At 51.0% G+C, this 229082-nt stretch carries 232 protein-coding genes, 2 tRNA genes, 3 rRNA genes, 1 other RNA gene, 6 pseudogenes and 1 other annotated feature (1 of these 245 running past the window's edge); of the genes and pseudogenes, 162 read left to right on the top strand and 82 right to left on the bottom strand.

The window, feature by feature from the left end:
• Positions 1-27: 27 nt before the first annotated feature.
• The 10 genes from QUE74_RS17490 to QUE74_RS17445 all read right to left on the bottom strand — a co-directional run bounded on the left by QUE74_RS17490 (position 28) and on the right by QUE74_RS17445 (position 6364).
• On the bottom strand, positions 28-570 hold the full coding sequence (locus QUE74_RS17490; RefSeq protein WP_000835287.1) for a terminase small subunit: 543 nt from the start codon (positions 568-570) through the stop codon (positions 28-30).
• A gap of 201 nt (positions 571-771) precedes the next feature.
• Complete coding sequence (locus QUE74_RS17485) at positions 772-1155, bottom strand: helix-turn-helix transcriptional regulator (protein WP_001179421.1); 384 nt, start codon at positions 1153-1155, stop codon at positions 772-774.
• An 11-nt stretch (positions 1156-1166) separates the two neighbouring features.
• Entirely contained in the window at positions 1167-1508 is a 342-nt protein-coding gene (locus QUE74_RS17480; RefSeq protein WP_000190777.1) for a head decoration protein, read from the bottom strand.
• A gap of 9 nt (positions 1509-1517) precedes the next feature.
• Complete coding sequence (locus QUE74_RS17475; RefSeq protein WP_000228105.1) at positions 1518-2558, bottom strand: major capsid protein; 1041 nt, start codon at positions 2556-2558, stop codon at positions 1518-1520.
• Between the two features lie 217 nt (positions 2559-2775).
• Positions 2776-3198 carry a single-stranded DNA-binding protein gene (locus QUE74_RS17470; protein WP_000126656.1) on the bottom strand — a complete coding sequence of 141 codons (423 nt, stop codon included), beginning with the start codon at positions 3196-3198 and terminating at the stop codon, positions 2776-2778.
• Positions 3195-3440 (bottom strand): hypothetical protein, encoded by a 246-nt coding sequence (locus tag QUE74_RS17465; protein WP_000125509.1) that lies wholly within the window; start codon positions 3438-3440, stop codon positions 3195-3197. The genes QUE74_RS17470 and QUE74_RS17465 overlap by 4 nt, the downstream gene beginning before the upstream one ends.
• 287 nt (positions 3441-3727) lie before the next feature.
• A complete protein-coding gene (locus QUE74_RS17460) occupies positions 3728-5545 on the bottom strand; it encodes a DNA primase family protein (RefSeq protein ID WP_042017545.1) in 1818 nt (605 codons plus the stop codon).
• Positions 5542-5841 (bottom strand): DUF4222 domain-containing protein, encoded by a 300-nt coding sequence (locus QUE74_RS17455; RefSeq protein WP_001261494.1) that lies wholly within the window; start codon positions 5839-5841, stop codon positions 5542-5544. The genes QUE74_RS17460 and QUE74_RS17455 overlap by 4 nt, the downstream gene beginning before the upstream one ends.
• 6 nt (positions 5842-5847) lie before the next feature.
• The gene (locus tag QUE74_RS17450; protein WP_001113142.1) at positions 5848-6168 is read right to left on the bottom strand and encodes a hypothetical protein; all 321 of its coding nucleotides are present in this window, start codon (positions 6166-6168) and stop codon (positions 5848-5850) included.
• Positions 6161-6364 (bottom strand): host cell division inhibitor Icd-like protein, encoded by a 204-nt coding sequence (locus tag QUE74_RS17445; RefSeq protein WP_001247057.1) that lies wholly within the window; start codon positions 6362-6364, stop codon positions 6161-6163. The genes QUE74_RS17450 and QUE74_RS17445 overlap by 8 nt, the downstream gene beginning before the upstream one ends.
• 145 nt (positions 6365-6509) lie before the next feature.
• On the opposite strand from QUE74_RS17445, the gene QUE74_RS17440 reads away from it, so the two are divergent.
• A complete protein-coding gene (locus QUE74_RS17440) occupies positions 6510-6692 on the top strand; it encodes a YlcI/YnfO family protein (RefSeq protein WP_001154805.1) in 183 nt (60 codons plus the stop codon).
• Between the two features lie 141 nt (positions 6693-6833).
• On the opposite strand, the gene QUE74_RS17435 is transcribed toward QUE74_RS17440, so the two are convergent.
• The 3 genes from QUE74_RS17435 to QUE74_RS17425 form a co-directional block, all read right to left on the bottom strand.
• Entirely contained in the window at positions 6834-7028 is a 195-nt protein-coding gene (locus tag QUE74_RS17435; protein WP_464964970.1) for a helix-turn-helix domain-containing protein, read from the bottom strand.
• Positions 7029-7163: 135 nt separating this feature from the next.
• Positions 7164-7850, bottom strand: a complete 687-nt coding sequence (locus QUE74_RS17430; RefSeq protein ID WP_001293559.1) for a hypothetical protein — start codon at positions 7848-7850, stop codon at positions 7164-7166.
• Positions 7837-9264, bottom strand: coding sequence for a tyrosine-type recombinase/integrase (locus tag QUE74_RS17425; RefSeq protein WP_097495725.1), 1428 nt, complete (start codon positions 9262-9264; stop codon positions 7837-7839). Before QUE74_RS17425 ends, QUE74_RS17430 begins: the two co-directional genes overlap by 14 nt.
• Positions 9265-10241: 977 nt before the next feature.
• Here QUE74_RS17425 and ypjCB point away from each other — a divergent pair.
• The 4 genes and pseudogenes from ypjCB to QUE74_RS17405 all read left to right on the top strand — a co-directional run bounded on the left by ypjCB (position 10242) and on the right by QUE74_RS17405 (position 17306).
• The gene (ypjCB, locus tag QUE74_RS17420; RefSeq protein ID WP_000961343.1) at positions 10242-11696 is read left to right on the top strand and encodes a YpjCB family protein; all 1455 of its coding nucleotides are present in this window, start codon (positions 10242-10244) and stop codon (positions 11694-11696) included.
• 322 nt (positions 11697-12018) lie between these two features.
• A pseudogene (locus QUE74_RS17415) lies at positions 12019-12183 on the top strand (recombinase family protein); the annotation flags it as partial.
• 265 nt (positions 12184-12448) lie between these two features.
• The gene (locus QUE74_RS17410; protein ID WP_001360898.1) at positions 12449-12568 is read left to right on the top strand and encodes a hypothetical protein; all 120 of its coding nucleotides are present in this window, start codon (positions 12449-12451) and stop codon (positions 12566-12568) included.
• A gap of 64 nt (positions 12569-12632) precedes the next feature.
• Positions 12633-17306, top strand: coding sequence for an AIDA repeat-containing protein (locus QUE74_RS17405; RefSeq protein ID WP_071533261.1), 4674 nt, complete (start codon positions 12633-12635; stop codon positions 17304-17306).
• Between the two features lie 319 nt (positions 17307-17625).
• On the opposite strand, the gene QUE74_RS17400 is transcribed toward QUE74_RS17405, so the two are convergent.
• The 12 genes and pseudogenes from QUE74_RS17400 to QUE74_RS17345 all read right to left on the bottom strand — a co-directional run bounded on the left by QUE74_RS17400 (position 17626) and on the right by QUE74_RS17345 (position 23788).
• Positions 17626-18798, bottom strand: a complete 1173-nt coding sequence (locus tag QUE74_RS17400; RefSeq protein WP_024257391.1) for a tyrosine-type recombinase/integrase — start codon at positions 18796-18798, stop codon at positions 17626-17628.
• Positions 18753-18962 (bottom strand): hypothetical protein, encoded by a 210-nt coding sequence (locus tag QUE74_RS17395; protein ID WP_001406059.1) that lies wholly within the window; start codon positions 18960-18962, stop codon positions 18753-18755. Before QUE74_RS17395 ends, QUE74_RS17400 begins: the two co-directional genes overlap by 46 nt.
• 8 nt (positions 18963-18970) lie before the next feature.
• Positions 18971-19117: a hypothetical protein gene (locus QUE74_RS17390; protein ID WP_001030143.1), complete on the bottom strand. Its 147-nt coding sequence runs from the start codon at positions 19115-19117 to the stop codon at positions 18971-18973.
• Between the two features lie 3 nt (positions 19118-19120).
• Positions 19121-19363, bottom strand: a complete 243-nt coding sequence (locus QUE74_RS17385) for a DUF4222 domain-containing protein (RefSeq protein WP_000457708.1) — start codon at positions 19361-19363, stop codon at positions 19121-19123.
• 31 nt (positions 19364-19394) lie between these two features.
• Positions 19395-19766: pseudogene (locus QUE74_RS17380) on the bottom strand (DUF5406 family protein).
• Between the two features lie 40 nt (positions 19767-19806).
• A complete protein-coding gene (locus tag QUE74_RS17375) occupies positions 19807-20634 on the bottom strand; it encodes an SPFH domain-containing protein (protein WP_097411120.1) in 828 nt (275 codons plus the stop codon).
• The gene (locus QUE74_RS17370) at positions 20631-20819 is read right to left on the bottom strand and encodes a hypothetical protein (protein WP_001242070.1); all 189 of its coding nucleotides are present in this window, start codon (positions 20817-20819) and stop codon (positions 20631-20633) included. The genes QUE74_RS17375 and QUE74_RS17370 overlap by 4 nt, the downstream gene beginning before the upstream one ends.
• Before the next feature lie 176 nt (positions 20820-20995).
• Positions 20996-21577 carry a hypothetical protein gene (locus QUE74_RS17365; RefSeq protein WP_286331629.1) on the bottom strand — a complete coding sequence of 194 codons (582 nt, stop codon included), beginning with the start codon at positions 21575-21577 and terminating at the stop codon, positions 20996-20998.
• The gene (locus QUE74_RS17360; protein ID WP_000660643.1) at positions 21574-21762 is read right to left on the bottom strand and encodes a hypothetical protein; all 189 of its coding nucleotides are present in this window, start codon (positions 21760-21762) and stop codon (positions 21574-21576) included. The genes QUE74_RS17365 and QUE74_RS17360 overlap by 4 nt, the downstream gene beginning before the upstream one ends.
• Positions 21763-21960: 198 nt before the next feature.
• Complete coding sequence (locus QUE74_RS17355; RefSeq protein WP_000141089.1) at positions 21961-22167, bottom strand: hypothetical protein; 207 nt, start codon at positions 22165-22167, stop codon at positions 21961-21963.
• 287 nt (positions 22168-22454) lie between these two features.
• Positions 22455-22940, bottom strand: a complete 486-nt coding sequence (locus QUE74_RS17350; protein WP_237710334.1) for a helix-turn-helix domain-containing protein — start codon at positions 22938-22940, stop codon at positions 22455-22457.
• A gap of 155 nt (positions 22941-23095) precedes the next feature.
• Positions 23096-23788 carry a LexA family transcriptional regulator gene (locus QUE74_RS17345; protein ID WP_000144248.1) on the bottom strand — a complete coding sequence of 231 codons (693 nt, stop codon included), beginning with the start codon at positions 23786-23788 and terminating at the stop codon, positions 23096-23098.
• Positions 23789-23907: 119 nt separating this feature from the next.
• On the opposite strand from QUE74_RS17345, the gene QUE74_RS17340 reads away from it, so the two are divergent.
• Positions 23908-24153 carry a transcriptional regulator gene (locus QUE74_RS17340; protein WP_000680717.1) on the top strand — a complete coding sequence of 82 codons (246 nt, stop codon included), beginning with the start codon at positions 23908-23910 and terminating at the stop codon, positions 24151-24153.
• An 81-nt stretch (positions 24154-24234) separates the two neighbouring features.
• On the opposite strand, the gene QUE74_RS17335 is transcribed toward QUE74_RS17340, so the two are convergent.
• Positions 24235-24480, bottom strand: a complete 246-nt coding sequence (locus QUE74_RS17335) for a hypothetical protein (RefSeq protein ID WP_000072550.1) — start codon at positions 24478-24480, stop codon at positions 24235-24237.
• 171 nt (positions 24481-24651) lie between these two features.
• On the opposite strand from QUE74_RS17335, the gene QUE74_RS17330 reads away from it, so the two are divergent.
• From QUE74_RS17330 to QUE74_RS17275, 12 genes are all read left to right on the top strand, one after another.
• Positions 24652-25359, top strand: a complete 708-nt coding sequence (locus QUE74_RS17330) for a Rha family transcriptional regulator (protein WP_024257396.1) — start codon at positions 24652-24654, stop codon at positions 25357-25359.
• A gap of 102 nt (positions 25360-25461) precedes the next feature.
• Positions 25462-26124: an ash family protein gene (locus QUE74_RS17325; protein WP_001103200.1), complete on the top strand. Its 663-nt coding sequence runs from the start codon at positions 25462-25464 to the stop codon at positions 26122-26124.
• Positions 26121-26345 carry a hypothetical protein gene (locus tag QUE74_RS17320; protein WP_000621229.1) on the top strand — a complete coding sequence of 75 codons (225 nt, stop codon included), beginning with the start codon at positions 26121-26123 and terminating at the stop codon, positions 26343-26345. The genes QUE74_RS17325 and QUE74_RS17320 overlap by 4 nt, the downstream gene beginning before the upstream one ends.
• On the top strand, positions 26342-26641 hold the full coding sequence (locus QUE74_RS17315; protein WP_000995584.1) for a hypothetical protein: 300 nt from the start codon (positions 26342-26344) through the stop codon (positions 26639-26641). Before QUE74_RS17320 ends, QUE74_RS17315 begins: the two co-directional genes overlap by 4 nt.
• A complete protein-coding gene (locus tag QUE74_RS17310; protein ID WP_000092411.1) occupies positions 26638-27615 on the top strand; it encodes an LvrA C-terminal domain-related protein in 978 nt (325 codons plus the stop codon). Before QUE74_RS17315 ends, QUE74_RS17310 begins: the two co-directional genes overlap by 4 nt.
• A 19-nt stretch (positions 27616-27634) precedes the next feature.
• Positions 27635-28525 carry an ATP-binding protein gene (locus QUE74_RS17305; RefSeq protein ID WP_000462882.1) on the top strand — a complete coding sequence of 297 codons (891 nt, stop codon included), beginning with the start codon at positions 27635-27637 and terminating at the stop codon, positions 28523-28525.
• Positions 28522-29913, top strand: coding sequence for a replicative DNA helicase (locus tag QUE74_RS17300; RefSeq protein ID WP_000203759.1), 1392 nt, complete (start codon positions 28522-28524; stop codon positions 29911-29913). The genes QUE74_RS17305 and QUE74_RS17300 overlap by 4 nt, the downstream gene beginning before the upstream one ends.
• A complete protein-coding gene (locus QUE74_RS17295) occupies positions 29910-30167 on the top strand; it encodes a hypothetical protein (protein ID WP_001064805.1) in 258 nt (85 codons plus the stop codon). Before QUE74_RS17300 ends, QUE74_RS17295 begins: the two co-directional genes overlap by 4 nt.
• The gene (locus tag QUE74_RS17290) at positions 30167-30544 is read left to right on the top strand and encodes an antiterminator Q family protein (RefSeq protein ID WP_001204821.1); all 378 of its coding nucleotides are present in this window, start codon (positions 30167-30169) and stop codon (positions 30542-30544) included. Before QUE74_RS17295 ends, QUE74_RS17290 begins: the two co-directional genes overlap by 1 nt.
• Complete coding sequence (locus QUE74_RS17285; RefSeq protein ID WP_000501955.1) at positions 30526-31026, top strand: hypothetical protein; 501 nt, start codon at positions 30526-30528, stop codon at positions 31024-31026. Before QUE74_RS17290 ends, QUE74_RS17285 begins: the two co-directional genes overlap by 19 nt.
• 220 nt (positions 31027-31246) lie before the next feature.
• Entirely contained in the window at positions 31247-31444 is a 198-nt protein-coding gene (locus QUE74_RS17280) for a hypothetical protein (RefSeq protein WP_000917767.1), read from the top strand.
• A gap of 150 nt (positions 31445-31594) precedes the next feature.
• Positions 31595-32644 (top strand): DNA-methyltransferase, encoded by a 1050-nt coding sequence (locus QUE74_RS17275; protein ID WP_286331622.1) that lies wholly within the window; start codon positions 31595-31597, stop codon positions 32642-32644.
• 25 nt (positions 32645-32669) lie between these two features.
• Here QUE74_RS17275 and QUE74_RS17270 read toward each other — a convergent pair whose 3' ends face one another.
• Positions 32670-32984: a hypothetical protein gene (locus QUE74_RS17270; protein WP_001075632.1), complete on the bottom strand. Its 315-nt coding sequence runs from the start codon at positions 32982-32984 to the stop codon at positions 32670-32672.
• Between the two features lie 245 nt (positions 32985-33229).
• Here QUE74_RS17270 and QUE74_RS17265 point away from each other — a divergent pair, with 245 nt between their 5' ends.
• From QUE74_RS17265 to QUE74_RS17105, 33 genes are all read left to right on the top strand, one after another.
• A complete protein-coding gene (locus QUE74_RS17265) occupies positions 33230-33655 on the top strand; it encodes a tellurite resistance TerB family protein (protein WP_000466940.1) in 426 nt (141 codons plus the stop codon).
• Positions 33652-33804, top strand: a complete 153-nt coding sequence (locus QUE74_RS17260; protein WP_000833645.1) for a DUF3927 family protein — start codon at positions 33652-33654, stop codon at positions 33802-33804. Before QUE74_RS17265 ends, QUE74_RS17260 begins: the two co-directional genes overlap by 4 nt.
• Positions 33805-33893: 89 nt before the next feature.
• Positions 33894-34286: a putative holin gene (locus QUE74_RS17255; protein ID WP_286331619.1), complete on the top strand. Its 393-nt coding sequence runs from the start codon at positions 33894-33896 to the stop codon at positions 34284-34286.
• On the top strand, positions 34276-34551 hold the full coding sequence (locus QUE74_RS17250; RefSeq protein WP_032083374.1) for a phage holin family protein: 276 nt from the start codon (positions 34276-34278) through the stop codon (positions 34549-34551). Before QUE74_RS17255 ends, QUE74_RS17250 begins: the two co-directional genes overlap by 11 nt.
• Positions 34552-34553: 2 nt before the next feature.
• Positions 34554-34931, top strand: a complete 378-nt coding sequence (locus QUE74_RS17245; protein ID WP_000014549.1) for a M15 family metallopeptidase — start codon at positions 34554-34556, stop codon at positions 34929-34931.
• Positions 34932-35001: 70 nt separating this feature from the next.
• Complete coding sequence (locus QUE74_RS17240) at positions 35002-35283, top strand: hypothetical protein (protein ID WP_000271100.1); 282 nt, start codon at positions 35002-35004, stop codon at positions 35281-35283.
• A gap of 132 nt (positions 35284-35415) precedes the next feature.
• Positions 35416-35529 carry a hypothetical protein gene (locus tag QUE74_RS17235; RefSeq protein ID WP_001305859.1) on the top strand — a complete coding sequence of 38 codons (114 nt, stop codon included), beginning with the start codon at positions 35416-35418 and terminating at the stop codon, positions 35527-35529.
• Between the two features lie 28 nt (positions 35530-35557).
• Positions 35558-35713 (top strand): hypothetical protein, encoded by a 156-nt coding sequence (locus QUE74_RS17230; RefSeq protein ID WP_187168058.1) that lies wholly within the window; start codon positions 35558-35560, stop codon positions 35711-35713.
• Positions 35714-35888: 175 nt separating this feature from the next.
• Positions 35889-36284, top strand: coding sequence for a hypothetical protein (locus QUE74_RS17225; RefSeq protein WP_000750584.1), 396 nt, complete (start codon positions 35889-35891; stop codon positions 36282-36284).
• A gap of 252 nt (positions 36285-36536) precedes the next feature.
• A complete protein-coding gene (locus QUE74_RS17220; RefSeq protein ID WP_000356696.1) occupies positions 36537-37037 on the top strand; it encodes a DUF1441 family protein in 501 nt (166 codons plus the stop codon).
• Positions 37037-39154, top strand: coding sequence for a phage terminase large subunit family protein (locus QUE74_RS17215; RefSeq protein WP_001145097.1), 2118 nt, complete (start codon positions 37037-37039; stop codon positions 39152-39154). Before QUE74_RS17220 ends, QUE74_RS17215 begins: the two co-directional genes overlap by 1 nt.
• Positions 39145-39369 carry a hypothetical protein gene (locus tag QUE74_RS17210; RefSeq protein ID WP_000260557.1) on the top strand — a complete coding sequence of 75 codons (225 nt, stop codon included), beginning with the start codon at positions 39145-39147 and terminating at the stop codon, positions 39367-39369. Before QUE74_RS17215 ends, QUE74_RS17210 begins: the two co-directional genes overlap by 10 nt.
• Before the next feature lie 8 nt (positions 39370-39377).
• Positions 39378-40889, top strand: a complete 1512-nt coding sequence (locus QUE74_RS17205; RefSeq protein WP_000505366.1) for a phage portal protein — start codon at positions 39378-39380, stop codon at positions 40887-40889.
• On the top strand, positions 40846-42936 hold the full coding sequence (locus tag QUE74_RS17200; protein ID WP_001186830.1) for a ClpP-like prohead protease/major capsid protein fusion protein: 2091 nt from the start codon (positions 40846-40848) through the stop codon (positions 42934-42936). Before QUE74_RS17205 ends, QUE74_RS17200 begins: the two co-directional genes overlap by 44 nt.
• A gap of 73 nt (positions 42937-43009) precedes the next feature.
• Positions 43010-43339, top strand: a complete 330-nt coding sequence (locus QUE74_RS17195; RefSeq protein ID WP_021558745.1) for a DUF2190 family protein — start codon at positions 43010-43012, stop codon at positions 43337-43339.
• Positions 43339-43695 carry a head-tail joining protein gene (locus QUE74_RS17190; RefSeq protein WP_000554567.1) on the top strand — a complete coding sequence of 119 codons (357 nt, stop codon included), beginning with the start codon at positions 43339-43341 and terminating at the stop codon, positions 43693-43695. Before QUE74_RS17195 ends, QUE74_RS17190 begins: the two co-directional genes overlap by 1 nt.
• 21 nt (positions 43696-43716) lie before the next feature.
• A complete protein-coding gene (locus tag QUE74_RS17185) occupies positions 43717-44400 on the top strand; it encodes a hypothetical protein (RefSeq protein WP_000090111.1) in 684 nt (227 codons plus the stop codon).
• A 14-nt stretch (positions 44401-44414) separates the two neighbouring features.
• Positions 44415-44984 (top strand): hypothetical protein, encoded by a 570-nt coding sequence (locus tag QUE74_RS17180; RefSeq protein ID WP_024257447.1) that lies wholly within the window; start codon positions 44415-44417, stop codon positions 44982-44984.
• Positions 44977-45597: a phage baseplate assembly protein V gene (locus QUE74_RS17175; RefSeq protein WP_001006706.1), complete on the top strand. Its 621-nt coding sequence runs from the start codon at positions 44977-44979 to the stop codon at positions 45595-45597. Before QUE74_RS17180 ends, QUE74_RS17175 begins: the two co-directional genes overlap by 8 nt.
• A 38-nt stretch (positions 45598-45635) precedes the next feature.
• Positions 45636-47096 (top strand): phage tail sheath C-terminal domain-containing protein, encoded by a 1461-nt coding sequence (locus QUE74_RS17170; protein ID WP_000531112.1) that lies wholly within the window; start codon positions 45636-45638, stop codon positions 47094-47096.
• A complete protein-coding gene (locus QUE74_RS17165; RefSeq protein ID WP_000095751.1) occupies positions 47093-47599 on the top strand; it encodes a phage major tail tube protein in 507 nt (168 codons plus the stop codon). The genes QUE74_RS17170 and QUE74_RS17165 overlap by 4 nt, the downstream gene beginning before the upstream one ends.
• Positions 47600-47651: 52 nt before the next feature.
• Positions 47652-47951: a phage tail assembly protein gene (locus QUE74_RS17160; protein WP_001025008.1), complete on the top strand. Its 300-nt coding sequence runs from the start codon at positions 47652-47654 to the stop codon at positions 47949-47951.
• Positions 47952-48053: 102 nt separating this feature from the next.
• Positions 48054-49712: an AAA family ATPase gene (locus QUE74_RS17155; protein WP_000536044.1), complete on the top strand. Its 1659-nt coding sequence runs from the start codon at positions 48054-48056 to the stop codon at positions 49710-49712.
• Positions 49709-50188: a phage tail protein gene (locus tag QUE74_RS17150; RefSeq protein ID WP_000110651.1), complete on the top strand. Its 480-nt coding sequence runs from the start codon at positions 49709-49711 to the stop codon at positions 50186-50188. The genes QUE74_RS17155 and QUE74_RS17150 overlap by 4 nt, the downstream gene beginning before the upstream one ends.
• Complete coding sequence (locus QUE74_RS17145) at positions 50163-50378, top strand: tail protein X (RefSeq protein ID WP_001142386.1); 216 nt, start codon at positions 50163-50165, stop codon at positions 50376-50378. Before QUE74_RS17150 ends, QUE74_RS17145 begins: the two co-directional genes overlap by 26 nt.
• Positions 50379-50389: 11 nt before the next feature.
• Positions 50390-51562 carry a contractile injection system protein, VgrG/Pvc8 family gene (locus QUE74_RS17140; protein ID WP_000202879.1) on the top strand — a complete coding sequence of 391 codons (1173 nt, stop codon included), beginning with the start codon at positions 50390-50392 and terminating at the stop codon, positions 51560-51562.
• A gap of 2 nt (positions 51563-51564) precedes the next feature.
• A complete protein-coding gene (locus tag QUE74_RS17135; RefSeq protein ID WP_001014690.1) occupies positions 51565-51918 on the top strand; it encodes a GPW/gp25 family protein in 354 nt (117 codons plus the stop codon).
• Positions 51902-52807 (top strand): baseplate assembly protein, encoded by a 906-nt coding sequence (locus tag QUE74_RS17130; protein ID WP_000852140.1) that lies wholly within the window; start codon positions 51902-51904, stop codon positions 52805-52807. Before QUE74_RS17135 ends, QUE74_RS17130 begins: the two co-directional genes overlap by 17 nt.
• A gap of 2 nt (positions 52808-52809) precedes the next feature.
• Positions 52810-53364: a phage tail protein I gene (locus QUE74_RS17125; protein WP_000852181.1), complete on the top strand. Its 555-nt coding sequence runs from the start codon at positions 52810-52812 to the stop codon at positions 53362-53364.
• A gap of 1 nt (position 53365) precedes the next feature.
• Entirely contained in the window at positions 53366-54616 is a 1251-nt protein-coding gene (locus QUE74_RS17120; RefSeq protein WP_286331605.1) for a phage tail protein, read from the top strand.
• A gap of 2 nt (positions 54617-54618) precedes the next feature.
• Entirely contained in the window at positions 54619-55164 is a 546-nt protein-coding gene (locus tag QUE74_RS17115) for a tail fiber assembly protein (protein ID WP_064226430.1), read from the top strand.
• Between the two features lie 23 nt (positions 55165-55187).
• Positions 55188-57467: a prophage tail fiber N-terminal domain-containing protein gene (locus tag QUE74_RS17110; protein ID WP_286331603.1), complete on the top strand. Its 2280-nt coding sequence runs from the start codon at positions 55188-55190 to the stop codon at positions 57465-57467.
• Positions 57468-57481: 14 nt separating this feature from the next.
• On the top strand, positions 57482-58054 hold the full coding sequence (locus tag QUE74_RS17105; RefSeq protein ID WP_000701866.1) for a DUF4376 domain-containing protein: 573 nt from the start codon (positions 57482-57484) through the stop codon (positions 58052-58054).
• Positions 58055-58252: 198 nt separating this feature from the next.
• Here QUE74_RS17105 and ssrA read toward each other — a convergent pair.
• Both ssrA and smpB read right to left on the bottom strand, forming a co-directional pair.
• Positions 58253-58615, bottom strand: a transfer-messenger RNA (tmRNA) gene (gene ssrA, locus QUE74_RS17100).
• A 214-nt stretch (positions 58616-58829) separates the two neighbouring features.
• Positions 58830-59312: an SsrA-binding protein SmpB gene (gene smpB / locus QUE74_RS17095; RefSeq protein ID WP_000162581.1), complete on the bottom strand. Its 483-nt coding sequence runs from the start codon at positions 59310-59312 to the stop codon at positions 58830-58832.
• A 170-nt stretch (positions 59313-59482) separates the two neighbouring features.
• On the opposite strand from smpB, the gene ratA reads away from it, so the two are divergent.
• Positions 59483-59920, top strand: a complete 438-nt coding sequence (gene ratA / locus QUE74_RS17090; protein WP_001300750.1) for a type II toxin-antitoxin system toxin RatA — start codon at positions 59483-59485, stop codon at positions 59918-59920.
• Entirely contained in the window at positions 59910-60200 is a 291-nt protein-coding gene (locus QUE74_RS17085) for an RnfH family protein (protein WP_001117842.1), read from the top strand. Before ratA ends, QUE74_RS17085 begins: the two co-directional genes overlap by 11 nt.
• Positions 60201-60261: 61 nt before the next feature.
• Here the strand turns inward: QUE74_RS17085 and bamE are convergent, their stop codons facing one another.
• The 3 genes from bamE to nadK all read right to left on the bottom strand — a co-directional run bounded on the left by bamE (position 60262) and on the right by nadK (position 63377).
• A complete protein-coding gene (bamE, locus tag QUE74_RS17080; protein WP_001203437.1) occupies positions 60262-60603 on the bottom strand; it encodes an outer membrane protein assembly factor BamE in 342 nt (113 codons plus the stop codon).
• 148 nt (positions 60604-60751) lie between these two features.
• Entirely contained in the window at positions 60752-62413 is a 1662-nt protein-coding gene (gene recN, locus QUE74_RS17075) for a DNA repair protein RecN (RefSeq protein ID WP_000880951.1), read from the bottom strand.
• 85 nt (positions 62414-62498) lie between these two features.
• Positions 62499-63377, bottom strand: a complete 879-nt coding sequence (nadK, locus tag QUE74_RS17070) for an NAD(+) kinase (protein WP_001059169.1) — start codon at positions 63375-63377, stop codon at positions 62499-62501.
• 122 nt (positions 63378-63499) lie between these two features.
• Here nadK and grpE point away from each other — a divergent pair, with 122 nt between their 5' ends.
• Positions 63500-64093: a nucleotide exchange factor GrpE gene (grpE, locus tag QUE74_RS17065; protein WP_001296310.1), complete on the top strand. Its 594-nt coding sequence runs from the start codon at positions 63500-63502 to the stop codon at positions 64091-64093.
• A 54-nt stretch (positions 64094-64147) separates the two neighbouring features.
• Here the strand turns inward: grpE and QUE74_RS17060 are convergent, their stop codons facing one another.
• Entirely contained in the window at positions 64148-65434 is a 1287-nt protein-coding gene (locus QUE74_RS17060) for an HlyC/CorC family transporter (RefSeq protein ID WP_010723175.1), read from the bottom strand.
• Positions 65435-65454: 20 nt separating this feature from the next.
• A complete protein-coding gene (locus QUE74_RS17055; protein WP_001338897.1) occupies positions 65455-66246 on the bottom strand; it encodes a cytochrome C assembly family protein in 792 nt (263 codons plus the stop codon).
• A gap of 166 nt (positions 66247-66412) precedes the next feature.
• Here QUE74_RS17055 and ffh point away from each other — a divergent pair, with 166 nt between their 5' ends.
• From ffh to rplS, 5 genes are all read left to right on the top strand, one after another.
• Entirely contained in the window at positions 66413-67774 is a 1362-nt protein-coding gene (ffh, locus tag QUE74_RS17050; RefSeq protein WP_000460035.1) for a signal recognition particle protein, read from the top strand.
• 136 nt (positions 67775-67910) lie between these two features.
• The gene (rpsP, locus tag QUE74_RS17045) at positions 67911-68159 is read left to right on the top strand and encodes a 30S ribosomal protein S16 (RefSeq protein ID WP_000256450.1); all 249 of its coding nucleotides are present in this window, start codon (positions 67911-67913) and stop codon (positions 68157-68159) included.
• Between the two features lie 18 nt (positions 68160-68177).
• Positions 68178-68726, top strand: a complete 549-nt coding sequence (gene rimM / locus QUE74_RS17040) for a ribosome maturation factor RimM (RefSeq protein ID WP_000043335.1) — start codon at positions 68178-68180, stop codon at positions 68724-68726.
• Positions 68727-68756: 30 nt separating this feature from the next.
• A complete protein-coding gene (gene trmD, locus QUE74_RS17035; protein WP_000264781.1) occupies positions 68757-69524 on the top strand; it encodes a tRNA (guanosine(37)-N1)-methyltransferase TrmD in 768 nt (255 codons plus the stop codon).
• Between the two features lie 41 nt (positions 69525-69565).
• Positions 69566-69913 carry a 50S ribosomal protein L19 gene (rplS, locus tag QUE74_RS17030; protein WP_000065253.1) on the top strand — a complete coding sequence of 116 codons (348 nt, stop codon included), beginning with the start codon at positions 69566-69568 and terminating at the stop codon, positions 69911-69913.
• Positions 69914-69989: 76 nt separating this feature from the next.
• Here the strand turns inward: rplS and QUE74_RS17025 are convergent, their stop codons facing one another.
• The 4 genes from QUE74_RS17025 to QUE74_RS17010 form a co-directional block, all read right to left on the bottom strand.
• Complete coding sequence (locus tag QUE74_RS17025) at positions 69990-70472, bottom strand: OmpA family protein (RefSeq protein WP_000589843.1); 483 nt, start codon at positions 70470-70472, stop codon at positions 69990-69992.
• Between the two features lie 15 nt (positions 70473-70487).
• Complete coding sequence (gene dgcN / locus QUE74_RS17020; protein WP_000969055.1) at positions 70488-71714, bottom strand: diguanylate cyclase DgcN/YfiN; 1227 nt, start codon at positions 71712-71714, stop codon at positions 70488-70490.
• Positions 71704-72222 (bottom strand): regulatory sequestration protein YfiR, encoded by a 519-nt coding sequence (gene yfiR, locus QUE74_RS17015; RefSeq protein ID WP_001212403.1) that lies wholly within the window; start codon positions 72220-72222, stop codon positions 71704-71706. Before yfiR ends, dgcN begins: the two co-directional genes overlap by 11 nt.
• 149 nt (positions 72223-72371) lie before the next feature.
• Complete coding sequence (locus QUE74_RS17010) at positions 72372-72737, bottom strand: DUF2799 domain-containing protein (RefSeq protein WP_001355408.1); 366 nt, start codon at positions 72735-72737, stop codon at positions 72372-72374.
• Positions 72738-72946: 209 nt separating this feature from the next.
• Between QUE74_RS17010 and aroF the strand changes: the two genes are divergently transcribed.
• Complete coding sequence (gene aroF / locus QUE74_RS17005; RefSeq protein WP_001168045.1) at positions 72947-74017, top strand: 3-deoxy-7-phosphoheptulonate synthase AroF; 1071 nt, start codon at positions 72947-72949, stop codon at positions 74015-74017.
• A 10-nt stretch (positions 74018-74027) separates the two neighbouring features.
• Entirely contained in the window at positions 74028-75149 is a 1122-nt protein-coding gene (tyrA, locus tag QUE74_RS17000; RefSeq protein ID WP_000225210.1) for a bifunctional chorismate mutase/prephenate dehydrogenase, read from the top strand.
• Positions 75150-75191: 42 nt separating this feature from the next.
• Here the strand turns inward: tyrA and pheA are convergent, their stop codons facing one another.
• The 5 genes and pseudogenes from pheA to bamD all read right to left on the bottom strand — a co-directional run bounded on the left by pheA (position 75192) and on the right by bamD (position 78773).
• Positions 75192-76352 (bottom strand): bifunctional chorismate mutase/prephenate dehydratase, encoded by a 1161-nt coding sequence (gene pheA, locus QUE74_RS16995; RefSeq protein ID WP_000200113.1) that lies wholly within the window; start codon positions 76350-76352, stop codon positions 75192-75194.
• A 21-nt stretch (positions 76353-76373) separates the two neighbouring features.
• Positions 76374-76499 (bottom strand) — a sequence feature (Phe leader region).
• Positions 76451-76498: a pheA operon leader peptide PheL gene (pheL, locus tag QUE74_RS16990; RefSeq protein ID WP_001386991.1), complete on the bottom strand. Its 48-nt coding sequence runs from the start codon at positions 76496-76498 to the stop codon at positions 76451-76453. (Overlaps the previous feature by 48 nt.)
• 102 nt (positions 76500-76601) lie before the next feature.
• On the bottom strand, positions 76602-76943 hold the full coding sequence (gene raiA / locus QUE74_RS16985; RefSeq protein WP_000178456.1) for a ribosome-associated translation inhibitor RaiA: 342 nt from the start codon (positions 76941-76943) through the stop codon (positions 76602-76604).
• 259 nt (positions 76944-77202) lie between these two features.
• A pseudogene (locus QUE74_RS16980) lies at positions 77203-77914 on the bottom strand (IS4 family transposase).
• Positions 77915-78035: 121 nt separating this feature from the next.
• The gene (gene bamD / locus QUE74_RS16975) at positions 78036-78773 is read right to left on the bottom strand and encodes an outer membrane protein assembly factor BamD (protein ID WP_000197678.1); all 738 of its coding nucleotides are present in this window, start codon (positions 78771-78773) and stop codon (positions 78036-78038) included.
• 134 nt (positions 78774-78907) lie between these two features.
• Here bamD and rluD point away from each other — a divergent pair, with 134 nt between their 5' ends.
• From rluD to kgtP, 8 genes are all read left to right on the top strand, one after another.
• Positions 78908-79888 (top strand): 23S rRNA pseudouridine(1911/1915/1917) synthase RluD, encoded by a 981-nt coding sequence (rluD, locus tag QUE74_RS16970; RefSeq protein WP_000079112.1) that lies wholly within the window; start codon positions 78908-78910, stop codon positions 79886-79888.
• Positions 79885-80616 (top strand): purine nucleoside phosphorylase YfiH, encoded by a 732-nt coding sequence (yfiH, locus tag QUE74_RS16965; RefSeq protein WP_000040158.1) that lies wholly within the window; start codon positions 79885-79887, stop codon positions 80614-80616. Before rluD ends, yfiH begins: the two co-directional genes overlap by 4 nt.
• A gap of 129 nt (positions 80617-80745) precedes the next feature.
• Entirely contained in the window at positions 80746-83319 is a 2574-nt protein-coding gene (gene clpB / locus QUE74_RS16960; RefSeq protein ID WP_001235102.1) for an ATP-dependent chaperone ClpB, read from the top strand.
• A gap of 442 nt (positions 83320-83761) precedes the next feature.
• A 16S ribosomal RNA gene (locus QUE74_RS16955) occupies positions 83762-85303 on the top strand.
• 171 nt (positions 85304-85474) lie between these two features.
• Positions 85475-85550: transfer RNA gene (locus tag QUE74_RS16950), tRNA-Glu, on the top strand.
• A gap of 184 nt (positions 85551-85734) precedes the next feature.
• Positions 85735-88639: ribosomal RNA gene (locus QUE74_RS16945) — 23S ribosomal RNA — on the top strand.
• A gap of 97 nt (positions 88640-88736) precedes the next feature.
• Positions 88737-88852: ribosomal RNA gene (gene rrf, locus QUE74_RS16940) — 5S ribosomal RNA — on the top strand.
• Together the 16S, 23S and 5S rRNA genes with 1 tRNA gene alongside form the textbook arrangement of a ribosomal RNA operon.
• Before the next feature lie 326 nt (positions 88853-89178).
• On the top strand, positions 89179-90477 hold the full coding sequence (kgtP, locus tag QUE74_RS16935) for an alpha-ketoglutarate permease (protein WP_000140612.1): 1299 nt from the start codon (positions 89179-89181) through the stop codon (positions 90475-90477).
• On the opposite strand, the gene QUE74_RS16930 is transcribed toward kgtP, so the two are convergent.
• The 5 genes from QUE74_RS16930 to trxC form a co-directional block, all read right to left on the bottom strand.
• Entirely contained in the window at positions 90474-90797 is a 324-nt protein-coding gene (locus QUE74_RS16930) for a YfiM family lipoprotein (protein ID WP_001221087.1), read from the bottom strand. The genes kgtP and QUE74_RS16930 overlap by 4 nt on opposite strands.
• 44 nt (positions 90798-90841) lie before the next feature.
• Positions 90842-92197 carry a CDP-diacylglycerol--serine O-phosphatidyltransferase gene (pssA, locus tag QUE74_RS16925; protein ID WP_000949270.1) on the bottom strand — a complete coding sequence of 452 codons (1356 nt, stop codon included), beginning with the start codon at positions 92195-92197 and terminating at the stop codon, positions 90842-90844.
• Positions 92198-92310: 113 nt separating this feature from the next.
• Complete coding sequence (patZ, locus tag QUE74_RS16915; protein ID WP_000083014.1) at positions 92311-94971, bottom strand: peptidyl-lysine N-acetyltransferase PatZ; 2661 nt, start codon at positions 94969-94971, stop codon at positions 92311-92313.
• A gap of 31 nt (positions 94972-95002) precedes the next feature.
• Complete coding sequence (gene tapT / locus QUE74_RS16910) at positions 95003-95701, bottom strand: tRNA-uridine aminocarboxypropyltransferase (protein WP_001354828.1); 699 nt, start codon at positions 95699-95701, stop codon at positions 95003-95005.
• A 68-nt stretch (positions 95702-95769) separates the two neighbouring features.
• On the bottom strand, positions 95770-96189 hold the full coding sequence (gene trxC / locus QUE74_RS16905) for a thioredoxin TrxC (RefSeq protein WP_001098726.1): 420 nt from the start codon (positions 96187-96189) through the stop codon (positions 95770-95772).
• A gap of 206 nt (positions 96190-96395) precedes the next feature.
• Here trxC and QUE74_RS16900 point away from each other — a divergent pair, with 206 nt between their 5' ends.
• Positions 96396-97433 carry a tRNA/rRNA methyltransferase gene (locus QUE74_RS16900; RefSeq protein WP_000997419.1) on the top strand — a complete coding sequence of 346 codons (1038 nt, stop codon included), beginning with the start codon at positions 96396-96398 and terminating at the stop codon, positions 97431-97433.
• 47 nt (positions 97434-97480) lie between these two features.
• On the opposite strand, the gene ung is transcribed toward QUE74_RS16900, so the two are convergent.
• The gene (ung, locus tag QUE74_RS16895; protein WP_001262701.1) at positions 97481-98170 is read right to left on the bottom strand and encodes a uracil-DNA glycosylase; all 690 of its coding nucleotides are present in this window, start codon (positions 98168-98170) and stop codon (positions 97481-97483) included.
• A gap of 304 nt (positions 98171-98474) precedes the next feature.
• Between ung and grcA the strand changes: the two genes are divergently transcribed.
• On the top strand, positions 98475-98858 hold the full coding sequence (gene grcA / locus QUE74_RS16890) for an autonomous glycyl radical cofactor GrcA (RefSeq protein ID WP_000627804.1): 384 nt from the start codon (positions 98475-98477) through the stop codon (positions 98856-98858).
• 55 nt (positions 98859-98913) lie between these two features.
• Here grcA and eamB read toward each other — a convergent pair whose 3' ends face one another.
• The gene (eamB, locus tag QUE74_RS16885; protein ID WP_001354827.1) at positions 98914-99501 is read right to left on the bottom strand and encodes a cysteine/O-acetylserine transporter; all 588 of its coding nucleotides are present in this window, start codon (positions 99499-99501) and stop codon (positions 98914-98916) included.
• A 102-nt stretch (positions 99502-99603) separates the two neighbouring features.
• Between eamB and QUE74_RS16880 the strand changes: the two are divergent.
• The 3 genes and pseudogenes from QUE74_RS16880 to QUE74_RS16870 all read left to right on the top strand — a co-directional run.
• Positions 99604-99768, top strand: a pseudogene (locus tag QUE74_RS16880) (LysR family transcriptional regulator); the annotation flags it as partial.
• 91 nt (positions 99769-99859) lie between these two features.
• Positions 99860-101088 (top strand): IS3-like element IS2 family transposase gene (locus tag QUE74_RS16875; protein WP_088895425.1). Its coding sequence is split into 2 segments (ribosomal slippage): positions 99860-100175 and positions 100175-101088, totalling 1230 coding nucleotides; the frame shifts between segments, so codons are not numbered across the junction.
• 13 nt (positions 101089-101101) lie between these two features.
• Positions 101102-101821 (top strand): annotated as a pseudogene (locus tag QUE74_RS16870) (substrate-binding domain-containing protein); the annotation flags it as partial.
• A 208-nt stretch (positions 101822-102029) separates the two neighbouring features.
• Here the strand turns inward: QUE74_RS16870 and srmB are convergent.
• Positions 102030-103364, bottom strand: a complete 1335-nt coding sequence (srmB, locus tag QUE74_RS16865; RefSeq protein WP_000219193.1) for an ATP-dependent RNA helicase SrmB — start codon at positions 103362-103364, stop codon at positions 102030-102032.
• 131 nt (positions 103365-103495) lie between these two features.
• Here srmB and trmN point away from each other — a divergent pair, with 131 nt between their 5' ends.
• Complete coding sequence (gene trmN / locus QUE74_RS16860; protein WP_001354825.1) at positions 103496-104233, top strand: tRNA(1)(Val) (adenine(37)-N(6))-methyltransferase TrmN; 738 nt, start codon at positions 103496-103498, stop codon at positions 104231-104233.
• On the opposite strand, the gene nadB is transcribed toward trmN, so the two are convergent.
• Complete coding sequence (nadB, locus tag QUE74_RS16855; RefSeq protein ID WP_001094513.1) at positions 104218-105840, bottom strand: L-aspartate oxidase; 1623 nt, start codon at positions 105838-105840, stop codon at positions 104218-104220. The genes trmN and nadB overlap by 16 nt on opposite strands.
• A 255-nt stretch (positions 105841-106095) precedes the next feature.
• On the opposite strand from nadB, the gene rseD reads away from it, so the two are divergent.
• From rseD to shoB, 13 genes are all read left to right on the top strand, one after another.
• A complete protein-coding gene (gene rseD, locus QUE74_RS16850) occupies positions 106096-106251 on the top strand; it encodes a rpoE leader peptide RseD (RefSeq protein WP_001303621.1) in 156 nt (51 codons plus the stop codon).
• Entirely contained in the window at positions 106248-106823 is a 576-nt protein-coding gene (gene rpoE, locus QUE74_RS16845) for an RNA polymerase sigma factor RpoE (RefSeq protein ID WP_001295364.1), read from the top strand. The genes rseD and rpoE overlap by 4 nt, the downstream gene beginning before the upstream one ends.
• A 32-nt stretch (positions 106824-106855) precedes the next feature.
• Positions 106856-107506: an anti-sigma-E factor RseA gene (gene rseA, locus QUE74_RS16840; RefSeq protein WP_001168459.1), complete on the top strand. Its 651-nt coding sequence runs from the start codon at positions 106856-106858 to the stop codon at positions 107504-107506.
• Positions 107506-108462, top strand: coding sequence for a sigma-E factor regulatory protein RseB (gene rseB, locus QUE74_RS16835; protein ID WP_000812053.1), 957 nt, complete (start codon positions 107506-107508; stop codon positions 108460-108462). The genes rseA and rseB overlap by 1 nt, the downstream gene beginning before the upstream one ends.
• The gene (gene rseC, locus QUE74_RS16830; protein ID WP_000589075.1) at positions 108459-108938 is read left to right on the top strand and encodes a SoxR-reducing system protein RseC; all 480 of its coding nucleotides are present in this window, start codon (positions 108459-108461) and stop codon (positions 108936-108938) included. The genes rseB and rseC overlap by 4 nt, the downstream gene beginning before the upstream one ends.
• Before the next feature lie 197 nt (positions 108939-109135).
• A complete protein-coding gene (gene lepA / locus QUE74_RS16825) occupies positions 109136-110935 on the top strand; it encodes a translation elongation factor 4 (RefSeq protein ID WP_000790168.1) in 1800 nt (599 codons plus the stop codon).
• Between the two features lie 15 nt (positions 110936-110950).
• Positions 110951-111925, top strand: coding sequence for a signal peptidase I (gene lepB, locus QUE74_RS16820; protein ID WP_000002542.1), 975 nt, complete (start codon positions 110951-110953; stop codon positions 111923-111925).
• A 272-nt stretch (positions 111926-112197) separates the two neighbouring features.
• Positions 112198-112878, top strand: coding sequence for a ribonuclease III (rnc, locus tag QUE74_RS16815; RefSeq protein ID WP_001068343.1), 681 nt, complete (start codon positions 112198-112200; stop codon positions 112876-112878).
• On the top strand, positions 112875-113780 hold the full coding sequence (gene era, locus QUE74_RS16810; RefSeq protein WP_000063883.1) for a GTPase Era: 906 nt from the start codon (positions 112875-112877) through the stop codon (positions 113778-113780). Before rnc ends, era begins: the two co-directional genes overlap by 4 nt.
• An 11-nt stretch (positions 113781-113791) precedes the next feature.
• Positions 113792-114520 carry a DNA repair protein RecO gene (gene recO / locus QUE74_RS16805; protein WP_000399393.1) on the top strand — a complete coding sequence of 243 codons (729 nt, stop codon included), beginning with the start codon at positions 113792-113794 and terminating at the stop codon, positions 114518-114520.
• 11 nt (positions 114521-114531) lie between these two features.
• The gene (gene pdxJ / locus QUE74_RS16800) at positions 114532-115263 is read left to right on the top strand and encodes a pyridoxine 5'-phosphate synthase (protein ID WP_001354824.1); all 732 of its coding nucleotides are present in this window, start codon (positions 114532-114534) and stop codon (positions 115261-115263) included.
• The gene (acpS, locus tag QUE74_RS16795; RefSeq protein WP_000986048.1) at positions 115263-115643 is read left to right on the top strand and encodes a holo-ACP synthase; all 381 of its coding nucleotides are present in this window, start codon (positions 115263-115265) and stop codon (positions 115641-115643) included. Before pdxJ ends, acpS begins: the two co-directional genes overlap by 1 nt.
• 419 nt (positions 115644-116062) lie before the next feature.
• Positions 116063-116143: a type I toxin-antitoxin system toxin ShoB gene (shoB, locus tag QUE74_RS16790; protein WP_000128779.1), complete on the top strand. Its 81-nt coding sequence runs from the start codon at positions 116063-116065 to the stop codon at positions 116141-116143.
• Between the two features lie 193 nt (positions 116144-116336).
• Here shoB and yfhL read toward each other — a convergent pair whose 3' ends face one another.
• Together yfhL and QUE74_RS16780 are read right to left on the bottom strand one after the other, a co-directional pair.
• Positions 116337-116597, bottom strand: a complete 261-nt coding sequence (yfhL, locus tag QUE74_RS16785; RefSeq protein WP_001196294.1) for a 4Fe-4S dicluster ferredoxin YfhL — start codon at positions 116595-116597, stop codon at positions 116337-116339.
• A 55-nt stretch (positions 116598-116652) separates the two neighbouring features.
• Entirely contained in the window at positions 116653-117501 is an 849-nt protein-coding gene (locus QUE74_RS16780; RefSeq protein ID WP_001013779.1) for a MurR/RpiR family transcriptional regulator, read from the bottom strand.
• 208 nt (positions 117502-117709) lie between these two features.
• On the opposite strand from QUE74_RS16780, the gene yfhb reads away from it, so the two are divergent.
• Together yfhb and tadA are read left to right on the top strand one after the other, a co-directional pair.
• Complete coding sequence (gene yfhb, locus QUE74_RS16775; protein ID WP_000190660.1) at positions 117710-118345, top strand: phosphatidylglycerophosphatase C; 636 nt, start codon at positions 117710-117712, stop codon at positions 118343-118345.
• Between the two features lie 57 nt (positions 118346-118402).
• Positions 118403-118906 carry a tRNA adenosine(34) deaminase TadA gene (gene tadA, locus QUE74_RS16770; RefSeq protein ID WP_001301544.1) on the top strand — a complete coding sequence of 168 codons (504 nt, stop codon included), beginning with the start codon at positions 118403-118405 and terminating at the stop codon, positions 118904-118906.
• Here the strand turns inward: tadA and mltF are convergent.
• Positions 118903-120459 carry a membrane-bound lytic murein transglycosylase MltF gene (gene mltF, locus QUE74_RS16765; RefSeq protein WP_000734229.1) on the bottom strand — a complete coding sequence of 519 codons (1557 nt, stop codon included), beginning with the start codon at positions 120457-120459 and terminating at the stop codon, positions 118903-118905. The two genes, tadA and mltF, sit on opposite strands and share 4 nt — an antisense overlap.
• Before the next feature lie 257 nt (positions 120460-120716).
• Here mltF and purL point away from each other — a divergent pair, with 257 nt between their 5' ends.
• From purL to glnB, 5 genes are all read left to right on the top strand, one after another.
• A complete protein-coding gene (gene purL / locus QUE74_RS16760) occupies positions 120717-124604 on the top strand; it encodes a phosphoribosylformylglycinamidine synthase (RefSeq protein ID WP_000970073.1) in 3888 nt (1295 codons plus the stop codon).
• Positions 124605-125180: 576 nt separating this feature from the next.
• The gene (gene qseE / locus QUE74_RS16755; protein WP_001360889.1) at positions 125181-126608 is read left to right on the top strand and encodes a two component system sensor histidine kinase QseE/GlrK; all 1428 of its coding nucleotides are present in this window, start codon (positions 125181-125183) and stop codon (positions 126606-126608) included.
• A gap of 164 nt (positions 126609-126772) precedes the next feature.
• Entirely contained in the window at positions 126773-127486 is a 714-nt protein-coding gene (qseG, locus tag QUE74_RS16750) for a two-component system QseEF-associated lipoprotein QseG (protein ID WP_001215871.1), read from the top strand.
• On the top strand, positions 127476-128810 hold the full coding sequence (gene glrR, locus QUE74_RS16745) for a two-component system response regulator GlrR (protein ID WP_001354821.1): 1335 nt from the start codon (positions 127476-127478) through the stop codon (positions 128808-128810). The genes qseG and glrR overlap by 11 nt, the downstream gene beginning before the upstream one ends.
• Before the next feature lie 60 nt (positions 128811-128870).
• Positions 128871-129209, top strand: coding sequence for a nitrogen regulatory protein P-II (gene glnB, locus QUE74_RS16740; protein ID WP_000717691.1), 339 nt, complete (start codon positions 128871-128873; stop codon positions 129207-129209).
• Between the two features lie 43 nt (positions 129210-129252).
• Here glnB and hmpA read toward each other — a convergent pair whose 3' ends face one another.
• Entirely contained in the window at positions 129253-130443 is a 1191-nt protein-coding gene (hmpA, locus tag QUE74_RS16735) for an NO-inducible flavohemoprotein (RefSeq protein WP_000883134.1), read from the bottom strand.
• Between the two features lie 327 nt (positions 130444-130770).
• Here hmpA and glyA point away from each other — a divergent pair, with 327 nt between their 5' ends.
• Complete coding sequence (gene glyA, locus QUE74_RS16730) at positions 130771-132024, top strand: serine hydroxymethyltransferase (RefSeq protein ID WP_000919162.1); 1254 nt, start codon at positions 130771-130773, stop codon at positions 132022-132024.
• A 197-nt stretch (positions 132025-132221) separates the two neighbouring features.
• Here glyA and QUE74_RS16720 read toward each other — a convergent pair whose 3' ends face one another.
• A complete protein-coding gene (locus QUE74_RS16720) occupies positions 132222-133415 on the bottom strand; it encodes an ROK family protein (RefSeq protein WP_001354820.1) in 1194 nt (397 codons plus the stop codon).
• A gap of 117 nt (positions 133416-133532) precedes the next feature.
• On the opposite strand from QUE74_RS16720, the gene QUE74_RS16715 reads away from it, so the two are divergent.
• The 6 genes from QUE74_RS16715 (at position 133533) to QUE74_RS16690 (ending at position 142462) form a co-directional block, all read left to right on the top strand.
• A complete protein-coding gene (locus QUE74_RS16715) occupies positions 133533-136814 on the top strand; it encodes a DUF5107 domain-containing protein (RefSeq protein WP_001354819.1) in 3282 nt (1093 codons plus the stop codon).
• A gap of 96 nt (positions 136815-136910) precedes the next feature.
• The gene (locus tag QUE74_RS16710; RefSeq protein ID WP_001124915.1) at positions 136911-137894 is read left to right on the top strand and encodes a substrate-binding domain-containing protein; all 984 of its coding nucleotides are present in this window, start codon (positions 136911-136913) and stop codon (positions 137892-137894) included.
• A 22-nt stretch (positions 137895-137916) separates the two neighbouring features.
• Positions 137917-139428, top strand: a complete 1512-nt coding sequence (locus QUE74_RS16705) for a sugar ABC transporter ATP-binding protein (protein WP_000493448.1) — start codon at positions 137917-137919, stop codon at positions 139426-139428.
• Between the two features lie 24 nt (positions 139429-139452).
• On the top strand, positions 139453-140451 hold the full coding sequence (locus QUE74_RS16700; protein ID WP_001276685.1) for an ABC transporter permease: 999 nt from the start codon (positions 139453-139455) through the stop codon (positions 140449-140451).
• A 32-nt stretch (positions 140452-140483) separates the two neighbouring features.
• Entirely contained in the window at positions 140484-141578 is a 1095-nt protein-coding gene (locus QUE74_RS16695; RefSeq protein WP_000700783.1) for a zinc-dependent alcohol dehydrogenase family protein, read from the top strand.
• Between the two features lie 11 nt (positions 141579-141589).
• Positions 141590-142462 carry an aldose 1-epimerase gene (locus QUE74_RS16690; RefSeq protein WP_000158524.1) on the top strand — a complete coding sequence of 291 codons (873 nt, stop codon included), beginning with the start codon at positions 141590-141592 and terminating at the stop codon, positions 142460-142462.
• A 47-nt stretch (positions 142463-142509) separates the two neighbouring features.
• Here the strand turns inward: QUE74_RS16690 and QUE74_RS16685 are convergent, their stop codons facing one another.
• The 6 genes from QUE74_RS16685 to hcaE form a co-directional block, all read right to left on the bottom strand.
• A complete protein-coding gene (locus tag QUE74_RS16685; protein ID WP_001094726.1) occupies positions 142510-142932 on the bottom strand; it encodes a DoxX family protein in 423 nt (140 codons plus the stop codon).
• Positions 142933-143028: 96 nt separating this feature from the next.
• Complete coding sequence (gene hcaD / locus QUE74_RS16680; protein WP_000660749.1) at positions 143029-144231, bottom strand: phenylpropionate dioxygenase ferredoxin reductase subunit; 1203 nt, start codon at positions 144229-144231, stop codon at positions 143029-143031.
• Between the two features lie 9 nt (positions 144232-144240).
• On the bottom strand, positions 144241-145053 hold the full coding sequence (gene hcaB / locus QUE74_RS16675; protein WP_001281377.1) for a 3-phenylpropionate-dihydrodiol/cinnamic acid-dihydrodiol dehydrogenase: 813 nt from the start codon (positions 145051-145053) through the stop codon (positions 144241-144243).
• Positions 145050-145370 carry a bifunctional 3-phenylpropionate/cinnamic acid dioxygenase ferredoxin subunit gene (locus QUE74_RS16670; RefSeq protein WP_001080106.1) on the bottom strand — a complete coding sequence of 107 codons (321 nt, stop codon included), beginning with the start codon at positions 145368-145370 and terminating at the stop codon, positions 145050-145052. The genes hcaB and QUE74_RS16670 overlap by 4 nt, the downstream gene beginning before the upstream one ends.
• A complete protein-coding gene (gene hcaF, locus QUE74_RS16665; RefSeq protein ID WP_001276083.1) occupies positions 145370-145888 on the bottom strand; it encodes a 3-phenylpropionate/cinnamic acid dioxygenase subunit beta in 519 nt (172 codons plus the stop codon). The genes QUE74_RS16670 and hcaF overlap by 1 nt, the downstream gene beginning before the upstream one ends.
• Positions 145885-147246 (bottom strand): 3-phenylpropionate/cinnamic acid dioxygenase subunit alpha, encoded by a 1362-nt coding sequence (gene hcaE, locus QUE74_RS16660; RefSeq protein WP_000211172.1) that lies wholly within the window; start codon positions 147244-147246, stop codon positions 145885-145887. The genes hcaF and hcaE overlap by 4 nt, the downstream gene beginning before the upstream one ends.
• A gap of 135 nt (positions 147247-147381) precedes the next feature.
• Here hcaE and hcaR point away from each other — a divergent pair, with 135 nt between their 5' ends.
• Positions 147382-148272 (top strand): DNA-binding transcriptional regulator HcaR, encoded by an 891-nt coding sequence (hcaR, locus tag QUE74_RS16655; RefSeq protein ID WP_000423269.1) that lies wholly within the window; start codon positions 147382-147384, stop codon positions 148270-148272.
• Between the two features lie 160 nt (positions 148273-148432).
• On the top strand, positions 148433-149572 hold the full coding sequence (locus QUE74_RS16650; protein ID WP_000244171.1) for a 3-phenylpropionate MFS transporter: 1140 nt from the start codon (positions 148433-148435) through the stop codon (positions 149570-149572).
• Here QUE74_RS16650 and csiE read toward each other — a convergent pair.
• The 3 genes from csiE to suhB form a co-directional block, all read right to left on the bottom strand.
• On the bottom strand, positions 149564-150844 hold the full coding sequence (csiE, locus tag QUE74_RS16645) for a stationary phase inducible protein CsiE (RefSeq protein ID WP_000983036.1): 1281 nt from the start codon (positions 150842-150844) through the stop codon (positions 149564-149566). The two genes, QUE74_RS16650 and csiE, sit on opposite strands and share 9 nt — an antisense overlap.
• A gap of 190 nt (positions 150845-151034) precedes the next feature.
• Positions 151035-151889: an alpha/beta hydrolase gene (locus QUE74_RS16640; RefSeq protein ID WP_001354818.1), complete on the bottom strand. Its 855-nt coding sequence runs from the start codon at positions 151887-151889 to the stop codon at positions 151035-151037.
• A 144-nt stretch (positions 151890-152033) separates the two neighbouring features.
• Positions 152034-152837, bottom strand: coding sequence for an inositol-1-monophosphatase (gene suhB / locus QUE74_RS16635; RefSeq protein WP_000553451.1), 804 nt, complete (start codon positions 152835-152837; stop codon positions 152034-152036).
• 118 nt (positions 152838-152955) lie between these two features.
• On the opposite strand from suhB, the gene trmJ reads away from it, so the two are divergent.
• The 11 genes from trmJ (at position 152956) to sseB (ending at position 162070) form a co-directional block, all read left to right on the top strand.
• Positions 152956-153696, top strand: coding sequence for a tRNA (cytosine(32)/uridine(32)-2'-O)-methyltransferase TrmJ (gene trmJ / locus QUE74_RS16630; protein ID WP_000940023.1), 741 nt, complete (start codon positions 152956-152958; stop codon positions 153694-153696).
• A 269-nt stretch (positions 153697-153965) separates the two neighbouring features.
• Positions 153966-154454, top strand: coding sequence for a Fe-S cluster assembly transcriptional regulator IscR (gene iscR, locus QUE74_RS16625; protein WP_001241357.1), 489 nt, complete (start codon positions 153966-153968; stop codon positions 154452-154454).
• A gap of 240 nt (positions 154455-154694) precedes the next feature.
• Positions 154695-155909, top strand: a complete 1215-nt coding sequence (gene iscS, locus QUE74_RS16620; RefSeq protein ID WP_001295373.1) for a cysteine desulfurase — start codon at positions 154695-154697, stop codon at positions 155907-155909.
• A 27-nt stretch (positions 155910-155936) separates the two neighbouring features.
• Complete coding sequence (gene iscU / locus QUE74_RS16615) at positions 155937-156323, top strand: Fe-S cluster assembly scaffold IscU (protein WP_000331707.1); 387 nt, start codon at positions 155937-155939, stop codon at positions 156321-156323.
• A 16-nt stretch (positions 156324-156339) separates the two neighbouring features.
• Positions 156340-156663, top strand: coding sequence for an iron-sulfur cluster assembly protein IscA (iscA, locus tag QUE74_RS16610; protein ID WP_000028953.1), 324 nt, complete (start codon positions 156340-156342; stop codon positions 156661-156663).
• Positions 156664-156758: 95 nt separating this feature from the next.
• Entirely contained in the window at positions 156759-157274 is a 516-nt protein-coding gene (gene hscB, locus QUE74_RS16605) for a co-chaperone HscB (protein WP_000384409.1), read from the top strand.
• 16 nt (positions 157275-157290) lie between these two features.
• Positions 157291-159141 (top strand): Fe-S protein assembly chaperone HscA, encoded by a 1851-nt coding sequence (gene hscA / locus QUE74_RS16600; protein WP_001196587.1) that lies wholly within the window; start codon positions 157291-157293, stop codon positions 159139-159141.
• Position 159142: 1 nt separating this feature from the next.
• Positions 159143-159478: an ISC system 2Fe-2S type ferredoxin gene (gene fdx / locus QUE74_RS16595; protein WP_001124471.1), complete on the top strand. Its 336-nt coding sequence runs from the start codon at positions 159143-159145 to the stop codon at positions 159476-159478.
• 11 nt (positions 159479-159489) lie between these two features.
• The gene (gene iscX / locus QUE74_RS16590; RefSeq protein ID WP_000523616.1) at positions 159490-159690 is read left to right on the top strand and encodes a Fe-S cluster assembly protein IscX; all 201 of its coding nucleotides are present in this window, start codon (positions 159490-159492) and stop codon (positions 159688-159690) included.
• Between the two features lie 177 nt (positions 159691-159867).
• Positions 159868-161151 (top strand): aminopeptidase PepB, encoded by a 1284-nt coding sequence (gene pepB / locus QUE74_RS16585; protein WP_000133558.1) that lies wholly within the window; start codon positions 159868-159870, stop codon positions 161149-161151.
• Positions 161152-161293: 142 nt separating this feature from the next.
• The gene (gene sseB / locus QUE74_RS16575) at positions 161294-162070 is read left to right on the top strand and encodes an enhanced serine sensitivity protein SseB (protein WP_001354817.1); all 777 of its coding nucleotides are present in this window, start codon (positions 161294-161296) and stop codon (positions 162068-162070) included.
• A 31-nt stretch (positions 162071-162101) separates the two neighbouring features.
• Here the strand turns inward: sseB and timP are convergent, their stop codons facing one another.
• Together timP and sseA are read right to left on the bottom strand one after the other, a co-directional pair.
• Complete coding sequence (gene timP, locus QUE74_RS16570; protein ID WP_244591678.1) at positions 162102-162227, bottom strand: small toxic inner membrane protein TimP; 126 nt, start codon at positions 162225-162227, stop codon at positions 162102-162104.
• Between the two features lie 342 nt (positions 162228-162569).
• Positions 162570-163415 carry a 3-mercaptopyruvate sulfurtransferase gene (gene sseA / locus QUE74_RS16565; protein ID WP_000108599.1) on the bottom strand — a complete coding sequence of 282 codons (846 nt, stop codon included), beginning with the start codon at positions 163413-163415 and terminating at the stop codon, positions 162570-162572.
• 205 nt (positions 163416-163620) lie between these two features.
• Between sseA and yfhM the strand changes: the two genes are divergently transcribed.
• The 14 genes and pseudogenes from yfhM to QUE74_RS16495 all read left to right on the top strand — a co-directional run bounded on the left by yfhM (position 163621) and on the right by QUE74_RS16495 (position 191941).
• Positions 163621-168582 (top strand): alpha2-macroglobulin, encoded by a 4962-nt coding sequence (gene yfhM, locus QUE74_RS16560; RefSeq protein ID WP_000736366.1) that lies wholly within the window; start codon positions 163621-163623, stop codon positions 168580-168582.
• Complete coding sequence (gene pbpC / locus QUE74_RS16555; protein ID WP_001137629.1) at positions 168583-170895, top strand: peptidoglycan glycosyltransferase PbpC; 2313 nt, start codon at positions 168583-168585, stop codon at positions 170893-170895.
• Between the two features lie 148 nt (positions 170896-171043).
• Positions 171044-171475 carry a nucleoside-diphosphate kinase gene (ndk, locus tag QUE74_RS16550; protein ID WP_000963838.1) on the top strand — a complete coding sequence of 144 codons (432 nt, stop codon included), beginning with the start codon at positions 171044-171046 and terminating at the stop codon, positions 171473-171475.
• Positions 171476-171624: 149 nt separating this feature from the next.
• Entirely contained in the window at positions 171625-172779 is a 1155-nt protein-coding gene (locus QUE74_RS16545; protein WP_000003317.1) for a bifunctional tRNA (adenosine(37)-C2)-methyltransferase TrmG/ribosomal RNA large subunit methyltransferase RlmN, read from the top strand.
• 284 nt (positions 172780-173063) lie between these two features.
• Positions 173064-174077: a cytoskeleton protein RodZ gene (gene rodZ, locus QUE74_RS16540; RefSeq protein WP_001090867.1), complete on the top strand. Its 1014-nt coding sequence runs from the start codon at positions 173064-173066 to the stop codon at positions 174075-174077.
• Between the two features lie 26 nt (positions 174078-174103).
• Positions 174104-175222: a flavodoxin-dependent (E)-4-hydroxy-3-methylbut-2-enyl-diphosphate synthase gene (ispG, locus tag QUE74_RS16535; protein ID WP_000551807.1), complete on the top strand. Its 1119-nt coding sequence runs from the start codon at positions 174104-174106 to the stop codon at positions 175220-175222.
• A 110-nt stretch (positions 175223-175332) separates the two neighbouring features.
• Positions 175333-176607, top strand: coding sequence for a histidine--tRNA ligase (gene hisS / locus QUE74_RS16530; protein WP_001107167.1), 1275 nt, complete (start codon positions 175333-175335; stop codon positions 176605-176607).
• A gap of 17 nt (positions 176608-176624) precedes the next feature.
• Positions 176625-177245: an ancillary SecYEG translocon subunit YfgM gene (yfgM, locus tag QUE74_RS16525; RefSeq protein ID WP_000409211.1), complete on the top strand. Its 621-nt coding sequence runs from the start codon at positions 176625-176627 to the stop codon at positions 177243-177245.
• Positions 177246-177255: 10 nt separating this feature from the next.
• Positions 177256-178434: an outer membrane protein assembly factor BamB gene (gene bamB / locus QUE74_RS16520; protein ID WP_001177040.1), complete on the top strand. Its 1179-nt coding sequence runs from the start codon at positions 177256-177258 to the stop codon at positions 178432-178434.
• Between the two features lie 117 nt (positions 178435-178551).
• Positions 178552-180024, top strand: a complete 1473-nt coding sequence (gene der, locus QUE74_RS16515; RefSeq protein ID WP_001317982.1) for a ribosome biogenesis GTPase Der — start codon at positions 178552-178554, stop codon at positions 180022-180024.
• Between the two features lie 62 nt (positions 180025-180086).
• Entirely contained in the window at positions 180087-180302 is a 216-nt protein-coding gene (locus tag QUE74_RS16510; protein ID WP_000422357.1) for a zinc ribbon domain-containing protein, read from the top strand.
• Positions 180303-180511: 209 nt separating this feature from the next.
• Entirely contained in the window at positions 180512-182686 is a 2175-nt protein-coding gene (sinH, locus tag QUE74_RS16505; RefSeq protein ID WP_001360885.1) for an intimin-like inverse autotransporter SinH, read from the top strand.
• Between the two features lie 55 nt (positions 182687-182741).
• Positions 182742-183734 carry a SinI family autotransporter-associated protein gene (locus QUE74_RS16500; protein WP_000801438.1) on the top strand — a complete coding sequence of 331 codons (993 nt, stop codon included), beginning with the start codon at positions 182742-182744 and terminating at the stop codon, positions 183732-183734.
• 109 nt (positions 183735-183843) lie between these two features.
• A pseudogene (locus QUE74_RS16495) lies at positions 183844-191941 on the top strand (adhesion domain-containing protein).
• A 55-nt stretch (positions 191942-191996) separates the two neighbouring features.
• Here QUE74_RS16495 and xseA read toward each other — a convergent pair.
• A complete protein-coding gene (gene xseA, locus QUE74_RS16490) occupies positions 191997-193364 on the bottom strand; it encodes an exodeoxyribonuclease VII large subunit (protein ID WP_000937867.1) in 1368 nt (455 codons plus the stop codon).
• 161 nt (positions 193365-193525) lie between these two features.
• Here xseA and guaB point away from each other — a divergent pair, with 161 nt between their 5' ends.
• The 3 genes from guaB to QUE74_RS16475 all read left to right on the top strand — a co-directional run bounded on the left by guaB (position 193526) and on the right by QUE74_RS16475 (position 198081).
• Positions 193526-194992, top strand: coding sequence for an IMP dehydrogenase (gene guaB, locus QUE74_RS16485; protein ID WP_001299507.1), 1467 nt, complete (start codon positions 193526-193528; stop codon positions 194990-194992).
• 68 nt (positions 194993-195060) lie between these two features.
• A complete protein-coding gene (gene guaA, locus QUE74_RS16480; RefSeq protein ID WP_000138270.1) occupies positions 195061-196638 on the top strand; it encodes a glutamine-hydrolyzing GMP synthase in 1578 nt (525 codons plus the stop codon).
• 192 nt (positions 196639-196830) lie between these two features.
• The gene (locus tag QUE74_RS16475) at positions 196831-198081 is read left to right on the top strand and encodes a tyrosine-type recombinase/integrase (protein ID WP_000954559.1); all 1251 of its coding nucleotides are present in this window, start codon (positions 196831-196833) and stop codon (positions 198079-198081) included.
• Between the two features lie 3 nt (positions 198082-198084).
• On the opposite strand, the gene QUE74_RS16470 is transcribed toward QUE74_RS16475, so the two are convergent.
• The 10 genes from QUE74_RS16470 to QUE74_RS16425 all read right to left on the bottom strand — a co-directional run bounded on the left by QUE74_RS16470 (position 198085) and on the right by QUE74_RS16425 (position 203559).
• Positions 198085-198279, bottom strand: coding sequence for a DUF1382 family protein (locus tag QUE74_RS16470; RefSeq protein ID WP_001077943.1), 195 nt, complete (start codon positions 198277-198279; stop codon positions 198085-198087).
• Complete coding sequence (locus QUE74_RS16465) at positions 198276-198926, bottom strand: MT-A70 family methyltransferase (RefSeq protein WP_024238907.1); 651 nt, start codon at positions 198924-198926, stop codon at positions 198276-198278. The genes QUE74_RS16470 and QUE74_RS16465 overlap by 4 nt, the downstream gene beginning before the upstream one ends.
• Positions 198919-199170 (bottom strand): PerC family transcriptional regulator, encoded by a 252-nt coding sequence (locus QUE74_RS16460; RefSeq protein ID WP_001335975.1) that lies wholly within the window; start codon positions 199168-199170, stop codon positions 198919-198921. The genes QUE74_RS16465 and QUE74_RS16460 overlap by 8 nt, the downstream gene beginning before the upstream one ends.
• 157 nt (positions 199171-199327) lie before the next feature.
• Complete coding sequence (locus QUE74_RS16455; protein WP_000675390.1) at positions 199328-199576, bottom strand: helix-turn-helix transcriptional regulator; 249 nt, start codon at positions 199574-199576, stop codon at positions 199328-199330.
• Positions 199577-199625: 49 nt separating this feature from the next.
• Entirely contained in the window at positions 199626-200507 is an 882-nt protein-coding gene (locus tag QUE74_RS16450; RefSeq protein WP_000063825.1) for a RecT family recombinase, read from the bottom strand.
• A complete protein-coding gene (locus QUE74_RS16445; protein WP_000802271.1) occupies positions 200504-201325 on the bottom strand; it encodes a PD-(D/E)XK nuclease-like domain-containing protein in 822 nt (273 codons plus the stop codon). Before QUE74_RS16445 ends, QUE74_RS16450 begins: the two co-directional genes overlap by 4 nt.
• Complete coding sequence (locus tag QUE74_RS16440; RefSeq protein WP_001102247.1) at positions 201322-201621, bottom strand: hypothetical protein; 300 nt, start codon at positions 201619-201621, stop codon at positions 201322-201324. The genes QUE74_RS16445 and QUE74_RS16440 overlap by 4 nt, the downstream gene beginning before the upstream one ends.
• Positions 201622-201628: 7 nt before the next feature.
• Positions 201629-202663 (bottom strand): coiled-coil domain-containing protein, encoded by a 1035-nt coding sequence (locus QUE74_RS16435; protein ID WP_001292931.1) that lies wholly within the window; start codon positions 202661-202663, stop codon positions 201629-201631.
• Positions 202660-202821, bottom strand: a complete 162-nt coding sequence (locus tag QUE74_RS16430) for a hypothetical protein (protein ID WP_001198619.1) — start codon at positions 202819-202821, stop codon at positions 202660-202662. Before QUE74_RS16430 ends, QUE74_RS16435 begins: the two co-directional genes overlap by 4 nt.
• Positions 202822-202974: 153 nt before the next feature.
• The gene (locus tag QUE74_RS16425) at positions 202975-203559 is read right to left on the bottom strand and encodes a helix-turn-helix domain-containing protein (protein WP_000836290.1); all 585 of its coding nucleotides are present in this window, start codon (positions 203557-203559) and stop codon (positions 202975-202977) included.
• A gap of 154 nt (positions 203560-203713) precedes the next feature.
• Between QUE74_RS16425 and QUE74_RS16420 the strand changes: the two genes are divergently transcribed.
• From QUE74_RS16420 to QUE74_RS16360, 13 genes are all read left to right on the top strand, one after another.
• Entirely contained in the window at positions 203714-203944 is a 231-nt protein-coding gene (locus tag QUE74_RS16420) for a hypothetical protein (RefSeq protein WP_001282459.1), read from the top strand.
• A 150-nt stretch (positions 203945-204094) separates the two neighbouring features.
• Positions 204095-204229, top strand: coding sequence for a hypothetical protein (locus QUE74_RS16415; RefSeq protein ID WP_286332256.1), 135 nt, complete (start codon positions 204095-204097; stop codon positions 204227-204229).
• A gap of 81 nt (positions 204230-204310) precedes the next feature.
• Complete coding sequence (locus QUE74_RS16410) at positions 204311-205126, top strand: DnaT-like ssDNA-binding domain-containing protein (RefSeq protein WP_042007212.1); 816 nt, start codon at positions 204311-204313, stop codon at positions 205124-205126.
• Positions 205123-205908, top strand: a complete 786-nt coding sequence (locus tag QUE74_RS16405; RefSeq protein WP_001066741.1) for a replication protein P — start codon at positions 205123-205125, stop codon at positions 205906-205908. Before QUE74_RS16410 ends, QUE74_RS16405 begins: the two co-directional genes overlap by 4 nt.
• Before the next feature lie 117 nt (positions 205909-206025).
• Entirely contained in the window at positions 206026-206373 is a 348-nt protein-coding gene (locus QUE74_RS16400; RefSeq protein WP_001231263.1) for a DUF1064 domain-containing protein, read from the top strand.
• Positions 206374-206713: 340 nt separating this feature from the next.
• The gene (locus QUE74_RS16395; RefSeq protein WP_425341894.1) at positions 206714-207274 is read left to right on the top strand and encodes an ead/Ea22-like family protein; all 561 of its coding nucleotides are present in this window, start codon (positions 206714-206716) and stop codon (positions 207272-207274) included.
• Between the two features lies 1 nt (position 207275).
• Complete coding sequence (locus QUE74_RS16390) at positions 207276-207497, top strand: hypothetical protein (protein WP_000013838.1); 222 nt, start codon at positions 207276-207278, stop codon at positions 207495-207497.
• 1 nt (position 207498) lies between these two features.
• Entirely contained in the window at positions 207499-207696 is a 198-nt protein-coding gene (locus tag QUE74_RS16385; RefSeq protein ID WP_000360279.1) for a hypothetical protein, read from the top strand.
• A 10-nt stretch (positions 207697-207706) separates the two neighbouring features.
• Entirely contained in the window at positions 207707-208492 is a 786-nt protein-coding gene (locus tag QUE74_RS16380) for a DUF551 domain-containing protein (protein ID WP_105287364.1), read from the top strand.
• Positions 208492-208614, top strand: a complete 123-nt coding sequence (locus tag QUE74_RS16375; protein WP_001030561.1) for a hypothetical protein — start codon at positions 208492-208494, stop codon at positions 208612-208614. Before QUE74_RS16380 ends, QUE74_RS16375 begins: the two co-directional genes overlap by 1 nt.
• Complete coding sequence (locus tag QUE74_RS16370) at positions 208607-208945, top strand: hypothetical protein (protein ID WP_001130065.1); 339 nt, start codon at positions 208607-208609, stop codon at positions 208943-208945. The genes QUE74_RS16375 and QUE74_RS16370 overlap by 8 nt, the downstream gene beginning before the upstream one ends.
• Positions 208946-208985: 40 nt before the next feature.
• Entirely contained in the window at positions 208986-209660 is a 675-nt protein-coding gene (locus QUE74_RS16365) for a terminase small subunit (RefSeq protein WP_001090120.1), read from the top strand.
• The gene (locus tag QUE74_RS16360; protein ID WP_000132526.1) at positions 209657-211132 is read left to right on the top strand and encodes a hypothetical protein; all 1476 of its coding nucleotides are present in this window, start codon (positions 209657-209659) and stop codon (positions 211130-211132) included. Before QUE74_RS16365 ends, QUE74_RS16360 begins: the two co-directional genes overlap by 4 nt.
• Positions 211133-211222: 90 nt before the next feature.
• On the opposite strand, the gene QUE74_RS16355 is transcribed toward QUE74_RS16360, so the two are convergent.
• Positions 211223-211594 carry a Gp49 family protein gene (locus QUE74_RS16355; protein ID WP_001280571.1) on the bottom strand — a complete coding sequence of 124 codons (372 nt, stop codon included), beginning with the start codon at positions 211592-211594 and terminating at the stop codon, positions 211223-211225.
• Positions 211595-211797: 203 nt separating this feature from the next.
• Positions 211798-211874 (bottom strand) — tRNA-Arg (locus QUE74_RS16350).
• A 427-nt stretch (positions 211875-212301) separates the two neighbouring features.
• Here QUE74_RS16350 and QUE74_RS16345 point away from each other — a divergent pair.
• The 16 genes from QUE74_RS16345 to QUE74_RS16270 are packed head-to-tail and all read left to right on the top strand — an operon-like array spanning position 212302 to position 228430.
• Positions 212302-212508, top strand: a complete 207-nt coding sequence (locus tag QUE74_RS16345) for a hypothetical protein (protein WP_000335899.1) — start codon at positions 212302-212304, stop codon at positions 212506-212508.
• 14 nt (positions 212509-212522) lie between these two features.
• Complete coding sequence (locus QUE74_RS16340) at positions 212523-214202, top strand: portal protein (RefSeq protein ID WP_000852410.1); 1680 nt, start codon at positions 212523-212525, stop codon at positions 214200-214202.
• Positions 214199-214495: a Bbp19 family protein gene (locus QUE74_RS16335; protein ID WP_000133160.1), complete on the top strand. Its 297-nt coding sequence runs from the start codon at positions 214199-214201 to the stop codon at positions 214493-214495. The genes QUE74_RS16340 and QUE74_RS16335 overlap by 4 nt, the downstream gene beginning before the upstream one ends.
• A gap of 2 nt (positions 214496-214497) precedes the next feature.
• The gene (locus QUE74_RS16330; protein WP_001048079.1) at positions 214498-215193 is read left to right on the top strand and encodes a peptidase; all 696 of its coding nucleotides are present in this window, start codon (positions 214498-214500) and stop codon (positions 215191-215193) included.
• A 14-nt stretch (positions 215194-215207) separates the two neighbouring features.
• The gene (locus QUE74_RS16325; protein WP_000268715.1) at positions 215208-216194 is read left to right on the top strand and encodes a major capsid protein; all 987 of its coding nucleotides are present in this window, start codon (positions 215208-215210) and stop codon (positions 216192-216194) included.
• Positions 216195-216245: 51 nt separating this feature from the next.
• The gene (locus QUE74_RS16320; protein WP_000627074.1) at positions 216246-216683 is read left to right on the top strand and encodes a Bbp16 family capsid cement protein; all 438 of its coding nucleotides are present in this window, start codon (positions 216246-216248) and stop codon (positions 216681-216683) included.
• 10 nt (positions 216684-216693) lie between these two features.
• Positions 216694-217029, top strand: coding sequence for a hypothetical protein (locus QUE74_RS16315; RefSeq protein ID WP_000012379.1), 336 nt, complete (start codon positions 216694-216696; stop codon positions 217027-217029).
• A 50-nt stretch (positions 217030-217079) separates the two neighbouring features.
• Positions 217080-217403: a capsid staple protein gene (gp10, locus tag QUE74_RS16310; protein WP_000424496.1), complete on the top strand. Its 324-nt coding sequence runs from the start codon at positions 217080-217082 to the stop codon at positions 217401-217403.
• On the top strand, positions 217403-218008 hold the full coding sequence (locus tag QUE74_RS16305) for a phage connector family protein (protein WP_000179257.1): 606 nt from the start codon (positions 217403-217405) through the stop codon (positions 218006-218008). Before gp10 ends, QUE74_RS16305 begins: the two co-directional genes overlap by 1 nt.
• The gene (locus QUE74_RS16300; protein WP_001018540.1) at positions 218008-220479 is read left to right on the top strand and encodes a phage tail protein; all 2472 of its coding nucleotides are present in this window, start codon (positions 218008-218010) and stop codon (positions 220477-220479) included. The genes QUE74_RS16305 and QUE74_RS16300 overlap by 1 nt, the downstream gene beginning before the upstream one ends.
• The gene (locus tag QUE74_RS16295; protein ID WP_000580591.1) at positions 220479-220943 is read left to right on the top strand and encodes a hypothetical protein; all 465 of its coding nucleotides are present in this window, start codon (positions 220479-220481) and stop codon (positions 220941-220943) included. Before QUE74_RS16300 ends, QUE74_RS16295 begins: the two co-directional genes overlap by 1 nt.
• Positions 220943-221488: a virion core protein, T7 gp14 family gene (locus tag QUE74_RS16290; protein ID WP_000332878.1), complete on the top strand. Its 546-nt coding sequence runs from the start codon at positions 220943-220945 to the stop codon at positions 221486-221488. Before QUE74_RS16295 ends, QUE74_RS16290 begins: the two co-directional genes overlap by 1 nt.
• Positions 221488-224001: a hypothetical protein gene (locus QUE74_RS16285; protein ID WP_001145654.1), complete on the top strand. Its 2514-nt coding sequence runs from the start codon at positions 221488-221490 to the stop codon at positions 223999-224001. The genes QUE74_RS16290 and QUE74_RS16285 overlap by 1 nt, the downstream gene beginning before the upstream one ends.
• Positions 223998-225800: a hypothetical protein gene (locus tag QUE74_RS16280; RefSeq protein WP_000119852.1), complete on the top strand. Its 1803-nt coding sequence runs from the start codon at positions 223998-224000 to the stop codon at positions 225798-225800. Before QUE74_RS16285 ends, QUE74_RS16280 begins: the two co-directional genes overlap by 4 nt.
• A gap of 5 nt (positions 225801-225805) precedes the next feature.
• Positions 225806-228280 carry a hypothetical protein gene (locus tag QUE74_RS16275; protein ID WP_001248460.1) on the top strand — a complete coding sequence of 825 codons (2475 nt, stop codon included), beginning with the start codon at positions 225806-225808 and terminating at the stop codon, positions 228278-228280.
• A 9-nt stretch (positions 228281-228289) separates the two neighbouring features.
• Positions 228290-228430 (top strand): hypothetical protein, encoded by a 141-nt coding sequence (locus QUE74_RS16270; RefSeq protein WP_000559990.1) that lies wholly within the window; start codon positions 228290-228292, stop codon positions 228428-228430.
• 42 nt (positions 228431-228472) lie between these two features.
• Here QUE74_RS16270 and QUE74_RS16265 read toward each other — a convergent pair whose 3' ends face one another.
• On the bottom strand, positions 228473-228730 hold the full coding sequence (locus QUE74_RS16265) for a hypothetical protein (protein ID WP_001188262.1): 258 nt from the start codon (positions 228728-228730) through the stop codon (positions 228473-228475).
• A gap of 195 nt (positions 228731-228925) precedes the next feature.
• Between QUE74_RS16265 and QUE74_RS16260 the strand changes: the two genes are divergently transcribed.
• A protein-coding gene (locus QUE74_RS16260; RefSeq protein ID WP_105287320.1) for a phage tail protein crosses the window boundary here: on the top strand, positions 228926-229082 show its beginning. It continues 2099 nt past the right edge of the window; 157 of the gene's 2256 nt are visible here — the first part of the coding sequence; it begins with the start codon at positions 228926-228928; the stop codon falls past the right edge of the window.

Raw genomic sequence — 229082 nt, 5'->3', positions numbered from 1 at the left:
AACTGGCTTCGGTCATTGTGCACTACGTTACTTGTCTTTATCCGGCTGAAACTTATCAGGCACATTTCCGGTAGTTTCCATCAGATAATCGGACAGCATTCGCGGGATGTTTTCATCAAGTTTTGTGCATGCGTTACAGGCTCTGACAACTTCTTTTTTCAGGCCATCCAGCATGACGGGGGTCATCTGTGGGAAGCTCCTTTGCATAGTAAGCGGGAGGCTGTCCATGATTGATGAAATCTGACTCGCCAGTTTTGAAAGCGCGTACATGCAAAACTCTGTATCAATCACGTCACCGCGATCGCGCTCGTTTTTAAGTTCCTGCGCCTCCGCCTGTGCTGTCAGTAATCTGATCCTGACTCGTAAGAGTTCATCATCATCAATCTCGCCTTTGTCGTTTGTAAGCTGGCTAATTGCATTGTTAACCCTATTGTCTATCACGCTGGCAACATCATAAAACGCCTCACGGCCTTTACGTTCAACGGGAGTCACTCCCCACTTGTCGAATGCTGTAGCACTTACCCGGCAGCTTTGCGCCATGGTTTTTTTGTTCATCAGGTGCGATTTCATCAATATCCCAACTTGGTCAAGGTTTCAGGTTGGTGTGTTGGTGTTATCTTTCCCTTTTTATTCATGGAGATAGAGCAAACAACAAAACCACCACCACCACCCTGAAAAAGCTCATAAATAGCGAAAAACCGCGAGGTCGCCGCCCCGTAGCCTACCGGATCGCCGGAAAGGACCCGCCAGCCAGAACGGGCCCTAATTTCATCAACCAATCAACTTATAGCGACCATCCCGTGCATTGCGACGTACACGCTCAATCTTGAGGCATAGCGCCGCATCTGGCTTTTTTGGGACAGGTACGCGGCAATATTCAGAAGCTCGAGGAATATTGTTTATCCAGTCGATCACTTCACTTAAATACCAGGCCTTACGCCCTTCCGTAACCTGTACGCGCTCGGGGAACTCTCCGCGAGCCTCAAGGTTTAGCAATGTGCGACGGCTAAGGGTAGTAAGTTCCATCACCTGATTCATATCAACAAGGCGTTCACTTAAACGCATTTTGTCAGCAATAGCCTTTAATTCCTCTACTGCTGGATCCGGATACATCATTTCGGCAATTGGCTTAAGGTCATTGTAATGATTCTGCATTGTATCCCCCTTTACACACGAGCCAGCGGCTGAACAGAAATACCTGAGCCAACAAACGCGGCAACCTTTGCCGACAGTTCTTTTACAGACTCAGGCCAGTTCAGAGCATCAACATTTAAAACACCTGTCTTATAAACCTGTGCCTGTGTTTTTTTCGCTGTGTCGATTTGTACAGCGGAAACATAAACCGCTTTGCCTGCGCTCGTTCCATCCCATACCACTAGCGCACCAGTTGCATCTTCCTGCATCAGTGGCGTAAACGCAGGTATTACCCCTTTATTGGCTGAAAATATCCCCAGCGTAGTAACCAGTGCTTCAGTGCCAGACATGAGTTCAGTGTAATGAGTAGCCATTGCTCCCCCTTAGCCAATGCGAACGGTAACAAAACGATTGATGCGGGCCGGTATTGGCTGTGGTGCTGAATGTGTCTGCACATATTCAATAGCCGGATCACCAGGCACAATATAGTTTTTCGGTGCAAGTTCGGCTTTAGTCAGCCCCATCCGAATTAGCTCCGGATCCTGAATACCGCCATAAGCGACAATCCCCTGAAGAGCCGTATTGCCAAGCACCATCAAATCAGGATCAAGGAAATATTTTTCAGTTCCGTCCTCGTCGGTATAACGCCCGCTGTAAACAACAATCGCAACATCGCCCATATACCCTTTAAAACTCACCGAATCACCAAGGTCTTTAAGGGCCGTTTCCAGTTCGGAATTAGAACCTCGACGGGTATCCAGAGCCTCTTTTACAGCTCTGAATGAGCGGTATTTTTTCCATACATTGCCGCCCATAATAATGATATTAGTGACTCCCTCACTAAATTCTGCGTAGCTCTCAATATCATCATTTGGATCAAAAGATCCTTTATCCTTACCTGACCACTCAGCACCGCCAGACTGAGTGATGATATTTTGTGGTTTAATATTCCAGTCCAGTTCATAACGTTCAATACCATCGCCCTCAATGATATTTTTCCCCGTTGTGATTGCCTGAACAGCAAGCCATTCAATACGTGCACGTATAGCTTTAGCCTGATTTACAATCGCCTGTTTAACTTTAATATTACGCGCCCCAAAAGCATTGTATTGTTCAGGTGATACACCAGCAGGGCGCACAGCTAACTTATTTGGATCAATGCTGCTTTTCGGTTTCATATAGCCAGGGCGAATTGTTTTTGATTCGTATCCCTCATCTCGTGAAACTTTACTGCCCACCATAGGAGAGCAAAACGCCGCGATCGGGATATTTGGATCGTCGATCGTATCAAGAATAATGTCTCTCGATTCAAACATTACCGAGCGAGTGAAAAACAAACTGGTAAACAACGCATTTAATTTTTTTTGCACATCTTCAGCATTAGCCACCTGCACAAGCTGTGTAGGCGAATATAAATCAACCATACTCATCCTCTTTACATTCATTACAAATAATTGTGAATATATTCTATTACCGATGTCTGCTATGCGAATACATGCAACCAAGTGCAATGTTGTATAAAATCTGCCGTGACAACTTCAGTGCTGATAATTCGTGTTAATGTATTTACTTCCTTTGGTCGGGATTTATGTAGCATGCCGGAAAATCTATTTTCTTCCGGCATTTTTTTATTTGCAGAATTTAAAACGGTATATTATCGCCGTACGGATCATCATTCCCCGACTGTTGTTTTGCCCTGTTCAGTGCGTCAGTAGCCTGGCCCTGTTGACCTTTTTTGCCGCCCGGTCGCGCCGTTCTGGCACTGATTACACTGTCTGCGATAACCTGCCAGCCCTGCCGCGTTTCGCCGTTCTGGCCTGTCCACTGGCTTACCTGCATGTTACCCGCCACGCTCACCAGTTCGCCTTTGTGGTGTTTTGCCAGTGCGTCGGCCTGTCTGCCAAACGCCAGGACGGATAACCACATCGTCGCCGTTCCGTCATCTGCCTGGCTGCACGGAAGTGGGACCGCCATACTCGCCATCGTCATTTGTGTACCCTTGCTGGTGGTCTTTAACTGCGGGTCAGCCACCAGCCGCCCGTAAGCCGCTATCTGTGCTGTCATGCTGTCTGCTCTCCGGTTTTAACGTTGATGGTTGTCACCTGTTCCGCTTCGGCAATCTCCCGTTCTGTCAGCGTGGCAAAGTTTGCAGCTGCCGTTGTCATGAATGAGCTAATCAGTTCGGGATGTGCTTTCGCATATCCTTCCCCGGCGTTGCGGTCGATGATTTTTATCGACACCCTTAACCAGTGTTCCGTCAAATCAAGGGCGTGCGATTGTGATTTTTTTGTGTGCTTCGCTGTCATAGGCTTTATCTCACAGCAGTAAATTAAAATTTTTGCGTTTTAACCCTTCACCTGTTCACCTTTTGATATTTTATCTTTTAATTCATAATGTTAAGGGGTGAACAGTTTCACAAAAACTATTCACCAACTGTTCACCACTGTTCACCCTTGAAGCTCAATAAACAATCAAAAAGGTGAACAGTGAATAGTTTGGTGAACAGTTCATAAATAACTGTTCACCCTATAACATACTGATACAAAAGATATTTATGACAGGGTGAACAGTGGTGAACAGTTATTCCATAAGTTTAATTTTTGCTATCGTCATTAGTGACCGATACACATGATGGCATCCAGTCTTCTGATTCCTCCGTCAGTGTCACGTTTGAACGCAAACCGTGCTTCGTTTTCCGTTTCATATACTCCCTGCCATATTCCGCCATTGCCCCCGGCATATCTTTACCGAAGCGCGTCAGTGTTACAGGTTTACCAAACCCATGTGCCCTCATATAAGCCAGATAGGCATGATAGAGATACCTGCGTGGGCTGAATGGCACAATTTCAGCATTACCCACTAACAGGCCATCACACATTACCGACGCCATGAGATAGCCGCAGAAGTCCACCAGCGAATCCCCCTCTCGCTTTATCGCCAGTGCTTCTTCAGATTTCTGCTGCTCATATAACAGGCGTCTGGCTTCGTCCTGGTCAGCAAACCGTGTAAGCAGATGGCGAATCACTACCGCCAGCTCACCTTCTATTTTTTCCGCCAGCATTGGATCGCGTTCGTTCTCCGGTACAACTTCCGAAAAATTGAATATCACCCGACGACGTGAGATCCCCCCGCTGCGGTCACTGAATGACATGGCGTTATTGTTAACCGCCAGCACTACTGCCGGAATACGCGTTGAGTAGGGGGCTTTGTGTTTCGGGTCAATTGCCACCTTGTCACCGCCTGTAATGGCCTTAATTCCTGCCCCATCACCAGCGTAGCGGGTCATATCCGGCATGATAATCAGCGAAAAGCCAACCACTAACGCGCGTTCCCTTGCATCTTCCAGCGCCTTCATGCTTGCCGATACTGTGTTGGCCTTACCCGCCAGCATGGTGCAAATCTCCGCCATCACGCTTTTACCACTTCCCCCTGGACCTGTTACCTCAATGAATAACTGCCAGTCGTACCGGTTCGCCAGCACCATGAATAATGCAGCCAGTACGCGATCCGCCTTGCGGTCATTCTCAGCCACCGAACGGCGTAACCACTTCCAGAAATTCGGCGCATGTGTTGCCAGCGTTTCCCCCTCTGCTGGTGGGCTGAAAGGTAATTCACTGGCAATTAACAACCAGTCGTTTTTGTTATGCTCCCGAAAATTACCTGTTCTGGTATCAAATACCCCGTTACTGAATCCAATCAGGTTACGGGCTGTATTCCCCATTACAGGCAAACTTAACTTCATGGTATCGACCGCCGATTTAATGGCGTTCTGCGAATAGCTGATCTCTGCATCAATGAAAATCTGCGCCATAGCTCGCTGTAATTCTTTATCCTGTACTGGCTCCCATACAACGCCGTTGTAATGGTGAACAGTGTCAGAGTCAGCATGAATCGCCAGTTCACCGCCATAATGTGCCAGGAGAACTTCGCCGCGTTGACTTGCTCCCATCTGGTTAAGCGCCAGTGATGAAGCGTTATCGTCTTTTACCCGCTCTTTTTTCTTTACAGGCAGTTCAACTACCTTTTTCTTTTCCGCCAGCTCTCCCCGTTCACGTTCCAGATATTCGCGCCAGTTCTCCCGTTTCTGGCTGTGCATTCCTTCAGGGTAATAATCAGCATCCCTGACACCTGCCGCTGCCAGTTTCTGCCCGATGGTATTAACAAGCCCCGGACGCAATAACCCCGCCTGATAGAGACGCACGCGATAGCGTCCGTCCGGTACGATTTGCAGGTTGTCCAGTTCGGCAAGTTGTTGCTCTCCAAGCCAGACAGGAGGCACGTTATCGCCAGCCAGTCGCCCGTCCTGTTCCTGCCACTGCTTCGCATGTGCCCACGCATCACTACCCGCAAAAATGATGACTTCCGTCATTTTGTCACGCGGCTGGTGTTTTAAATTTGGCGCTTTTTTCATTTCTGCTCTCTCCACGCGGCAATCATGTTTTTCAGTTCCTGTAGTTTTTTATCCACATCCACACGTGACACATGGTTATTTCTGGAAGTCGGGATTTCCCGCCGGAATCTGCAAATAAAGATCTCCACGTTCAGCGAACTAAGAAATGAATAGCCATCACGAATAAAATACACACGGTCAAACATCAGTTCTTTTACCGTTACTCTGTTACCGTTCTTATCCAGATAAATAGCGCCGGGGATAATTTTGGGGTGTGCATAACCGCTGGCAGTCAAGCCAGATAAATATGTTCTCATGATTATTTATCCCCGATTTGAATCAGTATTCGCTTTCTTTATGGCATTTAATGCATCTGTGGCATTTTCAATGGTGCACCGTAACGAAATATCAAACTGCCCAAGCATTGCCAGTAACAAACCGATATTACCCATATCAATGCGCATAGCCTTTTCGTCATAGTCCTCATTTTCTGACGCATGCCACATCAGACTACCAATTGACGCAACAGCCATTGATATATTGTCAGTAGCCCCATCCGCAGCGGAATAAACCTTTTTAGCAATATCATGCTCACAGTTAAAATGCGGATTAATCAGGTACTGGTAATTTGACATATCAGGCATGGCACACCCCCTGACGAATACGGGCGGCGAATACCATCACGCAGCCAGCCGGGGATTGCTGGCGTGCTTCCTGTTCGCTGGTGGCCACGATGTGAATCACGCGCGGTTGTGCGGTGCTCAGGGCGATAAAACGCCAGATGTATTTATTCAGGTTGTACGAGTCCCGCCCTTGCGGGTGTATGGTATAATTTCTCATAGCTGCCTCGATACGCTTTCTATCGTTGGTGGTTAGAAGCCCGGTTAGTGTTCCCGCACTGCCGGGCTTCGCTGTATTTAATGGTTGCGTATTTTTAATGTGGTACGTACCATTTGATTTCAGTTTATAACGATGGTACGTACCAATGCAAGAAGAAAATGTGAAACCAAAATTTGATCGCTCCGGCAGCACAAAGAAAAACATCCGCTTCGAAGACACATTGTTGCAACAAATTAACGAAGTTGCAGGACCTGGTAATTTCAGCTCATGGGTAAAAAATGCTTGTCGTGATAAGCTACGCAAAGAAGGCATAGAACCCAAAGGCTGACAGCTAACCAGCAAGCCAGCACACTGATCACATTGCCCACCAGCCGCAAATGTGGCATTGTTGGTGATGCTTTTGTTTTCCCTTGTTCCCACTGGCGACCCTTTTGCGGTCGCCTTTGTTTTATGTGCCATCACTCCCCCCTTACACCGTCTGCGTTCTGCGAGTGGATGCAAGATAAGCATCGAGATCAGTGCGCATATACAGCACTTTGCGCCCCAGCTTATGAAAAGGGATTTTTACCTTGCCAGTACACGCCCAGTTAGCAAGAGTCTGGACACTTACCCCCAAATGCTCGGCAGCTTCTTTGCGGGTCATCTTTTCTAAATGCATGAGTATCACCGTATACTTCTGATTAAGAACAGGTATACGTTATTTAGCGACAGGGAACTCTTGAAGACAGGAAAACCAGATACAAAATCGCATATCTGGTTTACCTGACTGAAATCTGGATTACAGGGGATAAAACTGGATTTATTCTTTGTCTCCAATAACTAACTTAAAATCCCTGTTTTTTTGCGGGGATTTTGGATTCATCCCCGACTCCTTAAGCCATCTCTCTATAGTCCCAACTACAGGGACATCATTCCATTTATTGCGTAAGTGCGCGTATATCTCTGCGGATAGCCCGGGTAAACTGGCATTAGGGTATTTTTTCCAAGTGTTACAAGCTATAGATAACGCTGTTGATTTATGCCTGTTTGTTTTTCCTTTCTTTGCTTTACTACGGTCTTCACTGATAATTTTCTTTACATTAGCTATATCACGTACTGATTTTAATAAACTCTCCGACACTAAAACCGCATATCTTTCACGTAACTGGTCTGCCAGTCTGTTGAAACCAAGAACTTCAAATATAATAGCAGCTTTCAAAACATCATTGAATTCTGAATATACACTATTAAATTTTTTATCAATATCATCACCATACCCAGCACATACAGAAATATTAACCTTTAAATCCTTATTTTCTATCTCTGACGATAATGATAATCTCTCCTCCAGAGACATTTTAGATGGCGTGATATTTGCCATATCGCATATCATTTTTTTTACAAAAGCAGACGCCAGCTCATCTCTAATATAATCTGCAATAGTATTAATATCCTTCGCATCATTATGGTCAAATTCAATTGCAGCAATGATTTTATTTTCTGACATTCAAACCACCATTTGAATTAACGATACTAAATAGTAATGCGCGTTTCTCACTGTCACTCATACTCTCCAGTACAGAAAGCAATTGCGTATCGATAGATTTTTTACTCTCAACTAGCCCGGCATGTTCCAGAATTGCCCGTTCTATCCGTGATGCAGGCTCCAGCAGTTCATCAGCACCGAAATGTAAATACCCCTGCGTTACGTCGGCACTTCGCATAGTGCGGTGATTCATCAGGCGCTTGAGGATGTAATTACCCACGCCCACCAGCTCAGCAACCGTTCCGAACGTCCGGCGTGCGTCGTGCCACTTAAACGGGACAGGGAAGAGCATTTCATCGTTCGCCTCAGGAATGGTAGCCGCGCTTATCCGGTCTATGATGTGCCGTGTCTCCTGAATCACTCCCTTCACGCCAGGAAACACCAGCACATCATCAGCAGCTTTGTTTTTTAGCCTGCGAAGAAACATTTTCCGCAACGTATCAGTGATCGGTAATTCGAGCGGATCCCCGTTTTTCGTGGTGTCTATCCAGAAAAAGCGACCGCCCATATTCACGCGATCCCACGTAAGGCCAAAAACTTCTGATTTCCTCAGTCCGGTAAACAGTGCCATTTCCACGGCATCACATACCGTAACAGCTATATCATCCCTTTCCTGTTCGCCCTGGTCGCGCACAGCAGCTACAGCAGCAAACCAGCGGGGAAAATCATGCAGGCGGATACGTTCCGTTTTTCTTACCGTTCCGTGCCACTGGCGCTTGGTGCTCAGTACCAGAGTCGGCGGATCCGGTAAAAGAGTATTACCCGCATCATCACGGTAATGATCATGCGCAAACCGACACACAGCACGTAGCGCACGCGCCCATAAATCGGCCTGTGCCTTGCTTCCTGTACCAACCCCAGCCCGTAACGTGGTTTTATCAGCACCGAACCATACAGCCCCATCAGTGATGGCCTTATGCCGTTGTTCCACCCGTTCGCGGGAAATACTGGCGAGGGTATGGGCCATCCAGTCACCGGAATAATTCTGTAATATGCTGCGGTACTGTTTTTCTGTGGCGGGTTTCAGGCGGTGGCCACGATTTTTTACGTAGGCGTCAATCGCCTCACTCAGCGTTATCATGGCCTTGTTGTTAGTGCGCTTTGCTATGTTCGGATTTATCCCCGTTGTGGCGACTTCGCCAAGGAGTTCCATAGCTTTAGCCCTGGCATTATCCACGCTCAGATCAGGAAAACGCCCCAGCGTTGCACGAATAAATTTTCCGTTACGCTTACGGGAAATGCAGAAACTTTTCACACCAGACGAACCTACACGGACACGCAGCCCGTTAACCTCCGTATCACCATATTCGACCTGTCCATGTTCCGGCGTTGGCAGTTCTGCAATTTTTACTTTAGAGAATCTGAATAACTTCACTCATACACCCCACCAAGCGATCTGGTATCCTGGAAAATCGCTTGTTCTGCTCCAGGATACCTATAGGATACCGTAAAGAAGTATTTTGGGGTATATACAGGTATTTATACAGTAGTTTTAAAAAATACTAAGGTATTGAAAAGTATCGCTAAGTATCTGTAAGTAAAGGGGTATCAACCAACTCATAATCGCTTGGTCGCTGGTTCAAGTCCAGCAAGGGCCACCATATCAGCATTCACGTATCAGGAAGAGTTAAGGGTACAAGGGGTACTCGATGGCGGTCTATATTTCACGACTAACGCCATTTCAAGGAAGAAGTGTGGTGGGTGGTTTCGAATGAGGGCTGGTGTTTTGGTACGTGGCACGCCACTGCAATGTATTTATCCATCAGTACTCATTCAAAAGTACCTGGAAAAAATGCCCGCTATGCCAAGCGGGCAAATTGCTTACATGTGGAATTAAGTAATTAACGATAAAGCCAGAGTATTATCATTTATTATACCCCTTCATTTAATCAGGTTAATTACTCAAATCACTGAACTATTCTCTGTTCGCTCACTTATGCTGAGTGAGTACCACGACCAATGTATGTAGAACAATGCCGTAGAGTAAGGATGAAATGTCTCTGCCACGCCTTAAACATCTAATACTGACTAGAACCGCCGTCGCATGCAGAAGAGTCTTGTGAGCGTTACAGGAGTCTGGCTTTGCTCATTAATCAACGCTATTTAGATATAAATTTCTAATACTCGAAAAACGATTTTCACAAATAAATTATAACGGGTGGTTTTTATCATACAGCGAAATAACCTTTTGTTTATTAAATTTAACATTCCTGTGCTAAATTAATTAAAAGTACCATGTATAGCATATGAAGCTGTTAATGCCAGCAATTGTCTCAAATGAGCGATTTTTTATAGTGACAAACAATAATAACATTAAAAATAGTCATGTAGACATTAACTGAGGAAAAGACAATGTTAGTTAGTAAAAGCAACGAAATTAACACTAGCACATTTATAAATAGTGGAAATTGTAATGAAAGAAAATCTTCTAAATCCATGGAGTTACTAGCTTATAGTATTATAAAATTAATTTGTAAAGAAGCTGCCTCAGGGACGTATAACGGTGCTCTTGAAATTTTACAAAAAATGATGTCTGAATGTAAATATCATGAAGGCAATGCTTTTGTCATTATGGGAGCCGGAGAACAATTAAAACGTATTAAATATGATGCTAATGAAAATAAATTAAAAGTATACAACGTACACTTTGATAATAATCAAGAGTTAGTTGCTGATGGTGAGCCTGACGTAGTATTTTTAAAAAAAACGGTGTGGGAAGACCTTCTCGTTAAACTAAATCTGGAGAACAAAGAAAATGCGGTTTCTGAAATTAACCTGTCATCTAATAAAAATAATGTTGATCAGTTTATTGAATGCGCTAAGAGAAATGAACAGACCCTATTCGACAATATAAGAAAAAGTGATTTTCATGTTGCTTCACTTCAGCCAGGTAGAACGCGTAGTGTTATTTCAGAAACGCCGCCAAATGACTGTATGGAATCACCTAATTTATATGAAAACCACACAGATAAGGTTTCAACTGTAACTAAAAATTCTCAGCAAGTTAAAGGTCACTATGGAGATAAGTTGAAAGAAATGCAGTTGTTCCTCAACCAGATGAGCAATGCACTTCAACAGGATTCATCTTTGTTAGAGTCAAAGGAACACACCATAGATATTCAAGAAAAAACGAATAAGTTTGTGCAGCATTTTCAGCGGGTATTATTTGATAAAAATGGAAGGTCATCAGAGTTTCTACTTAATTTTTATGAGTGTTGCTATAAGTTTTTACCAAGAGCGCAGCCTCAAGATAAAATCGATAGCTATAATTCAGCACTGCAAGCTTTTTCCATCTTTTGTTCATCTACGTTCACACATAATAATGTAGGGTTTAATTTCAAATTATTTCCAGAAGTCAAGCTGTCTGGAGGAGATCTTGAAACGGTATTCAAATACAAAAATGGCAATTTTGTCTGGGAGATAGCCAGAATTAAAATTACTCTCCCAAAAGAAGAGGGTGGTTTATATAATTTAGGTGGATTGGACTTTAAGGGGTGCTTCTTTTCTGGACAGAACTTCAGTAACTATGATATTAAATATGTGAACTGGGGGACGTCATTGTTTGATGTTGATACTCCGTGTATTTTTAATACGCCTGCTAACAATGAGAGTTATGAAAAATCATTAAAGCCTGTGAGCGAAAACGGTTTAAATGGAGTCTTATCTGATCGTAATAAAAAAATAAAAATGATCACGGGCGTGGCACCATTCGATGGTATTTCATCTATGGATGATGACTTTGATGATAGTTCCTCTGAGGATGAGCCCGTTGAGAATAGTCCTGTTGTGACTAGGCCCATTGTATAAAGTTCTAAAAGCAGTTTTCAATGATAAATAAATGGCGATTTTTACAAAGAGATAATAACGTAGATTGAAATAATATGTATTATTGATTGAGTAAACGGGATTATTCTTCACACTGCATCCATTTTGCTGTCACTACCAAAGTAAAAGGGGCTATGCTTTCACGTAACCCCTTGATTTATTTGATAAGTTTGCGGTGTCTGAACTGGTGCTGTAATTGGTTGAAATATTTCATCTAATGTCTGGTTCAACTTTCCTTAGCTGCCTGAAAGTTTTTTTGATATTACCCATCAATAATAGGGTGACGGTGTACCACGCCTGACTGATGAACTGCGTGCTCAGAGTTACCACTTCAGCGCATAACCGTGGCAGCAGGCCCGGACAGAACAAACGGCTCAGGACATTATCGGTAGGGGACGTACTGGTAGTCTGTAAACTAAACCGACTGGGGCGCAGTATGCGGCATCTTGCCGTGCTGTTGGAGGAGCTGTGAGAACGTGGTATTAACTTTCGTGCTCTGACTCTACCAATATTTGCCCAACAATGGGGGGACGAAAGCTGTAAAAGTAAAACAATCTGCAATCTCAATATTATTGTGTGATTTTTATGTGAGCAGAAGATATTCATCAGAAACGATTATGTAAATCATTTTATTTTTCCGACGGCTTCAATGTCGAAAGAAAAGAATACGCCCGTATTTCCTGAATAGATTGACTTTTTTATCCAACCACACTTCAGCGCACTGCGTTTAAAAAATGCCTCTTTCTTATGCGGAATATCATCATTTCATCATGATGTCTTTGATGAGCGGTGAACACAATACACTTGCGCTGTCTCTTCAGGATGATTCCCCTGGTCTGGTGCCTATGGGCTGATGTTGCAGCAGAGCTAAGGTTGCTTAAACGCTACTCAGTATTCACTTTTCAGAGGATGAAATTTATGAACAGGACCAGTCCCCATTATTGTCGTCGCTCAGTACTTTCCTTACTAATATCTGCCTTGATATATGCTCCGCCCGCGATGGCGGCCTTTACCTCTAATGTTATTGGTGTGGTAAACGATGAGACTGTAGATGGTGTCCAAAAAGTAGATGAACGAGGTACAACAAATAACACTCATATTATCAACCACGGTTATCAGGATGTTTATGGCGGGGTATCTAATGGAAGTATTATTGAATCTGGTGGCCGTCAATATGTATCAGCCAATGGTACTCATCAGGGGCAGGCCAATAATACAGTCATTAACGGTGGCAGCCAGACAATTCTGGACGGGGGAATTTCCACAGGGACGATAATCCAGAGTGGCAGTCAGTATGTTTATGCAGGTGGTACCAGTAATGCAACAACGATAATAAGCGGTCGTTCAACAGTAATGGGGGGAACTGCGAATGGAACAATAATTAATGGTGGGAGCCAGTCAGTATCGAGTCAGGGGCGTGTTGACGGTACGACGATAAATATGTCCGGGCATCAGGAGATTACGCAAGGAAGTCTGGCAACGAACACAACAATAGATGGGGGGTGGCAGTATGTGGACTCAAGCAGTGTAGAAAATACTACCATTAAGAATGGAGGCGAGCAAAGAACAGTTAAGAGCCATGCGCTGAACACCACAATAGATGGTGGTCTACAGGTTGTCGATTCAAGTACCGCAGAAATAACCACCATTAAGAGTGGAGGAACGCAACAATTAAATAACAGCCAGGCTATGTTCACCACGATTGAAGGCGGAACTCAGTCTCTGAATAGTAAGTCAACGGCAAAAAATACTCAGATCTATTCTGGTGGCACGCAAATTGTTGATAACACCAGCACCTCGGATGTTATTGAAATTTATTCCGGTGGCGTGCTTGATGTTAGAGGTGGTATGGCAACAAATGTTACTCAGCACGATGGCGCGGCTTTAAAAGCAATGACTGACTGGTCGACGGTGAGCGGTACGAATAGTGAAGGTGCATTCTCTATTCACAATAACGTGGCAGACAATGTGTTGCTGGAAAACGGTGGCCATTTAGACGTATATGGTTCGGCAAACAAGACGATTATTAAAGATAAAGGAACAATGTCAGTTTTAGCGAATGCTAAAGCTGATGCGACCCGAATAGATAATGGCGGGGTTATGGATGTTGCCGGAAACGCGACCAATACCATAATTAATGGTGGCACACAGAATATAAATAATCATGGTATTGCCACGGGAACCAATATCAACAGCGGAACACAAAATATCAAGAGCGGCGGGAAAGCTGACACGACAAATATCTCCTCCGGGAGCCGGCAGGTTGTTGAGAAAGATGGTACGGCAACTGGCAGCAATATTAGCGCCGGAGGCTCGCTGATTGTCTATACCGGTGGTATCGCACATGGGGTTAACCAGGAGACGGGCAGTGCTTTAGTTGCCAACACGGGCGCAGGGACTGATATTGAAGGATACAACAAGCTCTCTCACTTCACTATTACCGGAGGGGAGGCTAATTATGTTGTGCTGGAAAATACCGGCGAACTGACGGTAGTGGCTAAAACCACGGCGAAAAATACTACCGTTGATGCTGGCGGTAAGCTGATTGTCCAGAAGGAGGCTAAAACAGATACCACCAGACTTAATAATGGTGGCGTTCTGGAGGTTCAGGACGGTGGTGAGGCTAAGCATGTTGAGCAACAATCCGGCGGCGCATTGATTGCTTCCACGACTTCCGGAACACTTATCGAAGGAACCAACAGTTATGGTGATGCTTTCTACATCAGGAATTCAGAAGCTAAAAATGTAGTGCTGGAAAACGCTGGCTCATTAACAGTCGTTACTGGTTCCCGGGCAGTTGATACGATTATTAATGCCAACGGCAAAATGGATGTTTATGGAAAAGATGTTGGCACTGTACTCAATAGTGCGGGCACCCAAACAATATATGCCAGTGCCACTTCTGATAAAGCAAATATCAAAGGTGGCAAGCAAACGGTATATGGTTTAGCCACTGAGGCAAATATCGAAAGTGGTGAACAAATTGTTGATGGTGGGTCAACAGATAAAACGCACATCAAAGGCGGCACGCAAACCGTTCAGAATTATGGTAAGGCGATCAATACCGATATCGTCTCTGGCCTACAACAAATTATGGCAAACGGGACAGCGGAAGGTTCCATTATTAATGGCGGTTCACAGGTAGTTAATGAGGGCGGTCTGGCTGAAAACTCGGTACTTAATGACGGCGGCACACTCGATGTGCGGGAGAAAGGCAGCGCTACGGGGATACAGCAGAGTAGCCAGGGCGCGCTGGTGGCAACCACCAGGGCGACGCGGGTCACAGGGACACGCGCTGATGGCGTCGCGTTCAGCATCGAGCAGGATGCGGCGAACAATATCCTGCTGGCAAATGGCGGCGTGTTAACCGTGGAGTCAGACACCACTTCCGCCAAAACACAGGTCAATGCGGGCGGACGGGAGATCGTCAAAACAAAAGCCACTGCGACTGGCACGATGCTTACCGGCGGTGAACAAATCGTCGAGGGTGTGGCGACTGAGACAACGATTAACGACGGCGGAATACAAACAGTTTCGGCTAACGGTGAGGCAGTAAAAACAACGATTAATGAAGGCGGTACGCTGACAGTCAACGATAATGGCAAAGCGACAGATATCATCCAGAACAGCGGTGCCGCTCTCCAGACGAGCACGGCTAACGGTATTGAAATCAGCGGTACTCACCAGTACGGCACCTTTTCCATTGCCGGAAATTTAGCGACCAATGTGCTGCTGGAAAATGGCGGTAATTTATTGGTATTAGCAGGTACCGAAGCTCGCGATTCCACGGTTGGCAACGGTGGGGCAATGCAAAACCTGGGTCAGGACTTCGCCACAAAGGTTAATTCCGGTGGGCAATATACCCTTGGTCGGTCAAAAGATGAGTTTCAGGCTCTGGCCCGGGCAGAAGATCTACAGGTCGCTGGCGGGACGGCAATCGTCTATGCAGGTACGCTGGCGGATGCATCGGTCAGTGGCGCGACAGGAAGCCTGTCGTTAATGACGCCACGGGATAATGTTACGCCAGTTAAACTTGAAGGGGTGGTCCGGATTACCGATAGCGCGACATTAACTATCGGAAATGGCGTCGATACGACGCTTGCCGACCTGACGGCTGCCAGCCGGGGCAGTGTCTGGCTTAACAGCAATAATTCCTGTGCAGGCACCAGCAACTGCGAATATAGAGTAAACAGTTTGCTCCTCAACGACGGTGATGTTTATTTATCAGCACAAACAGCAGCGCCTGCCACAACTAACGGTATCTACAATACGCTGACCACCAGTGAACTTTCCGGCAGCGGTAATTTCTACCTGCATACCAACGTTGCAGGCTCCCGGGGCGATCAACTGGTCGTCAACAACAACGCCACTGGCAATTTTAAAATCTTTGTTCAGGATACCGGCGTCAGCCCTCAGTCTGACGACGCGATGACGCTGGTGAAAACAGGGGGAGGGGGTGCTTCGTTTACGCTGGGTAATACCGGCGGTTTCGTTGATCTTGGGACCTATGAGTATGTCCTGAAAAGCGACGGCAACAGCAACTGGAACCTGACCAATGATGTCAAACCCAACCCGGACCCCAACCCAAATCCGAAACCGGATCCAAAACCAGACCCAAAACCGGATCCGAAACCAGACCCGACTCCCGATCCAACGCCGACACCCGTCCCGGAGAAACGCATCACGCCTTCTACGGCAGCCGTACTCAATATGGCAGCAACATTACCGTTGGTCTTTGATGCTGAGCTAAACAGTATTCGCGAGCGGTTGAACATAATGAAAGCGAGTCCACACAACAATAATGTCTGGGGGACGACGTATAACACCCGTAATAATGTCACCACCGATGCGGGTGCCGGGTTTGAGCAGACGCTGACCGGAATGACGGTGGGGATCGATAGCCGTAATGGTATTCCTGAGGGGATTGCGACGCTGGGCGCTTTTATGGGTTATTCCCATTCACATATCGGTTTTGATCGTGGAGGACATGGCAGTGTGGGCAGTTATTCTCTGGGGGGCTATGTCAGCTGGGAACATGAAAGTGGTTTCTATCTGGACGGTATCGTGAAGCTGAACCGCTTTGAAAGTAACGTAGCCGGTAAAATGAGCAGCGGTGGAGCCGCCAACGGCAGTTATCGCAGCAACGGGCTGGGCGGTCACATTGAAACCGGGATGCGATTTACCGATGGTAACTGGAACCTGACGCCGTATGCATCGTTAACGGGGTTCACCGCTGACAACCCCGAATATCATTTATCCAATGGTATGGAATCGAAATCAGTCGATTCCCGCAGTATATATCGTGAACTGGGCGCAACGCTGAGTTACAACATGCGTCTGGGGAACGGCATGGAAGTTGAGCCGTGGCTGAAGGCGGCTGTGCGCAAAGAATTTGTCGATGATAACCGGGTGAAAGTGAATAATGACGGTAATTTTGTCAATGATTTGTCGGGCAGACGTGGAATATACCAGGCAGGTATTAAAGCCTCATTCAGCAGTTCGTTAAGCGGGCATCTCGGGGTGGGGTATAGCCATGGTGCCAGTGTGGAATCCCCGTGGAACGCGGTGGCTGGTGTGAACTGGTCGTTCTGACCATCAACGAAAAAGCCCACATCTGTGGGCTTTCATATCACCAAGAGCCGCGGCTCCTTTGCGTATCCTTTTATGTCTCCTCACCGTCTGGTCGGTGTCTTGCTGAGACTTCTAACTTCCTGTTTTTGTTGGTGTTGTCCTTACACCGTTCAATCATGATTGGTGGAGCTGGCGGGAGTTGAACCCGTGATCGTGATTAATCCAATTTATTGAATATGAACGATTTATTTTTTCAAACAATGAATTATGTGCATTTTACGTACATATTGTTGTCCCGGTAACGTCCTGATTCTGTACAACATTTTGAAATATTTTGCCGTTACGGGGTTGCAGAAATCGCCGTTTTTCCATCGTATTCTGCAAGGTAAGAGCCGTAATGTCTGAACAGCATTTCCGGTCCTTTATGCCCCATCTGACCAGCAAGCCAGAACAGGTTAACGCCCTGGCTAATGTGCCGAGTGGCGAACGTGTGGCGTGTCTGGTACGGATTGCGATAGCGTACACCAGCTTTTTTAAGGGTTGGTACCCAGGCTTTTTTTCGGATCGCATCTGCGTTTGCCCAAGGGGCGCGAGTTTTCGGATCGCTGAATATGAAGTCGCTCTTTAGCGCCGTGTAGGGCTTTTGTGCCTGAAGAGCTGCCAGCGCTTCGCTGTTCAGTTGCACTTTGCGGGTGCCGGCTTTTGTTTTGGTGCTTTTGATTACCCCGACTACGCTTGCAGTCTGAACATGCGCGGTGTTGCCGATAAAGTCTATATCCGTCCAGCGCAACGCGCACAATTCTGAGCTACGCAGTCCAGTATTAAAGGCAAAGCGAAACAGATTTCGCCATTCCGGGTAATGACAGGCGTCATAGATTGCTGCCGTCTCCGCTGGTGTAAAGGGATCGACCTCGTAATCACCACTGCCTGGTGTGTTGTCCAATACGTGATACCGGCTGGCGCTGACTAGCGTGACAGGATTTATTGTTAACAAACCATCGGTCACCGCTTCATCTATGGCGCTGCGCAGAAACGAAAGATTATTGCGGATCGTTTTCAGTTTTGTTTTTCTGCTGGCGATCCAGTTTTTTAGTACAGCAGGTGTCAGTTCTGATACATGAAATTTATGCAATGCTGACAGCGCCGACAAGCATTTTTCATAACCTCTAATTGTCGATGGTGACAGGTTACGGTTCTGGCAGATAATCAGGTATTCATCCAGATAAGATTTTATATTTTTGTTTTTTTTCACTCCCCCGAACAACTCCAGCTTTTGGGAGTTGGGGAAGTATTTTGCATATTCGAAGGTACCATCGATAATCTGATTTTTTATTTCTCCCAGCAGACGCTCGGCGTACTTCACACCGCGCGCGTTTACTTCCATTCTGGAGAGGGGCTCCCGACACAGAACCCCTTTATATGTAAAAGTGATAACCAGAGTGCTGCCAGTTTTATGCTGCCGAATAGTTACTCCTCTAGGGAGAGATAATGATCCTTGTTCTTTCTTGCCCATTTTGTAATCTCCATTAAGTCGACCCAACGTTCTTTAACTCCGTCGACTTTTAATACATGTACCCCTTCTTTCCATATTCCTCTTTGTATCCGTTTGTTAACGGCATCAACCGTTTCTCCTGCGTTGCGGCAGTAGGTTGATATAGGTACGCAATCCAGCCCCACAGTTCACCTCACACAACATTCAGCCCACGGCAGTGGCACCACACTTCAAACATTCGCCTCACAACTTCACGACAGTAGAAGCCGTCAACGTCTCGCGTCAGGTCATAGCGATTGCCGTAACGCTGGCGTACCCATAGCTCAAATGCTTTATTCATTCTCTATTTCCTTTTCATGGCTCGTAATTTTTTCAGATGAGCTTCCAGCTCTGTTTCTGCCAGAATTTGTCGGTATTCCTGGTGATCTATCCGTTCAAACGATTCATTAAAATCGCTTATTTTTACAGATTGTGTTCGCCCATCCATTCTTCTGTACAACACAGTGTTGTTTATGCAGCGAATAATTTTTATCGGGTAACCGGCACTGTCGGTATACAGTTGCCCTTGATTAATCAAAGCGAACATTTTTTCTCCTGCTCTCTGAATAGTGAGAACTTCAGAGCCGTATGTTTGTAGCGGGTTCAATACTGATAATTTCTGCTGAGATAAGCATCCCGGCAAGTCAGAGTTCTCCGGACAGGTCTTCATCCTGACATATCAGTTCGCCAATATTAATGGTGGCCATGATATCTGTTTCCCCTGTGCGCTCATCCTCGACTTCTTCATAAGGCAGCGTTGCGTACAGGCTTTCAATAGCGCAACTGATAACATCCAGTCCGGTCAGATTGCCGCCGACAGTAACTTCGAATGTTTCGCGGTATTCCCATAGTCCGAAAGTTAATCGAACGGTTTGTTTTGCCATGCGTCCGCATGACGTCAGATTCGGGTCATAGTTCATTATTGGCGGTTGAGTATTCTGGGTGTTCATCTGCATTTCCCTTAGCCCGGCGGCCTGCCGGGCATATAAGTTATTTAACCTGGATAAATGGTGTATTTGCACCGCTGGTCATGTATTGCGGCAGTGTGCCGTTCCATTTATTGATGGCTTCCAGCTCCATAACACCGGGGTTCTGGCGCAGAGCTTCACCGCGTAAACGAATAGCATCGGCTTCGGCCTGGGCTTTTGTGCGAATCGCATCAGCCTGTCCGGCAGCTTCCGCGCGCAACATGTTGGCTTCCGCTTCGCGCTGTTTAACTTCCTGCTCGCGCTGCAGTGTTTTCTGGTTCGCCGTGACTTTGGCATTAATGCTGTCGATAACGGTTGACGGGTACTCCGGCTTACCCACATATGAGAGGCTCATTACCTGAATACCGATAGGTGTCATCTCTGCCTGAATGTCTTTAAGAGCTTCATCCAGCAGCTCAGACTTGCCGCCGTCGATAAATTTGTCGGTGGTCATTTTGCTGGCCAGTCGGTTGAGTGCGTCGGCGATCTTCTGGCGCAGGTCGGTGTCTGTAATGTCATCCACGCCTTTGCGGTAGGTCTGAAACACCGTGGTAACTTTGGATGGATCAACTTTGTAGGCCACGCCAATGTGATAGCCGATGGTTGTACCGTCACTCATCTGGAAACTGAACGGTTCATCGTAGGTCTTCATTTGCTTGAAGGTGGGGAAGATGTAAACTTCAGTATTCCAGCCAGTCCAGTAGCGACCAACACCGACCACCTCACCGACGCCTTTATCGTCGCCCAGTTTATTTACCTTGATGCCAACATTACCTGGTTCAACGCGATCGCAACCGACAAGGCCAATAGTCGGCAGAACAATGGCTAAAGCAAAAATAATTTTTTTCATCTTTTATCCTTAGTGAAAGAAAGACCCTTGTAAATGGCATAAATGCAGGGCGGGGTCAGAAACGCCAGTGCAAAGCCAGAAATAACTGCTATCGTATCCTTCATGGATATAAGGAACGGAACGAGTAATCCGTAAATGCATGCGATAATTGCCAGTAAAATTACTATTGTGAAATACAGTCTCATTGGTCTGTGGTATCCCGATATTTTTAACCGACTGACAGCGCAATAAAGAGAATAATGATTTCAGTTAGTGTCAGCACTGTGGCAAGGATTAAAATCAGTTTTACTCTGCTTAATTCACGGTTGCTTTTCATATAAACGGTTAGTAAAAAACGGAAGAATTATATTCTTCTTAATATTTAATGTGTCACTGGCGCTTCTGGCATACCATGAGTATTCAGATCGTGAATCATTTCATCCAGAAGGAGTTCAAGCCCTTCGCGCCCCATAGCAGAGATAATGAAACCATTATCAGGATCTGCGATGAGCATTTTTTGATAGAGAAACAGAACTCGCCCCATGCCTTCAGCTTCGCCATATTTTTCAATAAATCCCCATTCGACATGGTTTTGCAGGGCAATGCGAAGTGGTCCGGGGTAGATACTCAGGCAACCATGTTTCCCCTTGTAAATAACTGCGCGATCTGTATTTCCATTATCGTTAGGGATATCAACGGTACCGTTCTTGTCTTTCTCTTCATTTATAAACGTAGTCACATACAGCCATCGCCATTGAGCAACTTTCATATCGACTGAAAATCGTCCCAGCAACCCTGCATCATCGGCTTCAGCAATACATTGCATGATTCTTAAACCGTGTGAGTTTGGATAATCGTATTCACCATCATTAAGTCGCTGTACGGCCTCAACATAATCAATGGTTGTATTGCCAATTTTTATGCCATGTGGCGTAACTTCTGGTCGGAACTCTGAATAATTCATAATGTTTGTTCCTTTGCTGGTGGAATAATCGTGTAACCCGCTCTTTTTACCATCCACAGAAATGTATCCATGCAGCCAACGAATTCATCATCCGACAGATGTTTTGAGTAAATCACTTTCCCATTTTCAATGGTCAACAACACTCTTACTTTTTCATGTGTTATGTTCTGTTGTTTTTCTTTCATTTATTTATCTCCCATATGCTTTGCGCAAATACAGGTTGGCTATATGAAGATAAGAATCTCCATGTTGTGCAATGAGGCAGGCAGTTTTATACGATGCCTTATTTTTCAGGAAAGTCATAACTGAGTTACCTCTATGAATAAAGGTTGCAACAATCCCCGGCGATAAAACCGTAATAAACGTTCATGGCATATTTGTTGTTATTGCGCTAATTCTTTTTCGGCAGCAGCTTTTGCATATTCACATGCAAAATTCAGAATTTCGCTGCCAAGTGTTTTTGTTTCGTGATTACTGGACATATGTAATACCTGTGTTGCATGCAATAAATGATAAACATTTACCGCAAATGAGTCCGGCTCCAGACAAATGCCTTCATAATCATCTTGTTGTGAGGTTGTTTCTGTCATTGCTCCTGAAGTGCATGCGAGCCTGTTTTTGACAATTCTCTTTCCTCTAATCACTATATCGGCAACATCTATTGCCTTTACAACCTCCGGGAGAAGTTCCGGGTTTGTATAATCAAAGTCATCAACATGGAGAACAGTTATGTTTTCGAACTTTTTCATGGCTTCCTCAGCTGACTTATATGTTCTGCTATATAGCGAGTCTCAGAAGTGTTTTCATATTGAGACTGTTTCCGCAATGATTGATAAAAATGTTCGCATGTACCTTGAGGGGCGAAGCGGCGATTATGTCACCATTGGTATTGGTTCTTCCGTAGAAGAGCTTCGCGAGATAAGGAGCAAACTTGTTGAGATGCGTCATGGTGTTGCTGCTCCTCACTTTTTGGTTGCTCCGGAGGAGTAACTTCGCCAGTTAACAGCCACATCGGATCGCAGCCAAGAATATTTGCCAGTGGGATAAGCATACTGATAGTTGGTTCATACTCTCCGCTCTCCCACTGGATGATAATTTCTTCATCGAGATCGAGCAGCCTGGCGAGTTCGGCGGTTGTTAAGCCGCAGGCTTCGCGTTGGGTGCGAATCCGATTCTGGGAATTAATAGCTAAATTTTGTTTGCATAAACGCGACGCGGTGAGGCTGTATTTTTGAGTTACAGCCAGGATGGAGCTGGCAAGTTCAATTAACTCAGGATTATTGCTGCTATACAGTAGTGCACCAGCCCCTACTAAGAGTTGAATATTCTCAAGAGCATCGTGCTGATTTGTTGGTAACCCCATATACGATGACATTTTTCTCATCCTCTATAATTGCTTTGGTGAGTTCGATACCTATGCCATGATAATAGGTTTGCCGATTTTGTCTGTCAATCGGTTTATCGATTTTTTTCCAAAAAAAAGCCCACTTAAGAGTGGGCGGGTTAAATGATTTTTGCTTATGCAAAACGGTGTAGTGTCATGGGCCAACTGACAATTACTTTTCCGTCAATGTGAAGTTGTTCGAAGTCTTCCGGTTCGATAGCCCAATCCTTGTAAGCTGGGTTGTCAGATATCACCGTTAGAGTATCTTTGATTTTTTGAAGTCTTTTGATGTGCGATGTTCCAGAGTATGTAAAGGCGTATATACCATCACCATTAAATGTGCGAACTGATACATCTACAAATACCAAGTCTTCAGGGTCTATTGTGCCTTTCATACTGTCGCCGTGGGCGTTTATTGCTTTGATTGCTGATGCTGGCCTGCCGCCAAAAACTCTTGATGCGTATCCTGGTTCTATCGCTATAGATCTGACAATGTCAGGAAAATCAGAGTTATAACTACCAGGTCCGCAACTATATCTGATGTCTAAAACATCCACGACATACGAATCAGTAACCCAATCTTCAGAAATGTTACGTATTTGGTGTGAGTCTGCAGAGGTCACGATTTCCATTGGGCCAACACCCGATGCGAGCCATTCCGGGTTAACGCCCAAAACTTTTGCTATTTCGACTGTTTTTCTGGAACCGTTGGCTTTGTTAAGTAGTTGATTGACACTGGACTGAGCCATACCCACTTCTTTGGCCAGCCTACCTTGCGTAAATTTTGCGTTGCGCATAGCTAAATCAAGTCGTTCTGAAAATGTCATTGCGATTTTCCTCCCCTCTCTATCCTGGCTAGTCTATCGGCTTTCCGATAAATGTTCTAGGTTTAACGTTGAATATCGCTTTTCCTGTTGTTATTATGCGTTCAATAGGAGATGCGATTATGAAACATAAAGCCATAGAGAAAGCTATTGAGATTCTTGGAAGTCAGCAAGCCTTAGCCAAGCGATGCGGAAAGGCCCAGTCAACAGTCTGCGATTGGTTGAACTGCAAGAACAAGATTTCACCAGAATTTGTGCCGTTATTGGTTGCAGCTGTCGACGGAAAGATCCAAGCGTATGAATTTCGTCCAGACCTACCAGAGCTTTTTCCACACCCAAGCTTAGCGCACACAGAGGACGAGAAGTGATGGGTAGCTCTTATGCAGATAAAGAAGCCGCCAGGCTCGAAGCGGCGGCCATTCGTATCGCTGAAATTATGGTTCAAAGAATCAAATCTGATCAGGAATATGGGCGAATAAATAATCAACCATCCCCTGAATGTGCTCTACATCTTCGCGATTCGCAGGAGTGAGCAATGGATCTAGGGCTGCTAATTGGGCACCACGAGTAGCAATCAATCGCGCTTTGTTTATTTGCTCGGGTGTCATGCTCGACAGCATCGCCCGAACAACCGTTTCAAGTGCATTGAGGCGTAAAACGGGATCCGCCGCTTTTAGATGTTGGGTATTTGACATTTTTATCCTCCATTGAGAGCTGAATTGAAAATGGAGACCAACACGCGGCTACGTGTGGTCGTGCGCCGGACACGGGTAAGCATCCGGCACTGAATAATATCACCGTACAAGAAGTGCGGAAAAGACGGGGAAAGCTAGAGGTTAATCATGGTTTTTCGTAAAGAGGCAACAATGAACGCTGCAATTTTTAACGACAAAGTATCCATGACCAGCGTTGAAATCGCAGAGCTGGTGGGTAAACGTCATGACAATGTGAAACGCACTATTGAAACATTAGCCAAAGGTGGCGTTGTCCGGTCTCCTCAAATTGAGGTTTCCGAAAGAATCAATAACTTAGGTTTTAAAGTTCAATATGAGCATTACCTGTTTGAAGGAGAACAAGGTAAGCGCGACAGCATCATTGTCGTCGCACAGCTCTGTCCTGAATTCACTGCTCGCCTGGTAGATCGCTGGCGCGAACTGGAAGAACAGATCCGTAAGCCAATGAGCGAAATCGAAATGGTTGCAGCGATGGCTCTTGAAGCTGTTCGCCAGCAGAAACGGATCACTCAGGTGGAAGAAAAAGTCAGCCATGTTGCCGAAACAGTTGAGCAAATCAAAAAGGGCACCATTCGTGAGGGCTATGCCGGATATCGCCAACTGAAAGCAAAAACCGGTTTGTCAGATGATAAATGCCGCAATCTGGTGAACGCCTATCAAATTCCTACAGACACCCATGAGTTCATGACGCCGGACGGATTGTTGTCACGTCGCGCAATTGTTGCTGTGGAACCGTTTATGGCTGCTTTTTATCGGGTTATGGAGGAAGCAGAACCGCGAGGGACTCGCTGGTATCACCCGAAAATGGGGTTATTTCAGGTTATTGGTTGGCAGCGGTGAAAAAAAGCCGGGTAGTAACCCGGCTCGCTCAACGTTGATACAGGCAACTGCATAAAGCAGGCCCAAGAATCCAAGAACGTCAACAAAAATACCAGTAAGCATATGAATGTTTCAAGCCTAAATATTGATTCTGCAATTTCGGGACGTTACACTGTTCTGGCACCTTATAAAGCGGGTGCCGGGATTGGCGTCCTGGAATTGCATACGGCGATATACGACGCGCCAGCGTCTTTTTTATCGTCCGCATTTGCTCACATCCAGATTATGGTGGGCTGGGCGGGGGCATCGAAAGATGCGCCGGTTTCCGTATGCGCCGGTTACGCCAACCCCGTTCAGTTCACCACCAGTGAAATTGGCGTTTCCGGTGGTGGAAGTTATCCATTGCATACGGAGGCTGCCATCATGGCTACAGTCCCAACTTCCCCATACCTGAAAATCGAAGTCGTCAACGGCAAAGCTGTTATTTTCTCCCTGCATGTTGCCTGCCACTTTAAGCGCATGCACCAGAACATCGTCGACAAAATCGAGTATCTGAACTGCTCACGTGAATTCTTCTCCCGTAATTTCATTCCGGGTACTTACCACGTGTATGGCGATTCCCTGCGTGGTTATTACATCACCCTTGATGGTCTGATGATGCTTCAGCTTGGGTTAAGTCTGCGCACAATGCGGTACTACGAGAGCTGCATTGAAGCATTCCATGAGGCTGAAACCAGCCTGAATCACACTGCTTTCCGCCGTAATCAATGGGAAGTGCGCCCATGATTCGCCGCGTCGTTAATTCCCTGTATCACCGATACAACCGTTGCCCCCGTGTGGGGCAGTGGTTTGCCACCAGCAACGGCCATGTTCTGCGGGTTTGCCTGGTCAGTACCGAAAGCCAGAAAGTCGTGTGTGAATTACTGGGGCGTAACTACACCATCAGTTACCCACTGGTGGCGTTTCAGTCCGGAAAAATGTTTAAACGCCTGGGAGGTGCCGTGTGAACTGTTTTCAGTTTGTATGCGGAAGTGTTTTCGATAATCCGATTCAGCGCCTGATTATGTTGCGTGTTTTGATGTCGGGTTCTTCAGACGGTGAAGGTGAGAGGGTTATTGATCACCAGGTCCTTGCCGATTTTTGTTGCTGTTCAAAACAGGCAATGTTCAGAGAAACCCTGACCCTGGAAAGGGCAGGGTATCTGCGTATCCGAAAAATTGCAACGCTCACTATTGATGCAAAAGCCCGGCTCCAGCCTGCCCGGGGTTACACCATTGTTATGCCGCGTAAGGAGGCTGTATGAGTCGTTACGCCCCCACACCGGAAGTTATAGCTATTGGTCAAATTAATATTTCCGGCAATGTCACACCAGCGAACTGGTGGAAACATATTCGGCTACCCAGTGGTCGTCCGGATGCGACCGCTATCGCCCTGCTCTCAGAGATCGTTTACTGGTACCGCCCGACAGAAGTCAGGGATGAGCATACCGGGGCTTTGCTGGGATATCGCAAGCGTTTTCAGGGGGACAAGCTGCAAAGAAGTTATCAGGCGTTTGCTGAGCAGTTTGGTTTCGGGAAAAGGGAAACCGCGGATGCGTTGAAGCGCCTTCGTGATGCCGGGTTTATTTCCCTGGATTTACGCACGGTGGAAATGCTCGATGGTGTGAAATGCAGCAATATTTTGTTTGTCGGGATCAACCCACAGGCAATTGCTGCCATTACTACTCCTTCTTCTGTTTCGCCAGAAAGTAACAGCAATAACGCAATCAGCGATACAGCTATTACGTTAAAACGGAACACCCCCCAACGTCATAACGGAACAGGGGATACGCCGAATGTTGATACAAATACAGAGATTACTACAGAGATTACAACGGAGACTAAAAACACTATTGGCGCATCCGCTGACGCGTCTGCACCAGCGCGTTCTGCCCGACAGGAATATTCACCGGAATTTGAACAGGCCTGGCAGGAATATCCCAAACGTGCTGGTGGCAATTCCAAGTCAGCAGCCTTCAAAGCCTGGAAAGCCCGTATCAGGGAGGGAATAAAACCGGAGACCATGCTTGATGGTGTGAAGCGGTATGCCGCCTGGGTACGTGCTACAGGAAATACAGGCACACAGTTCGTGAAGCAGGCCGCGACGTTCTTTGGACCCGATCGCCATTTCGAGGAATCCTGGCAACAGCCAGCCGCTCCCGGAGGTGGGCGAACTACCGGCCTCCCGATCTCGGGATTCAGTGAGCAGGACTACGGTTCAACGAACTTCAACTGGTGATTTTTCGAGGTGATGAACAATGTTTGAACAGTTAAAAAAACACTACGCACAACACGATAAAGCGCAATTGCTCAACCGCAGGGCGGAACTGGAGGAGGAGATGCAGTTTGCCCGTGCCGGGAAGCGTCCGTGGCGCTGTGAACACTGGCTGACAAGCGAGGAAACTGCTGAGTGTGAGAAACACGGGAAATACACACGTCTGGTGTTGAAAGGGCCAGATGTTCGTGGGGAAACCATCAAACGGGTGTCTGGTTGCCCGACCTGCATTGCGAATGAACTGGATCAGGTACAGGAGGCGTTACGCATCCTGAAAGTTCATGAATTACTTGACAGAGCTGGTATTGCCCGCCGCTTCCAGGACTGCGAGTTTGAGAACTACCAGGCTGTGAATGCTGACGCACAGAGAAATCTTGAGGCTTGTCGGCGCTATGCCAGTTCATGGGAGAAGTGTCTTGCTGCGGGTACCAGCATGATCATGATTGGCAATTGCGGTACCGGGAAAAATCACCTGGCTGTATCAATGGCAAAAAATATTATTCGCCACCACCTGGCGACTGTCGAAATTACGGATGTCATGCGACTGACCCGCGCTGTGAAAAATACCTGGCGTCACAATTCTGAACGCACTGAAGATGAAGTTATTGACCATTTTGTATCGCTGGACCTGCTCATCATCGATGAGGTTGGTGTGCAGTTCGGTACGCCAACAGAGATAACCATCCTGCAGGAAATCATCAATGCACGTTACGAAAGCGTTTTACCGACAATTTTGATTAGTAATCTGACATTTGACCAACTTAAGGAGTCCATTGGTGAACGGATTGTGGATCGCGTTACTGATGGTGGGCGTAACTGCCTGGTGTTTGGTTGGGAAAGTTACCGTGCACATATCGGAGGTGTGGCAGCATGACTTCTCCTGTCTGGCGTAACGATGACCTGGAAGGCGCTGTCATTGGCGCGTTTTTTCTGCGAGGGGCAGATCCTGAAGTGATGGATATTCTGGCCACACTACCGGCGGACGTTTTTTCTGTACGACCGTACCGGGATATCTACACAGGCATCTGCAGACAGGCCCGTGTGTCCGGCGTGATTGACCCTGTGCTGTTGTGTAATGAGATGCCGGAACTTGCCCCGGTGATTACTGATACCGGGCGCAAAACCTGGGTGAAGTCGTCACTGGAGCACTATGTTACGGCGTTGCGGCGTAATGCCGCATTGCGTGATGCAGAAAAAACACTGAATGAGGCGCTGCAGAAATTACGTGATGCGCATACCTGTGAAGCAGCTGAAGATGCTCTGAAGGATGCGCAGAACATGATGGCCTCATTGTCGACGGAAAAGGGCGTTATTCAGCCGGTACATATTGATGATGTGCTTCCGGAAGTGGTTGAGCGTGTTGAATGCCGGAATCAGGGGCTGGAGAAATCCAGGACGTTGATGACCGGTATTGATGAACTGGACGCAAAAACGGGCGGCATGGAGCCTGGCGACCTGGTATTTATTGCTGCACGTCCTTCGATGGGCAAAACCGAACTGGCGCTGGATATCATCGACAAGGTGACTGAGCAGGGGCATGGTGTTCTTCTGTTCACAATGGAAATGGCGAACATCCAGATTGGTGAACGCATGGTATCTGCGGCTGGAGGAATGCCGGTATCACGCCTGAAATCTGTCACTCACTTTGAAGACGAAGACTGGGCACGTTTCTCACAAGGAGTGGGGCGGATGACCGGGCGCAATATCTGGATGGTGGACCAGGCGAACCTGACCATTGATGAGATATGCGCAACAACGAAACATCACCTGATTAAACATCCGGAAACGGCGCTGGTGGTGGTTGATTATCTCGGGCTGATAAAAACCCGAACCACAGGGCGTCATGACCTTGCCGTTGGTGAAATCTCAAAGGGGCTTAAAGGCCTGGCAAAATCCGGTGGTTTTCCGTTGATTGCGCTGAGTCAGCTCTCCCGCGGTGTGGAGTCCAGGCCCAATAAACGCCCCATGAACTCAGACCTGAAAAATTCCGGAGAAATAGAGGCGGATGCAGACATCATTCTGATGCTTTACAGGGATGAAGTGTACAACCCGGATACGCAGGCCAGGGGCATCGCAGAAATCAATATCACGAAACAACGTAACGGTTCTCTGGGGACGATTTATCGGCGTTTTTATAACGGACATTTTCTGCCTGTGGATCAGGAAAGCGCACAGATTCTTTCCACCCCAATGCAGCAGCCTCAGCCGCGCAGATACAGCAACAAACGAACTGACAGCAGTAAGATGGAGCGTTTCTTTTGAACAACCAGACAATGACTTTTACCCCTGAACAATTACGTAAACAGGCACAGGAAATGTTGCGACAGGCGGAACAACTGGAAAAAACAGGTGTAACAAAAGATGCCATTCGTCGGGATATGGTGCCAGCGCTCAGGGAACTGATGCAGGCAAAACATCGCGCACAAAAAGCAGTGGATGAGCTGGTGGACTGTGTGGCAGAGCTGGAAACCAAGGTTGGGAAGTTTGAAAAGCTGGTGCAGGAGGTACTGCGCTGATGCGTGATATCCAGATGGTTCTTGAGCGTTGGGGGGCATGGGTGGCAAATAACCACGAGGATGTTACATGGTCATCTATTGCTGCAGGTTTTAAAGGGTTAATACCGTCGAAGGTGAAATCACGTCCCCAATGTTCCGACGATGACGCAATGATCATTTGTGGGTGCATGGCCCGGCTGAATAAGAATAACAAAGATCAGCATGATCTACTGGTGGATTATTACGTTGGGGGAATGACGTTTATGGCGCTGGCACGTAAACACGGGTGTTCTGATACGTGTATTGGTAAACGTCTACAAAAAGCAGAAGGGGTAATTGATGGTATGTTGATGATGCTGAATGTCTCACTGGAGATGGATTGGGCTGTGTCGGTTTGATTTATGTCATTTTTTACAGCGGCGCAATGGAGAGAATAGCAAAAGTTTTTGGTAATACAGTAAACAGGATGGATATGTTCAAAAAATCATTACTCTTAACATTGGTGATGTGTTTGCTTTTTTCTTCTTTTGCGGACGCAAAACGGAGACATAAAAGATCATCTCATCGTTCGCAGCATCATCACTATTATAGGGATAACAGCGCAAGTAAGCAGGAAGTTTGCTCGGAGGGATATGTTGATTATTTTGGAGTGTGCAAGGGCAAAGAGATAAAACAGGACGAAGATTCAAAACCAGCAATTCAAAAGAAAAAAATAAATAAGGCGAGCAAAAAAGCACCAAATGTAAAAGATAGCCAACCAGACCTGCGAGAGAGGACAGCGTTTCAACAGAAAAAAAATGTACCGACTTGTGCGCCGCTGAATATGGCGCATAAACCGGGATATACGAATTTGCCTATATGTGTGGACGGAGAATACTAAGTAGCATAAAGATGTTTACGATCGTAAAAATCCGGATATCCTGTTAAGAGTGGTTACTTCGCCACACAGCTTAAACCCGTCGCCTGGCGGGTTTTTTATACCTGAAAAACGGCACAGGACGTTAAACGCGCTGGTGGTTGCGAATACGGGTCTTTCAGCTTGCTGGCTTTTTCGACAAGAGTTATTGGTATGTCACGTTAACCAGAAAAGGGAAAAAGACATGCTAAAACAGCAGGATATGACCGAAACTGCCAGAGTGGTGTTTAATGAATTAAGCGTCACTGAACCGGCGACCGTCGGGGAAATTGCGCAGAATACTTACCTTTCACGCGAACGCTGCCAGTTAATACTGACCCAGCTTGTTATGGCGGGTCTGGCAGATTATCAGTTCGGTTGTTACAGACGCCTTCCGCAGTGAAGGTTTTTTAATTTGTGGTAATGGGCGGCTGGTGGGTGTTAGCGGCACCTGCCAGCCATCTGCTCATGCGTTGGGGTCACAAGCAAACCTCAGGCCCATCTGCTTTGCGCAAAAGCGGTATGAGCCTATCAGAGAAGTGCTTATTGATCTATGGCTAATACTGTAAAAATATCCAGTTGTGAGTTAATCAACGCTGATTGCCTGGAATTTATCCAGACCTTACCGGAAAACTCTGTCGATCTGATAGTCACAGACCCGCCATACTTTAAAGTGAAGCCCGAGGGCTGGGATAACCAGTGGAAGGGTGACGATGATTACCTGAAATGGCTGGATCAGTGTCTGGCGCAATTCTGGCGGGTACTGAAACCTGCCGGAAGTCTCTACCTGTTCTGTGGTCATCGCCTGGCATCTGATGTCGAAATCATGATGCGTCAGCGCTTTAATGTGCTGAACCACATTATCTGGACGAAGCCGTCCGGACGCTGGAACGGATGCAACAAGGAAAGCCTGAGGGCGTATTTCCCGGCAACAGAACGCATTCTGTTTGCAGAACATTATCAGGGGCCATACCAGCCCAAAAATGACGGCTATGCGGCAAAGGGGCGCGAGCTTAAGCAGCACGTGATGGCTCCGCTGATTTCTTACTTTCGTGATGCGCGGGAATCACTGGGGATAACGTCAAAACAGATAGCGGAAGCCACCGGAAAGAAAAACATGGCTTCGCACTGGTTTGGTGCCAGTCAGTGGCAGTTACCGAACGAAGCTGATTACAGAAAACTGCAGGCATTGTTTGCGCGTGTTGCAGCAGAAAAGCATCAGCGCGGGGAACTGGAAAAGCCACACCACCAGCTGGTCAGCGCATACAGTGAACTGAACCGTCAATACGCCAGCCTGCTGGAAGAGTACAAATCTTTGCGGCGTTATTTTTCCGTATCAGCTGCCGTTCCGTATACGGATGTCTGGACGCACAGGCCTGTGCAGTATTATCCGGGCAAACATCCCTGCGAAAAACCGGCGGATATGTTGCGGCAGATAATAGAGGCCAGCAGTCACCCCGGTGATTTGGTTGCGGATTTCTTTATGGGATCCGGGTCAACAATAAAAGCGGCGATGGCGCTGGGGCGTCGGGTAATCGGCGTTGAGCTTGAGACTGAACGGTTTGAACAGACAGTCGGTGAAATTTCGGCAATGTGCAATTAAACCCGCCTCCATGCGGGTTGTGGTTTTATGGGGTTTCAAAACTTGATTTTGATTGTTTTGAATCTAGGCGGCATGGTAATGAGATGATGCCTCGCCACCCAGGGTATGCTTTCTTAAAATCAGAAATTGCTTGCGGTTTTATTTTCCCTTGCTGGATTTTTTGAAAGTCATCGAAATACAACCCGTATTTTCCACATTTCGGACAGTGAACCCTGACACCATCGGTCATGCCAAAAACACCATCGTTGTATTCAGTATCAAATTTTAAATTTGTCAGGTCTCTGAAACGCCCGCGCTCCACTTTGGCGTGAGCGTAACATGCTGGACATTGCTGATTCATCTGAAAACCTCTATGAAGAATCGTTACTAATCATTGAAAGCGTCCGGACTTATGACGCCATGTATAACGTAATATTTTTACCAAAAAAAACAACTCGTTAAATCTTTCATGTCCGCGCCGCGCCCGGCGCACATCAAAAAACCACAGAGCCTTTCAGGGGTGAGCTTACGGGATGGTCAGTGTGACTTTCTCTGTGGGCTGGTCACCCCGGGGCGCAGGCTCACCCACTAAAAGGAAAAGTCACGATGTTTGGTATTTTCAAAAAGAAAACCCGCAAGGCCATTACTGAAGTGAAGAAGATGGAGAACCGCGACGCAGTGGAGGCGACCGTCTGGGGCGCGTATTCCATTGCATATGCTGACGGCACCTGTGACGCGAAAGAAATCGCGGTACTGGAGAAAACCATTGCGGCACTTCCTGCCTTTGCGCCGTTCTCCGGTGAGATTGCACAAATGAGTGCAAATATCCGCGCCCGTTATGAAGCGTCGCCGCGCTCTGCCAATGCTGAAGCCCTTCGCCAGCTGGCTGATGTTGCCGGTACTGATGATGCAGTTAATGTACTGTGCCTGTGTCTGGATATCGCAGACCAGGATGGCATTGGTCCGGATGAAGAAGCGCAGCTCAAGAAAATTGCTCAGGCGCTGCAGTTACCGCTGGAGCAGTACCTGTGAAAAGTGCGCGCCTTGTGCTGGCTGCCATCCTGCTGTTTCTGGTAGTGGCGGTGGATTTCACCGGACGGCTGATGTCGGTGCTGGCAGATGGTGTGCTGGTGGCGATGGCGCTGGTCGTGCTCCGGCCTTTACTGCGTAAATCTGAATAACACCACACAAAAGGCATCTGCGGGTGCCTTTAACGGGGTGTTTTTTACGGGCCGCTGGTGGCCCTTTTTTATTTACAGGAGAAAAAAGTATGTCTGAACCCTTATCCGGTTCCGGCACGGCTGCGGCGCTCGGTGGGGCGACGGTGTACGGGCTGTTTACCGGAACGGATTTCGGGATTGTGTTTGGTGCGTTCGCCGGGGCGTTATTTGTGGCAACGATGCCGCAGACGCTTTCAGCCTGGCGTGTTGCGGCGCATTTTCTGGTGTCGTTTATCGTGGGCGTACTGGGGGCAGAGGTTCTGGCATCCTGGCTGGTAAAGCATACAGAGTTTGACGGTGCACCTGTCGACGCATTGTGTGCAGTACTGGTGTCTGTATTGTCGGTAAAAGTGCTGTCCTTTGTGCACAGGCAGGACGTTATATCACTGATGTCCTGTCTGCTCTCCCGCCTGAAGAGTGGTGGAGGCGACAATGTTAAGTAACCTTCCCGGATTACTGAATGTGGCGTTATGCACGGTTATCGTGCTGACGCTCTTTTTTTATCGTCGCCGTGATTCCAGACATAAACCGCTGATGTCATGGCTGGCCTGGCTGCTGATGTTGCTTTATGGCTTTGTTCCACTCAGCTATCTGTGTGGTCGCCCGTTAGAAACAGACTGGTTCCAGGTGTTTTTTAACCTGCTGTTCTGCGTGCTGGTGATACGCGCACGCGGGAACGTCACAAAAATCTTTCCATTGTTGAGGTGAATATGTCGGGTAAATTCAGATTTAGTCGTCGCAGCGAAAAGAATCTGGAGGGCGTCAAACCACAGCTGGTTGCTGTCGTTCGCCGTGCCCTTGAGCTGACGGAGGTTGATTTCGGTATTACGGAAGGCCTGCGCAGTAAGTATCGCCAGAAACAGCTGGTCGCAGAAGGTAAGAGCCAGACCATGAACAGCCGCCACCTGACCGGTGATGCGGTGGATGTTGTGGCCTACATTGGCAGCCAGGTGTCATGGGACTGGCCTCTGTACGAGAAAATCGCGCAGGCATTTAAGCAGGCTGCCGCAGAGCTGGGAACCGCCATTGAATGGGGCGGGGACTGGAAAACACTGAAAGACGGGCCTCATTTTCAATTGAAGCGATAGCTTGCAAAACATACAGGGCCGCCATGAGCGGCTTTTTTATTGCTCAAAAAACGAAAGAACGGGGGTACGTATGTACGCACTGAAAAAAATCACGGTAACTGAAGATGGTCGTCAGGTTGAAGAAGTGCATGTTCTGGGGAATATGTATCGCCTGGAATTTTACCCGCGCAACACTCACCTTGCTGCCCAAGTGGAGTATTGCCGGGATGGAAATGTGCCATGCATTTTGGTGGAAAAAACGGATGAAGCCTACATCACCACGCTGGCTGGTGACACGGTGCGTTGTATCTGTCGCGGTGACAGTAAAGCCAGGGATGAAATAGCCAGATGCCGCACCCAGGGCAGTAAATAAAAAAAACAAAACCCCGGCTGCTGGAACAGTCCGGGGTTTTGAGTTTTCACGTCAGAGAGGAAATTGTGAGTAGTGAGTACGGAGAAAATCCTCGTGGGAAAGTATAAAAGATTCTTTTTGAGGTTGTCCATTATGAAAGGTATTGAAGTGGAAACTCCCGCGAGCCTTGATTTGACAAGGGCTGCGGCCTTTGCAATTCGCCTTGTGGCGGTCGCTGTTCTGATTTGGGCTGTGCGTTGGTGGTGATATGACGCGAAAACACTGGACACACAGAATGCCACGAACTGCGGCGAAATGGGCACTGGTAGCGATACTGGTGCCTTTTTTATTGGTGGGATGCGTTAGCCTGGATAAAGCGCGCCAGCTTTTCGATACCGCTTCTCTGGTCTGTGAAATTGTCGACGGTGTCCGGCAGTGTCTGCAGAACTGATCGCCTGTAAGAGCAGAATATTTTGCTGAAAAATGAAGGGGGGCGCCAGCGTCCGGAAAGCATGAAATTCTGTGTTTGTGGCTACTCAATAAAATAAATTCTTTCTGTCGCCGCGAATACTCAAATGTTGATCAGTGCCCGCTGCGGCGACGGGCTTTGATATCAGGAGACGATGATGAAAAAAACAGAAAGCAAACCGATTGTAATTGGTACCGCTGCTGTTCCGTTTAAGTTTGAGTTGTCACAACTGGTGGAGGTACGTATCAGTGATGAATGGGGGGAAGTGAGGGGGCGTGCTCAGTATGCAGGTAGTGAAAACCAGTACTTGATCCACTACAAAGCAGCTGATGGTCGCGCCATGACGGAGTGGTTTGGTGAGTCAATGCTGGAAGCAACAGAAGATGGTCGTTATCCGGGCTGTCCGGTATTTGCCTGCATGGAATTGCCGGAAGGCGCAGTAGTTGAACTGCAGCCGGGTGAGATGTTCGTGATGACAGACATCATTGATGGTAAACCGCAGTATTCGCGTATTGAAATGAATGGTAAGAGTGCTCGCCTGATTCGTGAGTAACAGGCATTACAGCAGCTCTTCAGCGAGGGGCTGCGATAATGTAGGTGTTGGAGTGTATGCAAATGATAATTGCTCCCATTTTCACGGGTCCTTCCTGGAATTTAGAACACCGAGGGGATACGGATGCGCAGAAATCGCCAAATTTTTGCATTTTCATCGTTCATCACCACCACTGTAATTTATTGATAATGAAAGGTTAAAAAATAGCTGGTGTCGAAAATGTTTGTTTTTTGTTCATCACTGGAGGGGTAAGTGGATAAGGAATTGAAACACCTTGTTCTTAATGTCAGCCAGTTAGCTGCGCTGTCGGGTGTGCACCGACAGACTGTCGCATCAAGAATCAAAAATGTCCGAACAGCGGGTGGGCATGAGAGTAACCTCAAGCTGTATAAACTTACTGATATTCTGGCAGAGCTAATGAAGTTGCCACCGCCTGTCGCTGAAGGGGAAATGGATCCCCATGACCGAAAAGCCTGGTATCAGTCAGAACGGGAACGTCTGAAATTTGAACAGGAGGTCGGAGAACTGATCCCTGCGTCTGATGTCGCCCGTGAATTTGCTGAAATGGCAAAGGCTATGGTGCAGGTTCTGGAAACTCTCCCCGATATTCTTGAACGCGATTGCGCTCTCGAGCCTTCGGCTGTCATGCGGGTGCAAAGCATTATTGATGATTTGCGTGACGAAATTGCGCGGCGGGTGGCAGATGACAGCAAACAGGAAGATACAGAGGAGGAAAATCAGGAGGACGAATAATGCCTGTGCAGGCGACCGCCAGATCGTTGAAACTGGATACGGGCCAGTTAATTAAAGCGCCGCGCAGGATGCCTGTTGCCGAAGCGGTACAAAAATTTATGCGAGTCCCTACATCTGGTGGCAACTCTGTTCCGTGGGATCCGCTGGTTGCACCGTATGTGATTGAACCCATGAACTGCCTGTCGTCCCGTGAGTTTGATGCGGTTGTTTTTGTTGGCCCTGCCCGTACGGGCAAGACTAACGGCCTGATTGATGGCTGGGTGGTTTATAACATTGTTTGCGATCCGTCAGACTTTTTGCTGGTGCAGATGACGCAGGATAAGGCGCAGGAGCACTCCAAAAAGCGCCTGGCAAGAACATTTCGTTGCAGTCCGGAGGTCAGAAAACGCCTCAGTCCACGCCGCAACGATAACAACGTTCATGACAAATATTTTCTGTCAGGCAGCTTTCTGAAAATCGGCTGGCCCTCCATCAATGTCATGTCATCCTCTGATTTTAAATGTGTGGCGCTGACTGATTACGACCGATTTCCTGAAGATATCGATGGCGAAGGTGATGGTTTCTCCCTGGCTTCAAAACGTACCACCACATTTATGTCAGCTGGTATGACGCTGGTGGAGAGTTCTCCCGGGCGTGAAATCACAAACAGCAAATGGCGCAGAACGTCACCGCATGAAGCCCCGCCCACCACGGGGATCCTTTCTCTGTATAACCGTGGCGATCGTCGTCGCTGGTACTGGCCTTGTCCGGATTGCGGTGATTATTTCCAGCCATCGATGGAGGCTATGACGGGGTATCGTGACAATCCTGATCCTGTAAAAGCCAGTGAAGCGGCTCATATATTATGCCCTCATTGTGGCAACCGAATCACCGCAGACATGAAACGTGAACTGAATGGTCGCGGCGTCTGGTTGCGTGAAGGTGAGCAGATTGACAGAGAAGGGAATGTTACCGGAACGCCACGTCATTCAAGGATAGCCAGCTTCTGGATGGAAGGCCCCGCTGCAGCCTATCAGACCTGGGCGCAACTGGTTTACAAACTACTGACTGCTGAGCAGGAATATGAAGCCACAGGCAGTGAGGAAACACTGAAGGCGGTGATTAACACCGACTGGGGATTGCCTTATTTGCCTCGTTCCGCCATGGAGTTGCGCAGTGCAGATGTTCTGATGCAGCGGGCTGAGGATTACGGTAAGCGCCTGGTACCGCCGAAAGTGCGTTTTCTTATTGCGGCTGTGGACGTGCAGGGCGGGAAGAACCGACGGTTTGTGGTGCAGATTATTGGCTATGGCGAGGACGGCGAACGCTGGCTGGTGGACCGTTATAACATCCGACAGTCATTGCGTTGCGATGAAAATGGCGAAGCATTACCTGTGCATCCCGGAGCTTACCCTGAAGACTGGCAGTTGCTGGTCACCGATGTACTGGAGAAAACGTATCCGCTCCAGTCCGATCCGGCCCGCAGAATGCCTGTACTGGCAATGGCGGTGGACAGTGGTGGTGAGGACGGGGTGACGGATAACGCCTATAAATTCTGGCGAAAATGTCGTCAGGATGGACTGGGGCGACGGGTTTTTCTGGTAAAGGGAGACAGCACGAAACGCCAGAAAATTATTACCATCACACACCCGGATAATACCGGGCGAAGCGATCGCCGTGCGGATGCTCAGGGGAAGGTGCCGGTATATCTCCTGCAGACAGATCTGCTGAAAGATCAACTAAGCAATAACCTGCAACGTGAAATGCCCGGACCGGGCTACATTCATTTTCCTGACTGGCTAGGGGAGTGGTTTTATGAAGAGTTGACCTATGAGGAACGTGGTGCTGACGGGAAATGGCGCAAGCCGGGAAAAGGGAATAACGAAGCGTTTGACCTTTTTTGCTATGCCCATGCCGTCGCCATTCTGCGTGGCTATGAAAAAATCCGTGACTGGAGCAACCCTCCCCAGTGGGCAAGAGGGCAGGATGCTGACGCGGGGACTTCGGCAGACAGACGTTCTTCCGACACAGTGGACAAGAAAAACGTTGTCGGAAGAGATGAGCGGCAAAAAGCAGCGTCGCCGGAAGCGTTATCCGGAAACTGGTTATCACTACCCCGAAACGGAGGATGGTTGTGAAAAAAGATGAGATTTTCCAGATGCTGGTTATCGTGCGACAGGCATACAGGGATTCCCTGGATGGTAAAAGTGTGTCTTTTACCGGGGTGAATGGCAGGGCGATCACCAACCATGATCCTGTTGCATTACGCAGGGAGCTTGAATACTGGGAAAAACGCTGGGCGGCGGCCTGCCAGCCCACAAGGAAACCGTACAAACTCGCCCGTTTCTCCTGAGGTTTTTTATGGGTTTTTTTGATAAAGCACTTGGCGCAATTGCGCCAGGGTGGGCAGTTTCGCGCGCCAGAAACAAAATACTGCTGAGAGCTTATGAGGCGGCGCAGCCTTCACGCCTGAATAAGGCGCGGCGCGAGAGCCGTTCTGCCGATACAGCGGTTTTTTCTGCCGGTACCTCGTTAAGGGAGCAGGCCAGGGCGCTGGATGAAGATCACGATATCGTGATTGGTCTGCTGGATAAGCTGGAAGAGCGGGTTATTGGTGCGCAGGGGATCCAGGTCGAACCACAACCACTGAGAAGCGATGGCACCCTGCATGAATCGCTGGCAGAGCAGATCTCGGCATTGTGGTCTGAATGGTCTGTTCGCCCTGAGGTCACGGGGATGTTCACCCGCCCGGAGGCCGAACGGATGGCATTGCGATCTGCTTTGCGTGATGGCGAGATGTTCGTACAACTGGTGCGTGGTCCTGTCGCCGGTCTGAATCATTCCACTGTGGTGCCATTATCACTGGAACTTCTCGAAGCAGATTTTGTTCCGGTCAGTCTGAACACGAACGCGGGTCAGCAAGTCCGCCAGGGCATTATTCTTAACAACTGGGGGCGGCCTGTAGGGTATCGGGTTTATAAATACCATCCTGCAAATATGCGTGGATTCAGCGCCGATCTCAAAACTGTTCACGCAGACAACATGCTTCATCTGGCGATGCGGAAACGGCTTCATCAGGTGAGAGGTGTCAGCCTGTTACATGGTGTGATTCGCCGGATTGCTGATCTGAAAGATTATGAAGAATCAGAGCGTGTGGCTGCCCGTATTGCTGCCGCGCTGGGTTTCTACATTAAGCGTGGTGATGCCGCCAGCTTTCCGACGGATAACGACTGGACACCCACAGAACAAAAACCCCGGTACTTTGATATTTCGCCGGGCATGATTTTTGACGAACTGGCCCCCGGTGAAGATCTGGGGATGGTGGAGTCGAATCGTCCGAATGTTCATCTTTATGAATTCCGGAACGGGCAGTTGCGTGCTGTGGCTGCCGGAACCCGTGGCAGTTATTCCAGTATTGCCCGTGACTATAACGGCTCCTACAGTTCGCAGCGTCAGGAGCTGGTGGAAGGTTACGAAGGCTACGGGGTTTTACAGCAGTGGTTTGTCGGTCAGTACAGCCGCCCGGTGTACCGGGCATGGCTGGAGCAGGCGATACCTTTTCTTGAAATTCCTCCTGATGTGGATATGTCCACGCTTTTCAATGCCACTTATCTTGGCCCGGTGATGCCGTGGATTGATCCGGTGAAGGAGGCTGCAGCATGGCGGGCCATTCTTCGCGGTGGTGCCGGGACGGAGGCCGAGTGGATACGTGCCCGTGGGCAGTCACCGCAGGAGGTCAAACGTCAGCGACTGCGTGAAACTGAATTTAACCGGGAAAACGGGCTGGTGTTCGATTCTGACGCCGCTAACGATAAAGGAGTGATCCCTGATGCAGCAAATGATAAACCCGCGTCTTCGCGGGACGATGATTAATCCCCGCGCCAGCCTTGCGGGGGTGGATGCCGCTAATGGTCAGTGCTGGTATGAAATCCGTGCACAGACTGCCGGGCGGGTGGAAATTTACCTCTATGACGTGATTGGCGGATGGGGCATCACCGCGCAGCAGTTTATTGCTGACTGTAAGGATGCGGGGGTGTTTGAGGCCAGCGCTATTGATCTGCATATCCACAGCCCGGGCGGTGATGTGATGCAGGGGTTTGCCATCTTTAACACGCTGTCACGGCTGAAAGCGAAGGTGGATATCTGGGTGGATGGTGTTGCAGCCAGCATGGCCTCCATGATTGTCTGCCTGCCAGGCGCCACAGTGCATATGCCTGAAAATTCCTGGCTGATGGTGCACAAGCCGTGGGGCGGGATCGCCGGTGATTCCGATGATATGCGTGATTATGCTGACTGGCTGGATCGCAACGAGGCGCTGATGCTGTCAGCCTACATGAATAAAACCGGACTCGGGCAGGAGGAGCTGGAAGCCATGCTGAAAGCAGAAACCTGGCTGAACGGTGCTGAAGCCGTGGAAAAAGGCTTCGCTGATACGCTTGAACCTGAATTACAGGCTGCGGCCTGTGTGAACCAAAATAAACTGAAGGATTACCATAATATGCCAGAACAGATTAACGCGCTTTTTGCTCCACGTGCAGAAACGACAAACGGACAGCCGCAGGAGCCGAAAGCAACCCCGCAAAATGCGCAACAGATCGCTGCTCAGCAGGCACCATCAACCGGAAATGTGGATATCAGCGCAATTGCTTCGCAGGTTCAGCAACAACTGATGGCAGCCAATGCGGAACGTGTGCAGGCTGTAACCGCAGTTTTTGCCTCTTTCCCGTCTTATGCCGCACTGAAAGCGGAGTGTCTGAACGACATGACCTGTACGGAAGCACAGGCCCGTGAAAAACTGTTGCAGGCGCTGGCAGCCGGAACGACACCAAGTGCAGGCCCGGGCGCTGTTCATATTCATGCCGGGAACGGTAATCTGGTCGGCGATTCCATTCGTGCGGCTGTGATGGCACGCGCCGGATATGCCGAAGCAGAAAAAGATAATGCTTATAACGGTTTTACACTGCGCGAGCTGGCGCGTGCTTCGCTGGTTGATCGCGGTATCGGTATCTCCGGTCATTCCGCACCGATGGCGATGGTGGGGCTGGCATTTACTCACAGCAGCAGCGATTTCGGCAATATCCTGATGGATGTGGCTCATAAAGCTGCGTTGCAGGGCTGGGATGATGCCAGCGAAAATTTTGACAAATGGACCCGCAAGGGAACGCTGACTGATTTTAAAACCGCGCATCGTGTCGGGCTGGAAACTTTCCCGACGCTACGAAAAGTATTGCCGGGGGCTGAATATAAATATGTGACCCTGAAAGATCGTGGCGAACCGATTGCACTGGCGACTTATGGCGAATTGTTCAGCATTGATCGCCAGACCATCATCAATGATGACCTGGATATGCTGACCCGTATTCCGATGGCAATGGGGGCGGCAGCGCGGACTACCGTGGGTGATCTGGTCTGGGCCGTGCTGACCAGCAATCCGAAAATGTCGGATGGCAAACCGCTGTTCCATGCAGATCATGGCAACCTGGTGACTGCAGATTTGTCTATTGAGGGGCTGGATTCCGGGCGTAAAGCCATGCTGCTCCAGAAATCGGGTGACCGCCGCCTGAACATTCGTCCTGCTTTTATGTTGACGCCTGTTGCCATTGAGTCGCGTGCCAATCAGTTGATTAAGTCTGCCAGCGTGCCCGGTGCAGATGCGAACAGCGGCATTATTAACCCGATTCAGAATTTTGCCACGGTTCTGTCAGAGGCCCGCCTTGATGACAGCAGCCCGACGGATTATTACCTGGTGGCAGCGCAGGGGCGTGACACGATTGAAGTGGCTTACCTCGACGGTATTGATACGCCGTATCTGGAGCAGCAACAGGGCTTTACGGTTGATGGTGCAGCATTCAAGGTGCGCATTGATGCCGGAGTGGCACCGCTTGACTGGCGTGGCATGGTCAAAGTGAAAAAACAATAAATAACCGCCGGACAGGGCGGTTTTTTTTATGGCTGAAGCGGCGCACTTTGCGCCGCATTTACCGGAGAAAAAAATGTCAAAAAATTTTGTTCAGGACGGAAAAAACGTCGACTGGGTGAACGGGACCGGGAAGGCGGTGTCATCTGGCGATCTGGTTGTTCAGGATAATCTTGTTGGTGTTGCTCACGCTGATATTCCGGACGGGGATGTGGGCATTCTGCATACGGTGGGGGTTTTCTCTTTACCTAAAGAGGCAGAGGCGCTAACGCAAGGCAAGCTGGTGTATTTCAAAGCGGATACGGCAACACTGACCGCAACGAAATCAGGTAATACGCTGGTGGGAACAGTATGGGCATCGGCTGAAGCCGGAGATGCCTGTGTTTGTGTGCGTCTGGGGTACTGATGCATCGATTTCATAAACGGCTGATGCGGGCAGATGCCCGCATTTCCCGGCTTTTTTCCGAGGAGTGTCCGGCGATACTGTCTATTGGCAGCGAGCGTCGCCCTGTTATGGTGATTTTTGAATCTCCGGATGCGCCGGTTCGTGTTCCGGGTGGTGGAGAAATTAACGATCAGGCTCCGGCATTCAGCGCACTGACAGAGGATATTAAGGGGCTCAGCACAAACTGCACAGTGGAGCTGAACCACGAATTTTACCGCGTCACGCATATTGGTGCGGATGAAATGGGGCGTACACGCGTAACGCTCGGGCGTGGACGGGGGACGTCATTACCGACCATCGAATGGAGTAAAAAATAAACTTCATAAGGAGATATCGCAATGGCGCGGGCATCACGCATCCGGCGAAATCTGTTGTTTGATATCGACGTCGAAGAATTGCGGGATATTGCGGCGCAGGCTGGTGCAACGCAGCACCAGTTCCGTCTGGCCTATTCCCGCGCACTGAAGCGAACGGCATCAAAAATGCGCATGAAGGCGCTTGCGGAACTGAAAACCGGCCTGGCTCCCCGCAAAATGGACACACTGGACAGGCGGCTTTTTTCCACCCGCATTACCCGGGGTAATGCTATGGATGAAGCCCGTCTCTGGTTTGGCCTTAATGCGATCAAGATAAAAGATTTGCGCGGACGCATTCGTGGGCAACGTGTCCGGCGTCATGATCTCCGTGATCCGGTAACCGGGCGGTTTATCAAAGAGAACCGTGTCCGGCGACGTCGCCGCAAAGCCAGCGATCCCGTTTTTGAACCCAACGGTTCGTTTTTATCTCCTGCCGCGTATGAAAACGGGCTGGTGATACGTAGTCGCAAAGAGAACCGACGAACAATCATCATCAAAAATCCTGAAACCGGGCGTGTCCGGGAGGCTGAAGCTGGTATTTATGCCAGCACGATGGATTATGTTGAAGATGTGGCTTTTGCGGAGTGCCTGGAAATTTTTATGAAAGAGTTCGAATCGGACATCCGGCGACGCGCGAAGTACGGCATTACCGTGGCCCCCCGATAAAATGTGAGGACGCAATGGCTGAACCCTTATGCATGGCATCCTGGCACGCTGCTGTGCTGGATGCCCTGAAAAAACTTAAATGGATCAATGATGCGGACACCTATCCGGAACGGGTCACGCAACTGGTCACTCCGGCGGTGTTTCTGGCGGTGGATGGCTGGGATGCGAAAAGCAATGCAGACGGGCAGATGACGGTGGTGTTGTCTGCCGCGCTGTGGGTACTGGTTGACCGTGCCGGTGAGTCGGATAAAGAAAAAAAAGAAGAACGCAGGGCGATAAAGCCGGATATTTTTATCCGTTCGGCGGCCGCCGCGTTGTCGCACTGGCTCGACGGGCAGACGTTCGGACTGGCAAATGTGGAGCCTGCCATTTTTATATCAGCGGACGCAGATGAAACCGATCCGCGTCTGGATGATTATCTGGTCTGGCAGATTTCATTTAACCAGACGGTGACGTTTGGTATGGATCCCTTTGCCACGGATAACCTGCCGTTACAGCGGGCCTGGCTGGGCGTGGCACCGGAGATCGGGCGACAGCATGTGGATGATTATCGGCTGATTTTTGAGGGAAAGCCACGTGAATGAGGTTCTGGGGGATTTACAGCGTCGCCTGGCAAATATGGTCCGGCGTGGGGTGATCCACTCGGTGCGGCTGGACGGTGGTTTTCCGGAATGCCGCGTGGATCTGGGGGATATTGTGACCACCTGGCTGCCATTGTGTCAGGGTTTTGCCGGGAAAAACCGGGCAGATTTTGAGCCGTTTGCTGTGGGCGATGCGGTCACGGTACTGTCAGAGGCCGGGGAGCTGAATAACGGTCGTGTTTTTCCCGGCTGGAATACCGGTGAGGCACCGGCTCCGCAGGGCAGCGACAGTGAGCACATCACCCGTTACGGAGATGGCACGGAAATTTGCTATAACCGGGAGACGCACTCACTGACCATTATTCTGGCGGAAGGGGGCACCTATGCCATTACCGGGAATGGTGTGCTGGACGGAAACGTCATGATCTCAGAAGACCTGATCGTGAACGGACGCACGATGGTTGAAGGTGAAGTGGTGGTGAAAAGTGATTTTTATGCAAAAGGCGAGGTGACGGATAAATCCGGCAGCATGAGCCGGATCCGGGAAACGTTTAATGGACACGACCATCCCGGAGACAGTGGGGGAACCACGAAAGTACCGAATCAGAAAATGTGACCTGCTGCGGCAGGTTTTTTTATGTCCGGAGAATGCAAATGGGGCAATTACATGGTGTGGAAACCATCGAGCTGACAGCAGGCACGGTGGCAGTAACCACAATAGAGACAGCCATTATTGGTGTGGTGGGAACCGCGCCGCAGGCTGCCGGAGCTGTGGCAGCGACACTGACAGCGGGAACGCCGCTGCTGGATAACGAGCTGACCTTTACGGCAAAAGCGGGGGGACGGAGCGGAAATACCATTACCGTTATTGCTGAACAGGCTGTCAAAGAAAAAAGTGCGGGTGCGGTTCCCACGTCAGCAAAATGGGAAAACGGAAGCCTGTTGATTTGGCTTGGATGCAGTGAAGAGGGGGCAGGCAATGCCACCGTCAGTGATGTTGTGACGGCGGTGAATGGTGTGGCGGGGGCCGGGGTGAGTGCCACCGGCAGCGGTGACGGTATTGTGTCGCCGTTTTCCGGCACACTGAGTGGCGGTGAAGATGAACCGTTTCCGCTGAACACGCCAGTGGCGATGGCGGGAACAACGGCGCTTTCACGTCTGGGGATCACCGGAACACTGAAGCAGGCGCTGACGGAGATTAACGACCAGCGTAACGCGCTGTCGGTGATCGTCCGGGTGGAAGAAAAAACGAAGCCGGAAGAGCAGCGTGCTGCCATTCTTGCGGGGATCAGCATGCTGTCATCGGCAAAATCCGTCACCACGTATCAGCCACGTATTGTGATTGCACCAGGATTCAGTGAAGACGATGCGGTGGGTAAGGCACTGGAAACGGTGGCCGGAAAACTGCGTGCAGTGGCGTACGTGGATTGTGCTGCGGGCGCGACACTGCAGGATGTGGTGCAGCGTCGCCAGTCTTACGGTGCCAGGACTGAATTACTGCGCCCGCGTGTGCAGGTCAGTAATGCAGAGGGGCAACTGGTGTATCGCCCGTATTCGGCCTTTGCTGCCGGACTGCGTGCCCGTATTGACTATGAAAAAGGGTGGTGGTGGAGCAAATCAAACCAGGAGGTTTACAACATCCTCGGTGTTGAGCAGGTGGATGAATTTATCCTCGGTGAGCGTAACTGCGATGCCAACCTGCTTAATATGCAGAATGTCTCCACCCTGATCCGCCGCGCCGGATTTAAACACTGGGGAAACCGGCTGTGCTCGTCCCATCCTCAGTGGCATTTCGAGTCCGTCCGCCGTACTGCGGATGTGATTGAAGACAGTATCCAGGAGGCGATGCTGGCGTATGTTGACCGCCCGCTCGATCGCCAGAATGCGGACGACATTATTGGCACCATTAATGCGTATATGCGCCGTCTGGTGGCAGAAGGTGCCATCTTCGGGGGGCGGGCATGGCTGGATCCGGAACTGAATACCGCCGAAACGCTGGCAGCCGGTGAACTGTACATCAACTATGACTTCGGTCCCAAATCGCCGACTGAACTTATCAGCATGCGGGTGAGCGTCAACAACGAATACGGCATTAAGGAGATGACGGCAACATGAGCAGTAAAAACACATTACGGGCCTGGACTTTTTTCCGCCAGGGGATCCGTATTCAGGGAGCGCATGAGTTCACGCCCCCCACGCTGTCCATAACCACCACTGATTTACGCACCGGGGCACAGGATGCCCCCACGCCGGTTGACGACGGCATGGAGGCGCTGACCTGCCAGATTAAATTCTATGGTCTGGATACAGACATGCTGTCCAGTCTCGGATTTGTCAGTGGCAACCGCTCCCGCTTCACGGCCTATCAGGGCTATCTGGCAAACGGCACCGCGCTGGGGACCACCGAAGAAATCGAAGGTTTTGTGAAAACGGTGACGCCGGATGCACGTGGAAACAGCAGCCTGTCAGAAAATGCGGTGACAGTGGAAATCGCGGTGAATTATTACCGTCAGACGCTGGAGGGGATCGAACTCATTATGATTGATACCGAGCGTTTTGAGCGTCGGATCAACGGCGTGAATGTTCTCGCCGGCCTGTCGGCAAAAGTGCGTCTCTGAGCACTGATTAACGCATAACGGCCTGCGGGCCGTTTTTTTTAAGGAGCAGATTATGAATATTCCGGGTGAAACCCGCACCATCACACTGTACACGCCGGTCACTCTGGGGGGCGGTGCTGTGCTGGAACGTATCACCATGCGCGAACCGCTGGTGCGCGATCGCATTGCCTTCACCAAAGACCGGGGAACAGAGGAGGAAAAAGAGGCGCGTATGATTGCGCAGCTTTGTAATCTGAGTGAGCAGGATATCTGGCTGCTGACCGCAGCGGATTATGCCCAGCTGACGGATGCCTTTAATGTTTTTATGCTGCCACCCGGGAAGCGACCGAAACCGAAATCTTCAGAGGGTTAAGGTTTCTCGGGCGGCGGCTGCATTTTCCTCTTTCCGATTATCTGTCCATGCCGTTCAGTGTGTTTACGGCATTTTTACTGGATGAAGTGGAGGCAGTAAAACGTGGGAAGCGTAAGCCAGAATCTTAAGGCCACCGTGTCGTTCGGGGGCAAACTGGACAGTTCGTGGCGTCGTTCGGCGACGGATCTGCGAAAAAATCTGCAGGATGTGGAGCAGCAGGCTGCGCGTTTGCGTAAAGAGCAGGCAGAGCTGGCGGCAGAAATGAAACGGGCGGCGCTGGCAGGGAAACGTTTTAAGTCGATGGAGGATGAATACGCCCGGCTCACGGCTGAAATTAAGAAAGCGGATGCGGCCCAGAAAAAACTGAACCGGAGCCTTGAGCGTCGCGATCGGCTCGGACGTTTTATGGGGAAGGGAAAAAGCCTGCTTGCCGGAACCGGTAAATTTGCCTGGAATGCCGGTCTGGCGATGGGGGGCGGTGCCGTGACCACGGCACTTGGTGCGCTGATTGCTCCGGCTGCCATGAATGCGCAGACGGCTGAAACAGCGGGTAAAGCGACTGCGTATGGCGTGGATACCCGCACGTACATGAACTGGGACGCCCTGGCAAAACAGTACGATATGACCGGCGATAATATCGGGGATCTGTTTGAGGAATACCTGCATAAGGCCGGGGAATATAAACAAAATGGCAAGCAGAGTTCGCTTTCTGACGCCTTTGAAACGCTGGGATTTGAGGAAGGCGATCTTGCCGGACTGAGTGATAAGGAACAGTTCGAAAAAATTATCGACAGGGCGCTGTCACTGAAGGATGAATCAAAGGCATCGTTTGCGCTGGATGCATTGTTTGGTGGTGAAGCCAGTAAACTGCTGATGCTGATCAAACGTTCTGGAAAAAGTTTTCAGGAACTGCTGGCTGAGCAGGATAAATATAACCTGGTGACAAAAGAGGGTGTGGCTGGCGCACTCGCCGGAAACAAGGCTGTTTCTGATTTGCAGCAGGTTTTTTCTTCTGCGGTTGCAGAAATTTCCGGACAACTGGGCGCAGAGCTGGCCCCCGCCATACAAGAGACAGCGGGTGACCTGGCAGAGTGGTTTAAAGGCGGAGGCATTAAAAAGGTTGTGTCTTTTCTGAGGGACACGCTGTATCCGGCGGCCCTGAAGTTCGGCGAAGGCGTCATTTTTGTCGGAAAAATTATTTTTGCAGTAGCCAAAAAACTCGCCTGGTTATTACCGGATGAACAGGGCGATCAGAAGCAGATTCTGGAGTATGTCGGGCGTGGTGACATGACCGCTGCCCGGACAGTGGCCCGGAACAGCGGGCAGGATGCCTGGCTTGATGAGCAACTGAAAAATAATCCGGATTTTGAAAAGAATGTCCGTGAAAAATATAACGCCGCGAAGGGCTTTATGGGCATTGTGGATACGGATGCGTTTCATGAATCGGTGAACAGTTACCTCACGCCGGAAAAAACGTTCGATTTTTCGTTGCCGGCAGCGCAGGCAGGATCTGCCGGAAAACAGGATGATCCTTTTGCCAGTGCGGGAGCATGGCAGGCTGCCGTGCAGGCCATTCCTGTTGAGGGCGGACAGTCCGGCGCACAGCTGAATGACAACAGCGTGAAGAATTATAACTTCAACATTGTTGCGCAGCCCGGACAGAGCGAACAGGGTATTGCGGACGCCATTGCCGGTATGACGAAAAACAACCCGGCCTTCAGTGGTAATAATGCGTTGTGGGATGGAGGAAGTGTCTGGTGAGTGTGGGTTCGGTTATTGCTCTCGCTGAAGACAGCCTTCAGCGTGACAACAGTTATCTCCGTGGTGCTGCAGATGCCAGAGTCATGCTGATGCTGGGGGATTTCGCCTTTTCCGTGGATACCACGGCATATAACCAGCTGACCCGTGAGGCGGGGTGGACCTGGAGCGAGCAGGCGCGCATCGGTCAGCAGAGTCTGCTGCAGTACACCGGGAAGAACGGGCGAACCGTTCGCCTTGAAGGGGAATCGCACGCCTTTTTGGGGAAGTCGGGGACGGAGGCGGTGAACACGCTGTATGACCTAGCGAATAAGGCTGAGCCGCAACTGCTGGTCAGCGGAGAAGGTGATGTGCTGGGATGGTGGGTGGTGGAGCGTTTTTCTGATTCCACCGACCGTTTTTTGCCTGGCGGTGGGCACCGTAACAAAAAGTGGAGTCTGGAGCTGAAACATTATGCCGACGATCTGGATAACCCGTGACGGGGATGTGCTTGATGCGATTTGCGCCACGCATTACGGCACGGAAAATCTGTCTGCCGTGCTCACTCTTGTGCTGGAGGCCAATCAGGGGCTGGCAGAGAAAGGCGCGGTTTATCCGGCGGGGATCCGCATTGCGTTGCCTGAAATCACACAACAGGTGTCTGAGTCGCCATACAGCCTGTGGGATTAAGGGAGGAGATGATGACGTCATTATCAGAACAGCTGCAGGCAATAAATGCCGCGTATCAGGCGTCCCTGAAAAATGAGAAAAAACAGGAAACCATCGCCACGACTGTCCGGGAATTCTGCCCGGCGTATCGGGTGACAGCTGAAGGGCGGGATATCACGCGGGTGCTGGCCCGTTATCTTGTGGATATCACCCTGACGGATTACGGCGGAGCCACCGCCAGGTCTGATGAACTGAAGATCACGCTGCTTTCTGAAAGACTGCCCCTGCCGACAAAGGGGGCGCGTCTGCGGGTGGCGCTGGGGTTTAACGGTAATCTGGTGGACAAGGGCTGGTTTGTGGTGTGCGGCGTGAGCAGCAGCGGCCCGCCGCGTCGGATCGAAATTTATGCTACTGCTGCCCCCATGAATGCGGAAAAGCAGTCCGGCGACGTGCTGAATCAGAAAACACGAAGCTGGGATAATCTCACGCTGGGTGATCTGGTGAAAACTGTTGCCACGGAAAACGGACTGAAGGCCCGGGTGGCGGAGAAGCTGGCGGGGATCCGCATTACCCATGTGGATCAGGTGGCAGAATCGGATGCCAGCCTGTTGTCCCGCCTTGCCCGGACGTATAACGCCGTCAGTAAACCTGCCGGAGGTTACTGGTTGTTTCTGGAGCAGGGTGCCGGAACCACCGTATCGGGCGCGCCCCTGAAGACCGTGACGCTGACACCTTCCGTGGTGTCATCCTGGAATTATCAGGAAGGTGAACGGGGGAGCTCTACCGGAGAAAAGAAGAAAGAAAAAATCACGGTTCGTTATTTTGACAAGGCTGACGGGCGAACCAAAACAGCAACCGTGGAGCATGACGGCTCGTCTGTAACCAGTCCGTACACGCAGCCGGAAAAGGAAACGGCTGAACAACAGGCAAAGTCAAAAAAAACACAGGCGCAACGCAACAGCCGGAAAATGACGCTGACAGGGCCGTGCCGTCCTTCATATGTTGCCATGACCGCCGAATCCGGCGTGGTGACATCCGGATTTGGTAAGCGGGAAGATCGCCGCTGGCTCGTGGAGTCACTGGCGTTTTCCCTCTCTTCTTCAGGCTTTACCTTCACGTTTAATCTGGTGGCTGAAATCAAAAGCAAAAAATCCGGTGATAAAACGCCGCCGGATTATTTTGGTACCGGATCAGGAAAAAAATAATCATGAATGGTGTGAACTGCCGGACGGGGAAGCGCCTGTCCGGTGCGGCGCATCTGCGCCAGTCAGTCAGCGATATTCTGAACACGCCAGTGGGAAGCCGTGTTCTGGTCAGGGATTACGGCAGCGATCTTTTTGAATTGCTGGACTCTCCCCGGGATGACCTGCTGAGGCTGCGCATAATTGCTGCCACGGCGACGGCGCTGGCGCGCTGGGAGCCCCGGCTGAAAGTGTCAAAAGTGATCGTGACGTTTCCGGAAGATGAGGCCGGATGTGTGGTGGATATCACGGGGACGAATACGGAAACCGGTACACAGGTAACAACAGGAGGAATAACCGTTTATGGCAGAAAGTTATGATGTGATCAATCTTTCGGATTTGCCCGTACCGGATGCCATTGTGGTGCCTGACGCATCGGTGATTTTCGGGGCCTGGCTGGCACGTCTGCGCGAACTGGATCCGGAATTTGATGCTCTGGTGGAATCCGACCCGACTTACAAGCAGGGCGAAGTGACCGCCTTTCAGCTCACCCTGGCTTTTCAGCGGGTGAATGATGCCGTGCGGGCTGTTTTTCTGGCAAGTGCGCAGAAGGCCGATCTCGATCAGATTGGCGCGGCGTTCAATGTCGGACGTATGGTGATTGTTCCGGCAAATCCGGATGCCGTGCCTCCGACGGATGCGGTTATGGAAGAGGACGAGGCTTTTCGCGAACGTATTCAGTTGTCCTGGTCGCAACTGAATACTGCAGGCGCCCGCAATGCCTATCGTTTTCATGCCCGCTCTGCTGATGAAAATGTGCTGGATGCTGATGCCTATGGTCCGGAAGAGCACGGGCGTGCGGGGGAGGTGGATGTCTACGTATTGTCCCGTGAAGGAAATGGCACTGCCAGCGAGGCGTTGCTGGATGCGGTCAGTGCGCGGCTGAATGCTGATGAAATTCGTCCGCTGACGGATTTTGTGACGGTGAAAAGCGCCATTATTAATGACTATACCGTGACGGCTGAACTGGAAATACCGGACGGCCCGGATGCCGGTGAAGTGCTGGAAAATGCGAAAAGCACGCTGATGTCTTATACCCGGCTGGCAAACCGGATTAATGGCATGGTGCCGCTGTCCGCCATTTACGCAGCACTTCAACAGACTGGTGTGGCGCGGGTTATTCTGTCCAGTCCCCGGGCTGATATCGAACCGGCAACCGGCACGGCTCCCCGCTGTGCTGCCGTTAATGTGACGCGCAGAGAGGTATAGTGATGGCGGAGACGTTTCGCTCACTTCTGCCGCCTTCCGCTGTCAGGCCGGAGCGGGCACAGGAGCAGGCCACAACAGAAAGCATCCTGACACTTGATACGGATATGGTCAGAAAGGTGAAAAATCCGGATACCTGTCCGTTGCATCTGTTGCCGTGGCTGGCCTGGGAGTTTGCTGTGGATTTCTGGCAGGATGACTGGAGTGAAGAGCAGAAGCGGCAAATTTTACGTGATGCGGCATATGTGCATCAGCACCGGGGAACGGCGGGGGCAGTGCTGCGGGCGCTCAGTGCGGTTGGTGTTCCGGCTGCAATCAAAGAGTGGTGGCAGGATTCACCGCGCAAAAAACCGTACACCTTTCGTGTGGAGCTGTTTTTGCGGGAAGGTGCTGACAGTGTGCTTTACAGTCAGGTCAGGGCGCTGGTCATTAAGGCCAAGAATTTACGCAGCGGTCTGAGCACCATTGACGTAAATACGGATATCGGAAAGGACAGCCAGTTTTATGTTGGTGGCGCGGTGACCGCGCATATTGATGTGGTGATTGAGGCGGGAGAATAACGTGACCACGAAACATTGCAGTATTCTGACAAACAGAGGGAAAGCGCTCGAGGCTGCGTCTGCGGCGGGTGGTGCGCCGGTGGTGCTGGACGGGTTTGTGGTGGGGGACGGAAACGGAAATGCTGTCACACCAGAGGCCGGGCAGACGGCGCTGGTCAGGGAAGTTTATCGCGGCACCATCTCACGTCTGACGGTATCGCCTGATCAGGAAAACCAGTTTATTGCGTATCTTGTACTGCCGGAGGGCGTGGGGGGGTTTACGGTCAGGGAAGCGGGGTTGCTGACCACCGATGGTGAGCTTTATGCCGTCGGAAGTTGTGCAGCCATTGAGAAACCGGTAAATGGCGTTACCGCCACACTGCAGTTCCGGCTGGCAGTGGAAGAAAGTGCGCAGGTCACGCTGAATGTGGCGACCGGGGATGGTCTGTTTCTGCGTCAGGACAGGAATCTTTCGGATGTGGAAGACAGGGATGAGGCCGTTGAAAACCTCGGATTAAAACCCACGGTGGACAAGGCAAAAAATGCCGTTCAGCGTGATGGTGACACCATGACCGGGGAACTGAAAATCCGTGGTGTTAATGCGCTGAGGATTTTCAACGAAGCCTTTGGTCTGATTTTTCGTCGTTCGGAAGAGTGCCTGCACCTTATCCCTACCAGTGAAGGTCAGGGCGAGAATGGCGATATTGGTCCACTTCGACCGTTCACTATTAATCTGCGGACGGGTGAAATATCCATGTCGCATAAAGTGTCTGTTGGCGGCGGTTCTCAGGTCAATGGTGCGCTGGGTATCGGCGTTCAGAACGCGCTGGGCGGAAACTCAATTGCTTTCGGGGATAACGATACAGGTATTAAGCATAACAGTGACGGCGTCCTGGATGTTTATGCCAATAACCAGGCTGTATTTCGTTTTATTAATAATGAAAATTACAGCCTGACGTCGTTAAAAGTCATCGGGAACAGTGCTGCAACAGGGAAATTACGGGCAGGCAACGCAGAGCTAGCTACAGACGGTAACGTGTATGGCAGCGCCTGGGGCGGCTGGCTGTCAGCGTATCTTCAAAATAAAGTGGGTGTGCAGGATATCAGGCTGGGTAGTCAGAGGGTTGACGGGCACTATGACGATGATTTTACCGTTCCTTCGGGGTATGTCGTGGTTGGTGGTGATGTTGCCCCGTCATCAGCACTAAAACTGTATTCAAGACCTATTCAGAAATTAATTAACGGCACCTGGTATAATGCGTCGAGTGTATAACAATGTTGCATTTAAAAAATATTACTGCGGGTAATCCGAAAACGGCAGAGCAATATCAGATGACAAAGCGGCATAGTATTGTCTGGCTTTTTTCGGAGGACGGCAAAAACTGGTATGAAGAACAGAAGAACTTTGCCAGTGACACTATAAAAGTGGCCTACAACGAAAGAGGGCGTGTGGTGTGGATCGGTAAGGATGTGACAGGTATCGAACCCACCAACGTCAGCATCATTGAGCTACCGGATATTACTACTAACCGCCGCATCACTGCGCCGGGTTACTGGTTTTACCGCAATGATGAATTTGTTTTCGATTACAAACTTAAAGCGGAAGATGAGCGCGATGCTCTGTTAAAACAGGTCAGCATCATGACCAGCGAATGGGAAAAAGACCTGCTGCTGGGATTAATCAGTGACGAAGACAGGGAGAAGCTGAAAGCGTACCGCATTTACGCGAAATCGCTGCAGGCGATGGATTTCAGCCCCATCACTGATAAAGCCTCATATAACGCCATTGAATGGCCCGTCTCTCCGGAAGCCTCTTCCTGATTTAATTTATCGCGAGAAAAACTATGTCTGTAGTGATATCAGGTGCGCTGATAGATGGCGCAGGCACCCCTATGTCCGGATGCCACATTATTCTGAAATCCCGGGTAAACACCTCAGAGGTGGTGATGCGCACAGTTGCCGACGTGGTGACAGGAAACTGTGGCGAGTACTGTTTTAAGGCGCAGACCGGAAAATATTGCGTATATCTGAAACAGGACTGGCGCGACGAGTACTGTGTTGGCGATATTGCTGTATACGATGACTCAAAGCCTGGTACGTTGAACGATTTTCTGACCGCTCTCGATGAAGGCGACCTCAAGCCGGATGTTGTTAAACGTTTTGAGGAACTGGTGGCGCAGGCGCAGCAGAGCGCGGAAGCAGCAGCGGAAAGCGAACGACAGGCCGGGCAACATGTCGCTGATGCACAACAAATTAAGAGCGACTGCGAGACGCTGGCGGATAACGTACAGCAGAATGCAGAAGCCGTTGCCGAAGATAAAAAGCAGGTGGCGTTACTGGCATCATCTGCCACACAGGATGCGGCCCGCGCAGAGCAGGCTGTCAAGGATGCTGACGCGATAGTCCAGAAAGCGGTCGATAAACTTGCTGATGCCGCAACGCTGACCGGCGAGGCAAAAGCCAGCGCCGAAGCGGCTGCAAAAAGCGAGCAGAACGCAAAAAGTCACGCTGATAATGCCGCCGTAAACGCACAACAGACTGCGCAGGATGTGACAGCAACCGCAACGGCCCGTGATGACGCAGAGCGTTTTGCGAATGAGGCAGAAAACAGTGCTCAGGCATCAGGGGCAGCGCGGAATGAATCGGTTGATGCAGCCGGACGCGCCAGTCAGTATAAGGAAGCAGCATCTTCGGCTGCGACCAGTGCAGAAAATGCGGCAAATGTTGCGCTGGGCCATGAAAATAACGCTGCCGAATACGCCCGGCAGGCGAAGGCCAGCCAGGATGCGAGCGCAGGCAATGCGCAGGAAGCGAAGCAGCACAGGGACGAGGCGCAACGGATAGTCGATGACCTGAAAGGAACCAGCGCCAGCACGACGCAAAAAGGCCCGGTGCAACTCTGTAGTGATACAGACAACGACAGCGAAGAACTGGCAGCCACACCAAAGGCTGTTAAAACCGTCATGGACGAGACGAAAACAAAAGCGCCGCTGGACAGCCCGGCGTTCACGGGTACGCCCACCACACCAACCCCACCGGACGATGCAGTCGGTCTGGAAACAGCGAACGCGGCATTTGTTCGCAAACTGCTTGCCGCACTGGTTGACTCGTCACCGGAAGCCCTGGACACGCTGAACGAACTGGCAGCGGCGCTGGGCAATGACCCGAACTTTGCGACAACGGTCACTAAAGCACTGGCAGGTAAACAGCCGCTTAATGACGTGTTAACGGCTGTCAGCCAGATAACACCGGAAGAAAACACGCTGCCTTATTTCAGTGCAGAGGGCCGGATTTTACTGGCGCAGCTGTCAGAAAAAGCCCGCGCATTACTGGCACTGGACACGCCTGAGGCCATGCGCACGGAGCTTGAACTGAAAGCGGCTGCGACGATGGAACCCCAGAGCGATATCCGCGACCGCACACCGGGCAGGCTGGCACTGTCCGGCATGCATGGATTTGGTCAGGCATTTACCAGCACTGAAGCCCTGGCGTTTGAGGGGCTGTCTGATTTCGTTGAGTGGTTGAAGAAAGTCACGCCGGGGCGGTATGCGGTCAGTATTACAGACTCCTCGCAACTGCTTACCGGTACCACGCAATTTAACGGCATTATTGATGTGATGTGGTCACCGTACGCCAACAGTGAATCCGACACAGTCCGCAAATTTAAAACCCTGATGTGCTACAACCAGTATTATCAGGGTGAACACTGTATTCACTATATGCAGTACCGGTACAACGACAGCGATAACAGCTGGAACATGTCATCGCGGGTAGTTGTATACGACGGAGATTCACTGGCGTACCTGCTGTCCAGGATGGCGGGCTCAGGCTCATATTATAAATACCCGGCCGTTGGTGTGCCGATTATGGCGGCATATCAGGGGGAGAGTTTTGGTGCAGATGCGTCTCTGGGGCTCGGTGATATTGTGCCGGGTTCCCGTCTTGGCCCTCTGGCTATGAGTGCACGGGTTAGCGATACAGGGACATACGCATCCTCACCGCAGGTTGTGATTGGCGGTGCTGGTGAATACAACTTCCCCGGTCGTTACACGGCGCTTTCGGGGACCCGCATTAGTCACGATACAACGCGTGGCTATATCGGTCTTTTTGTACGCATTGAGTAATAAGGAAATAAGACATGAAAATCAGAGCGGTGAAAGGCATCAGAAACGCGCATTATCTTGAAAATGGTGCGGTTGACTGCGAGGTGTTATTTGAAGGTGAAACGGAGTTCGTCCTGTATACCGCCATACAGGATGATATGGCCCCGACAGGCCAGCATGTCTGGCAGGAGCTGCAAAGCGGGAAATGGGGCGAAATCGCCCCGTTCACCGTCACGCCGGAACTTATTGCAGCGGCAAAGGATGCCAAAAGGCGGGAAATTGAGGCATGGCGCGACAGTCAGGAAAACGTTGAGTTTATTTTCACGTTTGATGGCCGTCGTTTTGATGGCGGAAAAACCTCGCAGTCACGCCTTGCGCCCGTGGTTGCAACAGCGCAGGCCGGGCTGCTTCCGGATGGTTTTTTCTGGACTGATGCGGATAATAACAACGTCATACTGACCAGGGAGAAACTTATTGCGCTGAACGATGCCATGATGGTGGCCATGGTGGCGGAGGGCTTTAAAATCCACGAACGCCAGCGCGAGATGAAGGAACAACTGAATAATCTGGATGATTTGCGTTCAATCAGAGCGTTTGACGTGACGTAATTGGTAGGTTGCGTTATGTTGAATTGTTACTCTTAGTTACAAATAGAAAAGCCTCTGACTTCACAATCAGAGGCTTTTTTGAAATGCACGTGCATTTTGCGTGTATATTTTTGTCTTTTTTAAGTCCGCTTACTGTCTGGTCAGTGTCCGTAAGTGGCTGTTTTTATTGCCGCTGTCCGGTTGCAGTCCTATCAAAAGTGGTGGAGCTGGCGGGAGTTGAACCCGCGTCCGAAATTCCTACATCCTCGGTACTACATGCTTAGTCAGTCTTTACATTCGCTTGCCAGCTGCGGACGGACACGCCACTAACAAACTAGCCTGATTAAGTTTTAACGCTTCAACCCCAGGCAGGGCTTCCACGCGATCTCTTTTGGGTTTGACCTCTCTTGATCCCCGTCCTAAGAGCGGAGGCTAGGGAGAGAGGGCTCTAAGCAGGTTATTAAGCTGCTAAAGCGTAGTTTTCGTCGTTTGCGACTATTTTTTGCGGCTTTTTACGAGGCCAACCGCCCCTCGGCATGCACCTTGGGTTTCGCAAATCCCGTCGAATCCAGAATCAGCCCCAATGTGTAACGGTAAGTATACCAGATTCATGAGTGCCATGACCAGCCTCAATGGCGTTATCGTTAAAGATTTAGCACCCATGTAGCCTGATTTTTATTCGATTAAGCAATGGGATGGCAACATTTGGGTCGGATGTGATAGCCAATAAGATGTTCATTCGCGCCGCCGGAGAGGGTGGCGCGGTGAGGAACTGGTCAATAATTGGAGTGCAGATTTAACGGTGGGCGTTTTTCATGATACGCGCTTTATCCACCTGCCATTCGCGTTCTTTGATGTCTGAACGTTTATCGTGCTGTTTCTTACCTTTAGCGACGCCGATTTTCACTTTGCACCAGGCATTTTTCCAGTACAGGGAGAGCGCCACTACGGTATAGCCTTCTCGATTGACGCGACCGTACAATGAGTCCAGTTCGCGCTGGTTGAGAAGTAACTTGCGGGTACGGGTAGGATCGCACACCACATGCGTGGATGCCACAGCCATTGGCGTGATGTTAGCGCCAAACAGAAATGCTTCTCCATCACGTAGAAGGACGTAGCTGTCGCTGATATTGGCTTTTCCTGCGCGCAGGGATTTAACCTCCCAGCCTTGCAGGGCAAGTCCCGCTTCGAACTCTTCTTCGATAAAGTATTCGTGACGGGCGCGCTTGTTAAGCTCGATGGTCGCTGAACCAGGTTTATGTGCTTTTTTCTTCGTCATAAGCGTTGTGAATCATCGGTAATCTGAAATCGAAAACACCCCATATCAATCCTGCGGGGGACAAGGCTCTATCTTAGCATGAACCCGATGTTACCCAGCGCCGGGATAGCGTTTTTTTTACAGCAGGATAAATGATATTATTTGTTGGATTTTTGTTGATGGAAATTGTTATGCCTCAGATTAGCCGGACCGCACTGGTACCCTACAGCGCGGAGCAAATGTATCAGTTAGTGAATGACGTTCAGTCTTATCCTCAGTTTTTGCCGGGTTGTACCGGAAGTCGGATTCTGGAGTCCACTCCTGGGCAGATGACCGCGGCGGTAGATGTCTCTAAGGCTGGGATCAGCAAAACGTTTACTACCCGCAACCAGTTGACCAGTAACCAAAGTATTCTTATGAATCTGGTGGATGGGCCGTTCAAGAAATTGATCGGTGGATGGAAGTTTACGCCGCTGAGCCAGGAGGCGTGTCGTATCGAGTTTCATCTCGACTTTGAGTTTACCAATAAGTTGATTGAACTCGCCTTTGGCCGCGTGTTTAAAGAGCTGGCGGCTAATATGGTGCAGGCTTTTACGGTTCGTGCGAAAGAGGTTTACAGTGCCAGGTAAAATTGCCGTTGAGGTGGCTTATGCTCTACCTGAGAAGCAGTACCTGCAGCGCGTGACGCTGCAGGAGGGCGCGACGGTTGAGGAAGCTATTCGCACCAGTGGCTTGCTGGAATTGCGTACCGATATCGATTTAACTAAAAACAAAGTCGGCATTTACAGCCGTCCGGCAAAACTGAGCGATACCGTGCATGATGGCGATCGGGTGGAGATTTATCGTCCTCTCATTGCCGATCCGAAAGAGCTTCGCAGGCAACGAGCAGAAAAATCAGCGAATAAATAACAGACAGAAAAAAGGTGCTCATTGAGCACCTTTTTTAACGTCTTTGAGAGCAACTTTATTATTAGTTACCACTCAGCGCAGGTTTGTTATCAATGTTGGTCAACACCCCGCTACTGTTAAAGGTCAGCGTCAGCGTTTGCTGCGTTACACCTTCATGACCTGGTTGCTGGCGGAAGACATAGAACCAGGTATTCGTACCAAATGGATCGGACATCAGCGGTGTACCCAATGCGTACGCAACTTGTTGTTGCGTCATGCCAACACGTATTTTGGATACGTCGTTAGCGGTCAGATAGTTCCCCTGGTTGATGTCAGGACGGTAAACCACTCGCTCCAGAGTGGAACAGCCTGCGGTCAACATCAATAGTACTGCTGCTGCAGCAGTCAGCGTTTTACAGCGCATAGTGATTTGATTCCTTTTCGGGCCCGAGCAGTACGTGGCTCATCTGTAATATGCCGATGATAATAGACCTTTCATCACTTTAAAACCTTTTGCTTTCCGGTCTTACGGCGTTTTGCTGTTTACTCTGACCGTGAAGCAGGAAAAAAGTTTACGCCGCAAGCAGTTCTTTCGCATTCGCCAGTGTGTTACGTGTGACTTCACTGCCACCAAGCAGGCGCGCCAGCTCTTGTAACCGCGCTTTTTTGTCCAGCGACTCCATATGCGTTTCTGTCATCGCACCATCGGTTTCTTTGCTGACAAAATAGTGTTGATGACCACATCCCGCGACTTGTGGCAGGTGGGTAACACACATCACCTGAGTTGATTCGCCGAGTTGACGCAGCAGTTTGCCGACAACTGCCGCTGTTGGACCGCTAATCCCTACATCCACTTCATCAAAAATCAGTGCCGGGGTTTCCATTTTACGCGCTGTGATGACCTGAATTGCCAATGCGATGCGGGACAATTCACCACCAGATGCGACTTTGGCAATAGGCTGCATTGGCTGACCTGGGTTGGTGGTTACCCGAAACTCAATACGATCAGCGCCGTCAGCGCCCAGGTGATGCTCGTCAAATTTAACATCAATCGTAAACTGCCCATGCGGCATAGAGAGTGCATGCATACTGTCGGTGATCAGCTGTGCCAACTCATTTGCATAATGCTGGCGTTGCTGGTGTAACGCGCGCGCCGTTTCCAGTGCCTGCTGATGATGTTTCGTTACCGCCAGCGCGAGCGTTTCTTGTGAGTCGGCCTGATCGTCCAGTTGCTGCTGCTCTTCCAGTAGCGACTGGTAATACTGTGGCAATACCTCAGGGCTGACGTGATGTTTACGTGCCAGCGAAATCTGTTTTGAGATGCGCTGTTCAAGTTCAAACAGTCGGTTGGGATCGAGATCCAGACGATCGCAGTAGTGGCGTAGTTCGTCGCTGGCTTCAACAATCTGGATGGTAGCTTCTTCCAGCATATCAAGTACGCCGGACAGTTTGCTGTCCATGCCAATCAATTCGCTCACCAGTTGTTTAGCCGTGTAAAGCTGACTTTGCAGGTTTGCGTCTTCGCCGTCGGCCATTAATGCCAATGCATTCTGGCTGGTGGTCAGCAATTGACCGCTGTTCGCCAGACGTTTGTACTCTTCGTCGATTTGCTCAAACTCTCCGGGCTGCGGATTAAATTCGTTCAGTTCTTTTAATTGGTATTGCAGCAGCTCCGCACGAGCGGCGCGTTCCTGACTTAACTGTTGATGATGCGCGAGGTCGCGGCAGCTTTGATGCCACAACTGATAACGTGCGGTCATTTCCTGAAGCAGAGAGGTTTCATTGGCATAGCCATCAAGCAGGAATTTTTGGTGCTCGGGTTTGGTGAGTAATTGATGGGCGTGCTGACCATGGATCTGAATGAGCAACTGGCCCAGTTCGCGCAGTTGTGACAGTGGAACAGCTGTACCGTTGATAAAACCACGAGAGCGACCATCGCTACTGATTACGCGACGAAGCAGGCATTCACGGCCATCTTCCAGTTGGTTTTCTTCCAGCCAGCGCAGTGCTGCGGGTGTATCTTTCAGAGAAAAACGGGCGCACAGATCTGCGCGAGCAGCGCCGGTACGCACCATGTCGGCTTCAGCGCGACCGCCGAGACAAAGGCCCAGGGCATCTATTGCAATAGATTTACCCGCGCCAGTCTCGCCGGTGATTACGGTCATGCCGCTGTGAAAATCAATCTCAAGCTCACGAACGATAGCAAAGTTGCTGATGGTCAGTTGTGCCAACATAGTTGTTTTCCTGTATGAAAAACCATTACTGTTATTGTGTACAGTATAAACTGGTTTTATATACAGTAAAGAGGCTGGCGTAAAATTAGAATAATTTTTTTGACCAGCCGAGCTTGGTGCTTAATGTATTGAAATAACTGTAATCTTTCGGATGAATCAGATTCAGATGGTAATCACAGCGACGAATCAGGACATCTTCTCCTTCCTGAATCGGCAGTGCTATCTGACTGTCGCAACTGATTTCCAGGTCGTTACGGCGATGTGAAAAACGCAGACGGATCGTGCTGCTGCTGTTTATGACCAGTGGTCGTGCTGACAACGTATGCGGGAACATGGGCACCAGGGTAATCGCATCCAGAGAAGGCGTCAGGATTGGACCGCCTGCCGAGAGAGAATAGGCAGTAGAGCCTGTAGGTGTCGAAATAATCAGGCCATCGGAACGCTGCGAAAACGCAAAGATCTCGTCGATATATACTTCGAATTCAATCATATGCGCCACTTTTCCTGGGTGAAGCACCACTTCATTTATCGCGGTGCTGATGCGCTTTTGGCAATCTTGCTGACAGACTTGCGCTTCCAGCAAAAAACGTTTCTCGCTGATGTAGTGACCTTCCAGCACATCGGCTAATTGTTGCTGAGCGTTATCGGGGTCAAGGTCGGTCAGGAAACCCAGGTTGCCACGGTTGATTCCAATAACTTTAATATCGTAACGGGCGAGTGTGCGCGCCGCGCCCAGCATATTACCGTCGCCACCAACGACTACCGCGAGATCAGCCAGTTGCCCAATCTCCGCGAGCGTGCCAGTTTTCACATTCTTCAGTTGCAGTTCGTGAGCGATTTGTTGCTCAACGATGACCTCGTAACCTTTTGTGCACAGCCAGCGGTAGAGCATTTCATGTGTTGTCAGTGCAGTAGGGTGCCGTGGGTGTCCCACAATGCCAATACACTTGAAATGATTATTCATTTTTCCGAGGTCCTTGTTGCGAAGATTGATGACAATGTGAGTGCTTCCCTTGAAACCCTGAAACTGATCCCCATAATAAGCGAAGTTAGCGAGATGAATGCGAAAAAAACGCGGAGAAATTCATGAGTAGTAAAGAACAGAAAACGCCTGAGGGGCAAGCCCCGGAAGAAATTATCATGGATCAGCACGAAGAGATTGAGGCAGTTGAGCCAGAAGCTTCTGCTGAGCAGGTGGATCCGCGCGATGAAAAAATTGCGAATCTCGAAGCTCAGCTGGCTGAAGCCCAGACCCGTGAACGTGACGGCATTTTGCGCGTAAAAGCCGAAATGGAAAACCTGCGTCGTCGTACTGAACTGGATATCGAAAAAGCACATAAATTCGCGCTGGAGAAATTCATCAACGAATTGCTGCCGGTGATTGATAGCCTGGATCGTGCGCTGGAAGTGGCTGATAAAGCTAACCCGGATATGTCCGCGATGGTTGAAGGTATTGAGCTGACGCTGAAGTCGATGCTGGATGTTGTGCGTAAGTTTGGCGTTGAAGTGATCGCCGAAACTAACGTGCCGCTGGACCCGAATGTGCATCAGGCCATCGCAATGGTGGAATCTGATGACGTTGCGCCAGGTAACGTACTGGGTATTATGCAGAAGGGTTATACGCTGAATGGTCGTACGATTCGTGCGGCGATGGTTACTGTAGCGAAAGCAAAAGCTTAATTTCTGCTTTCGTAATAAATCACGGCCCAGCATGCGAATGCCGGGCCGTTTTCGTTACTCCGCCACACTCTCACGCAGCGGTTTCACAGGAAAAACTTTTACCTGCTTAATCATATTGTCCTGTACATCGAGAATATCGATATCGTACTCGCCAATACGCACGCGAGTTCCTGCGACAGGAATCTCTTCCAGTGCCTCAAGAATGACGCCATTAACCGTTCGTGCATCATCTTCCGGTAGATGCCAGTTAAAGGCTTTGTTGATTTCCCGCACGTTGGCAGTGCCATCGATAATCACCGAACCGTCGTTTTGCGGCGTGACCTCTTCGGCGAGCGTTGGCGACATCGACGTGGTGAAATCACCAACAATCTCTTCGAGAATATCTTCGACCGTCACCAGACCCTGAATATCTCCATACTCGTTGACGACCAGGCCGACTTTCTTTTTGTTGCGCTGAAACTTCACCAGCTGCGTGCTGAGCGGCGTACCTTCCGGGACAAAATAGATTTCGTCCGCGGCGCGTAGCATGGTTTCTTTGGTGAACTCTTTTTTCTCCGACATCAACCGCCAGGCTTCACGCACACGCAGCATACTGATGGCGTCGTCCAGCGAGTCACGGTAGAGCACGATGCGTCCGTGAGGTGAGTGGGAGAGTTGGCGGAGAATCGATTTCCAGTCATCGTTGATATCAATACCGATAATTTCACTACGCGGCACCATGATGTCATCGACGGTCATCTTTTCCAGATCGAGTACCGACAGCAGCATATCCTGATTGCGACGGGAAATTTGTGAGCGCGATTCGTGCACGATAGTACGCAACTCTTCTTTGCTCAAAGAGCCGCTAACCACGATATCGGTTTTGATGCCCATCATGCGCATTAACATTCGGGTAATAGCATTCAGCAACCAGACCAGCGGCATCATCAAAATTTGTAGCGGTGCCAGCAGAAAACTACTTGGATAGGCGACTTTTTCCGGGTACAGCGCGGCAATGGTTTTCGGCAATACTTCAGCAAAAACCAGTACGACAAAAGTTAGTACACCAGTCGCAATTGCCACGCCCGCATCCCCGTACAAACGCATCCCCACAATAGTACCGAGCGCGGAGGCAAGAATATTGACCAGGTTATTGCCGATTAACACCAGGCTTATCAGGCGGTCTGGCTTACGCAGCAATTTTTCGACGCGTTTGGCCGAGCGATTACCCTGTTTCGCCATATGCCGCAGACGATAGCGGTTGAGTGTCATCATTCCGGTTTCGGACCCGGAAAAATAGGCTGAAATGACCACCATGATGATCAGAATAATGATCAACGTAGTAGTAGAAATGTGTTCCAGGGGAAACTCCTTTTCTGGGTTTAGCTGATTAACTGCTGGACAATTCGGCTGCCGAAGTAGGCCAGTGTCAGAATGACTGCACCCGCAACGTTAAACCAGACGACGCGGCGTCCACGCCATCCTTCATGATAATGTCCCCACAGCAGCACAATATAGACAAACCACGCCACGATAGAGAGCACGGCCTTGTCGATATTTTCCATGCTAAATAAGTTGTGCATGTAGAACAGGCCAGTGCAAAGAGTGAGCGTTAACAGCACCACGCCAATCTGCGTGATGTGGAACATTTTACGCTCGATACTCATCAACGGCGGCATTTCCTGGTTAAACGCCAGCTTCTTGTTCTTCAGTTGGTAATCAATCCACGCCAGTTGTAATGCATACAGAGCGGCGATAATCAGCGTGGCATAGGAAAAGAGCGATAAGCCAATGTGCACCAGCATCCCAGGCGTTGCTTCCAGATGGGTGATGTATTCATTGGGCATAAAGGTTGCCAGCGCCAGGTTGATAAGCGCAAAGGCATAGACAATGGGTAGCAGTAACCAGCCACGATTGCGGGAAGCCACGATGGTCATTACCGTACAGATCATCAAACTGACCAGCGAACCAACGTTCAGTAAGCTGAGGTTTTGTCCGCTATCACCGTCGGGCAAGATGCGGGCTTCCAGAGCGATTGCGTGGCAGACCAGCGCGATGACCGCAGAAATAATAGCCATGCGCCGCCAGCCGCCGTTTTTTTGCAGCAGACCGGGAACAATCAGCGCAAGACTGACGGAGTAGGCGACAAGCGCGAGCAGAGCAAAAACGGGCATAGTAATGTCGACAGTTTGAGCAATAAGAAAGAGAAGCAGTATAGCGTCAGGTGAACGCTGCTCCAACCGTTGCATAACAACAAAGACGCCTTCATGTTATACTGCGGCAAAATACTGATGATGTGTCGCGATTGCGGCCAACCGTTTCCACCCCAGGCGAGAGACAATGTTTGATAATTTAACCGATCGTTTGTCGCGCACGCTGCGCAATATCAGTGGCCGTGGACGCCTCACTGAAGACAACGTAAAAGATACGCTGCGCGAAGTGCGCATGGCGCTGCTGGAGGCGGACGTCGCCCTGCCGGTAGTGCGTGAGTTTATCAATCGCGTAAAAGAGAAAGCGGTTGGTCATGAAGTTAATAAGAGCCTGACGCCGGGGCAGGAGTTCGTCAAAATCGTCCGTAACGAACTGGTTGCGGCGATGGGCGAAGAGAACCAGACCCTGAATCTGGCTGCGCAACCGCCAGCGGTGGTACTGATGGCGGGCCTGCAAGGTGCCGGTAAAACAACCAGCGTGGGCAAGCTCGGTAAGTTCCTGCGTGAGAAGCACAAGAAAAAAGTGCTGGTGGTTTCTGCCGACGTTTATCGTCCGGCGGCAATCAAACAGCTGGAGACGCTGGCAGAGCAGGTGGGTGTTGATTTCTTCCCTTCTGATGTTGGTCAGAAGCCGGTTGATATCGTTAACGCGGCGCTGAAAGAAGCCAAACTGAAATTCTACGACGTGTTGCTGGTGGATACCGCCGGTCGTTTGCACGTTGACGAAGCGATGATGGACGAGATCAAGCAGGTCCATGCATCGATTAATCCGGTTGAAACTTTGTTCGTGGTTGACGCCATGACCGGTCAGGATGCGGCCAATACGGCAAAAGCATTCAATGAAGCGTTACCGCTGACCGGTGTGGTACTGACTAAAGTCGACGGCGATGCCCGTGGCGGTGCGGCGCTCTCTATTCGTCACATTACGGGCAAACCGATCAAGTTCCTCGGTGTTGGCGAGAAAACTGAGGCGCTGGAGCCGTTCCATCCGGACCGTATCGCTTCCCGTATTCTCGGCATGGGCGACGTACTGTCGCTGATCGAAGATATCGAAAGCAAAGTTGACCGCGCGCAGGCAGAGAAATTAGCCAGCAAGCTGAAAAAAGGTGACGGCTTCGATCTCAACGACTTCCTTGAGCAACTGCGCCAGATGAAAAATATGGGCGGCATGGCTAGCCTGATGGGCAAACTGCCGGGCATGGGGCAGATCCCGGATAACGTCAAGTCGCAGATGGACGATAAAGTGCTGGTGCGTATGGAAGCCATCATCAACTCGATGACGATGAAAGAGCGCGCTAAGCCAGAAATCATCAAAGGTTCGCGTAAACGCCGTATCGCTGCCGGTTGCGGTATGCAGGTGCAGGACGTTAACCGTCTTCTGAAACAGTTCGACGACATGCAGCGCATGATGAAGAAAATGAAGAAGGGCGGAATGGCGAAGATGATGAGAAGCATGAAAGGGATGATGCCGCCGGGATTTCCTGGTCGCTAAATGACCTTATGCGACAGAGTTATTAACTGCTGATTGCATTTTCTCCAGAAATCAGTAAAATTTTCGGGCTTTTAATATGACACCGGACTCCGTTCCTCGATGGGGTCCGGTTGTTTTATTCACACAAGAGGATGTTATGGTAACTATTCGTTTAGCACGTCACGGCGCTAAAAAGCGTCCGTTCTACCAGGTTGTTGTCGCTGACAGCCGTAATGCACGCAACGGTCGCTTCATCGAGCGCGTTGGTTTCTTCAACCCAATCGCTAGCGAAAAAGAAGAAGGCACTCGCCTGGATCTGGATCGCATCGCTCACTGGGTTGGCCAGGGCGCAACTATTTCTGATCGCGTTGCTGCGCTGATCAAAGAAGTAAACAAAGCAGCTTAATCTGTCACGGTGGTCATGATGAGCAAACAACTCACCGCGCAAGCACCTGTTGATCCCATCGTTTTGGGAAAAATGGGTTCGTCTTACGGTATTCGTGGGTGGCTCAGAGTGTTTTCTTCCACCGAAGACGCCGAAAGCATTTTTGACTATCAGCCCTGGTTTATCCAGAAGGCGGGTCAGTGGCAGCAAGTCCAGCTGGAAAGCTGGAAGCACCACAATCAGGACATGATCATCAAGCTGAAAGGCGTTGACGATCGTGATGCGGCGAACCTGCTGACGAATTGTGAAATTGTCGTGGATTCATCGCAGCTGCCTCAGCTTGAAGAGGGTGACTACTACTGGAAAGACCTGATGGGCTGCCAGGTAGTAACCACTGAAGGCTACGATCTCGGTAAAGTCGTCGATATGATGGAAACCGGATCTAATGACGTTCTCGTCATTAAGGCAAACCTGAAAGATGCGTTTGGTATCAAGGAACGACTTGTACCGTTCCTCGATGGGCAGGTTATCAAGAAAGTCGATCTCACTACTCGTTCAATCGAAGTAGATTGGGATCCTGGTTTTTAAACCACCGGATAAACGGTAAAAGACGGCGCTATGTGGATTGGCATAATTAGCCTGTTTCCTGAAATGTTCCGCGCAATTACCGATTACGGGGTAACTGGCCGGGCAGTTAAAAATGGCCTGCTGAGCATCCAGAGCTGGAGTCCTCGTGACTTCACGCATGACCGGCACCGTACCGTGGACGATCGTCCTTACGGCGGCGGACCGGGGATGTTAATGATGGTGCAACCTTTACGGGACGCCATTCATGCAGCAAAAGCCGCGGCGGGTGAAGGCGCAAAGGTGATTTATCTGTCACCGCAGGGGCGCAAGCTTGATCAAGCAGGCGTCAGCGAACTGGCAACGAATCAAAAATTGATTCTGGTGTGCGGTCGCTACGAAGGTATAGATGAGCGCGTGATCCAAACCGAAATTGACGAAGAATGGTCAATCGGCGATTACGTTCTCAGTGGTGGTGAGTTACCCGCAATGACGCTGATTGACTCCGTTTCCCGGTTTATTCCGGGAGTACTGGGACATGAAGCTTCGGCAACGGAAGACTCCTTTGCTGAAGGATTGCTGGATTGCCCGCACTATACGCGGCCTGAGGTGTTAGAAGGGATGGAAGTTCCGTCAGTGTTACTGTCGGGCAACCATGCCGAGATACGTCGCTGGCGTTTGAAACAGTCGCTGGGCCGTACCTGGCTTAGAAGACCTGAACTTCTGGAAAACCTGGCTCTGACTGAAGAGCAAGCAAGGTTGCTGGCGGAGTTCAAAACGGAACACGCACAACAGCAACATAAACATGATGGGATGGCGTAAGCCCCCGAGATATCAGTTTACCCAGGATAAGAGATTAAATTATGAGCAACATTATTAAGCAACTTGAACAAGAGCAGATGAAGCAGGACGTACCTTCCTTCCGTCCGGGTGATACCGTGGAAGTGAAAGTATGGGTTGTTGAAGGTTCCAAAAAACGTCTGCAGGCATTCGAGGGCGTGGTTATCGCTATTCGTAACCGCGGTCTGCACTCTGCATTCACTGTTCGTAAAATTTCCAACGGCGAAGGCGTTGAGCGTGTCTTCCAGACTCACTCTCCGGTAGTTGACAGCATTTCTGTCAAACGTCGTGGTGCTGTTCGTAAAGCTAAACTGTACTACCTGCGTGAGCGTACTGGTAAGGCTGCTCGTATCAAAGAGCGTCTTAACTAAGATTTCGCTTAAGCGACATCCTGTTAAGAAGGGCTGGCCAATTGGCTGGCCCTTTTTTTGTCTGTTTGCTCGTGTTTTAAGGGGTTGTAATCACCACTGCGACGCGGCGGTTCTCGGCGCGACCCTGGGCGGTCTTGTTACTGGCTATGGGATATTTTTTTCCTAAACCCTGTGTGGTGAGATTTCTGCGCGGAATTTGTCCACCCATAGCCCATGCATCGGCCACAACATTCGCCCGTTTCAATGATAAGGCTTCGTTGTAACTGTCTTCACCATAGTTGTCGGTGTGTCCATCCATACGGGCATGCGTTAGCCCTGTCGAGGCCAATTTGGCTGCCATGGTTTGGATCTGTTGCTGGCTTTCCGGGAGCAATTTGTAGTCATTTTTTGCGAACAGAATGGCATCTGATAATCCCAGCGACCAGTCGCCGGCGGATTCAGTAAATCCATAAGATTGCATAGCGGCAACTTGCTCAGGAGTAAACTTTCCCTGAGGGGACTGGCAGCCAGTCAGTACTAGCGAGGTGAAAATCAGGGGTGCTACCAGGTGCTTTATCATATCGATATATCCTTGTTATCTCACCAGCTTTTCGGCACGCTGGTGTTTGGCCTGATACATATTGTGATCGGCCAGCTCTTGTAATTTTTCCGCAGAGGCATGCTCAATGGTCATCGCGTAACCAATGCTTAATGTCATGGTGGTCTGATGACCATTATGAAGATCAAACGGGCGATTAAAGATTTGTGTCAGTGCTGAGCAAATCCGCTGTACTTCGGATTCCGACTGTACACCAAAGAGGACCATCGCAAATTCATCGCCGCCTATGCGGTATGCTTTATGTTGCAGCCCGCCAAATTCAGCTAACCGTTTTGCTACCTCAATCAAGACACGATCGCCCGTCGCATGACCCCAGGTATCATTGATATATTTGAAATTATCGCCATCAAGAAATAGTAACGCCGACGTTTTTCGGGCGTCGGAACTGCTCATCAACGTGTTGATGCCGCTACGAAACGCAGCCCGGTTCGCCAGCCCGGTTAATGGGTCATGTAGCGCGGTACGTAGCAGCTGCGCATTTTTAGCCTGTAAGCGAAGCTGCCACTCTTCCATTTCATCCAGCAGACTGTTGAAGTCGAGAGCGAAGCGGTGAAACTCAGCGATACGTTCTTCCGAAACTCGTCGGGAAAAATTGCGGTTGGAACGCACATCATGTACGACATCGGTGATATTTTTCAGCGCTTCCACCAGGCCATTGTGCAAATGGCGGGTGAGGGTAATTGCGATGCCTGATGCCAGCAGAATACAACCGGTCAGGACAGCGAGCGAAAACCAGATAAAATGGCTGATCGAGCTGTCGCGAGCGGTTAAGCGTACTTCGCCAATGGTTTCACCATTGTGACGAATCGGCTGAGTGATGGGGGCAGGGAAGAGCCAGTGGCTTATGAAATTGCTGAAAGTATCGCCTGGATCCTTACGGGTGTAATGCCAGGATGCCAGAATATTTTGCTGCTTATCACGCACTTCTGCAGTTGAAAATTGCCCTTGCTTCCCCAGCGCTGCCAGTGTTTGAGTTGCTGCAGGGCCATCGGCAAAAACGACCGCTGCTTCCAGACTGTAAGTCATTGTTGCTGCTGTCAGTGCCAGGTTTTTTTGCGCGTACTGTTTCAGGGTCAGCACCGAGGTCACGGAAAGCAGCAACCAGATCAGCATCATAGTGATAAATATGCTGGTCATACTGATGTTGCGTAATGCTCTTTTAAACGTGGGGCGCTTATTAAGAGAATTATCGTTATCCATCATTTTTCTTCCGTGCGAGCATTAAGACATCCGGGTTGACCTTTACACCGCTACGCGATAAGGCATCCAGGTTTACGGCAAATCTGACGTCATTATTGTGGATGATCAGACAAAAGGCGCTACCAATAATGCAATCGGTATTTTGTTCGGCAATTAATAATAACGCCTTTGACGGATATTGTTCGGTTAATTCCATCTGGAATGTCGGTGACTCCTTGCCAAAATAAAAACCATTGCAGCCTGAAATCATCGCCTCTTGTTGAGTGTGAATGATGACAGGCAAATAAGGCAAAGATGTCGCGGCATTCTCTTGTAGGGCGGTACTAAAACGTGAAGATGAAAAGATACATAACTTTGGTGGCCCTGATAGCACGGGCCAGCGGGTGTAACTGACAATACCGGAAACCATCATACGCACGTTTTTCGCAACGTCAGAAGGTTCCTGAGCGAGTATTGGTGCTCCCGTCAGCAGGAGAATCAGCAGTAAGAACAGTCGGTGAGAAAAACGCATTCAGGGATCCTCACCATCTTCGCTCGAAATGCATCGATATTTTTTCAGAATGCTCATTAAAATATCATTCTTTCATGCGTTCGTCATCAATGTGAGAAATAAAACACAATGAGTAGAATCTCATGTTTAATTTATTTGTGGGGGTTTAATTAATTTAATCGTATTGTGCTGGCATTTTCATCAGCCCCTTTTTGCCATACTTCATGCAGTTGGCTGGCATTTTCAACATTGTTGCAGCTGGCAGGAAAGATTTTACCGGAAAGTCCTCGGGCATAAGTAAAATCGGTCTGGCAAGTTTTCTTTTGTCCTTCGGCATATCCTTTAAGGTATAGACCGCGATCCGCCTGTGAATCGCTAAATGCATCGTCTTCTTTTATGGCGTTGCCCGATATCGCATCTTCCATACCAACATCATACCAGTCGGTGCTGGTCAAGGTTGGCGCGTGAGTATAAGGATCAATCTGACATCCGCTAACCAGTAAAGCCAACAAGGGGGCGATAAACTTTTTCATCATTTCTTTCTCCTTTTTCAAAGCATAGCGGATTGTTTTCAAAGGCGATGTAAATTTATTTATACATAAACAAGGGTTAAAAGCGCGAATAAATTGCTTGTGTAAAGAAAAATGTACGAAATATGGATTGAAAACTTTACTTTATGTGTTATCGTTACGTCATCCTCGCTGAGGATCAACTATCGCAAACGAGCATAAACAGGATCGCCATCATGCAAAAAGACGCGCTGAATAACGTACATATTACCGACGAACAAGTTTTAATGACTCCGGAACAACTGAAGGCCGCTTTTCCATTAAGCCTGCAACAGGAAGCCCAGATTGCTGACTCGCGTAAAACCATTTCAGATATTATCGCCGGGCGCGATCCTCGTCTGTTGGTAGTATGTGGTCCTTGTTCCATTCATGATCCGGAAACTGCTCTGGAATATGCTCGTCGATTTAAAGCCCTTGCCGCAGAGGTCAGCGATAGCCTCTATCTGGTAATGCGCGTCTATTTTGAAAAACCCCGTACCACTGTCGGTTGGAAAGGGTTGATTAACGATCCCCATATGGATGGCTCTTTTGATGTAGAAGCCGGGCTGCAGATCGCGCGTAAATTGCTGCTTGAGCTGGTGAATATGGGACTGCCACTGGCGACGGAAGCGTTAGATCCTAATAGCCCGCAATACCTGGGCGATCTGTTTAGCTGGTCAGCAATTGGTGCTCGTACAACGGAATCGCAAACACACCGTGAAATGGCCTCCGGGCTTTCCATGCCGGTTGGTTTTAAAAACGGCACCGACGGCAGCCTTGCAACGGCTATTAACGCTATGCGTGCCGCCGCCCAGCCGCACCGTTTTGTTGGCATTAACCAGGCAGGGCAGGTTGCGTTGCTACAAACTCAGGGGAATCCGGACGGGCATGTGATCCTGCGCGGTGGTAAAGCGCCGAACTATAGCCCTGCGGATGTTGCGCAATGTGAAAAAGAGATGGAACAGGCGGGACTGCGCCCGTCTCTGATGGTAGATTGCAGCCACGGTAATTCCAATAAAGATTATCGCCGTCAGCCTGCGGTGGCAGAATCCGTGGTTGCTCAAATCAAAGATGGCAATCGCTCAATTATTGGTCTGATGATCGAAAGTAATATCCACGAGGGCAATCAGTCTTCCGAGCAACCGCGCAGTGAAATGAAATACGGTGTATCCGTAACCGATGCCTGCATTAGTTGGGAAATGACCGATGCCTTGCTGCGTGAAATTCATCAGGATCTGAACGGGCAGCTGACGGCTCGCGTGGCTTAAGAGGTTTATTATGGTTGCTGAATTGACCGCATTACGCGATCAAATTGATGAAGTCGATAAAGCGCTGCTGAATTTATTAGCGAAGCGTCTGGAACTGGTTGCTGAAGTTGGCGAGGTGAAAAGCCGCTTTGGACTGCCTATTTATGTTCCGGAGCGCGAGGCATCTATGCTGGCCTCGCGGCGTGCAGAGGCGGAAGCTCTGGGTGTACCGCCAGATCTGATTGAGGATGTTTTGCGTCGGGTGATGCGTGAATCTTACTCCAGTGAAAACGACAAAGGATTTAAAACGCTTTGTCCGTCTCTGCGTCCGGTGGTTATCGTCGGTGGTGGCGGTCAGATGGGACGTCTGTTCGAGAAGATGCTGGCACTCTCGGGTTATCAGGTGCGGATTCTGGAGCAACATGACTGGGATCGAGCGGCTGATATTGTTGCCGATGCCGGAATGGTGATTGTTAGTGTGCCCATCCACGTTACTGAACAAGTTATTGGCAAATTACCGCCTTTACCGAAAGATTGTATTCTGGTCGATCTGGCATCGGTGAAAAATGGACCATTACAGGCCATGCTGGCGGCGCATGATGGTCCGGTGCTGGGGTTACACCCGATGTTCGGCCCGGACAGCGGTAGCCTGGCAAAGCAAGTTGTGGTCTGGTGTGATGGACGTAAGCCGGAAGCATACCAATGGTTTCTGGAGCAAATTCAGGTCTGGGGCGCTCGGCTGCATCGTATTAGCGCTGTCGAGCACGATCAGAATATGGCGTTTATTCAGGCACTGCGCCACTTTGCTACTTTTGCTTATGGGCTGCACCTGGCAGAAGAAAATGTTCAGCTTGAGCAACTTCTGGCGCTTTCTTCGCCGATTTACCGCCTTGAGCTGGCGATGGTTGGGCGACTGTTTGCTCAGGATCCGCAACTGTATGCCGACATTATTATGTCGTCAGAGCGTAATCTGGCGTTAATCAAACGTTACTATAAGCGTTTCGGCGAGGCGATTGAGTTGCTGGAGCAGGGCGATAAGCAGGCGTTTATTGACAGTTTCCGCAAGGTGGAGCACTGGTTCGGCGATTACGCACAGCGTTTTCAGAGTGAAAGCCGCGTGTTATTGCGTCAGGCGAATGACAGTCGCCAGTAATAATCCAGTGCCGGGTGGCGTGTTTCACCCGGCACGATTTCATTATGCCGGATCGACTGGTACCACATTCTCGCTTGGGTAACAGCCCAGGACTTTCATCGAGCGAGTGATTTCACCTAGCTCTTTCAACGCCTGTTGCATTTCCGCTGATTCCAGATTGGCCTGAATATCCAGATAAAACATCTCTTCCCACGGGTTTCCGTGAATCGGGCGTGATTCCAGACGGGTCATAATCAGATTGTGGTTGCGCAGTACCAGCAACGCTTCAACCAGCGCACCAGCTTGTTGTCCGGTCGCCATTAACAACGTCGTTTTCGCCGGAACCTGGTCAGAAACGTTAATGGCTTTACGTGCCAACACCACAAATCGGGTGAAGTTTTGTCGCTGATTCGCTTCAATATGCTCCAGTACCTGCAAACCGTACAAAGTGCCGCCAGCTTCGCTTCCCAACGCAGCAACATGCGGTGATTTTGCCTGTGCAACCTTTTCCATTGCCGCAGACGTACTTTCGGTATATTCAATCTTCCAGTGCGGATAACGATTAAGGAATTTGCTGCATTGCTGGAATGGCTGCGGATGGCTGTAGACCGTATTAATGGTGGATAAATCAGTAGTGCCGGAGACCAACAAACAATGATCGATAGTTAACGTCATCTCGCCAACAATCGACAAACTGGTATGTTGCAGCAGATCGTAAACGTCGTTTATGGCACCGGAGCTGGTATTTTCAATCGGTACGACGGCATAGTCGGCCTGGCCGGTTTCCACCTGATTAAAAATATCGGCAAATTTGGCGCAGCCACTTTCAATGAATTGCTCAAAGTGACGCGCAGCGTACTGACGAGCGGCAAGATGTGAATAGGAGCCTTTGGGGCCGAGAAAAGCGATGCGTGCTGAGTGCGGATTAATTTTATTGAGATGTTGCTGGAGCAGTGCCTGCTGAGTTAATACGGAATCTTCAATGATGAGCTGGAACAGGCGAGTAATGTAATGGGCGTCCAGATGGTGCGCTTTACCGAGCGTAATTAATCTTTCCAGCAAATCGCGTTCGCGATCAATATCACGTACCGGGCGATGAGAGAGCAGTTTGGCTTTTCCCACCTCGACGGCCAGTTCGCGCCGCTCTGCCAGTAATGCTAATAATTTTTCATCCAGCGCGCTGATTTTCTCTCGCAGCGCCAGTAACGGGTTTTCCGATGTCATAGTGTTGCCTTTTTGTTATCAATAAAAAAGGCCCCCCGGTTTGGGAGGCCTTATTGTTCGTCTTCGCATTCTGTTTCACACGACGAAACGCCTCCCATTCAGGGGAAGGTAAAAAAGAATGCGAAGAAAAACGGTGTGTGTTTCATGTTTGTTTCCTTAAGTGACTTTAGTACAGTACCCGTACTGTTTTCACGCTGTCAACAAAAAACGCGCCCGAAGGCGCGTTGGCGATACACTCAATATAAAGGACTACTCTTCTTCAACTTCTTCGACGAAGTTGGCGTCTTTCACCGATGTTGCGGCACGACGTGCTTCGCCTTTGTGCTGCAGTTTATTGAGCTGCCGTTCCAGCTTGTTGATCAATTCGTTAATTGCGGTGTACATATCTTCATGTTTACCACTGGCAACCAGAACGCCGTTAGGTGTATTGATTGTGGCGTCAGCAACAAAACCTTGTGGCTCTTTGGACAGAATGATATGTGGATTAATCAGATGTGTTTGCCATTTTTCCAGTTTGGCGAGACGGTCTGCGACATGTTGGCGGATGGCCGGAGTAATTTCCATTTGTTTGCTGGTAATGTTCATTGTCATAAATTTTACCTCTTGTCTTCCCGTCTTGGTGAATTCAGCATACCGTTCCTGATGTCAAAATGTGTGATGGAAATCTCATAATTTTGTCACTTTTTGTCAACGAATCTTTTTTGTGAGAAATCGCAGGAAGAGGTGTTTTTTTACTTGAGGAATATCTCAAAGCGAGCCATATTTGATGAGATCGGTAGTGACTAAATCGCTTCAGTTACACAACTAACAGAATAAAAAAACGGTAGCTCAAGGCTGTAATGCCAGTCAGTTAAGCAACTGACTGGCTCTTTTTTGGGGCTGTGGGGTATTTCCAGGGCCTCTCCTTTACCACTCTCGGGAAGGCCCTTTCCCTTCTTGTCGGTAATTTCACAAGTTGTCCCATACTTGCAAGATCGCGCATCAGCTCCGGTATACGTCCCGGTGAAGCGCATGGCGTCCGTCATCGACGTCAGCAGATGGCTGGTCAGTTCCATCTGGCAGACCATTTTGACCTGCGGGTAGAGCGCCGGGGTCCCGGTATGTGTCTGGCGAGGGAAGGCTGCATCGTTCTCTGGTGTATCCGGTGTGCGCCAGAACACACCATCGATGGCCAGCAGGGTCAGGCCGCACCAGTGCGGATGCGGCGTGGCGTTATGCCAGAGCTGCGCTGTTTTCGTGAACACGCGGCGGACAGCCTCACTTCCCAGGCGCTGGCGGGCCTGAATAACGGCACTGGGGGCAACGAAGGGGCGATTGCCCGGCAGCATGATGTCCAGGCGATTCACAATCTGGTGAAGAGGTTCTTTACGCTCAAGCGCCATGCCAACAATACACCAGACCATCATTTCGAGGGGAAGACGGCGCTTGCGTAGCGTTACAGTACCTGATTCGGCAAGGCAACGAGAGATGAGTTCGGGGTCGAGGTAATCCCCCAGAGAAGTCAGTGGGTTACGCAGAGAATCGTAACGGGATACCAAATCAAGGGCCTGTCCAATGAGCATAAAAAAAATCCGGAAACGAGTGAGCGTTTCCGGATTCTTACACAGGCACTGGATCGGTCAACTGATCCTTAACTGATCGGCATTACAGCTCAAGGCTGCCGTTTTGTGTTTCAGGTTTCTGTTATGTATTGCTGCTGTTTGCGGCGATGATTTTCGCTACTTTTTCAGCTTGCGCATTCATCTGCATCTGACGGTATGCATTTTCCATCAGCGGCAGCGCATCACGCGTAGCCTGGGTATCCGGATAGTCGCGCAACATGTCTTCTACGCGGTTAACGACAGCAACCCATGCACCACGTTCTGTATAGTACTCGGCAACGGAGTATTCATATTTCGCCAGACGATCTTTCAGGAATACCAGACGTTTGGTGGCATCGGTGGTGTACTGACTGTTCGGATAGCCGCGCACCAGTTTGGAAAAGTCACTAAACGCAGCTCGTGCATGTTGAGGATCGCGATCGCTACGGTCAACGCCAAAGAACCCTTGCAGCGCACTGTCATCCAGCGCCATATTGGTCAGGCCACGCATGTACATGACATAATCGATATTCGGATGGGTCGGGTTAAGGCGAATAAAACGATCGATGGCAGCCTGTGCTAACGGCAAATCGGCGTTTTTATAGTAGGCGTAGATGAGATCCAGCTGCACCTGCTGCGAATACGGACCAAACGGATAGCGATTATCTAACGCTTCCAGTTGCGTTATTGCCTGTCTCCAGTTACCGTCCTGCAGCTTTTGTTGTGCAGTCGCGTAAATTTCATTTGGCGGATTATCAGGTACTTCTTCCTTTGACCCCGAGCAACCCGCCAAAAACAGGCTTAGTGTGGCGGCTGCCACCAGATATTTCATGCGCGTCATGACGTTTTGACTTTCCTCAAAATGTAATACGGGAGATTCTCTGTTCCTGCTCCCGGTTAAGACCAGCTACAATAGCACACTATATTAAACGGCAAAGCCGTAAAACCCCAACGATAAACGAAGAAGCAGTATATATGGCACAACGAGTACAGCTCACTGCAACGGTGTCCGAAAACCAACTCGGTCAACGCTTAGATCAGGCTTTGGCCGAAATGTTCCCGGATTATTCACGTTCGCGAATAAAAGAATGGATCCTCGACCAGCGCGTGCTGGTTAACGGCAAAGTTTGCGATAAGCCGAAAGAAAAAGTATTGGGTGGCGAGCAGGTGGCCATCAACGCTGAGATTGAAGAAGAAGCGCGTTTTGAACCGCAGGATATCCCGCTGGATATCGTCTATGAAGATGAAGATATCATCGTCATTAATAAACCACGCGACCTGGTGGTACATCCTGGCGCGGGTAACCCGGATGGCACGGTACTGAATGCGTTGCTTCATTATTATCCGCCCATTGCCGATGTACCGCGTGCGGGCATCGTCCATCGTCTGGATAAAGACACCACCGGCCTGATGGTTGTGGCAAAAACCGTTCCGGCTCAGACGCGTTTAGTCGAATCTTTGCAACGGCGTGAAATTACTCGTGAGTATGAAGCGGTGGCAATTGGTCATATGACCGCTGGCGGTACAGTAGATGAACCAATCAGCCGCCACCCGACCAAACGTACTCACATGGCGGTGCATCCGATGGGTAAACCGGCGGTCACTCACTATCGCATCATGGAACACTTCCGTGTGCACACGCGTCTGCGGTTGCGTCTGGAAACCGGACGTACGCACCAGATCCGCGTGCATATGGCCCATATCACTCATCCGCTGGTGGGCGATCCGGTTTATGGCGGCCGTCCGCGTCCGCCAAAAGGTGCTTCGGAAGCGTTTATCTCCACGCTGCGTAAGTTTGACCGCCAGGCGCTTCATGCAACCATGCTGCGTCTTTATCACCCGATCTCCGGCATCGAAATGGAATGGCATGCGCCTATTCCACAAGATATGGTGGAGCTGATTGAGGTGATGCGCGCCGATTTCGAAGAGCATAAGGATGAAGTGGACTGGTTATGAGTAAGCTGATTGTCCCGCAGTGGCCGCTGCCAAAAGGTGTTGCGGCCTGTAGCTCTACCCGTATCGGCGGCGTGAGCTTGCCGCCGTATGACTCGCTCAACCTCGGTGCCCATTGTGGCGATAACCCGGATTACGTCGAGGAAAATCGTAAGCGACTTTTTGCTGCGGGCAATTTGCCTTCAAAACCGGTCTGGCTTGAGCAGGTACACGGCAAAGATGTGCTTAAGCTTACTGGCGGACCTTATGCCTCAAAACGAGCGGATGCCTCTTATAGCAATACGCCCGGCACGGTTTGCGCCGTGATGACGGCTGACTGCCTCCCTGTGCTGTTTTGCAATCGAGCGGGAACGGAAGTCGCCGCCGCTCATGCTGGCTGGCGTGGACTGTGCGCAGGCGTGCTGGAAGAGACGGTTTCCTGTTTTGCTGATAATCCCGAAAACATTCTCGCCTGGTTAGGGCCGGCAATTGGTCCACGCGCGTTTGAAGTGGGAGCGGAGGTTCGCGAGGCGTTTATGGCAGTAGACGCCAAAGCGAGTGCAGCTTTCATTCAGCATGGAGATAAATATCTGGCGGATATTTATCAGCTTGCCCGGCAGCGTCTGGCGAATGTTGGTGTTGAGCAAATTTTCGGCGGTGACCGCTGTACATACACAGAAAATGAGACATTCTTCTCTTATCGTCGCGACAAGACCACTGGTCGTATGGCAAGTTTCATTTGGCTGATATAACCTAAAGAATCAAGACGATCCGGTACGCGTGATTTTCTTTTCACATTAATCTGGTCAATAACCTTGAATAATTGAGGGATGACCTCATTTAATCTCCAGTAGCAACTTTGATCCGTTATGGGAGGAGTTATGCGTCTGGATCGTCTTACTAATAAATTCCAGCTTGCTCTTGCCGATGCCCAATCACTTGCACTCGGGCACGACAACCAATTCATCGAACCACTTCATTTAATGAGCGCCCTGCTGAATCAGGAAGGGGGTTCGGTTAGTCCTTTATTAACATCCGCCGGCATCAATGCTGGTCAGTTGCGCACAGATATCAATCAGGCATTAAATCGTTTACCGCAGGTTGAAGGCACTGGTGGCGATGTCCAGCCCTCACAGGATCTGGTGCGCGTTCTTAATCTTTGCGACAAGCTGGCGCAAAAACGTGGTGATAACTTTATCTCGTCAGAACTGTTCGTTCTGGCGGCACTTGAGTCTCGCGGCACGCTGGCCGACATCCTGAAAGCAGCAGGGGCGACCACCGCCAACATTACTCAAGCGATTGAACAAATGCGTGGAGGTGAAAGCGTGAACGATCAAGGAGCTGAAGACCAACGTCAGGCTTTGAAAAAATACACTATCGACCTCACCGAACGAGCCGAACAAGGCAAACTCGATCCGGTGATTGGCCGTGATGAAGAAATTCGCCGTACCATTCAGGTACTGCAACGTCGTACTAAAAATAACCCGGTGCTGATTGGTGAACCAGGCGTTGGTAAAACAGCCATCGTTGAAGGTCTGGCTCAGCGTATTATCAATGGCGAAGTACCGGAAGGGCTGAAAGGCCGCCGCGTACTGGCGCTGGATATGGGCGCGCTGGTGGCCGGGGCGAAATATCGCGGTGAGTTTGAAGAACGTTTAAAAGGCGTGCTTAACGATCTCGCCAAACAGGAAGGCAACGTCATCCTGTTTATCGACGAATTACATACCATGGTCGGTGCGGGTAAAGCCGATGGCGCAATGGATGCCGGCAACATGCTGAAACCGGCGCTGGCGCGTGGTGAATTGCACTGCGTAGGTGCCACGACGCTTGACGAATATCGCCAGTACATCGAAAAAGATGCTGCGCTGGAACGTCGTTTCCAGAAAGTGTTTGTTGCCGAGCCTTCTGTTGAAGACACCATTGCTATTCTGCGTGGCCTGAAAGAACGTTACGAACTGCACCACCATGTGCAAATTACTGACCCGGCAATTGTTGCAGCGGCGACGTTGTCTCATCGCTACATTGCTGACCGTCAGTTGCCGGATAAAGCCATCGACCTGATCGATGAAGCAGCATCCAGCATTCGTATGCAGATTGACTCAAAACCAGAAGAACTCGACCGACTCGATCGTCGTATCATCCAGCTCAAACTGGAACAACAGGCGTTAATGAAAGAGTCTGATGAAGCCAGTAAAAAACGCCTGGATATGCTCAACGAAGAACTGAGCGACAAAGAACGTCAGTATTCCGAGTTAGAAGAAGAGTGGAAAGCTGAGAAAGCGTCGCTTTCTGGTACGCAGACCATTAAAGCGGAACTGGAACAGGCGAAAATCGCCATTGAACAGGCTCGCCGTGTGGGTGATCTGGCGCGGATGTCTGAACTGCAATATGGCAAAATTCCAGAACTGGAAAAGCAACTGGAAGCCGCAACGCAGCTCGAAGGCAAAACTATGCGTCTCTTGCGTAATAAAGTGACCGACGCCGAAATTGCTGAAGTGCTGGCGCGTTGGACGGGGATTCCGGTTTCTCGCATGATGGAAAGCGAGCGCGAAAAACTGCTGCGTATGGAGCAAGAACTGCACCATCGCGTTATTGGTCAGAACGAAGCGGTTGATGCGGTATCTAACGCTATTCGTCGTAGCCGTGCGGGGCTTGCGGATCCAAATCGCCCGATTGGTTCATTCCTGTTCCTTGGCCCAACTGGTGTGGGTAAAACTGAGCTTTGTAAGGCGCTGGCGAACTTTATGTTTGATAGCGACGAGGCGATGGTCCGTATCGATATGTCCGAGTTTATGGAGAAACACTCGGTGTCTCGTCTGGTTGGTGCGCCTCCGGGATATGTCGGTTATGAAGAAGGTGGCTACCTGACCGAAGCGGTGCGTCGTCGTCCGTATTCCGTCATCCTGCTGGATGAAGTGGAAAAAGCGCATCCGGATGTCTTCAACATTCTGTTGCAGGTACTGGATGATGGACGTCTGACTGACGGGCAGGGGAGAACGGTCGACTTCCGTAATACGGTTGTCATTATGACCTCTAACCTAGGTTCCGATTTGATTCAGGAACGCTTCGGTGAACTGGATTATGCGCACATGAAAGAGCTGGTACTCGGTGTGGTAAGCCATAACTTCCGTCCGGAATTCATTAACCGTATCGATGAAGTGGTGGTCTTCCATCCGCTGGGTGAACAGCACATTGCGTCGATTGCGCAGATTCAGTTGAAACGTCTGTACAAACGTCTGGAAGAACGTGGTTATGAAATCCACATTTCTGACGAGGCGCTGAAACTGCTGAGCGAGAACGGTTACGATCCGGTCTATGGTGCACGTCCTCTGAAACGTGCTATCCAGCAGCAGATCGAAAACCCGCTGGCACAGCAAATACTGTCTGGTGAATTGGTTCCGGGTAAAGTTATTCGCCTGGAAGTTAATGAAGACAGGATTGTCGCCGTCCAGTAATGATAAAACGAGTCCTTCGGGGCTCGTTTTTGTCTATAAATTAGACGGAAAAGACTATATTCAAGATGTTTTGCCTGAAAAATGAGCGAACGATAAAGTTTTTATATTTTTCGCTTGTCAGGCCGGAATAACTCCCTATAATGCGCCACCACTGACACGGAACAACGGCAAACACGCCGCCGGGTCAGCGAGGTTCTCCTGAGAATCTCGACAGAGAAAAGCAAAAAAAATGCTTGACTCTGTAGCGGGAAAGCGTATTATGCACACCCCGCGCCGCTGAGAAAAAGCGAAGCGGCACTGCTCTTTAACAATTTATCAGACAATCTGTGTGGGCACTCGAAGATACGGATTCTTAACGTCGCAAGACGAAAAATGAATACCAAGTCTCAAGAGTGAACACGTAATTCATTACGAAGTTTAATTCTTTGAGCATCAAACTTTTAAATTGAAGAGTTTGATCATGGCTCAGATTGAACGCTGGCGGCAGGCCTAACACATGCAAGTCGAACGGTAACAGGAATCAGCTTGCTGATTCGCTGACGAGTGGCGGACGGGTGAGTAATGTCTGGGAAACTGCCTGATGGAGGGGGATAACTACTGGAAACGGTAGCTAATACCGCATAATGTCGCAAGACCAAAGAGGGGGACCTTCGGGCCTCTTGCCATCGGATGTGCCCAGATGGGATTAGCTAGTAGGTGGGGTAACGGCTCACCTAGGCGACGATCCCTAGCTGGTCTGAGAGGATGACCAGCCACACTGGAACTGAGACACGGTCCAGACTCCTACGGGAGGCAGCAGTGGGGAATATTGCACAATGGGCGCAAGCCTGATGCAGCCATGCCGCGTGTATGAAGAAGGCCTTCGGGTTGTAAAGTACTTTCAGCGGGGAGGAAGGGAGTAAAGTTAATACCTTTGCTCATTGACGTTACCCGCAGAAGAAGCACCGGCTAACTCCGTGCCAGCAGCCGCGGTAATACGGAGGGTGCAAGCGTTAATCGGAATTACTGGGCGTAAAGCGCACGCAGGCGGTTTGTTAAGTCAGATGTGAAATCCCCGGGCTCAACCTGGGAACTGCATCTGATACTGGCAAGCTTGAGTCTCGTAGAGGGGGGTAGAATTCCAGGTGTAGCGGTGAAATGCGTAGAGATCTGGAGGAATACCGGTGGCGAAGGCGGCCCCCTGGACGAAGACTGACGCTCAGGTGCGAAAGCGTGGGGAGCAAACAGGATTAGATACCCTGGTAGTCCACGCCGTAAACGATGTCGACTTGGAGGTTGTGCCCTTGAGGCGTGGCTTCCGGAGCTAACGCGTTAAGTCGACCGCCTGGGGAGTACGGCCGCAAGGTTAAAACTCAAATGAATTGACGGGGGCCCGCACAAGCGGTGGAGCATGTGGTTTAATTCGATGCAACGCGAAGAACCTTACCTGGTCTTGACATCCACGGAAGTTTTCAGAGATGAGAATGTGCCTTCGGGAACCGTGAGACAGGTGCTGCATGGCTGTCGTCAGCTCGTGTTGTGAAATGTTGGGTTAAGTCCCGCAACGAGCGCAACCCTTATCCTTTGTTGCCAGCGGTCCGGCCGGGAACTCAAAGGAGACTGCCAGTGATAAACTGGAGGAAGGTGGGGATGACGTCAAGTCATCATGGCCCTTACGACCAGGGCTACACACGTGCTACAATGGCGCATACAAAGAGAAGCGACCTCGCGAGAGCAAGCGGACCTCATAAAGTGCGTCGTAGTCCGGATTGGAGTCTGCAACTCGACTCCATGAAGTCGGAATCGCTAGTAATCGTGGATCAGAATGCCACGGTGAATACGTTCCCGGGCCTTGTACACACCGCCCGTCACACCATGGGAGTGGGTTGCAAAAGAAGTAGGTAGCTTAACCTTCGGGAGGGCGCTTACCACTTTGTGATTCATGACTGGGGTGAAGTCGTAACAAGGTAACCGTAGGGGAACCTGCGGTTGGATCACCTCCTTACCTTAAAGAACTGTTCTTTGCAGTGCTCACACAGATTGTCTGATGAAAAGTGAATAGCAAGGCGTTTACGCGTTGGGAGTGAGGCTGAAGAGAATAAGGCCGTTCGCTTTCTGTTAATGAAAGCTCACCCTACACGAAAATATCACGCAGCGCGTGATAAGCAATTTTCGTGTCCCCTTCGTCTAGAGGCCCAGGACACCGCCCTTTCACGGCGGTAACAGGGGTTCGAATCCCCTAGGGGACGCCACTTGCTGGTTTGTGAGTGAAAGTCGCCGACCTTGATATCGTTAAAGATGACTTACGAGTCATGTTTAAGATATTTGCTCTTTAAAAATCTGGATCAAGCTGAAAATTGAAACACTGAACAACGAAAGTTGTTCGTGAGTCTCTCAAATTTTCGCAATCAGAAGTGAAACATCTTCGGGTTGTGAGGTTAAGCGACTAAGCGTACACGGTGGATGCCCTGGCAGTCAGAGGCGATGAAGGACGTGCTAATCTGCGATAAGCGTCGGTAAGGTGATATGAACCGTTATAACCGGCGATTTCCGAATGGGGAAACCCAGTGTGTTTCGACACACTATCATTAACTGAATCCATAGGTTAATGAGGCGAACCGGGGGAACTGAAACATCTAAGTACCCCGAGGAAAAGAAATCAACCGAGATTCCCCCAGTAGCGGCGAGCGAACGGGGAGGAGCCCAGAGCCTGAATCAGTGTGTGTGTTAGTGGAAGCGTCTGGAAAGGCGCGCGATACAGGGTGACAGCCCCGTACACAAAAATGCACATGCTGTGAGCTCGATGAGTAGGGCGGGACACGTGGTATCCTGTCTGAATATGGGGGGACCATCCTCCAAGGCTAAATACTCCTGACTGACCGATAGTGAACCAGTACCGTGAGGGAAAGGCGAAAAGAACCCCGGCGAGGGGAGTGAAAAAGAACCTGAAACCGTGTACGTACAAGCAGTGGGAGCCTCTTTATGGGGTGACTGCGTACCTTTTGTATAATGGGTCAGCGACTTATATTCTGTAGCAAGGTTAACCGAATAGGGGAGCCGAAGGGAAACCGAGTCTTAACTGGGCGTTAAGTTGCAGGGTATAGACCCGAAACCCGGTGATCTAGCCATGGGCAGGTTGAAGGTTGGGTAACACTAACTGGAGGACCGAACCGACTAATGTTGAAAAATTAGCGGATGACTTGTGGCTGGGGGTGAAAGGCCAATCAAACCGGGAGATAGCTGGTTCTCCCCGAAAGCTATTTAGGTAGCGCCTCGTGAATTCATCTCCGGGGGTAGAGCACTGTTTCGGCAAGGGGGTCATCCCGACTTACCAACCCGATGCAAACTGCGAATACCGGAGAATGTTATCACGGGAGACACACGGCGGGTGCTAACGTCCGTCGTGAAGAGGGAAACAACCCAGACCGCCAGCTAAGGTCCCAAAGTCATGGTTAAGTGGGAAACGATGTGGGAAGGCCCAGACAGCCAGGATGTTGGCTTAGAAGCAGCCATCATTTAAAGAAAGCGTAATAGCTCACTGGTCGAGTCGGCCTGCGCGGAAGATGTAACGGGGCTAAACCATGCACCGAAGCTGCGGCAGCGACGCTTATGCGTTGTTGGGTAGGGGAGCGTTCTGTAAGCCTGCGAAGGTGTACTGTGAGGTATGCTGGAGGTATCAGAAGTGCGAATGCTGACATAAGTAACGATAAAGCGGGTGAAAAGCCCGCTCGCCGGAAGACCAAGGGTTCCTGTCCAACGTTAATCGGGGCAGGGTGAGTCGACCCCTAAGGCGAGGCCGAAAGGCGTAGTCGATGGGAAACAGGTTAATATTCCTGTACTTGGTGTTACTGCGAAGGGGGGACGGAGAAGGCTATGTTGGCCGGGCGACGGTTGTCCCGGTTTAAGCGTGTAGGCTGGTTTTCCAGGCAAATCCGGAAAATCAAGGCTGAGGCGTGATGACGAGGCACTACGGTGCTGAAGCAACAAATGCCCTGCTTCCAGGAAAAGCCTCTAAGCATCAGGTAACATCAAATCGTACCCCAAACCGACACAGGTGGTCAGGTAGAGAATACCAAGGCGCTTGAGAGAACTCGGGTGAAGGAACTAGGCAAAATGGTGCCGTAACTTCGGGAGAAGGCACGCTGATATGTAGGTGAAGCGACTTGCTCGTGGAGCTGAAATCAGTCGAAGATACCAGCTGGCTGCAACTGTTTATTAAAAACACAGCACTGTGCAAACACGAAAGTGGACGTATACGGTGTGACGCCTGCCCGGTGCCGGAAGGTTAATTGATGGGGTTAGCGGTAACGCGAAGCTCTTGATCGAAGCCCCGGTAAACGGCGGCCGTAACTATAACGGTCCTAAGGTAGCGAAATTCCTTGTCGGGTAAGTTCCGACCTGCACGAATGGCGTAATGATGGCCAGGCTGTCTCCACCCGAGACTCAGTGAAATTGAACTCGCTGTGAAGATGCAGTGTACCCGCGGCAAGACGGAAAGACCCCGTGAACCTTTACTATAGCTTGACACTGAACATTGAGCCTTGATGTGTAGGATAGGTGGGAGGCTTTGAAGTGTGGACGCCAGTCTGCATGGAGCCGACCTTGAAATACCACCCTTTAATGTTTGATGTTCTAACGTAGGCCCCTTATCGGGGTTGCGGACAGTGTCTGGTGGGTAGTTTGACTGGGGCGGTCTCCTCCTAAAGAGTAACGGAGGAGCACGAAGGTTGGCTAATCCTGGTCGGACATCAGGAGGTTAGTGCAATGGCATAAGCCAGCTTGACTGCGAGCGTGACGGCGCGAGCAGGTGCGAAAGCAGGTCATAGTGATCCGGTGGTTCTGAATGGAAGGGCCATCGCTCAACGGATAAAAGGTACTCCGGGGATAACAGGCTGATACCGCCCAAGAGTTCATATCGACGGCGGTGTTTGGCACCTCGATGTCGGCTCATCACATCCTGGGGCTGAAGTAGGTCCCAAGGGTATGGCTGTTCGCCATTTAAAGTGGTACGCGAGCTGGGTTTAGAACGTCGTGAGACAGTTCGGTCCCTATCTGCCGTGGGCGCTGGAGAACTGAGGGGGGCTGCTCCTAGTACGAGAGGACCGGAGTGGACGCATCACTGGTGTTCGGGTTGTCATGCCAATGGCACTGCCCGGTAGCTAAATGCGGAAGAGATAAGTGCTGAAAGCATCTAAGCACGAAACTTGCCCCGAGATGAGTTCTCCCTGACCCTTTAAGGGTCCTGAAGGAACGTTGAAGACGACGACGTTGATAGGCCGGGTGTGTAAGCGCAGCGATGCGTTGAGCTAACCGGTACTAATGAACCGTGAGGCTTAACCTTACAACGCCGAAGATGTTTTGGCGGAAGAGACATCGATAAGTAAGCTTGATAACAGATTAAATCAGAACGCAGAAGCGGTCTGATAAAACAGAATTTGCCTGGCGGCCTTAGCGCGGTGGTCCCACCTGACCCCATGCCGAACTCAGAAGTGAAACGCCGTAGCGCCGATGGTAGTGTGGGGTCTCCCCATGCGAGAGTAGGGAACTGCCAGGCATCAAATTAAGCAGAAGGCCATCCGTCAGGATGGCCTTTTTGCGCTGGTGCGGAAAAAATGCCGGATGCGACGCTGGCTGCATCTTATCCGTCCTACGCTCCCACATAAGCCAGATTCAACAGCGAATACGGCTTCCCCAACTTGCCCACTTCTATACGTCCTCCATACCTGAATTCTATACTGAAGATCCTCAATAACTATTCCCCTGCTAACTAAATTCATGGTTAAGGTTGCATAATTACATGCAACAAATGTATAACATTTTCTTTGCCAAAAAATAACGATAACCGATAAAGCATCGGATTACGGCAGGAGACATAATGGCATGACTGAAAGTACTGTAACGGCAGACAGCAAACTGACAAGTAGTGATACTCGTCGCCGCATCTGGGCAATTGTGGGGGCCTCTTCAGGTAATTTGGTCGAGTGGTTCGATTTCTATGTCTACTCGTTCTGTTCACTCTACTTCGCCCACATCTTCTTCCCTTCCGGGAACACGACGACTCAACTACTGCAAACAGCAGGTGTTTTTGCTGCGGGATTTCTGATGCGCCCAATAGGCGGTTGGCTATTTGGCCGGATAGCCGATAAACATGGTCGCAAAAAATCGATGTTGTTATCGGTGTGTATGATGTGTTTCGGCTCACTGGTTATCGCCTGTTTGCCAGGCTACGAAACAATCGGTACCTGGGCTCCGGCATTATTGCTTCTTGCTCGTTTATTCCAGGGATTATCCGTTGGCGGAGAATATGGCACCAGCGCCACCTATATGAGTGAAGTTGCCGTTGAAGGGCGCAAAGGTTTTTACGCATCATTTCAGTATGTGACGTTGATCGGCGGGCAACTGCTAGCTCTACTGGTTGTCGTGGTTTTACAACACACCATGGAAGACGCTGCACTCAGAGAGTGGGGATGGCGTATTCCTTTCGCGTTAGGAGCTGTGTTAGCTGTTGTGGCGTTGTGGTTACGTCGTCAGTTAGATGAAACTTCACAACAAGAAACACGCGCTTTAAAAGAAGCTGGATCTCTGAAAGGATTATGGCGCAATCGCCGTGCATTCATCATGGTTCTCGGTTTTACCGCTGCGGGCTCCCTTTGTTTCTATACCTTCACCACTTATATGCAGAAGTATCTGGTAAATACTGCGGGAATGCATGCCAACGTGGCGAGTGGCATTATGACTGCCGCATTGTTTGTATTCATGCTTATTCAACCACTTATTGGCGCGCTGTCGGATAAGATTGGTCGTCGTACCTCAATGTTATGTTTCGGTTCTCTGGCAACCATTTTTACCGTTCCTATTCTCTCAGCATTGCAGAACGTTTCTTCGCCTTATGCCGCTTTTGGTCTAGTGATGTGCGCCCTGCTGATAGTGAGTTTTTATACTTCAATCAGTGGAATACTAAAGGCTGAAATGTTCCCGGCACAGGTTCGCGCATTAGGTGTTGGTCTGTCGTATGCGGTCGCCAATGCTATATTTGGTGGCTCAGCAGAGTACGTAGCGTTGTCGCTGAAATCAATAGGAATGGAAACAGCCTTCTTCTGGTATGTGACCTTGATGGCCGTGGTGGCGTTTCTGGTTTCTTTGATGCTACATCGCAAAGGGAAGGGGATGCGCCTTTAATTATGCGCCAACTGCCAGACGGTATAGCCAGTAGTTGCACCGGCGACATCCCAGGTAAAATCTTTCCAGCTCCAGCCGCTCCCCTCGGGGCGGCTATCCCAAAGTTCTTTTGACGCGCCCAGCCCAACAGAGAACATCAGCCCGAAAGTGGCACTGCGATCGCGACTCATCCCCTGATGCTGTGAATATTCATTTCCGGCAGCGGAAAGCATCGCCGAGGCGATAAAGTGTTGAGCTTTATCCTGCCCGCTCCAGCTATCGTTAGCCATATGGCTGCATCCAGAAAGTAACAATAGCGAACAGACAAAAAGAATACGCAAAACGTGGCCTCCAAAAACAAACCCCGTACAGGACGGGGTTGTGATTACAGGATGCGGCTAATTAATCGGTCGATGCGGATACGGCGCAAACGGCGGATAAGTTTACGAACCTTCACCGGATAATCGGCAATGCTTTGCAGATCGCGGTAGTGCTTAACGATGGTGGTATGCTCGCGGATCAGTTCCAGTTCTTTCTCACGCTGTGGCGCAAGTTCCAGTTGCGGATCGTGAATCAAAATGGCGTTTTCCAGATCCAGACGCCAGGCGCGTGGGTTCAGGTTATTGCCGGTGATCAGCATCCACTTATCATCAACCCACATCCCTTTCAGGTGATAGGTGTTGTCGTCGTCTTTCCATAACCGAACCACTAACTGGTCAGTATTGACGTAATACTGCAAACGGCTCAGGAAACGACGCAGATTGATCTCATAGAGATAAGGCAGTGCACCGATTATCTTGAAAGGTTCATCTTCCGGAATAAAGAAGTCATTCGCAGTTTTATCGCCAACAATAATTTCGACCTTTTTCCCTTCGCGCAGTAACTGGATGATATTACGCACAAGGATTGCTGGCAGGTTGAAATATGGTGTACAAATGGTTAGTTTCTGCTCGGCACAAGGCATAAGATGGAAAATGGTCTTGTTCAACAGACTCGATTTCCCCAGACCTACCAACGGCGTTACGGAAAGCTGATCGTTGTCAGCATCGCCCTGGAAATGATAAGCGGCATCACGCAGCTCCTGGCGGAACAGACGAATATCGTTCTTGATTTCCGGGCTTTTTGGCCGATTAACATCATCCAGACGATTAACGCCGCGGCCATTCATAATATTCTGTGTAACCCATTCAAACATAATGTCTGACATCTTACGGTTACGGATCAGATGATAACGGTCGTAGCGATATTTATCGTGCTGATGCAGGTAAACATCGTTCAGGCTGGCACCGCTATAAAGTACGGTATCGTCGATGATAAAGCCTTTAAAGTGCAGGACGCCAAGGGCTTCACGGGTATTGATTGGAACGCCATAAACCGGAACATCTACGCCCGGATTTTCCTGCGCCATGCGGCAGTACCAGTCAGCGTTAGTATTAGACGCCGCAGCACCAATGCGTCCACGTTGTGCACGATGCCAGTCGACCAGCACCCGCACATCCAGTTCCGGACGCTGCCGTTTAGCCTCATACAACGCGTTCAGAATGCCTTTGCCACCGTCATCCTGTTCGAGATACAGGGCGACAATGCAAATGCGCTGCTTCGCGCTGGCTATTTTTTCCAGCAGCGTCTCCCGGAAGTCGGCGGGAGCGTAAAAGAAATCGACATCATCAACTGATTGAGAAATCTTGGGTAGTTGGGCAAGGTGTTGTTGATGTTTATTACGCTTAAATTTTGACAACATCACAGTGCATTTCTTCTCTGTTCATTGAAGGGTCCTCTGTGCAATGCAGACGACATAAGCGGGCAATAATAACACCAGTCCCGATTAAGTGGTCAACATTTCCAGTACCTTACTCATGATTCCTCGCGCTGGGCAAGATTTAGCGTAAGCCCAACGATCCCCTCTTCGAGCTGGATATCAACGTTAAACCCGAGCTTGCGGGCCAGCGCCACCATGCCACGATTGTTTGGCATCGTAATACCATTCAGACGTTGCAGTCCGTGATCTCGCGTATAGGTAATCAACTTTTCCATTAAGCGTCGACCTAAGCCTAACCCTTTGAGATCCGAGCGAACCAGCACGGCAAATTCGGCATCGATGTTATCAGGATCGGAGATCGCACGCGTGACGCCGAGGATCTCTTCCGTTTGATCAATACGTCGTACCGCTACAAACGCCATTTCCCGATCGTAGTCGATCTGCGTCATGTTGGCTAAATCTTCATGGGTAAATTCGTTGATCTCGCTAAAGTAGCGGTAATAAAGATCTTCTTTGGTGACTCGCGAAATGAATTGCTGAAGCTGTGGCTCATCTTCCGGCAAAATCGGGCGGAACAAGCAACGTTCGCCGTTTTTCAATTCTACCCATTCTTCCAGCTGATGAGGATAAGGGCGCACAGCCAGGCGACTCTCGTTATCGCCTTCAAACGGAGCGATATCCAGCGTGACATCAAGCGCGGTAAATTCATTGCCGGAAGCCAGCAAAGGATGAATATCCAGCCTCTGAATCTCCGGACAATCAACAATCAAGTTAGAAACCTGCACCAGTAACTGGCTTAATCCCGCCACATCCAGCGGGCGTAGCGCACTACGCGCACGAATCTTTTTACTTTTGATCCCCTGAATGACCAGATAACGTGCCAGGTTCATGTTCAGCGGCGGTAGTGCGACGACGGCTTGATCTTCAGGACGCCACTCCACACCGCCTTCGCCCAGCATGATCAACGGTCCGAAAACCGGATCGTGCTCAACCACTACTCGCAACTCCTGAGCGCCAGCACGGTTAGCCATACTTTGTACCAGCAGGCCGTGGATACGCGCCTGCGGCCAGGCCATTTTTACGCGATCGAAAATAGCATTTGCGGCTTGCTGGACTTCATTGGCTGTACGCAAGTAGAGCATGACGCCCTGAACTTCTGATTTATGTGGAATATCCGGCGAGCGTAATTTTAGTGCCACCGGATAACCAATCTGTTCGGCAATATGCACAGCCTCGGTGCTGTCAGTGGCAATCCAGGTGGGAAGTGTGTTCATGCCGTACGCTTGCAGGATAGGCTGAACTTCATGGGTATCGAGCGACGTTGCCCCTTCGACAATGGCCTGTTGCAACAGAAGATGCGCTTCTGCGGTATTAGAGGTCAGATTGCTGGGCAACGCCGGCGTTTCGCGTAGTTGCTTCTGATTACGCCGGTACTCCACCATATGCATAAAAGCGGTGATGGTTCCTTCCGGGGTGCGGTAGGTCGGCAGCCCGGCTTCGCTGAATAAACGTCGTGCCTCTTGCGAGGAGTGCTCGCCGCACCAGTTCGTCAGCAGAGAAACATACTTGCTGCGGGGATGATGCTTTACCGCTTCAATTAATGCATGTGCGCTTTCTGTTGCGGGAGCAGCGGCGCTGGGCGAATGAATAACCATCAGCGCATCAAAATCCTGACTGTGGAGCAGAATATCCAGCGTTTTAATATAATGCTCACTACTGGCGTCATCACGAAGATCGAGCGGGTTAGAGATTGCCACATGTTCTGGCAGTGCATCGCGCAATTTCTGGCAGGTTTCTTCACTGAGCGTAGCCAGCTTGCCATTGCGTGACCATAAGGCATCCAGCGCCAGTGCGGCAGGTGCTGCACCGTTGCTGATAATCATCAGCCGCTCTCCACGTAGCGGGCGCATATGGCTAAGGGTTTCGACTGCCGAAAACAGCTCGTGGGTATCCTGTACTCGCAACAAACCGGCGCGCTGAATAGCTGCATCCCAAGCAGGATCCATTCCTGCCGTGGTGTTCAGTAGTCGTTGCGCCGCCGGGCTACGTCCACTTTTAATCACCAGAATCGGTTTATTACGTGAGGCGCTACGTGCAGCCGAAACAAAACGTCGCGCATCACTTAATTGTTCGAGGTAGAGCAGGATTGCACTGGTTTTGCTGTCGCGCGCCAGATAATCGAGCAATTCATCAACGTCGATATCCAGGCTGTCGCCGAGAGCAATAAAGTAGGAAAAGCCCATTTCCCGCTGTTGTGCCCAGTCGAGGATGGTATTGGAGACGGCGGCAGACTGCGAAATAAACGCCAGTTTGCCGCGTTTAATCGGTACAGGCGAAAAGCTGGCATTCAGGCCTTGCCAGGGGGCCAGTAATCCCAGACTGTTTGGCCCCAGCAGACGCATGTTATGGCGCAGGGCGCAGGCGCGGAGATCTTCGTGTTGCGATACCGGGGCGGAAAGAATAATGCAGGTTTTACAGCCTTTCTCGCCGAGCTCTTCCAGAAGAGCAAGATTGCGGCTGGCATTGGTACATAAAACCGCAAGATCGGGTGTAAAGGGCAGGCTGGCAATATCCGGCCAGGCCAACACACCCAACACCGCTTTCCAGGCAGGCGTCACCGGGAGTACCGGCCCGTTAAATCCCCCCGCCAGCAGGTTACGCATCATCAGATAACCTGCGCGATTGGGTTTCATCGATGCGCCAATTACCGCAATCGATTTTGGTCGCAGTAATGCTTCCAGTCCTCGCTGACTCATATCGGTCTCCCGCAGAAGTGACCGAATGATTTTAAACGCTTTCTAACTGTTCTGCTGTGATGCTACCCAGATGTTGCGTTTTTCCTGCCAGATAGCGTGTTTTAAAGCGGGTGAAATACTCGCCTAGACCTGCCGCCGCTCCGGTATCGCCGGCCATATCTAACAGTGCGATGGCAACTTCGGCAGTGCAGTATTGGCCTTCAGCCTGGGCTTCACGCAGGCGATAGGCAGATAGCCGGGAAAGATCGACGGAAATGACGGGGAGATTATCCAGATACGGACTTTTACGAAACATCTTGCGAGCTTCCGGCCAGGTACCATCGAGCATGATAAACAGCGGTGGCTTACCAGCAGGTGGTGTAAAAATCACTTCCCGTTGTTCATTAGCATATGAGGCAGGGAAGACCACCACCGGTTGATAATCCGGGTTTTGTACCAGAGCCAGCAAATCCTGCGAGGGTTCGGTACGGGACCATTGAAACGCGACGGTATTTGGCAAGATATCGGCAATCAGACGCCCGGTGTTACTGGGCTTCATTGGCTCGGTGTCGAACATCAGCAAACAAAAGCGACTTTTAGCTTCCGCTGGAGTAATTGTCGAACAGAGACATAATTTCTCTGGCAAAAGACAGCGTTGGCAGCGACGAACGCGATTACCGCGGGCAAGAAAAGGACGTGTTGCGCGCGCAATACGCTCGGCGCGTAACTGGAGAACAGCGTTTTCGGTCATAAGAGAGCGTCGAAAAAACGCCATTGTCGCAGAGGAGAAAACGGGGCACAAGATGCACCCCGACAAGATTAAAGCGATTCGTTCAGCCAGCTATCGAAAGGTGCTTTTGGTACTGCGCCATTAAGCATGTCGACAACCTGACCGTTTTTGAAAATCATGATTGTCGGAATGCTACGAATACCAAAGCGGCTGCTTAATTCACGTTCAGCTTCGGTATTCACTTTCACAAAGCGCACTTTACCGCTACGCTCTTGCGCAACATCTTCAAAAATTGGTGCGAAATTACGGCAGGGGCCGCACCACGGCGCCCAGAAGTCGATCACCACAGGCAGATCATCTTTCAGCAATTTATCGAGCGTTTCACCGGTCGCATTAATCACCTCTCCGTCAAACAAGTCGTGACCGCAGCGTCCGCATTTTGCCGCATCTTCGATCCGATCGTCGGGAATGCGATTGATGGCCTGACAATGGGTACAAACGGTATTCATAACTAACCTCGGGATGAGTAAGGAGACTTATCGGCAACGACGCCGGTATGTTTCTAATATGTTACATATTATCGGGGACATTGTTCCAGACAACAATCTGTTTTATTCAATAGGTATGATAGTCGCAGGCTTTGGTACGAAATCATGGCGAACCGCGCGCACTTCGGGTAATCTGCGCGCTTCGCGCAGCGCTGGTGGAGAAAAGCATGAACGATGAGATGAAAGGTAAAAGCGGCAAGGTCAAAGTGATGTATGTCCGCAGTGATGATGATTCTGATAAACGTACCCATAACCCGCGTACCGGGAAAGGGGGCGGGCGTCCAGGAAAATCTCGTGCCGACGGTGGCCGTCGCCCCGCCCGCGATGACAAACAAAGTCAGCCCCGTGACCGCAAGTGGGAAGAGTCTCCGTGGCGCACGGTTTCCCGCGCGCCGGGTGATGAGACGCCGGAAAAGGCCGATCACGGTGGCATCAGTGGTAAAAGTTTTATTGATCCGGAAGTGTTGCGTCGTCAGCGTGCGGAAGAAACCCGCGTCTACGGCGAAAACGCCTGTCAGGCACTGTTCCAGAGCCGCCCCGAAGCGATTGTTCGCGCCTGGTTTATTCAGAGCGTAACGCCACGTTTTAAAGAAGCATTGCGCTGGATGGCGGCAAACCGCAAAGCGTATCATGTGGTGGATGAAGCGGAACTGACCAAAGCGTCAGGCACGGAACATCACGGCGGCGTTTGCTTCCTGATCAAAAAGCGTAACGGTACAACCGTGCAGCAGTGGGTAAGTCAGGCAGGTGCGCAGGATTGTGTACTGGCACTGGAAAACGAATCTAACCCGCATAACCTGGGTGGCATGATGCGCAGTTGCGCGCACTTCGGCGTGAAAGGCGTTGTGGTGCAGGATGCGGCGTTGCTGGAATCCGGTGCGGCTATCCGTACCGCAGAAGGCGGTGCAGAGCATGTTCAGCCGATTACTGGCGACAACATTGTTAACGTGCTGGATGACTTCCGCCAGGCGGGTTACACCGTAGTGACCACCTCCAGCGAGCAGGGTAAACCGCTGTTCAAAACCAGTCTGCCAGAGAAAATGGTGCTAGTGCTGGGTCAGGAATATGAAGGGTTACCGGATGCCGCACGCGATCCGAACGATTTGCGCGTGAAGATTGACGGAACTGGCAATGTTGCCGGGCTGAATATCTCTGTTGCAACCGGCGTTTTGCTTGGCGAATGGTGGCGTCAGAACAAAGCCTGATAAATCAGCCGGGTGGCAATTCTGCCATCCGGCGTTTTCCCTTAAATTTACTCACTCTCTGCCGGTAATACTGGCATCCAGTCAATCGGTTTCTCGCCACGTTGTTCCAGCCACTGATTTGCCAGCACAAAATGATTGCAGCCAAAGAATCCACGATGTGCAGAAAGCGGCGATGGATGCGGCGCTTTCAGTACGTGGTGGCGTTGCTTATCTATAATCGCCCCTTTCTTTTGCGCATGTGATCCCCACAACAAAAACACCACGCCTTCGCGGTGCTGGTTAATCAGGCTGATGACTTTGTCGGTGAAGGTCTCCCAACCGAGGCTGGCGTGGGAATGCGCCTGACCTGCGCGAACCGTCAAGACGGTATTGAGCAGCAAAACGCCCTGACGCGCCCAGCTCTCAAGATAGCCATGATCAGGGCGGGTAAAGCCGGGAATGGTATTTTCCAACTCTTTATACATATTCAGTAATGACGGAGGAATGGCGATTCCGGGACGAACAGAAAATGCCAGACCATGCGCTTGCCCGGGGCCATGATAGGGGTCCTGACCGAGGATCACGACTTTGACATCGCCCAACTCGGTAAAGCGAAAGGCGTTAAAGACATCTTTTTGTGGTGGATAGATAGTGATGCCGGACTGCCGCTCGCTGGCGACGGTTTGAAGGGTATTAAGGAAATAGGGTTGTTGCTTCTCTTCAGCCAGCACGTCATGCCAGGTTAATTCGTTAGCCATCTCGCTCTCCTGCGAATTTTCAATCCGCCTAGCTTAACTGCTTCTTTCTACAGAACAAAACCAAGCTCATTTTTTAGACTTTAATGAGTGCAAAAAAATGTAAATTGGTAAAATTTCACACCCGTATAAGTTGATGTAAAACAATAAAATCCATTTGCGACCACACTTGATGCGTGGTTTTTATTGATTTAAATCAATGAATCAAGGGTGTTTGAGGAGTATATATACACTCAAGCAACAATGGTTTTACCAATTGGCCGCGACAGGCTAAACAAATCAAATAATTTTGCCGGGGAGGCATCACATGATTACAGGTATCCAGATTACTAAAGCTGCTAATGACGATCTGCTGAACTCTTTCTGGCTGCTGGACAGCGAAAAAGGCGAAGCGCGTTGCATCGTTGCGAAAGCAGGTTTTGCAGAAGACGAAGTGGTTGCAGTAAGCAAACTGGGTGACATTGAATACCGTGAAGTTCCAGTAGAAGTTAAACCAGAAGTTCGCGTTGAAGGTGGTCAGCACCTGAACGTAAACGTTCTGCGTCGTGAAACTCTGGAAGATGCAGTTAAGCATCCGGAAAAATATCCGCAGCTGACCATCCGTGTATCCGGTTATGCAGTTCGCTTTAACTCTCTGACTCCGGAACAGCAGCGCGATGTTATCGCTCGTACCTTTACTGAAAGCCTGTAAGGTTTAAGTAGCAAGTTACTAAGCGGAAGAGGGCGACCTCTTCCGCTTTTTTTCATTAACAGAAAATGCGCACCGCGCAATAGACCAGCAACAACGCCAGCACGATATTTAACTGGCGACCATACTGGCGAAACAATCGCTGAAACAGATGCCCCGCCAGCGCCCAGCACACATTGCCAAAGGTCCCAATCATTGCCAGCAAAACGCTGACGCCAATCACCCAGCTTAACGCCTGCGTTTGTGGCAGGACAAATGTCGACAGTGCTGTAATGCCGTACAAAATAATTTTGACGTTCACAAACTGCAAAGCAAAGCTGGCCCAGAAGCTGATCGGTTTGGCCTGAAGTCCGTCTTCCTTGGTTGGACTGGTAGCGATTTTCCACGCCAGCCAGACAATATATGCCGCTCCTGCCCAACTCAAAAGGTGCACCGCTGCCGGGTCAATAACAGCCAGTGAAAATGAAATTCCTGCACACAGTAACATCACAATCAAAAATCCCAGACTCATCCCTGCCAGCACGTGGGTACTCCGACGAAATCCATGCGACGTGGCAGAGCTAAGAGCGAGTATATTGTTTGGTCCTGGCGTCAGGGCGGTAATCAGGGTGTAGGTCCAAAAAGCACTTAAAAGGGTCGGTGTCACTTGTTATCTCCTCTGTTTTGGTAGACAGTACCCGACACAAAACATTTAAAAAAATGAATGTTTTAACATTCTAAATTCGATATTTTCGATAGGTTTGGGGTTATGGATCTGCGCCGTTTTATTACGCTTAAAACCGTGGTGGAAGAGGGTTCCTTTTTGCGAGCTTCGCAAAAATTGTGCTGCACACAATCGACGGTGACTTTTCATATTCAGCAGCTTGAACAGGAGTTCTCAGTACAATTGTTTGAGAAAATTGGTCGACGCATGTAGACTGGCCCCCTGAATCTCCAGACAACCAGTATCACTTAAATAAGTGATAGTCTTAATACTAGTTTTTAGACTAGTCATTGGAGAACAGATGATTGATGTCTTAGGGCCGGAGAAACGCAGACGGCGTACCACACAGGAAAAGATCGCAATTGTTCAGCAGAGCTTTGAACCGGGGATGACGGTCTCCCTCGTTGCCCGGCAACATGGTGTAGCAGCCAGCCAGTTATTTCTCTGGCGTAAGCAATACCAGGAAGGAAGTCTTACTGCTGTCGCCGCCGGAGAACAGGTTGTTCCTGCCTCTGAACTTGCTGCCGCCATGAAGCAGATTAAAGAACTCCAGCGCCTGCTCGGCAAGAAAACGATGGAAAATGAACTCCTCAAAGAAGCCGTTGAATATGGACGGGCAAAAAAGTGGATAGCGCACGCGCCCTTATTGCCCGGGGATGGGGAGTAAGCTTAGTCAGCCGTTGTCTCCGGGTGTCGCGTGCGCAGTTGCACGTCATTCTCAGACGAACCGATGACTGGATGGATGGCCGCCGCAGTCGTCACACTGATGATACGGATGTGCTTCTCCGTATACACCATGTTATCGGAGAGCTGCCCACGTATGGTTATCGTCGGGTATGGGCGCTGCTTCGCAGACAGGCAGAACTTGATGGTATGCCTGCGATCAATGCCAAACGTGTTTACCGGATCATGCGCCAGAATGCGCTGTTGCTTGAGCGAAAACCTGCTGTACCGCCATCGAAACGGGCACATACAGGCAGAGTGGCCGTGAAAGAAAGCAATCAGCGATGGTGCTCTGACGGGTTCGAGTTCTGCTGTGATAACGGAGAGAGACTGCGTGTCACGTTCGCGCTGGACTGCTGTGATCGTGAGGCACTGCACTGGGCGGTGACTACTGGCGGCTTCAACAGTGAAACAGTACAGGACGTCATGCTGGGAGCGGTGGAACGCCGCTTCGGCAACGATCTTCCGTCGTCTCCAGTGGAGTGGCTGACGGATAATGGTTCATGCTACCGGGCTAATGAAACACGCCAGTTCGCCCGGATGTTGGGACTTGAACCGAAGAACACGGCGGTGCGGAGTCCGGAGAGTAACGGAATAGCAGAGAGCTTCGTGAAAACGATAAAGCGTGACTACATCAGTATCATGCCCAAACCAGACGGGTTAACGGCAGCAAAGAACCTTGCAGAGGCGTTCGAGCATTATAACGAATGGCATCCGCATAGTGCGCTGGGTTATCGCTCGCCACGGGAATATCTGCGGCAGCGGGCTTGTAATGGGTTAAGTGATAACAGATGTCTGGAAATATAGGGGCAAATCCAGCATGTGCCTCACTCGCGAAGGCAAAAAGTTGCTGCCGCACATCTATGAACTCACCAGAGTGATGGATACGCTTCGTGAGGCTGCCAAAAAAGAGTCTGATCCGGACGGAGAACTGCGCGTTGTTTCAGGCGAAACGCTGCTCTCTTACCGAATGCCGCAGGTGTTGCAGCGTTTTCGGCAACGTGCACCAAAAGTGCGTTTATCACTGCAGTCGCTGAACTGTTACGTGATCCGTGATGCTCTACTGAATGATGAGGCCGACGTCGGTGTTTTTTATCGCGTAGGAAATGATGATGCTCTGAATCGACGAGAATTGGGTGAACAATCGCTGGTGCTGGTGGCTTCACCGCAAATTGCAGATGTCGATTTTACCCAGCCGGGAAGACATAACGCCTGTAGTTTTATTATCAACGAACCGCAATGTGTCTTCCGGCAGATATTTGAGAGCACGCTGCGCCAGCGGCGGATCACGGTGGAAAATACCATTGAGCTTATAAGTATCGAAAGCATAAAGCGTTGTGTCGCGGCGAATATCGGAGTTAGCTATCTGCCGCGTTTTGCGGTGGCAAAAGAGTTGGAGTGCGGAGAATTAATCGAATTGCCTTTTGGCGAACAGTCGCAGACCATTACGGCAATGTGCGCACACCATGCCGGGAAAGCGGTTAGCCCGGCGATGCACACTTTTATTCAGTGTGTTGAAGAGTGTTTTTTGCCGGGATAAAAATAATGCCGGGCTTAAACCCGGCACCCAACTTGTCGACGAAGTGCGTTTTGTTCATGCCGGATGCGGCGTGAACGCCTTATCCGGCCTACAAGATCGTGCAAATTCAATATATTGCATGAGCCATGTAGGCCTGATAAGCGTAGCGCATCAGGCAGTTTTGCGTTTGCCAGCACTTTTAATTCCGGGCTTAAACCCGGAATTAAGATCACTCTTCTGTCGTTTGCGGTGGTACGCCTGTTCCGCTTGGTTTGCGTCGCTTACCAATATTTTTGGTATCGCGATGGCGTTTTTTCACCCGTGGCTTCTCTTTCTCTTTAGCCTTTTTCTTCTCGGCGCGTTTTGCCAGTACTTTCTTCGATGGCTTGCCGGTCTGCTTCTCGCTTGGCGCACGCGTTTTCGGGCGTAACTCATCAATTACGCGAGCTTTAATTGGCTCTTCAATATAACGGCCTACTTTGCCCAGCAGCAGATGGTCATGAGCTTCAACCAGTGAAATCGCGGTTCCCTTACGACCAGCGCGAGCAGTACGTCCGATACGGTGTAAATAAGTATCGCCACTGCGTGGCATATCGAAGTTAAAGACATGGCTGACATCCGGAATGTCGATACCGCGCGCGGCAACATCAGTGGCAACCAGTACGTTAACGCGACCTTCGGTCAGACGCTTGATCGCTTCGTTACGCTTGCCTTGTACCATCTCACCTTCGAGATAGCAGTTGTTGATGCCCGCTTCGCGCAGCCAGTTTGCCAACTCATGCACACGCTCACGCTTACGCACAAATACAATTGAGCGGGTCGCTTCCGGTTGTTTTAACAGATGCACCAGTAATGCGGTTTTATGTTCCAGGTCATCAGCGCGGTAATACCACTGATGAATCTTTTTGCGCTCACGGGTGGATGGATTCGCAGAAACTTCCACCGGATCTTCAAGCAGACGCTCGGCAAAATCCTGAATGGCATCGCCTTCAAGCGTTGCCGAGAAGAGCAGAGTCTGTTTACGCCAGCGCGTTTCGCCCGCAATATGTTCGATATCCTGAGCAAAACCCATATCCAGCATTCGGTCTGCTTCGTCGAGGATCAGCGTTTCAACCGCGCGGCAATCGAAGTTCTCTTCTTTTATGTATTGCAGCAGACGTCCGGTCGTGGCAACCACGATATCCTGGTTTTCGCTGAATACTTCCGCGTGGTTCATATAGGCTACGCCGCCGGTGATGGTGGCGATATCCAGATGCGTATGTTTCGCCAGTTCGCGGGCATGATCGGCCACCTGCATCGCCAATTCGCGAGTCGGGGTGAGGATCAAAATACGCGGCGGACCGGATTTCTTACGGGGAAAATCGAGCAGGTGCTGCAACGCTGGCAGCAGATACGCCGCCGTTTTACCGGTGCCTGTCGGCGCAGAACCGAGTACATCACGGCCATCGAGCGCAGGCGGAATGGCGGCAGCCTGAATGGCGGTCGGGCGAGTGAAACCTTTATCCTGGAGGGCTTCCAGCAGGCTTTCGTCGAGTTCAAGTTCGGAAAAAGTCGTTACAGTCATGTTCTACCTCTGTGTGGGGCGCTGATTATAGACGTTACGGCTGCAATCTTCATCTGTTTGTATGGATATCGCTTCTCGGGTATTGTTCTCACCCGGTGCTATCGCCGTTTTTCCTGCAAGGTTTTATTTTCATGTCACAGTCTACATCCGTGCTTCGTCGTAATGGATTTACTTTTAAACAGTTTTTTGTTGCTCACGATCGCTGTGCGATGAAAGTGGGAACGGATGGCATTTTGCTGGGCGCATGGGCACCGGTGGCTGGGGTAAAACGTTGCCTTGATATCGGCGCGGGTAGCGGGTTGCTGGCATTAATGCTGGCGCAGCGAACCGATGACAGCGTGATGATTGATGCCGTTGAACTGGAAGGTGAAGCTGCGACTCAGGCGCAGGAAAATATCAACCAGTCCCCTTGGGCAGAGCGGATTAATATCTATCCGGCGGATATTCAGCAGTGGATCACCCAGCAGACAGCACGCTTTGATTTAATCATCAGTAACCCGCCTTATTATCAGCAGGGCGTTGAGTGCGCTACGCCGCAGAGGGAACAGGCACGCTATACCACTACGCTTGATCATCAATCGTTGCTAACCTGCGCGGCGGAGTGCATTACTGAAGAGGGATTTTTTTGCGTGGTGTTGCCAGAGCAGATTGGTAATGGTTTTACTGAACTGGCATTAAGAATGGGCTGGCATTTACGTTTACGGACGGATGTGGCGGAAAACGAAACGCGACAGCCGCATCGGGTGCTGCTGGCATTCTCCCCACAGGCGGGAGAATGCTATAGCGATCGCTTAGTGATTCGTGGGCCAGACCAGAGCTATTCCGAAGCGTACACTGCGCTGACCCAGGCTTTTTATTTGTTTATGTAAAGGTTGTCGGGGGAAAGGATCGATGGGCCAGAGTGAGTGAGCAACTCCGGGTAATCCAGCGTGAAATGCAGCCCCCGGCTCTCCTTGCGCACCATCGCACAGCGAACAATCAACTCGGCAACCTGTACCAGATTACGCAGCTCCAGCAAATTATTTGATACGCGGAAATGGGCGTAATATTCGTCTATTTCCTGCTGAAGCATATTGATCCGCCGCAGGGCGCGTTCCAGACGTTTCGTTGTGCGCACAATGCCGACGTAATCCCACATAAACAGACGTAGCTCGTGCCAGTTATGTTGAATCACCACCAGTTCGTCAGGGTTCTCAACACGGCTTTCATCCCACGGCGGTAACGTACTGACGTCGTGGGCATAAGGCATACGCCTGGTAATATCCTCCGCCGCCGACCAGCCGTAAACCAGACACTCCAGTAATGAATTTGAGGCCATGCGGTTAGCGCCGTGTAAGCCGGTATAACTCACTTCGCCAATGGCGTACAAACCTTCGACGTCCGTACGCCCATGATCATCAACCATTACACCACCGCAGGTATAGTGTGCAGCAGGCACAATCGGCACAGGGCCTTTCGTGAGATCAATCCCCAGTCCCAATAACTTTTCATAAATCATCGGGAAATGCTGACGAATAAAATCGGCAGGCTTATGGCTGATGTCGAGATACATACAATCCGCACCGAGGCGTTTCATTTCATGATCAATAGCGCGGGCGACAATATCGCGCGGGGCCAGTTCGCCGCGCTCATCGAAATCGGGCATAAAACGCGTGCCATCCGGGCGCTTGAGATAAGCACCTTCGCCGCGCAGTGCTTCCGTTAACAGGAAATTTCGTGCCTGTGGGTGATAGAGCGCGGTAGGGTGAAACTGATTAAATTCGAGATTGGCGACCCGGCAGCCCGCGCGCCACGCCATAGCAATGCCATCGCCAGAAGAAATATCCGGATTGGTGGTGTACTGATAAACCTTCGACGCACCGCCGGTTGCCAGCACAACCGCTTTTGCGTGGCAGGTTTCAACCGTTTCTTTATTTCGGTTCCATACCCACGCGCCTACAACTCGTCGCGTGCCCGGCAGGCCAATTTTGTCAGAGACAATCAGATCAACCGCGTTGCTGCGCTCCAGCACGCGAATATTCGGATGGTTCTGCGCCTTGCTCACTAGGGTGGTTTCTACTTCTTTACCGGTGGCGTCCGCAGCATGAAGAATTCGTCGGTGACTATGTCCACCTTCACGGGTCAAATGGTAACTTTCTTCGCCATTCGATTGAACGTGGGTATCAAACAACACCCCCTGGTCGATTAACCATTGCACACAGGAACGCGCATTGCTGGCGACAAATTCAACTGCATGGCGATCACAAATACCAGCACCGGCTATCATTGTGTCTTCCACATGCGAATCAATGCTGTCAGTTTCATCAAACACGGCGGCAATTCCGCCCTGGGCATAAAATGTTGAACCTTCCGTGACTGGGCCTTTACTTAGAACGATGACATGATGCCGATCAGCCAGACGTAGCGCCAGTGAAAGCCCGGCAGCGCCGCTACCGATAATCAACACGTCACATGAATGTTCAGGGAGAGTATTCATTTTCTTTGTTTAATTTACTAAACACGGTTTGGTCAGCATAGCATCATGTTGTGCGATTAAACACCTGCTATTTTAATTTTTGTTACAGAGGCTAAACAGACCGAATCACGGCGACGAGAAAACGAGAAGTTACTGGCTGGCGAAGGATTAGGTGGTGAAATAAAAAGGCCGTTGGGTTACTCTTCAGGCAGTTAAATGGGCATTTCTACACAGATAATGCGATGTTCAGATTCTGTAGACTTATAATGATAGATAATGATCCGTCTACAGCATGACAAACAAAAACAGATGCGTTACGGAACTTTACAAAAACGAGACACTCTAACCCTTTGCTTGCTCAAATTGCAGCTAATGGAGTGGCGTTTCGATAGCGCGTGGAAATTTGGTTTGGGGAGACTTTACCTCGGATGAGCGAGCAGTTAACGGACCAGGTCCTGGTTGAACGGGTCCAGAAGGGAGATCAGAAAGCCTTTAACTTACTGGTAGTGCGCTATCAGCATAAAGTGGCGAGTCTGGTTTCCCGCTATGTGCCGTCGGGTGATGTTCCCGATGTGGTACAAGAAGCTTTTATTAAAGCCTATCGTGCGCTGGATTCGTTCCGGGGAGATAGCGCTTTTTATACATGGCTGTATCGGATTGCTGTAAATACAGCGAAAAATTACCTGGTTGCTCAGGGACGCCGTCCACCTTCCAGTGATGTGGATGCCATTGAAGCTGAAAACTTCGAAAGTGGCGGCGCGTTGAAAGAAATTTCGAACCCTGAGAACTTAATGTTGTCAGAAGAACTGAGACAGATAGTTTTCCGAACTATTGAGTCCCTCCCGGAAGATTTACGCATGGCAATAACCTTGCGGGAGCTGGATGGCCTGAGCTATGAAGAGATAGCCGCTATCATGGATTGTCCGGTAGGTACGGTGCGTTCACGTATCTTCCGAGCGAGGGAAGCTATTGATAACAAAGTTCAACCGCTTATCAGGCGTTGACGATAGCGGGATACTGGATAAGGGTATTAGGCATGCAGAAAGAACAACTTTCCGCTTTAATGGATGGCGAAACGCTGGATAGTGAGCTGCTTAACGAACTGGCTCATAACCCAGAAATGCAGAAAACCTGGGAAAGCTATCACTTAATCCGTGACTCAATGCGGGGTGATACTCCCGAGGTGCTCCATTTCGATATCTCTTCACGCGTAATGGCCGCCATTGAAGAAGAGCCAGTACGTCAACCGGCGACACTGATCCCAGAGGCCCAGCCTGCGCCGCATCAATGGCAGAAAATGCCATTCTGGCAGAAAGTACGTCCATGGGCTGCACAGCTTACCCAAATGGGCGTAGCAGCATGCGTATCGCTTGCAGTTATCGTTGGCGTCCAGCACTATAATGGGCAATCTGAAACGTCCCAGCAGCCCGAAACGCCAGTATTTAATACACTGCCGATGATGGGTAAAGCCAGCCCGGTTAGCCTGGGAGTACCTTCTGAAGCGACTGCAAATAATGGTCAACAGCAGCAGGTACAGGAGCAGCGTCGTCGCATTAATGCTATGTTGCAGGATTACGAACTGCAACGTCGACTCCACTCTGAACAGCTTCAGTTTGAGCAGGCCCAAACCCAGCAAGCCGCTGTACAGGTGCCAGGAATTCAAACTTTAGGAACGCAATCGCAGTAATGAAGCAACTTTGGTTTGCCATGTCATTAGTGACAGGTAGCCTGTTATTCTCTGCTAACGCCTCGGCCACTCCCGCGTCCGGGGCGTTATTACAGCAGATGAACCTGGCCAGTCAGTCACTGAATTACGAGCTGTCATTCATCAGCATCAATAAACAGGGTGTTGAGTCTCTGCGTTATCGACATGCACGCCTCGATAACCGTCCTCTTGCACAATTGTTGCAAATGGATGGCCCGCGCCGGGAAGTGGTACAGCGCGGCAATGAAATCAGCTACTTTGAACCGGGCCTTGAACCGTTCACGCTTAATGGCGATTACATTGTTGATTCTCTGCCATCGCTCATCTATACCGATTTCAAACGCCTTTCTCCTTACTACGACTTTATCTCCGTGGGACGCACGCGTATTGCTGATCGTCTTTGCGAAGTCATTCGCGTGGTGGCCCGTGATGGCACACGCTACAGCTACATCGTGTGGATGGACACCGAATCGAAATTACCGATGCGGGTTGATCTCCTTGATCGCGATGGTGAAACGCTGGAACAATTTCGCGTGATTGCTTTTAACGTTAATCAGGATATCAGCAGCAGTATGCAGACGCTGGCGAAAGCAAATCTGCCGCCGCTGCTTTCTGTTCCTGTAGGTGAAAAAGCTAAATTCAGCTGGACGCCAACCTGGTTGCCACAGGGGTTTAGTGAGGTTTCCAGCAGCCGACGTCCGTTACCGACGATGGACAACATGCCTATCGAATCACGTCTCTATTCCGACGGATTATTCAGCTTCTCGGTAAACGTTAACCGCGCTACGCCATCGAGCACCGATCAGATGTTGCGCACCGGACGCAGAACCGTCAGTACAAGCGTACGTGATAACGCCGAAATCACCATTGTCGGCGAACTGCCGCCGCAAACGGCGAAACGCATTGCCGAGAATATTAAGTTCGGGGCAGCGCAATGATCAAAGAGTGGGCTACGGTCGTCTCCTGGCAAAACGGGCAGGCGCTGGTCAGTTGTGATGTTAAAGCCTCATGCAGCAGCTGTGCTTCTCGTGTCGGTTGCGGTAGCCGCGTGCTGAATAAACTTGGCCCACAAACCACGCATACCATTGTCGTACCCTGTGATGAACCGTTAGTGCCGGGGCAAAAAGTGGAATTAGGAATCGCCGAGGGCAGCCTGCTTAGCTCCGCATTACTGGTTTATATGTCGCCGTTGGTGGGATTATTCCTCATCGCTTCGTTATTTCAGCTACTCTTTGCTTCAGATATTGCAGCATTATGCGGTGCGATTCTCGGCGGCGTTGGTGGATTCCTGATTGCACGCGGCTACTCGCGAAAGTTTGCTGCCCGGGCGGAATGGCAACCGATCATCTTAAGCGTGGCATTGCCGCCAGGCCTTGTGCGATTTGAAACATCTTCGGAAGACGCGAGCCAGTGATTTCACTGGCTTTGTTGCATTTTGCATAACAAATGCGAGGACGTTTCCAGATACCACAATCCATACCGTATGAACATTTCCTCGCCTCAATGTTGTAGTGTAGAATGCGGCGTTTCTATTAATACAGACGTTAAGCTCAGAACAGCGACTTCTAAAAGCCTGGTTAACCGGGCATTAAGGCACAATAATCATACTTTATGAAGAATATACGTAACTTTTCGATCATAGCTCACATTGACCACGGTAAATCGACGCTGTCTGACCGTATTATCCAGATCTGCGGTGGCCTGTCTGACCGTGAAATGGAGGCGCAGGTTCTCGATTCCATGGATCTTGAGCGTGAGCGTGGCATTACCATCAAAGCGCAAAGCGTGACGCTGGATTACAAAGCGTCTGACGGCGAAACCTATCAGCTTAACTTTATCGACACCCCGGGCCACGTAGACTTCTCCTATGAAGTTTCCCGTTCGCTGGCTGCCTGTGAGGGTGCATTGCTGGTGGTCGACGCCGGGCAGGGCGTAGAAGCGCAAACCCTGGCAAACTGCTACACCGCGATGGAAATGGATCTCGAAGTAGTGCCGGTACTGAACAAGATTGACCTGCCGGCAGCTGATCCTGAACGCGTAGCAGAAGAAATTGAAGATATCGTTGGTATCGACGCCACCGACGCAGTGCGCTGCTCAGCGAAAACCGGCGTTGGTGTGCAGGACGTTCTCGAACGTCTGGTGCGAGATATTCCGCCGCCGGAAGGCGATCCGGAAGGCCCGTTACAGGCGCTAATTATCGACTCCTGGTTCGACAACTACCTGGGCGTTGTTTCACTTATCCGTATTAAAAACGGCACCCTGCGTAAGGGCGACAAAGTGAAAGTCATGAGTACCGGGCAGACCTATAACGCCGACCGTCTGGGTATTTTCACGCCGAAGCAGGTTGACCGCACTGAACTGAAATGCGGTGAAGTTGGCTGGTTGGTATGTGCGATCAAAGACATCCACGGTGCACCGGTAGGCGATACCTTAACACTGGCGCGTAATCCGGCAGAAAAGGCGCTGCCTGGCTTTAAGAAAGTCAAACCGCAGGTTTACGCAGGCTTGTTCCCGGTAAGCTCTGACGACTATGAAGCCTTCCGTGACGCGCTGGGCAAACTCAGCCTGAATGATGCCTCACTGTTCTATGAGCCGGAAAGCTCCAGCGCGTTGGGCTTTGGTTTCCGCTGCGGCTTCCTCGGCCTGCTGCACATGGAGATCATTCAGGAACGTCTGGAACGTGAATACGATCTGGATCTGATCACCACTGCGCCGACCGTAGTGTATGAAGTTGAAACTACGTCAAGAGAAGTTATTTACGTCGACAGCCCATCGAAGCTGCCAGCGGTAAATAACATCTACGAACTGCGCGAGCCGATTGCAGAGTGTCACATGCTATTGCCGCAGGCATATCTCGGTAACGTTATTACGCTGTGCGTAGAAAAACGTGGCGTACAAACTAACATGGTTTACCACGGTAACCAGGTAGCGTTGACCTACGAGATCCCGATGGCGGAAGTGGTGCTCGACTTCTTCGATCGCCTGAAATCTACCTCGCGTGGTTATGCGTCTCTGGATTACAACTTCAAACGCTTCCAGGCGTCCGACATGGTACGTGTAGACGTATTAATCAACGGTGAACGTGTTGATGCGCTGGCGCTGATCACCCACCGTGATAATTCGCAAAACCGTGGTCGCGAGCTGGTGGAAAAGATGAAAGATCTGATCCCACGCCAGCAGTTTGATATCGCCATTCAGGCAGCGATTGGTACGCACATCATTGCGCGCTCCACCGTGAAACAGCTGCGTAAAAACGTACTGGCTAAATGTTATGGTGGCGATATCAGCCGTAAGAAAAAGCTGCTGCAGAAGCAGAAAGAAGGTAAGAAACGCATGAAGCAGATCGGTAACGTCGAGCTGCCGCAGGAAGCGTTCCTCGCCATTCTGCACGTCGGCAAAGACAACAAATAACCCTTAGGAGTTGGCATGGCGAATATGTTTGCCCTCATTCTGGTGATTGCCACACTGGTGACGGGCATTTTATGGTGCGTGGATAAATTCTTTTTCGCACCTAAGCGACGGGAACGTCAGGCAGCGGCTCAAGCGGCTGCTGGTGACTCACTGGATAAAGCAACGCTGAAAAAAGTTGCGCCGAAGCCAGGTTGGCTGGAAACCGGGGCTTCTGTTTTTCCGGTGCTGGCTATTGTATTGATTGTGCGTTCGTTTATTTATGAACCGTTCCAAATCCCGTCAGGTTCGATGATGCCGACTCTGTTAATCGGTGACTTTATTCTGGTAGAAAAGTTTGCTTACGGCATTAAAGATCCTATCTACCAGAAAACGCTGATCGAAACCGGTCATCCGAAACGTGGCGATATCGTGGTCTTTAAATACCCGGAAGATCCAAAGCTTGATTACATCAAGCGTGCGGTGGGTTTACCGGGCGATAAAGTCACTTACGATCCGGTTTCAAAAGAGCTGACGATTCAGCCGGGATGCAGTTCCGGTCAGGCGTGTGAAAACGCGCTGCCGGTCACCTACTCAAACGTGGAACCGAGCGATTTCGTTCAGACCTTCTCGCGCCGTAATGGTGGGGAAGCAACCAGCGGATTCTTTGAAGTGCCGAAAAACGAAACCAAAGAAAATGGAATTCGTCTTTCCGAGCGTAAAGAGACTCTGGGTGATGTGACGCACCGTATTCTGACAGTGCCGATTGCGCAGGATCAGGTGGGGATGTATTACCAGCAGCCAGGGCAACAACTGGCAACCTGGATTGTTCCACCGGGCCAATACTTCATGATGGGTGACAACCGTGACAACAGCGCGGACAGCCGTTACTGGGGCTTTGTGCCGGAAGCGAATCTGGTAGGTCGGGCAACGGCTATCTGGATGAGTTTCGATAAGCAAGAAGGCGAATGGCCGACTGGTGTGCGCTTAAGTCGTATTGGCGGCATCCATTAATAGCTTATCTTCGTTCACGTTGTCGCCGTTATGGCGACAACGTGAATTATTTATGAGATAAATCTCCCGTGGCTAACGACATCCCCCGTCGTTGTGTATAGAATATTCCCCCGAAGTTTAAGGTTGGCACCTCCAGGTTGCCACGGCACACGAAACAGCGTTGGTCCCCATATACCGGTAAACTGAAACTGCAGCGAAGCAGTTAGCAGAGCCATGTATATCAGGTCTGTTTCGTGTGCTGAATTGTTGACGCATTTATTTATTGGTATCGCATGAACCCCATCGTAATTAATCGGCTTCAAAGGAAGCTGGGCTACACTTTTAATCATCAGGAACTGTTGCAGCAGGCATTAACCCATCGTAGTGCCAGCAGCAAACATAACGAGCGTTTAGAATTTTTAGGCGACTCTATTCTGAGCTACGTTATCGCCAATGCGCTTTATCACCGTTTCCCTCGCGTGGATGAAGGCGATATGAGCCGGATGCGCGCCACGCTGGTCCGTGGCAATACGCTGGCTGAACTGGCGCGCGAATTTGAGTTAGGTGAGTGCTTACGTTTAGGGCCAGGTGAACTTAAAAGCGGTGGATTTCGTCGTGAGTCAATTCTCGCCGACACCGTCGAAGCATTAATTGGTGGCGTATTCCTCGACAGTGACATTCAAACCGTCGAGAAATTAATCCTTAACTGGTATCAAACCCGTCTGGACGAAATTAGCCCAGGCGATAAACAAAAAGATCCGAAAACGCGCTTGCAAGAATATTTGCAGGGTCGCCATCTGCCGCTACCGACTTATCTGGTAGTCCAGGTACGTGGTGAGGCGCACGATCAGGAATTTACTATCCACTGCCAGGTCAGCGGCCTGAGTGAACCGGTGGTTGGCACAGGTTCAAGCCGTCGTAAGGCTGAGCAGGCTGCCGCCGAACAGGCGTTGAAAAAACTGGAGCTGGAATGAGCAACGATAAAAGTTACTGCGGATTTATTGCTATCGTCGGACGTCCGAACGTTGGCAAATCCACATTGTTGAATAAATTGTTGGGGCAGAAAATCTCCATCACCTCCCGCAAGGCGCAGACAACTCGTCACCGCATTGTGGGGATCCATACTGAAGGCGCGTATCAGGCGATCTACGTCGATACCCCAGGCCTGCATATGGAAGAAAAACGCGCCATTAACCGCCTGATGAACAAAGCGGCGAGCAGTTCCATTGGCGACGTTGAGCTGGTGATTTTTGTCGTTGAAGGCACCCGCTGGACGCCGGACGATGAAATGGTGCTTAACAAACTGCGCGATGGCAAAGCGCCGGTAATCCTCGCGGTGAACAAAGTGGACAACGTGCAGGAAAAAGCCGATCTGCTGCCACACTTACAGTTCCTGGCAAGCCAGATGAACTTCCTCGATATCGTACCGATCTCTGCCGAAACTGGGCTGAATGTCGACACTATCGCGGCAATCGTGCGTAAGCATCTGCCTGAAGCGACCCATCACTTCCCGGAAGATTACATCACCGATCGCTCGCAGCGTTTTATGGCGTCTGAAATCATCCGCGAAAAACTGATGCGTTTCCTCGGTGCTGAACTGCCATATTCCGTGACCGTGGAGATCGAACGTTTTGTCTCTAACGAACGCGGTGGTTATGACATCAACGGTTTGATTCTCGTTGAGCGTGAGGGGCAGAAGAAGATGGTGATTGGCAACAAAGGGGCCAAGATTAAAACCATCGGAATTGAAGCGCGTAAAGACATGCAGGAAATGTTCGAAGCGCCTGTCCACCTTGAACTGTGGGTAAAAGTGAAATCTGGCTGGGCCGACGACGAACGCGCACTGCGCAGTCTCGGTTACGTTGACGATCTTTAAGAGTTACTCCGATGGAAGGCTGGCAGCGCGCATTTGTCCTGCATAGTCGCCCGTGGAGCGAAACCAGCCTGATGCTGGACGTCTTCACGGAGGAATCGGGTCGCGTGCGTCTGGTTGCCAAAGGCGCACGCTCTAAACGCTCTACTCTGAAAGGTGCATTACAGCCTTTCACCCCTCTCTTGCTACGTTTTGGCGGGCGTGGCGAAGTCAAAACGCTGCGCAGTGCTGAAGCTGTCTCGCTGGCGCTGCCATTAAGCGGTATCACCCTTTACAGTGGTTTGTACATTAACGAACTTCTCTCCCGCGTGCTGGAATACGAGACGCGCTTCTCTGAACTCTTTTTCGATTACTTGCACTGCATTCAGTCTCTTGCAGGTGCCACTGGTACGCCAGAACCCGCGCTGCGCCGCTTTGAACTGGCACTGCTCGGGCATCTGGGCTATGGCGTCAATTTTACCCATTGTGCGGGTAGCGGCGAGCCGGTAGATGACACCATGACGTATCGTTATCGCGAAGAAAAAGGGTTTATCGCAAGTGTCGTTATCGATAATAAAACGTTCACCGGAAGGCAGTTAAAAGCGTTAAACGCGCGGGAATTTCCTGACGCAGACACACTGCGCGCCGCGAAACGCTTTACCCGCATGGCGCTAAAGCCGTATCTTGGCGGTAAACCATTAAAGAGCAGGGAACTGTTCCGGCAGTTTATGCCTAAGCGAACGGTGAAAACACATTATGAATGATGAGGATTGTCATGGCTGAATTACTGTTAGGCGTCAACATTGACCATATTGCAACGCTGCGTAACGCACGTGGTACTGCTTACCCGGATCCGGTGCAGGCGGCGTTTATTGCTGAGCAGGCGGGGGCGGATGGCATTACCGTGCATCTACGTGAAGATCGTCGCCACATTACCGACCGCGACGTGCGCATCCTGCGTCAGACGCTGGATACCCGCATGAATCTGGAGATGGCGGTGACCGAAGAGATGCTGGCGATCGCCGTTGAAATAAAGCCGCATTTTTGCTGCCTGGTACCTGAAAAGCGCCAGGAAGTCACAACCGAAGGTGGCCTGGACGTCGCAGGGCAGCGTGACAAAATGCGCGATGCCTGTAAACGTCTGGCGGATGCCGGGATTCAGGTTTCTCTGTTTATCGACGCCGATGAAGAGCAGATCAAAGCCGCGGCAGAGGTTGGCGCACCGTTTATTGAGATCCACACCGGTTGCTATGCCGATGCCAAAACTGATGCCGAACAGGCGCAAGAGCTGGCGCGCATTACGAAAGCCGCGACCTTTGCGGCAAGCCTCGGTCTGAAAGTTAACGCTGGTCACGGTCTGACCTATCACAACGTGAAAGCCATTGCCGCCATCCCTGAGATGCATGAACTGAATATCGGTCATGCCATTATTGGTCGTGCAGTGATGACCGGACTGAAAGATGCGGTGGCAGAAATGAAGCGTTTGATGCTGGAAGCGCGTGGCTAATGGCAATATTAGGTTTAGGTACGGATATTGTGGAGATCGCTCGCATTGAATCGGTGATCGCCCGATCCGGTGAGCGCCTGGCTCGCCGCGTATTAAGCGATAACGAATGGGAAATCTGGAAAACGCACCACCAGCCAGTGCGTTTTCTGGCGAAACGCTTTGCCGTAAAAGAAGCCGCAGCAAAAGCGTTTGGCACCGGGATCCGCAATGGTCTGGCGTTTAATCAGTTTGAAGTATTTAACGATGAGCTTGGTAAGCCACGGCTGCGACTGTGGGGTGAGGCATTAAAACTGGCGGAAAAGCTCGGCGTTGTAAATATGCATGTAACGCTGGCAGATGAACGCCACTATGCTTGCGCCACGGTAATTATCGAAAGTTAAAATAATACCGTTCTCTTTAAAAAGTAAAACCCCCGAACTGGTAAGGAACGGGGGTTTTACTTTACAACTTTAATTTTGTGCAGCACGCACCCTCAATGAGAGCGATTATGGATCAGTGTGGTTATCTTTTACAAGCAACTTGCAATCTTTAGTATAAAAACTCGAGCCTTGACGAAGAAATCGATATTGATGGAAAGATTAACGTGACCACCAATTCGTAAGTACATTAAAATTGGCTTCGTTATTGGAGATTTTGCTGTGCTTTAAACCATATCACTGAATTCCCCCATTGAAACGAGTGGTGTCGTCAAAGCTCTGGTGTGGAGTGCAGCATGCACCCTCAATAACTCGCACGTTCAGATTTGGGGAGATGTAAGGGCTAATCTTAACGGCTGCATTCCTTGTTTAAGGAAAAACGAATGACTGATTGCCGATACCTGATTAAACGGGTCATTAAAGTCGTCATTGCTGTTTTACAGCTGATCCTTCTGTTCTTGTAACACCAGGAAACGTACTTAAGGCGCGTCAGGTTAACCAGCCAGGCGCGCCTTTAATAATTAGACGTAAGTGTCGGCGTATATATTATCGGAATTCATTTAATGAATATATTCATTAATGATATTATGGAAATTAATATATAACTTTCGCTTTTATACGAGCAAATAAGTAATATCCTGTTCATAGAGCAAAATATTAAATCTTATCCGCGTGGTGCATCAGCACAAATTTATCCCACAACTGTTCTTCTGTCTCGACATGCGCCGGATCTTTCACAATAGTATTAGGGATCGGGCACACCTTCTGGCAGGTGGGCGTCTCGTAGTGGCCTACGCATTCGGTACACTTATCGCTGTTAATCTCGTAGATATGTTCACCCATCGAAATCGCCTCATTCGGGCATTCGGGTTCACACATATCACAATTGATGCATTTTTTAGTGATTAACAGCGCCATAAGGAAACTCTCAAAACAACACAAACCGGGCGGGCATTATACGCGCATTCTTTACTCAAACCAGTTTTTTCACCAGCGCTTCACTATGACGAATACGTTCTGGTGCCAGTTCCAGATCCTGCTGAATCAGCGCAATGAACAGTAAATCCGTTAACATTCCCTGAGCGTGACAAGCAGAGATTGAAGCACTGTTTGTCGCTTGTTCTTCGGCAATGGTATACAGGCAGTGAGAAGCGCGTTGTTGCAGGGCATTGGGAGTAAAGCCGGTAATCGCCAGTACTTTTCCGCCCACTCGCAGCATCTCATCTGCCGCCAGGTTTAACTCGCGTCGTACACCAGTGTAGGAAATGGCTAATAACAGATCGTCAGGGGACGACGCCTGGACTGTGGCGAGTAGCGCATGCATATCGCGCACTGCGGCGGCATTGAAGCCAATCTTCATCAGCTTCCAGGCAAAGTTTTGCGCCACCAGACCCGAAGCGCCAATACCGGTCAGAATTATCCGCCGTGCAGAGCGCAACATTGTTACGCATTCATGCAGTTTCTCTTCACTATTAACATTTAGCGTTGCGTACATAGCGGCAGTATTTTCTTTAATCAGTTTTTCGCCGACCAGCCGTAACGGATCATCACCGCGGATTTGGTTATGAATGGGCACGGAGGGAGATTCCGGCTGGCTTGCCAGCGCTTCACTCAACGCCAACTTAAGTGCCGGAAAACCTTTATAGCCGAGTTTTTGCGCGAACTTCACGACGCTGGACTGACTGACTCCGGCTTCGTTGGCCAGTTGCTGAGAGCTTAAATGGCGCGCCGTATCAGGTTGTAGTAGCAAATAGTCCGCCAGTTTTTTATCACTCTGGGCAAGCCCCTGGTAACGCTGACGGATACGAAGTAAGCCGTTCATATCTTTCCTCGCGATGAAACTATGGCGACAACAGGCAATATGAAACACACGCGAGTGAATTTTATATTCCATTGCTGTTAATTGCCATGAATTAAAAATTCCAGATAGCCATGATGCAGTCGATTGTTGCCGGAAAAGTGATGATCTATCTGTTAGGCTATGTAGTAGCGAAGATTAATCAGGATGTTTCAGTCCAGAGGAGTATGGTTTGGCAACTCACGAGCGTCGTGTGGTGTTTTTTGACTTAGATGGAACATTGCATCAGCAGGATATGTTCGGCAGTTTTTTGCGTTATTTACTGCGTCGCCAACCGCTGAATGCATTACTTGTCCTGCCGTTGTTGCCGGTCATTGCCATCGCGTTATTGATAAAAGGTCGTGCAGCACGCTGGCCGATGAGTCTGCTTCTTTGGGGATGCACTTTTGGTCACAATGAAGCGCGTTTGCAGGCGTTGCAGGCCGATTTCGTACGCTGGTTTCGTGACAATGTTACCGCCTTTCCGCTGGTTCAGGAGCGATTAACCACCTACCTGTTAAGTTCCGATGCTGATATCTGGTTGATTACCGGCTCTCCGCAGCCGCTGGTTGAAGCGGTTTATTATGATACGCCCTGGCTGCCGCGGGTTAATCTTATTGCCAGTCAGATTCAGCGTGGCTATGGTGGTTGGGTATTGACGATGCGTTGCCTCGGGCATGAGAAGGTCGCGCAACTGGAGCGTAAAATCGGCACGCCACTGCGGTTGTACAGTGGCTATAGCGACAGTAATCAGGACAACCCGCTGCTTTATTTCTGCCAGCATCGTTGGCGGGTAACCCCGCGCGGTGAACTCCAGCAACTGGAATAGAGTAAAGCATAGCGTCCGTGTATAATGCGCCGCGCTTTTATAACCGGAGTTTTCTTTTTGTCTGAAGTCGAATTTAGCCACGAATACTGGATGCGTCATGCAATGACGCTGGCGAAGCGTGCCTGGGATGAGCGGGAAGTACCGGTCGGCGCGGTATTAGTGCATAACAATCGGGTAATCGGCGAAGGCTGGAACCGTCCGATTGGTCGACATGATCCCACCGCACATGCAGAAATCATGGCTCTGCGGCAGGGCGGTCTGGTGATGCAAAATTATCGTCTGATCGACGCCACGTTGTATGTCACGCTTGAGCCATGTGTGATGTGTGCCGGAGCGATGATCCACAGTCGCATTGGTCGCGTGGTCTTTGGTGCGCGTGACGCGAAAACGGGCGCTGCGGGATCTTTAATGGATGTGCTGCACCATCCGGGTATGAATCACCGAGTGGAAATTACAGAAGGAATACTGGCGGATGAGTGCGCGGCGTTGCTCAGTGACTTCTTTCGCATGCGCCGACAGGAAATTAAAGCGCAGAAAAAAGCGCAATCCTCGACGGATTAATTTTGTTTCTCTTCACTCCCTTTCCTGGAAAACAGCAGAGAGGGAGAGTGGGTCAAATAGTTTGATGACGACTGGGAAAGAAACGAGAGAAAAGGAAATTTCTCTTTGCCCAGCTCCGTTGGCGATACTGCCGGATAATCCTGCGCCAGTTGTATCGCCGCTTCTGTAGCCTGCTTCTCTTTCTCTTGCAGATACCCCACCAGGCTAATCTGATACTTACGAATATTTTCGACATAAGCGTAGGCTTCATGCCCACGTGCGTAGCCGTAAGTCAGCTTGCTGTAATAGGGTTTCTGGCTAAGTAAAGGCAGGCGCTGTTTCACGTCAGCCCAACTGTCAGGATTACCTTTAGTTTTTGCCGTCAGGGCGCGGGCATCCAGCATATGCGCATAGCCCATATTGTACGCGGCGAGGGCAAACCAGATCCGTTCGTTCTCCGGCACACTTTCCGGCACTTTACTCATCATATCCTGCAAATAACGCACACCGCCGCTGATGCTCTGTTCGGCATCGGTACGATCCGTAATGCCGAGGCTTTGTGCGGTATTTTTGGTTAACATCATCATGCCACGCACACCCGTCGGGGAAGTGGCCTGTGCATCCCAGTGCGATTCCTGATAAGCAATAGCGGCCAGCAAACGCCAGTCAATTTCTTCGGCGTACTTCTCAAACAGCGGTTTCAACTGCGGCAGTACGGTATCGACGGCGCGTAAAAACGTGCGCGTATCGACGTAATCAAAATCATCGCCATGCCCCAGGTATTTCTCTTCAATGCGTGCCAGCGTACCGTCTTCATTCATTTCGTTGAAGAAGTCGAGCAGAGCGGCAGAAAGGGTATTATCGCCATCTAATCGGCTAAACCAGGTCACCGGCTGTTCGTCGGTGATATCAAGCGCTACAGCGAGTTCCGGGTGAACGCGCTGAAACAGGCTGATGGCGACAGAATCAGCAATGGTGTAATCGAGTTTTCCTTCGATGACATCTTCCATTAATTCTGCTGAGCCTTTTTTGTCGTCTACCTTCCAGCTTAATTCCGGGAATTTTGTTTCTTTCAGGGTCTGGAGATCGTTAACCACCACATGGCCTGGTGCGATGGTAAGTTGCTCCGCTGTCAGATTGCCCAGCGTACGCGGGCGATACTGACCCACTTTATAAACCAGTTGTTGTGACACGGAATAGTAGGTAGGGCCAGGCTGATAGTTTTTTACCCGCTCACTGTTATAAACCAGTCCTGCAGCCAGCAGATCGGCGTTGCCGTTATCGAGGTCGTCAAACAGCTGGCTGATATTCTGCCGCACGGTCACTTTCAGTTTTACGCCGAGGTACTCGGCAAACTGTTTCGCCAGTTCGTAATCCAGGCCAAAAGGTTTCCCGTTGATTTCGTTATAAGTCAGTGGGGTATGAATAGTACTCACACGCAACTCTCCCCGCGCTTGAATGGCGGCGATACGGTTGTCGGCTTTACCAAACCATGGAATGGATGGCCAGAGTGCGACCGCGAGCAGCAGTGCCAGAATGCCGATGAACAGATAATTAATCTTTAATTTTTTCAATTAGTTAATTCTCTGTGTCGTGCGCATCCCAGCTTGAAAAAACGTAATAATAGTGAAAGGTTTACTCATAAATGAGCGGCATTTTGCGTAAACCAGCGCCAGTTGGCAACTTATTACAGCCATTGGCGGCACGCGTTGCTAATTCACAATGGTGATTTTATTTCCACGCAAACGGTTTCGTCAGCGCATCAGATTCTTTATAATGACGCCCGTTTCCCCCCCTTGGGTACACCGAAAGCTTAGAAGACGAGAGACTTATGATGGAAATTCTGCGTGGTTCGCCTGCATTGTCGGCATTCCGAATCAACAAACTGCTGGCACGTTTTCAGGCTGCCAGGCTCCCGGTTCACAATATTTACGCCGAGTATGTCCATTTTGCTGACCTCAATGCGCCGTTAAACGATGATGAGCACGCACAACTTGAACGCCTGCTGAAATATGGCCCGGCACTCGCCAGCCACGCCCCGCAAGGTAAACTCCTGCTGGTGACCCCGCGTCCTGGTACCATCTCTCCCTGGTCTTCGAAAGCGACCGATATCGCCCATAACTGCGGGCTGCAACAGGTAAACCGCCTTGAGCGCGGCGTTGCTTACTATATAGAAGCCGGTACGCTGACCCATGAACAATGGCAGCAGGTGACCGCTGAACTGCACGACCGCATGATGGAAACGGTCTTTTCTGCTTTAGATGATGCAGAGCAGCTGTTTGCACACCATCAACCGACTCCGGTCACCAGCGTTGATTTGCTGGGGCAGGGACGTCAGGCGCTAATCGACGCTAACCTGCGTCTTGGCCTGGCACTGGCGGAAGATGAAATTGACTATCTGCAGGATGCATTCACAAAGCTGGGTCGTAACCCGAACGACATCGAGCTGTATATGTTCGCCCAGGCGAACTCTGAGCACTGCCGCCATAAAATTTTTAACGCCGACTGGATTATCGACGGTGAACAACAGCCGAAATCGCTGTTCAAGATGATCAAAAACACCTTCGAAACCACGCCGGATCACGTTCTCTCGGCTTATAAAGATAACGCCGCCGTAATGGAAGGTTCTGAAGTGGGCCGCTACTTTGCTGACCACGAAACGGGCCGCTACGATTTCCATCAGGAACCGGCGCATATCCTGATGAAAGTAGAAACCCACAACCACCCAACGGCGATTTCTCCGTGGCCGGGTGCGGCAACCGGTTCCGGTGGCGAAATTCGTGATGAAGGTGCCACCGGCCGCGGCGCGAAGCCGAAAGCTGGTCTGGTCGGTTTCTCCGTATCCAACCTGCGTATTCCTGGCTTTGAACAACCGTGGGAAGAAGATTTCGGTAAGCCTGAGCGCATTGTCACCGCGCTGGACATCATGACAGAAGGTCCGCTGGGCGGCGCGGCATTTAACAACGAATTTGGTCGTCCGGCACTGAACGGCTACTTCCGTACCTATGAAGAAAAAGTGAACAGCCACAACGGCGAAGAGCTGCGCGGGTATCACAAACCGATCATGCTGGCGGGTGGGATCGGCAACATTCGCGCCGATCACGTACAAAAAGGCGAGATCAACGTCGGTGCGAAACTGGTCGTTCTCGGCGGCCCGGCAATGAACATCGGTCTTGGCGGCGGCGCGGCCTCTTCCATGGCCTCCGGCCAGTCTGACGCGGATCTCGATTTCGCGTCCGTTCAGCGCGATAACCCGGAAATGGAACGTCGCTGTCAGGAAGTGATCGACCGCTGCTGGCAGCTTGGCGACGCGAACCCGATTCTGTTTATCCACGACGTCGGCGCAGGCGGTCTTTCTAACGCCATGCCGGAGCTGGTGAGCGACGGCGGACGCGGCGGTAAATTTGAACTGCGCGATATCCTGAGCGACGAACCGGGCATGAGCCCGCTGGAAATCTGGTGTAACGAATCCCAGGAACGCTACGTGCTGGCCGTTGCTGCCGATCAGTTACCGCTGTTTGACGAACTGTGTAAGCGTGAGCGCGCACCGTACGCGGTGATTGGTGAGGCCACCGAAGAATTACATCTTTCTCTGCACGATCGTCATTTTGATAATCAACCCATCGATCTGCCGCTCGACGTACTACTTGGCAAAACGCCGAAGATGACCCGCGATGTGCAAACGCTGAAAGCGAAAGGCGACGCGTTGTCCCGTGAAGGGATCACCATCGCTGACGCGGTGAAGCGTGTGTTACATCTGCCGACTGTGGCGGAGAAAACCTTTCTGGTGACCATCGGCGATCGCAGCGTAACCGGCATGGTGGCGCGCGATCAGATGGTGGGTCCGTGGCAGGTGCCGGTCGCTAACTGCGCAGTCACTACCGCCAGCCTCGACAGTTACTACGGTGAAGCGATGGCAATAGGCGAACGTGCGCCAGTTGCACTGCTGGATTTCGCCGCTTCTGCCCGCCTGGCGGTCGGTGAAGCGTTAACTAACATCGCCGCTACGCAGATTGGCGATATCAAACGCATTAAACTTTCCGCTAACTGGATGGCGGCAGCAGGTCATCCAGGTGAAGACGCGGGCCTGTATGAAGCCGTTAAAGCGGTGGGCGAAGAGCTTTGTCCGGCGCTGGGCCTGACGATTCCGGTGGGTAAAGACTCTATGTCGATGAAAACCCGCTGGCAGGAAGGTAGCGAAGAGCGCGAAATGACCTCGCCGCTTTCGCTGGTGATTTCTGCATTTGCCCGCGTGGAAGATGTGCGTCACACCATCACGCCGCAGCTTTCTACCGAAGATAACGCACTGCTGCTGATTGATCTGGGCAAAGGCAATAACGCGCTGGGCGCAACGGCGCTGGCGCAGGTTTATCGTCAGCTTGGCGACAAACCGGCAGATGTACGCGATGTCGCGCAACTGAAAGGCTTCTATGATGCGATTCAGGCGCTGGTTGCACAGCGTAAGCTGCTCGCGTATCACGACCGCTCTGATGGCGGGCTGGTGGTAACGCTGGCGGAAATGGCCTTTGCTGGTCATTGCGGCATTGACGCGGATATCGCCACTCTGGGTGACGATCGCCTGGCGGCGTTGTTTAACGAAGAACTGGGGGCGGTGATTCAGGTGCGCGCTGCTGACCGTGAAGCGGTCGAAGCGGTACTGGCACAGCATGGCCTTGCTGATTGCGTCCATTATGTTGGGCAGGCGGTTTCCGGTGACCGTTTTGTAATTACCGCCAACGGGCAGACTGTATTCAGCGAAAGCCGCACCACGTTGCGTGTCTGGTGGGCAGAAACTACCTGGCAGATGCAGCGCCTGCGTGACAACCCGGAGTGTGCCGATCAGGAACATCAGGCGAAATCTAACGACGCCGATCCGGGCCTGAATGTGAAACTGTCGTTTGATATCAACGAAGATGTGGCAGCACCGTATATTGCCACTGGTGCGCGTCCGAAAGTTGCCGTGCTGCGTGAGCAGGGGGTGAACTCGCATGTTGAAATGGCGGCAGCTTTCCACCGTGCAGGCTTCGATGCACTCGATGTGCATATGAGCGACCTGCTGGCTGGACGCACGGGCCTGGAGGATTTCCACGCTCTGGTAGCGTGCGGCGGTTTCTCCTACGGTGATGTGCTGGGTGCTGGTGAAGGCTGGGCGAAGTCTATCCTGTTCAATGACCGTGTACGCGATGAGTTTGCAACCTTCTTCCACCGTCCGCAAACGCTGGCGCTGGGGGTATGTAACGGTTGCCAGATGATGTCTAACCTACGCGAACTGATCCCAGGTAGCGAGTTGTGGCCACGTTTCGTGCGTAACACCTCCGATCGCTTTGAAGCGCGTTTCAGCCTGGTAGAAGTGACCCAAAGCCCGTCTCTGCTGTTGCAAGGGATGGTGGGTTCGCAGATGCCGATTGCTGTCTCTCACGGCGAAGGACGCGTGGAAGTGCGCGATGCGGCGCATCTGGCGGCACTGGAAAGCAAAGGGCTGGTGGCACTGCGCTATGTCGATAACTTCGGCAAAGTCACTGAAACCTACCCGGCTAACCCGAACGGTTCTCCGAATGGTATTACGGCGGTCACGACTGAAAGTGGTCGAGTCACCATTATGATGCCGCACCCGGAACGTGTTTTCCGTACTGTCAGTAACTCCTGGCATCCGGAAAACTGGGGCGAGGATGGCCCATGGATGCGTATTTTCCGCAATGCGCGTAAGCAGTTGGGGTAAGTCGTCAAACTATTGGTTTTGCTGCCCGGATGTGGCATTCACGCCGCATCCGGCATTAAACGCCGACCACTATCATAAGCTCCCAGCTCCGGGAGCTTTTTTTGTGTCTGTAAATCACGACAATGGGTGGTTTACTGTGTCGCTTTTTGGCGACATTTAATTGATTGATTTTATTTGGGTCTAATAAATTTATCTTAAGGTGTCTCTTTTTAGCGACACAATGGCTGATTGACACCCAAATAGCGAAGAAGTCATAAATCCATCAAAACAACGTATAATCAGTACGTTACCAAACTATTTTATTTATTGGCACAGTTACTGCATAATAGTCATCAGTGGCTCATTCACCGACTTATGTCAGCCCCTTCGGGACGTGCTACATAAAATTCGAATGACGCACAACAAGGTGCCTGCCGTCCAACTTCTGATATCAGCTTAGCTATATCAACCCTCGGGCGAAACGTCGAGTTAGGCACCGCCTTATTCCATAACAAAGCCGGGTCATTCCCGGCTTTGTTGTATCTGAACTTCCCCTCGGTTAGCATCAGGCTATTCGCGTCTGACGAGAGTAACACCTTGAAACGCTGGCCCGTTTTTCCCCGCTCATTACGACAACTGGTAATGCTGGCATTTTTGCTGATTCTGCTACCCCTGTTGGTGCTGGCATGGCAAGCCTGGCAAAGCCTGAATGCGCTTAGCGATCAGGCGGCGCTGGTTAACCGCACTACGCTTATTGATGCCCGGCGCAGTGAAGCGATGACCAACGCGGCGCTGGAGATGGAGCGTAGCTACCGTCAGTATTGCGTGCTGGATGACCCAACCCTGGCGAAGGTTTATCAAAGCCAGCGCAAGCGTTATAGCGAAATGCTCGATGCCCACGCAGGCGTACTGCCGGACGATAAACTATACCAGGCATTGCGTCAGGACTTGAACAATCTGGCTCAACTTCAGTGTAACAACAGCGGTCCCGATGCTGCCGCCGCCGCGCGTCTGGAAGCTTTTGCCAGCGCCAATACCGAAATGGTACAGGCCACGCGCACAGTGGTGTTCTCTCGCGGACAGCAGCTTCAGCGTGAAATCGCCGAACGTGGGCAATATTTTGGTTGGCAATCGCTGGTGTTATTTCTGGTAAGTCTGGTGATGGTGCTGCTCTTCACGCGGATGATTATCGGCCCGGTGAAAAATATTGAACGGATGATCAACCGTCTGGGGGAAGGGCGTTCTCTGGGCAATAGCGTTTCGTTCAGTGGACCGAGTGAGTTACGCTCGGTTGGGCAACGTATTCTTTGGTTAAGTGAGCGCCTGTCATGGCTGGAATCCCAGCGCCATCAATTCTTAAGACATTTATCTCATGAATTAAAAACCCCGCTGGCGAGTATGCGAGAGGGCACTGAATTACTGGCTGACCAGGTTGTCGGGCCGCTTACGCCCGAGCAAAAAGAGGTGGTGAGCATCCTTGATAGCAGCAGCCGCAATTTGCAAAAACTGATCGAACAACTGCTTGATTACAACCGTAAACAGGCGGACGGTGCAGTGGAACTGGAGAGTGTAGAGTTAGCACCGCTGGTGGAAATGGTGGTTTCTGCTCATAGCCTGCCCGCACGGGCTAAAATGATGCATACCGACGTCGATCTCAAAGCAACTGCTTGCCTGGCGGAGCCAATGCTGCTGATGAGCGTACTGGATAATCTTTACTCCAATGCGGTGCACTACGGGGCTGAATCCGGTAACATTTGCCTTCGCAGCAGTTTACATGGCGCGCGGGTTTATATTGATGTCATCAATACGGGCACACCCATTCCGCAAGAGGAACGCGCCATGATCTTCGAACCCTTTTTTCAGGGAAGCCACCAGCGAAAAGGGGCGGTGAAGGGCAGCGGTCTGGGATTAAGCATTGCCAGGGATTGTATTCGCCGTATGCAGGGGGAACTGCATCTGGTCGACGAGAGCGGGCAAGAGGTTTGCTTCCGCATTGAATTACCGTCGTCGAAAAACACGAAATAATGTTAAGAGCCTATCCCATCAGGCTATTTTATTTGCCAGTTTGGCCCCGTGCAGTGCTCGAAATCCTTACGTACTACGTGTACGCTCCGGTTTCTCCGCGCTGTCCATGTCCAAACTGCCTGCAACAATTACGCCCACTGGGATAGGTTTTAAGTCTGGTGAATATGCGACACATTTTTCAACGATTATTGCCCCGACGGCTATGGCTGGCAGGGCTGCCATGTCTGGCATTGCTGGGTTGCGTGCAGAGTCACAATAAGCCAGCTATTGATGCGCCAGCAGAAGAAAAAATTCCGGTTTATCAACTGGCTGACTATCTTTCTACTGAATGTAGCGACATCTGGGCGCTGCAAGGTAAATCAACCGAAACCAATCCGCTTTACTGGCTGCGGGCGATGGATTGTGCTGAACGTTTAATGCCTGCGCAGTCGCGTCAGCAAGCCCGCCAATATGACGACGGCAGCTGGCAAAATACCTTCAAACAAGGGATTTTGCTCGCCGACGCCAAAATTACGCCTTATGAGCGCCGCCAGCTGGTCGCGCGCATTGATGCGTTAAGTACCGAGATCCCGGCACAGGTTCGCCCACTGTATCAACTCTGGCGCGACGGTCAGGCGCTGCAACTGCAACTGGCGGAAGAGCGCCAACGCTACAGCAAACTCCAGCAGTCCAGCGACAGCGAACTGGATACTTTGCGCCAGCAACATCACGTTCTACAGCAGCAACTGGAGCTCACCACCCGCAAGCTGGAAAATCTGACCGATATTGAACGTCAGCTCTCGACCCGCAAACCGGCTGGCAATTTCTCGCCGGATACGCCGCACGAGAGTGAAAATCCCGCGCCATCTACCCATGAGGTCACTCCTGATGAGCCATAAGCCTGCGCATTTATTACTGGTCGATGACGATCCTGGATTGCTGAAACTGCTTGGCTTGCGTCTGACCAGCGAAGGCTACAGCGTGGTCACGGCAGAAAGTGGAGCTGAAGGATTGCGGGTACTGAATCGCGAAAAAGTAGATTTAGTCATCAGCGACCTGCGGATGGATGAAATGGACGGTATGCAGTTGTTTGCCGAAATCCAGAAAGTGCAGCCGGGAATGCCGGTAATTATTCTTACCGCCCATGGTTCCATTCCCGATGCGGTTGCCGCGACACAGCAGGGCGTGTTCAGTTTCCTCACCAAGCCTGTCGATAAAGACGCGCTGTATCAGGCAATTGACGATGCTCTGGAGCAATCAGCTCCCACTACCGACGAACGCTGGCGCGAGGCGATTGTCACTCGTAGTCCGTTAATGTTGCGCTTGTTGGAACAGGCGAGGCTGGTGGCGCAGTCAGATGTTAGCGTTTTGATTAACGGTCAGAGCGGTACCGGGAAAGAGATTTTTGCCCAGGCGATCCACAACGCCAGCCCGCGCAACAGCAAGCCGTTTATTGCTATTAACTGTGGCGCATTGCCCGAGCAATTACTGGAGTCCGAGCTGTTTGGTCATGCGCGTGGCGCGTTTACTGGCGCTGTCAGCAATCGCGAAGGTTTATTCCAGGCGGCGGAAGGCGGTACGCTGTTTCTCGATGAGATTGGCGACATGCCCGCACCGTTGCAGGTCAAACTGCTACGCGTGTTGCAGGAGCGCAAAGTGCGCCCGCTGGGGAGCAACCGCGATATTGATATCGACGTGCGGATTATTTCCGCCACTCACCGTGACCTGCCAAAGGCGATGTCGCGCGGGGAATTCCGTGAAGATCTCTACTATCGCCTCAACGTTGTCAGTCTGAAAATCCCGGCATTGGCGGAGCGCACAGAAGACATTCCGCTACTGGCAAACCACTTATTGCGCCAGGCGGCAGAGCGACATAAACCGTTTGTCCGCGCATTCTCCACCGATGCAATGAAACGACTGATGACCGCGAGCTGGCCGGGTAATGTGCGCCAGTTGGTCAACGTGATTGAACAGTGCGTGGCGCTAACATCATCTCCGGTGATTAGTGATGCGTTAGTCGAGCAGGCGCTGGAGGGCGAAAATACGGCTCTGCCAACCTTTGTTGAGGCGCGTAATCAGTTTGAACTCAACTACTTGCGTAAGCTGCTGCAAATCACCAAAGGTAATGTCACCCACGCGGCGAGAATGGCGGGGCGCAACCGGACAGAATTTTATAAACTGCTTTCCCGACACGAGCTGGATGCAAACGATTTCAAGGAATGAATCGGCGTAATGTGTTACGTTTAGCAGATCAAAAGACAGGCGACCTTTTCAAGGAATAGCATGAAAAAGATTGATGCGATTATTAAACCCTTCAAGCTGGACGATGTCCGCGAAGCACTGGCTGAAGTCGGCATTACCGGCATGACGGTCACCGAGGTGAAAGGTTTTGGCCGCCAGAAAGGCCATACCGAGCTGTATCGCGGCGCGGAGTATATGGTGGATTTTCTGCCAAAAGTGAAAATTGAGATTGTCGTGCCGGACGACATTGTCGATATCTGCGTAGATACGATTATTCGCACGGCGCAAACCGGCAAAATCGGTGACGGTAAAATTTTCGTCTTTGACGTGGCGCGGGTTATTCGTATCCGTACCGGTGAAGAGGATGATGCGGCAATTTAAACCGCGTCAGGGTTGCCGGATGTCTCCATCCGGCAACCTCAAATCACAGCACTTTATGCGGGCCAAAGCATTCGTAATGAATGTTTTCCTGTTTCACACCCAGGTCCACTAACTGTTTCGCGGCAAACTGCATGAAGCCAACCGGGCCGCAGAGATAGAACTGCATTGTCGGATCGCTGAACGCACCTTCCAGTTTGCTCAAATCCATCAGACCTTCACTATCAAACTGACCTTTAGCGCGATCGGCTTCGCTCGGCTGACGATACCAGGTGTGCGCGGTAAAGCGTGGCAGTGCTTGCCCCAGTTCCTTAACTTCATCGGCAAAGGCATGAACATCGCCATTTTCTGCCGCATGGAACCAGTTTACCTCAGCGCTATGACCTGCTTTTGCCAGCGTGTCGAGCATTGCCAGCATTGGTGTTTGACCGACACCGGCAGAGATTAACGTCACCGGCGTGTCATCTGCGATAGCCATAAAGAAATCACCTGCCGGAGCGACCAGTTTCACGACATCGCCAACGTTGGCGTGATTGTGTAACCAGTTTGATACCTGCCCACCCTCTTCGCGTTTCACTGCAATACGATAGCCTTTGCCATCCGGTTTGCGCGTCAAAGAGTACTGACGAATTTCCTGATGTGGGAAACCTTCCGGCTTCAGCCAGACGCCGAGATATTGCCCTGGACGGTATTCCGCCACTGCGCCGCCGTCCACCGGCTCAAGTTCGAAACTGGTGATAAGCGTGCTGCGCGGTGTTTTAGCTACAATGCGGAAATCGCGAGTACCTTCCCAGCCACCGGCTTTGCTGGCGTTTTCGTTATAGATTTCCGCCTCGCGATTAATAAATACATTAGCCAGTACGCCATAGGCTTTACCCCACGCGTCCAGTACTTCCTGGCCCGGGCTGAACATTTCGTCCAGCGTCGCCAACAGGTGTTCACCGACGATATTGTATTGTTCCGGTTTGATCTGGAAGCTGGTGTGTTTCTGAGCGATTTTTTCTACCGCTGGTAACAGCGCAGGCAGGTTTTCAATATTGCTGGCGTAGGCGGCAATAGCGTTAAACAGGGCTTCACGTTGATCGCCATTACGCTGGTTACTCATGTTAAAAATTTCTTTGAGTTCTGGGTTATGAGTAAACATACGGTCGTAGAAATGGGCGGTTAACTTTGGCCCTGTTTCCACCAGTAAAGGGATGGTGGCTTTTACTGTAGCGATGGTTTGAGCGTCAAGCATATGGTCTTCCTTTTTTTGCATCTTAATTGATGTATCTCAAATGCATCTTATAAAAAATAGCCCTGCAATGTAAATGGTTCTTTGGTGTTTTTCATGAAGAATGTGATGAAGTGAAAAATTTGCATCACAAACCTGAAAAGAAATCCGTTTACGGTTGCAAGCTCTTTATTCTCCAAAGCCTTGCGCAGCCTGAAGGTAATCGTTTGCGTAAATTCCTTTGTCAAGACCTGTTATCGCACAATGATTCGGTTATACTGTTCGCCGTTGTCCAACAGGACCGCCTATAAAGGCCGAAAATTTTATTGTTAGCTGAGTCAGGAGATGCGGATGTTAAAGCGTGAAATGAACATTGCCGATTATGATGCCGAACTGTGGCAGGCTATGGAGCAGGAAAAAGTACGTCAGGAAGAGCACATCGAACTGATCGCCTCCGAAAACTACACCAGCCCGCGCGTAATGCAGGCGCAGGGTTCTCAGCTGACCAACAAATATGCTGAAGGTTATCCGGGCAAACGCTACTACGGCGGTTGCGAGTATGTTGATATCGTTGAACAACTGGCGATCGATCGCGCGAAAGAACTGTTCGGCGCTGACTACGCTAACGTCCAGCCGCACTCCGGCTCCCAGGCGAACTTTGCGGTCTACACCGCGCTGCTGGAACCCGGCGACACCGTTCTGGGTATGAACCTGGCGCATGGCGGTCACCTGACTCACGGTTCTCCGGTTAACTTCTCCGGTAAACTGTACAACATCGTTCCTTACGGTATCGATGCTACCGGTCATATCGACTACGCCGATCTGGAAAAACAAGCCAAAGAACACAAGCCGAAAATGATCATCGGTGGCTTCTCTGCATATTCCGGCGTGGTTGACTGGGCGAAAATGCGTGAAATCGCTGACAGCATCGGTGCTTACCTGTTCGTTGATATGGCGCACGTTGCGGGACTGGTCGCTGCTGGCGTCTACCCGAACCCGGTTCCTCATGCTCACGTAGTGACTACCACCACTCACAAAACCCTGGCGGGTCCGCGCGGCGGCCTGATCCTGGCGAAAGGCGGTAGCGAAGAACTGTACAAAAAACTGAACTCTGCCGTTTTCCCTGGTGGTCAGGGCGGCCCGTTGATGCACGTAATCGCTGGTAAAGCGGTTGCTCTGAAAGAAGCGATGGAACCTGAGTTCAAAACTTACCAACAGCAGGTCGCGAAAAACGCTAAAGCGATGGTAGAAGTATTCCTGGAGCGCGGTTACAAAGTGGTTTCCGGCGGTACTGATAACCACCTGTTCCTGGTTGATCTGGTTGATAAAAACCTGACCGGTAAAGAAGCTGACGCCGCTTTGGGCCGTGCTAACATCACCGTTAACAAAAACAGCGTACCGAACGATCCGAAGAGCCCGTTTGTAACCTCCGGTATTCGCGTGGGTACTCCGGCGATTACACGTCGTGGCTTTAAAGAAGCCGAAGCGAAAGAACTGGCTGGCTGGATGTGTGACGTGCTGGACAGCATCAATGATGAAGCCGTTATCGAGAGCATCAAAGGTAAAGTTCTCGATATCTGCGCACGTTACCCGGTTTACGCATAAGCGAAACGGTGATTTGCTGACAATGTGCTCGTTGTTCATGCCGGATGCGGCGTGAACGCCTTATCCGGCCTACAAATTATTGCAAATTCAAGATATTGCAATCTCCGTGTAGGCCTGATAAGCGTAGCGCATCAGGCAATTTTTCGTTTGTGATCATCAAGGCTTCCTTAGGGAAGCCTTGTTACGTTATCGTGCCATCAAATCTGTCGTAACTGCGCCTCAACATACAAATAGCCAATCCCCAGCACCTGCTGTGCGCGGCTTAATTGCCCAAAGCCAATCTGTGTCGCTTTCACGCTCGGTCCTTCGTCACGGTCGAACGGGTTAAATCCTGTCTGGCGAATAATGGAATTAAGCCAGTTCTCACCAAAGGCGCAGCTGCGACCATACAGCCAAATCTGATTAATATTGAGGATATTGAGGAAGTTATACAGACTCAAACCAATGGCGTTGGCACTGCGGTCAACCCAGCTGGTGATCCACGGTTCTCCACTCTGCCAGGCAGCGATTAATTGTGCGGTTGTCAATTTTTCAGGATCAAGCTGAGTATTAACCGGTTGTGATTTTAGCCATACTCGCGCCTGTTTTTTTAATGCGCTTAACGAGGCGACGGTTTCCAGGCAGCCATAACGTCCACAGTCGCAGGCGACGCCATCCGGATTAACGATGGTGTGACCAATCTGTCCGCTACCATACAAACTGCCGCGATAAATTTGCTCGTTAATCACGAACGACGAGCCAATACCGTAATCAACGTTGATCACGCAGAAATCCCGTCCTTGCGAATTATTTTGCCATTTCTCCGCCAGCGCCAGCATCACGCAGTCATTATCGACCATCACCCGAATGCCCAGCTTCTCTTCCAGCAGATACTTCACCTCAACCGGTGTTGTCCACGGCGCTTGCGGCATGGTTTGCGACACGCCAGTCACTGGATCAACCTGACCGTGGATAGCCAGCGCCAGGTTGATGGTACGGTCTGGCCACAGTTTACGATGGCGATGCCAGCATTTTTCGATTTCGGACAACAGAGCCTGCGGTGTCGGTGCATCAATCTGAAAATATTCAAATTCGCCTTTCGGACTTAAACAGGCATTAGCGACCTGACACTCAATGCTGGTGGGCGTCACGTTCAGGCACAGCGTCCAGTCACCTTCCGGCGCGATCAGCCATGTACCGCTACTGTGCCCGCGCGTCTGGCTTTCATCGTCGATATTCACCACCCGTTTTTCGCTTTCCAGCTCCTGCAAAATATTACTGACCGCTGGAATTGAAATTTGCGCCAGCCGGGCCAGCGTTGATTTATTGGCGCGCTTTTGCCGGTACAGCAGTTCCAGAATCACGCATTTGTTATGGTGGCGAATCTGTTGATTATTAATGCAGGCTCTCATCTTCACTAAACCTTGTTTAGTTAATTGCGTGATTATTCCGCGAAAACATTGCCAGATTGTTCAATACACTGCCACAAATCTTTTAATTCAGTATGTCTTGTTAATATTGAGGGCACTATGACTCCAGTAAAAGTGTGGCAAGAGCGCGTTGAGATCCCGACTTATGAAACCGGGCCGCAGGATATACACCCTATGTTCCTGGAAAATCGCGTTTATCAGGGATCGTCCGGCGCGGTTTATCCCTACGGCGTGACCGATACGCTGAGCGAGCAGAAAGTCCTGAAATCCTGGCAAGCGGTGTGGCTGGAAAACGACTATATCAAAGTGATGATCCTGCCGGAGTTGGGCGGTCGGGTGCATCGCGCTTGGGATAAAGTGAAACAGCGCGATTTTGTCTATCACAATGAGGTGATTAAACCGGCGCTGGTAGGGCTATTGGGGCCGTGGATTTCGGGCGGGATTGAGTTTAACTGGCCACAACACCATCGCCCGACTACCTTTATGCCCGTTGATTTCACCCTCGAAGCCCATGAAGACGGCGCACAGACGGTGTGGGTCGGCGAAACGGAGCCGATGCACGGTTTACAGGTGATGACCGGTTTCACACTACGCCCTGACCGGGCGGCGCTGGAGATTGCCAGCCGCGTCTATAACGGCAATGCCACGCCGCGTCATTTCTTGTGGTGGGCCAACCCGGCAGTGAAAGGTGGCGAAGGGCATCAGAGCGTTTTCCCGCCGGATGTAACGGCGGTGTTTGATCACGGCAAACGGGCTGTTTCAGCTTTCCCTATCGCTACCGGCACTTACTACAAAGTGGACTACTCCGCCGGAGTGGATATTTCTCGCTATAAAAATGTGCCAGTGCCGACTTCGTATATGGCCGAAAAATCGCAGTACGATTTTGTTGGCGCATGGTGTCACGATGAAGATGGCGGTTTGCTACACGTTGCCAACCACCACATCGCGCCAGGTAAAAAACAGTGGAGCTGGGGACACAGTGAATTCGGCCAGGCGTGGGATAAGAGCCTGACCGACAATAACGGCCCGTATATCGAACTGATGACGGGTATTTTTGCCGATAACCAGCCCGATTTTACCTGGCTTGATGCTTACGAAGAGAAGCGTTTCGAGCAGTATTTCCTGCCTTATCATTCTCTGGGCATGGTGCAAAACGCCTCCCGCGATGCGGTGATTAAACTCCAGCGTAGCGAGCGGGGGATTGAGTGGGGGCTGTATGCCATCTCCCCGTTGAACGGATACCGGCTGGCGATCCGCGAAATCGGCAGATGCAACGCGTTACTCGACGATGCCGTGGCTCTGACACCAGCGAACGCCATTCAGGGCGTGTTGCATGGTATCAATCCTGACAGACTAACCATTGAACTCTCCGATGCTGACGGCAATATCGTACTGAGTTATCAGGAACATCAGCCGCAAGAGTTGCCGTTGCCGGACGTCGCCAAAGCGCCACTGGCAGCACAAGAGATTACCAGTACAGATGAAGCCTGGTTTATCGGGCAGCATCTGGAGCAATATCATCATGCCAGCCGTTCCCCCTTCGATTACTACCTGCGCGGCGTGGCGCTGGACCCGCTGGATTATCGCTGTAACCTGGCGTTGGCGATGCTGGAATATAACCGCGCCGACTTCCCGCAAACGGTGGCGTATGCCACTCAGGCGCTGAAACGCGCACATGCGTTGAACAAAAACCCGCAGTGCGGACAGGCGAGTTTAATTCGCGCCAGTGCTTACGAACGTCAGGGGCAATATCAACAAGCCGAAGAGGATTTCTGGCGTGCGGTCTGGAGCGGCAACAGTAAAGCGGGTGGCTATTATGGTCTGGCACGGCTGGCTGCGCGTAATGGTAACTTTGACGCTGGTCTGGATTTTTGCCAACAAAGTCTTCGCGCCTGCCCAACCAATCAGGAAGTGCTTTGCCTGCATAACCTGCTGCTGGTGTTAAGTGGTCGTCAGGACAACGCGCGTTTGCAGCGAGAGAAGTTGCTGCGTGATTATCCGCTGAACGCCACTCTGTGGTGGCTGAACTGGTTCGATGGTTGTAGCGAATCTGCCCTCGTACAGTGGCGAGGTCTGTGTCAGGGACGCGACGTTAACGCCCTGATGACCGCCGGGCAACTGATTAACTGGGGCATGCCCGCTCTGGCGGCAGAGATGCTGAACGCACTGGACTGTCAGCGCACGCTACCGCTTTACCTGCAAGCCAGCTTGCTGCCGAAAGCTGAACGCGGCGAACTGGTCGCAAAAGCCATTGATGTTTTCCCGCAGTTTGTCCGTTTCCCTAATACGCTGGAAGAGGTTGCGGCGCTGGAGAGTATTGAAGAGTGCTGGTTTGCCCGGCATTTACTGGCCTGTTTCTACTACAACAAGCGCAGCTACGGCAAAGCAATTGCCTTATGGCAACGTTGCGTTGAGATGTCGCCGGAGTTTGCCGACGGCTGGCGTGGGCTGGCAATCCATGCGTGGAATAAGCAGCATGATTATGAACTGGCCGCGCGTTATCTTGATAGTGCTTATCAGCTTGCGCCGCAGGATGCTCGTCTGCTTTTTGAACGGGATTTGCTGGATAAGCTAACCGGAGCCGCACCGGAGAAACGACTGGCTCGTCTGGAAAATAATCTGGAAATTGCTCTGAAACGCGACGACATGACCGCAGAATTGCTCAATTTGTGGCATCTCACTGGTCAGGCGGACAAAGCGGCAGACATTCTCGCCACGCGTAAATTCCATCCGTGGGAAGGCGGAGAAGGGAAAGTCACCAGTCAGTTTATCCTCAACCAGTTGTTACGCGCCTGGCAACACCTTGATGCCAGACAACTGCAGCAGGCCAGCGAACTGCTTCATGCCGCGCTGCACTATCCGGAGAATTTAAGCGAAGGCCGTTTACCGGGGCAAACTGACAACGACATCTGGTTCTGGCAGGCGATATGTGCCAAAGCCCAGGGCGATGAAACTGCAGCAACGCGCTGTTTACGTCTGGCGGCGACTGGCGATCGCACCATTAACATTCACAGTTATTACAACGATCAACCGGTTGATTATCTCTTCTGGCAAGGGATGGCGTTGCGATTACTGGGCGAACAAAAAACCGCACAGCAACTGTTTAGTGAAATGAAACAGTGGGCGCAAGAGATGGCAAAAACCAGTATCGAAGCGGATTTCTTTGCCGTCTCGCAACCTGACTTGTTATCGCTGTATGGCGATTTACAACAGCAACATAAAGAAAAATGCCTGATGGTGGCGATGCTGGCGGCCGCGGGATTAGGCGAGATTGCGCAATACGAATCTGCTCGCGCTGAATTGACGGCGATTAATCCGGCCTGGCCGAAAGCGGCATTATTCACCACCGTGATGCCTTTTATTTTTAACCGCGTTCACTAAACCTTATTAACTGTAATATTTGAGCGGCACGCGCTGCCGCTCACGCTCAAATAATTAAAATAAGCCGTTGTAAATAAAAACCCTACAGGAGGCACTATGCCTAAAAAAATGAGAACAACCCGTAATCTATTATTAATGGCTACGCTATTAGGTAGCACACTATTTGCCAACGCTGCGGATAAAGAAATGACCATTGGCGCAATATACCTTGATACCCAGGGATATTACGCTGGAGTGCGCCAGGGCGTTCAGGATGCGGCAAAAGATTCTTCAGTACAGGTACAGTTAATTGAAACTAACGCCCAGGGCGATATTTCGAAAGAAAGTACCTTTGTTGATACCCTCGTGGCGCGTAATGTCGATGCCATTATTTTGTCGGCAGTGTCCGAAAATGGCAGTAGCCGCACCGTTCGCCGCGCCAGTGAGGCGGGTATTCCGGTGATTTGCTACAACACCTGTATTAATCAAAAGGGTGTCGATAAATATGTCTCGGCATATCTGGTTGGCGACCCGCTGGAATTTGGTAAAAAACTGGGTAACGCTGCCGCCGATTATTTTATTGCCAACAAAATTGACCAGCCGAAAATTGCCGTCATCAATTGCGAAGCCTTTGAAGTTTGTGTGCAACGACGTAAAGGGTTTGAAGAAGTATTAAAAGCCCGCGTTCCCGGCGCGAAAATTGTCGCTAATCAGGAAGGGACTGTTTTAGATAAAGCGATTTCTGTTGGTGAAAAATTGATTATCTCCACGCCAGATCTCAACGCCATTATGGGGGAATCGGGGGGAGCGACACTCGGCGCGGTAAAAGCGGTACGTAATCAAAATCAGGCTGGAAAAATTGCCGTTTTCGGTTCGGATATGACCACTGAAATTGCACAGGAACTGGAAAATAACCAGGTGCTGAAAGCGGTAGTGGATATTTCCGGTAAGAAAATGGGCAATGCTGTTTTCGCGCAAACATTGAAGGTTATCAATAAACAAGCCGACGGTGAAAAAGTGATTCAGGTGCCAATCGATCTCTATACCAAAACGGAAGACGGTAAACAGTGGCTGGCAACGCACGTTGATGGTCTGCCCTAATCGCTGATTCGCAGAGGTCCCTATGTTCACGGCAACAGAGGCAGTTCCGGTAGCAAAAGTGGTGGCAGGAAATAAGCGTTACCCCGGCGTCGTTGCGCTGGATAACGTTAACTTTACGCTCAATAAAGGCGAAGTTCGCGCGCTGTTAGGCAAAAACGGTGCGGGAAAATCGACCCTCATTCGAATGCTTACCGGTAGCGAACGTCCGGATAGCGGTGATATCTGGATTGGCGAGACGCGACTGGAAGGCGACGAAGCTACGCTGACTCGCCGTGCCGCTGAACTGGGGGTACGCGCGGTTTATCAGGAATTAAGTCTGGTGGAAGGGCTGACAGTGGCGGAAAACCTCTGCCTCGGTCAGTGGCCCCGCCGCAACGGCATGATTGATTACCTGCAAATGGCGCATGACGCCCAACGTTGCTTGCAGGCGTTGGGCGTTGACGTTAGTCCTGAACAACTTGTTTCGACACTAAGCCCGGCGCAAAAGCAACTGGTGGAAATTGCGCGGGTGATGAAAGGCGAGCCGCGCGTGGTCATTCTTGATGAACCCACCAGCTCGCTTGCCAGTACGGAAGTTGAACTGGTAATCAGCGCCGTGAAAAAAATGTCAGCACTGGGCGTGGCGGTGATTTATGTCAGCCACCGGATGGAAGAAATTCGCCGCATTGCCTCCTGTGCCACCGTTATGCGCGATGGTCAGGTGGCGGGCGATGTGATGCTCGAAAACACCTCAACCCGTCATATTGTGTCGCTGATGCTCGGGCGCGATCACGTTGATCTTGCACCGGTTGTAGCTCAGGAGATTGCGGACCAGACCGTACTGGAAGTTCGCGCGTTACGCCACAGACCAAAACTTACGGAGATCAGTTTTTCCCTGCGTCGTGGCGAAGTGCTCGGCATTGCTGGCCTGCTGGGGGCAGGGCGCAGTGAATTGCTGAAGGCGATTGTTGGGCTGGAGACGTATGAACAGGGCGAAATTGTTATCAACGGCGAGAAAATCACGCGCCCCGATTACGGCGAGATGCTGAAACGCGGTATTGGCTATACGCCAGAAAACCGCAAAGAAGCGGGGATCATTCCCTGGCTGGGCGTTGACGAAAATACGGTACTGACCAATCGGCAAAAAATCAGCGCCAACGGTGTGCTGCAATGGTCCACCATCCGCCGCCTGACCGAAGAGGTGATGCAGCGGATGACGGTCAAGGCAGCCAGTAGCGAAACGCCTATTGGTACGCTTTCTGGCGGCAATCAGCAAAAAGTGGTGATCGGTCGTTGGGTCTATGCCGCCAGCCAGATTTTATTGCTCGACGAGCCAACGCGCGGCGTCGATATCGAAGCCAAACAGCAGATTTACCGTATTGTCCGCGAGCTGGCTGCCGAAGGGAAAAGCGTGGTGTTTATCTCCAGTGAAGTGGAGGAGTTGCCGCTGGTGTGCGACCGCATCCTGTTATTACAGCACGGTACGTTCTCGCAGGAGTTTCACTCGCCGGTCAATGTGGATGAGCTGATGTCCGCCATTCTGTCTGTGCACTGATGAATTTTACCGAGGAACCTGAAGATGTCTGCTTCGTCATTATCATTGCCGCAGGGCAAGAGCGTCTCGCTCAAACAATTTGTCAGTCGCCATATTAATGAGATTGGTTTGCTGGTGGTAATCGCCATTCTTTATCTGGTCTTCTCCCTGAACGCACCGGGCTTTATCTCATTGAATAATCAGATGAACGTGCTGCGCGATGCTGCCACCATCGGGATTGCCGCCTGGGCAATGACGCTGATTATTATCTCCGGTGAAATTGATGTCAGTGTTGGACCGATGGTGGCTTTTGTCTCGGTGTGCCTGGCATTTTTGCTGCAATTTGACGTTCCACTGGCGATTGCTTGTCTGCTGGTGTTGCTGTTAGGCGCGCTGATGGGGACGCTGGCGGGCGTGCTGCGCGGCGTGTTTAACGTGCCCAGTTTCGTTGCCACGCTGGGGCTGTGGAGCGCCCTGCGCGGAATGGGGCTGTTTATGACTAATGCCCTGCCAGTGCCGATTGACGAAAACGAGGTACTGGACTGGCTGGGGGGACAATTTCTCGGTGTGCCAGTATCCGCGCTGATCATGATGGTGTTGTTTGCGCTGTTTGTGTTCATTAGCCGCAAAACCGCCTTCGGGCGCTCGGTTTTTGCTGTTGGCGGTAATGCCACGGCGGCGCAGTTGTGCGGTATTAATGTTCGTCGGGTACGCATTCTTATTTTTACCCTTTCGGGATTATTAGCGGCGGTGACCGGCATTTTGTTGGCGGCGCGCCTCGGTTCTGGTAACGCAGGTGCCGCAAACGGTCTGGAGTTTGACGTGATCGCCGCGGTCGTGGTTGGCGGTACGGCACTTTCCGGCGGTCGCGGTTCCTTGTTCGGTACGTTGCTTGGTGTGCTGGTGATTACGCTAATCGGTAACGGTCTGGTGCTGCTCGGGATTAACTCCTTTTTCCAGCAGGTGGTGCGCGGCGTCATCATCGTGGTGGCGGTGCTGGCGAATATCTTGCTGACCCAGCGTAGCAGTAAAGCGAAACGCTAAACCTTAACGCCCCTGGCGCGGGTGCGGCAGGGATGAAAATTAATCGTATTGTTAATGAGGGATTTATGAAAACGATGCTGGCAGCTTATTTACCAGGAAATTCGACCGTCGATCTGCGGGAAGTTGCGGTGCCGACGCCGGGGATTAACCAGGTACTGATCAAAATGAAATCCTCCGGAATTTGCGGGAGCGATGTCCACTATATCTACCACCAGCACCGCGCTACGGCGGCGGCACCCGATAAACCGTTATACCAGGGATTTATCAACGGTCATGAACCGTGCGGGCAGATTGTGGCGATGGGGCAAGGCTGCCGCCATTTTAAAGAGGGCGACCGCGTGCTGGTGTATCACATTTCTGGCTGTGGTTTTTGCCTGAACTGCCGTCGCGGTTTTCCTATCTCTTGTACTGGCGAAGGAAAAGCCGCTTACGGCTGGCAGCGTGATGGCGGTCATGCCGAATACCTGCTGGCGGAAGAAAAAGATCTGATCCTCCTGCCGGATGCGTTGAGCTACGAAGATGGTGCGTTTATCAGTTGTGGCGTTGGCACAGCGTATGAAGGGATTTTGCGCGGCGAAGTTTCCGGCAGTGATAACGTGCTGGTGGTCGGTCTGGGGCCGGTCGGCATGATGGCGATGATGCTGGCGAAAGGTCGCGGTGCAAAAAGGATCATCGGCGTTGATATGCTGCCGGAACGTCTGGCGATGGCGAAACAGTTAGGGGTGATGGATCACGGCTATTTAGCAACGACCGAAGGCCTGCCGCAGATTATCGCCGAACTCACCCACGGTGGCGCGGATGTTGCGCTCGATTGTTCCGGTAATGCCGCAGGTCGCTTACTGGCGTTGCAATCCACTGCTGACTGGGGACGGGTGGTTTACATCGGGGAAACCGGAAAAGTGGAGTTCGAGGTTAGCGCTGATCTGATGCATCATCAACGGCGGATTATTGGCTCCTGGGTGACCAGTCTGTTCCATATGGAAAAATGCGCCCACGATTTAACGGACTGGAAACTGTGGCCGCGTAACGCCATTACCCACCGCTTCACGCTGGAACAGGCAGGTGATGCCTATGCGCTGATGGCGAGCGGCAAATGCGGGAAAGTTGTGATTAACTTCCCGGATTAAGGAGTCAGCGGATGACCATCTATACCTTATCTCACGGGCCGCTAAAGCTGGACGTTTCTGACCGGGGCGGCGTCATCGAAGGCTTCTGGCGTGACGCGACGCCGCTCTTACGTCCCGGTAAAAAAAGCGGTGTGGCAACCGATGCCTCTTGTTTTCCGCTGGTGCCGTTTGCAAACCGGGTGAGTGGCAACCGTTTTGTCTGGCAGGGGCGTGAGTATCAACTGCAACCGAATGTTGAGTGGGATGCGCACTATCTGCACGGCGACGGCTGGCTGGGGCAGTGGCAATGTGTCTCGCGCAGCGATGATAGCTTGTGTCTGGTGTATGAACATCGCAGCGGTGTTTATCACTATCGGGTAAGTCAGGCGTTTCATTTAACGGCAGATACGCTGACGGTGACGCTCTCTGTCACCAATCAAGGGGCAGAGACGCTGCCATTTGGTACCGGCTGGCATCCTTATTTTCCGTTGTCACCACAAACGCGGATTCAGGCGCAGGCGAGCGGTTACTGGCTGGAACGGGAGCAGTGGCTGGCGGGGGAGTTTTGCGAGCAGCTACCGCAGGAGCTGGATTTCAACCAGCTCGCGCCGTTGCCGCACCAGTGGGTGAACAATGGCTTTGCCGGATGGAATGGTCAGGCCCGCATTGAGCAGCCGCAGGAGGGTTATGCCATCATCATGGAAACGACGCCACCTGCACCATGTTATTTCATCTTTGTTTCCGACCCGGCGTTTGATAAAGGATATGCGTTTGATTTCTTCTGTCTGGAACCGATGAGCCATGCGCCGGATGACCATCATCGCCCGGAAGGAGGTGACCTCATTGCGCTTGCGCCGGGGGAATCAACAACGTCAGAGATGTCGTTGCGGGTTGCGTTACTGTAATTTATAAAATGCCGGATAAGGCGTTCACGCCGCATCCGGCATCTTTCCTAACGCCGATCGAGAGAAATTGCCCCCGGCCCGGTAATTGCCAACAGCAGGAATGCGCCAGCGATACTGACATTCTTCCAGAAATTAATCATATTTGGCCCAACCGCATCGCCGGTCATATCCCAGTAATGGTGACCAATCACCGCCGTACCCAGCGTGTAGAAAATAAACAGCACCGCCAGCGGACGGGTGAAAAAGCCAAGCACGATTAAAATCGCGGCGGGCACTTCCATAACTACCGCAATAATCGCTGCCAGCATCGGCATTGGCGCGCCCAGCGAGGCCATATATTGGACCGTACCGTCAAAGCCCATCATTTTGGGAAAACCAAAAATAATGAAAATTAAGACCACGGCGATACGGGCAATTAATAACAAAACGGGGCGGGCAGCACCAAAATCAAAATAACGTAGTGTGTTCATAACCAATCCCTTTGCAAGATAATGTGATTTAAACGTAATACACACTCTGGTACCTCGCCACGCCCCAGGCGTTGAGATATTCGCTAATTATCCTGGTTACAGTGATTTAAGCGCGATGTCCTCATCTATCAGCAGTTTCGCATCAAACGTTTTGCCGCTCTGGATCCATTTGCGGATTGGGCGAATCTCACGGCCCTGATTCAGTGTTACCGCACCGATAAGCACGCCGTTTTGCAGATTAAACCAAATCGCCTTCTGAGTTTCCGGGTTGCCACGACAAATCCAGTCATCGCCACGCATATCGCCAATAAACTGTAAGTTATCACTGTACTGATCGCTCCAGAACCACGGCGGCGGTAGTCGCGGAAGCGGTAGCCCCAACATTATGGCAGCGGCAATTTGCGCCTGGTTGTTGGCGTTTTCCCAGCTTTCGCAGCGGTGTAGTGCACCATTATCAAGACGGGTGATTGCCACATCGCCACCGGCAAAGATCGCGGGATCGCAGGTGCGGCAAGCTTCATCAATGACAATACCATTGGCAGTATCAAGGTTGGCCTCGCGAGCCAGTTGGTCGTTGGCGCTGATACCAATACCGTAAATCACCACATCGGCCTGAAGCGTTTCGCCACTTTGCAGCGTCAGTTCTACTTTTTCACCATCGACCACATGTTCAATGGCATTATTGAGCAGAATGCTCACACCAGCCTGCTGATGGCGCTGTAAAAGATAGTGTTGCACGGGCGGTGGTGCATTACGGCCCATGACGGTTGCCGCCAGTTCAATCACTGTCACCTTACATCCACGCTGCGTGGCGCTGGCAGCCAGTTCCAGACCAATAGTTCCGGCACCGACAATCACGACTGACCGTTCGGGCTGCAGAACTTCTCGCAGTCTGGCGGCATCGCCGGCATGGCGCAGGGTAAAGCAGCGTTCTCCCAGTGCATCAAGCAATGGCAGCGGTCGGGCTGCCGCGCCGGTTGCCATAAACAGCTGATCCCAGTGCCAGCTTTCGCCGTTGGTTAACACTAACTCTCGTGTGTCGCGACCCAGCGTTTTGATGGTTACGCCAGAATGCAGATGAACATTGTTTTCCTGCCACCAGTTAGCGGGTAACACCGACTGCAACTGTGGGGAATCCTCCAGCAACATGGCTTTCGAGAGCGGTGGACGTTCATATGGAAGATGTTGCTCATCGGAAAACAGATGCAGCTCACCGGTGAACCCTTGCTGGCGTAGCGAGGCCGCAGCCATTGCCGCCGCTTGCCCGCCACCGACAATAATGATCGTTTTTTCTTTCATCGTGCTTCCTTAAAGATCCAGCCCAGCCGCTACGTGGCGAATGCCGCGAATCGCTAAACCCGCATCAGCGTTGATCATCACACCGCTTAATGCGCGATTATTGCGCCGCGATGCCAACATCACATACGGACCCGTAAAATCCGCCGGTTGCGGGAAAAATTGCAGCGGTAATATGGCGGCAATTTTCTCCGGCGTCAGAGACTGCATTATCGAGGTTTCACTTTGCCCGAGCGCCTGTGGGCCGCGCAGGTCGCTGGCCATACCACACGGGCCGACGCCATTCACCCGCACTTTCGGTGCCAGTTCATAAGCCAGTTGGCGAATAAGTCCGGTTGCGGCATGTTTACTGGCGGTGTACAGCGGGCCACCGCCGCCGGGATACCAGGCGGCATTTGACAGTGTGAAAATCATGCTGCCTTCACTGGCGATTAACGCCGGAGCGCAGGCTTTTGCGCCCAGCAGGTAACCGAGTACGTTGACGTTAAACAGCTCGTGGAAGCCGGTTTCGAGCGTCTCTGCGGGAGTATTAACCAGTGAGGCATTGTGATCCCAGATGCCCGCATTGCCGATAAAACAATCCAGCTTGCCAGAACGAGTCAGGATCTGATCGACCGCGCGTTGATAATCGGCATAGCAGGTCACGTTACCTTCCACCGCCAGAATATGTTCGCCAAATCGCTGACGCAGACTGGCGACTTTTGCCGCCGACAGTTCCAGCGTGGCAACCTGCGCACCTTCTTCGATAAATCGCTCGACCAGTGCCAGTCCTAATCCCGATCCGCCACCAGTAATAAAGATGGACTCGTTATGCAGATCGCTCATGGCTGCGCCTCCGGTAAGTCGATGAAGATATCACCACCTTCAACGTGTACTGGATAAGTGGTTAGCGGATCGGTGGCGGGCAGGCATAACGCTTTCCCCGTTTTCAGGCAAAAACTGGCGGCGTGCAGTGGGCACTCTACCGTAGCATCATCTTCCAGATACCCTTCTGACATCGACGCATTACCATGACTGCAACGATCGTTAATGGCATAAAACTCGCCGCCAACGTTGAACAGGGCGATGACGGGCGAGGTATCGAGCCGGAGAGCCTCACCTTCCGGCACATCCGCAACGGGACACGCATAAATTCGATTCATCAGAACAGTACACTCAGGTTATGGGACGTGATCACCGCTTGATCCAGGACGATATCCCGTTCCAGCAAGCGCCAGTTGTCATCTTCCAGACGGCGAACTTTGTCAAAACGAGTCCCGACATAGAATGTTTCATCGCGCTCTTTTTGTGCCCGATAAAGCAGATAATTTACCCGCACAGCAAACACGTTTGGGATGTCGGTTTCGTTTACCTGGCAGTTGCTGATTAAGTGACGGGTGCGCGACGGCGGCTCTTCCGCCCAGGCCATGCCCGTTTCCAGACGCGCGATTCGCCGCTCCAGCTGGTCTTTGGTGTCATTAAAAATCCAGGTTGTCGGTGGCTGAACGCCTTTGCGGCGGTCACGCGTTTGCGCGTTAACCGTGGTGCGCATGGTGTAACGAATATCTTCGTCGAGCTGCGCCAGCCAGTCACGAAATTTCCAGTCATCCAGCAGACTGGCTTCGTGATAGAGAAACTGGCTAATGCGGTGATGTAACTCCAGTGAAACCTGCGCACTCATTTCATCACCTCCTGCTGGTATGCGGCGGTTTTATCGAGCACTTCCTGCCAGCTTTCGCTGCTCAGGAGATCGGCCCAGCGTTGATACATTCCACGGGCGGCCGTTTCTGAGAAGATATAGTTTGTAATGCCTGGAATGCCGTCGTCGCGACGTTTTTCCTGACCAAGTCCCATTTCCAGACAAAGTTTACTGTTGCGGGCGCGGTGGCCTTTCAGCAATTTTTGAATTTCACACCAGTTCTCCGAGTCATCCTGCTCAAGAAAACCAGCAGGACCAAAAGCGCGGGTGGCGCTGTTTTCAAAAGCGGCTTTAACCTCATCAGAGGCGGCTTTGTCAGTAATACAGAACGCCCACACTTCGACTTGATCTGGGCCGCGCGGATGCCAGACGCGGAGTGTGGCAGTGCCGTTGAGCCAGGAAAGCGTGGGGAAAATATTGTTATGACCCGCCAGGCGCAGGGCGCGAACTTCGCCTAAACGTTGTTCTGCTTCGGCGTAGGTTTCGCGGTAATAGCTGGAAACTGCACCATCGACCCAGACATTGGCGTCTGGCTTTTCGGTAAAGAAGAAACCGCTACCGTGACCGTCCTGACCAAATTGCAGCGCATCTTTGGCGGTTTCCCACACCGGGCGGGCGGTTTGTCCATCACCGAGACGCTTATCGCTGCCATCATCTTTCGCCCCTAATACCTGAACGGCAGAAGCATGGCTGAACAGAGCATGATACTGGTCACTGGCGAACTGCTCTGCCGGGAATTTCCAGTTGCAGTTGATCACCCACTTTTGTACGCCGCCGACAATTTCGGTGCCGCCTTCGCGACGATCCAGCATGCCATCCAGATACCAGGCAATGTCACCCAGGTAATCACGCAGGCCCGGCGCGGAGGTATCCCAGTTGCCAAAAATCAGCCCCTTATAACTCTCCACACAGGGAACTTCGTTTAACCCCCAGTGGGATTTACACAGCCCTTGTGGGTAGGCGCGAGGTTCCAGCGGTACATCAATCAACTCGCCGTTAATACCATAAGACCAGCCATGATACGGGCAGGTAAAGGCGCGAGTGTTGCCGCAATCGGCATAACTCACACGCATGGCCCGGTGGCGGCATTGGTTGAGAAACGCCTTGATGCTGCCGTCTTTTTGGCGCACCACGACAACCGCATCTTCTCCCATGTAGGTGTTAAAAAAATCACCGGGTTTAGGGATCTGGCTTTCATGAGCGAGAAATAGCCAGCAACGACCGAAAATGCGCTCAAGCTCCAGTTGGTAAATATCCGGGTCGGTATAAATACGCGGAGTAACCCGACCGTTTTGGGTGTCTATCAGTTGGTAAATGTTCAAATCTGAGGGTGTGGTCATATTTTTTAATCCTGAAAGATAAGATGTATTGACCTTCTATTTTTGTGCCATAAGGATGTTGCTGGTTGGTTGCTGATATGTGAAATAGTTAATTTCTACCAACTGAGACGTTTTTTCGATAACAAGGGGAAGGTGATGGAACTACGGCATTTACGCTATTTCGTCGCAGTGGCGCAGGCACTGAACTTTACCCGTGCGGCGGAAAAACTGCATACCTCACAGCCTTCGTTAAGCAGCCAGATCCGCGATCTCGAAAACTGTGTTGGTGTTCCGCTACTGGTACGTGATAAACGTAAAGTCGCGTTGACGGCGGCGGGAGAATGTTTTCTCCAGGACGCGCAGGCAATCCTGGAACAAGCGGAAAATGCCAAACAACGGGCGCGGAAAATTGTTCAGGAAGATAAGCATTTAATCATCGGTTTTGTGCCATCGGCGGAAGTGAATTTACTGCCAAAAGTATTGCCCATGTTCCGACTGAAACAGCCAGAAACCTTGATCGAGTTGGTGAGTTTAATTACCACGGAACAGGAAGAAAAAATTCGCCGTGGTGAACTGGATGTCGGCTTAATGCGCCATCCTGTCTATAGCCCGGAGATTGATTATCTGGAACTTTTTGACGAACCATTAGTGGTGGTGTTGCCGGTTGATCATCCTTTAGCACAAGAAAAAGAGATCACCGCCGCGCAGCTGGATGGCGTGAATTTCGTTAGTACCGATCCGGCATATTCCGGTTCGCTTGCGCCGATCGTTAAGGAGTGGTTTGCGCAAGAAAACAGCCAGCCGAATATCGTCCAGGTGGCAACCAATATTCTGGTAACGATGAATTTGGTGGGGATGGGGCTTGGCGTAACTTTGATACCCGGTTATATGAATAATTTTAATACCGGGCAGGTGGTATTTCGGCCAATTGCCGGAAATGTGCCTTCCATTGCCCTACTAATGGCGTGGAAGAAAGGCGAAATGAAACCGGCATTACGCGATTTCATCGCCATTGTGCAGGAACGTTTGGCAAGCGTAACGGCATAAATACGCAATAATTTTGCAAGGTGCGTTGTGGGGCGCAGCTTTTTTAGTGCTTGCGAACAGGCGTTACAGACATCGGGAAGCAGGCTCGAATATTCTTATTTTTCAACTTGCACCAACATTCGATTAACCCCAGACTAACGCCTCCTGACGGGAGGGACTCATGGTTTTGCAATCCACGCGCTGGTTGGCGCTCGGTTATTTCACATACTTTTTTAGTTACGGCATTTTTCTACCTTTCTGGAGCGTCTGGCTTAAGGGGATTGGCTTAACGCCAGAAACTATCGGCCTGTTATTGGGGGCTGGTCTGGTTGCCCGTTTTCTCGGGAGTTTGATCATCGCGCCCCGCGTTAGCGATCCTTCCCGCCTGATTTCCGCCTTGCGCGTACTGGCACTGCTGACACTTCTCTTTGCTGTCGCCTTCTGGGCGGGGGCGCATGTAGCGTGGTTGATGGTGGTGATGATTGGCTTTAACCTCTTTTTCTCACCGCTGGTACCGTTGACCGATGCACTGGCGAATACATGGCAAAAACAGTTCCCGCTTGATTACGGCAAAGTGCGACTGTGGGGCTCGGTGGCGTTTGTCATTGGCTCGGCGCTGACAGGCAAACTGGTCAGTATGTTGGATTATCGGGTGATCCTCGCGCTGTTGACGTTGGGCGTGGCGTCCATGCTGCTCGGATTTCTCATTCGTCCAACGATTCAGCCACAAGGGGCTAGCCGTCAGCAGGAGAGCACGGGAGGGCCAGCCTGGCTGACACTGGTCCGCCAGAACTGGCGCTTTCTGGCCTGCGTTTGTTTATTACAGGGAGCGCATGCAGCCTATTACGGTTTTAGCGCTATTTACTGGCAGGCAGCTGGGTATTCTGCTTCAGCGGTGGGCTATTTGTGGTCGCTGGGCGTGGTGGCAGAAGTCATTATTTTTGCGCTGAGTAATAAACTTTTCCGCCGTTGTAGTGCACGCGATATGCTGCTGATCTCGGCGATTAGCGGTGTAATGCGCTGGGGAATTATGGGAGCAACGACGGCGTTGCCGTGGTTGATAGTGGTGCAAATTCTGCATTGCGGCACCTTCACGGTCTGCCACCTGGCGGCCATGCGTTATATTGCCGCCCGCCAGGGTAGCGAAGTCATCCGTTTGCAGGCGGTTTACTCTGCCGTTGCAATGGGCGGTAGTATCGCCATCATGACCGTCTTCGCCGGTTTCCTGTATCAATATCTGGGCCACGGCGTGTTCTGGGTGATGGCGCTGGTGGCGCTTCCGGCAATGTTCTTGCGCCCGAAAGTTGTTCCCTCATGCTGATTCGAGCATTTTGCGGATCTGCTCCTGTTGGTGTGTTGTCAGCGTCAGATCTGTGTAGATCAGTGGTGGTGAAAAAAGCGGTAACGGCGTGGTGTAAGGCGCAATAATCAGTGCCGCGCCGCGTGGAGCACCTCTCTGCAAAAATGCTTTTACCGACATATGCTTAATGTTGAGCGGCAGTAACGTCAGTTCACGTAACTGCTGCTCAATCTGCGCTTCACGCTCGCTATCATTCCCGGTCAGTAGAATAATCTGTTTTTCATGCAGGTCGTTTTCCTGCATTAGCCAGGCACCGAAAATCACAGCGACCAGACCGCTTTCCTCATCAGAAAGATGGACGCTGTATTCACTTTCAAATCCGGTCAGCGCCGCGCGGGTGGTGCGCACCAGGCGTGGGTACAGTCTGGAGAACTCTTCTGGCAGGGTGTTATCAATACCGATGGCAAACAAACTGCGATTTAACGCCTGGGCGAGGTGAGTATAAAGCTGATCGCATAACCCCTGTTCATCATAAAAACGAACATTTCCCAGCTCACGAAAATGGTTTACCAGACGTTTGATAGACTGACGCAATTGTCTGTCCCGCTGATGCGCATCCCGAATTGGATCGGGAACTCGCAACATGGAAAAAAGTAATGCCATAAATAGTGGCTCATCAGGCGGTACAGGCTGAAGCGCCCGACGCTGCCAGTGGCGTCCAATTTCCTGCGCTACCTGAAATTCCAGGCAGGATTCTGCCCAGCGACGTTGGAGCGGATTAAACTGAGGCGTAATGCCAGCGTGGTGTTGCAGCAAGCAATATTGCAGATACAGACACAGGAAATGAATATCGCGCGTTTCAAAGCGTTTTTGTAGCCGTCGAGAGCAGAGATTCACTAACGCTTGTAGATTGGTATCGTCGTAAAAGTTACGCGAAATTCCGCGCCGCTTTAGTTCACTCTTCAGAGCAGGTGTGAATTGGCTGGTAATAAATGACGGACACAGACGGAAACCACGTCGTAGCCAATGAAATAAACACAAACGTTGGTTAAGCACTGTGCCTTCAACCCGATAGCTACCGTCATAACCAGTAGTCAGTGTGAGTTGATGATAGCGCAGGATCTCCCGTCCTGTTTCGCTGATATCAAGACTGGCAATATCATCATCCACACCATTAAGCTTGCTGAAGGTTGCCGTGGTGGCGGTCAACCCCGGCTGAAAGAGTGTCAGCAAGATCTGGCAGCGGCGCTGGGGAGCCGAAAGGACAGATGGTGAAGCAAGCGTAGGCATCATCTGTAGATCTCCCATAAGCATAATTGATAAGAATAGCTAAAGTTTGCTCAGGGAAATGGCGAAGGGAATGCTAATCATCAGAAATGTTGGCAAGCGTCACAGAATTTTTCTCATCTTAAACTGTTCTGACCAGTGGATTAGCTCGTCTAAAGGTGGATTTGTGAATGATTATCGCGCTAGCGATCATGGGTTAGTTGTGCGGATTCAACGTGCTAAGGATAAAATCCACTATTTGTTCGCGATAAACATCACCGTGACGATCGGAAAAAGCATCAATGTGTTCGCCGTCAGGGATTAAGATTAAACGTTTTGGCTCTTTTGCCAGATCATACAACTTTTGGCTGTGCTGCCATGGGATAACGTGATCGGCCTTACCGTGAATGAGTAAAACTGGGATCGGGCTGACGCTGGCGATGTAATTTTCGCCGCTGTAACTCTCATCAAGTAAGTAGCCACTGCCGGGGATCATCTGGTTGGCGATGGTTGCATAAGAGGCAAATGTGGAGTCGAGGATCACTGCACGTATGCCCTCACGATCACCCTGACCAACAACATCAAGAATATTCGCCCCGCCAATACTCTGCCCGAACAGCACCAGTCGTTGTGGGTTTACATCACTGCGATGGCGCACCACATTGATGGCACTTAGCGTATCGTCCAGCAATCCGGCCTGAGACGGCGTGCCTTTTGATTTACCAAACCCGCGATAATCAAACATAAAAACGTTGAAATTACGCTCGGGTAACCAACTGACCAGCGGCCAGTGGGCGGACATATTTCCGGCATTGCCGTGAGCATGAATGATGGTTGCGATGGCGTTGTCAGCGGGGCCTGTCGAAGAAGGGATAAACCAGCCTTGCAGACGAGTACCGTCCTTAGCTGTAAATTCGACGGATTCCGCCGACCAGGGGTCGGGACCGTAAATTTTGTCGTCGGGATAAAAGAAGAAGTTGATGGCAACGCGCGGCACTAAATAAACGCAGAAGGCAACAACAAAGAGAATAAACAGAATTTTGAGAACGCGTGTGTTCACTGGCAGTGCCATAACCTTTCCTTGCGACTTCTTTATCATCCATTAATCGGGGAAAGATGGTGGGAGAGTGACGAAAGAAAGTAAAGCAGAGCGGAAGCATTTCGGAATAGCGCCTGAAAGGCGAGGGCGGGTGAGAGAAATCACCCGCCAGAGAAATTAACGCTTCAGGGCGTCGCTTAACTCGTCACGCATGTTCGCCAGCATGGCTTTAACAACGCGCGGGTTACCGGCAACGATGTTACCGGTCAGCATGTAGTTATGACCACCGGTGAAGTCGCTGACGATACCGCCCGCTTCACGAACCAGCAGCTCACCTGCGGCGAAATCCCACGGACGCAGACCGATTTCAAAGAAACCGTCAACACGACCTGCGGCAACGTAAGCCAGATCCAGCGCCGCAGAACCAGTACGACGGAAGTCTGCACATTCGTTGAACAGTTTGCCGACGATGTTGATGTAAGTGGTAGCGTACTGTTTTGCTTTGAACGGGAAGCCGGTCGCCAGAATAGTACCGTCGAGATCGCGAGCGGTGCTGCCGCGCAGACGGTAGCCGTTCAGCTGTGCGCCCTGACCGCGAGTCGCGGTGAACAGTTCGTTACGCATAGGATCATAAACCACAGCAACTTCAGTGCGGCCTTTGATACGAACGGCAATAGATACCGCGAAGTGCGGCAGGCGTTTGATAAAGTTGGTAGTGCCATCCAGTGGATCGATAACCCATTGAACATCCTGATCGGTACCTTCAAGTTCACCGCTTTCTTCGGTGATGATGGTGTGCTGTGGGTAAGATTTACGAATCGTGTCGATAATCACCGCTTCGGCAGCTTTATCTACGTTGGTCACGAAATCGTTACTGCCTTTCTGGCTCGCTTCTACAGCGTCCGGGGTTTCATAGTTTTTGGCAATTAAATTACCCGCCTTGCGCGCTGCGCGCACGGCGATGTTCAGCATCGGATGCATCGGTCTCTCTCACTGGATGTTAAAGAACGGGAAAACGGCGCAGAGTATAGCAGCGAGATCGGCATCTGTCTTCGTTTTATGATAAGATGCGTGAATAATCTTTAGATGAAGAAAGACAATGCTGCAAAATATTCGAATTGTGCTGGTGGAGACGTCACACACCGGTAATATGGGTTCTGTTGCCCGTGCCATGAAAACAATGGGCTTAACCAATCTGTGGCTGGTTAATCCACTAGTGAAACCTGACTCCCAGGCGATTGCTCTGGCAGCAGGGGCCAGCGATGTGATTGGTAATGCTCACATTGTCGATACACTCGACGAAGCGTTAGCCGGTTGTAGCCTGGTGGTTGGCACCAGTGCACGCTCGCGCACGCTGCCGTGGCCGATGCTCGACCCGCGCGAATGCGGTTTGAAAAGCGTCGCTGAAGCGGCAAATACGCCGGTGGCACTGGTTTTTGGTCGTGAGCGTGTCGGCTTGACCAATGAAGAGTTGCAAAAGTGCCATTATCATGTCGCCATTGCCGCTAACCCGGAATACAGTTCGCTGAACCTGGCGATGGCTGTTCAGGTTATTGCCTATGAAGTCCGTATGGCCTGGCTGGCGACTCAGGAGAACAGCGAGCAGGTTGAACATGACGAGACGCCGTATCCGCTGGTCGATGATCTGGAACGTTTTTACGGTCATCTTGAACAAACGCTGCTGGCAACCGGCTTTATCCGTGAAAACCATCCGGGGCAGGTGATGAATAAGCTGCGTCGTCTGTTTACCCGTGCGCGCCCGGAAAGCCAGGAGTTGAATATCCTGCGCGGGATTCTGGCTTCTATTGAGCAGCAGAATAAAGGTAACAAGGCCGAATAACCGAGGTTGCCTGATGCGGCGCTTAACGCGTCTTGTCAGGCCTACATTGTACTGAACCCCTGGACGGATAAAGTGTTTACGCCGCACCCGACAACAGGTACAAACGCCACGATAAAAAAATGGCACTGAAGGTTAAATACCCGACTAAATCAGTCAAGTAAATAGTTGACCAATTTACTCGGGAATGTCAGACTTGACCCTGCTATGCAATACCCCCACTTTTACAATAAAAAACCCCGGGCAGGGGCGAGTTTGAGGTGAAGTAAGACATGAGACTGACATCTAAAGGGCGCTATGCCGTGACCGCAATGCTTGACGTTGCGCTCAACTCTGAAGCGGGCCCGGTACCGTTGGCTGATATTTCCGAACGTCAGGGAATTTCCCTTTCTTATCTGGAACAACTGTTTTCCCGTCTGCGTAAAAATGGTCTGGTTTCCAGCGTACGCGGGCCAGGCGGTGGTTATCTGTTAGGCAAAGATGCCAGCAGCATCGCCGTTGGCGAAGTAATTAGCGCCGTTGATGAATCTGTAGATGCTACCCGTTGTCAGGGTAAAGGCGGCTGCCAGGGGGGCGATAAATGCCTGACCCACGCGCTGTGGCGTGATTTGAGCGACCGCCTTACCGGTTTTCTCAACAACATTACTTTAGGCGAACTGGTTAATAACCAGGAAGTGCTGGATGTATCTGGTCGTCAGCATACTCACGACGCGCCACGCACCCGCACACAAGACGCGATCGACGTTAAGTTACGCGCTTAATTTAACCGTCCTGTTTCGTGTTGCATCTGCGTTGACTGCACATACTCACTCCGGTCACTTACTTATGTAAGCTCCCGGAGATTCGTAAGTTTGTCAACTTGCTGAAACCCGAAACAGTTAGGTTAAAGATAACAAGATATTAGAATCAGGCCGGGGCGTCTCGCGCTCCGTAAACACGGTCGTACATCCAGCCGGTAGCCTGGTTCCTTGCATTGAGTGATGTACGGAGTTTATAGAGCAATGAAATTACCGATTTATCTCGACTACTCCGCAACCACGCCGGTGGACCCGCGTGTTGCCGAGAAAATGATGCAGTTTATGACGATGGACGGAACCTTTGGTAACCCGGCCTCCCGTTCTCACCGTTTCGGCTGGCAGGCTGAAGAAGCGGTAGATATCGCTCGTAATCAGATTGCCGATCTGGTTGGCGCTGATCCGCGTGAAATTGTCTTTACCTCTGGTGCTACCGAATCTGACAACCTGGCGATCAAAGGTGCTGCTAACTTTTATCAGAAAAAAGGCAAGCACATCATCACCAGCAAAACCGAACACAAAGCGGTACTGGATACCTGCCGTCAGCTGGAGCGCGAAGGTTTTGAAGTCACTTACCTGGCACCGCAGCGTAACGGTATTATCGACCTGAAAGAACTCGAAGCAGCGATGCGTGACGACACCATCCTTGTTTCCATCATGCACGTAAATAACGAAATCGGCGTGGTGCAGGATATCGCGGCTATCGGTGAAATGTGCCGTGCTCGTGGCATTATCTATCATGTTGATGCAACCCAGAGCGTGGGCAAACTGCCTATCGACCTGAGCCAGTTGAAAGTTGACCTGATGTCTTTCTCCGGTCACAAAATCTACGGCCCGAAAGGTATCGGTGCGCTGTATGTGCGTCGTAAACCGCGCGTACGTATCGAAGCACAAATGCACGGCGGCGGTCACGAGCGCGGTATGCGTTCCGGTACTCTGCCTGTTCACCAGATCGTCGGTATGGGCGAAGCCTATCGCATCGCAAAAGAAGAGATGGCGACCGAGATGGAACGTCTGCGCGGCCTGCGTAACCGTCTGTGGAACGGCATCAAAGATATCGAAGAAGTTTACCTGAACGGTGACCTGGAACACGGTGCGCCGAACATTCTCAACGTCAGCTTCAATTACGTTGAAGGTGAGTCGCTGATTATGGCGCTGAAAGACCTTGCGGTTTCTTCCGGTTCTGCCTGTACGTCAGCAAGCCTCGAACCGTCCTACGTGCTGCGCGCGCTGGGGCTGAACGATGAGCTGGCACATAGCTCTATCCGTTTCTCTTTAGGTCGTTTTACTACTGAAGAAGAGATCGACTACACCATCGAGTTAGTTCGTAAATCCATCGGTCGTCTGCGTGACCTTTCTCCGCTGTGGGAAATGTACAAGCAGGGCGTGGATCTGAACAGCATCGAATGGGCACATCATTAATCGGTATCGGAATCAGGAGAATTTATAATGGCTTACAGTGAAAAAGTTATCGACCATTACGAGAATCCGCGTAACGTGGGTTCCTTTGACAACAACGACGAGAACGTCGGCAGTGGCATGGTGGGTGCACCGGCCTGTGGCGACGTGATGAAGTTGCAGATTAAAGTCAACGATGAAGGTATCATTGAAGACGCGCGTTTTAAAACTTACGGCTGCGGTTCCGCTATCGCTTCCAGCTCCCTGGTCACCGAATGGGTGAAAGGGAAGTCTCTCGACGAAGCACAGGCGATCAAAAACACCGATATTGCTGAAGAACTTGAACTGCCGCCGGTGAAAATTCACTGTTCTATTCTGGCAGAAGACGCGATCAAAGCCGCCATTGCGGACTATAAAAGCAAACGTGAAGCAAAATAAGAGTTGAGGTTTGGTTATGTCGATTACACTGAGCGACAGTGCAGCAGCGCGAGTAAATACCTTTCTGGCTAACCGCGGCAAAGGGTTTGGCCTGCGTCTGGGTGTGAGAACCTCCGGATGTTCAGGTATGGCTTATGTACTGGAATTTGTTGACGAACCGACGCCGGAAGACATCGTGTTTGAAGACAAAGGCGTGAAAGTCGTGGTCGATGGCAAAAGCCTGCAATTTCTGGACGGTACGCAACTGGATTTTGTAAAAGAAGGCCTGAACGAAGGGTTTAAATTTACCAACCCGAACGTCAAAGATGAGTGTGGTTGCGGCGAAAGCTTCCACGTTTGATGCGCATACCGATAACCCCACCGTGGTCAGCTGCGCGTGGGGTTTGTTTTACCTGATTCGTCGTTATTGCGGCGGATCGCAGCCCTGAGAATGTTATGGATTACTTCACCCTCTTTGGCTTGCCTGCCCGTTATCAACTCGATACCCAGGCACTGAGCCTGCGTTTTCAGGATCTACAACGTCAGTATCATCCTGATAAATTCGCCAGCGGAAGCCAGGCGGAACAACTCGCCGCCGTACAGCAATCTGCAACCATTAACCAGGCCTGGCAAACGCTGCGTCATCCGTTAATGCGCGCGGAATATTTACTTTCTTTGCACGGTTTTGATCTCGCCAGCGAGCAGCATACTGTGCGCGACACCGCGTTCCTGATGGAACAGCTGGAGCTGCGCGAAGAACTGGACGAGATCGAACAGGCGGAAGATGAAGCACGGCTGGAAAGCTTTATCAAACGTGTGAAAAAGATGTTTGATACCCGCCATCAGTTGATGGTTGAACAGTTAGACAACGAGACGTGGGACGCGGCGGCGGATACCGTGCGTAAGCTGCGTTTTCTCGATAAACTGCGAAGCAGTGCCGAACAACTCGAAGAAAAACTGCTCGATTTTTAATTTCTGGAAGCTAAACATGGCCTTATTACAAATTAGTGAACCTGGTTTGAGTGCTGCGCCGCATCAGCGTCGTCTGGCGGCCGGTATTGACCTGGGCACAACCAACTCGCTGGTGGCGACAGTACGCAGCGGTCAGGCCGAAACGTTAGCCGACCATGAAGGCCGTCACCTGCTGCCCTCTGTTGTTCACTATCAACAGCAGGGGCATTCGGTGGGTTATGACGCGCGCACTAACGCAGCGCTTGACACCGCCAACACCATTAGTTCTGTTAAACGCCTGATGGGGCGCTCGCTGGCTGATATCCAGCAACGCTACCCGCATTTGCCTTATCAATTCCAGGCCAGCGAAAACGGCTTGCCGATGATTGAAACAGCAGCGGGATTGCTGAATCCGGTGCGCGTTTCTGCGGACATCCTCAAAGCACTGGCGGCGCGGGCAACTGAAGCCCTGGCAGGCGACTTGGATGGTGTCGTTATCACCGTTCCGGCGTACTTTGACGATGCCCAGCGTCAGGGCACCAAAGACGCGGCGCGTCTGGCGGGGCTACATGTTCTGCGCTTGCTTAACGAACCGACCGCTGCGGCTATCGCCTACGGACTGGACTCCGGTCAGGAAGGCGTGATCGCTGTTTATGACCTCGGTGGCGGGACGTTTGATATTTCCATTCTGCGCTTAAGTCGCGGCGTGTTCGAAGTGCTGGCGACCGGCGGTGATTCCGCGCTCGGCGGTGATGACTTTGACCATCTGTTAGCAGATTACATTCGCGAACAGGCGGGCATTCCTGACCGTAGCGATAACCGCGTTCAGCGTGAACTGCTGGATGCCGCCATTGCGGCCAAAATCGCGCTGAGCGATGCGGACTCTGTGACCGTGAATGTTGCGGGCTGGCAGGGTGAAATCAGCCGTGAACAATTCAACGAACTGATCGCGCCATTGGTAAAACGAACCTTACTGGCTTGTCGTCGTGCGCTGAAAGACGCGGGCGTAGAAGCTGATGAAGTGCTGGAAGTGGTTATGGTTGGTGGTTCTACCCGCGTGCCGCTGGTGCGTGAACGGGTGGGTGAATTTTTCGGTCGTCCACCGCTGACTTCCATCGACCCGGATAAAGTCGTCGCTATTGGCGCGGCGATTCAGGCGGATATTCTGGTGGGTAACAAGCCGGACAGCGAAATGCTGTTGCTTGATGTGATCCCGCTGTCGCTGGGCCTGGAAACTATGGGCGGCCTGGTGGAGAAAGTGATCCCGCGTAACACCACAATTCCGGTGGCGCGCGCCCAGGATTTCACCACCTTTAAAGATGGTCAGACGGCGATGTCTATCCATGTAATGCAGGGTGAGCGTGAGCTGGTGCAGGACTGCCGCTCGCTGGCACGTTTTGCGCTGCGTGGTATTCCGGCGCTACCGGCTGGCGGCGCGCATATTCGCGTAACGTTTCAGGTCGATGCTGATGGTCTTTTGAGCGTGACGGCGATGGAGAAATCCACCGGCGTTGAGGCGTCTATTCAGGTTAAACCGTCTTATGGTCTGACCGACAGTGAAATCGCCTCGATGATCAAAGACTCAATGAGCTATGCCGAGCAGGACGTAAAAGCCCGTATGCTGGCTGAACAAAAAGTAGAAGCGGCGCGTGTGCTGGAAAGTTTGCACGGCGCGCTGGCTGCTGATGCCGCGCTGTTAAGCGCCGCAGAACGTCAGGTCATTGACGATGCTGCCGCTCACCTGAGTGAAGTGGCGCAGGGCGATGATGTTGACGCCATCGAACAAGCGATTAAAAACGTAGACAAACAAACCCAGGATTTCGCCGCTCGCCGCATGGACCAGTCGGTTCGTCGTGCGCTGAAGGGCCATTCCGTGGACGAGGTTTAATATGCCAAAGATTGTTATTTTGCCTCATCAGGATCTCTGTCCTGATGGCGCTGTTCTGGAAGCGAATAGCGGTGAAACCATTCTCGACGTTGCGCTGCGTAACGGCATCGAGATTGAACACGCCTGTGAAAAATCCTGTGCTTGCACCACCTGCCACTGCATCGTTCGTGAAGGTTTTGATTCGCTGCCGGAAAGCTCAGAGCAGGAAGACGACATGCTGGACAAAGCCTGGGGGCTGGAGCCGGAAAGCCGTTTAAGCTGCCAGGCGCGCGTTACCGACGAAGATTTAGTGGTCGAAATCCCGCGTTACACTATCAACCATGCGCGTGAGCATTAACAGAGGTTAGTATGGGACTTAAGTGGACCGATAGCCGCGAAATTGGCGAAGCACTGTACGATGCATATCCCGATCTTGATCCGAAAACGGTTCGATTCACCGATATGCATCAGTGGATTTGCGATCTGGAAGATTTCGACGACGACCCGCAGGCGTCCAACGAGAAAATCCTCGAAGCGATTTTATTAGTCTGGCTGGACGAAGCCGAGTGATTTCCGCGTCATGCTTCACGCCGCAGATGCGTTGGCTGCGCTCGTTCACCCCAGTCACATAGTTATCTATGCTCCTGGGGCTTCACTCACTTGCCGCCTTCCTGCAACGCGAATCATTTAGCGGAAAAATCCTGGGGCTGCCAACTGGCGGCCCTTTTACAAATAAGGATAACTAAAATGACAGAAGCGATGAAGATTACCCTCTCGACCCAACCTGCCGACGCGCGCTGGGGAGAAAAAGCGACTTACAGCATTAATAATGATGGTATTACCCTGCATTTGAACGGGGCAGACGATCTGGGGCTGATCCAGCGTGCGGCGCGCAAGATTGACGGTCTGGGCATCAAGCATGTTCAGCTAAGCGGTGATGGCTGGGATGCGGATCGTTGCTGGGCATTCTGGCAAGGTTACAAAGCCCCGAAAGGCACGCGTAAAGTGGAGTGGCCGGATCTGAACGATGCCCAGCGTCAGGAATTGGATAACCGCCTGATGATCATCGACTGGGTGCGTGACACCATCAACGCACCGGCAGAAGAACTGGGGCCATCGCAACTGGCACAGCGTGCTGTTGATCTGATCAGCAACGTCGCAGGCGATCGTGTGACTTACCGGATCACCAAAGGTGAAGATCTTCGTGATCAAGGTTATATGGGGCTGCACACTGTCGGGCGTGGTTCAGAACGTTCCCCGGTATTGCTGGCGCTGGATTATAACCCAACTGGCGATAAAGAAGCGCCGGTGTACGCGTGCCTGGTAGGTAAAGGCATCACCTTTGATTCCGGCGGCTACAGCATCAAACAGACCGCGTTTATGGACTCAATGAAGTCTGACATGGGCGGTGCGGCAACGGTTACCGGGGCGCTGGCATTTGCCATTACGCGCGGTCTGAACAAGCGCGTGAAGCTGTTCCTCTGCTGTGCGGATAACCTGATTAGCGGCAACGCGTTCAAACTGGGGGATATCATTACCTATCGCAACGGTAAAAAAGTCGAAGTCATGAACACCGATGCGGAAGGGCGTCTGGTTCTGGCAGATGGACTGATTGACGCCAGTGCGCAGAAACCGGAACTGATTATCGATGCCGCGACACTCACCGGTGCGGCGAAAACCGCGCTGGGTAATGATTATCACGCGCTGTTCAGTTTTGACGATGCGCTGGCCGGTCGCCTACTGGAGAGTGCCGCCCAGGAGAACGAACCGTTCTGGCGTCTGCCGCTGGCGGAGTTCCACCGTAGCCAGCTGCCATCTAACTTTGCGGAACTGAACAATACCGGAAGTGCGGCGTATCCGGCGGGTGCAAGTACGGCGGCGGGCTTCCTGTCGCACTTTGTTGAGAACTATAAACAAGGTTGGCTGCATATCGACTGTTCGGCGACTTACCGTAAAGCACCAGTTGAACAGTGGTCTGCGGGTGCGACCGGGCTGGGTGTGCGCACGATTGCTAATCTGTTAACGGCGTAAACTAATATGCCGGATGCGGCGTAAACGCCTTATCCGGCCTACAAAGTATTGTGAATTCAAAAAATTGCGATTCCCTTGTAGGCCTGATAAGCGTAGCGCATCAGGCACTTGTGCCCCGAACGTTGAATGAATTGTGGTTCTTATGTCCGAAACAAAAAACGAACTTGAAGACCTGCTGGAAAAAGCAGCAACTGAACCGGCGCACCGTCCGGCCTTTTTCCGTACTCTACTGGGATCCACCGTCTGGGTGCCTGGTACGGCGGCGCAGGGCGAGGCTGTGGTTGAAGATAGCGCGCTTGATTTACAGCACTGGGAAAAAGAAGACGGCACCAGCGTCATTCCTTTTTTCACCTCGTTAGAAGCACTTCAACAGGCGGTTGAAGACGAACAGGCATTTGTCGTAATGCCCGTTCGCACATTGTTTGAGATGACCCTTGGCGAAACGCTCTTCCTTAATGCCAAACTGCCAACCGGTAAAGAATTTATGCCGCGTGAAATCAGTTTGCTGATTGGTGAAGAAGGGAATCCGCTGAGCAGTCAGGAAGTACTGGAAGGCGGTGAATCGCTGATATTATCGGAGGTTGCAGAGCCGCCAGCGCAAATGATTGATTCACTTACCACCTTATTTAAAACCATTAAGCCGGTGAAGCGTGCTTTTATTTGTTCAATTAAAGAGAACGAAGAGGCACAGCCTAATTTACTTATTGGCATTGAAGCCGATGGTGATATCGAAGAAATTATTCAGGCGGCGGGAAGTGTAGCGACCGATACATTACCTGGCGATGAACCCATCGATATTTGTCAGGTGAAAAAAGGGGAAAAAGGAATTAGCCACTTTATTACCGAACATATTGCGCCATTCTATGAACGTCGCTGGGGGGGATTCCTGCGTGATTTTAAACAGAATCGAATAATTTAAAATATGCCGCCCCAAAGGGCGGCATTCGGGCTTACTTGCTGTTCTGAAGGTTGTTAACCATCAGTAAATTGTTGCCGGAGGGACTCCGGTTATTATTTACCTCGGTTAACAGCGCACCAGAAACAATAAGTACGATACAGAAGTACCGTATCTTCATTGTGCGGTCCATGCGAAGACCGCATCACGACAGCACCACTGGCGATATTGCCGCGATAGCAAGCGCTGTGGGGTGCCTGCATTTACGGTCATGGAACATCCTTTCCTAAAGCCAGCGCCCGTTTGCGAGACGGCGAAAAGGGCCGTCACGAATAATACCCTCATATTTGAATAATTACTCTATTTATTATCTTGACTTAGCCAGGCATAAAAGAGAGTATTTCAACACTGTGGGGTGCCTGCGTTGCTCCGGCAACACAAGTCAACCTGCTGGAAAGGCCGCGAACCAGACCAGCAATAAAAAACCGCCAAATTCGGCGGTTTTTTATTGCCTGTAAAAAGCTTATTTCTCTGGCTCAACCGGTAAATCGGCCCGTGCGCCCCATTCACTCCATGCGCCGTCGTACAGTTTCACGTTTGGCACATCCAGCGTCGCGAGTGCTAACAAAACCACGGCTGCCGTTACACCAGAACCGCAACTGACGATAATTGGTTTGTCGTAGCTGACACCGCGACCAAAAAATATCGCATCCAGTTCATCGGTCGTTTTTAGTTCGCCTTCACGTACCAGTTCTGTCCACGGAACGTTCAACGCGCCGGGAATGTGCCCGCGACGTAAACCTGGGCGAGGTTCATCAACTTCTGCATTAAAACGTGCAGCCGGGCGGGCATCAATAATTTGCGCCGTATTTTCATGGCTTGCCAATAACACATCGGTTACTTTCACCACAGCCTCAGGATTAAACGCAGCGTTAAACTCACCTTCTCGCAGCGCTACTGCACCTTCTTCTAATAACAGATCATCACGCTGCCAACCTGCAAGTCCACCACCCAGAATCGACACTTTCTCTACACCAAAGGTGCGCAGCATCCACCATGCGCGTGGGGCTGAGAAAAGATTACCTTCGTCATAGACAATCAGGTGCTTATCCTGGTTAACGCCTAACTCACGCATTGCAACGGCGAACGTTTCCGGGCGCGGCAGCATGTGCGGAAGCGGGGAATTGTGATCAGAAAGCGCTTCGATATCGAAAAACACTGCGCCGGGAATATGTCCATTCAGATACTCCTGGGCAACGTTACGATCTTCCTGTCCAGGCGGTGCCATGCGGGCATCGATAATCTGAATTTCCGGGTCATCAATATGTTCGGCGAGCCAGTCGGCTCCTACAAACCATGTCGTGGACATAGGCATCTCCATTTTTGCCGGGTTAGGCTAAATTGTCGGATGTTTAGTGAAAAGCGACAAGCAAAAGAGGCTAATTTGGCTGTCTGAGCCACAATTCTCACTAAAATTCGGATTCCATGGGCACGATACTGAATTACATAACGTAAATTCTCACGCATAATAATTATTCGACGTTGCTAACGGGCCATTGTGGCAGGGATGAAAAATGAAAAAGTTACGCGTAGCCGCCTGCATGCTAATGCTGGCGCTGGCAGGGTGCGACAACAACGATAACGCGCCAACAGCGGTGAAAAAAGATGCACCTTCTGAAGTTACTAAAGCGGCATCTTCAAAAAACGCGAGTTCAGCAAAACTCTCTGCACCGGAGAGACAAAAACTGGCACAACAGAGTGCCGGTAAGGCGCTGACATTGCTGGATCTCTCTGAAGTCCAACTCGATGGCGCAGCCACGCTGGTGCTGACCTTCTCTATCCCTCTCGACCCGGATCAGGATTTCTCGCGCGTTATTCACGTCGTCGATAAAAAAAGCGGCAAAGTGGATGGGGCCTGGGAGCTGTCAGATAATCTTAAAGAGCTGCGTTTATGCCACCTCGAGCCGAAACGTGATTTGATCGTTACTATTGGCAAGGAGGTCAAGGCACTCAACAACGCAACCTTCAGTAAAGATTACGAAAAAACTATAACTACCCGCGATATCCAGCCCAGCGTCGGTTTTGCCAGCCGTGGTTCGCTGCTGCCTGGAAAAGTCATTGAAGGGCTGCCGGTAATGGCGCTCAATGTTAACAATGTCGATGTTAACTTCTTCCGTGTTAAGCCAGAATCTCTGCCAGCATTTATTAGCCAATGGGAATACCGAAATTCGCTGGCGAACTGGCAGTCAGACAAACTGCTGCAAATGGCGGATCTGGTTTATACCGGACGTTTTGATCTCAATCCTGCGCGTAACACCCGTGAAAAATTATTGCTGCCGCTGGGTGATATCAAACCGCTTCAGCAGGCGGGTGTGTATCTGGCTGTGATGAATCAGGCTGGACGTTACGATTACAGTAATCCCGCGACGCTGTTTACATTAAGTGATATCGGCGTATCGGCCCACCGTTATCACAATCGTCTGGATATCTTTACCCAAAGCCTGGAAAACGGCGCGGCCCAGCAAGGAGTTGAAGTCTCATTATTAAATGAGAAAGGGCAGACTCTGACTCAGGCAACCAGTGATGCCCAGGGGCATGTGCAGCTGGAAAATGATAAAAACGCGGCATTACTGTTGGCGCGTAAAGACGGTCAGACAACGCTACTCGATTTAAAACTTCCGGCGCTGGACTTAGCAGAATTTAACATTGCTGGCGCGCCAGGCTATAACAAACAGTTTTTCATGTTTGGCCCGCGCGATCTTTATCGCCCGGGTGAAACAGTCATCCTTAATGGTTTATTGCGTGATGCAGACGGTAAAGCGTTGCCCGATCAACCCATCAAGCTGGACGTAATTAAACCCGACGGGCAGGTACTCAGGAGCGTCGTTAGTCAGCCGGCGAATGGCCTCTATCACTTTACCTGGCCACTCGATAGTAATGCGGCCACCGGCATGTGGCATATCCGAGCCAACACGGGCGATAACCAGTATCGGATGTGGGATTTCCACGTCGAAGATTTTATGCCAGAGCGCATGGCGCTGAATCTGAACGGTGAGAAAACCCCGCTAACGCCGAAAGATGAAGTGAAATTCTCCGTGGTGGGTTACTACCTGTACGGGGCGCCTGCTAATGGTAATACTTTGCAAGGGCAACTTTTCCTGCGCCCACTGCGTGAAGCTGTGTCAGCCTTACCTGGTTTCGAATTCGGCGATATAGCTGCTGAAAACCTTTCGCGCACGCTGGATGAAGTTCAGTTGACGCTGGATGATAAAGGGCGCGGCGAAGTTTCTACAGAAAGCCAGTGGAAGGAAACGCATTCCCCATTACAGGTTATTTTCCAGGGCAGTTTGCTGGAGTCTGGCGGTCGCCCGGTGACGCGCCGTGCTGAGCAGGCTATCTGGCCTGCCGATGCATTGCCGGGGATCCGTCCGCAATTCGCCTCGAAATCGGTTTACGATTATCGCACTGACAGTACGGTAAAACAGCCCATTGTTGATGAAGGCAGTAACGCCGCTTTTGACATCGTATATAGCGATGCACAGGGCGTCAAAAAAGCTGTGTCTGGCTTACAAGTGCGCCTGATTCGCGAACGCCGCGATTACTACTGGAACTGGTCAGAAGATGAAGGCTGGCAGTCACAGTTTGATCAAAAAGATCTGATCGAAAATGAACAAACACTGGATCTTCAGGCTGATGAAACCGGTAAAGTCAGTTTCCCGGTAGAGTGGGGCGCTTATCGTCTGGAAGTCAAAGCGCCGAATGAAGCGGTCAGTAGTGTGCGTTTCTGGGCTGGCTATAGCTGGCAGGACAATAGCGACGGTAGCGGTGCTGTGCGACCAGACCGTGTCACGCTGAAACTGGATAAAGCCAGTTATCGCCCTGGTGATACCATTAAGTTGCACATTGCCGCGCCAACGGCGGGTAAAGGCTATGCGATGGTCGAGTCCAGTGAAGGGCCGCTGTGGTGGCAGGAGATTGATGTTCCGGCACAAGGGCTGGATCTGACGATTCCGGTCGATAAAACCTGGAATCGTCATGATCTTTATTTAAGTACACTGGTGGTACGTCCTGGCGATAAATCCCGCTCCGCGACGCCAAAACGCGCAGTTGGCGTGTTGCATTTGCCGCTTGGCGATGAAAACCGTCGTCTCGATCTGGCGCTGGAAACTCCAGCGAAAATACGCCCCAATCAGCCATTAACCGTGAAAATTAAAGCCAGCAATAAAAATGGTGAGATGCCAAAACAGGTGAATGTGCTGGTGTCTGCGGTTGATAGCGGTGTGCTGAATATTACTGATTATGTCACGCCAGATCCGTGGCAGGCATTCTTTGGTCAGAAACGCTATGGCGCAGATATTTACGATATTTACGGTCAGGTCATTGAAGGTCAGGGGCGTCTGGCAGCTCTGCGTTTTGGTGGCGATGGTGATGAACTGAAACGCGGGGGTAAACCGCCAGTAAATCACGTCAATATTGTTGCGCAACAGGCGCTACCGGTAACACTCAACGAACAGGGCGAAGGCACGGTTACATTGCCGATTGGTGATTTTAACGGTGAATTGCGCGTCATGGCACAAGCATGGACGGCAGATGATTTCGGTAGCAACGAAAGCAAAGTGGTTGTTGCCGCACCGGTGATAGCAGAACTGAACATGCCGCGCTTTATGGCCGGCGGTGACACCTCACGTCTGACACTGGATATCACTAATCTTACCGAAAAACCGCAAAAACTGAACGTTGCTCTGACCGCCAGTGGCTTGCTTGAACTGGTTAGCGATTCACCCGCAGCCGTTGAATTAGCGCCGGGCGTGCGAACCACGCTGTTTATCCCGGTGCGAGCATTGCCGGGTTATGGTGATGGTGAAATTCAGGCCACTATTAGCGGGTTAGCGTTACCGGGCGAAACCGCTGCCGATCAGCATAAGCAGTGGAAAATGGGTGTCCGTCCGGCATTTCCGGCACAAACCGTCAATTACGGTACGGCGTTGCAGCCTGGTGAGACATGGGCGATTCCAGCTGATGGATTGCAAAACTTCTCGCCTGTTACGCTGGAAGGGCAATTGTTGTTGAGCGGCAAACCACCGTTGAATATTGCACGTTATATCAAAGAGTTAAAAGCGTATCCGTACGGTTGTCTGGAGCAAACCGCCAGCGGCCTGTTCCCGTCACTTTACACCAACGCAGCCCAACTGCAGGCGTTGGGAATCAAAGGCGACAGTGATGAGAAGCGCCGTGCGGCAGTCGATATCGGCATTTCTCGTTTACTGCAAATGCAACGTGATAACGGTGGCTTTGCGCTGTGGGATAAAAACGGTGATGAAGAGTACTGGCTGACGGCTTACGTGATGGATTTCCTGGTCCGCGCAGGTGAGCAGGGTTACAGCGTGCCGACAGAAGCCATTAACCGGGGGAATGAGCGTCTACTGCGCTATTTACAAGATCCGGGCATGATGTCGATTCCGTATGCGGATAATCTCAAAGCCAGTAAATTCGCCGTACAGTCTTACGCTGCGCTGGTGCTGGCCCGTCAGCAAAAGGCACCGCTGGGTGCGCTGCGTGAAATCTGGGAGCATCGTGCCGATGCTGCGTCTGGATTACCGCTGCTGCAACTTGGCGTTGCGCTGAAAACCATGGGCGATGCAACGCGTGGTGAAGAAGCGATTGTGCTGGCGCTGAAAACGCCGCGCAATAGTGATGAGCGGATATGGCTGGGTGATTACGGTAGTCCACTGCGCGACAACGCATTGATGCTCTCCTTGCTGGAAGAGAACAAATTGCTACCCGATGAGCAGTACCCTCTGCTGAACACACTTTCGCAGCAGGCGTTCGGTGAACGCTGGTTATCAACTCAGGAAAGTAACGCGTTGTTCCTGGCTGCCCGTACGATTCAGGATTTACCGGGCAAATGGCAGGCGCAAACGTCTTTCTCTGCTGAGCTGCTGACAGGTGAGAAAGCGCAAACCAGCAATCTGAATAGCGATCAACTTGCCACCTTACAGGTGACCAACAGTGGCGATCAGCCGTTATGGCTGCGTGTGGATGCCAGCGGTTATCCGCAATCCGCCCCTTTACCGGCGAGCAATGTGCTGCAAATCGAGCGCCATATTCTTGGCACTGACGGTAAGAGCAAATCGCTGGATTCGTTACGTAGCGGCGATCTGGTACTGGTCTGGTTGCAGGTCAAAGCCAGTAACAGCGTGCCGGATGCTTTGGTCGTTGATTTACTGCCTGCTGGCCTGGAACTGGAAAACCAGAACCTGGCTAACGGCAGCGCCAGCCTGGAGCAAAGTGGTAGCGAAGTGCAAAACCTACTCAGTCAAATGCAACAAGCGAACATTAAGCATATTGAGTTTCGTGACGATCGCTTTGTGGCGGCGGTTGCCGTTGATGAATATCAACCAGTCACGCTGGTGTATCTGGCGCGGGCGGTAACGCCGGGAACATACAATGTTCCGCAACCAATGGTGGAATCGATGTATGTTCCCCACTGGCGGGCGACTGGCGCGGCTGAAGATCTGTTGATTGTCAGACCGTAAATGCCTCGCCTGTTAACCAAACGCGGCTGCTGGATAGCGCTGGCAGCTGCGCCTTTTCTCCTTTTTTTTGCCGCGTGGGGAGCAGATAAACTCTGGCCTCTACCATTGCATGAAGTCAATCCCGCACGCGTAGTCGTGGCGCAGGATGGTACGCCACTCTGGCGTTTCGCCGATGCTGAGGGCATCTGGCGCTATCCGGTAACCATCGAAGATGTCTCTCCGCGTTACCTTGAAGCACTGATCAATTATGAAGATCGCTGGTTCTGGAAGCATCCGGGGGTAAATCCATTCTCGGTGGCGCGCGCAGCATGGCAAGATCTCACTTCGGGACGGATTATTTCCGGCGGCAGCACACTCACCATGCAGGTTGCTCGTCTGCTTGATCCTCACCCCAAAACTTTTGGCGGCAAAATTCGCCAGCTCTGGCGCGCGTTTCAACTGGAATGGCACTTGTCTAAACGTGACATTCTGACCTTGTATCTTAATCGCGCTCCGTTTGGTGGTACGTTGCAGGGGATCGGTGCGGCAAGCTGGGCATATCTCGGAAAATCGCCTGCGAATTTAAGCTATTCCGAGGCGGCAATGTTAGCGGTGTTACCGCAAGCGCCCAGCCGACTGCGTCCGGATCGCTGGCCGGAACGTGCCGAGGCCGCACGTAATAAAGTGCTCAATCGGATGGCTGCGCAAGGTGTGTGGTCCCGTGAGCAGGTAAAAGAATCTAGTGAAGAGCCCATCTGGTTGGCACCCCGACAAATGCCGCAACTGGCACCGCTGTTTTCGCGCATGATGCTCGGTAAAAGCAAAAGCGACAAAATCGTTACTACGCTGGATGCTGGTTTACAGCGTCGTCTGGAAGAACTGGCGCAAAACTGGAAAGGACGATTGCCACCGCGCAGTTCGTTGGCAATGATCGTTGTTGATCATACTGATATGAGTGTGCGCGGCTGGGTAGGATCGGTTGATCTTAATGATGATTCCCGCTTTGGGCATGTCGATATGGTCAATGCGATCCGATCGCCGGGGTCGGTACTCAAACCGTTTGTTTATGGTCTGGCGCTGGATGAAGGCTTGATCCACCCTGCATCGCTGTTGCAAGACGTTCCCCGGCGCACTGGTGATTATCGACCAGGCAACTTTGACAGCGGTTTTCATGGCCCGATCAGCATGAGTGAGGCGCTGGTGCGCTCGCTGAATTTACCTGCTGTGCAGGTGCTGGAAGCCTATGGACCGAAACGGTTTGCGGCAAAGTTACGCAATGTTGGATTGCCGTTATATCTGCCCAATGGCGCTGCGCCGAATCTTTCGCTCATTCTCGGCGGCGCAGGTGCAAAACTGGAGGATATGGCTGCAGCGTATACCGCATTTGCTCGCCACGGTAAGGCGGGTAAGTTGCGCTTACAGCCGGGGGACCCATTACTTGAGCGATCGTTAATGTCGCCGGGGGCCGCGTGGATTATCCGCCGTATTATGGCAGATGAAGCGCAGCCGCTTCCGGATGGCGCTTTGCCACGCGTCGTACCACTGGCGTGGAAAACAGGAACCAGTTATGGCTATCGCGATGCATGGGCTATTGGCGTTAACGCTCGTTACGTAATTGGGATCTGGACTGGCAGACCGGACGGTACGCCCGTTGTCGGTCAGTTTGGCTTTGCCAGCGCCGTACCGCTGTTGAATCAGGTCAATAATATCTTACTGTCGCGCAGTGCGAATCTGCCGGAAGACCCGCGTCCTGATTCTGTAAGCCGTGGCGTTATCTGCTGGCCGGGTGGGCAATCATTGCCAGAAGGTGACAGTAATTGCCGCCGACGTCTTGCCACCTGGTTGCTCGAAGGTAGCCAGCCACCAACATTACTTTTACCGGAGCAGGAAGGAATAAGTGGGATTCGTTTCCCCATCTGGCTTGATGAGCAAGGTAAACGTGTTGCTGCTGATTGTCCTCAGGCTCGACAAGAAATGATTAATGTCTGGCCATTACCACTTGAACCCTGGCTACCTGCTGCTGAACGACGAGTAGCGCGCTTACCTGGGGCATCAACAAATTGCCCGCCGTATGGTCGTGATGCTCAGGTACCTTTACAGTTGATTGGTGTGCGTGATGGCGTAATTATCAAACGTCTGCCAGGAGCTACTGATGCGTCATTACCAGTACAATTAAGCGGAGGAACAGGCGAACGCTGGTGGTTTCTTAATGGTGAACCGTTAGCTGAACGCGGGCGTAACGTGACTCTGCATTTGACAGAGAAAGGCGATTATCAATTGCTGGTAATGGACGAAATGGGGCAGGTGGCGACAGTGAGATTTGTCATGCAGTAGTCTGTTTTGCTCATATTTGTTGCTTAAACTCGTTTTATTTTAAAAAAATGTTACCTTCATCAATAGTCAACGGCCTTGTTGCTCATTATAATCCGCGCCATCTCGTACGCTGGTACAGACAACAACAGAATAATTTACAGAGGTAAAAATGGCTATTGAACGTACTTTTTCCATCATCAAACCGAACGCGGTAGCAAAAAACGTCATTGGCAATATCTTTGCGCGCTTTGAAGCTGCAGGGTTCAAAATTGTCGGCACCAAAATGCTGCACCTGACCGTTGAACAGGCTCGTGGCTTTTATGCTGAACACGATGGAAAACCGTTCTTTGATGGTCTGGTTGAATTCATGACCTCTGGCCCGATCGTGGTTTCCGTGCTGGAAGGTGAAAACGCCGTTCAGCGTCACCGCGATCTGCTGGGCGCGACCAATCCGGCAAACGCACTGGCTGGTACTCTGCGTGCTGATTACGCTGACAGCCTGACCGAAAACGGTACTCACGGTTCTGATTCCGTCGAATCTGCCGCTCGCGAAATCGCTTATTTCTTCGGCGAAGGTGAAGTGTGCTCGCGCACGCGTTAATAATTTCGTAAATGCCGCGTGCAAACGTGGCATCCATGCGCCAGAATTTGTACAATGCAGCGCCCCCGGACGAGCAGCCGCTCACCGGGGCGTTTCTTTTTTCAACCCTCCAGGGGCCATAACGTGTAATAACGAGGCCGGAATAGCATATGTCTGAACAATTAGTCACACCTGAAAATGTCACCACGAAAGATGGAAAAATCAACCTGCTGGATCTCAACCGTCAGCAGATGCGGGAGTTTTTTAAAGATTTAGGTGAAAAACCCTTCCGCGCCGATCAGGTGATGAAGTGGATGTATCACTATTGCTGCGACAACTTTGATGAGATGACCGACATCAACAAAGTGTTGCGCGGCAAACTAAAAGAGGTGGCGGAAATCCGCGCACCGGAAGTGGTTGAAGAACAGCGTTCATCTGACGGCACCATTAAATGGGCGATTGCCGTTGGCGATCAGCGCGTCGAAACGGTGTATATCCCGGAAGACGACCGTGCCACGCTTTGCGTTTCCTCGCAGGTGGGGTGTGCGCTGGAGTGTAAATTCTGTTCCACCGCCCAGCAGGGCTTTAACCGCAATCTGCGGGTGTCGGAAATTATCGGCCAGGTGTGGCGTGCAGCGAAAATCGTTGGCGCAGCAAAAGTCACCGGTCAGCGCCCAATCACTAACGTAGTGATGATGGGTATGGGCGAGCCGCTGCTCAACCTGAACAATGTCGTTCCGGCGATGGAAATCATGCTCGATGATTTCGGTTTTGGTCTGTCTAAACGTCGCGTTACGCTCTCTACATCAGGCGTTGTTCCGGCGCTGGATAAACTGGGCGATATGATCGACGTAGCGCTGGCAATTTCCCTGCACGCGCCGAACGACGAAATTCGTGACGAAATTGTGCCGATCAACAAAAAGTACAATATCGAAACGTTCCTTGCTGCGGTGCGCCGCTATCTGGAGAAATCTAACGCCAATCAGGGCCGAGTCACTATTGAATACGTGATGCTTGATCACGTTAACGACGGCACTGAACACGCGCACCAACTGGCGGAGCTGCTGAAAGATACGCCGTGTAAGATCAACCTGATCCCGTGGAACCCGTTCCCTGGCGCGCCGTATGGACGCAGCTCAAACAGTCGTATCGACCGTTTCTCTAAAGTGCTGATGAGCTACGGTTTTACCACTATTGTGCGTAAAACTCGTGGTGATGATATCGATGCTGCCTGTGGTCAGTTGGCGGGCGATGTTATCGACCGTACGAAACGTACCCTGCGTAAACGAATGCAGGGTGAGGCCATCGACATTAAAGCGGTCTGATAGCCATTACGCCACGGTTACTTTATGTACCGTGGCGTAATCTTTTATGAATGAAGTATTAAGTTGCAATTGTCTGGTCAATATTAACGGTGCGTTTTTGCTGACTTTAAGGCAGTATGTAACGATGCAACAGTAAGTTAGCCTTAGTGAATGTGGGCTTTGTCACGAGCACACAGACGGTCTTATACTGTATGATAACGGTTAACTTAACGGATGTTTCGCGGTGTGGGTGAGCATGATGGTTCACCGGCATCTCAATTCTCATTTAAACGTACCTGCAGCGAATGAATACTGAAGCCACGCACGACCAAAATGAAGCACTTACTACCGGCGCTCGCCTGCGTAATGCTCGCGAACAACTAGGACTTAGTCAGCAGGCCGTTGCTGAGCGACTTTGCCTGAAGGTTTCCACGGTACGCGACATTGAAGAAGATAAGGCACCTGCCGATCTTGCTTCAACATTCCTGCGCGGATATATCCGCTCTTATGCGCGTCTGGTACATATTCCAGAAGAAGAACTGCTACCGGGGCTGGAAAAACAGGCTCCACTACGAGCTGCAAAAGTTGCGCCGATGCAGAGTTTTTCCCTCGGTAAACGCCGCAAAAAACGTGACGGCTGGCTGATGACCTTCACCTGGCTGGTGTTGTTTGTGGTTATTGGCCTGAGCGGTGCCTGGTGGTGGCGAGACCACAAAGCTCAGCAGGAAGAGATCACTACTATGGCCGATCAATCTTCTGCGGAACTGAGCAGTAATAACGAACAGGGGCAGAGTGTTCCGTTAGATACGTCGACAACCACAGACCCGACTACCACGTCCACGCCGCCAGCGTCTGTGGATACTACCGCAACTAACACGCAAACACCTGCCATAACTTCGCCAGCACCAGCTGTTGATTCGCAACAGAATGCAGTTGTTTCACCTTCACAGGCAAATGTTGATACTGCTGCGACCCCGGCACCAACGGCAACAACAACGCCAGATGGTGCTGCGCCGCTGCCAACCGATCAGGCTGGCGTGACCACGCCGGCGGCTGATCCGAATGCGCTGGTGATGAACTTTACTGCCGATTGCTGGCTGGAAGTCACTGATGCTACCGGTAAAAAACTGTTTAGCGGTATGCAGCGTAAAGACGGTAATTTGAACTTAATCGGCCAGGCTCCGTACAAACTGAAAATTGGTGCGCCAGCCGCAGTACAGATCCAGTATCAAGGGAAACCTGTCGATCTGAGTCGTTTTATCAGAACTAACCAGGTTGCGCGTCTGACCCTAAATGCCGAACAATCACCGGCGCAGTAACAGACGGGTAACGCGGGAGATTTTTCATGCATAACCAGGCTCCAATTCAACGTAGAAAATCAACACGTATTTACGTTGGGAATGTGCCGATTGGCGATGGTGCCCCCATCGCCGTACAGTCCATGACCAATACGCGCACGACAGACGTCGAAGCAACGGTCAATCAAATTAAGGCGCTGGAACGTGTTGGCGCTGATATCGTCCGTGTCTCCGTACCGACGATGGACGCGGCAGAAGCGTTCAAACTCATCAAACAGCAGGTTAACGTACCGCTGGTGGCTGATATCCACTTTGACTATCGCATTGCGCTGAAAGTAGCGGAATACGGGGTCGATTGTTTGCGTATTAACCCTGGCAATATCGGTAATGAAGAGCGTATTCGCATGGTGGTTGACTGCGCGCGCGATAAAAACATTCCGATCCGTATTGGCGTTAACGCTGGATCGCTGGAAAAAGATCTGCAAGAAAAGTATGGCGAACCGACGCCGCAGGCATTGCTGGAATCTGCCATGCGCCATGTTGATCATCTTGATCGTCTGAACTTCGATCAGTTCAAAGTCAGCGTCAAAGCGTCTGATGTCTTCCTCGCTGTTGAGTCTTATCGTCTGCTGGCAAAACAGATCGATCAACCGCTGCATCTTGGGATCACCGAAGCGGGCGGCGCACGTAGTGGGGCAGTAAAATCTGCCATTGGTTTAGGCCTGCTGCTGTCTGAAGGCATCGGCGACACGCTGCGCGTATCGCTGGCGGCCGATCCGGTCGAAGAGATCAAAGTCGGTTTCGATATTTTGAAATCGCTGCGTATCCGTTCGCGCGGGATCAACTTCATCGCCTGCCCGACCTGTTCGCGTCAGGAGTTTGACGTTATCGGTACGGTTAACGCCCTGGAGCAACGCCTGGAAGATATCATCACCCCGATGGACGTTTCGATTATCGGCTGCGTGGTGAATGGACCAGGTGAGGCGCTGGTTTCTACACTCGGCGTCACCGGCGGCAACAAGAAAAGCGGCCTCTATGAAGATGGCGTGCGCAAAGACCGTCTGGACAACAACGATATGATCGACCAGCTGGAAGCGCGCATTCGTGCGAAAGCCAGCCAACTGGATGAAGCGCGTCGAATTGACGTTCAGCAGGTTGAAAAATAATAACGTGATGGGAAGCGCCTCGCTTCCCGTGTATGATTGAACCCGCATGGCTCCCGAAATATTGAGGGGCGCGTTGAGGGTTCATTTTTATATTCAGAAAGAGAATAAACGTGGCAAAAAACATTCAAGCCATTCGCGGCATGAACGATTACCTGCCTGGCGAAACGGCCATCTGGCAGCGCATTGAAGGCACACTGAAAAACGTGCTCGGCAGCTACGGTTACAGTGAAATCCGCTTGCCGATTGTAGAGCAGACCCCGCTATTCAAACGTGCGATTGGTGAAGTCACCGACGTGGTTGAAAAAGAGATGTACACCTTTGAGGATCGCAATGGCGACAGCCTGACTCTGCGCCCTGAAGGGACGGCGGGCTGTGTACGCGCCGGCATCGAGCATGGTCTTCTGTACAATCAGGAACAGCGTCTATGGTATATCGGGCCGATGTTCCGTCACGAGCGTCCGCAGAAAGGGCGTTATCGTCAGTTCCACCAGTTGGGTTGCGAAGTTTTCGGTCTACAAGGTCCTGATATCGACGCTGAACTGATTATGCTCACCGCCCGCTGGTGGCGTGCGCTGGGTATCTCTGAACACGTAACTCTTGAGCTGAACTCTATCGGTTCGCTGGAAGCTCGCGCCAATTATCGCGATGCGCTGGTTGCATTCCTTGAGCAGCATAAAGAAAAGCTGGACGAAGACTGCAAACGCCGCATGTACACTAACCCGCTGCGCGTGCTGGATTCCAAAAATCCGGAAGTGCAGGCCCTTCTCAACGACGCCCCAGCATTAGGTGACTATCTTGACGAGGAATCTCGTGAGCACTTTGCTGGTCTGTGCAAACTGCTGGAGAGCGCGGGTATCGCTTACACCGTAAACCAGCGTCTGGTGCGTGGTCTGGACTACTATAACCGTACTGTTTTTGAGTGGGTGACTAACAGCCTCGGTTCCCAGGGCACCGTGTGCGCAGGCGGTCGTTATGACGGTCTGGTGGAACAACTGGGTGGTCGTGCAACACCGGCAGTCGGTTTCGCGATGGGCCTCGAACGTCTTGTATTGTTAGTTCAGGCCGTTAATCCGGAATTTAAAGCCGATCCTGTTGTCGATATATATCTGGTGGCTTCAGGTGCTGACACACAATCTGCGGCTATGGCATTAGCAGAGCGTCTGCGTGATGAATTACCGGGCGTGAAACTGATGACCAACCACGGCGGCGGCAACTTTAAGAAGCAGTTTGCCCGTGCTGATAAATGGGGCGCCCGCGTTGCTGTGGTGCTGGGTGAGTCTGAAGTGGCTAACGGCACAGCAGTAGTGAAGGATTTGCGCTCTGGTGAGCAAACGGCAGTTGCGCAGGATAGCGTAGCCGCGCATTTGCGCACGTTACTGGGTTAAGGAAGGAGAAGGACAGCGTGGAAATTTACGAGAACGAAAACGACCAGGTTGAAGCGGTTAAACGCTTTTTTGCTGAAAATGGCAAAGCACTGGCTGTTGGGGTGATTTTGGGCGTTGGCGCATTGATTGGCTGGCGCTACTGGAACAGCCATCAGGTTGATTCTACACGCTCCGCTTCTCTTGCCTATCAAAATGCGGTTACCGCAGTGAGCGAAGGCAAACCGGATAGCATCCCGGCGGCGGAAAAATTTGCTGCTGAAAATAAAAATACCTATGGTGCGCTGGCTTCTTTGGAACTTGCGCAGCAATTTGTTGACAAAAATGAACTAGAGAAAGCTGCCACCCAGTTACAACAGGGATTGGCGGACACGAGCGATGAAAATCTCAAAGCCGTGATAAATCTGCGTCTTGCCCGCGTTCAGGTACAGCTCAAGCAGGCTGATGCCGCGCTGAAAACCCTCGATACCATCAAAGGTGAAGGGTGGGCTGCCATTGTTGCCGACCTGCGTGGCGAAGCATTGCTGAGCAAAGGTGATAAGCAAGGTGCGCGTAGTGCATGGGAAGCAGGCGTGAAAAGCGATGTTACTCCGGCACTGAGCGAAATGATGCAGATGAAAATTAATAATTTGTCCATCTGAGAGGGACCCGATGCAATTGCGTAAATTACTGCTGCCAGGACTGCTTTCCGTTACCCTTTTAAGCGGCTGTTCGCTGTTTAACAGCGAAGAAGATGTGGTAAAGATGTCCCCATTGCCGACCGTTGAAAACCAGTTTACGCCGACCACGGCGTGGAGCACTTCCGTGGGTAGCGGCATTGGCAACTTCTATTCCAATCTTCATCCGGCACTGGCGGACAACGTTGTCTATGCAGCAGACCGCGCTGGTTTAGTAAAAGCGCTGAATGCGGATGATGGCAAAGAAATCTGGTCTGTCAGTCTGGCCGAGAAAGATGGCTGGTTCTCTAAAGAGCCTGCATTACTTTCTGGCGGCGTGACCGTGTCTGGAGGACATGTCTACATTGGTAGCGAAAAGGCGCAGGTTTACGCGCTGAATACCAGCGATGGTACTGTGGCATGGCAAACTAAAGTCGCGGGTGAAGCGCTTTCTCGCCCGGTGGTCAGCGACGGTCTGGTGTTAATCCACACCAGTAACGGTCAGTTGCAAGCCCTGAACGAAGCTGACGGCGCTGTCAAATGGACAGTTAACCTCGATATGCCTTCACTCTCTTTGCGTGGCGAGTCTGCGCCAGCAACGGCTTTTGGTGCGGCCGTCGTGGGTGGCGATAATGGTCGCGTCAGCGCAGTGCTAATGGAACAGGGCCAGATGATTTGGCAGCAGCGTATTTCCCAGGCGACCGGTTCTACCGAAATTGACCGCCTGAGCGATGTTGACACGACTCCCGTCATTGTTAACGGCGTTGTTTTCGCGCTGGCCTATAATGGTAACCTGACGGCGCTTGATCTGCGCAGCGGTCAGATTATGTGGAAACGCGAACTGGGTTCGGTGAATGATTTCATCGTCGACGGCAACCGCATCTATCTGGTCGATCAAAATGACCGGGTGATGGCGTTGACCATTGATGGCGGCGTTACGCTGTGGACACAAAGCGATCTGCTGCATCGTCTGTTGACTTCTCCGGTGCTGTATAATGGCAACCTGGTGGTAGGTGACAGTGAAGGTTATCTGCACTGGATCAACGTCGAAGATGGTCGTTTCGTTGCCCAGCAAAAAGTTGATAGCTCCGGTTTCCAGACTGAACCGGTTGCCGCTGACGGCAAACTGCTGATCCAGGCAAAAGACGGGACTGTGTACTCTATTACACGTTAATCGTCTCTGTCGTTCACTTTGAAAACGGCTCCTGGACAGGGGCCGTTTTCCTGTTTTTAACAACGACACGAATATAGCGTGCGTTGTCTGATGATTTATAAAAATGAGGCTTTAAACATGGTACCTGTGGTCGCGCTTGTCGGGCGCCCTAACGTAGGAAAATCCACGTTATTTAACCGTCTAACTCGCACCCGAGATGCGCTGGTTGCGGATTTCCCGGGTCTGACTCGTGACCGTAAGTACGGTCGTGCGGAAATTGAAGGCCGCGAGTTTATTTGTATTGATACCGGCGGGATTGACGGAACAGAAGACGGTGTAGAAACCCGCATGGCGGAACAGTCGCTGCTGGCGATTGAAGAAGCGGACGTCGTACTGTTTATGGTGGATGCGCGCGCGGGCCTGATGCCTGCGGATGAAGCGATTGCTAAACATCTGCGCTCCCGCGAAAAACCGACCTTCCTGGTGGCAAACAAAACCGATGGTCTGGATCCGGATCAGGCCGTTGTTGATTTCTATTCGCTCGGTTTAGGTGAAATCTACCCGATCGCCGCATCTCACGGGCGTGGCGTATTAAGTCTGCTGGAGCACGTGCTGCTGCCGTGGATGGAAGATCTCGCACCACAAGAAGAAGTGGATGAAGACGCTGAGTACTGGGCGCAATTTGAAGCGGAAGAGAACGGCGAAGAAGAAGAGGAAGACGACTTTGACCCGCAAAGTCTGCCAATCAAACTGGCGATAGTGGGTCGTCCTAACGTCGGTAAGTCTACACTCACTAACCGTATCCTTGGCGAAGAACGCGTCGTAGTTTACGACATGCCGGGCACCACGCGTGACAGTATTTACATTCCAATGGAACGCGATGGACGTGAGTATGTACTCATCGATACTGCGGGCGTACGTAAACGCGGCAAAATCACCGATGCGGTAGAGAAATTCTCCGTAATCAAAACATTGCAGGCGATTGAAGATGCCAACGTGGTGATGTTGGTGATTGATGCTCGCGAGGGTATTTCCGATCAGGATCTCTCCTTGCTGGGCTTTATTCTCAATAGTGGGCGCTCACTTGTGATTGTAGTGAACAAGTGGGACGGCCTGAGCCAGGAAGTGAAAGAGCAAGTAAAAGAGACGCTGGACTTCCGTCTGGGCTTTATCGACTTCGCCCGTGTGCATTTTATCTCTGCATTACACGGCAGCGGCGTTGGTAACCTGTTTGAGTCAGTACGTGAAGCGTATGACAGTTCCACCCGTCGTGTGGGGACATCTATGCTGACGCGTATCATGACCATGGCGGTTGAAGATCACCAGCCGCCGCTGGTTCGCGGGCGTCGTGTGAAGCTGAAATATGCCCACGCCGGTGGTTACAATCCGCCGATTGTGGTGATTCACGGCAACCAGGTGAAAGACCTGCCTGATTCCTATAAGCGTTATCTGATGAACTACTTCCGCAAGTCTCTGGACGTGATGGGTACGCCGATTCGTATTCAGTTCAAAGAAGGGGAAAACCCATATGCGAACAAGCGTAACACCTTGACGCCGACCCAAATGCGCAAGCGTAAGCGTTTGATGAAGCATATTAAGAAAAGTAAGTAATCACTTATCTGGTTTCCCTTTCCAAACGGAGAGGGAAACTGAACAACAGGCGAGGAGTATTTATGGAACTCAACTGCCCAACCTGCCATAACCCTCTCGAACGCAACGGTGAAACTGCCCACTGTGCAACTTGTGCCAAAGATTTCACCATTCAGGCGCTTTGTCCTGACTGCCATCAGCCATTACAGGTGTTAAAAGCTTGTGGTGCAGTAGATTATTTCTGCCAGCATGGGCACGGTTTAATATCCAAAAAGCGCGTTGAATTTATTGTTGCTTAATATTATTTAAATATATGGTGTAATCATTTGTATTCATAATATAAATGATTGCATCCTATTTTATTTGTTGAAACGCAAATGTAAGTGAGCAAAATCACTGTGTTATAAATTTAAGATTATATTTAGTTTTCCTGGCGTGCCTTTCTGAATAATCTGGAATAGAATATTAGAGCTAATTTTAAGCATTATTAATGTCACAGGGGATGTGCATGCTGCGATGGAAACGCTGTATTATGCTAACATTTATCTCTGGAGCTGCTTTTGCGGCTCCAGAGATAAATGTTGAGCATAAAGAATCGTTACCTGATTTAGGTAGTCAGGCCGCACAACAGGAAGAACAAACCAACAAGGGTAAATCGCTAAAAGAGCGTGGTGCCGATTACGTCATTAACTCTGCCACGCAAGGGTTTGAAAACCTGACACCCGAGGCGCTGGAGTCCCAGGCCAGAAGCTATCTGCAAAGTCAAATTACCTCTACGACACAATCTTATATTGAGGATACACTCTCCCCCTACGGTAAGGTCCGAACGAATCTTTCTCTTGGTCAGGGCGGCGATCTGGATGGCAGTTCCATCGACTATTTTGTTCCCTGGTATGATAATCAAACTACTGTTTATTTCAGCCAATTTTCTGCACAACGAAAAGAAGATCGTACGATCGGGAATATTGGGCTTGGTGTAAGACATAATTTTGATAGATGGTTATTGGGTGGAAATATATTTTATGATTATGATTTTACCCGTGGGCATCGCCGTTTAGGTTTAGGCGCCGAAGCGTGGACTGATTATTTAAAATTCTCTGGCAACTATTATCACCCGCTTTCTGACTGGAAAGACTCCGAAGATTTCGATTTTTATGAGGAGCGTCCTGCGCGCGGTTGGGATATTCGCGCCGAAACCTGGCTACCCGCTTACCCGCAGATTGGCGGCAAAATCGTTTTCGAACAATATTACGGTGATGAAGTCGCGCTTTTTGGCACCGATAATCTGGAGAAAGATCCCTTCGCCGTCACGCTGGGTGTGAAATACCAGCCCGTACCACTCATTGCCGTAGGAACGGATTTCAAAGCCGGCACTGGCGATAATACCGATCTTTCTGTTAACGCAACGCTGAACTACCAGTTTGGTGTCCCGCTCAAAGACCAGCTTGATCCTGACAAAGTGAACGCGGCTCACTCGCTCATGGGCAGCCGCCACGACTTTGTTGAACGTAACAACTTTATTGTTCTGGAATACAAAGAGAAAGATCCGCTCGATGTCACTTTGTGGCTGAAAGCCGATGCGACGAATGAACATCCCGAGTGCGTGATTAAAGATACGCCAGAAGCAGCCATCGGGCTGGAAAAATGTAAGTGGACCATTAACGCGCTCATTAATCATCACTACAAAATCGTTGCTGCCTCCTGGCAGGCGAAAAACAATGCTGCACGTACGCTGGTGATGCCGGTTATCAAAGAAAATACGCTTACTGAAGGTAACAACAATCACTGGAATCTGGTGCTGCCTGCCTGGCAGTACAGCTCTGATAAAGCCGACCAGGAAAAACTCAATACCTGGCGGGTACGGCTGGCGCTGGAAGATGAAAAAGGCAATCGGCAGAACTCCGGCGTGGTGGAAATCACCGTTCAGCAGGATCGTAAAATTGAGCTCATCGTTAACAACATCGCCAATGTACCGGATGAGAACAATCACAGCCACGAAGCCAGCGCGCAAGCGGATGGTGTAGATGGTGTCGTCATGGATCTCGACATTACCGATAGCTTTGGCGACAACACTGACCGTAACGGTAATGTCTTGCCGCAGGATAATCTCAGCCCGCAGCTGTTTGATGCCAACGATAAAAAAGTGACGCTGACGAATAAACCCTGCACCACTGAAGTGCCGTGCGTTTTTATCGCCAAACAAGATAAAGAAAAGGGGACCGTTACGCTCTCCAGTACGTTGCCCGGTACTTTCCGCTGGAAGGCGAAAGCCGCCCCTTATGATGACAGTAACTATGTTGACGTAACGTTCCTGGGTTCTGACATCGGCGGGCTGAATGCTTTTATCTACCGCGTTGGTGCAGCTAAGCTCGTCAATCTTATCGGCAACAAAGAACCGTTGCCTCTCAATAGCCGCTATCGCTTTGTGCTGTGGCGCGACGCTAACAAAGACGGCGTGTTCCAGCTTTCTGAGAAGCTCACTGACGACGAGATGAAACAGTATGACTATCAGTGGGAATTCACGGGGAATAGCGTAAATGGCAATACCGGTGCGCAAACCAATACCACGAACGTCGATATAGAGATTCCGGCAACCAACAAGGACGCGGCAGCAAAGTTTAGTGCCCAGGTAACCGATGGCGTGCAGGGATACGGTTTGCAGGTCAATTACAGCAAGAAATAGGGTCGGCGCCATGGCTGATCGGGCCACCGCTGAATATTAATCAAGGAGAGTGTTTATGAAACCTGATATGAAACGTGGCCTGACAAAAGTCGCGCTCGCGTTGATGCTGGCTGGATACTGTGCCGTACCAGCCGCTATGGCGGAAGATGCCGCCTGGGTCGCCAGTGGAACGACCGCTGAATTCGAGGGGACTATACCCTGGCTCTATCGCGAAGGGGGGAATGCCACGATTAACTCGGAAGATGCGGATCACATTAAAGTGACGTCTGATGGTAAAGGGACCCGTCCTGAAGGTAGCGAGACGGATAAACGCCTTTACTCAGGGGATACCATCACGCTGGGTTGGGATATCGGCGATACCGAAGGGGATATTGATGATGGTCCCGCAGGCATTGATGCGAAAACGACAGCCACTATCAAATGGTACAGTTACAGCGATAATGCGGGTGGCGGTAAAACGGAGCTGACCGCAGCGGCAGGCAAGACGAGTTATAAACTCACTGATGACGAACGTGGGCGTTATATCGGTGTTGAAATCCAGCCCATCACCCAGACCGGTAATCCTTTCCAGGGAACGTCGCTGACTCTGCTGGATATTTCAACGGCCAGCGGTGGCGGCAGCGATACGGACAATGTCGATCCCGGCCCGGTTGTGAACCAGAATCTGAAAGTTGCCATCTTCGAGAAAGGCACCACTACCAACCTTATCGGTGGTAATACGGCCATTGCGCTTAACAAAACGTATGTGGCCAAACTGTACTCGGATGAAAACCAGAACGGTAAATACGACGCAGGTACGGATATGGACGTTACCGCTAACTATGACTTTGCATGGGTCTTTAACGGTAACAGTAAACAACTCGGTGCGGCGGGCGGTATTGCTAATGCCAGCTTCGATAACAATGACATTGTTATCCCGCAAACTAACGAAGAAGCAAGAACCAGCCTTAACGGTAGTGACCGTAATGGTAAGAGTGGTCTTGCGATCCCGGCAAACGGCGACGGCGTTCAGGGCTATACGCTGTCAATTATTTACAAACACCACTAATGCGCACAACAGCATTCCCATACGGGGATGCTGTTTTCCGCCTGTTTTGCTTAGCGACGCGTTAAGCAAAACAGGTTGATGTTTTGTTTATCATGCTGGAGTTTTCTACATGTCGGTATGTCTGAAACCTGGGAAAATCATTATGCTTCTGGGCATGTTGGCAGCTTTTATGCTGTCTGACTTTGCACGGGCAGGGGCGGAATGGCAGACATATCCTGATTCTACAGGCGAGTTTAACGGAACCGTTCCTTTTGCCGACAGCGCCAGCGTACCCGTCTATCAGGGCAGTGTTCAGCTTAATCCTGCTGAATCTCATGATGTCGGGTTTACTGCTAAACCGAATGAATTTAGCGTTGACGATGACGCTGCTAACCTGATTGTTGCTAATCCTCAGGACAATGAAGGCGACCAGTTTTCCACACCACCTGCGCTGCGCTGGGAAAATCAAACACCCCCTACCGTCAGCCTGATGTGGGCCGATGCCGCCACGCCCGATGTGCCCCTTAACCCACAACCCATTGCTAACCGTAGCTTTTGCGCTCAGGGGCTGGCCGGACGCTCGCTGGTGGCCTGGCCGCAGATTGATGCGCAGCAAACCCTCCCACTGCTCTACCTGCTTACCTCGACCGGGTATCCCTATGCGGGGACGGTGGCGCTGGTGGACCAGAAAGTGACCCTGAACATCGCGCCCGCGCAGGGCGATTTAATCTCGGTGAGCGCCAGTGGTTATAACGAAACGATCGCGGCGGCAAAAACCACCGTTGGCGACACCATCACGCTCACCGTCACCACTAAAGATTGTCAGGGCAACGTCGCGGGTAATATTCCGTTTATTATCAAACGTAAAGATGCTGAAAATCGCCAGGGGGCGGTGAATAATAGTGCGCCGGTGATACTGGATAGCACCGAGTTAACGACGACGGATACCGAATACCATGGCACTTCTGATGCCAACGGCACGGCCACCATCACGGTGAGCCAACCGAATGGCCCTGGCGTCAAAACGCCATTGGTGGTCAGCATCTCCGGTTTTGCGCAAACCAGCGAAACCGCGGTGATTTTTACGGTACTCACCAGCCCGGACGTGGCGCAGGCTACGATGTGGGGCCATATGGCGGAGACGGTAGAAGCCCACGGTTACACCTTCAGTCGACCAAAGCTGGCGGCAGAAGTCAGCAATGAAAGCGCCACGGTCGTCGATCATAACGAAACCTGGTCCACCTTCACCTGGAGCGGCGCAGATAGCCACTGCACCGTGCTGCCCGGCATGCGCCACTTCGGCGCGCTGGCGACCGTTATCCCCACGTCGGTGCAGACAGTCCTTGGCTGGCCGATGCAGGGGGATTATTACTGGTCATCGCTGGCGGGCACCACCGGGCACCACCGGGCAGCACCATGCGGCGGATGTTTCAAACCGTGGTGAAATGCAAAAGCCGGATAGCACCCCGTTTCTTGTGAGCTGCGTGGATAAACCCGCGCCTGACGTCGAACCGAAAATCGTCCTTACGCCCGAAAACTATGATGATACGGCACAGGCGATGAAAGCGAAGGTGGGTGAAGACGCCTCGATGCGTCTGACAATCACCGACAATAAAAATAACGATCAACCGCTGGCGTATTACTACTTCTCGCTGCATCTGGATGACGGTGTTAACCGCAAAAATCAAACCGATCCTGCCTGGGAAGCCCATCCGGTGCAGATTACTGGTGGTTCGAATTTGCAACAGGTTGATGCTCACACCTATGAAGGCATGACCGATGTCAACGGTCAGGCTTCGCTAACCCTGAGCCAGCCCGACGGCGCAGGCGTGAAAACCCATATCACGGCGAAAATGCGCAGCAATTTTACGGCCACGGATGCCAAAGACGTGATTTTTACTGTGATCACCAGTCCGGACAGCGACAAGGCGCGGATGTGGGGCCATATGCGCGGCATTGTTGTATCTGGCAGTCTGTTCAAACGCCCATTACTTGCGGATGAAACTGAGCATGAACTGGGATCGGTGCGGGAAAATAACGAAGACTGGGCGCTGTTCGATCAAGACACCAGTATGCAGGCAGAATGCGGTGTGGGCCATATACCCCGGCAGAGTTCGCTGGAAGGCTTATTTACTGCCCATCCAGGCAACGCCATCGGCACGGAATATGGCTGGCCCACCGCACAACAGAGCTACTTAAGCGCGGCGGAGCAAGCCACGCATTCATCGGTGAATTTGGCGAACGGGAGCGTCGACAGCTACTCCGGCTTTAAGCGAAATTATCTCTCCTGTTCGGGCAATGAGATGGTAGCGAACGTTGAAGTCAGCACCGATCACGATATTACTCTCGGCAGCAAAGCACAGGCCAAAGTGGGAGACACCATCGTGATGACCGTGCGTACGATTAACGCGCTCAATAATACCCCCGTTCCCTTTACAGCCTTCACCATCACTAAAGGCATGGGGTATAACCGAGCGGGGCAGGTGAGCGGGTTTGATGACCCGAGCAGCGGCGCAATCACGATGAATGGCACGCAATACGGCACATCGCAGCCCTCTATGGTCTACACGGGTACGACAGATGCACAAGGTGTAGCAACGGTCGAAATAGAGCAACCCCAAGGGGTGGGGTTAAGAACCGTGCTGAGCATTACGCCGGTCAATTCCCATCTACCAAATGCCATTAATTACAATGTTATTTTTACCACCCCAACCAGCCCGGATGTTAGTGGGGCGCAGATGTGGGGCCATATGGATGAAACGATTACCGTTGATTCATTAACCTTTACCCGGCCTAAGCTGGCAGCAGAAATCACCAGTCCGGATGGCACATTAACGGAAAAAAACGAAGTCTGGGCGCGTGTTAGCCAGGCAAGTACGGCCATTACCAGTAAAGGCGGTTGCGGAGCCAATATGCTGCCGCGCCGCTCACAGCTCAATGCGCTCTATGACGCTAATAACGGCAATGCGGTGCAAACCACACACGGCTGGCCGACGCAGCGTCAGCCCTACTGGAGCAGTTCCCCCGCGGATGTAACGCCGCACTATTACACCATTGCCCTGGATAACGGCGCACAGGCTATCGGCGGCGATACGCCGGTTTACGTCAGTTGCCTGACGACGGCGAACAAACCTGCCAGCAGCATTACGTTGGATGTGGTTGATAACGCACAGTGGGCTGCCGGAAATAACGCGGCGAAGCTGAAAAAAGGCGAAACGCTACGGGTTAAGGTAACGGTAAAAGATGCGCAGGGTAATCCGCTCACGGATATGCCATTTAAACTCAGTCGCGGAGACGGTTATACCCGCACGGGCGAAAAACATATTGCCGGTAGTGGCGATGCGCTGGTGGCACCGGTGGTGATTAACAGTGGGCTGGCGGATGAAACGACGTTGAACGACACCGCGGGATTTTATACTGCCATGACCAGTAGCGACGGCAGCAAAATCCTCAATATTACACGCCCGGATACTCACGGCACCAAAACGGCGCTGACGGCGACGCTTTACTCTGATGCGACGAAAAAAGACAGCCTGGATACGATCTTTACTGTGGTCACCAGCCCGGATAGTAGCAAAGCGAAAATGTGGGGCCATATGCCGGAAACCTTAACGGCGGCAGATGGTACCGTTTTTAAACGCCCATTGCTGTTAAAGGAACTGTCAAGTCAGACCGGGCGAACATCAATATTCGAAGACAATGAAAACTGGGCGCTGTTTACCCAAACCCAGGCGAACTCAACCAGTAGCGGCTGCGGCGCTAGCTATGTTCCCACTCAGGCTGGGTTGTTGTCGTTGTTTGATAATCACGCCGGCAATACCATAAAAACCGTCCAGGGCTGGCCGGTTGTAACGCGTTATTTATCCAGCACGCCCGACAACACTGGCATGGAACAGCGTAACTACAAAGCGGTGGATCTCGGTAATGGCACCAGTGCCATGGTGTCAACGTCGACACTGGATCTACTGACCTGTCAAACCACGCCGGTCACCACGGTGACCCAGATTCTACTGGAAGCGGCAGATCCTGCGGCTCTGGTTTATGTTGACGATACACTGAGTGTAGTTAAAGCCAAAAAAGGCGAAGAGTCGGTAGTGCGCGTCACCACGAAAGATGCGCAAGGTAACCCGGTTGGCAATGCGGCGTTTATTCTGAAACGTGCCACCAGCATAAACCGGAGGTATACATCAGCGACAGCGAGTGCAGGTGCGCTGACCGTAGCCGATGCCTGGGGAAATACGCGGAGTAATTTTCAGGCAACAACTGAAATGATCTATGGCGTGACGGGGGCTGACGGGTCGACAACCTTTACGCTGAAACAGGATAACAGTACCGGGTTAAGAACCGATCTCACGGCATCACTGGATGGCGTCAGCGGCGTTCAGGCGACCCTCCCGGTGGTCTTTACCGTGGTAACCAGCCCAGATTCTCCTAAAGCGAATTTTTGGGGGCACATGCCTGAAACGGTAACGGCCTCTGATGGCATGACGTATAAGCGACCATTACTGTTTAAAGAACTTACCAATAACTATGCACGCTATAGCACTTTTGAGAATGGTGAAGATTGGGCAAGATTCAGTGTGGTTCAGTCAAATAACACCGATATGGATGGATGCGGTGCAGAGTATATGCCGACACTGGATGGCCTGCAGTCTTTGTACAGTGCCAATAGTGGTAATGCGATGGGTACAGTGCAGGGATGGCCGGTAGCAACCAGTTATCTCACCAATACACCGAGTGATACGCAATTAAGTAACCGTTATTACAATGTGGTGCAGCTGAATTCTGGCGCGGTTTCTCAAATCGTGACCACCGTGCTGGTATTACAAACCTGTCGCACAACACCTGCGGCTGTTGCCAGCCACGTGTCTCTGGAGCCTGCGGACGCCACGCAATTCGTTAAGGTTGACGATAATCTGAGCGCCATTAAAGTGAAAAAAGGCGATGAGGTTGTTATTCGCGTCACGACCAAAGATGCGCAAGGAAACCCGGTGGGTAATACGCCGTTTACACTGAAGCGCAGCAGTTCTTTCAATCGCCAGAATGTATTAGTGACGATGCAGACGGTTTCGGTGACACCCGCAGCGGCCAGTACAGTTGATACCAATGCATCGGCCACCGTGTATGGCGTGACCGGGCCAGACGGAACCACCACGATAACACTCCGACAGGATGCGTCCACCGGACTTAAAACCGACTTTTATGCCCTGTTGAATGATACCGGGGTGTCGTCGAACACCTTGCCAGTGATCTTCACCGTCGTCACCAGCCCGGATACACCGCTGGCGGCCAACTGGGGGCATATGGCGGAAACCTTTACCAGCAGCGAAGGCGTCACCTTCAAACGGCCTTTCCTCAAAGCTGAACTTTCTGGTGGTACGGCGGTTACGACTAATAATGAAGTCTGGTCGCGTCTGACAGCAACGGAGAAAATGGATGCCAGCAAGGCTGGATGTGATGAGAGTTATCAACCGCTGATGACTGACATGCAGGGGTTGTATGCGGATTACCCTAACAACCAGTTGGGCACGGTGCTCGGCTTGCCGACTTCCGCAGGGTATATGTGGGCCTACGACATGATGACGGTTTCTGGCAGCAGCTGGAGCAACCAGGCATATTCGCTCGTTAATGGTCAGATAGTTCAGGCATCGTCCAGTTATACGGCGGTAGTGATGTGCCTGGTGGAACCGCATACCGTTCCGGCGACGATAGCGATCACTTCAACAGCGCAGGATGTGGCAAAAACGGCCAGCAATGGTGGTCGACCGAGCGCCGTGGCGAAGAAAGGTGAGACGATTCCGCTGACGGTGACCGTACGTGATAGCGCCGGGAACCCGGTGCCCTACGCCGACTTTACCCTCACGCGTGAAACGACGCTGGATCGCTCGAAAGCAACCGTTAACTCAAATGCGGACGATCTTACCGTGAAGTCATTGATACCCGTGAACAGCGACGCTGGGCTGACGGCAAATGGGTCAAAAGTGCTCAGAACAACGGGCAGTGATGGCACAGCCACCTTTGAAGTGAGTCAGAATGCCACGACCGGTCTGGCGACACCGATAACCGTCACGCTGGCGCGCGATACAACCAAAACCGCCACGCTGGATGTTATCTACACGGTGATAACCAGCCCGGACTCACCGAGCGCGAAATTCTGGGGGCACATGCCGGACACCTTTACCAGTTCGGCAGGCGTCACCTTCAGACGACCGCTGCTGAAAGCCGAAGCGACTTCAGGGTCATCGATTAGCACTAACGGCAATGGTGAAGTGTGGTCGTATATGAGCAACTTTCAAAATTTAACATCGACAGATTGTCCGCTGGAGAATCAACCGCGCAGTAATGAATTGTTGGATTTGTATAATGATCATCCCAACGGTGCGATAAAGACTGACCTGGGGCTGCCGATATATGCAGGCAAGTGGTGGGCTTATGATATGGTCATGCCGGATTTATATACGTGGCAGTATCAAACTGTCAGCCTGAGCGCAGGAGATATCGCGAAGAGCTCGTCAACCAACGCGCTGATGCTTTGCCTGACGAAGCCGCATCCGGCAGGCGTCAGCGTAATGTTGACGTCATCCGCAATGGATAACGCCAGAACCCTCAGTAATGGCGGGCGACCCAGCGCGTCAGTGAAAAAAGGTAACCCACTGCCAATTGTGGTGACGGTCAAAGATCGTGATGGTAACCCGCTGGCGGGAGAGGCCGTGACGCTCAGGCGTGGTTCAGCGATGAGTCGTTCAGGAGCAGGAGTGAACACGACGGCAAATGCAATTACGTTGACAGAATTGACACCTGTGTCGGCGGAGTTTTCTCTGGCCGCACACGATACGCAATGGCAAGGTTTCACCGGCAGTGATGGTACGGCCACTTTCAATGTTGAACAGCCTGAGACCATCGGCCTGGCCATTCCATTCACCGCTATACTGGCGCGAGATGTCGCAACTACCAGCGTTCTTGATGCGATCTTTACCGTCGTCACCAGCCCGGATTCCGCAATGGCGACCTACTGGGGCCATATGCCAGATACGGTAACGGCGGAAAACGGCGTGGTCTTTGAACGGCCTAAATTGTTGAAAGAGCTGCCGTCGAGCGCTGGAGTCAGTCAGGTGACGGATAACAATGAAGTGTGGCCGTTGTTTAACGCAACGCAAAGGGTAGACGGCAACCTCAGCCCATGTGAATCGGCGCGTCGCCCATTGAGCGATGATTTATCATCGCTCTATGCGCGTTATCCGGGGAACACGCTGACGACTCAAATCGGCTGGTCTACGAAGTATGCATGGTGGGCACTGGATAACAGGCAGGGGAATGCCCTGGTTGTCAGTCTGAGTAATGGTTTGGAGTCGTCGACGGCGAGTACGGCGTATCAGGGATGTCTGGTCAATCCTCGCGCGACCGTCTCCAGCGTCACGCTGACATCGACCGCGATGGATGCCATTACTCAGGCGGCGAAGGTAAAAAAAGGTGAAGCCATGCCCATTGTCGTTACCGTAAAAGACAGCACCGGGAAGCCGGCACCGAATGTCGCGTTCACCTTAAAACGTGGTGATGCCGTGCCGCGTAACAGCGGGGCGACGTTGTATGGTAATGTTGCGGCGATGGATGATATGACGGTACAACCTGCCAGCGGGACGGTGGTAACGCTGGCTGACAGTGGGAATACGATTGATGGTGTGACAGGGGCGGACGGTACGGCAAGTTTTACTGTTCGTCAGGATAATACGCCAGGATATAAAACACCGTTGACGGTGACGCTGACGGATAACGCCACAATAACGGCGACGCTGGACACAATTTTCACCGTGCCGACCAGCCCGAATGTCGCCACGGCGTATTTCTGGGGGCATATGGCGGATACCGCCACAGTAAGTGGCAAGACGTTACATCGCCCGCTATTGAAATCAGAGTTGCCGTCAGGGGCTACAGCGGCAGTGGCGCCAACGGTGAATAATGAAATCTGGGCGCTGGCACATGTGATCGATGCTCAAAAATGGGATGTTGCAAAGCAGTGCGGTGACTTTAGTAAAGCACCGAGCTATACCGATTTACAGTCATTACATAGCAGCTTTAGCGCGCTGGGATGGCCATCATCGATAAGCTTCCCCTATTTCTCTACCGATCGGGCCGGTTCGTTCTATTGTGGCATGGATGAAGGGGCGGGGACACAAAACTGCGGTATTCAGGCATCCAGTACTGCGGGGTTTGCAACCTGCTTCCAGTAGTCTTAACGGGTCTGTAAATGGGGGCCAAGATGTAAATAAGATTCGCAATGCGTCATCAGGTTTTCTTGCGCGGCTTGCGGCTTTTCGTCACAGCACTCACTTCACTGATCACTACGCCATCGCCCAGGCGAGTGGTCAGTGTCTCACCCACTTTCACCTGCTTAACCTGTTTTAGCACCGCGCCATCAGCGGCGCTGGTAACGCTATAACCGCGTGCGAGCGTGGAGAGTGGACTCACCGCTTCGAGGTGCGTCACTGTATTACCAAAGCGTTCGCGCGTGGCGCTAAGCTGTGCGCGAAGTGTTTCAGCGAGACGATATTCCAGCTGTTGGATCCGCGTTTGCGCACGGTGAATCTTCGGCTGCGGATTTTGCTGATTCAGCCGCTGTGTTAATCGCTGCTGTTGCTGACCGGCGCGTTTAAGCTGATTCTCCAACGCAAAGCTCATCCGCTTTTGCAGACGCTCAAGGGTGGTTTGCTGACGCGCCAGCCGGAGCTGTGGATGCTGCTGCTGTAAACGGTGATGAATCTGCGTAAAACGTCGCGTGCGGTTGGCGAGGTAGTAATCCATCGCCATTTCCAGCCGTTGCTGGGCTGAATGCACCTGGCGCAGTAACTCTTGTTGATTGCGGCTCACCACTTCGGCGGCAGCTGACGGCGTTGGCGCACGTAGATCAGCAACAAAGTCGGCAATCGTCACATCGGTTTCATGCCCAACGGCGCTAACCACCGGAATGCGGCTGGCAAAAATCGCCCGTGCCACGCGTTCATCGTTAAAACTCCATAAATCTTCCAGCGAACCACCGCCACGCCCGACGATCAGTACGTCACATTCGTTGCGAAGATTCGCCAGCTCAATGGCGCGAACGATTTGCCCCGGTGCGTCATCGCCCTGAACGGCGGTCGGGTAGATGATCACCGGCAGAGACGGATCGCGGCGTTTCAACACATGCAAAATATCGTGCAGTGCAGCACCGGTCTTTGAGGTGATAACGCCCACGCAGTGCGCAGGTGACGGTAGCGGATTCTTGAATTGCTGGTCGAACAAACCTTCAGCCTGCAACTTCGCTTTAAGCTGTTCGTACTTCTGTTGCAGCAAACCTTCACCGGCGGGCTGCATACTTTCGACAATAATTTGATAATCGCCGCGAGGTTCATACAGCGTAATGTTGGCGCGAACTAATACCTGCTGCCCATGCTGTGGGCGAAAGGTCACCCGGCGATTGCTGTTGCGGAACATCGCACAGCGCACCTGGGCGTTATCGTCTTTAAGCGTAAAGTACCAGTGACCGGAAGCCGGTTGTGTGAAATTAGAGATTTCGCCACTGATCCACACCTGCCCCATCTCATGCTCAAGCAGCAGACGAACCGTTTGATTCAGGCGGCTAACGGTAAAAATTGCAGGGGATTGAGAAGGTAACATGTGAGCGAGATCAAATTCTAAATCAGCAGGTTATTCAGTCGATAGTAACCCGCCCTCCGGGGATAGCAAGCATTTTTTGCAAAAAGGGGTAGATGCAATCGGTTACGCTCTGTATAATGCCGCGGCAATATTTATTAACCACTCTGGTCGAGATATTGCCCATGCTACGTATCGCTAAAGAAGCTCTGACGTTTGACGACGTTCTCCTCGTTCCTGCACATTCTACCGTTCTGCCGAATACCGCTGACCTCAGCACCCAGCTGACGAAAACTATTCGTCTGAATATCCCTATGCTCTCCGCAGCAATGGATACCGTAACGGAAGCGCGCCTGGCTATCGCCCTGGCTCAGGAAGGCGGTATAGGCTTTATCCACAAAAACATGTCTATCGAGCGCCAGGCTGAAGAAGTTCGCCGTGTGAAAAAACACGAATCTGGCGTGGTAACCGATCCGCAGACCGTACTGCCAACCACGACGCTGCGCGAAGTGAAAGAGCTGACCGAGCGTAACGGTTTTGCAGGCTATCCGGTTGTGACCGAAGAAAACGAACTGGTCGGCATCATCACCGGTCGTGACGTGCGTTTTGTTACCGACCTGAACCAGCCGGTCAGCGTTTACATGACGCCGAAAGAGCGTCTGGTAACCGTGCGTGAAGGCGAAGCCCGTGAAGTTGTGCTGGCAAAAATGCACGAAAAACGCGTTGAAAAAGCGCTGGTGGTTGATGATGAATTCCACCTGATCGGCATGATCACTGTGAAGGACTTCCAGAAAGCGGAGCGTAAACCGAACGCCTGTAAAGACGAACAAGGCCGTCTGCGTGTAGGTGCAGCGGTTGGTGCAGGTGCGGGTAACGAAGAGCGTGTTGATGCGCTGGTTGCCGCAGGCGTTGACGTTCTGCTGATCGACTCCTCTCACGGTCACTCTGAAGGTGTTCTGCAGCGTATCCGTGAAACTCGCGCTAAATATCCTGACCTGCAAATCATCGGCGGCAACGTGGCAACAGCAGCAGGTGCCCGCGCGCTGGCAGAAGCCGGTTGCAGTGCCGTTAAAGTGGGTATCGGCCCAGGTTCTATTTGTACTACCCGCATTGTTACTGGCGTCGGTGTACCGCAGATCACTGCCGTTGCTGACGCAGTAGAAGCCCTGGAAGGCACCGGGATTCCGGTTATCGCTGACGGTGGTATTCGTTTCTCTGGCGATATCGCGAAAGCTATCGCTGCTGGTGCAAGCGCGGTGATGGTAGGCTCCATGCTGGCAGGTACGGAAGAATCCCCAGGTGAAATCGAACTCTACCAGGGCCGTTCTTACAAGTCTTACCGTGGGATGGGCTCTCTGGGCGCGATGTCCAAAGGTTCTTCTGACCGTTACTTCCAGAGCGACAACGCTGCCGACAAACTGGTGCCGGAAGGTATCGAAGGTCGCGTAGCCTATAAAGGTCGCCTGAAAGAGATCATTCACCAGCAGATGGGCGGCCTGCGCTCCTGTATGGGCCTGACCGGCTGTGGTACTATCGACGAACTGCGTACTAAAGCGGAGTTTGTACGTATCAGCGGTGCGGGCATTCAGGAAAGCCACGTTCACGACGTGACCATTACTAAAGAGTCCCCGAACTACCGTCTGGGCTCCTGATTCTCTTCGCCCGACTTCATGTCGGGCGATTTATATTATCTGTTTCACTTGCCTCGGAATAAGCGTCAATGACGGAAAACATTCATAAGCATCGCATCCTCATTCTGGACTTCGGTTCTCAGTACACCCAACTGGTTGCGCGCCGCGTGCGTGAACTGGGTGTTTACTGCGAACTGTGGGCGTGGGATGTGACAGAAGCACAAATTCGTGACTTCAATCCAAGCGGCATTATTCTTTCCGGCGGCCCGGAAAGCACCACCGAAGAAAACAGCCCGCGTGCGCCACAGTATGTCTTTGAAGCAGGCGTACCGGTATTCGGCGTTTGCTATGGTATGCAGACCATGGCAATGCAGTTGGGCGGTCATGTTGAAGCCTCTAACGAACGTGAATTTGGCTATGCGCAGGTTGAAGTCGTAAACGACAGCGCACTGGTTCGCGGTATCGAAGATGCGCTGACCGCAGACGGTAAACCACTTCTCGATGTCTGGATGAGCCACGGCGATAAAGTTACCGCTATCCCGTCCGACTTCATCACCGTAGCCAGCACCGAAAGCTGCCCGTTCGCCATCATGGCTAACGAAGAAAAACGCTTCTACGGCGTACAGTTCCACCCGGAAGTAACTCACACTCGCCAGGGTATGCGCATGCTGGAGCGTTTTGTGCGTGATATCTGCCAGTGTGAAGCCCTGTGGACGCCAGCGAAAATTATCGACGATGCCGTAGCCCGTATCCGCGAGCAGGTAGGCGACGATAAAGTGATCCTCGGCCTCTCTGGTGGCGTGGATTCCTCCGTAACCGCAATGCTGCTGCACCGCGCAATCGGCAAAAACCTGACTTGCGTATTCGTCGACAACGGCCTGCTGCGTCTTAACGAAGCAGAGCAGGTTCTGGATATGTTTGGCGATCACTTCGGTCTGAACATTGTTCACGTTCCGGCAGAAGATCGCTTCTTGTCAGCGCTGGCTGGCGAAAACGATCCTGAAGCAAAACGTAAAATCATCGGTCGCGTTTTCGTCGAAGTATTCGATGAAGAAGCGCTGAAACTGGAAGATGTGAAGTGGCTGGCGCAGGGTACTATCTACCCTGATGTTATCGAATCTGCCGCGTCTGCAACCGGTAAAGCACACGTCATCAAATCTCACCACAACGTGGGCGGCCTGCCGAAAGAGATGAAGATGGGCCTGGTTGAACCGCTGAAAGAGCTGTTCAAAGACGAAGTGCGTAAGATTGGTCTGGAGCTGGGCCTGCCGTACGACATGCTCTACCGTCACCCGTTCCCGGGACCAGGCCTCGGCGTTCGTGTTCTGGGTGAAGTGAAGAAAGAGTACTGTGATCTGCTGCGCCGTGCTGACGCCATCTTTATTGAAGAACTGCGTAAAGCGGACCTGTACGACAAAGTCAGCCAGGCGTTCACCGTCTTCCTGCCAGTACGTTCCGTTGGTGTAATGGGCGATGGCCGTAAGTATGACTGGGTTGTCTCTCTGCGTGCTGTCGAAACTATCGACTTTATGACCGCACACTGGGCGCATCTGCCGTACGATTTCCTCGGTCGCGTTTCCAACCGCATTATCAATGAAGTGAACGGTATTTCCCGCGTGGTGTATGACATCAGCGGCAAGCCGCCGGCGACTATTGAGTGGGAATGATTAACAGCTAACTCATAGCAAATCATTCCTATTCAGATGTCAACTCAACCCTCTGTTTTTGCAGAGGGTTTTTGTTTTTATGTATTCATTTCTATTCACTCTACACCATATTTTTCGGCGGTACAGGTGACGGTATTACCTTAAAGGTATACTCTCATACCGTCATGAAAATGGTTTCTATACGGGTGAATTGTGCTTACCGATACAAAATTAAAAAACCTCAAGCCGCAGGACAAACTGTACAAGGTCTCCGATCGTGACGGGCTGTATGTAGCTGTGCTTACGTCAGGCACGGTCTCGTTTCGCTATGACTACCGTATCAACGGTCGCCGCGAAACACTGGTAATCGGGCAGTATGGGCGTGACGGTATCAGCCTGGCAGAAGCGCGAGAAGAACTGATTGCTGCAAAGAAGCTGCTTAAAGCAGGCCAGTCGCCGGCTGCGGCTAAACGTGACGGTATCAAAAAGATTCGTGGTGCCGAGACGTTTGCGGTACATACCGACAGTTATATGAAACACGTCATCCTGGCTGACAGTACCCGCGCAATGAAGCAGGCGGTGATCGACCGTGACATACTTCCGGTTCTTGGCAACAAAATGATGGCTGAAATTACCACATCGATGGTTCGTGATTTGTGTGACCGGATTGTCGAACGCGGTGGTCGGGCAACAGCAGTACAGGCCAGGGAGATCATCAGCAGCGTATACCGTCACGCCAATGACCGTGGTCATGGTTTGTTTAATCCTGCGGCTGACATTAAACCTTCGTCTATCGCCATATTTAAACCACGAGAGCGAACACTGACACCAGAAGAAATTGGCCTGTTCTTCCGCACGCTGGATGCCATTGGTGCTATGGGCACTATGAAAATGGCTTTAAAGCTGGTGCTTATCACTATGGTTCGTAAAGGCGAATTCACCAATGCAACGTGGGATGAAATAGATTTTAAAAAATGGACATGGACAATTCCTTCAGACCGCATGAAGGGAAGCCGGGCGCACGTTATTTACCTGCCTAAACAGGCACAGGATATATTGGTTGGGTTGCAGATGTGCGCTGGTGGAAGTGAATATCTGGTTCCTGGTCGTTACAATTTCCGGAAGCCATTATCTAATGCCGCGCTGAACTCTCTGATCGACAGAACGGTGAAAATAATAAATGAAGATGGTGAGCATATTCAGGGCTTCACCGTACACGATATGCGCCGTACAGCCAGTACGTTGTTGCATGAGGCTGGTTATCCTTCAGACTGGATTGAAAAGGCTCTGGCACATGAGCAGAAAGGTGTGCGCGCCGTATATAACAAAGCGGAATACGCCAGACAGCGCGCCTACATGTTGCAGCAGTGGGCCGATATGATTGATTCCTGGATTAACGGGGAGCATACGGATCTGATTCCGTTCTCCCCGTCGAAGTTTGAGAAGTGGATGGCGGGGGAATAACGTTTAATAGTTCTGCTGATTTTCTTCCATCTCTGCTTCTGCTGCCAGTGATTCAATTTTGTTTTCGAATATTGCTGACAGTGTTGCAAATTCAGCATCAGTGACGGCGGGAATTGGAACAAACCTGATCCCGCTGTGTGCAAGCATGTTTGCAGTTTCAAGGCATTTTCTTAAATCTGCTGGTGATGCCCTGTTCATGCAGCACGCTCCCGCCCCTGGTTGTCTGTTGGTGACAGCGGAGAATTGCTGAATGCATTTGTTAATCCGCCAATATCCAACGCGTATCCAGGGTGTAGTTGCACTGCCGGGTCTTCGCACTGATTACCCCAAACATCGAAGCCATGAGACGACTGGCGGGCGAATAGTTCAATGCGAGAAACATCGCCTAACAATTGCACAAGTTTTTCACGAACGACATCTGGTTTTCTTGAGTGCTCAAGCCGCGGTGCGGTAAATGACTGAACGATCCCTGCATTAATGCGCGGAGGTAGTTTTCCCTTTACCGCAAACAGGCAATCTTCACTATTGGCGCGAGTCATGTGTCCCATACCCATAACAAGTTTATCTGGTTGTCGACTACCACATTTTATCCACGTGAAGCCCTTCATCGTCATCAGACGGAATCCCCAGGCTTCAACAACTTTTAGTGCTTCGAGTGGTTGTGTTGGCACCCACCACATGGCCAACAGACAGTTTTCATCGGCCAAATCCCACACAGGAAGGCGGCAGATATCCAGCACACTCATAACCGGATATTTAAAACCGGCACCGCGATTACCATCTGCGGCTTTGTCCCGGTATACCCAGGGTGGATCTGCATAGATTAGTGTGTATTTCTTAGTCATAAACCACCCCACAACATCCTATGCCGCTATAGTCGCCACGGCGAAGGCCGTTACCTTTTGTGATACATTGGTCCCTGCGAACCGCGATCCTTGCACGTTCAACATCACCAGAAGCAACATCCATACACTGAAGCCAAAGGTGGGCGGCAATGCGGAACTGCCCTTTTTTCTCTCTTTCAATCGCGCGTTTTTCGATCTCTATCGCCGCAGGAGTAACGGCGACAATCTTTGACGGACTGCGCATTGAAACCTTGTTCATGTGATATTTTTCAAGTCGGCTTAACTTTCTCACTTAATCCAACCCTCTCTGAAAATTAATGCCAGCAGATAAAGCCATGCTGAAACAGAGGCCAGGAATAAGTACCATCCTGACCATTTGCTCCAGTGCCTTAGCAGCGCACTCATGCAGCGTTGCTCACGGGACGATATACACGTTGCTGAACAGGAGGTTTTTTACCCTGGAACTCTGCCGGGCTTGCTGCCTGACGTTCATCAAGCCAACGCTCAACTTCGTCACGGTTCCATGCGCAGCGTTTGTCAGTGATATACCAGCGTTTAGGAAATTCCCCTGCGCGCTCCATACGGTCGATAGTGCTCCATGACAGTGGCACCACCGCCAGGAGTTCCTTCTTACCTAATGCACCTTTCATAAATACCTCTCTTGGTTGCAGTGCGGCGCGTGTGGCGCCGCGGTGGTGGTTACATAGATGTTTCGTTTAATTCTTCCCGACGAACGCTGTAAACGTCGGTGGCTTTTGCCAGCAGTTCGTCATCATCTGAAAGTTTTTGTGCAATGTATTTGTAAGCCTTATCCAGTTCGGAGACAGTGCTGTAATTCATCGCTGCGCTGGTAAAGGCCATCAGCATTTCTTCTGGATCACGGCTATCCGCTTTACGAGTTTGCTCATCAGGCTTTTTCACTGGTTTAGCGTTGATCAGACTGTTCATTCCCGCAGCAGTAGTTGTTTGCGGAGTAATGTCTCGCTCAACGCGCGGTGCCGTTTCCTGTAATTCGTCAGGGGTGTAAACACCGAGAAGCACATCAGGAGCGTGCAGGCGAGCCCATCGTTTCGTGCAAAGATAGGCAAGCTGCTGGCGCGGATCCTGTTCCCACAATGGAGAGTTACGCACTCCGGCTTGCGCCATACTGATGGTAAGCTCACGGGGTTCTGCTTCTCCTTTAAGAACTGCTGACACAGTTACCGTCAGATTCGGTGATTTATCTGTTTTGCCGTTAACATTCGACCAGTCACCGCTCCAGCGATAATTCAGGCGTGTCGCTAGCAGGCTGGAAGAGGATACGACCGCGTTTACCAACTGTGCTTCGTAGCCTAACGTTCCGTTTACCACATGCGTTTTCTGCGCCACGGCGAAAGGGTTCATTCCCCACTGTGCCGCCTGCATGGTCACCGCCAGACAATCGGCAGTTTTGCCTTCAAGATGTTTCGGTACAGTCGCTTTGCTTTGTGACATCAACTCCGCGAAACGCACCAGTTGATTCATGCCCTCCGGGCTGAAGATTGCCGCAGCAGTACCTACAGTTGCGCCTGGTTGTGATGTGATTGCGATATCATTGCTCATACGTACATATCCTGTTTACGTGCCCAGTCAGGGCGTTTAATAATTTCCACGCCGCCCCATTCATCATTGATGCGGCATTCGTGATAGGTATTCAGATCCCGGCGGAACAGAGCGTGCCCGGCATCGACATCCGGCGCATCCAGCTCGAACACGCGTACCGGATACCGACCACAATCAATGCTTTCGCTCACGGCAAGAAAGAAAAAACCATGCGACTGACCAGTAACCCTCATTGCGCCTTCGCGGTACATTGCGTCCTGCACGTGGTAGCGGAATTCCTCGATGTGGCGTGCAAAACGATCCATATCTGCAACCTTTTTCACGTCGACGATCACGTTGTGCTCGTTCAGCCATTTGTCTGGACGAATGCGGCACAACTCACCAGTCTCTTCATCATTCCAGTACATTGATGCTTCGCAGTAACCAGGTGCTTCCAGCATCCAGCGTGCCGCCGGGTGAGCCATTGCGCTATCACGCATCAGCTCCAGTTTCCGCCACTGCTCGGCATCAAGTACCGTAATCCCCATATCCGCTACATCACGAAGAAATGCTTCTTCGTCAGCTTTACCTTGTTTCGTCCGACGATCGAACTTCGGTGAAACAATGAAGCGTTTGTCGAATTCTCCAGGCTCCAGAAGCAGAGAGTGCAATGCGGTTCCCATATCCAGTGCAGACTTTTTCTCTTCGTCTTCTGGTGCTGCCTGAACCCATTTAAGAAGCGCCGGATTCTTGGCAACCATGTCCAGTTGCGACTTACTCACGCCGTCACCGGCGTGGTAGTCTTCGTTGCTGATGTCGAAATAAATTCCCGGTTTCATGCCGCTTCCCTCTGCCCATCAATCCGATCCGCCAGATCCCAGCGGGCGATAATTGCCATTGCCTCGCGACGGTAGGCATCCATAAGTTCTTCGAACTCAGGGCTGTCTTTAGCTGCCTCCAGCACTTCCTGGCGAACGCCTTTGCCTGTTACACCGTCAAAAGTTGAGGCCAGTTGATGAAGCCGGATGCTATCAATCAGTTCAACTTGTCGGTCATATAGCTGTTCTGACAGGCGGTAGTCCTTGTCGAATGCCAGCATGATTTTTTGAAGATTTTTCTGCTGATTAACGTTCATACCCACCTCAATATTTGATATACGCGTCCTGCACTTTGCCGCCAGCGATAGCCAACATTGCTTTCTGCGCGAATTCTTCGGGAATGCCTTGGGCTATCAGATCTGCGATTACTCTGCTGTTAACGGTACGGCGATGCTCTTTATCTGCAGCTCGGCGCGATTCTTCGTCGGCGATACGCTTCTGTTCGTCAAGGCGGGCTTTTTCTGCCGCCTCTTGGCGTCGGCGTTCCTCGGCAACGGCTTCTTCTTTTTCGCGTCGTGCACGCTGCTCTGCTTCAATTCGCTGACGTTCTGCTACTTCAGCACGTGCTTTTTCTTCCGCCGCCAGGCGTTCCGCAGCCTCAATTTCAGCTTTCGCTTTTTGTTCAGCTTCGAGCCTGGCCTGTTCAGCAGCTTCCCGGCGGATATTCTCTTCTCGCTCAATGCGCGCTTTTTCCTCCGCTTCTTTGCGAAGTCGCTCCAGCTCAGCGGCTTCATGCTCGCGTTTTTGAGCTACTGCGAGTGATTCTTCCAGTTTCTGGATGGTTGAATCCTTGGCTACTCCAGCTTCTGCTGCGTACTCCTGCCAACTTTCATCAAGTGCTACTGATTTAGCCTCTTGAATTCGTTCCTGAATATCAGATGATGGCAAGTAGTTTCCGGAGAGATCGATCACGTCAGCTAGTGCTCGCAAATTTGTCAGGCGTTGTTGCAGTGCTTCAGTGCGTAATTTCTCCGCATTTTCCCACTCGGTGAGTGGGCGGCGTACTTCATCACGAAGCCGATCGCATTCGGTTACGAAGCGTCGTAACTCTGCTTCAACTACTTTCGGCTGTTCTTTCAGGCGTTTCAGATAATCACGTCCTGGTTTTTCTACCGCTGTTTTACTTCTTGAAACCTTCGCAGCCAGAGATGCAATGCGCTTTCTGCCTTTGTCTGTGCTAATGTCAGGCACTTCATTAACACCTTCACGGATCTGCTCGAGAAACTTTTCCAGCCCTTTTTCAACGTAAATTCTTGGTGCCATGTCTGGTGTGATTTCGATGATTGATAATTCACTCATTTGCTAACCTCCTCCCATATCTCGTTATCGTTGGCCACATCGCGAGCTTCTTTGCTGACGAAAGCCCACTTAATGCCTTCCTGTAAGGTGCGGAACTTCCAGCTCATGAATCCGCATGCAGTAACGCAGTACCAACCGTTGATGATTTTCCACTGCATAACTTGTTACCTCGGTCTGTTACCGTTGAGGTAATAATTATGCGTATCTGGTTTGATGTCAATAGATATGAGTTAAAAAAATTACCCGTTAGGTAATCGAATAGGCAATAAAAAAGCCGCCATAAGGCGGCTTACTTACTGAAAAATATGATTTTATTGTTTGTTTTTTTCGTTCTGGTTGATGACAAATTCAATGTAACTTTCGATCTTTGCCTTCTCTGTTTCAGGTAACAATGCGTAGCGCGAGCGGTCATAGTTGATAGTTGCAGGGTCATGCGGATGAATCAGTAGTTCATATCCGTGACGCCCGAATGCAGATGCAACATTCTCCAGGGTGGAAATGGAAACGCTGACCTCATTGTTTAACAGGCGGCTGATTGTCACCTGGGCGACGCCGGATGCGCGGTGAAGTTTTCCCTGTGTTGAAAGGTCGCGGCTTTCGCTCATCCAGCGTTCCAGGTTGTGAGCCGCCAGCTGACCAATGTCGCTTGGGCCGACAGGCTGAAAACCTTCCTGAGAAAGCGAGCGATCGATATCAAGCCAGTTACGGGGTTTATTGGCGGCAGCTTCAATTTTTCGCGCAACCTGGTCGCCGATAACCTTCTTGCCAAGAGCCCAGCGGTTTACCAGATTTGCCTGAGTTCCAAGTTTTTCTGCCATCCGCGTCTGAACACCATTGAATTCACGGTCGATCAAGTCGTTGAGATTTTGCCTGCGGACGTCCTGGATACTTTTCATTTTCTGGAAAATCGCCTCATATATGAATCAGTAGATGATTCAATTTAAAGCAATATTACCCAACAGGTAAATGCACCTCATAGGTAACTATCCTTGATTTTTGTTACCTTATGGGTGAATATTTATTATCTGAAATAAATATCAGGCAATAGCTATGAGCGATAACGGACATTTCGATTTCAAAAAGCACTGGCTTGCACTTACTCCGGATGAGCGTGAAGCCTTCGCACAGGAAGCCGGAACGACGAGTCACTATATCCAGACTCACTTAACAGGTAAGCGAAAAATGCCAGGTAAAGTATTGATGAATGGGCTTTTTAAAGCCTGTAAAACAAGACAATGGCTGCGCTCAAAAGCAGAACTGGCATACTTCTTCTACTCATGATATCCAGCTACAACCCTCTGTAGACCGCCATCCGGCGGTCTTTTCATATCTATTCGTACCTTAAAGGTAATAAAAAACCAAATCTGGTTGATCTTTTTTTTGTGTCAGCACAAAATAACCGTAATCCCAATACTAATAACAGGGCTTACCATGGAAATCATTACACGTATTGATGCCGCAAAGCGCGGACTTAAACGCTACTACACCGGAAAACCATGTAAGCACGGACATGACAGTGAACGCTGGGTTTACAACGGACACTGTGTTGAGTGCACCATGGAATAAAACCGTCGCATTAGGGCAGAGATTAAGCAGATCATGATTAATTCCTCCCCACAACATTCAAGCTGATAGCGGAGATTAATCATGAGCAGACATGCAACAGATTGGGCCTGGGAGACAGATCCAGGCAGCTCATCATTAAAGCTCATACTGCTCTCGATGGCTGACAGAGCCGATGAATATAACCTCTGCTACCCCAGCATAGAACGCCTCGTTAAAGACACTTGCCTGAATAAAAAAACCGTGCAGGCCGGGCTTATATCGCTCATGAAAATGGGGCTTATTTCAGATACCGGAGAGAGAAAGGGAGCGACGAAAAGAGTGCGGGTTTTCTCTCTTAATATAACCAAAAACGGGAACATTAAAGGCAACCGGGAAGGGAGTAATGAACCCGAAAACGGAAATGTTACCGAAAACGGGAATATACCCAAAAACGGGATGTTGAATGATCCCAAAAACGGGATGTTGAATGATCCCAAAAACGGGATCCAGAACCAGTCATATAACCAGTCATTTAACCAAGAGAGGGGGAGCAGGACAAAAACCGGGGATTCTGTGCCTCATGACCCCGGCGCAAACAACGCCGTGATGAATAACTTTGTTCCTCCTGGTGGGCCAGGGCAATTAGGCAAATTTGTCATGCATGAACAATGGCAACCATCAGATGACTTTCTTCGGAAAAGCTCATTGCAGGGAATCTACCTGGACAGTCTGCCAACGGCACAGGAACTTGCAGAGTTCAGAATTTACTGGATGGCTGAGGGTAAGGCATACCATCAGGCACAGTGGGAGCAGAAGCTGGCAAGGCGGCTGCAGATTAGCAGACAGAAGCAATCAACATTACCTGATAACAACGTTCCGCACTGGAACAGCCCTGAAGCGTGGGAGGATTTCTTGTGAACAACGTTTTTACCGCGATACAAAACCGTGACGGAGAAGCCCTTTCTCGCATGTCAGGTTATGAGCATCAATACGTCAACAATGACAATGTGGTGAACATGTCAGCAGAGAGGCTTGTTGATGCCCTTTTCAAACAGCTGAAACAACTGTTTCCGGCGGCAGTAGTAACCAACCTGAAGACGCCAGAGCAGGAAGTTGCTGCAAAACAGCAGTGGATTGCTGCGTTTGCCGAAGGTGGGATCCGAACCCGTGAACAGGTTTCTGCTGGTATGCGCCACGCTCGCGCCAGTGAGTCTCCGTTCTGGCCGTCGCCAGGGCAATTCATCAAGTGGTGTAAAGACAGCAAGATGGTTCTTGGCGTCACCATTGACGATGTGATGGCGGAGTTTCACCGGTACAGCAAGGAAAAAAGTTTATATCCTGGTGGTCCCGAAAGATTCCCGTGGCGACATCCGGTTATGTACTGGGTCGTATGTGATACCCGCCGTGCAATGTATCAGCGCCAGCTTAGCGAGATTGAGGTTGAGAAACACGCGCGCAGGCTGCTCGATGATTGGGCGAAAAAGGTGGCTTCCGGACAGCAGATACCCGATCCGGTGATCAGCATACAGGCAAAGCCAGAGCCCATGAGTACGCCTCCGGACACAGGGAGAGACGTTTACCATCCACCAGGGCGAAGTTTCGGGTGTATGCCTAACGCCGCCACCCTGGGGGGAATAACACCGGCGCAGTGGCTAATGGAGGAATACAGGCGGGGAAAGGCGGCAGGATTTATCAAGTAATACCAGCGCGATAGCGCATTTTTTTACGTCTCAATAATTACCTATAAGGTAACAAAATATTCTAAACTCTATTGATTTAGTGTCTTATGTGGTTTTTAATTACCTCAGAGGTAAATCATGAGAAAACAGATACAGGCTCTTGGTCGACTCAAAACAGGCCAGATGAACAAAACAGAATCTGCGTATTGCCAGCACCTTGAGCAGCGTAAACGTGCAGGGGAAATCGCCTGGTATCGATTCGAGGGTATCAAGCTGCGGTTAGCTGACAACACGTTCTATACGCCCGATTTCGCTGTGATGCTCGCCACCGGCGAGATGGAGCTGCACGAAGTGAAAGGGGGATTCTGGACCGATGACGCCAGAGTGAAAACCAAAGTCGCCGCAGATCAGTATCCGTTCCGAATCATCGGGGTAACGGTTAAGCCAAAGAAAGCAGGTGGTGGCTGGAACATCGAAGAGTTCTGAATCGACGATCTTTTTAGTTATCAATGTAATCAATAAGTTATGTGGATAAGCGAGGGTAAAGATGGAAAGTAATATCAAAGGGTTAGTTTCCGCCGGGCATGAGATGGCTTCGGAACTGAAAGCAGAATGTGGTGCCGTTGATATGCGCAGTGTGGCAAAGCTGATCAGCGATTTGGCAACGCAACTGGAAGTGCAACTGGTGCGTGCTAATGCGCAGGACGAAGACAACCAGAGAGCCATTGAGTCAATTAAACAGGCTGATTCGGCTGTTAAGTTGGCACACGAGAAGTTTTCGGCGCTGGCGGCGAAACGTGCAATTCCAGCAATGGAACGCCTGTTAATGTTGCCAGCTGATGATGATTTGTTAAGTGAACAGGAACTTAAAGATTACGGTGTGGATATTGATGCGCTCAACGCCTTCAAATTTCTGGCCGGACCAGAAACCGTGCTGGCACTACTGGATGAACGGGAAAGAAACCAGCAATACATCAAACGCCGTGACCAGGAGAACGAGGATATTGCGCTAACGGTAGGGAAGCTGAGAGTTGAGCTTGAGGAAGCAAAATCAAAACTCAACGAGCAGCGTGAGTATTACGAAGGTGTTATCTCGGATGGAAGTAAGCGCATAGCAGAACTGGAAGCGCGGGAAATAAAACCAGCCAAAGGTGAAGTTCTGGTCGTTGTATCTGGTTTTACTGGTTGCGGAAAAAGCGCCATTGCCGGGGAAATAGAAATCGCGATGAAGGCTATTGGTGTACCGGTTAAGTGGACTAATGGCGATGCAGAAAAGCGCATGACTGGCGCTGACTGGCTGACTGCGATTGAGATGTACAAACCAACTGTGCGCATCGTGGAAGTTAATGTGCCCCGCGCCGCTGGCATTCGCATCAAAGGAAAGTGATATGGCTAACTCATTACTTGAAACCTGCAACAACTGGCAGATTCAGAGGGCGGAGATTTTATCTCGCAATCCAGATATGGCAATGACAATCGATAATCTGGATACGCTAATTGAACGTACCGTGCGTTCTGCAATTGATATAGCACGTCGAGTTGACTGGGATTTCAGAGAAGCGGAGCGGCTTGCTAAAGAGCAGGAGAAAGCAGCGGGTAAAGGAGACTGATATGGATAAAAACACCACTGCTTACTGGAATCTGTCACTTGATACCGAATGCCCAAAATGCGGTCACAATTTCGATCTGCTTTGTGATGCTGATTTCTGGGAGTTTTCTGGAGCTAAACAGGCATGTGAAGAAATAAAAGGTTACGAAACATGCTGTCCAGAATGTAACCATGAATTTAAAACAGATTTCGTGTATTGAGGCATAACAAATGACCACTATTACCAGAGAACAGGCACAGAAAATTATTGAAGCAGCCGATGAGGTTATTAGTGCGCTGGCCGGAACTAACGAGGATGTTCACCCTGGTAGCGATAACATGCTACGCCTGTGGGATGACCTGAATGACCGTTACGCGCCGCCGGAAGTTGTGCGTGAGCTGGCGCGTATCGTGCTGGCATCGCTGGAAGCAGAACCAGTTGCTTATATTTTCAAACATCCGGCCGGGAAATTATTCTGGGCTTTAACGGATGAAAGCAATAAAGAGCAAGCGGACGTTATTCCTGTTTATGCTGCCGCGCCTGCGTCGGTTGTGCCGGATGATGCATCAGGGTCGCTTGCTTATGCTTACAAAGAGCTTACGCCTGAGATTATGCGCGGTCATATCGCTGTATTCGAGCGATATGGAATAGCCCCAAACGATAGCATTACCACAATTCAGGCACTGCGAATCGCGCTGGATGGCATAGAGCGGAGCGACGCCATGCTTCATGGTGCCGAACCCGTAAGCCAAACTTACAAGTTGAACGAGCTATTTGGCAACTATCCGGCAACTCCGGATAGTTGGATAAGCTGTAGTGAGCGAATGCCGGAAAAGAACAAGAACGTGCTTATTTCGGTGAATTTCGACAGCTCTCTGGTTGAACCGCTAATATGCTCCGCACGCTATACCGGAAGCACATTCCGGCGAGGAGAAGCAACGATTAAGCCGGGTAATGGTATTGAGCAGGCAACTCACTGGATGCCGCTACCGGAACCGCCGCAGGAGGTGAAGTAATGAACAAGTGCAACGCTCTGCTTTATGCCATGGTGATTGGTTTCGGCCTGGCTGCTGGTATCCGGGTTTATATTGCCTGGGAGTCATTAATCAATCTGGCGTGGAGTGCGATTCGTGGCTAAATCCCCCGCAGAACGCAAAGCCGCGCAGCGCGCTCGGCAGTCCGCCGCCGGTGAGCGCAAAATTGAACTGGTGCTGGATAAGCAGGAGCAGGAAATGCTGGAGCGTAACTGTGCCGCCCGTCGCCCTGGTCGTGCGCCGTATGAAATGAGCGAATACATCGCGTTACTGATCCGCCAGGATGATGCACGCGTGCGCGGGCGTATAAAATCGATCAGCAGAAAACGTTGCGGTAAGTGCGGCGAGAGAGTTCCAGTTAATTCATGCCCGTGTAATGGTGACTCGCAATGCTGGGTGACTAAAGGCTGGCATGAAACGAAATTAATAGTGTGACATGTCACGAGTAGATTATGCATGATGAATTTGATGGATTTTGAATACTGCCGCCAACTATGGCGGCTTTATTTTGCATGGTACTATTACCACAACGGTAACTATTACCACGGTGGTTATGATGCCTGCTGAACCTAAAACCTATAAACGCAAATCAACGCAATTTAAGCCGCTCACAGCAATGCAGGAGGCTTATTGCCAGTCATACATCAAAACGCCTGAAAACCAGACTCAGGCAGCGATTAACGCAGGATTCTCCCCAAACACAGCGGCAGTTAAAGCCAGTGTCATGATGCGCGATGAACGCATTCAGAAACGGATTGCCGAGTTGATGGAGGAGCGCAACAAACGAATGCGCGTCAGTGCTGATTACGTTCTCATGCGCCTGGTGGAGATCGACCAGATGGACGTGATCGACATCCTCAACGACGATGGGAGCCTTAAACCAATCCGTGAGTGGCCGAAAATCTGGCGCACTACGCTTAGTGGCTTTGATCTGTCGTCGACCATCATGAACATGAACGAGGATTCGATAGAGACAATCCTCAAAAAAATTAAATGGCCTGACAAGGTGAAGAACCTTGAGCTGATTGGTAAGCATGTTGATGTCAACGCGTTCAAAGAACGTCTGGATGTTAATGTGAATGTGACAATTGCTGATCGCATAGCAGCAGCCAGGAAGCGACTCAAAGAACGTCAGGATGGTAATCAGTGACAGATACAGCGTTATCTCCTGAAGAGCAGTTGATCGAGGATATTGCAGGGTTCACTCACGATCCGCTTGGCTATGCCCTCTATGCGTTCCCGTGGGGGGAAGAAGGGACTGAACTGGCACATGCTACCGGCCCACGTCAGTGGCAGGCTGATGCGTTCCGAGAGATACGTGATCACCTGCAGAATCCAGCGACGCGCTATCAGCCGCTTATGCTGGCACGCGCTTCTGGTCACGGTATTGGTAAATCCGCATTCATCTCAATGCTGATCAACTGGGGCATGTCCACTTGCGAGGATTGTAAGGTCGTGGTGACCGCCAACACCGACAACCAGCTACGAACGAAGACCTGGCCGGAAATTATCAAGTGGTCGAACCTTGCTATCACGAAAGACTGGTTTACCTGTACCGCTACCGCGATGTACAGCAATGATCCTGGGCACGACAAGCGGTGGCGAGCTGACGCAATCCCCTGGTCTGAGCACAACACTGAGGCATTCGCCGGACTACACAACGAGCGCAAACGCATCATCGTGGTATTCGATGAAGCGTCGAACATTGCGGATCTGGTGTGGGAAGTTGCTGAGGGTGCGCTTACGGACGAAGACACTGAGATTATCTGGGTGGCGTTCGGAAACCCTACACGTAACACCGGGCGTTTCCGCGAATGTTTCCGCAAATATAAACACCGCTGGAAAACTGCGCAGATTGACAGCCGGACGGTGGAAGGCACTAACAAACAGCAGTTGCAGAAATGGGTTGATGACTACGGGGAAGACAGCGACTTCGTTAAAATCCGTGTGCGCGGCATATTCCCGGATGCATCTGAATTGCAGTTTATCCCTACCGGACTTACTGACGAGGCAATGAAACGGGTGGTAACCGCTGCGCAGGTTGCACATGCTCCGGTGATAATCGGCGTTGACCCGGCATACTCCGGCGTTGATGACGCTGTGATATACCTGCGGCAGGGGCTGCATAGTAAGGTGCTGTGGACCGGCAACAAGACCACTGATGATCTGATTATGGCGAAGCGTATCGCTGACTTTGAAGACCAGTATCAGGCTGACGCGGTGTTCATCGACTTCGGTTACGGTACCGGGCTGAAGTCAATCGGTGACGGTTGGGGGCGCACATGGCAACTTGTTCCGTTCGGTGGCGCGTCTACTGACCCGCAGATGCTCAACAAGCGTGGGGAGATGTTCAACTCATGCAAGACATGGCTGAGGCTGGGCGGCATGCTGGATGACCAGGAAACAGCGGACGACCTGTCGGCGGCAGAGTACAAAGTTCGAGTGGACGGTAAAATCGTTATCGAACCGAAGGAAGATATCAAGGAGCGGCTTGGGCGTTCGCCGGGTAAAGGCGATGCGCTACTGCTGACGTTTGCGTTCCCTGTGTCTAAGCGTCTGCGAATTCCCGGGCAGCAGAACCAGCAAGGCAAGGCCATTACAGATTACGATCCCTATGCTTAATCCGTTAGCGGGGATAATGACGGAGATATCCTCTGGTGAGGATAAAACAAAGCCAGCTCATCGGCTGGCTGTTTGTGACATGTCACGGTGTTATTGCTCGCTTAACTTCTGCTTCAGCAAGTAACCTTCAAGCATCCAGATTTTGTTTACAGCATTCTGCCGGGCAATCTTCCGACCAATTTCCGCATCAAAGTTTTCCGGGCTTGCACAGGCGCTCTCTCCGGTGACGGTGAAGCCATTGCGCAGCACCAGAACGCAGAACGTCAGCAGAGAAAGTGATTCGTGCGGCTGGTAGTTTACCTCTCCGCCAGTATGTTTCGCTTTTATGGCTACGCCAAAGATACCATCTTCTGCTGTGAAATATGCCTCCTGAGCAATAATACTCTCGATATGGTCTGGCGTAACGCGCGGCGCGGCTAAACCTTTAGCCTGAATTTCAGATTCAATGTCTTTGTCACTCATAGTCTAATCTCACCTTAAAAAAATGCCCGGCGAACCGGGCGAACTGGAAGCAATGAGTTATGCCTTCCGTGGCTGTACTGGTTTACAGCATGAAGCCATCGCAATGGCGTCCTGCTGTAAAAAGGGCGGTGATAGTCCTTCAAGGGAAACCATCACCGCCAAGCCCCTGGAACTTCTGGCATCACGGTCCTTAGGCGTGATTCTGGCGTGGCATGCAGGATTCGAACCTGCGACCGACCGCTTAGAAGGCGGTTGCTCTGTCCAACTGAGCTAATGCCACAACGCTGAGAGCACTTAGCCTGTTAAGGCGCCACACTTTGTCGCGGCTCCATAAATGCTCTCATCGTTGCACCCTCGTCTCTTCCGAGGCGTCACACCGAATCGCCGGGATGGTGAATCCCCGTGCGCGGAATAAAACCGCTCGACTTGCACATTCCGGCTACCTGGTTCGTTTGCCCGAGCAAGGGAGGGTGCCCATTAAACGTATCCAGACCGCTATCGGCGCATGTGCCATACGCCGTACTGCTCAAAATAAAATCTCACTCCACCTGTTCAATTTAACGACAAGCCAGTCAGGTTAATAACAGGAATGCACTCTCTGCTTACCTGAAAGGTAATAATTCGTGCGTTAAATGTCAACTGTCTACGATAAATAAATCATATGTGGTTAAATTGGTAATAATTTAATTGCGTACGGAGTCATTGATATGTGCATGGGTAGCTCACCATCAGTGCCTGCAACACCAGAAGTTCAGGCAGCACCACAGGAGCAGGATGCCGCCGTTGTTGATGCCCGCGACGAAGAAACACGTCGCCGTCGCGCTGCTGCTGGTCGTAGTTCTACGCTGCTTACCGGTTCTCAGGGTGACACATCAACCGCTAATACCAGCGGTAAAACGCTGCTTGGTCAGTAACCGGAGTCATTGAAATGGCGGAAACAACTAAAGAGCGATTGAACAAACAGTTCGCACAACTTGAAAGCGAGCGTCAGTCGTTCGAGCCGCACTGGCGCGAGTTGAGTGATTACATCAACCCGCGTGGTTCCCGCTTTCTGACTTCTGAGGTCAACCGTAACGATCGACGCAATACACGCATTATTGATTCGACCGGGACTATGGCGGCGCGCACTCTCGCCAGCGGCATGATGTCAGGCATCACAAGCCCCGCGCGTCCGTGGTTTCGCCTGGCTACGCCAGATCCTGAAATGATGGATTATGGCCCTGTTAAGTTGTGGCTTGAGGCGGTGCAGAACCGCATGAACGATATGTTCAATAAGTCGAATCTCTATCAGTCGCTGCCGCAGTTATACGGAAGCCTCGGCACATACAGCACTGGTGCAATGGCGGTACTGGAGGATGACGATGACATCATTCGCACAATGCCATTCCCGATAGGCAGTTACTACCTGGCTAACTCACCTCGTGGCAGTGTGGACACCTGTTTTCGCAAGTTCTCTATGACTGTTCGTCAGCTTGTTCAGGAGTTCGGGCTAAATAACGTCAGCGAATCCGTAAAAAGCATGTGGGAAAGCGGCACCTACGAGAAGTGGATTGAAGTGATGCATTCGGTTTACCCGAACATTGACCGCGATACATCGAAGCTGGATAGCAAGAACAAGCCATTCAAATCGGTTTATTACGAGGTTGGCGGTGATAACGACAAGTTGTTGCGTGAGTCAGGATTCGATGAGTTTCCAATTATGGCTCCGCGCTGGGAAGTTAACGGCGAAGATGTTTATGGATCATCATGCCCGGGTATGCTGGCGCTTGGACCTGTTAAGGCATTGCAGCTTCTCCAGAAGCGCAAGTCGCAGTTGATTGATAAAGCCACCAATCCGCCGATGATTGCTCCGACTTCCCTCAAGAATCAGCGCGCCTCCCTTCTTCCTGGCGACATCACGTATATCGATCAGATTACTGGTCAGGATGGTTTCAGGCCTGCTTATCTGGTTAACCCCAGTACAGCAGATCTGGTGGCAGACATTCAGGACACTCGTCAAATCATTAACAGTGCCTACTTTGTCGATCTGTTCATGATGTTGCAGAACATCAATACCCGTTCGATGCCTGTTGAAGCGGTGATCGAAATGAAAGAAGAAAAACTTCTGATGTTGGGGCCGGTTCTGGAGCGTCTGAACGACGAATGTCTTAATCCTCTCATTGACCGCGCTTTCTCGATGATGGTGCGTAAAAACATGCTGCCGCCCCCGCCTGACGCGATGGAAGGTATGCCCCTGAAGGTCGAATACATTTCCGTCATGGCTCAGGCGCAGAAGTCTATCGGCCTGTCCAGTCTGGCGTCTACGGTCAACTTCATTGGTCAACTTGCGCAAGCGAAACCAGAAGCTCTCGACAAACTCAACGTTGATCAGGCAATCGATGCATTCGCTGATATGTCCGGAGTGTCTCCAACCGTCATTGTTCCGCAGGAACAGGTTGAGCAGGCTCGCCAGCAACGGGCACAGCAACAACAGCAGCAACAAATGATGGAGATGGGGATGGCGGCGGCACAGGGTGCCAAGACGCTAAGCGAAGCTAAAACTTCGGATCCGAGTGTTTTGTCAGCTATGGCGAATGCAGTTAGTGGTCAGGGTGGGCAATCACAATGACAGATTACGAAGACGATCAACTGAAAGAAGAAAACGCCCGTAAGCAACGTGACATGGCACAACGTGAAATTGATGACATTCGCTTTGTCATGAGCAGTGAACAGGGGCGTCGCGTTGTCTGGTCTGTGCTGGAGAAAGGCCGGGTGTTTTCCGCTATCTCTCCGATGGATGCTATGGCAATGGCATTTAATGAGGGGCAACGCAATCTGGCGCTGGAACTGTTTCAGCGCGTTATGGCGCATTGCCCTGAACAGTATTTGAAGATGGCCAAAGAGGCCAGTGAACAGGAGTGATCATGAATTTATTTGAGCGTTTGCTGTATCGCCGTCTTTGCAATGAGCAACCAGTCGATGGTGGAGCAGCTCCGGCTGCGTCAGAACCGTCAGCGCCTGCAGGTGATAACCCTGCTCCAGTTGGTGATCCATCACAATCGGAAGGTGATAAGCCACAACCTGTTGCTGATGGCGATAAACCTGCTGATGACAAAAAGCCTGAAAACGATAAGCAGGATGAAAAAAAGGACGGCGATAAACCAGAGGGTGCGCCTGAGAAGTACGAGTTTCAGGCTGCCGAAGGCGTAGAGCTGGATACAGAAGCGTTGAAGGAATTCGAGCCGGTGGCGCGAGAACTTAACCTGACCAACGAGCAAGCGCAAAAGCTGGTTGATGCTTATCCGAAGATTCTGGCAGGTGTGCAGCAGCGCCAGGCAGAAGCCTGGCAGAAAACAACCGAGCAGTGGGCTGCTGATGTAAAAGCTGACAAAGAAATCGGTGGCGACAAGTTGATTTCTAACCTTAGCGCCGCACAGCGTGCGCTTGACCAGTTCGGGACACCTGAACTCAAAGAATATCTGAACACCACCGGGCTGGGTAATCACCCTGATCTGGTCAAAACGTTCGTGAAAATCGGAAAGGCGATGTCTGAAGATGGCATGGTCACCGGTGGTAATGAAGGCCAGCGTAGTGCGGCCGAAGTGCTCTATGGCAAATAAGAGAGGAAATGACAATGGCTGTTAAAGGCTTAACTGCGCTAACGCTGGCTGACTGGGGTAAGCGCGTCGATCCAAACGGGAAAGTCGATAAGATTATCGAGCTTCTCGGTCAAACTAACCCGATCCTTCAGGATATGCCTTTTGTCGAAGGGAACCTTCCTACCGGACACCGAACCACCATTCGTTCTGGTTTACCTTCAGCTACCTGGCGTTTGCTGAACTATGGCGTACAGCCAAGCAAATCAACCACAGTGCAGGTAACCGATTCCGTTGGCATGCTGGAAACCTATGCTGAAGTCGATAAGTCACTGGCTGATCTGAACGGCAATACCGCCGAATTCCGCCTGTCTGAAGACCGCGCATTTATTGAAGCGATGAATCAGCAGATGGCGCAGACGCTGTTTTATGGTGATTCCAGCGTTAACCCTCAGCAGTTTATGGGACTGTCCTCCCGCTATTCCAGCCTGTCTGCGGGTAATGCTCAGAACATCATTGATGCTGGTGGCACGGGTACAGATAACACCTCAATCTGGTTAGTGGTGTGGGGCGAAAACACCGTGCATGGCATCTTCCCGAAAGGGCAGAAGGCTGGCATCCAGATGGAAGATAAAGGCCAGGTGACACTGGAAGATGCTAATGGCGGCAAGTACGAAGGCTATCGCACCCATTATAAATGGGATAACGGACTTGCTCTGCGTGACTGGCGTTATGTTGTTCGCATTGCAAACATCGATGTCAGCAATCTTTCAGAACCTTCCTCTGCCGCAAATATTGCGAAGTTGATGGTTAAAGCACTGCATCGCATTCCAAACCGTGGCATGGGCCGCCCGGTGTTCTACATGAACCGCACTGTAGGCCAGGCTCTTGATCTGCAATCTCTGGAGAAAACATCTCTGGCGATCAGCGTAAAAGAGACAGAAGGCGAGTGGTGGACTTCATTCCGTGGTGTACCAATCCGTGAAACTGATGCGCTTCTGGAAACAGAAGCCCGCGTGGTGTAACGCCTGTTATTAACCTGTGGGTCGTAACAGACCCACTAATGGAGAAAGAAGATGATCACCGACAAACTGTTGATGTTCTCCGAAGCTCAGGCGGTTACGAATACCGCGGCTTCTACTGACGTAATCGATCTCGGTCCAATTGACGGAAAACGTCGTGATATCGGCGTGGGTTACCCGCTTGAGTTTTGGGCGCTGGTTAACACAGCCGCCGCGGCAAGCGGTGATGCAACTGTAAACATCCAGTTGCAGACGAGTGAGAATAACAGCTCATGGACCACTATTTATGATAGTGGCGCACTGGCAAAGACCGCCCTGACAGCAGGTAAACGAGTTGTTTCTGCAAAGGTGCCTGCCGGTGTTCAGCGATATCTGCGTGTTAACTACTCCGTCGCAACTGGCCCACTAACGGCTGGCGAATTCACTGCTGGTATCAGTCTTGATGTTGATGCCAATACGCCGTATCCGATCCGCTCAAAAGTAACTGGTTAAGGTGATATCGATGTCAGGTGAGAAACCAAGATACCGCGTTATGCGCCTCTCTCATATCCATAACACTCTGTGGCCGGAGGGGGCAGAAATCGAATACGAAGGTGAGCCTGGTAGCGCACTGGAACCTGTTAACGATGCAGCCAGACAGGCAAAAGCAAAGGTAGCAGGAAAGGTGACTATGGCAGCAACCAGCACCAAAATCATCAACGATGTGTCAGATGATGGTGAACTGGATAAGCTCCGTGAAGAGTACGAATTGCTCTTTAACGAGGAGCCACACCATAACGCCAAAGCCGAAACGCTCCGCGAGAAGATCGCAGATAAGCGTAAAGAACTGGGCGTGTAAGCCTCGCGAATCAGACAAGGGGCTTCGGCCCCTTTATTGCAGGAGTGTATATGGAACTCGTAAACCTCAAAACCGGCACTGACAGCTACCAGGATGAGAGCGGAGAAACCAGAACTCGCGATGAATACCCGTGGGGGCTGTGCATCACTCTTAATAACGACACATTGAATAAGCTGAAGGCACAACCTCAGGGCGTCGGAACAGAAGTGATGATAACTGCAAAGGCTGTTATTCGAGGCCTGTCTGCCAGAGAAACTGACGATGGTGTTAATCGCAGCGCCGATCTGCAGATCACTGATATGGCGATCGCTCCTGTTTCCAGGGATGTAGAAAAATCAGCGGCTGAAACCCTGTACGGCAATGGGGGTGAGTAATGGCCTCTGTAGTAGAGATCTGCAATCGTGCGCTGTCCAATATTGGCAATAGCCGCAGCATTAACAGCCTGACGGAAGCCAGTAAGGAAGCGGGGGAATGTTCGCTGCACTTTGAGGCCTGCCGTGATGCTGTGCTTTCTGATTTTGACTGGAACTTTGCTACCAAACGCGTGGCGCTTGCAGATACGAGCAATCCACCGCCTGACTGGGAATATGCGTATCAGTACCCGTCAGATTGTCTGCGCATTACTGAAATTATGCTTCCTGGTGTACGCAATCCAACAGCAGCAATGCGCGTTCAGTACGAAGTTGGTGCAGACACCGACGGAACAGGAAAGTTGATCTACACAGACCAGCCGCAGGCATGGCTCAAGTATGTCTCTCGCGTTTCAGATGTGAACATGTTTGATGCCATTTTTATGGAGGCGTTGGCCTGGCGTCTTGCGGCAGCCATTAACATGGCGCTGACTGGGAATGCGGATCTCGGTACATTTGCTCTCAATATGTACAATCGCGTGATTCTTAGTGCTGGCTCGCATAGCCAGAATGAATCACAGGAACCACAGCCACCGGTTGACGAGTTTACCATTGCGAGGTTGTCCTGATGGCTATCAGTTGGATCCAGCCCAGCTTTGCCGGTGGTGAGATTGGACCGTCGTTGTACGGTCGTATCGACATGGCGAAGTACCAGGTGGCATTGCGCAAGTGCGATAACTTTATCGTGCGGCAGTATGGCGGCGTTGAGAATCGACCTGGTACGCGTTTTGTCGGTGCCGCCAAATACCCAAATCGGAAATGCCGCCTGATCCCGTTCCAGTTCTCGACGGTTCAGACCTACGCTCTGGAGTTCGGACACCAGTACATGCGCGTTATCAAAGATGGTGCGTTGGTGCTGAACAGCAGCAATGTTATTTATGAAATTGCCACGCCATATACTGAAGCCGATCTGTTCCGAATTAAATTCACGCAAAGCGCCGACGTGCTTACGCTGGTTCACCCGGCATACCCGCCGAAAGAGTTGCGCCGCTATGCGCATGATAACTGGCAACTGGTTGATGTGGTAACGAAGAACGGGCCATTTGAAGATATCAATATTGACGAGTCAGTGACGGTTTATGCCAGCGCCAGCACCGGGACAATTACGTTAACGGCAAGCGCCTCTATTTTTGGCGCGGAGCAGGTAGGCAAATTGTTCTATCTGGAACAGCCTGCAGTGGATTCTGTGCCGGTATGGGAAACCAGTAAGAGTACGTCGATTGGCGATATTCGCCGTGCAGACAGTAACTACTATCGCGCCGTTACAGCAGGCAAAACAGGCACTTTGCGCCCTTCGCATACAGAAGGCACATCATGGGATGGCTGGGGCGGATCCGGTGATGATGATACCGGCATTGAGTGGGAGTATCTGCACAGTGGTTTTGGCATTGCCCGTATCTCTGCTGCAAATGGAACTACTGCAACTGCCGAGGTGATTTCCTATATCCCTTCGCAGGTCGTTGGCGAGGATAATGCCAGCTATAAATGGGCTAAATATGCCTGGAACAGTGTTAATGGTTATCCTGGCACTGTTGTTTATTATCAACAACGTCTTTACTTCGCCGCATCGACTGCGTTCCCTCAGACTATCTGGGCCAGCCGTACTGGGGATTATAAGGATTTTGGCAAAAGCAATCCTACGCAGGATGATGACAGAATTATCTACACCTATGCCGGGCGTCAGGTTAATGAGATCCGTCACCTGATTGATGTTGGTTCGCTGGTGGCGCTGACTTCCGGAGGTGAGTACGTCATCACCGGCGACCAGAACAAAGTGTTAACCCCATCATCATTTGCATTTAGCTCTCAGGGATCAAATGGCTCAAGCAACGTCCCACCAATTGCTGTGGCGAATATTGCTCTGTTCGTCCAGGAGAAAGGCAGTGTTGTCCGTGATCTGGCCTACTCATTCGATGTTGACGGCTATCAGGGGAACGACCTTACTATCCTTGCCAATCATCTTTTTCAGAAGCACAGCATTGTTGACTGGTGCTTCTCTATTGTCCCTTACTCCAGCGCCTTCTGCATTCGTGATGACGGTAAATTACTGGTGATGACCTATTTGCGTGATCAACAGGTTTTTGCATGGGCACCACAGTCCAGTACCGGAAAATATGAAAGCACATGCAGTATCAGCGAAGGAAATGAAGATGCGGTGTATTTCGTCGTTAACCGAACCGTTAACGGGCAAACAGTGAGATACATCGAGCGGCTGTCCAGCCGTTTATTTACCAGCGATGAAGATGCTTTCTTTGTTGATTCTGGCCTTAGCTATGATGGAAGAAATACGTCTGACAGAACGATGACCATCACTGGTGGTTCTGGTGAATGGGATTACCGCGTGGAATATACAATCAGTATTTCTGGTGGTGCGTACTTCACCAGTAGTGATGTCGGTGCGCAACTACAATTCCCTTATACCGGAACTGATCCTGATACTGGCGATGAAGTGTCAAAAGAATTACGTTGCGACATTATTTCTGTAACCAGCAATACCGCTGTAGTGGTTCGTGCTAACAGGAACGTCCCGCCATCCCTCAGGAATGTGGCCACCACGAACTGGCAGATGGCGCGCCGGACATTTGGAGGCCTGTCTCATCTTGAAGGCCAGACCGTAAACATTCTCTCTGATGCGAACGTGGAACCACAGAAAGTGGTTTCCGGAGGTGCCGTCACGCTGGAATCTCCGGGGGCTGTAGTGCACATCGGCCTGCCAATAACTGCTGAATTCGAAACACTGGATATCAACATTAACGGACAGGAAACGCTGCTGGACAAAAAACAGGTGATCCCATCCGTTACTCTGGTTGTGAATGCCAGCCGCGGCATCTGGGCGACTACGCCCGGCGGTAAATGGTACGAATATCCACAGCGTGAATTCGAGTTCTACGATGATCCTGTTGATGATGCTACCGGAAAAGTAGAAGTGAAACTGGACAGTAACTGGGGCAAAAACGGACGTGTAAAAATCCGTCAGCTTGATCCGTTGCCGCTGTCTGTTCTTGCCGTTATTCCTCGCCTTACTGTTGGGGGATTCTGATGATTGGTGTTCAAATTATTCCCGCAACCGAAGAGCATCTTCAGATGATTTTGCCGGATGTTCGTCAGGCTGATATTGACGAACTGTATGCGGTATCGCTGATGACTACCGAAGATGCGCTGCGTGTTGGTCTGCGCACTGCGACTATGGCCTGGTCAGGGTTCGCGAACGGAGAACTGGTAACCATGTTTGGTGTATCTCCGGCGTCAATGATCGGTGGCAATGGTACGCCCTGGCTGGTCGGGACCAGCCGTATTGAAAAATATCAGAAGACATTTCTTCGCCACTGCCACCCTGTATTGCGGCAGATGCTGGCAGTTTATCCGCGCCTGGAAAACTACGTCGACGAGCGAAACCATGTTGCCAAAGCATGGCTCCACTGGCTTGGATTCAGGCTTGAAGAAGCCGCGCCTTATGGTGCTCTTGGTCTTAATTTCCACAGATTTCACATGGAGAGAAAATAATGTGCGATCCGGTTATTGCTGGTGGCGCAATGCTCGCCATGAGTGGCATTCAGGCATACACCCAGTACCAACAGGGAAAGTATGCCTCGAAGGTTGCAGAAGCGAACGCAGATATAGCCACAGCTCAGGCAAATGATGCAATAAATAGGGGTAACGCTGAAGCTGAGCAACGGCGCAGAGAGACCCGACAGCGGCTTGGTACACAGGCGGCGACAATGGGGGCGACCGGCGCCGATTTATCTACAGGTAACGCGCTGGATATATTTGGTGACACTGCTCAGTTTGGCGCCCTTGATTCGCTGACGACGGTGAATAACGCGCAACGCGAGGCTTACGGTTATCAGGTTCAGGCTGCTAACTATAAAGCAGAAGCCAGTTCAGCCCGTAAACAGGGGAATGTGGGAGCAGCAACAACATTGCTCACTGCGCCTCTGAAGGCATACGGTGCGTACCAGATGTTTGGTGGGACGTGGAGTCCGTTTACTCAAAGCACTCCTGCGCCAATCGGGGCAGCAGCAGGAACCAGATTACCTGGAGGATTATAATGCCAGTCGTACCAACAGTATCCGGACGTCAGGTTGAGAGCCGTGGAGTTCAGTCAGCAGGCTTGCAGACGTTTTCTCAGCCAGGTATTGGTGATGCTTTTGTTCGGGCAGGGGCAGAGACAATTGATGTTTTTGGTCAGGCAAAACAGCGTGCCAATATCGCTCTGGCTCAGGAGGCATCCCTTAAACTCAGTCAGACAGGCAGCGATCTGCTGAATAACCCTGAAACAGGTTTGCTTAACCTGAAAGGGAAAAATGCTATTGGAAAAGGTCAGGAGTATACGCAGCAGTTTGATGCTCAGATCGAACAACTGGCTATGTCGCTGCCGGATGAACAGGCTCGTAATGCTTTCATGCAGCAGGCGCAGCAGCAGCGTATTCAGTTCACTACGCAGGCCGGGCGGCACGAGATAGGGCAAATAAATGCCTACGAAGAAGGTCAGTTTCAGGCGACGCTGCTGAACAATGGTAAAAATGCCGCAGCATTGTATGGCGACAATGCCGCATACGTATTGGCTAATAAGCAAACTTTCCAGCAAATTGAGGAGTACGGTGCTGCACATGGCTGGAGCGACGAGCAAATACAGGCCAAGAAAATCGAGTTTAAAGAGAAGGTTGCTGATGCAGCATTGTCCCAGTGGTCGGCAAACAATGCGATCTCATTTATCCAAAGTAATGGCGAGTTAAGCGATACTGCTGCTGGAGCTCGCCGTGCTGTAGCAGATAGTGACTCTTCCGAGCGTGCCCGTGGCATACGCAACAATAACCCAGGAAATCTCGAATACAGCAAAACTAATCCGTGGGTAGGCCAGACCGGTGATGATGGTCGATTTGCTAAATTCGAAACACCTGAACACGGGATTCGTGCATTAGGGCGGAACCTGATGTCGTATCAGAGGCAGGGTATTGATACCGTCAGCGAGATAATTAATCGCTGGGCACCGCCTACTGATAAAAATGACACTATGTCGTATATCAAAGCAGTGTGCGAACAACTTGGCGTTTCTGCTGATGAGCCTCTCGATGCATCTAATCCTGATACCCTGAAGGCGCTTTGTGCAGCCATTATCCATCATGAGAACGGTAGCCAGCCATACAGTGATCAGCAGTTAACTGCTGGTGTCAGTGCAGCACTTGGTTTATCAACAATTCCAACCAACACCAAACGCTATACCGGTAATGCAGCATTCGATGCGGCATCTCCTGAGGCGCAGGCAAGTTTTATGCGACAGGCGGATCAACTGCGTCGGCAGCAGCAGGCTGAATATAAAACGATGATTGACAGCCAGGTTCGCGATGCGACAGCTGCGTATATGCGTGGCGTTGAATTTCCTAACCCACCTGGTGAGGCTGATTTTATTGCAGCTTATGGAGTCAGAGAAGGAAAACTGCGATATACCGAGTTCAGAAATACGCAAATCGCCGGACAGTATATAGGCTCTTTCCGCAACATGCCGACAAGCAGCATTACAGCATATGTTGAGCAATTACGCCCGGATACTGGTGAGACAGGGGAGGGTTATGCGGCACGAGCCGCTCTTTATGACAACGTTGTGTCGGCTGCAAGTCAGGTGATAAAGCAGCGACAGGCTGATCCTGTACAGTTCTCTCTTGCCGCCGGACAGGCAAAGCCTATCGACATGAGCAATAAGGATAACTTTGGACAGAGCGTTGCCTTGCGTGCTGCTCAGGTCAGTGACCTTGCTAAGTCATATGGCACTCCACTGACGTTCTTTTCCAAAGACGAGGCCAATCAGATCGGTGTTTTCTTTCGTGATGCGCCCGTTTCCCAACAGGCAGCATATCTCGATACCATCAGGCAGAGCACTGGTGGTGGGCAGGTGTATATGTCAGCACTACAGCAGATCAGTGCCAACGCTCCATCTGCTGCCGTTGCCGGGATACTGATGGATAAGCCAGGTGGTATTTTGGCAGAAAAAAACTGGTTTAATCCGGATGTTTCCGTGTCTCCTGAAACCGCTGCGCAGACAATTCTTGCTGGCGCGGCGGCTCGTAAAGGTACTGATGACGCGAAAGGTATTCCGATGCCTAAAGATGCTGATCTCCGCCTTGAGTTTTCTGACATGGTGAAGGATGCATTTGCTGGTGATGCTCAGGGGGCATCAATGGCATACGAGATCGCAAAGGACTATTACGCTGGTGTGATGGCGAAAAAAGGCGTGGTATCAGGCGAAATTGACAATGATATCTGGAAACAGGCTGTTAACGTAGCTACAGGTGGCGTGCATGACTATAACGGAATGGGGAATGTTCTTTTGCCGTGGGGAATGTCTGCAGAGCAATTCGATAAGCAGGTTAATCAGGCTTGGAATGAACAAGTTGTTGGCACAGGGATAAAAACACCGCCTGGTCAGTATGGTTTGCAAAGTTACGGCGATAGTCAGTACCTGGTGAAACTTGGTACTGGTTATCTGCTAAAAGATGATGGTTCTCCCGTTGTTCTTGATCTGACACAGAAGCGTCAGAGATTCTCCGGAGATATTCCGCAATGAGTTACTTTGGCCTTAATCCAGTAAACCAGAATCAGCAGCTTGACGAAGCAGCATCAAATCCAGCTGGCTTTAACAGCGATGTTGGTTTTTTCGACAATGCTGTAGGAGCGGCATTGTCTGGTTTGTACTCCGGGCTGGTGGCAAAGCCAGATCAGTTGCTCTGGGCAGGGATGGATAAAATCGTATCCCCGATTGCTCAGTTTGTTAACGAAAACACCTCGCTCAATGACACTTCAGTTTCATACATTGCCGAGCAGAGAAAACTAGCAGAGCAGCAGGTTAAGCGGCTGACGCCTGATGCCGCGACAACCGGAACCGCCGGGCAGGTTCTTTATGGGTTGTTCGATATGGGCGGGCAGGCTGTTATCGGTACAACGCTCGGTGGTCCGGCCGGAGGTGCTGCGGCGGTAACTTCGCTACAGGGTTTTTCTGAGTTTGAACGGCTGACAGCACAGGGTGTTGATTTCAGGACGGCGCAGGAAGCGGGATTAGTGCAGGGTATTACTGCTGGTGCCGGAACAATGATCCCTATGAGCCTCGGGTTACGTGCTGGTGGTGCGCTGGCGGAAGGTGTGGCGGCTCAGCTTGCGCGGACGGGTGAAAGTTCAGTGCGACGCGCCGCAGCAACAGCAGTAAGTGCAACGCCAGATATTGCCTATGCCGCAGGTACAAATATTGCGTTCGGTATGGCACAGCGTGGGCTTACTGCAAAAACGCTTCGTGATGGTGGCTATAGCGAAATGGCTAACCAGTATGATGTGTTGGATCGACAGGCAATTGCTATTGATGCTGTTCTTGGGGTGGCGTTTGGTGGTGTCGGCAGATTTATTAACTCTCGCGGCGAGTCTACAAGCGCACCAAATTTTTCACCAGTTGATATTGATGCTGCACTGGCGGCGAATGCCGCTCATCATGCTGAAATTGATATTGCGCCCGGCGTGCCGATCAACGTGCTTTCGCGCAATTCTCACATTCAGGCTCTGCGAAAAGCTATGTCTGATGTTAGCCAGGGGAGACCTGTAGACGTTGCCAGCATTGTTGAGTCTGCATCTTTCAGTGAAATTCCTGGGCGCAAGAGTCTGCTGTCTCAGGCAGTTAATGAGGCTCTGTCATCTGTAGATGATGGAGTAACGGCGCGCGCTATAGAAAATCGGTTGCTTGAAGAACAGGCCGCGCAGCTTTTGCCGCGTGGAGATAGACAGGTTTACCAGTCTGAAATCGCTAATAGCCAACGAATTATTGAAAATCTCACTGAACAGCGTGCACAAATTCTTGCAGAAGAGCCAACCGGTAGCGGTAAAGCTTTGTCTCGTGCTCGATCAGATAAACAGGCCAGACTTCGTGATATTGATCAACGAATCCGGCAGGCACAAGAACGCCTGGAATTTTCCCGTAACGCGTTGGCACCGCACGAGCCTGGAGGTCAGTTTTTTGAAGCTCGAGCAGAACTGGCACGGCGACAGCAGGCAGAAAGTGAACTTAATGCTCAGGCTGTTTCATTCTATAAAACAGCAGAGGTCAGGACGCCAGACGAAGTAGCTCCTTTTGAGCCCGGTAAGATATTGCAACAGACAGAACAAAAAATGATGGCAGATCCGGCAGGAGATATTGATCTGCGTATAGCTGAAGACTCGCTGCTTGAATCACCTGACATGATAATCACCGTGCTGGATGATGATGGTAATCCACAATCGCGCAGTGCGCGTGAAGTACTGGATGAAGCTAACAGGGAAAGTGAGCAGGCAATACAGGATTCCAGCCTGTTTGATGTTGCTGTGGCGTGTTTCTTGAGAGGTTAAATTAAATGAGACAGGAATGTATACAAGCGGTCCAGCAGGCGGCGCAGCGCACGTTAACGGCGCGAGAAATACAGAACATTGAAGACCGCATTTATCGCAATATGCGCTCCATTGCTCGTGATGACCCTATGTCGTGGCGACAACTTTCCGAGTCAGAGCGGCTGTATCGTGCAGCACAATTGGCATCTGAAGAATTACAGCGAGAAGCGGCATTAAAGAAACGTCGTGTGGCTCTCACTATAGCTGCACGTCAGAGATTGGATAAATTTATCAATAGCTATCAAGGGGCTGATGGGAAACTTGGCGCTCTTAACCGTACTATAGCTTTTAATGCAGACGGTAAATCTAATTTCCTCTCTGTTGAATCCAGAACAAAAGCCACCCGTGATTATGCATTGAGTCAATTGCAGGAGGCATTCGAAGCAGTTGATCCTCGCTTTTTTGGTCTGTTTGAAGATGAAGCGGGCGTACGTGACCTGGTATATGAAATGCGGGGGCAAAATACTGGCAATGCTAAAGCAAGAAAAGGTGCTAAGGCGTGGAGAGAAGTTACAGAGCTGCTGCGCCGCCGGTTTAATGATGCTGGTGGGGACATTGGCTATCTCGAAAACTGGGGGATCCCTCAACATCATTCTATGGAAAAGGTTGGGGCGGTATCAAAGGATAAGTGGGTTAGCGATGTTATAGGTAAGCTGGATCGCAAATATTATATCCGAGCCGATGGACAACTGATGAACGATGCCGAGTTGTCTGCATTTCTTGGAGAGGCTTATAACACGATCGCTACTGGTGGGCTGAATAAGCTTACTGATACCGGAATGCGAATTTCCGGCGCACGTGCTAACCGTGGTAATGCATCACGACAGATACATTTCAAAGATGCAGATTCCTATCTGCAATATCAGCAACTTTATGGCGATCGCTCTCTATGGGAAATCATGGTCGGTCACCTGGAAGGTATCAGTAAAGATATTGCACTGGTGGAAACATATGGCCCAAACCCCGATCATGTTTTCCGCTCTCTTCTTGATCAGGTGAAGGCAGAAACGGCAACAGCTAACCCGAGTAAAACCGGTAAAGTCGAGCGGCTGGCGAACAACACAGAGAATCTGTACAACTTTATTTCCGGAAAGACACAGCCTGTAGCAAATCCGCACATCGCGCGATGGTCTGACAATATCCGCAACTGGCTGGTTGCCAGCAGACTCGGATCCGCGTTGCTGTCATCGTTCTCTGATCTTGGAACCATGTATCTGTCTGCGAAGGTGACCAACCTTCCAATGAACCAGTTATTCCGCAACCAGCTTGAAGCTATGGACCCAACGAACCGTACTGAGCTTGCGCGGGCGCGCCGCGCTGGTCTGGCGATGGAATCTCTACTTGGCAGCGTTAACCGCTGGGCGATGGATAATATGGGGCCGTCAGTGTCTCGTTGGGCTGCAACGGCGGTAATGCGTGCCAGTGGGCTTACAGCATGGTCAGATGCGCACAAGCGCGCCTATGGCGTAACCATGATGGGAAGCCTGGGAGAAGTAGTGTCACGGACACCAGACCTTCGTAGCCTCGATGACTCTGATTTTCGTATCCTGAAAAGCAAAGGGATTACTGACACAGACTGGAGCGTATGGAAGCTGGCGCAACAGGAGGACTGGGGGAACGGTAATAATACGATGCTGACACCGGAAAGCATTATGCGTATCCCTGATTCAGCAGTTAAACATCTTGGTGAGCCTGAACGCGTGAAATTTGAGGCAATGCGTAAACTGCTCGGTGCCGTAACTGAAGAAGTTGATATGGCTGTTATTACACCGGGAGCACGTGAGCAACTGATAACCGGTTCTGGTATTCAGCGTGGAACATGGAAAGGTGAATTAACGAGAAGTGTTTTCCTGTTTAAATCGTTCCCTATCTCGGTGGTTATGCGTCACTGGTCACGCGCTATGGGTATGCCGTCTGCTGGTGGGCGTGCGGCATATATTGCGACGTTTATTGCCAGCACGACCATTCTTGGCGCTTTGTCTCAGCAACTTAACGACCTTGCGTCTGGTCGTAATCATCGCGAGATGACAGGAGAAGATGCTGCTAAATTTTGGCTTGGTGCTCTACTGAAAGGTGGTGGTCTTGGCCTTTACGGTGACTTTTTATTGTCAGATCACACTAGGTACGGAAGCGGCGCGCTGGCGTCGATGCTTGGCCCGGTAGCTGGTCTGGTTGATGACGTAGTGAAGATTGCTCAGGGCATACCGTTAAATGCTGTGGAAGGGAAGAATGAGCAGACTGGTGGTGATCTGGTTAAGCTGGGGAAGGGGCTGATGCCAGGTGCGAATCTCTGGTACTTGAAGGCGGCTCTCGATCACATGATCTTTAACCAGATGCAGGAGTATTTTTCACCAGGCTATTTGCGTAAAATGGAGCAACGTTCGAAGAAAGAGTTTAACCAGACATACTGGTGGCGACCACAGGATGTCACTCCGCAATAAGGATGAGAAATGATTGCTTTTATTCTTGTTGTGTTTGCGCTTGTTGCACTTGGCGTTATGAACCGTAAATGTATCATTGACGATGGCGAATTTGCTGTTGCAGTTATTTTGATATTATCTGGTGTAGCAGGATACATAGGCTTGTCATAACGTGAGTGTGACATGTCACAGGCCGCTTTCGCGGCCTTTTCTTTATGTGGTTTGTTTTCGTAGTTGTTCGGCACAATAGTCGAGATGTGTTTGCAGATCCTGCATAGACATCTGTGAGCTGGTGACGTAGTTAATCAGTGCAGTCAGTTCGGCAAGTGGGCCATCGACATTAAATCCATCCTTATCGAGATCCCGGAGTAATTTCATCAAGTGCGATCCTTCCACCAGTGACCTGACGCCTCCCGGCGTGTGAATCCTTTCGGTAAATCCCTCTTCCAGTGGATAGTGATACTGCTGCATCTTATCTTCTCCATGCAATAACTGTATGTTTATACAGTATCAAATAATTTGTTTGCTATCCAGCACGTTTTGCGAATCACCTGAAAGGTAATATCTGCTCACATTAACACTCTTTCCATCCATATATGGTTTTTCAGGTAATAGAATAACCAGATATGCGGCGCAACGGGTGCTGCGACTATCTGGAGATTTAACATGACGGTCTCAACCGAAGTTGACCACAACGAATACACAGGCAATGGCGTTACGACTTCATTCCCTTATACCTTTAGGGTTTTCAAGGAATCTGATCTGGTAGTGCAGGTGGTTGACCTTGACGAAAATATCGCTGTGCTGGCTCTGGATACTGATT

It is taken from the genome of Escherichia sp. 10290 (genome assembly GCF_030295155.1).
GTDB lineage: Bacteria > Pseudomonadota > Gammaproteobacteria > Enterobacterales > Enterobacteriaceae > Escherichia > Escherichia coli_F.
This window is presented reverse-complemented; position numbering and strand designations above follow the sequence as displayed.

What these genes read in the sequence shown, in the direction of transcription:
- QUE74_RS17490 (WP_000835287.1), bottom strand. Translation starts at nt 570, where the DNA reads ATGAAATCGCACCTGATGAACAAAAAAACCATGGCGCAAAGCTGCCGG.
- QUE74_RS17485 (WP_001179421.1), bottom strand. Translation starts at nt 1,155, where the DNA reads ATGCAGAATCATTACAATGACCTTAAGCCAATTGCCGAAATGATGTAT.
- QUE74_RS17480 (WP_000190777.1), bottom strand. Translation starts at nt 1,508, where the DNA reads ATGGCTACTCATTACACTGAACTCATGTCTGGCACTGAAGCACTGGTT.
- QUE74_RS17475 (WP_000228105.1), bottom strand. Translation starts at nt 2,558, where the DNA reads ATGGTTGATTTATATTCGCCTACACAGCTTGTGCAGGTGGCTAATGCT.
- QUE74_RS17470 (WP_000126656.1), bottom strand. Translation starts at nt 3,198, where the DNA reads ATGACAGCACAGATAGCGGCTTACGGGCGGCTGGTGGCTGACCCGCAG.
- QUE74_RS17465 (WP_000125509.1), bottom strand. Translation starts at nt 3,440, where the DNA reads ATGACAGCGAAGCACACAAAAAAATCACAATCGCACGCCCTTGATTTG.
- QUE74_RS17460 (WP_042017545.1), bottom strand. Translation starts at nt 5,545, where the DNA reads ATGAAAAAAGCGCCAAATTTAAAACACCAGCCGCGTGACAAAATGACG.
- QUE74_RS17455 (WP_001261494.1), bottom strand. Translation starts at nt 5,841, where the DNA reads ATGAGAACATATTTATCTGGCTTGACTGCCAGCGGTTATGCACACCCC.
- QUE74_RS17450 (WP_001113142.1), bottom strand. Translation starts at nt 6,168, where the DNA reads ATGCCTGATATGTCAAATTACCAGTACCTGATTAATCCGCATTTTAAC.
- QUE74_RS17445 (WP_001247057.1), bottom strand. Translation starts at nt 6,364, where the DNA reads ATGAGAAATTATACCATACACCCGCAAGGGCGGGACTCGTACAACCTG.
- QUE74_RS17440 (WP_001154805.1), top strand. Translation starts at nt 6,510, where the DNA reads ATGCAAGAAGAAAATGTGAAACCAAAATTTGATCGCTCCGGCAGCACA.
- QUE74_RS17430 (WP_001293559.1), bottom strand. Translation starts at nt 7,850, where the DNA reads ATGTCAGAAAATAAAATCATTGCTGCAATTGAATTTGACCATAATGAT.
- ypjCB (WP_000961343.1), top strand. Translation starts at nt 10,242, where the DNA reads ATGTTAGTTAGTAAAAGCAACGAAATTAACACTAGCACATTTATAAAT.
- QUE74_RS17410 (WP_001360898.1), top strand. Translation starts at nt 12,449, where the DNA reads ATGCCTCTTTCTTATGCGGAATATCATCATTTCATCATGATGTCTTTG.
- QUE74_RS17405 (WP_071533261.1), top strand. Translation starts at nt 12,633, where the DNA reads ATGAACAGGACCAGTCCCCATTATTGTCGTCGCTCAGTACTTTCCTTA.
- QUE74_RS17400 (WP_024257391.1), bottom strand. Translation starts at nt 18,798, where the DNA reads ATGGGCAAGAAAGAACAAGGATCATTATCTCTCCCTAGAGGAGTAACT.
- QUE74_RS17390 (WP_001030143.1), bottom strand. Translation starts at nt 19,117, where the DNA reads ATGAATAAAGCATTTGAGCTATGGGTACGCCAGCGTTACGGCAATCGC.
- QUE74_RS17385 (WP_000457708.1), bottom strand. Translation starts at nt 19,363, where the DNA reads ATGTTCGCTTTGATTAATCAAGGGCAACTGTATACCGACAGTGCCGGT.
- QUE74_RS17375 (WP_097411120.1), bottom strand. Translation starts at nt 20,634, where the DNA reads ATGAAAAAAATTATTTTTGCTTTAGCCATTGTTCTGCCGACTATTGGC.
- QUE74_RS17370 (WP_001242070.1), bottom strand. Translation starts at nt 20,819, where the DNA reads ATGAGACTGTATTTCACAATAGTAATTTTACTGGCAATTATCGCATGC.
- QUE74_RS17365 (WP_286331629.1), bottom strand. Translation starts at nt 21,577, where the DNA reads ATGAATTATTCAGAGTTCCGACCAGAAGTTACGCCACATGGCATAAAA.
- QUE74_RS17360 (WP_000660643.1), bottom strand. Translation starts at nt 21,762, where the DNA reads ATGAAAGAAAAACAACAGAACATAACACATGAAAAAGTAAGAGTGTTG.
- QUE74_RS17355 (WP_000141089.1), bottom strand. Translation starts at nt 22,167, where the DNA reads ATGACAGAAACAACCTCACAACAAGATGATTATGAAGGCATTTGTCTG.
- QUE74_RS17350 (WP_237710334.1), bottom strand. Translation starts at nt 22,940, where the DNA reads ATGGGGTTACCAACAAATCAGCACGATGCTCTTGAGAATATTCAACTC.
- QUE74_RS17345 (WP_000144248.1), bottom strand. Translation starts at nt 23,788, where the DNA reads ATGACATTTTCAGAACGACTTGATTTAGCTATGCGCAACGCAAAATTT.
- QUE74_RS17340 (WP_000680717.1), top strand. Translation starts at nt 23,908, where the DNA reads ATGAAACATAAAGCCATAGAGAAAGCTATTGAGATTCTTGGAAGTCAG.
- QUE74_RS17335 (WP_000072550.1), bottom strand. Translation starts at nt 24,480, where the DNA reads ATGTCAAATACCCAACATCTAAAAGCGGCGGATCCCGTTTTACGCCTC.
- QUE74_RS17330 (WP_024257396.1), top strand. Translation starts at nt 24,652, where the DNA reads ATGAACGCTGCAATTTTTAACGACAAAGTATCCATGACCAGCGTTGAA.
- QUE74_RS17325 (WP_001103200.1), top strand. Translation starts at nt 25,462, where the DNA reads ATGAATGTTTCAAGCCTAAATATTGATTCTGCAATTTCGGGACGTTAC.
- QUE74_RS17320 (WP_000621229.1), top strand. Translation starts at nt 26,121, where the DNA reads ATGATTCGCCGCGTCGTTAATTCCCTGTATCACCGATACAACCGTTGC.
- QUE74_RS17310 (WP_000092411.1), top strand. Translation starts at nt 26,638, where the DNA reads ATGAGTCGTTACGCCCCCACACCGGAAGTTATAGCTATTGGTCAAATT.
- QUE74_RS17305 (WP_000462882.1), top strand. Translation starts at nt 27,635, where the DNA reads ATGTTTGAACAGTTAAAAAAACACTACGCACAACACGATAAAGCGCAA.
- QUE74_RS17300 (WP_000203759.1), top strand. Translation starts at nt 28,522, where the DNA reads ATGACTTCTCCTGTCTGGCGTAACGATGACCTGGAAGGCGCTGTCATT.
- QUE74_RS17290 (WP_001204821.1), top strand. Translation starts at nt 30,167, where the DNA reads ATGCGTGATATCCAGATGGTTCTTGAGCGTTGGGGGGCATGGGTGGCA.
- QUE74_RS17280 (WP_000917767.1), top strand. Translation starts at nt 31,247, where the DNA reads ATGCTAAAACAGCAGGATATGACCGAAACTGCCAGAGTGGTGTTTAAT.
- QUE74_RS17275 (WP_286331622.1), top strand. Translation starts at nt 31,595, where the DNA reads ATGGCTAATACTGTAAAAATATCCAGTTGTGAGTTAATCAACGCTGAT.
- QUE74_RS17270 (WP_001075632.1), bottom strand. Translation starts at nt 32,984, where the DNA reads ATGAATCAGCAATGTCCAGCATGTTACGCTCACGCCAAAGTGGAGCGC.
- QUE74_RS17265 (WP_000466940.1), top strand. Translation starts at nt 33,230, where the DNA reads ATGTTTGGTATTTTCAAAAAGAAAACCCGCAAGGCCATTACTGAAGTG.
- QUE74_RS17255 (WP_286331619.1), top strand. Translation starts at nt 33,894, where the DNA reads ATGTCTGAACCCTTATCCGGTTCCGGCACGGCTGCGGCGCTCGGTGGG.
- QUE74_RS17250 (WP_032083374.1), top strand. Translation starts at nt 34,276, where the DNA reads ATGTTAAGTAACCTTCCCGGATTACTGAATGTGGCGTTATGCACGGTT.
- QUE74_RS17245 (WP_000014549.1), top strand. Translation starts at nt 34,554, where the DNA reads ATGTCGGGTAAATTCAGATTTAGTCGTCGCAGCGAAAAGAATCTGGAG.
- QUE74_RS17240 (WP_000271100.1), top strand. Translation starts at nt 35,002, where the DNA reads ATGTACGCACTGAAAAAAATCACGGTAACTGAAGATGGTCGTCAGGTT.
- QUE74_RS17235 (WP_001305859.1), top strand. Translation starts at nt 35,416, where the DNA reads ATGAAAGGTATTGAAGTGGAAACTCCCGCGAGCCTTGATTTGACAAGG.
- QUE74_RS17230 (WP_187168058.1), top strand. Translation starts at nt 35,558, where the DNA reads ATGCCACGAACTGCGGCGAAATGGGCACTGGTAGCGATACTGGTGCCT.
- QUE74_RS17225 (WP_000750584.1), top strand. Translation starts at nt 35,889, where the DNA reads ATGAAAAAAACAGAAAGCAAACCGATTGTAATTGGTACCGCTGCTGTT.
- QUE74_RS17215 (WP_001145097.1), top strand. Translation starts at nt 37,037, where the DNA reads ATGCCTGTGCAGGCGACCGCCAGATCGTTGAAACTGGATACGGGCCAG.
- QUE74_RS17210 (WP_000260557.1), top strand. Translation starts at nt 39,145, where the DNA reads ATGGTTGTGAAAAAAGATGAGATTTTCCAGATGCTGGTTATCGTGCGA.
- QUE74_RS17205 (WP_000505366.1), top strand. Translation starts at nt 39,378, where the DNA reads ATGGGTTTTTTTGATAAAGCACTTGGCGCAATTGCGCCAGGGTGGGCA.
- QUE74_RS17200 (WP_001186830.1), top strand. Translation starts at nt 40,846, where the DNA reads ATGCAGCAAATGATAAACCCGCGTCTTCGCGGGACGATGATTAATCCC.
- QUE74_RS17195 (WP_021558745.1), top strand. Translation starts at nt 43,010, where the DNA reads ATGTCAAAAAATTTTGTTCAGGACGGAAAAAACGTCGACTGGGTGAAC.
- QUE74_RS17190 (WP_000554567.1), top strand. Translation starts at nt 43,339, where the DNA reads ATGCATCGATTTCATAAACGGCTGATGCGGGCAGATGCCCGCATTTCC.
- QUE74_RS17185 (WP_000090111.1), top strand. Translation starts at nt 43,717, where the DNA reads ATGGCGCGGGCATCACGCATCCGGCGAAATCTGTTGTTTGATATCGAC.
- QUE74_RS17180 (WP_024257447.1), top strand. Translation starts at nt 44,415, where the DNA reads ATGGCTGAACCCTTATGCATGGCATCCTGGCACGCTGCTGTGCTGGAT.
- QUE74_RS17170 (WP_000531112.1), top strand. Translation starts at nt 45,636, where the DNA reads ATGGGGCAATTACATGGTGTGGAAACCATCGAGCTGACAGCAGGCACG.
- QUE74_RS17165 (WP_000095751.1), top strand. Translation starts at nt 47,093, where the DNA reads ATGAGCAGTAAAAACACATTACGGGCCTGGACTTTTTTCCGCCAGGGG.
- QUE74_RS17160 (WP_001025008.1), top strand. Translation starts at nt 47,652, where the DNA reads ATGAATATTCCGGGTGAAACCCGCACCATCACACTGTACACGCCGGTC.
- QUE74_RS17145 (WP_001142386.1), top strand. Translation starts at nt 50,163, where the DNA reads ATGCCGACGATCTGGATAACCCGTGACGGGGATGTGCTTGATGCGATT.
- QUE74_RS17140 (WP_000202879.1), top strand. Translation starts at nt 50,390, where the DNA reads ATGACGTCATTATCAGAACAGCTGCAGGCAATAAATGCCGCGTATCAG.
- QUE74_RS17135 (WP_001014690.1), top strand. Translation starts at nt 51,565, where the DNA reads ATGAATGGTGTGAACTGCCGGACGGGGAAGCGCCTGTCCGGTGCGGCG.
- QUE74_RS17130 (WP_000852140.1), top strand. Translation starts at nt 51,902, where the DNA reads ATGGCAGAAAGTTATGATGTGATCAATCTTTCGGATTTGCCCGTACCG.
- QUE74_RS17125 (WP_000852181.1), top strand. Translation starts at nt 52,810, where the DNA reads ATGGCGGAGACGTTTCGCTCACTTCTGCCGCCTTCCGCTGTCAGGCCG.
- QUE74_RS17115 (WP_064226430.1), top strand. Translation starts at nt 54,619, where the DNA reads ATGTTGCATTTAAAAAATATTACTGCGGGTAATCCGAAAACGGCAGAG.
- QUE74_RS17110 (WP_286331603.1), top strand. Translation starts at nt 55,188, where the DNA reads ATGTCTGTAGTGATATCAGGTGCGCTGATAGATGGCGCAGGCACCCCT.
- QUE74_RS17105 (WP_000701866.1), top strand. Translation starts at nt 57,482, where the DNA reads ATGAAAATCAGAGCGGTGAAAGGCATCAGAAACGCGCATTATCTTGAA.
- smpB (WP_000162581.1), bottom strand. Translation starts at nt 59,312, where the DNA reads ATGACGAAGAAAAAAGCACATAAACCTGGTTCAGCGACCATCGAGCTT.
- ratA (WP_001300750.1), top strand. Translation starts at nt 59,483, where the DNA reads ATGCCTCAGATTAGCCGGACCGCACTGGTACCCTACAGCGCGGAGCAA.
- bamE (WP_001203437.1), bottom strand. Translation starts at nt 60,603, where the DNA reads ATGCGCTGTAAAACGCTGACTGCTGCAGCAGCAGTACTATTGATGTTG.
- recN (WP_000880951.1), bottom strand. Translation starts at nt 62,413, where the DNA reads ATGTTGGCACAACTGACCATCAGCAACTTTGCTATCGTTCGTGAGCTT.
- nadK (WP_001059169.1), bottom strand. Translation starts at nt 63,377, where the DNA reads ATGAATAATCATTTCAAGTGTATTGGCATTGTGGGACACCCACGGCAC.
- grpE (WP_001296310.1), top strand. Translation starts at nt 63,500, where the DNA reads ATGAGTAGTAAAGAACAGAAAACGCCTGAGGGGCAAGCCCCGGAAGAA.
- QUE74_RS17055 (WP_001338897.1), bottom strand. Translation starts at nt 66,246, where the DNA reads ATGCCCGTTTTTGCTCTGCTCGCGCTTGTCGCCTACTCCGTCAGTCTT.
- ffh (WP_000460035.1), top strand. Translation starts at nt 66,413, where the DNA reads ATGTTTGATAATTTAACCGATCGTTTGTCGCGCACGCTGCGCAATATC.
- rpsP (WP_000256450.1), top strand. Translation starts at nt 67,911, where the DNA reads ATGGTAACTATTCGTTTAGCACGTCACGGCGCTAAAAAGCGTCCGTTC.
- rimM (WP_000043335.1), top strand. Translation starts at nt 68,178, where the DNA reads ATGAGCAAACAACTCACCGCGCAAGCACCTGTTGATCCCATCGTTTTG.
- trmD (WP_000264781.1), top strand. Translation starts at nt 68,757, where the DNA reads ATGTGGATTGGCATAATTAGCCTGTTTCCTGAAATGTTCCGCGCAATT.
- rplS (WP_000065253.1), top strand. Translation starts at nt 69,566, where the DNA reads ATGAGCAACATTATTAAGCAACTTGAACAAGAGCAGATGAAGCAGGAC.
- QUE74_RS17025 (WP_000589843.1), bottom strand. Translation starts at nt 70,472, where the DNA reads ATGATAAAGCACCTGGTAGCACCCCTGATTTTCACCTCGCTAGTACTG.
- dgcN (WP_000969055.1), bottom strand. Translation starts at nt 71,714, where the DNA reads ATGATGGATAACGATAATTCTCTTAATAAGCGCCCCACGTTTAAAAGA.
- yfiR (WP_001212403.1), bottom strand. Translation starts at nt 72,222, where the DNA reads ATGCGTTTTTCTCACCGACTGTTCTTACTGCTGATTCTCCTGCTGACG.
- QUE74_RS17010 (WP_001355408.1), bottom strand. Translation starts at nt 72,737, where the DNA reads ATGATGAAAAAGTTTATCGCCCCCTTGTTGGCTTTACTGGTTAGCGGA.
- aroF (WP_001168045.1), top strand. Translation starts at nt 72,947, where the DNA reads ATGCAAAAAGACGCGCTGAATAACGTACATATTACCGACGAACAAGTT.
- tyrA (WP_000225210.1), top strand. Translation starts at nt 74,028, where the DNA reads ATGGTTGCTGAATTGACCGCATTACGCGATCAAATTGATGAAGTCGAT.
- pheA (WP_000200113.1), bottom strand. Translation starts at nt 76,352, where the DNA reads ATGACATCGGAAAACCCGTTACTGGCGCTGCGAGAGAAAATCAGCGCG.
- raiA (WP_000178456.1), bottom strand. Translation starts at nt 76,943, where the DNA reads ATGACAATGAACATTACCAGCAAACAAATGGAAATTACTCCGGCCATC.
- bamD (WP_000197678.1), bottom strand. Translation starts at nt 78,773, where the DNA reads ATGACGCGCATGAAATATCTGGTGGCAGCCGCCACACTAAGCCTGTTT.
- rluD (WP_000079112.1), top strand. Translation starts at nt 78,908, where the DNA reads ATGGCACAACGAGTACAGCTCACTGCAACGGTGTCCGAAAACCAACTC.
- yfiH (WP_000040158.1), top strand. Translation starts at nt 79,885, where the DNA reads ATGAGTAAGCTGATTGTCCCGCAGTGGCCGCTGCCAAAAGGTGTTGCG.
- clpB (WP_001235102.1), top strand. Translation starts at nt 80,746, where the DNA reads ATGCGTCTGGATCGTCTTACTAATAAATTCCAGCTTGCTCTTGCCGAT.
- kgtP (WP_000140612.1), top strand. Translation starts at nt 89,179, where the DNA reads ATGACTGAAAGTACTGTAACGGCAGACAGCAAACTGACAAGTAGTGAT.
- pssA (WP_000949270.1), bottom strand. Translation starts at nt 92,197, where the DNA reads ATGTTGTCAAAATTTAAGCGTAATAAACATCAACAACACCTTGCCCAA.
- patZ (WP_000083014.1), bottom strand. Translation starts at nt 94,971, where the DNA reads ATGAGTCAGCGAGGACTGGAAGCATTACTGCGACCAAAATCGATTGCG.
- tapT (WP_001354828.1), bottom strand. Translation starts at nt 95,701, where the DNA reads ATGACCGAAAACGCTGTTCTCCAGTTACGCGCCGAGCGTATTGCGCGC.
- trxC (WP_001098726.1), bottom strand. Translation starts at nt 96,189, where the DNA reads ATGAATACCGTTTGTACCCATTGTCAGGCCATCAATCGCATTCCCGAC.
- QUE74_RS16900 (WP_000997419.1), top strand. Translation starts at nt 96,396, where the DNA reads ATGAACGATGAGATGAAAGGTAAAAGCGGCAAGGTCAAAGTGATGTAT.
- ung (WP_001262701.1), bottom strand. Translation starts at nt 98,170, where the DNA reads ATGGCTAACGAATTAACCTGGCATGACGTGCTGGCTGAAGAGAAGCAA.
- grcA (WP_000627804.1), top strand. Translation starts at nt 98,475, where the DNA reads ATGATTACAGGTATCCAGATTACTAAAGCTGCTAATGACGATCTGCTG.
- srmB (WP_000219193.1), bottom strand. Translation starts at nt 103,364, where the DNA reads ATGACTGTAACGACTTTTTCCGAACTTGAACTCGACGAAAGCCTGCTG.
- trmN (WP_001354825.1), top strand. Translation starts at nt 103,496, where the DNA reads ATGTCACAGTCTACATCCGTGCTTCGTCGTAATGGATTTACTTTTAAA.
- nadB (WP_001094513.1), bottom strand. Translation starts at nt 105,840, where the DNA reads ATGAATACTCTCCCTGAACATTCATGTGACGTGTTGATTATCGGTAGC.
- rseD (WP_001303621.1), top strand. Translation starts at nt 106,096, where the DNA reads ATGATCCGTCTACAGCATGACAAACAAAAACAGATGCGTTACGGAACT.
- rpoE (WP_001295364.1), top strand. Translation starts at nt 106,248, where the DNA reads ATGAGCGAGCAGTTAACGGACCAGGTCCTGGTTGAACGGGTCCAGAAG.
- rseA (WP_001168459.1), top strand. Translation starts at nt 106,856, where the DNA reads ATGCAGAAAGAACAACTTTCCGCTTTAATGGATGGCGAAACGCTGGAT.
- rseB (WP_000812053.1), top strand. Translation starts at nt 107,506, where the DNA reads ATGAAGCAACTTTGGTTTGCCATGTCATTAGTGACAGGTAGCCTGTTA.
- rseC (WP_000589075.1), top strand. Translation starts at nt 108,459, where the DNA reads ATGATCAAAGAGTGGGCTACGGTCGTCTCCTGGCAAAACGGGCAGGCG.
- lepA (WP_000790168.1), top strand. Translation starts at nt 109,136, where the DNA reads ATGAAGAATATACGTAACTTTTCGATCATAGCTCACATTGACCACGGT.
- lepB (WP_000002542.1), top strand. Translation starts at nt 110,951, where the DNA reads ATGGCGAATATGTTTGCCCTCATTCTGGTGATTGCCACACTGGTGACG.
- rnc (WP_001068343.1), top strand. Translation starts at nt 112,198, where the DNA reads ATGAACCCCATCGTAATTAATCGGCTTCAAAGGAAGCTGGGCTACACT.
- era (WP_000063883.1), top strand. Translation starts at nt 112,875, where the DNA reads ATGAGCAACGATAAAAGTTACTGCGGATTTATTGCTATCGTCGGACGT.
- recO (WP_000399393.1), top strand. Translation starts at nt 113,792, where the DNA reads ATGGAAGGCTGGCAGCGCGCATTTGTCCTGCATAGTCGCCCGTGGAGC.
- pdxJ (WP_001354824.1), top strand. Translation starts at nt 114,532, where the DNA reads ATGGCTGAATTACTGTTAGGCGTCAACATTGACCATATTGCAACGCTG.
- acpS (WP_000986048.1), top strand. Translation starts at nt 115,263, where the DNA reads ATGGCAATATTAGGTTTAGGTACGGATATTGTGGAGATCGCTCGCATT.
- shoB (WP_000128779.1), top strand. Translation starts at nt 116,063, where the DNA reads ATGACTGATTGCCGATACCTGATTAAACGGGTCATTAAAGTCGTCATT.
- yfhL (WP_001196294.1), bottom strand. Translation starts at nt 116,597, where the DNA reads ATGGCGCTGTTAATCACTAAAAAATGCATCAATTGTGATATGTGTGAA.
- QUE74_RS16780 (WP_001013779.1), bottom strand. Translation starts at nt 117,501, where the DNA reads ATGAACGGCTTACTTCGTATCCGTCAGCGTTACCAGGGGCTTGCCCAG.
- purL (WP_000970073.1), top strand. Translation starts at nt 120,717, where the DNA reads ATGATGGAAATTCTGCGTGGTTCGCCTGCATTGTCGGCATTCCGAATC.
- qseG (WP_001215871.1), top strand. Translation starts at nt 126,773, where the DNA reads ATGCGACACATTTTTCAACGATTATTGCCCCGACGGCTATGGCTGGCA.
- glrR (WP_001354821.1), top strand. Translation starts at nt 127,476, where the DNA reads ATGAGCCATAAGCCTGCGCATTTATTACTGGTCGATGACGATCCTGGA.
- glnB (WP_000717691.1), top strand. Translation starts at nt 128,871, where the DNA reads ATGAAAAAGATTGATGCGATTATTAAACCCTTCAAGCTGGACGATGTC.
- hmpA (WP_000883134.1), bottom strand. Translation starts at nt 130,443, where the DNA reads ATGCTTGACGCTCAAACCATCGCTACAGTAAAAGCCACCATCCCTTTA.
- glyA (WP_000919162.1), top strand. Translation starts at nt 130,771, where the DNA reads ATGTTAAAGCGTGAAATGAACATTGCCGATTATGATGCCGAACTGTGG.
- QUE74_RS16720 (WP_001354820.1), bottom strand. Translation starts at nt 133,415, where the DNA reads ATGAGAGCCTGCATTAATAATCAACAGATTCGCCACCATAACAAATGC.
- QUE74_RS16715 (WP_001354819.1), top strand. Translation starts at nt 133,533, where the DNA reads ATGACTCCAGTAAAAGTGTGGCAAGAGCGCGTTGAGATCCCGACTTAT.
- QUE74_RS16710 (WP_001124915.1), top strand. Translation starts at nt 136,911, where the DNA reads ATGCCTAAAAAAATGAGAACAACCCGTAATCTATTATTAATGGCTACG.
- QUE74_RS16705 (WP_000493448.1), top strand. Translation starts at nt 137,917, where the DNA reads ATGTTCACGGCAACAGAGGCAGTTCCGGTAGCAAAAGTGGTGGCAGGA.
- QUE74_RS16700 (WP_001276685.1), top strand. Translation starts at nt 139,453, where the DNA reads ATGTCTGCTTCGTCATTATCATTGCCGCAGGGCAAGAGCGTCTCGCTC.
- QUE74_RS16695 (WP_000700783.1), top strand. Translation starts at nt 140,484, where the DNA reads ATGAAAATTAATCGTATTGTTAATGAGGGATTTATGAAAACGATGCTG.
- QUE74_RS16690 (WP_000158524.1), top strand. Translation starts at nt 141,590, where the DNA reads ATGACCATCTATACCTTATCTCACGGGCCGCTAAAGCTGGACGTTTCT.
- QUE74_RS16685 (WP_001094726.1), bottom strand. Translation starts at nt 142,932, where the DNA reads ATGAACACACTACGTTATTTTGATTTTGGTGCTGCCCGCCCCGTTTTG.
- hcaD (WP_000660749.1), bottom strand. Translation starts at nt 144,231, where the DNA reads ATGAAAGAAAAAACGATCATTATTGTCGGTGGCGGGCAAGCGGCGGCA.
- hcaB (WP_001281377.1), bottom strand. Translation starts at nt 145,053, where the DNA reads ATGAGCGATCTGCATAACGAGTCCATCTTTATTACTGGTGGCGGATCG.
- QUE74_RS16670 (WP_001080106.1), bottom strand. Translation starts at nt 145,370, where the DNA reads ATGAATCGAATTTATGCGTGTCCCGTTGCGGATGTGCCGGAAGGTGAG.
- hcaF (WP_001276083.1), bottom strand. Translation starts at nt 145,888, where the DNA reads ATGAGTGCGCAGGTTTCACTGGAGTTACATCACCGCATTAGCCAGTTT.
- hcaE (WP_000211172.1), bottom strand. Translation starts at nt 147,246, where the DNA reads ATGACCACACCCTCAGATTTGAACATTTACCAACTGATAGACACCCAA.
- hcaR (WP_000423269.1), top strand. Translation starts at nt 147,382, where the DNA reads ATGGAACTACGGCATTTACGCTATTTCGTCGCAGTGGCGCAGGCACTG.
- QUE74_RS16650 (WP_000244171.1), top strand. Translation starts at nt 148,433, where the DNA reads ATGGTTTTGCAATCCACGCGCTGGTTGGCGCTCGGTTATTTCACATAC.
- csiE (WP_000983036.1), bottom strand. Translation starts at nt 150,844, where the DNA reads ATGATGCCTACGCTTGCTTCACCATCTGTCCTTTCGGCTCCCCAGCGC.
- QUE74_RS16640 (WP_001354818.1), bottom strand. Translation starts at nt 151,889, where the DNA reads ATGGCACTGCCAGTGAACACACGCGTTCTCAAAATTCTGTTTATTCTC.
- suhB (WP_000553451.1), bottom strand. Translation starts at nt 152,837, where the DNA reads ATGCATCCGATGCTGAACATCGCCGTGCGCGCAGCGCGCAAGGCGGGT.
- trmJ (WP_000940023.1), top strand. Translation starts at nt 152,956, where the DNA reads ATGCTGCAAAATATTCGAATTGTGCTGGTGGAGACGTCACACACCGGT.
- iscR (WP_001241357.1), top strand. Translation starts at nt 153,966, where the DNA reads ATGAGACTGACATCTAAAGGGCGCTATGCCGTGACCGCAATGCTTGAC.
- iscS (WP_001295373.1), top strand. Translation starts at nt 154,695, where the DNA reads ATGAAATTACCGATTTATCTCGACTACTCCGCAACCACGCCGGTGGAC.
- iscU (WP_000331707.1), top strand. Translation starts at nt 155,937, where the DNA reads ATGGCTTACAGTGAAAAAGTTATCGACCATTACGAGAATCCGCGTAAC.
- iscA (WP_000028953.1), top strand. Translation starts at nt 156,340, where the DNA reads ATGTCGATTACACTGAGCGACAGTGCAGCAGCGCGAGTAAATACCTTT.
- hscB (WP_000384409.1), top strand. Translation starts at nt 156,759, where the DNA reads ATGGATTACTTCACCCTCTTTGGCTTGCCTGCCCGTTATCAACTCGAT.
- hscA (WP_001196587.1), top strand. Translation starts at nt 157,291, where the DNA reads ATGGCCTTATTACAAATTAGTGAACCTGGTTTGAGTGCTGCGCCGCAT.
- fdx (WP_001124471.1), top strand. Translation starts at nt 159,143, where the DNA reads ATGCCAAAGATTGTTATTTTGCCTCATCAGGATCTCTGTCCTGATGGC.
- iscX (WP_000523616.1), top strand. Translation starts at nt 159,490, where the DNA reads ATGGGACTTAAGTGGACCGATAGCCGCGAAATTGGCGAAGCACTGTAC.
- pepB (WP_000133558.1), top strand. Translation starts at nt 159,868, where the DNA reads ATGACAGAAGCGATGAAGATTACCCTCTCGACCCAACCTGCCGACGCG.
- sseB (WP_001354817.1), top strand. Translation starts at nt 161,294, where the DNA reads ATGTCCGAAACAAAAAACGAACTTGAAGACCTGCTGGAAAAAGCAGCA.
- timP (WP_244591678.1), bottom strand. Translation starts at nt 162,227, where the DNA reads ATGAAGATACGGTACTTCTGTATCGTACTTATTGTTTCTGGTGCGCTG.
- sseA (WP_000108599.1), bottom strand. Translation starts at nt 163,415, where the DNA reads ATGTCCACGACATGGTTTGTAGGAGCCGACTGGCTCGCCGAACATATT.
- yfhM (WP_000736366.1), top strand. Translation starts at nt 163,621, where the DNA reads ATGAAAAAGTTACGCGTAGCCGCCTGCATGCTAATGCTGGCGCTGGCA.
- pbpC (WP_001137629.1), top strand. Translation starts at nt 168,583, where the DNA reads ATGCCTCGCCTGTTAACCAAACGCGGCTGCTGGATAGCGCTGGCAGCT.
- ndk (WP_000963838.1), top strand. Translation starts at nt 171,044, where the DNA reads ATGGCTATTGAACGTACTTTTTCCATCATCAAACCGAACGCGGTAGCA.
- QUE74_RS16545 (WP_000003317.1), top strand. Translation starts at nt 171,625, where the DNA reads ATGTCTGAACAATTAGTCACACCTGAAAATGTCACCACGAAAGATGGA.
- rodZ (WP_001090867.1), top strand. Translation starts at nt 173,064, where the DNA reads ATGAATACTGAAGCCACGCACGACCAAAATGAAGCACTTACTACCGGC.
- ispG (WP_000551807.1), top strand. Translation starts at nt 174,104, where the DNA reads ATGCATAACCAGGCTCCAATTCAACGTAGAAAATCAACACGTATTTAC.
- bamB (WP_001177040.1), top strand. Translation starts at nt 177,256, where the DNA reads ATGCAATTGCGTAAATTACTGCTGCCAGGACTGCTTTCCGTTACCCTT.
- der (WP_001317982.1), top strand. Translation starts at nt 178,552, where the DNA reads ATGGTACCTGTGGTCGCGCTTGTCGGGCGCCCTAACGTAGGAAAATCC.
- QUE74_RS16510 (WP_000422357.1), top strand. Translation starts at nt 180,087, where the DNA reads ATGGAACTCAACTGCCCAACCTGCCATAACCCTCTCGAACGCAACGGT.
- sinH (WP_001360885.1), top strand. Translation starts at nt 180,512, where the DNA reads ATGCTGCGATGGAAACGCTGTATTATGCTAACATTTATCTCTGGAGCT.
- QUE74_RS16500 (WP_000801438.1), top strand. Translation starts at nt 182,742, where the DNA reads ATGAAACCTGATATGAAACGTGGCCTGACAAAAGTCGCGCTCGCGTTG.
- xseA (WP_000937867.1), bottom strand. Translation starts at nt 193,364, where the DNA reads ATGTTACCTTCTCAATCCCCTGCAATTTTTACCGTTAGCCGCCTGAAT.
- guaB (WP_001299507.1), top strand. Translation starts at nt 193,526, where the DNA reads ATGCTACGTATCGCTAAAGAAGCTCTGACGTTTGACGACGTTCTCCTC.
- guaA (WP_000138270.1), top strand. Translation starts at nt 195,061, where the DNA reads ATGACGGAAAACATTCATAAGCATCGCATCCTCATTCTGGACTTCGGT.
- QUE74_RS16470 (WP_001077943.1), bottom strand. Translation starts at nt 198,279, where the DNA reads ATGAACAGGGCATCACCAGCAGATTTAAGAAAATGCCTTGAAACTGCA.
- QUE74_RS16465 (WP_024238907.1), bottom strand. Translation starts at nt 198,926, where the DNA reads ATGACTAAGAAATACACACTAATCTATGCAGATCCACCCTGGGTATAC.
- QUE74_RS16460 (WP_001335975.1), bottom strand. Translation starts at nt 199,170, where the DNA reads ATGCGCAGTCCGTCAAAGATTGTCGCCGTTACTCCTGCGGCGATAGAG.
- QUE74_RS16455 (WP_000675390.1), bottom strand. Translation starts at nt 199,576, where the DNA reads ATGAAAGGTGCATTAGGTAAGAAGGAACTCCTGGCGGTGGTGCCACTG.
- QUE74_RS16450 (WP_000063825.1), bottom strand. Translation starts at nt 200,507, where the DNA reads ATGAGCAATGATATCGCAATCACATCACAACCAGGCGCAACTGTAGGT.
- QUE74_RS16445 (WP_000802271.1), bottom strand. Translation starts at nt 201,325, where the DNA reads ATGAAACCGGGAATTTATTTCGACATCAGCAACGAAGACTACCACGCC.
- QUE74_RS16440 (WP_001102247.1), bottom strand. Translation starts at nt 201,621, where the DNA reads ATGAACGTTAATCAGCAGAAAAATCTTCAAAAAATCATGCTGGCATTC.
- QUE74_RS16435 (WP_001292931.1), bottom strand. Translation starts at nt 202,663, where the DNA reads ATGAGTGAATTATCAATCATCGAAATCACACCAGACATGGCACCAAGA.
- QUE74_RS16430 (WP_001198619.1), bottom strand. Translation starts at nt 202,821, where the DNA reads ATGCAGTGGAAAATCATCAACGGTTGGTACTGCGTTACTGCATGCGGA.
- QUE74_RS16425 (WP_000836290.1), bottom strand. Translation starts at nt 203,559, where the DNA reads ATGAAAAGTATCCAGGACGTCCGCAGGCAAAATCTCAACGACTTGATC.
- QUE74_RS16420 (WP_001282459.1), top strand. Translation starts at nt 203,714, where the DNA reads ATGAGCGATAACGGACATTTCGATTTCAAAAAGCACTGGCTTGCACTT.
- QUE74_RS16415 (WP_286332256.1), top strand. Translation starts at nt 204,095, where the DNA reads ATGGAAATCATTACACGTATTGATGCCGCAAAGCGCGGACTTAAACGC.
- QUE74_RS16410 (WP_042007212.1), top strand. Translation starts at nt 204,311, where the DNA reads ATGAGCAGACATGCAACAGATTGGGCCTGGGAGACAGATCCAGGCAGC.
- QUE74_RS16400 (WP_001231263.1), top strand. Translation starts at nt 206,026, where the DNA reads ATGAGAAAACAGATACAGGCTCTTGGTCGACTCAAAACAGGCCAGATG.
- QUE74_RS16395 (WP_425341894.1), top strand. Translation starts at nt 206,714, where the DNA reads ATGTTGCCAGCTGATGATGATTTGTTAAGTGAACAGGAACTTAAAGAT.
- QUE74_RS16390 (WP_000013838.1), top strand. Translation starts at nt 207,276, where the DNA reads ATGGCTAACTCATTACTTGAAACCTGCAACAACTGGCAGATTCAGAGG.
- QUE74_RS16385 (WP_000360279.1), top strand. Translation starts at nt 207,499, where the DNA reads ATGGATAAAAACACCACTGCTTACTGGAATCTGTCACTTGATACCGAA.
- QUE74_RS16380 (WP_105287364.1), top strand. Translation starts at nt 207,707, where the DNA reads ATGACCACTATTACCAGAGAACAGGCACAGAAAATTATTGAAGCAGCC.
- QUE74_RS16375 (WP_001030561.1), top strand. Translation starts at nt 208,492, where the DNA reads ATGAACAAGTGCAACGCTCTGCTTTATGCCATGGTGATTGGTTTCGGC.
- QUE74_RS16355 (WP_001280571.1), bottom strand. Translation starts at nt 211,594, where the DNA reads ATGAGTGACAAAGACATTGAATCTGAAATTCAGGCTAAAGGTTTAGCC.
- QUE74_RS16345 (WP_000335899.1), top strand. Translation starts at nt 212,302, where the DNA reads ATGTGCATGGGTAGCTCACCATCAGTGCCTGCAACACCAGAAGTTCAG.
- QUE74_RS16340 (WP_000852410.1), top strand. Translation starts at nt 212,523, where the DNA reads ATGGCGGAAACAACTAAAGAGCGATTGAACAAACAGTTCGCACAACTT.
- QUE74_RS16335 (WP_000133160.1), top strand. Translation starts at nt 214,199, where the DNA reads ATGACAGATTACGAAGACGATCAACTGAAAGAAGAAAACGCCCGTAAG.
- QUE74_RS16330 (WP_001048079.1), top strand. Translation starts at nt 214,498, where the DNA reads ATGAATTTATTTGAGCGTTTGCTGTATCGCCGTCTTTGCAATGAGCAA.
- QUE74_RS16325 (WP_000268715.1), top strand. Translation starts at nt 215,208, where the DNA reads ATGGCTGTTAAAGGCTTAACTGCGCTAACGCTGGCTGACTGGGGTAAG.
- QUE74_RS16320 (WP_000627074.1), top strand. Translation starts at nt 216,246, where the DNA reads ATGATCACCGACAAACTGTTGATGTTCTCCGAAGCTCAGGCGGTTACG.
- QUE74_RS16315 (WP_000012379.1), top strand. Translation starts at nt 216,694, where the DNA reads ATGTCAGGTGAGAAACCAAGATACCGCGTTATGCGCCTCTCTCATATC.
- gp10 (WP_000424496.1), top strand. Translation starts at nt 217,080, where the DNA reads ATGGAACTCGTAAACCTCAAAACCGGCACTGACAGCTACCAGGATGAG.
- QUE74_RS16305 (WP_000179257.1), top strand. Translation starts at nt 217,403, where the DNA reads ATGGCCTCTGTAGTAGAGATCTGCAATCGTGCGCTGTCCAATATTGGC.
- QUE74_RS16300 (WP_001018540.1), top strand. Translation starts at nt 218,008, where the DNA reads ATGGCTATCAGTTGGATCCAGCCCAGCTTTGCCGGTGGTGAGATTGGA.
- QUE74_RS16295 (WP_000580591.1), top strand. Translation starts at nt 220,479, where the DNA reads ATGATTGGTGTTCAAATTATTCCCGCAACCGAAGAGCATCTTCAGATG.
- QUE74_RS16290 (WP_000332878.1), top strand. Translation starts at nt 220,943, where the DNA reads ATGTGCGATCCGGTTATTGCTGGTGGCGCAATGCTCGCCATGAGTGGC.
- QUE74_RS16285 (WP_001145654.1), top strand. Translation starts at nt 221,488, where the DNA reads ATGCCAGTCGTACCAACAGTATCCGGACGTCAGGTTGAGAGCCGTGGA.
- QUE74_RS16280 (WP_000119852.1), top strand. Translation starts at nt 223,998, where the DNA reads ATGAGTTACTTTGGCCTTAATCCAGTAAACCAGAATCAGCAGCTTGAC.
- QUE74_RS16275 (WP_001248460.1), top strand. Translation starts at nt 225,806, where the DNA reads ATGAGACAGGAATGTATACAAGCGGTCCAGCAGGCGGCGCAGCGCACG.
- QUE74_RS16270 (WP_000559990.1), top strand. Translation starts at nt 228,290, where the DNA reads ATGATTGCTTTTATTCTTGTTGTGTTTGCGCTTGTTGCACTTGGCGTT.
- QUE74_RS16265 (WP_001188262.1), bottom strand. Translation starts at nt 228,730, where the DNA reads ATGCAGCAGTATCACTATCCACTGGAAGAGGGATTTACCGAAAGGATT.